The organism is Pseudomonas sp. BNK-45, assembly GCF_047456255.1.
Lineage (GTDB): Bacteria > Pseudomonadota > Gammaproteobacteria > Pseudomonadales > Pseudomonadaceae > Aquipseudomonas.
This window is the reverse complement of record NZ_CP179909.1, coordinates 4,092,608-4,323,293: the sequence shown is the minus strand read 5'-3', so window position 1 is coordinate 4,323,293 and position 230,686 is coordinate 4,092,608. Positions and strand designations below refer to the sequence as shown.

Below are 230,686 nucleotides of genomic sequence, written 5' to 3'. Positions count from 1 at the left end.
CATGCTGGCGCGGGAACTGGGGCCCAAGGGCATCGTGCCGCGCTTGGTCGGCAAGATGCCGCCGCCGGCCTACCTGCCGTTTCTACGGCCCTCTAGCAAGGCCTTTCTCGACCTCAGCGGCGCCTGAGCGGGCAGGGAACACAGCCTGACGGGCTGTTGCAGGCACTCACGGAACCAGGGATTGGAGAGAGCAGTGGACAGTAAAATCAGGGTTCTGCATGGCAAGATCCAACGGCAGGAAATCAGCCTCGAACAAGCGGCGCTGGAATTCGAGGCCCTCAGGGCCAGCCTGCTGCAGGCGAGCGCGACGCGTCGGATCGAGGTGCCCGCGGCCAGCGCCGGGCTGGAGGCGGCCGCGGTGTATCGCTACGACGAGCCGTGCCTGCGCGATCATCAGTTCGATCACCAGCAGATCCTCCTCGGCCTGACCTACGCCAGCCTGGCGCTGGAGCAGGGGCTGGGCCAGCTCGCCGACGGCGAAGCACTGCGCCTGAACGCACTGACCTTTGCCGCACCGATGGCCGTGGCCGAAGGCGAGCAGCTTGAGGTGGCGATCCGTGCCGCCGCGCCCGGCTTCGAGGCCGTGTGCCGCCGCACGCCGCTGGAGCCCTGGCAGGTGGCGGCCAGCGGCGAATTGTCGGCGGTCCGGGTCCAGCCCCCGCCGGCGCTGCCGGCCGGGCTTGTTGCCGGCATGACGGCGCTGGAGCCGGCGTCGATCTACCGGATCAGCGAGCAACTGCAGATTGGCCCGAGCTATCGCACCCTGCAGGCGCTCTACCAGCAGGCCGGTGGCGCCGAGACGTTGTCGCGGGTGGTACTGGATGATGAGCGCCACTACGCTGTGCATCCGCTGCTGATCAACAGCGCCTTTCTGACCCTGGTTCCGCTGTTGGCCGCCGAGCGACTGGCCAGCCCTTACATTCCCATGGGCATCAAGTCCCTGACCTTGCATCGGCGCCAGGCACCGTCCAGCGCCTGGATCCATGCCCGACTGCTGAAGAACTCCGGCGAACTGGTGCTGTTCGACGCGGACGTGTACGACGATGACGGAGCCATGATTGCCCAGCTCCAGGGCTGTTCGCTCAAGCGCCTGCGCGGCGCCCGCTTCACGGCCGCGGCGGCGTCGCCGGTGATCCGCGCCGCCGGCAGCGCGGCAATGGAAGACTTCCTGCTGGCCCAGTTGCACGCCCTTGGCGCCCGCCAAGTGGGGAGCCAGCAACGCCTGCGCAACCTGATGGATCTGGGGCTGGAGTCCGTGCAACTGGTCGCTCTGGCCAAGCAGATTGCCAGTGCGGCGCAGATCGAGCTCGAAGCCACGGTGTTTTTCGAGTACCCGAGCCTTGCCGAACTGGCGACCTTCCTCTGGCAGGAGCACCCCGCAGCGTGCACCCGGTTGCTGGGAGAGCAGGGCGCGGCTGAAGCCGCCCCGCGGGCCGAGCCCGGCTTGAGCCGCGAAGCGCCGGCCACGCTGCAGATGAACCCGCAGTCCCCGGGCGATATCGCCATCATCGGTATGCACGGGCAGTTCGCTGAAGCCGAGGACCTGGATCAGTTCTGGCGCAACATCTGGCACGACCTGGAACTGATCAAGCCCGTGCCGGCGGATCACTGGGACATCACGCCCTGGTTCGACGCCGACCCGCAAGCCAAGGACCGGACCTATTCCCGCTGGGGCAGCTTCATCAGCGATGTCGACAAGTTCGACGCCGGTTTTTTCAACCTGTCCCGCCGCGAAGCCCAGTGGATGGACCCGCAAGTGCGGCTGCTGCTGCAGAGCGCGTACCTGAGTGCCGAGAATGCCGGGGTGATCTCGCGCCTGCGTGGCAGCGACACCGGGGTGTTCATCGGCTCCTGCTTCAACGAGTACGTCGACAAGATCGGCGAACTCGGCCTGCCGATGGACCCCTACATCGCCACCGGCAGCGGCACCATCGCCGCCAACCGGATTTCCTTCTGGTTCGACTTCAAAGGTCCGAGCCTGATGTTCAACACCGCCTGTTCCTCGTCGCTGGTGGCGTTGCACGCGGCCTGCGTGGCGTTGCGCAACGGCGAGTGCGCGATGGCGTTCGTCGGCGGCAGCAACGTGTTGCTGTCGTCCTGGCACTACCGCTATTTCTCGGCCATCCGGGCGCTGTCGCCCACGGGCCGCTGCCACAGCTTCGACGCCCGTGCAGACGGCTATGTGCCGGGTGAATGCGTGGCCACGCTGTTGCTCAAGCCCCTGGCCCAGGCGTTGGCCGAGGGTGATCCGATCCACGGCGTGATCAAGGGGTCGGCGGCGCTGCATGGCGGTTACACACCGTCGCTGACAGCGCCCAGCGTGGCCGGGGAAGAGAACGTGATCGTCCAGGCCTGGCAGAACGCCGCGATCGATCCGCGTACCCTGAGTTACATCGAGGCCCACGGCACCGGCACCCGGCTCGGCGATCCGATCGAGATCAATGCACTCAAGCGCGCCTTTGCCCGCTATACCGACGACCGTGGCTTCTGCCATATCGGCTCGGTCAAGGCCAACATCGGCCATACCGAGGGCGCAGCCGGCATTGCCGGGGTGCTCAAGGTGCTGCAGCAGATGAAACACAAAAAGCTGCCGGCACTGGGGCACTTCACGCAGCAGAACCCCCATATCAAGCTCGAAGACTCGCCGCTGGTGATCGACACACAGGGCGGCGACTGGCCGGAGCACGGTACACCGCGCCGAGCCGGGGTCAGCTCGTTCGGTTTTTCCGGCACCAACGCCCACGCCGTGCTGGAGGAGTATCGCGAGCAGCGCCTGTTCGCCACACACCAGGGCCAGCCGCTGCTGGTGCCCTTGTCCGCGCGCGACGAGCAGCGCCTGCAACAGCAGGTGCTGCGCCTGCTGGAATTTCTCAAGCAGCACAGCCCGGACCTTGCCGCACTGGCCTACACCCTGCAGACCGGTCGGCAAGCCATGGCGGCCCGGGCGATTTTCCGCGTCGACAGCCAGCTGCAACTGCAACAGCAACTGCAAGCCTGGCTCGATGGCCAGCGGATGGATGCCTTGGCCGCACCGAGCATGACCTGGGAACAGGCCCTGGCCGCTGCCGACCTGGAGCAACTGGCGGCGCTGTGGCTGGCCGCCACGGACGATGAAGCCGATAGCGACTGGGCAGGGTTCTATGGCAGCGGGCCCTATCCTGCACGCATCAGCTTGCCGGGGTACCCCTTTGCCAGGGACCGCTACTGGCTGGAGGCGCCGACGCCAGGCGGCACCGTCGGGGCGGAAGAGGCGGTGCCCGCCAGCGCACTGGGCACCTACACCGAACAATGGCTGGAGGCCGAGGAACCGCGCGGCGGCAGCGGGCCCCAGCGAGTGGTCTGCCTGTTGGCCGACCCCGAGCTGCGCCGGCAATGGGCCCGTACCGTGCACGCCCAGAGCCCGCACACCGAGCTGGTGTTTGTCGCCGCGGGCGCGGCCAACCAACGCGACCGGGAAGGCCATTACCAGGTTGCGGCCGATGATCCGCAGCAGTTGCAGGCCGGGCTGCAACAGGTCCTGGCCGGCGAGTCCGCCACCCGGATCCTGTATCTGTGGAGCATGGACGACGCTCGCTGGCTCGGCGACAGCGGCCCGATCGTCGCCTTGCTCAAGGCCATGGCGGTGACGGCAGCGCCGCTGCAACGACTGCTGCTGGCGGGCCGCGCCGGGGATGGGCTGGCCCGTTGTCACCTGGAGTCGTGGATCGGCTTCGAACGTTCCCTTGGCCCGCTGCTGGACTGCCCCGTCGAGGTGGCGATCGACGTGCCCCAAGGCACCGCCGACCAGCACCGCTGGTTGCAGCGCTTATGGCTGCAGCTCAGCGGTGAGCCGGCAGGCAGCCGCTTGTACCAGGACCGCGAGGTGCGGCGGCCCGTCCTTGCGCCCGTGCCGGTCGAGGCCACTGTCGCGCCACTGGCCCTGGAGCGGCTCGACACCTTGCTGATCACCGGCGGGCTCGGCGAGCTGGGCCTGCTGCTGGCCGGCGAACTCTCGGAGCGAGCACGCCAGCGCCGCGGCGGTCGGTTGCACCTGCTGCTCAACGGTCGGTCCCCCTTGTCACCGGCCACCCAGGCGCGCGTCGCTGCGCTGAACCATGAACGCTGCCGGGTGTTCCACGTGCAGGCCGACTGTGCCGATCGTCAGGCACTGACGGCGGCATTGGCCCGCGTCCTGGGGCAGAGCGGGCCCATCGACGGCCTGATCCATGCCGCGGGCCTCAAGGCCGCCGGCAGTGTCCTGGCCAGCTCGCCCGAGGCATTTGCCGCGGTGCTGGCGCCCAAGATCACCGCGACCCAGGTGCTGGACGAGGTCTTGGCGGAGCAACCGCTGGCGCTGATCTGCCATTTTTCCTCCAGCTCGGCACTGCTGGGGGACATGGGCGCGTGCAGCTATGCGATGGCCAACCGTTTCCAGCAGGCCTATGCCCGCCATGTCCAGGGCGGGCGTGCCCGGCGCGTGGTGGCGATCAACTGGCCACTGTGGCGCGAGGGCGGCATGGCGCTGGGCGAGCGCGAGTCCACCGAGTTCTACCTCAAGTCCAGCGGCCAGCGGATGCTGGAAAGTGCCGAGGGCCTGGCCTTGCTGGACCGGATTGTCAGCAGTGACATCCCCCAGGTGCTGGTGCTGGCAGGGCAACCGGTGCGCCTGCAGCAGTGCATCGCGGGGATCAACCAACCGACCGCACGCCCCAGGGCCGTACCGCCCTTGGCGGTTGCCTCGCATGCGCCGGCCCATCGCCGTCCCGAGCTCAAGGGCCTGAGCCTCGAACAGGCGCTGGCATGGGACCTGCGGGAGCTGGCGAGCCGGCCGCTGCAGGCCGAACGGCAGAGCCTGGACGAACAGCGCAACCTGGCCGACTTCGGTTTCGACTCCATCAGCCTGGCGGAATATGCCGGGCTGCTGAGCCGGCACTTTGGCCTGAAGTTGACCCCGGAGGTGTTTTTCAGCCATTCGACCCTGGCAAAACTCGCCACGCACCTGCTGGACCAACACCGGCAGGCCGTCGAAGCCTGTTACCTGCAGCCTGTGACCTCGGCGCCGGAGCAGGAGCAGGAGCAGGAGCAGCCAGCGGCAGCGACCGACGCCGTCTCTGCCGGCCCGGCCACGGACACCATCGCCATAATTGGCATCAGCGGGCGCTTTCCCGGCGCTCGCACGCCGGATGAGCTGTGGCAAGTGCTGGCCGAGGGCCGTGATCTGGTGGACGAGATTCCCGCCCAGCGCTATGACTGGCGCGAGCACTATGGCGACCCCCGGGAGAACCCGGCCAAGACCCGCTGCATCTGGATGGCCAGCGTGCCGGGGATCGACGAGTTCGACCCGCTGTTCTTCGAGATTTCGCCCCGTGAAGCGACCCACCTCGATCCCCGGCAGCGGCTGCTGTTGCAGGAGTCGTGGAATGTCCTGGAAGACGCCGGGATTGGCCCCCGTCAGCTGGCCACCCAGCGGGTCGGCATGTTCGTCGGGGTCGAGGAGGGCGACTTCCAGCGGTTGGCCGGGGACGAGAGCCTGACCTCCAGCCACAACGGCATCCTGGCCTCACGGTTGGCGTACTTTCTCAACCTCACCGGGCCGACCATGGCGATCAACACCGCCTGCTCGTCGGCCCTGGTGGCGCTGCACCAGGCGGCCTCCAGCCTGCGTAACAACGAATGCGAAATGGCCATCGCCGCCGGCGTCAATCTGATCTTTTCGGCGGATGCCTTCATCGGCATGACCCAGGCCGGGATGCTCTCGCCGGATGGCAAGTGCTTCACCTTCGATCACCGGGCCAATGGCATGGTGCCGGGGGAAGCGGTGTGCTGCGTGCTGCTCAAGCCGCTGGCCCGGGCCGAGGCCGATGGTGACCGGATCTACGGCACCCTGCGCGCCAGCGGCCTGAACTATGACGGCCGGACCAACGGCATCACCGCCCCCAGCGGGCTGGCCCAGCAACGCTTGCTGGAAGACGTCTATCGCCGCGCCGGGATCGATACCCAGGCGGTGGACTACATCGTCACCCACGGCACCGGCACCCAGCTGGGCGACCCGGTGGAGATCAATGCCCTCAACGATGCCTTTCGCGGCAACTGCGCCGGCCATTGCGCCCTGACGTCGACCAAGACCAACCTGGGCCATACCTTTGCCGCCTCGGGGCTGGTCAGCGTCATCAGCCTGTTGCAGGCCATGCGCCACGAAACCATTCCGGCGAGCCTACATTGCGAGCAGGAAAACGACTATATCCAGTGGCAACAGAGCCCGTTCTACGTCAACAAGGCCAACAAGGCCTGGCCCCAGGCCGGGCGCGAACAGCAACGCATCGGCGCGGTCAGCGCCTTTGGCATGAGCGGCACCAACGCCCACGTGGTGCTGCAAAGCTACAGCCAACGGCCTGAAGGCCCTGGACGGCGGCGCCCTTGCTACCTGCTGGTGCTATCGGCCAAGACCGCCGAGGCCCTGCAGGAGAAAGCCGCACAACTGAACCGGGCACTGGAGCAGGGCGGGTACTGCGACGAGCAGATGCCGGCGATCAGCCATACGCTGCTCGAAGGCCGGCATCACTTCCGCCATCGCCTGGCACTGGTGGCGGCGGACCTGGAGGAGGCGCGCTACGGCTTGCAGCGGTACCTGGCCGGCGAGAAGCGGCCGAACCTGTTTGGCGGTGAAGTGGATCGCGAGTTTGCCCCGCGCAAAACCGTGCTGCGCTACATCGAGCAGTTGCTGGACGACAGCCTGGGCGAGCATGAGGACGAACTTCGCGAACTGTTGTCGGGGCTGGCGGACTGCTACCGCCAAGGCTACGACATCGACGGTCGGCGGCTGTTTGCCCAGCCCCCGGCCCGGGTCTCACTGCCGGGCTATCCGTTCGCCCGCGAGCGCTATTGGCCCCAGGCCCGCCGGCCTGCAGCGGCCGCTGCCGGGCCGCACACACAGCACCGGCACCCGCTGCTGCAGGACAATATCTCGACCCTGGCGCGCCAGTGTTTTGTCAGCCGCTTCAGCGGACGGGAGCGGTTCCTGGCCGACCACCGCATAGGCGAGCAACGGGTGTTCCCCGCCACCGCTTACCTGGAAATGGCCCGTGAAGCGATTGTCCGGGCCAGCGAGCGGCCCATGCAGCAGGTCACGCTGCGCAACATGGTGTGGTTGCGGCCCCTGACCTTTGCCCGGGCCGCAGACGCCGGCGAGGTCGAGCTGTTCTGTGAGCTGACGGGCAACGCGGGCGACAGCCTGTCATTCAAGATCTACAGCCTCGAGGGCTCCGAGCAGCACCTGCACGCCCAGGGCGACGCGCTCCTGGCAAATGCTGCCGATCCCGCACCGCCGGTGCTTGACCGGGCGCCGCTGGAGGCCGAGTGCAACCTGGGCGAGCGCAGCCAGGACGCGCTGTATCGAGATTTCGAGGCCATGGGGGTGCATTACGGCAGCAGCTTCCGCGCCGCCGGGCAGATCCTCATCGGTCGCGACCGGGTGCTGGGGCAGTTGTCCGACACCGCACCGGATCCGCAGATGGATGGCGTGGCGCTGCCTCCGGGGCTCCTCGACAGCGCGCTGCACATCGCCGCCTCCCTGGGGGGCGGGCAACAGACCGCCGCCCCGGCACTGCCCTTCGCCCTGGACAACCTGCGCCTGTACGGTTCGCTGCAACAGGCCCTGCGCCAGGGCCCGCTGACGGTGGTGGCCAGCCGTGAAAGGGCGAGCGGCGCGGCTCTGGAGAAAGTCGATCTGCAGGTGTACAACCGCGCCGGTGAATGCCTGTTGCAACTGCAGGGCTTCAGCTCGCGGCGTACCGCCGGCGAAGCCCCCGCGGCGGCTCCGGCCGCGCAAGTACGCGCAGCAGCGGCTACGGCAACGGAAGCGCCCTCGCGGGCGGAGGGTGAAACACTCGGCCGCCTGATCCGTACCCCGTTCTGGCAGCCCCTGGACAGCCCCGGTGAGGCGCTGCCTGCCGATGCCCGGCCGCAACTGCTGTTGTTGGGGCTGCCGGAGGCGGTGGTGGCCCAGGTGCGCCGCGAGTTCGGCGCCCAGGTCCGGGTGTTGCCCGGAGCTCCCGGGCAGACCGACGCCGCGCTGTACCAGAGCGCCGCCCTGGCGCTGCTGCAGTGCCTGCAGGAGCGGGACCCCGAAGCCGGCGACTATCTGCAGCTGTATGTCGGCCAGGGCCAGGATGACCTGCGCCTGAGTGCCCTGGATGCCTTGCTGAGCAGCGCCATGCTGGAGAACTGCGAGTTGCAGGCGCGGCTGGTGGCGCTGGACCCCGAGATGGGCGACGCGGCGATGAGCCAGGTGATTGCCCGGCAGAGTCGCCTGCACTATCGGCAGCGGGTGCGGGTCTTTGCCAGCGGCAGCCTTTACGCCTGCCACTGGCGCGAGCTACCCGCGGCGCCGGCGCCCGGCCCCGGCCCCGAGCCATTTCGCGATGCCGGGGTCTATGCCATCACCGGAGGGGCCGGCGGCCTGGGCCTGGTGTTCGCGCAACAGATCGCCAGCCGTTGCCGTCACCCGGTGCTGTACCTGGCCGGCCGCTCGGTCCTGGGGGCCGCCGGGCCAGCGCTGTTCGCGCCGCTGGAGGCCCTGGGCGCGCGGGTGCTCTATCAGCCCCTGGACGTCAGCGACGCGGGGGCCGTCCGCCAGTGGATCGATGGGATTTATGCCGAGCAGGGCGAACTGCACGGGGTGATCCACGGCGCTGGAGTGATCCGCGACAGCCTGATCATGCACAAGTCCGCCAACGACTTCGCCCAGGTGCTGGCGGCGAAGGTCACCGGCATCGAGGCGCTGGACCAGGCCATCGGCGAGCGGCCGCTGGACTTCCTGGTGTGCTGCTCGTCCCAGGCAGCGCTGGGCAACCTGGGGCAGGCGGACTACGCCTGCGCCAATGCCTGGATGGACGCCTACATGCATTACCGCCAGCACCTGGCTGCCGAAGGCAAGCGCAAAGGCCGTTCGCTGAGCATCAACTGGCCGTTGTGGCGCGACGGCGGCATGGGCCTGGCGCCGGTGATCGAGCAGCAGATGCGTGAACAGTTCGGCATCGTGCCACTGCCCCGGGAAGAGGGCCTGGCCAGTTTGTGCCAGCTGTTGAGTCATTCGCTCAGCGCGCAGGCCTGGGTGGTGTATGGCGAGCGGTCGCGGCTGGCGAGCATCGGCCAGGCCCCCGTCGCCGTTCCCGGGCCGGACACCGCGCCAGCGCCGCAGACCGCCGGGGCAGCCAGCTTCAGCGACAGCGACCTGAAGCAGCACATCGAGGCGTTCGTCACCCGGATCATTGCCAAGGTGACCCAGATCGATGCGGCGAAAATCCATCCGGCGGAAAAGTTCGAAGCCTACGGCTTTGATTCGATCATGGCGGTGGGGGTGACCCAGGAGCTGGAAAAACACCTTGGCTCGCTGCCCAAGACCCTGCTGTTCGAACACGTCAACATTGCCGGCATGGTGCAGCACTTCGCGGTGAAGTATCGCCAACGCTTCATGGCGATCCTGGCGGGGGACGGGCAACCGCCGGCGCCCGCCGTGGCCGCGGCGCCCTGGAGCGCGGCGCCGGACGCAGCTCAGGCGGCCGTTGCTGCGCCCACGCCGCCAGTCCTGGAGGCTGCCCCGAAGCCGAAGCCGAAGCCGGAGCCGGAGCCGGAGCCGGACAGTGACCTGGCGCAGTACGTGGCGGTGATCGGCCTGGGGGGTTATTACCCCGGTGCGCAAAGCATCGACCAGCTGTGGCAGAACCTGGCCAACGGCGTCGACTGCATGAGCGATTTCCCCGCCGAGCGCTGGGACCACAGCAAGCTGTACTACAAGAATCGTGAGGTGCTGGGCAAGACCACCTGCCTCAACGGCTCCTTCATCCAGGACGTGGACAAGTTCGACTACAGCTATTTCAAGATGCCCAAGGTCTACGCCGACCACATGTCGCCGGAAGTCCGGCTGTTCCTGCAGGCGGCGGTGCACACCTTCGAAGACGCCGGCTATTCCCGGGAAACCCTGCAGAGCCGCTATGGCGGCAATGTCGGGGTTTTGATGGGGGCCATGAGCAACGACTATCACTACTACGGTTTCGAACACAATCTGGCCGAAGGCGCCATCGCCTCGGGTTCGGGCATGGCCACCATCCCGATGACGGTGTCCTATTTCTACGGATTGACCGGCCCGAGCCTGTTTATCGACACCATGTGCTCGTCGTCCTCGACCTGTATCCACACGGCCTTCCACATGCTGCGCCACGACGAAACCATGATGGTGCTGGCCGGCGGCCTGAACCTGATGTACCACCCGTACACGGTGGTCAACACCTCACAGGGCAACTTCACCTCGATCACCTCCGAATCGGTCAACAGCTATGGCATCGGCGCCGACGGTACGGTGATCGGCGAGGGCGTCGGGGCGGTGCTGCTCAAGCGCCTGGACCGGGCGGTTGCCGACCGCGATCAGATCTACGGGGTGATCAAGGGTTCGGCCATCACCAATGCCGGCGAACGCAACGGCTTCAATGTGCCCAACCCGGACCTGCAGACCCTGGCGATCCGTCAGGCCATGGAGCAGGCCCAGGTGTACCCGGCGTCGATTTCCTATGTCGAAGGCCATGGATCCGGCACCCGCCTGGGCGACCCGATCGAAGTGCTGGGGCTCAAGAACGCCTTTGCCGGCGCCACCGACGACAAGCAGTTCTGCTACCTGGGCTCGATCAAGTCCAATATCGGCCACCTGCTGGCCGCCTCGGGGGTGGCCGGGCTGACCAAGACCCTGTTGCAGCTCAAGCATGGGCAGATCGCGCCGTCGATCCACTCGGGCCAGCTCAACCAGGACATCGACTTTGCCGACAGCCCCTTCAAGGTGCCGCAGCAGTTGACCCCCTGGCATCGCCCGCAGCGGCTGGTCGACGGCCGGATGCAGCACTTTCCACGGCGGGCCGGACTGACTTCGATCGCCGCCGGTGGCATGAACGCTCACCTGATCGTCGAGGAGTACCCGCAGCTCGAAGACCCTGCCGGACAGATTGCCGATGAACGCCTGGTGTTTGTGTTCTCGGTGCACAAACTGTCGGTGCTGGCGGACAACCTCAGCCGTTTCCGCGACTGGCTGGCCACCAGCCAGGCGTCGCTGGCACAGATCGCCTACACCCTGCAGGTGGGCAAGAACAACCTGCGCAATCGGCTGGCGATCCGCTGTGCCAACCGCCAGACGCTGCTGGAAGCGCTGACCGCCTGCATCAACGGGCAAGACCACGACGCGGCGTTCTATCGCTTTCAGGAAACCGATGCCGCGCAGTTGCCCACGGCGCATGATCCTGTGGCGTCCCTGCTGAACCAGTGGCTGCAGGGCGAGAACCTGCCGGACTGGGCCGGCCTGTATGAGCGCCAGCCGCAGCGCATCAGCCTGCCGGCCTACGGGTTCGAAAAGAATCGTTGCTGGTACACCGCGCCGGGCTATGAGTCGGCGATCATCAACCCGCTGATGTTCACCGGCAAACTGCACCCGCTGGTGGCCGAGAACTGCTCGACAACGCAACCGGGGGCGCTGTTTCGCACCGATTTCGTGGCGGCGCAATTGCTCGATTACCTGTACCGGGCGCCGGGCGGGCAACGCATCAGTGCCTTCAATCTGGCCGATGTCGCACTGGCGATGCCGGGGTTGGTCTCGCGGTTCGCCGGCTGCACGCTGTCGGTGTCCTGTGCGTTCGAGCACTTCATCGCCGACTGGGCGACGGTCAGCGCCCTGGCGTATCGCCTGCTGGAGGTGGATGAGGGGCAACTGGAGCTTGACTTCGATGTACAGCGCCAGGGCCAGCCGTCGCTGAACCTGGGGTTTGCCCTGGTCAACCCGCTGACCGGCAACGAGCCGGTACTGGCCCAGTCGGTGCTGGACGCTGCCAGCGAGCTGCTGAACCGTGCATCCAGCCCGGGAGACAGCCACCTGGGCGCCGCCGCCGTGAGCCAGCGACTGGCCGAGGCCGGCTACGATTTCCTGCCCTACCTGGACAACCAGGGCCAGCGGGTCATCAGTGCCCATGGCTTGCTGCTCGAAGGCCGGCCACTGATCAACCGGCACAATCACCACGCCGACAACCTGCTGCTGACGCCTTACCTGGCGACCACCCTGGACAAGGCGATCTACCTGTTGCTCGCCGAGCTGGGGCTGCCCCAGGCACAGGTCATCGTGCGCAATATCGAGCAGCTGTGTTGCTACGAGCAGCCTGCGGGGGTGTTCTCGGTGGTCCTGACCCGGATCGGCCTCGACGACGACGGGTTGTCGTTCTGCCTGCTGGTGCTGGACCCGCAAGCGCGGGTGTGCCTCAAGGCCGACCGGGTCAGCCTGTACCTGGACCAACAGGAACGGGCCGCTGTGGATCGGCATCACCCGTGGCTGGCCGGGGCTGACGCCCCCGCTGTACCCCGGACGGCCTTGCCCATGGGCCAGCCGCTGGACGCCACACCCCAGGAGCCGAACGCCCCAACCGAGGCCGCCCTCGGCCAACGGATCCTGGCGTTCATCCAGCAGGAGTTGCAGCACAAGCTGGGGTTTGCACCCCAGGAGATCGGCCACTCGGTCCAGGTCCACGACCTGGGCCTGGACTCGATCATGGTGATGCAACTGACGGACAGCATTAACAAGCGCTTCGGCACCAAGCTGATGCCCGACCTGTTTTATGAACAGCAACCCCTGGGCGAACTGGCGGCCAAGCTGCAAGCCGTCCAGGCGCCATTGCATTGATCTGAAACATTGACCCGGCGGGACACGCCGCCGGGTAAACCAGGACGGTAAGGACATTCAGAACAATGGATATCACCCCAGCGAAGGCTACACAGGACATCCGCCTGCCCAATCAGCGGCCGGCCCAGCGAGCATCGGGTACGTCGGCGCCACGACCGCGGCGACAGATCGGTGACGGCCCCCGGGACGCGGCGCCCGCACAGACGCCGCGAGTAGCGATTGTCGGCTTTTCCGGGCGCTTTCCCGGCGCCGACAATGCCGAGCAATTCTGGCAGTTGCTGATGGAGGAGCGCTGCGCCATCAGCGAATTGCCGTACTGGCACCTGCCGGGCATCGCCGAGCGCGCGCACCTGCGCGAAACCTTCAGTTGCCCCGGCGGTTTCATCAACGATCCCAGCGCTTTCGATGCCGACTTCTTCAAGATTTCCGCCCGTGAAGCCGAGGCCATGGACCCCCAGCACCGGCTGGTGCTGGAGCAGACCTGGGCCGCGTTCGAAGACGCCGGCCTCTGCCCGCACGCCTTGCGCGGCAGCAACACCGGGGTGTTCATCGGTGTGTCGTCCGCCGACTACAACGGGCTGCTGGCCCGTGCCGAGGCCGGCACCCATGACGCCACGGGCAACGCCCATTCGATCATCGCCAACCGCATTTCCTTCCTGTTCGATTTCCATGGCCCCAGCGCCCCCATCGATACCGCCTGCTCCAGTTCGCTGGTGGCGATACACCGGGCGGCGCAGGCGATCCTCAACGGCGACTGCAGCCTGGCGGTCGCCGGCGGGGTCAACCTGTGCTTCGAGCCCATGGTGTTCATTGGCGCGCTCAAGGCCGGCATGCTCAGCCCCACGGGGCGCTGCAAGGCCTTCGCCGCCGACGCCGACGGCTATGTCCGGGGCGAAGGCGTCGGGATCCTGATCCTCAAGGATTATCAGCAGGCCCTGGCCGACGGCGACGCCATTGTCGCGACCATCATCGGCTCGGCGGAAAACCATGGCGGCCATGCCAACTCGCTGACCGCCCCCAACCCCAGGGCCCAGGCCGAGCTGATCAAGCAGGCTTGCCGCGGCATCGATATCAGCAGCATCGGCTACATCGAAGTCCACGGCACCGGCACGCGCCTGGGCGATCCGATCGAAATCAGCGGGCTCAAGCAGGCGTTCGCCGAGCTGGGGGCCGCGCCTGAGCAGCGCTGTTACCTGGGCTCGGTGAAAACCAATATCGGCCACCTGGAATCGGCGGCCGGCGTCGCCGGGGTGATCAAGACCCTGCTGGCCCTCAAGCAGGGGTACCTGCCCAAGAGCCTGCACAGCGAGCAGCTCAATCCCTATATCGATCTGAGCGCCAGCCCCTTCGAGGTGTTGCAGGCCGGGCGGGAATGGCCGCCAGCGACCGACCAGCGCGGGCAGCCGCTGCCACGCCGGGCCGGGGTCAGCTCGTTCGGTTTTGGCGGGGCCAATGCCCACGTGGTGCTGGAGGCAGTGCCGGCGCCGACCACGGAGGTGGAGCCGGGCGTGGCGGCAACCGCATTCGTGCTGTCCGCCAGAACCGCCGAAGCCCTGCAGGCGCGGGTCCAACAGTTGATCGAGCTGATGCAGCGCCAGCCGCAACTGCCCCTGGCCGAGCTGGCCGCCAGCCTGCAACTGGGCCGCGAGGCGATGGAGTATCGGCTGGCGATCATCGCCCACAGCCGCGACAGCCTGTTGAGCCAGCTGCGGGCCAGCGGCCCGGGCGAGGGCGCCAGCCCCGTCGGCCAGATCGCACCGCAGCAAGTGCTTGACGCCCTGCAACGCCAGGACCTGGTCACCTTGCTGAAGCTCTGGCAGCAGGGCGCGAGCGTGGACTGGCGGTCGCTCTATTCGCAGCCGCTGCCACGGCGCCTCTCGCTGCCGACGTACCCGTTCAGCCGCGAGCACTACTGGATCAGTGCATCTGCAGCACTGCAGCACAGGGGGCCGGCGGCCTTGCATCCGTTGCTGCAGCGCAACACCTCGGACCTTTCGGGGCAGCGCTTCAGCAGCCGGTTCAGCGGCAACGAATGGTTTTTCAGCGAACACCGGGTCAACGGCCTGAAGGTCCTGCCGGGGGTGGCGTACCTGGAAATGGCCAGGGCGGCGGTTGAGCAGTCACTGGCCGCCGAGGGCGCGCTGGTGAGCCTGAAAAACATCGCCTGGCGCCAGCCCATGGGGCATGCCGGCGCCGACCTGGACATCGATATCGAGCTGACCGAGCAGGATAACGGCGAAATCCGCTTCGAGATTCGGGGCGCCACGGCCGACGGCCCGAGCTATTGCACCGGTGTCGCCCTGGTTGGCAGCGCCGAGAACCTGACGCCGCTGGACCTTCATGCCATCGAAGCCGCCACCCAGGAGCAGCGGATCGCGCCGGAGCAGTGCTACACGCACTTTGAGCAGATGGGACTGGCCTATGGCGAGGCCTTTCGCCGGCTCGGCAGTTTGCAGGCGGGCAATGGCCAGGTCCTGGCCCGGTTGCAGTGGCAAGCGGCCAGGGATCCGTGCCGCTTGCCTCCCGGCCTGCTCGACAGCGCCTTGCAGGCGGCACTGGGGCTGGCGTTGCTGGAGCCGGATCAAGCGCACTCCGCACACCAGCCGCTGGTGCCCTTTGCACTGGACAGGATGATCCTTGGCGACCTGCAACTGCTGGAGCAACCCTGCCGGGCCTGGGTGCGCTACAGCGCCAGTCATCAGCCGGGGCGCATCAGCAAGCTCGACCTGGACATCTGCGATGAACAGGGCCGCGTCGCGTTGCGCCTGCAAGGTTTCTCGTCGCGGACACTGGAACCGGCCAGCGTGCCCCAGCTGGTGATGACGCCGCTGTGGCGCGACAAGGCCCTGGCCAATCCCACCCAGCGTCACCTGGCTCGGCAACTGGTGGTGCTGGCCGCCGCCCCCTCCCTCGACCTTGTGCCATTGGCCGAGCAATGCCAGGCCCTGACGGGCATGGGGCGGCAGGTCCGCATCGAGTGCTTGCCGGCGGTCGCGCAGGACCCCGCGCAGGCGCTGCCGGTCCTGGCCGGGTGGCTGCTGGAGCGCTTGCGCGCCGGCCCGGCGGACACCCTGGTGCAACTGGTGCTGGTCGACCCTGAGCAGGCCACCGCGAGCCACACCGCGCTGCTGGCGTTGTTGAGAACGGCGAAGAACGAAGGCCTGATCGCCGCCGCCCAGGTCATCGAGCTGCAGGGCAGCCTCAGCCCGCAGTGGCTGGTGGACAACGCCCGGGAGGACGATGAGCGGATTCGCTACCGCAACGACCAACGTCAGGTGGCGTCCTGGCAACAGGCCTCGCCGGCCCGGGGAACCGCCCCGGCATGGCGTGCTGGCGGGGTTTACCTGGTGACCGGCGGCACCGGTGGCCTGGGATTGTTGCTGGCCGAGCATATGGCGCAGCAAGGCCTGGGCATCAGCTTGATCCTGGCCAGCCGTTCGGCCGGACAATTGTCGGCCGAGGCCGCCGGACGAATCGCCGCAATCGGGGCCTTGGGCAGCAAGGTGCGCCTGGAGACCCTGGACGTCGCCGACCCCGCCGCGGTCGAAGCCTTGATTGCTCGGTGCGAGCAGGCATCGGGCGGCCTCAACGGGATTTTCCATTGCGCCGGTATTACCCGCGACAGCCTGCTGCAGAACAAGAGCGCGGCCGATCTGGCGGCGGTGTTGGCGCCCAAGGTGGCGGGGGTGCTGAACCTGGACCGCTCCAGCAGCCATCTGCCGCTGGATTGTTTCGTGCTGTTTTCATCGGTGAGCGCGCTGATCGGCAATCCGGGGCAGGGCGACTATGCCCTGGCCAACGCGTTCATGGACGAGTGGACCGGCTGGCGCAACGCTCAGGTACAGGCCGGCCGCCGCCAGGGCCGCACGCTGGCGATCAACTGGCCGCTGTGGCGCAACGGCGGCCTGCAGATCGACGGGCAACGCGAACAACTGATGATCCAGCAGACCGGCATCCAGCCCTTGAGTGACCGTGGCGGCCTGGACCTGCTGCAGCGGGTGCTGGCCGACACCAGCGGCGCCGAACGCTGGATGGTGCTGGAGGGGGATATCGCCCGGATCAGGCACTTCATTGCCGAGCGCTGGCACGAGCCGCAAGCGCTCCTGTTCGATGAGCCCGCCGCCGCAGCCGTGGCCCCTGTGCCAGCACCAGTACCAGCGGCGGCGCAGGCCGTGCCGGATGAGCTGGAGGCGCTGGCGGTGCGCTATTTCAAGCAACTGCTGTGCAACACCCTCAAGCGGCCCCTGGAGAAGATCGACCGCGACGCGTCGTTCGAACGCTACGGGGCCGACTCGATCATGCTGGCCGAGCTGACCAGCCAACTGGAACGCACCTTCGGCTCGCTGCCCAGCAGCCTGCTGTACGAGTACCAGACGGTGGGGGAGCTGAGCGCCTACTTCAGCCGCCAGCACCCGCAGGCCCTGCGCCAGTTGCTGGTGCCCGAGCGGGCCACGCCCCGCACGCCCGAGGACGCCAGCCTGGCGCCGCGTCATGCACCAACCCCAACCCCGGCACCGGCAGTGCAGCGGCAGCGCAGCCGCCAGCAACGCCAGGCGCCGCCGGCGGCCAACCACCGCGACCTGGCGATCATCGGCATCAGCGGGCGTTTTCCGGGGGCTGAAAACCTGGAAGTGTTCTGGCGCAAGCTGGCCGCGGGTGAGGACCTGATCGGCGAGGTGCCGGCCTCGCGCTGGGATCACCAGGCGTACTTCGACCCGTCCCGCGAGCGCTTGGACAAGACCTACTGCAAGTGGGGCGGCTTTCTCGACGGGGTCGAGGATTTCGATCCGCTGTTTTTCAACCTCTCGCCGCGAGAGGCCCCGATCATCAACCCCAATGACCGGCTGTTCCTGGAAACCTGCTGGAACCTGCTGGAAAGCGCCGGGATCACCCGGCAGCAGGTCAAGCAGCGCTATCAGCAGCAGGTCGGGGTGTTTGTCGGGGTGATGTACCAGCAATACCAGGCGTTCGAGGCCGATCTGGTGCGCGAATCCCTGGTCTCGGTGACGTCCTACAGCGCCATTGCCAACCGGGTGTCCTATTTCTTCGACTTTCAAGGGCCGAGCCTGGCGATCGATACCATGTGCTCATCGTCGATCTCGGCGATCCATGCCGCCGGCGAGGCGCTGCGCAATGGCGACTGCCGGCTGGCGATCGCCGGTGGCGTCAACCTGACCCTGCACCCGAAAAAGTACATCGGCCTGAGCGTCGGCCAGGTCCTGGGCAGTCATGCCGGCAGCCGTAGCTTCGCCGAGGGCGACGGCTATCTGCCGGCCGAAGGCGTGGGCGCGGTCTTGCTCAAGACCCGGGCCGACGCCGAGCGCGATGGCGACCCGATTCTGGCGCTGATCAAGTCCACCGCGACCAACCATGGCGGCCATACCCATGGTTTTTCGGTGCCCAGCGCCAAGGTCCAGGCTGCGCTGATCGCCAGCAACTTCGAGCGCGCCGGGATCGACCCGCGCACCGTCAGTTATGTCGAGTCGGCGGCCAATGGCTCGGCCATGGGCGACGCGATCGAGCTGAGTGCGCTGAACCGGGTGTTCAGCGAGGCGGGGGTCGCGCCCCACAGCTGCGCCATGGGTTCGGTCAAGTCCAACATCGGCCATGCCGAAGCCGCCTCGGGCATGTCGGCGCTGAGCAAGCTGGTGCTGCAGCTGCAGCACCGGCAGTGGGTGCCGTCGCTGCTGCTGGGCCCTCTGAACCCCAAGCTGGACTTGGCGCAGTCGCCGTTCGTGCTACAACGCACGCTGGCCGACTGGCCGCAGCCGGAGCTGGACATCGATGGCGTGCGGCAACGCGTGCCGCGCCGGGCCTCCCTCAGCGCATTTGGCGCCGGGGGCTCCAATGCCCACCTGATCATCGAGGAATACCCGAGCCCGCCCGAGCCGCCAGCCCAGGAGGAGGGCGCTGTGCATATCGTGCCGCTGTCGGCCGTCAGCAATGCTTCGTTGCAGCAGGCCCTGGTCCGCCTGGCGGAGCACCTGGACGGGCATCCCCAGGTCCGGCTCAAGGACCTGGCCCATACCCTGCAAAGCGGACGTGAAGCGATGCCGCTGCGCCTGGCGTTGCGGGTCGGCAGTTGCGCCGAATTGCGCAAGCTGCTGGCCGAGATCCTGGGGACGCTGGAGCCGGGGCAACCCATGACCGCCCTGTCCGCAACCGATTGGCCCCTGGCCTATGGCGATGTCGAGGCGGTGCCGGCGGCGCTGGCCAGCTTGTTGTGCGGCCCGGGGGGCGAGGCCCTGGGCGAGGGGCTGATCGCCGCCCAAGACCTGCAACAGCTGGCGCTGTTCTGGACCCAGGGCGGCGAGGTGCCGTGGCACAGGCTCGCGCAAAACAGCGGGGCACGCCTGATCGCGCTGCCCACCTATGCCTTTGACAGAAAGCGCTACTGGCTGGAGCCACCCGGCGCGCCCGAGGCCCAGCAGGATGCGCTGCCCGAGGCCGATACCCCCTTGCACGTTACGGGAGCCCCCTCCGAAACCGCCGCCGAACAGGGCCGGCGCCTGCTCGCCGAGCTGTTGGGGATGCAACCCAAGGAGTTGTCATCGGGCAAGCCCCTCAGCGCCTACGGTGCCGATTCCATCGTGATGCTGCAGTGGGCCATGCAGGTGCAGACCCGGATTGATCCGCGGGTGGCCCTGGCCGACCTCCAGCAGTGCTCGACCCTGGGCGAGGCCCTGCAATTGCTCGGCCGGCACGCCACGCCGGCCAGCGCCCCAGACCCGGCGCTGCCTGCGCAGATCCTCGATCTGTTGAGCGGTTCGAGCTCACGCTTTCCGGAGCTGCAACGGCTCAATGCGGCGCCTGGGGGGCGGCCGGTGTTCTGGTTCCATGGCGCCCTGGGGGGCTGTGAAATCTACCAGGGCCTGGCCCAGCATGTTCAACGCCCGTTCTACGGCCTCCAGGCCAGGGGCTGGATGACCGACCGCGCGCCGTTGCAGGGGATCCAGGCGATGGCGGCCTATTACGTTCAGGTCATCCAGTCGGTCCAGCAGCAGGGGCCCTATGACCTGGGCGGGTACTCCCTGGGGGGCATGCTGGCTTATGAAGTGACCCGCCAGTTGCAGGAGCTGGGGGATACCGTCAGCAGCCTGGTGATGCTCGACTCGCCGGACGTGACCGGTGAGCGTACCGCGCGCCTGGCCGACAAGACCCGGTTGCTGCAGACGGTCAACATGTCCTTGCAGATGACCATCGGCCAGACCCCCGAGCGCTTCGCCGAGGTGTTGATCCACCGTGACGCGATCGACCTGTCGCTGCCGCCGGCAGACTATCTGCAGCAATTGACCACGCTGGCCCGCCAGCGCGGCCTGAAGGCCAGCGACGAGCGCCTGCAGCAGATGATGGCGCAAGTCACCCGGCTGCAGCAGGCGTATCAGGTCGAGCACTATCGGATCGAGCCCCTGCCCAGGGCAGCGGAAGTGGCCTGTTACTACTTCCGCAACGCCAGTGGCTTGTGGATGGGCGAACTGGAGCCGTTTTTCTCCACCGACAGCCAGGAGTTCGCCGCCTTCAACCACGCCGACTATTGGCAGACGTGGCAGCGGCAACTGCCGAACTTCGAAATGATCGAGGTGGCTTCGGCCAACCACATGACGTTGCTGACCCAGCCGGACGTGTTCAGAGTGATCGCTCGGTTCTGCGCGGCCCTGTATGCCGAGAAGCGGGTGGAGAATGCCGTTGGATAGGGCCGCGAGCGATCTCTCCACCCTTGGGGTGAAGGGCTCAGGCGGCTTTTTTCAAACGCCAGAGTTTGTACGCCAGATGGCCATTGCGGTAGGCCTTGACCCCGCTCTCGTCGAAGAAGTGCAGCATGGTGTCGAAGGCGTGCCAGACCTCGGGCGGCAGCGGTTCACTCTGCTGTTTCTTCTCGGCCACCAGTTGCTTGAGCAGGTGCTTGAGATGGCCCTGGTCGCTTTCGAAGGCCCTGATCACGCCATCGGAAATGTCGGCATGTTCCTCCACCTTGAAGCCGGCGTGCTCAATCATTGCCTGGTGCTGCTCCAGCACGTTGCTGAAGAAGTCGACACCAATGCTGTCGCGCTCGGACAGGGCGCTGGTGTTGTCGCCCTTCATGGTGTCGGCGTAGAAAAACCGGCCGTCCTGCTTCAACACACGGCGCACCTCTTCACCAAAGGTGTTGAGGTCGGGGTAGCAGTGGGACGACTCGATGTTGATGACCGCGTCGAACTGGTTATCGGCAAAGGGCAGTGCCATGGCGTCGCCATCGACGAAGGTCAGCCCGTGCAGTGGGTGCACCCGCTGGCACAGCTCGATGTGCGCCGGGCAGAAGTCCAGCCCGGTCACGGACGCCGCGCCGGTATAGCGGATGAGGTAGGCGCAATTGCCGCCGCGTCCGGAGCCGATCTCCAGAACCTTCTTGCCCCTCAGGTCGCTATCGCCCAGCAAGGTGCGAATCAGGTTCGCCGAGCACTTCTGCTCAAGGTCTTCGTCGTTGATCCAGTCGAAGTCGCTGTCTTGGCCCAGGTAGCCGTAGTTGAGGAAGGTCAGGCGCTTGTCGGGAAACATCCGGGTCATCATGTCGTACCACTGACTGATCGGCGATACGGTTTCGGTTCCTGCTGTCGTCATGTCTACCTCCGTGTCAAAAATAACTGCAGATGTGGCCGCCCGAGGAGCATAGCGGGCGCGGGCGAAGGCCCCCGAAGATTTTTTTTGTCGACGTCGCAGGCCGTTTCAGATCGGCTCCTATACTGCGAGCCGTCACGTCAGCCATCCATTTCAGGACGAAATTTATGCCGTATCTTTTTCAGGGACAGACGTCTTGCGTGGTGTTCATGTTTCCCGGCCAGGGCTGCCAGTTCTATCAGATGGGCCGCGAGCTCTATCAGAACAATTCGCGCTTCCACCGCTGGATGAACGAGCTCGACAGCCTGGTTCACGCCGAGCTGGGGCAATCGCTGATCGCCGGGATCTATCACGACAACAATCCGCGTTCGAAGGTGTTCGATGATGTGCGCCTGAGCCACCCGGCGATCTTCATGATCGAATACGCCCTGGGCAAGACCCTGATCGAGCACGGGATCACCCCGGACTATCTGCTGGGCGCCAGCCTCGGCGAACTGGCCGCCGCGGCGCTGGCCGGGGTCGTGTCGCTGCCTGAGGCGATCCGCCTGGCGGTACGCCAGGGGCAATTGTTCCACCAGCAGCAGGCCCCCTCGGGGGAGGGCGCGATGCTGGCGATCCTGGCCGCGCAATCGCTGTATCAACAACTGCCGGCGCTGCACCAGCACTGTGATATCGCCGCCTACAATGCGCCGTCGCTGATGGTGGTGGCCGGCCCGTCCAGCGCCATTGCCGAAGCCGAGCGCCAGCTCAGTGCGCAGGATGTGGTGTTCCAGCGCCTGCCGGTCAATCAGGCCTTTCATTCGCGGCATATCGAGTTTCTCAAGCCCCAGGTCGAGGCGCTGCTCGGCCAGACCCGCTTCAACCCGGCACAGATCCCGGTGATCTCCTGCCTGGACACCCCGGACATGCACCGCTTCGACAGCGACCACTACTGGCAGAGCATCCGCCAGCCGATCCGTTTCTCCCAGACCCTGGCGCGGATCGAGGCCGAGGCCGCCGAGCGCGGCGAGGCGATGATCTACCTCGACCTCGGCCCCAGCGGCACGTTGGCCAACCTGATCAAGCAGAATATTCGCGATCGGGCCTTGCCGACGATTGTCTCGGTGCTGAGCCCGTTCGGCCGCGACCTGGAGAAATTCGACGAGGTGCTGACCCTCGGCCGAGCCTTGCAGCCCTTGCCGGCCAACCCTGTGCCACCGGCCGTGCCCGCCGCGGCGGCCGTGCCAGCGGTTGAGGTGCCGGCGCCGCGGCTGGTCCAGCGTCCCGCCACGCCAGCACCGGCCGGGCCGAAACGGGTGTATGTGTTTCCCGGCCAGGGCTCGCAGCGGCTGGGCATGGGCGCCGAGCTGTTCGAGCAGTTCCCCGAGCACGTGGCGCAAGCCGACGCCATTCTGGGGTACTCCCTCAAGACCCTGTGCCTGGAAGACCCCGACCAGCAGTTGTCCAACACCCGCTTCACCCAACCGGCGCTCTACACCGTCGGAGCCCTGGCGTTTCTCGCCAAGCAGCAGGCGGATCCGCGTAAAGCCGACTTTCTCGCCGGCCACAGCCTGGGGGAATATTGCGCGCTGTTTGCCGCGGGGGCGTTCTCCTTCGAAACCGGATTGAAACTGGTGAAGAAGCGCGGCGAACTGATGGCCCTCGCCACCGGCGGCAGCATGGCCGCGGTGATTGGCCGCAGCCCCGATGAGGTCCATTCGCTGCTGGCGCAGCACGGGCTCGATGCACTGGACGTTGCCAACTACAACTCGCCATCCCAGGTGGTGCTCGCCGGACCGGTGGAGGCGCTCAGCGAAGCCAGGGAAATCTTCCAGGCGCTGGACATCACCTTCGTGGTGCTGCCGGTCAGCGCGCCTTTCCATTCGCGCTACATGCAAGGTGCGATGCAGGCCTTTGGCGACTACCTCGCGACGTTCGACTATGCGCCGCTGCACACCCCGGTGATCGCCAACATCAACGCCGCGCCTTATCGGGACCAGGCGCTGGTGGAGACCCTGACCCAACAAATCTGCGGCTCGGTGCGCTGGCTCGATACCGTGCAGTACCTGATGCGCCAGGGCCGGTTCGAGTTCGAGGAGCTCGGACCGGGTGAGGTGCTGACCAAACTGGTCAAGAGCGTGCAAAGCACCGCGGCCTTTTCGTGACGGCACACGCCACTGGAGGCCCTGTCATGGAAAAGCCCCTGCACCCCAGCTTCACCGATCAGCTGTTTTTCATCGCCACGGTGCTGAGCCTGGAAAGCCGGCAACTGATCTCGCGCCGAGGCATCAACCGGCCGTTCGGCTTTGCGCCTTTTGTCGCCGCCGCCTCGATCAACGACGGCCCGTTGCGGGTGGCCTTTGATGGCCTGAAGGCGTTTGGCTGGCTGAGCCAGCCCGCCGAGGACGAGTATTTCTTCAGCGGCCGGGCATCGGCCATCGGCACCCTGCCCATGGAAGTGGCCGAGCTGTTTTCCCGGTTGGCGCCGCAGCGGCTACCGCGCACCGAGGACATGCCCGGCCTGTGGCGTTGCCTGGAGTGCGCGGCGCTGGATTGGAACCTGCACTGTCCGGCCTTTGTTCAGGGCCTGAACCAGTTGCTGGCCCTGGTGCTGCTGCACCGGCTGCAACTCAACGGCGGGTTGGACCTCGGCACGGGCCGGGTCGACCCGCGCCGCATCGACGTTCAGCAGAGCGACGCCGAAGGCAGCCGGCGGCTGAGTGATTTCCTGCGCAGCCAGCAGTGGGTGCGTCGGGAAGAACGGCACCTGGTGCTCAACCCCGAACGGCGGGCGCTGCTGGCCGAGCGGTTGAGTGCGCCGTTCCTGGAGTATTACGCCAGCTTGCCCGCCATCCTCGACGACCTGCTGTTCAGCCAGGGCCAGCCGTGGACCGAGGTGCTGCACTGGCTTGAGGGGGCAGGGGCGTCGCTGCTCTGGCCGGGGGATCGACCGGCGCTGGAACAGTTGCTGGGCAAGGTCTTCGATGCCCAGCCGCTGTCGGCACAGCCGGACTGGATCGTCCAGCTCGGCGACCAGGACGGCACTTGCTCGAACGAACTGCGCCAGTGGCTGCGCCAACACACGGCCCGGGGCCGGGCGCTGGACAGCTACCCCCTGCAATGGCTGACGCTTGAGCACGCCGTGCCCGGCGATCCGTCGGCGCTGCGCCAGCGGCTGCGGGATGCGGGTGTAGGGGCCGATGCGCGCATCCTGTGGCTGGGCATTGGCCAGCTCAATCGCCGAGCGCCGCAACCGAGCTCGCCGCCAGCAACGGCCCAGGCCCCGTCGCGCTTTTACCTGGGGGCCGACGGCCAGCCGCTGACAGGCGCCCAGGTGCTTGGCAGCCTCGATGCTTCGGCCCACGCACTGGCGAGCCTGATCGGCGATCAACCGATCCTGCTCAGCGAGCGGCACTGGCGCCCGAACGGGCCCCGGGCCGATCACTTTGCCTGTGACTACCCGGTGGAGGCGGCGCAGTACCTGATGGCGCTGGCAGGCGCCGGGTTGTTTGCCGACCCGGGGAGCTTGCACCCGCGGCCCCTGGACGGCATCGACTGCGAGGCCAGCAGTGGCTGCTACCGGGCCCGTGATTACCGTGTGCGCCCGGTGACGCTGGCGGACATGCCGGCACTGCTGGCGCTGGAGCAGGCCTGCTGGCCCGAAGGCGGGCGGGTGGACGCGGCCATCCTGCGCCGCCGCTTGAGCCAGGACCCCGCCGGGCAACTGGCGCTGGAGTTCCAGGGGGCGTTGGTCGGGGTGATCTACTCCCAGCGCATCGCCCGCATCGAGGAGCTGTTCGCGGTGAACTTCGCCACGGTCGACCAGCTGTTTCACGGCCAGGGCAGCACCGTGCAGATCCAGAGCCTGAACATCCTGCCGGAACATCAATACAGCGGCTATGGCGATCAGTTGCTGGAGTTCATGCTGCAATACTGCACCCTGCGCAACGGTGTCGACACGGTGGTCGGCGTCACCCGTTGCAAGGACTATCCCAAGCACCGGCACCTGGCCCAGGCGGACTACCTCCATGGCCGTGACGAGCGCGGCGTGCTGCTGGACCCGGTGTTGCGCTTCCACGAGTTGCACGGTGCGCGCATCGAGCGCCTGGTGCCCGGTTATCGTCCCGCCGATGCCGACAACCACGGGCACGGGGTCCTGGTGCGCTATGACCTGGCCAGCCGCCAGCGTCAGGAACTGACGCCGCCCCCGACCCTGGCTGCCACACCGACGCTGGCCATCGACGAAGCGGTTCGCCAGGGCGTCAATCGTTGCCTGGGCCTGGCCCTGGACAGCCGGGTTTCGCCACGCCACAGCCTGATGGAGCTGGGGCTGGATTCCGCCGATCTGCTGGCGCTCAGTGAACAACTGGCCATGAGCTTGGGCCTGGCCCTGGAGCCGAGCTTCTTCTTTCGCTACAACCACTTCGAAAAGATCGTCGCCGCGCTGCAGGAACGCCTCGCAACGCCCCAGGGGGCGGCCCCCATCGCGACCCCCGCGGCCACGTCTGAGCCGACGCCTGCCAGCGCCGAGCATGCATTGGCGGTGATTGGCATCAGCGGGGCCTTTCCCGGTGGCGACCTGGAGGGGTTCTGGGCCGCCATTGGCGACGGCGTCAGCCAGCTGCGGCCGATACCGCCCGAACGCGCGATGGACGGGCCGCCGGGCGGCTATCTCGATGGCATCGAGTATTTCGATCACGGCTTCTTTGGCCTTTCGCCGGCAGAAGCGGCGCTGATGGACCCACAGCAACGGTTGCTTTTGCAGCACGCCTGGTGGGCACTCGAAGATGCCGCGATCAGTGCCCCGGAGTTCGCCCGTCATCCTACGGGGGTGTTTATCGCCGCCGCGCCGAGCGAGTACCGCGACCTCGTCGAGGCGCCCCCGGCCAGCCCGTTTCGACTGACCTCGTCGGCGCCGTGCATGTACGCCAACCGGATTTCCTGGTTCCTCGATCTGCGCGGTCCCAGCGAATACTGCAACAGCGCTTGCTCATCGGCGCTGGTGGCGCTGCATCGGGCCATGCAGGCAATCAGGGCCGGCGAGTGCCGGCAGGCGCTGGTTGGCGCGGTCAACCTGCTGCTGTCGCCTGCTGAAACCGCCGGCTACCGGCAAATGGGCTTGCTCAGCGAACAGGCACAGACCCGGTCGTTCCAGGCCGGGGCCGACGGCTATGTGCGTTCCGAAGGGGTGGGCGTGCTGTTGCTCAAGCCCCTGGCCGATGCCCTGCGCGACGGTGATCGGATTCACCTGAAGATCATCGGCAGTGGCGTGGGCCATGGCGGACGCGGGCTTTCGTTGACCGCGCCGGATCACCACGGCATGCAGGCGGCGATGGTCGCCGCCTACCGCGCCGCTGGAGTGGCGCCACACACCGTCAGCCATGTGGAAGCCCATGGCACCGGGTCGACGATGGGCGATGCCATTGAAGTCGACGCGATCCAGGCCGCACGCCGCCTGTTGAGCGGCGACGCGCCAGCCGGTGCGCCCTGGAACATCAGCAGCCTGAAACCACTGATCGGGCACTGTGAACTGGCGTCCGGCATGGCGGCGTTGTTCAAGGTGATCGATGCCATGAAACGCCAGCATCTGCCGGGCATCCCCGGCTATCGGCAGCTCAGCCCGACCATCAGCGTCGATCCGCAGCTACTGGCGTTCGAGGCTGAAAATCGCCCCTGGCCGGCGCTTCGGGATGCACAAGGTGAACCCTTGCCGCGTCGGGCGAGCATCAACAGTTATGGCTTCGGCGGCGTCAATGCCCACCTGGTGGTGGAGGAGTTTGTCGCTCGTCCGCGGGAGGCTGTGGCGGCTGTCGGGCCGCAACTGATCCTGCTGTCGGCGCTGGATGGGCAACGGCTGCGGGCGCAGGCGAGGCGCCTGAGCCAGGCGATCGACCAGCGTCCAGAGCTGTCGCTGGCCGACATCGCCCATACCTTGCAAGTGGGGCGCACGGCCCTTCAGTGCCGCTGGGCCTGCGTGGTGGACAGCAGGGCCTGCCTGCAACAACGGCTCGATGAACTGGCCCTGGGCGTGGGGGACGAGCTGTTGCCGGTGGCGGAGCCGGCGCCAGAGGACGCTGCCGCGGTGGCCCGGGCCCTGGCGGACCGCGACTGGCCGACGCTGGCCGATGCCTGGCGCCAAGGTGCGAACCTGAACTGGCGTACGCTGCGGCGCCTGGATCAACCCCGGCGAGTGAGCCTGCCGGGATACGCCTTCGCGCAGGAACGTCATTGGCTGGCCCCGCGCCAGGCCCAGGCCCAGGCCCTGAAACAGGCCAGCCCGTCGCAGAACAGCCCGCGCCAGGTACTCGCCGAGGTGTTGGGCTGTGATCCGCAGACGCTCGCCGGTTGCGCGTCCCGCAGCCTGGCCAGCCTGGGCCTGAATTCCCTGGGGGCTTTGGGCCTCAAGGCCAGGCTCGAGCAGGAGTTGCACCTGTCGCTCTCCCTGGCGCAGTTGAGCCCTTACTTGAGTCTTGCCGAGGTGGAAGCCAGCCTGTCGGCACTCCCACGGCATGCCGAGGCTGCGCAGGGGCCGCTGTTGCAACCGGCCCCCGAGGCTGCCCAAGAGCCTTTTGCACTCAACGACATCCAGCAATCGTTCCTGTCGGGGCGCCAGTTGCTACCCGAGGCGGAACGGGTGGGGTGTCATATCTACCTGGAGTTCGACTGGCCGAACCTGGACCTGTACCGGCTCAATCAGGCGTGGAATCGCCTGGTGCTGCACCACGACGCACTGCGGCTCAGGCTGCTGGAAGATGGCCGTCAACAGGTCACGCCAGGGGCTGGCTATCGCTTCAAGACCCGTGATTTGCGCCGCAGCACCACCGAGGAGCGCGAACGCGCCCTGGCCGATCTTCGCGCCGCGATGTCGCTCAAGGTTTACCACGTCGGCCAGGACCGACTCTTTGAGGTCGCGGTGTCGCTGCTGGACCGGCAAGTCAGCCGGGTGCACCTGAGCATCGACGAGCTGATTGTCGATGCCACTTCGCTGGAGGTGCTGCTGCAGCAGTGGCTGATGATCTATCAGGATCCGGCTGCCGGCTTGCCGGACCTGGGGGTGACGTTCCGCGACTATCAGCAGGCGCTGGAGGCGTTCAAGGACTCGCCGCGCTACCGGCGCGACCTGCAGTACTGGCTCGACAAACTGGCGCGGGCCCCTGCGGGCCTGCTGCTGCCCAAGGCATCGCGCCCTGCGGGCCGCGAGCGTCGACGGCTGGCCTGGAGCCTGGAGCGCCACCGCTGGCAGCGACTCAAGGAGCAGGGCGCCGCCTTGCAGGTGTCCGGCACTGCGCTGCTGCTTGGCCTGTTCGGCTTGATCCTGCAGCAGGCCAATGCCGGTCAGGGGTTTTCCCTGATCTGCACCAGCTATGGCCGATTTCCCCTGCACCCGGGGATTGAGCGCCTGGTCGGGCCGTTGATCTCGACGCAGTTCTTTGCCTTTGCCGCTGCGGGGGATGCGAACCTCGCCGACTGGACGCAAGGGGTGCAGCGCCAATTGCTGGAGGACCTGGACCACGCCAGTGTCGGCGGTGTCGCCGCGCTGCGGGAAGTCCGCCGCCGTGGTGCCTCGTCAGTGTCTTTGTGCAGCGGCGAGGTGGTCTTCACCTCGATGCTCAACAACCCGCTGATCGACAGCGCGCCGAGCTTTGGCGATGCCCAGCACTACTGCGTGACCCAGACGCCGCAGGTCAATCTCGATCACCAGATGCGGGAGCAGGGCGGTGCACTGAACTTCAGCTGGGACGTGGCCATCGACTGCTATCCCGACGGCCTGATCGAGCAGATGTTTGCCGATTATTGCCGGTTGCTGGTCAGCCTGGCGGACGCAGACGCCGACTGGCGAGGGGTGAGCGCCTGCGGATTGCCACCTGCGGCGCCTTTTCATCTGACGCCCGCTGCTGCGCCGGCACAGCCCTTTGCCTTGACCGATCAACAGCAGGCCTACGCCTTCAGCCGAGCGCTGCACCGGGGGCAGGGCAGCTCGCATCTCTACCTGGCGGTCAGCATCGAGGCCCTCGATGTTTCGCGGCTGGCCCGGGCCTGGCAACAGTTGGTGGCGCGGCATCCGATGCTGCGCACGCGGATTCTGCCCAATGGCACCCAGCAGACCCTGGAAACAGTGCCCGAGGTGCCACTGGAAACCCTGGAGCAGGGCGTCAGTTGTGCCCGGATCGCCGACGCGATGCTCGGCCGGGTGACGGCGCTGGGCGACTGGCCCCATGCCGAACTCAAGGTCAGCCGGCTGGATGAAGCCCATAGCCTGGTGCACCTGGGGGTGGACCTGCTGCTGGTCGACCTGCCCAGCCGGGACCTGTTGATCCGGCAACTGCTCGCTCTGTACCACGGCCAGTCACTGCCAGCGCTGACCCTGCATTTCGCCGACTACATCGAAGCGCTGGGGCAGTACCAGCGTTCGCCCGCAGCGCGGGACGCCGCGCTTTACTGGCAGGAAAAGTTCCGCCGGCTGCCCCAGGGGCCGCAGGTGCATGAGCGCCAGGACGGCCATGGCCCGTACCTGGAATACGAGTACCGCCTGGACAGTTGGCCAGCGCTGCGCGAGCGCCTGCAGCGAGCCGCCGTCTCGGCCGACGCCTTGCTGATCAGCGCCTATGCCTGGAGCCTGGCAAAACACGGCGCCACGCCAGGCTTTACCCTGGTGGCCCCGGGGTGGACGCGGCCACCGGTGCATCCGCAGATCGATACCCTGGTGGGCGACTTCACCACCTTGAGCTGGATCGATTTCGACAACGAGCCCCTGACGCTCCTGGAGCAGGCCCGACGTTGCGATCGGATCTTCAGCGAAGACCAGCAACGCAGCGGCACCAGCGGCCTGCAGGCGCTGCGCAAGATGGCCACGGACAAGCAGCGACCACGCAAGCTGGATTTTCCGGTGGTGTTTACCCGGCTCAATCCACAGGGAGCGCTGGATCTGCCGGCGGGCGCGAGGCTGGTCAAAGGCGCCAGCCGCACCCATGGTGTGGCGCTGGACAACCTCGGTATCGAGACCCGGGAGACCTTGTTGATCCACTGGGACCTTGCAGCCGATCGGCTGGTACCGGAACGGGTGGAGGCGATGTTTGGCGACTATTGCCGGTTACTGGAGAGGCTGGCGGTTGATGAGGGGGTGTGGGCGTGGACAGGCATTGATTCAGGTTCATGAGGCCCAGGCAGAGGGCGTGGCAGGGGGCGCAATGAGCTCGACCGATTGCGGACCTGAAGGCCTGTGGGGCTGGGCGCGAGTCCGTGAGTTTCGGTGAAATGCGGATCGGTTGTCGGAGCCTGGCCGAGGTCCCGATCCTAAGGCACCTGCTGCAGCGGCGGCCGTTGTTGTCGCTCGAGCCTGTCCACCTCGCGCCATTCTTTGAGCAGGGCTTGCCTGCGCCGCGGGTAGCGCTCGGCCGTTACCTGCAATGCCGATATGCGATCCGTCCTGAAGTGACGGAACTCTTGCCGCAGTTCGCACCACCCGGCCAGCATTCGAGCACGGTCAAAATAGCCCAGGGCAACGGGCCAGATCGTTCTCTCTGAACGCGTTCCTTTCAGATCCAGGTAATGGATCAGTACCTTGTGCTCGACTCGAATGGCCCTTCGGATCTGCGACAGATCGATGGCCTCTGTTTGTGTCTGATCGCCTTTGCCCACCACCAGTGAGTTGGCGTCCAGCGCGGTGCGCAGATCCTGGGGCAACACCGAGGCTATTTTTGCCAATGCGCCCTTTGCGGCGCTGCTCAGTTGCAGGTCGGCACGCTCGGACACCCAGCGAGAACCCAGGACCAGGGCCTCTATTTCCTCCTCGGTGAACATCAGCGGCGGGAGCATAAAGCCGGGGCGCAACACGTAACCGAGCCCAGGCTCTCCTTCGATGTTGGCTCCTTGCACCTGCAGTGTTGCGATATCCCTGTACAGCGTACGAAGGCTGATCCCCAGTTCTTTGGCCAACTGACGGCCCGTCACCGGAAAACGATGGCTGCGCAGGGTCTGGATCAGAGCAAATAATCTTTCGGTGCGGGACATGGAGAGGCTTAGCTGGCGGCGTGATTTGCGCGAGATCCTGCCATTATCCGGCAGTGACTCAAAGCACTGTTTGCACCGCGCGGTGGGGGATGCTCAATGGCAGCGACCTTTCAGGAGCAACGTTCCTGGCCGGCTGATGAGCGCCGATCCAGGCACTGCATCACTGCTGCCATTTTCTGTCAGTGCGCAGAAAGACAATGGCAGCATTGATCACCCCAAAGGAGCTAGAACCATGCGTCTTCACTACCATCCAGCGTCGACTTGCAGCCGCCGAGTGCTGATGGCCGCCCATGACCTCGAAATCGAGCTCGACCTGGTGCCGGTGGATCTGTTTAAAGGGGAGCAGAACGCTCCCGAGTTTCTGCAACTGAACCCGAATCATCGGGTTCCGGTTCTCGAACATGATGGATGGGTACTCTGGGAGTCTTGCGCCATCATGCAGTACCTGGCGGATCTGGTCCCAGGTCAGACCCTTTATCCCGGCGAACCCCGTGGCCGCGCAGACGTCAACCGCTGGCTGTTCTGGTGCGGGCAGTCCTTCATGCCGGGCATCGGCATTCTTAACTGGGAGAACTCGATCAAGTCCTTGGCTGGAATGGGGGCGCCCGATCCCGTTGAGGTCGCTCGCGCAGAACAAGGGGTGACTGAGGCTGCAAACATTCTTGAGGCGCACCTCGGTCATCGCCAATGGATTTGCGACAGCGGTCTTTCGCTGGCCGACCTGGCGATAGCCGCACCGCTGGCTGATCAGCACCGGGCCAAGTTCCCGGTGACGCATCTGCCCAATCTCCAGCGCTGGTTCATGCAAGTCCAGGCGCTTGATGCCTGGAAGCAGACGGCAGCACAAGCCCTGTAAGCTCAAGGCGTCCGCTGGGCACTTGAGGGCTGGCAGCCGATATCGGTGGCGTGGTGCGTTGCAACTCCATTGCCTGTCAGGCGGGATCCTTACCGAAGAAACCGGTTGTCTGGGCAAACTCGACGAATCGCCGGTTTGCCACGGACAGATATTCGTCCGCTCGCCAGCACAGACTGAAACTCATGACCTGTGCCGGTTTGAAGGGAATCCCCTGCAAGCCGGGTACGGAGTGTTGAATGGAGCGCAGCAGGGTAGAGGCGCCCATTCCATCCAGTGTTGCCTGGATGACCAGCGAGACAAAATTGCTCTGCAATGCTATTCGATAGCGGGTGCCGGCGGCTTCGCAGAAGGCATCGAACATATGGCGTTGCAGGAAGGTCTGGTCAAAAAGCACCATTTTTTCATCTTGCAGACGCGAGGCCTCGATAAAGGCCTGGCGCGCAAGTGGGTGGTCTTCGTTCATGCACATGACCATCTCGTCGGTGCCCAACACAACCGAGTCCCATCCGCTCGCCACTCGACGGGACTCCAGCAGGGCGACATCGATGTCACGGTTTTCCAGGCGTTGGCTGATGTCATCCGCACTGCCTTCGACCACCGTCATGACGATACCTGGATAACTTTTGCCAAAGGCGTTGAGTACCTGCGGAATGTAGTTGATCCCGTACATGGGAGGCACGCCGAGACGAATCTCGCCACGCTGCAACTGCGACAGATCCCGCAGCTCCTGGCGGGCCATGTCGAGTTCCAGCAAAGCGACTTCGACACGGGCGAGAAAGCTTTTGCCTTCAGCGGTGACGGTGATTTTTCGTGCTGCGCGGTTGAAAAGGGTAACGCCCAGTTCCTCTTCCAATCGAGTAACGGCCATGCTCAATGCCGGTTGGGCAATGTGCAGGCTCTGCGCGGCTTTGGTGAAACTGCCTTGCCGCGCAACTTCTACGCAGCACATCAACGCTTTGAGATTCATGCCAGTCATGCTCGGATCGAAAGCCGAAGCATAACAATCAGTGATGAAAACAATCACAACATAATATTTTTCGTGATGGATGGGCCTGACTAATATGCCGGCGCTAACGGTGTTGTCGCCTTTTCGAGGCTCGTGCCCGGGCCGATGACTTGCCTCTTTCAAAACGGATTTTTACTCAATGCTCAAGTTCAACGCTCATCTCGGCTTCCAGTTCAACGATTTGCCCTTTCTCCAGCGGATCGAAGCGGCAGCGGCGGCCGGATTCAAGGCAGTGGAGTTTCCTTCACCCTATGCATTTGAAGCCAGTCAACTGGCCGCACATTTGACTCAATATTCCCTGCCCCTGATCCAGTTCGCGGCCCCGGCCGGAGTCACCAAGGGCTTGGCTGCGTTGCAAGGCAAGGAAGAAGAGTTTCGTGAGGGTCTGGCCTTGGCCGCCAGGTATGCAAAGGTCTTGGGCTGCTCGAAGGTGCACGTCATGTCCGGGATTACTGAACAGGTTTCGGCTGCGCCGCGTTTCATGAGCAACTTGGAATATGCCGTCGGCTATTTTCAGGATCAGGGGTTGCAGCCTCTGATCGAAGTGATAAGCCCAAGGGAAATCCCGGGGTACTACCTGTCGGATTTCGGCAAGGCGCTCCAGGTGCTGGAAGCCTTCCCGAGTGTGGGGCTGATTCTCGATCTGTACCATGCACAGCTTTTGACCGGCGACGCCGCAACTGTTCTGGACCAGTTTTATGAGCGAACGGTCCACGTACAGGTTGCGGACTGCCCAGGTCGCCATGAGCCGGGGACCGGCATGGTTGACTTTGCGCCATTGTTTGCCGCCCTGGAACACCGTGGATACGCGGGATGGATCGGCTGTGAATACCGTCCTTCCAGCACGACTGCGGCAAGCTTGGGTTGGCTCAAGTTGCACGATGCCTAGCGCTTGATGGTGGGTGGCTGGCCGTCGCGAACGACCGCACCGGCCAGCATCAGCCGAAGAACAAGCCCCTTGCTCTCACGCCAGATTGATAAAGATCACGACAAGCATGCCGATACTTCGACAGTACTTCAGGTCACGGCATGCTGTTTTTGGCGATGAGCAAGGAACACAAACGAATGTCTACTCGTGGGAATGTGCTCAAAGCATCGGACGTGACCCTTTGCGCCCTGGTGTGCCTGGCCGGGGTGGCCATCACGCTATTGGTGTTGATCCTGTTTGTCGGGGCAGAGCAGCGTACCGTCAGCGTTGCCTTTCAACTGGAGGTCGACGAAAGATTCAGTCGCCTGCAACGACGCTTTAATACTCAAGTCTTGAAACTGGACGTGGTGCGGCGTTTCTTTGTCAACGCCGACGATGTCACTGAAAAGGAGTTTCTGGGATTTGTCACGCCTCTGGTTGGCGAGGACGAAGCCTATAGCTGGGTGGCCAGGATTCCCGAGAAGGATCTGCAAGGGTTTCGTGCCAAGGCGCTGCTCAACGGCACCGGTGATTTTTCATATCATGAAATTGATCCCGTCAGCGGTGACAGAGTCCCGCTTAGCAGCCGGCCGGAGCACTGGATATTGCTCTATTTATTGAAGCGCGATGACGTGAAGGTCTTGCCCGGCATGGATATTCTGGCTCGCCCGGGTCGCCAGGCCTTGATGAACAAGGCCCGGGAAACAGGCGAAATCGTGGTGTCGGAACCCTTGAAAATGACCAATGGACAATCGGGGGTTTTCTTTGTCGCACCGGTGTTCAAGACGCCGCCTGAGGTGCCATTGCACGATGCAGATTTGCAGGGCTTCGTTGTCTCCAGCGTGCGCTTGGCGTCCCTGATGGAACAGGGCATTCCATTACCCAGCCTGCAACGATTGAACGTGACGCTTTCATTGATCGACAACCAGCAGCAAGGGGAAGACATCTATCAGAGCCTGGCTCCCGCAGCCCCTTCGGCGCTGTACGCGCAGCGGCTGCTGAAAGTCGCCGACCAGGATTACCTGGTCCAGTTTCGACCCGGCGCAACATTTCTCGCCGCCAACAGCTACACCCTGTCCATCAGCCTGATTGTCGTGTTCGGAACAGGGTTGTCGCTGCTGTTGACCTTGATGGTGTACTTGCTGATTACCCAGCGCGCCCGCGCCCTGTCGCTGGTGGATGAACGCACGCAAGACCTGCGCGTGCTGAACATCACCGATCACCTGACCGGCGTCTATAACCGCCGATACTTCGAAGAGTTGATGGCGCGCCTGCTCATCGAGGCGAACGTGCAACACCGCCCGCTGTCGCTGATCATGTTTGACGTTGATCACTTCAAGCACATCAACGACCGCTGGGGCCATCAATGTGGCGATAAGGTTCTGCAGGCCTTGTGCGCCCGAATAAGTTCGGCAACACGGCAAACCGATCTGCTGTGCAGAACAGGCGGAGAGGAGTTTGCGTTGATCTGCCCGGATAGCGAGCTGAACCATACAAGGCTGCTGGCAGAAAAGCTTCGGGCGCTGATAAACACCCAGCCCTTTGAGGATAGTGGCCGGGTGACTTGCAGCTTCGGCGTTGCCACATGGATTGCGTCAGAGTCGTTCGACGCCTTCATTCGGCGTGCTGATACCGCGATGTACCGTGCAAAAGCAATGGGCCGGGACCAAGTGCAGGCGGCCGACCGCTAGACGCTCGGCAGCCCGGGCGACCAGGATCAGGCACCAGAGGCCGCAGCGCCCCGGCAACCTAAAGCAGGGTGGCTTGACGACCTGGGTCGCTGCAGTGCAAGGCGATCAGCCTGCCGGTGGAGCCATATGATCGCCGGGTGGATGAGCCTGGATGAGGCCGTCACTCAGTGCGCCGCGCAAGGTCCGGAGTAACAGGCATCGGGTCGCCAGGTCATAGGGCGCGTGCTTGGGCAGAGCGTCGAGAGCGGTCATTCGGCAGGTTCTCAATGGCCGGCGGGTGCCGCTTCAAGGCCGTGCCGTCGGCATCGAACAGATGCAGGTTGTCGATTTCCAGCTGCAGCTCGACTCGATCACCTGCCTGCCATCCGGCGTTGACCTCGCAGCGACAGACCAGCGGCTCGTCCTGATCGGTTTCGAGGTGCACGTAGGTTTCGCTCCCCAGGTACTCGACCCCGGCCACGACAAGGCCGCCGGTTCCTTGCGCGGCCTTGAGCGACATGTGCTCCGGGCGAACCCCCAAGCTCAGGGGCGTGCCGGCCGTCAGGTTCGAGCTGTCGAAGGGCAGGGCGGTCATGCCCAGCACCGAGGTCTCCACCCGGCTGGTTTCGCCGGGGGCGTGCAGGCGCGCCGCCAGAAAGTTCATTCTGGGCGAGCCGAGAAAACCGCCGACGAAGCGGCTGGCCGGGCGTTCGTAGAGTTCGCGAGGCGAGCCGACCTGCTCCACGTGGCCGCCATTGAGCACGACAATCTTGTCGGCCAGGGTCATGGCCTCCACCTGATCGTGGGTGACGTAGATGATGGTCGAGCTGAGTCGAACGTGCAGCCGGGCGATTTCGTTGCGCATCTGCACCCGCAAGGACGCGTCCAGGTTGGACAGCGGCTCATCGAACAACAAGATGTCCGGCTCCCGCGCCATGGCCCTGCCCATGGCCACACGCTGACGCTGCCCTCCGGAGAGTTCCTTTGGCTTGCGTTGCAGCAGTTTGTCCAACTGCAGGATTTGCGCCGTTTTCAGCACCCGCTCGCGCAGGCTGCTTTTATCCGTCTTGGCCAGCTTGAGACCGAAACCGATGTTGTCGTAGACGCTCATGTGCGGGTACAGCGCATAGGACTGAAACACCATGCCGACGCCGCGCTCGCGCGGCTCCAGGTCATTGACCCGTCGTCCATCAATCAACAGGTCGCCGGCGCAGATCGAATCCAGTCCTGCGATCAGTCGCAGCAGGGTCGACTTTCCGCAGCCCGAAGGGCCAACGAACACCACGAATTCACCCGCAGCGATCTCCAGGCTGACGTCGCGAAGAATCCGCGCGCCGCCCAATTGTTTGTTCACCTTATCTAGCTTCAGTTTGATCACGATGCTGTTCCTTGTAGTTGTTGGGCATCAACCCTTTAAGGCGCCGGCGGTGAGACCGGAAACGATTCGGCGCTGGAAGATCAGCACCAGGATCACCAAGGGCACGGTGACCAGCACCGATGCCGCCATCAACAGCCCCCAAGGCAGCTCATGGGGACTCCCGCCGGAAATCAGGGCGATGGCGACCGGCACCGTGCGTTGCGTGTCGGTGAGGGTGAAGGTCAGGGCAAACAGGAACTCGTTCCACGCGGCGATGAAGGCCAACAAGCCAGTGGTGACCAGGGCAGGCCAGAGCAGCGGCAACAGCACGCGGGTCAGCGTGACCCAGGGTGAAGCGCCATCCATGATTGCCGCTTCTTCCAGCTCATGAGGCAGTTGCCCCATGAAGGTGGTCAGCACCCAGACCGTGAAGGGCAGGGTGAAAATGCTGTAGCTCAGGATCAGCGCCCAAGAGGTGTTGTACAGGCCCAGAGCGCGGATCACTTCGAACAGCCCCGACAGCACCGCGACCTGGGGAAACATCGACACGCCGAGCACCATCATCAAGACCGTGCCACGCCCCCGGAACTTCACCCGTCCCAAGGCATAGGCGGCCGTCACACTGAGGAACAGCGCCAGCGTCACCACGCACAGTGCGACCAGCAGCGAGTTGCCGATCGCCCGCAGGAATGAGGCTTGGTGGAGTACCGTCGCGTAATTGGAGAAGTCGGCAGTGCCGATCCAGTAGCTGACGTCGAACAGGGCGCTGGACGGCTTGAGCGACGTCACGATGGCGTAATAGAAAGGGAAGACCGCATACAGCAACACAATCCCGATCAGGCACCAGAATCCACAGCGCCACAGGGCTTTCTTGAGGAGGCGCGGGCTCATGCTCGAACCTCCATTTGACGGCGTCCGAGGTAGAGGTAAAGCATGGCGATCAGCGCAACGACCAGGAACAGCAGGGTCGAGGCTGCGCTGCCATAGCCGACATCCTGGAACTCCACCAGGTGTTGGCGGGCATAGACCGACATGCTCATGGTGCTGGACGAATTCGAGGTCAGCACATAGATGACGTCGAAGACCCGCAGGGAGTCGAGGAGGCGGAAGATCGTGGCCACCAGCAATGCCGGCATCAACAACGGCAGCGTGACGCGCCAGAACACTTTCAGCGGATGAATGCCATCGACCCTGGCGGCTTCGTAGCAATCGCTCGGCAACATCTGCAAGGCAGCCAGCATCAGTAGCGTGACAAAGGGCAAGGTCTTCCAAACGTCGACGATGATCACCGCCCACATCGACAGACCCGCGTCTGCCGTCCAGGCCAGAGGTGCGTCAATCAGGCCGACGCTGAGCATCATGTGGTTGATGATGCCGAACTGGTCATTGAGCATCCACGACCAGATCTTCGCCGAGACAATGGTGGGAATCGCCCACGGAATCAGAATCAGCGCACGCACCAGGGAGCGACCGGTGAACTGGATGTTCAGCAGCAACGCCAGCAACAGCCCCAGGACGACTTCCAGGCCCACCGAGACCAGGGTGAAATACAGCGTGTTGTGCACGGCGTTCCACCATTGTGGATCGACCAGGATCCCCGACCAGTGCGAACCGTCGTGGAACAGATAATTGCTCAAGCCGACAAAGGCGCCGCCACGGGTGTCCGCGAGGCTGGCGTCGGTCAGGCTGAACCAGAATGTGCGCAGTAGCGGCCAGGCGGCCACCAGGGCCAGGCACAGCAGCATGGGCGTCAGAAACAGCCATGCGGCGCGTACTCGGCGACGCTGCATGGGCGTTTCCCGGGTGAGCAGGCGCTCGTCACAGGAGGCATGGACAGTAGAGACAGACATGGTGATTTCCTTCCTTGGGGCTTACCAGTTCCGGCGTTTGATGCGCGTGAGTTCGCTTTCCAGTTCGGCCAGCGCCTGATCGACAGGCAACTCGCCCGCCAGCACGCCATGCACTCGGTCGAAGAACGCATTGGAGACCCGTGGATAGCGATCGGCGGTTATTGCGGCGGGGCGCATGACCCCATCGTTGAGAATGCTGTGCAGATGAGCGTAGTAAGGCATGGCCGCGAGCAGCTCGGGGTCCTGATACAGGGACTCGATAACCGGGTTATAGGCGCCGATCAGGGCACGGTGCTTTTGTTGCTGGGCGCTGGTCAGGTAGCTCACCAGCTCCGCGGCCAGTTGCGGATGGGCGCTGTAACGCGATACCGCCAGGCCCCACCCGCCGAGGGTGGATGCATGGTTACCGGTCTCGCCGCCGCGGGGCAGGGCAGCGACGCCAACCTGGTCTTTCACCGCACTGTCCTGGCTCTGCACCAGGGCCCAGACGTAAGGCCAGTTGCGCATGAACAGCGCATTTCCCGACTGGAATACGCCACGCCCTTCTTCCTCGGTGTAATTGAGCACGCCACGCGGGGAGATGTCTCCGACCCAGCTTTTTGCCAGGTTCAGGGCCGCTCTTGAGGCTGGACTGTTAACGACGATGTCGCCTTGTGGATTGACCAGGCCGCCTTGCGCTTGGCTGCTGATCCACTCCAGCGCATTGCAGGTCAGCCCCTCGTAGGCGCGGCCCTGAAATATGTAACCCCACAGATTGGGATGACCGGCGCTGCGTTCGGCCTGTTGAACCTCCCTGGCGGTCGCGGTCATTTCCTCCCACGTCTGGGGCACCGGCTTGTTGTACTTCTCGAGCAAGTCCTTGCGGTAATACAGCAGCCCCGAATCGGTGAACCACGGCATCGTCACCAGCCGTCCGTTGACCGTGGCGTTATCGACCTGTGCCTGGAAGTAGCCCTGGGTCGCGTTGGCAGGAAGCACCTCGCGCAGATCCAGCAGGTGTTTGGCCAGCATCCCCGGCCACACCATGTCGATTTGGATGATGTCGATGTCGGTGGACTGTGCACTGAGGATCTGTTGGTAGAACGACAACCGCTCGGTCGCCGAGTTGGGCGTGGAAACCACCTCGACGTGGTTGCCAGTCTGTTTCGACCACGCCTCGACGGCCTCTTTGCAAAGTTGCAACTCGGCCCCCACCGCGCCGCAGGAGATCGTCAGATCGGCTGCGCTGGAGACGGATGGAAGGCCGGCACAGAGGGTGAGTAACGCTGCTGGAAGGAGGGATTTCAGCTGTTTCATATAGGCCTCTTTATTTTTGTTTTTAGAGAAGTTAACGTTAACACGGCAAATGTAACAGCGTATTTTCGATAAGGCATCTTTTTTTGTGGGTTTGGACAGTTCACCACTCGCGAAAAAAGCGGCCTGTCGCAGGAACACGACAATAAAAATAAAACAGGGAAATCCACATGCAGAAAGCATCAAGATGGCTACTGGCAGGCGTGCTCAGCACCTCGGCGGCGGCCTCTCAGGCCGCGACTCTGGAAGAGCGCATGGCCGCGTTCGAGGCCCGTGCCAGCGCTGCGGAAAAACGCGCGGCGGCAGCCGAACAGCAAACCCAGGCACTCGCCAGGGAGTTGCAGCAGATCAAACTCGCCACCTCCGCCTTGCAGCCCGCTGCGTCCGCTGCATCCCAGGCAGGCAACCCCGTGGTGGACACCCGACTGGCCAAACTCGAAGCCCGCCAGGAAAGCATGGAAAAACAGGCCAGCACTTCGAACCTCAGCAATGGCTTCAGCTTCAACGGCTATGCCCGTTCCGGATTGCTGATCGACGAGGGGCTGGGCGGTGGTCGTGGCGGACCCTATACGACGCCGGCCGGCTCGGTGGGTGGGGCAGTGGGGCGACTCGGTAACGAGGACGACACCTACATGCGGATAGACCTGTCGAAAGAAATCTATGCGCAGAATGGCACCCGTTCCAAATTCACCGTTTCCATCGCCGACGGTGTGGAAAGCTCCAATGACTGGACCGCCGACGAAAGCAAACTCAACGTGCGCCAGGTATTCACCGCGCTCGACCATATCGCTGCGTTCAAGGGCAATTCCGTGTTTGAGAACGCCACCCTGTGGGCCGGCAAGCGATTTGATCGGGACAACTTCGATATTCACTGGCTGGACTCGGACGTCATCTACCTGGCCGGTACCGGCGGTGGAATCTACGATGTGCAGATGAACAAGAACTGGCGCTCGAATTACTCCTTGATTGGGCGTAGCTATGGGGACTTCAGCCAAGCAGGCCTTAACGCCGATGTGGCGAGCTACATCCTGACGTCCAACCAGTTCTTCGAGGATGGCCAGTGGCAGTGGATGTTCAATGGCATCGGCGCGAAGAAAAACGATTTTGCTACCCGCACCAATAAAGCCGGTTTGACCCCCGCGGATTCCGGCCTGCACAGCATGCTGGCCAATCACCAGAAGAACTTCTTCGGCAGAGAAGGCTTCCTCAAAACGGCGCTGCTCTATGGGCAAGGCCTGGGCGCGGAGGTCAAGAACGTCGGCTCGGATGGCGAACTGATCGACGAGGCCCGGGCGCTGCGTCTTGCCCTTTACGGCGAGACCCCCATAGCGCCCGACTGGCGCATCGGGCCCAGCGTGCTGGCCGAACAGAGCACCGACAGATACGTCAAGGGCGACGACTACCGCTGGCTGACCCTGAACGTGCGCTTGGCCAACACAATCAACAGCAACTTCGAGATGGCCTACGAAATGAGCTGGCAAACCATGAGCCTCGACCCCAAGGGCTATCTCCAACGTAATGCGGTTGACGGCAATTTCTGGAAATTTACGGTCGCCCCGACCTTCAAACTTGACGTTGGAGACCTGCTCACACGTCCCGAATTGCGAGTGTTCGCAAGCTACATGAGTTGGTCGTCCGATCTGGACAGATACAGCTCCTCGGACGCCTTCGGCAAGTCGGACTTCAACGCCGGAGGTGTATGGCAGTACGGCATACAGATGGAAACCTGGTTTTGATAGTTGAACGCGCCGGCAAACATGCCTTGCCGGCGCTGGATCGGAGCTCAGCCGAGCCGGCACGGCCTTACTGGGTGATGGTCATGCTGCTGGTGGCCTGGACCGAGCCGTAGCGGATGCGCGGATAAGTCGGATCGGCGTAGCTGAAATCCATCACCGTGCCGACGGAGCCGAAGTACAGGGCCTGGCAATTGAAATTCACCGCCACCTGGCCGCCGTAAGGGGTGACCCCGATGGCGACCTGGGTCGGCCCGGTCCATTCGATCTTGCACCCCAGCGTACCGCCTGCTGCGCCGGCGTTGTATCCGCGACAGTTCAAGGTGGCGTTGCCGTTGCTGGTATTGGGAAAGCCTGCCCATTTGGCGATGGCCAGGTTGGCCGAGCAGGACGTGTTGACGCTGCTGGCGCCCGGGGCGAGCTTGTAGACCCCGGACGGTGGCGCAAGCGTTGCCGTGACGGGCGTCAATGGCAGGGCGGCAAGGCTCGATGCCGCCTGGTTTTCCACCACGGTGGTGGGCGACGGCGGAAGCTTGCACACCACCACGGCGCCGACGTCGTCGGACTTGTTCAACTCACCCAGCGCCGTGATATCGGCGCCGCCCTTCGACTCGCAGAAGAGTTTGCGTAACTGGGCTTTTTCTTCGCTGTCCGATGTGGACGAGGCCTGGGCCAAAGGTGCAAGGGCCAGGCCAATGATTCCAGCCATCAGCACGCTTGAAAGTTTCATGATCGATTCCTTATCGAGGTTATGACTGGCTGCACCCTATGAGCACCAGGCGTTTTTTTTCATGACAAAAGCTCGGGTGTTGTGCGCAAACAGGGCCGCAGGGGTTTTGTCCTTTCGGGACTTGACCTGATGCCGCTATCTGCTGTTGAATGCGCGCCCTAAAGCCTCTGCAACCTTTTCTCCAAGTGGTGAAGCCAGTGCCCTACGCCAGCCAACACGCCTGATACCGACGACGGTCCATCCTGCCTGATGGCTGCCCGTGCCTATGCGCGGCGGCGCTTCATTGCCATGCCTGCCTGATCCTGTCGTTGGTTTTTCTCTGTTTTCGAGGACAAACCCATGCACATGGATATTCGTGCCACCGCGCACAACCTGGAACTGCTCAAATACCCCCGCACGCCCCATCTGCAAGGCTCGCGCCTGCAAGATGGCGACACTGACACTGGCCAGGTGCGCTATGCCGCCCTGGCCGGGCAGTGGCTGGTGGTGGAAGAAAAACTCGATGGCGCCAACGCCGGCATCAGCTTTAGCGAAAGCGGCGAGTTGCGCCTGCAATCTCGCGGTCACTACCTCACCGGCGGTGGGCGCGAGCGCCAGTTCAATCTGTTCAAGCAGTGGGCCGTGGCTCACGAACACTGGTTGCTGGAGCGCCTGGAAGATCGCTTCGTGCTGTATGGCGAATGGCTGCACAAGAAGCACTCGGTGTTCTACGACCGCTTGCCACATTATTTCTGCGAGTTCGATGTGTGGGACCGCGCCACAGGGCTGTTCCTCTCCACCGCGGCGCGCCGGTGCCTGCTCGAGGGAGGGCCGGTGCTGTCGGTGCCGGTGCTGTACGAAGGCCCGGCGCCGCGCCGGCATGCCGAGCTGATGGCGCTGGTGGGCGATTCGCTGGCCAAGACCGAGCGCTGGCGCGAGGTGTTCGAGCAGGTGGTGCGCCGCGAAGGCCTCGACCTGGCCCGTGCCTGGCGCCAGTGCGACCGATCCAGCCGCATGGAAGGCCTGTATCTGAAGCTCGAGGACGAGCAGCAGACCCTCGGCCGGCTCAAGTGGGTACGCCAGGACTTCGTCCAGGCCATCATCGATGCCGACCAGCACCATGCCAACCAACCCTTCATCCCCAATCAACTGGCCGACGGCGTCGACCTCTATGCCCCGCGCCTGTCCATGGACTGGCAGGGCCCACGCCACGGCTATTGAAGGAGCATCCCGATATGGATATTCGACAACTGCAACAACTGGTCCCCGAGCCGGGGCGCGATATGGATGCCGCCGCCTGCCTGGCGGCCATCCCGGCCCTGGCGCGCCTGGCCGATACACCGCAAGACCCGACCTACCACGCCGAGGGCGATGTGTGGATTCATACCCGTCTGGTGGCCGAAGCCTTGCTGGCGCAATCCGCCTACCAGCAGGCCAGCGCCGAGCAGCGCTTTGTGCTGTTCTTCGCTGCCCTGTTGCACGATATCGCCAAGCCCGACACCACGGTGATCGACCCGGATACCGGGCGTATCGGCCAGCCCGGTCATTCACGCCGGGGCGCGGTGGATGCCCGGCTGCTGTTGTGGCGCGCCGGTGTGCCGTTCGAGTTGCGCGAGCAGATCTGCCGCATCATCGCCGTGCACCAGGTGCCGTTCTTCGCCCTGCAGGGTGATCGCAGCGGCCGCAGCGCTGAGTTCCTGTTGCACAAACTGTCCTGGGAACTGCCGCTGTGGATGCTCTGTGCCGTGGCCGAGGCCGATATGCAGGGTCGCGACTACGCCGGCAAGGCCGATGTACTGGACGCCATCGAACTGTGGCGCGAACTGGCGCGGGAGGAGGGCTGCCTGCACGGGCCGCGGGCCTTTGTCGACGACTACACACGCATTCAGTACCTGCGTGGCGCCCGGGTACATCCCGACTACCCGCTGCACCCGCCGCAGGGCTCGTCGGTGGTGATGCTCTCGGGCCTGCCGGCCAGCGGCAAGGACACCTGGACCGCGCACCATTACCCGGAGCTACCGGTGGTGTCGTTCGACGACGCGCGCCAGGCCCTGGGCCTGCGCCACGGACAGAACGAAGGCGCCGCTGCGCATTACGCCATCGACCGGGCAAAGGCCTTGTTGCGCGAGCACAAACCCTTTGTGTGGAACTCCACGCACCTGTCGGCGCAGATGCGCAACCGCACCCTGGACTTGCTCTACGGCTACGGCGCCGAGGTGGAAATTCTTTACCTGGAGCGGCCCGAGGACGAGATCATGCGGCGCAACCAGAAGCGCGACACCTCACTGCGCAACGAAGATATCCGCCGCATGTTGTTCAAGTGGGAAGTACCGCTGCCGACCGAGGCGCATCGGGTGGTTTATCAGGCGGTGGAGGGGTGAGTGGCACTTACGTTCCTAATATAAGTTCGCTCTTCATTAAAAGCTTTCAAAGTTCTATAGCAGAGCAAAAGAAAATAAGTTAATGACTTAACAAGCACGGATGGCGCCCCTCCTAAAAATGAAGCTTACAGATATCTACAATAAAATAATCAGCGAAGAACCGTACAACGACATGGATGTATTCTTCGAGAGCTATGAAAGCTTTGAAGAAATTCCACTTGTGTCAAGATACAGTCGCTTAAAGCTCTTGAAGGATGAGCTGGGCGGTAGCGGCGCTTCTAACTTTCTGACAGGGCTCGCTGTATTTCTTTTGAATACTTTAAGATTGTTAGAAGTATCTAGAAGTGAAAGTGTGTTTTTTGCCGTGACCTTTACAGACTTTGCGGGATTGGAGGAGCAAGGCATTCTCATACCTAATGTATTTATTTATCCAAAGCCGGCCTCAGTCGGATTTTTGGAAAAAATACGAGAAAATGATGGAGGTCTTGAGTCATGGGAGTTGCAGGAAGTAAAAAGGTATTTTTCCAACTGCGGGGTAAAAACTGCTTTTGATTTTTATGAAAGTAGATTTCATGACGCCGTTTGCGCTGAGGAAATTGTAAGGGTCTTTGCTGTTCCCAGGACTTTTTGAGTGCAAAGAACTCGTCCCTCTAGAAGAACGACAGCAAGACGATGATCAACTCGCTGAACTGCGTCGTCTGCGAGCAGAACTCAAGCGCGTCACTGAAGACCGCCGCGTACTTGGTTGTCTGATCCGCAATCTGCACGCGCTAAAGACGATCAGCGATTACTGGGTTTGATCAAGCATTCCTGGCTGGAGAGCGGCGGCGTTTATGGCTATCGCAAAATCCATGACGATTTGCGCGAGGTCGGTGAGGATTGTGGTCATCATCGTGTGGCGATGGCGGTTTGGAGGCGTAAACCTAAGCAAGAGGTGATGATTCATTCCGACCTAGGCAGCTAGTACAGCAGCTCCGATTGGCGAAAATTTGATTGCCAGCAAGAGTCGCCGAGGCAACTACATCGAGATGTTCTACAACGTAAAACGTCGGCATGGCTTCAACAATCAGCTGTCGTCGGGGGAGTTTGAAAGCGTTACGCAATGAGTTTGTAAGGTGTCTAGAGAATACGGGGCGATTCAGTAGCATATGATTATACAAGTGGGCGATGTTATATGTTCATAAGCAGTTCCCGAGCCTGAGATTACAGGCTAAATACTCTACAAATTAAGGCAACTGTTCATAGATTGGTGTTCATAGATTCAGTTTCCCCGCGGTCCTCAGTTGTCTCACCCCCGACCTCTAACCGTCCCATTCCAAAATGTAATGGATAATTGTTTTCAAAAAACCATGCTTTGGGATCTGGTTGGAAATCGGGTAGAACCTGACAGGCTCAGAATTGAACAGTGTGGTTTGTCCCGGAGGTCATTGCTCATGCAACCTTCTAATAGCCTCAGTTGTAATGCTCGGAGGTCTCTAGGGACGCGGGAGTCTGTTCACAGCCCTTGAAGCCAGTAGGGGTTTACCTCTGTAGTGGTCAACAATTCCCGGACACGGAATTGAGTTTGTCCTCAGCAACCGTCGGCGGCACAAAACCGTTGTACTGATGTGGCCGTGTCCAGTTATATCGCTGCATGAGTGCCTGATCCTTGAGCTTTATGATCTGCGCATGCCAGATCACCACAGCAGCGATTTCCGGACGTATAACCTTGGAGGGACGGGTGGGAATCTTGTGTGCGGCAAGCCAGTAGAGGCAATGTCGCCTTGCAGGTCATCCAGGCTTGCTGAGGTGTTTGATCATGCTCTGCAACATACCAATAACACCGTGCCTGTGAGGTTCCCGAGAGTCAATTCGAGCGAAATCAAGGTTGGACACAGTAGGACCAGCGCTGACGCCTGATCGCACCATTCAGCGGGAGGGGAGAAGCACAGGCGAAAAAGGCTGGCGCAATGCCATCCCCAGGCTATAGGCTTATTCCCGCACTAACACTCACGGAAGAAAGGCATGATTCAGACCTGCACTGAGATTCGTCGACAGCTCTGGTACTTGGGGAACCTTGCAGTGGGGCAGGGTTATGAGAATCATCCACGCGATGGAGCACCTTTACGCCGCCTAGCGGAGAAAGTCGGTATTCTGAGTGAAAGCTTCGTCAGTTCCACGGACACCTAGCACATCACTGCCCAGCAGTACCTGATGCCGTTCCCGGTCATATTTGACGTTATTCTGACCAAGGCATCGCAGAGCGCGCCCGATAGAAGCTGGAGTTTAATATTCCCAGGAATGCACTGACATCCCTTTTCAGGTGCACAGTGTATGAACCATCGCATGCGTCATGAATAATTTCGATATTCAATGCAGCATGACAGTGAGCAGGAAGCCGTAGATGTCACAGGGCAACATCATTATCGCGGGCGTTAATCCGAGGGAGGCGAACCTCAAGCGAAAACTCCGTGAACACTTGCATACTTTGGGCTTCACCAGAACTGATGAGGGTGCCTTGCGAGCGCCCGGCAATGACAAGGATGCGATCCGGGTGTTGCATGGAGCTCAACGGGAGGAGCGCCTCATCGCCAGCAGCAACTTTGTAGCTCGATCAGGTGCGAAACTGATGCAATATTTCGCCTCAGGTACCGAGGTGATTCCCAAAAAAATTTCCCCTGCCCTGGAGCGGGTTTCGTCGGGCACCTGGCAGAGCGACTTATTCCGTCTGGCATCGCTTTCGTGGTCAGTCCCGGTGTCCAGCGGCTTCGGCAGGCGGTTGCGCTATCTGGTGTGGGATCAATCCAATGGCAAGCTAATGGGCATCATTGCCGTGGGTGATCCAGTGTTTAACCTAGGTGTGCGGGACAAATTCATCGGCTGGAACTCGCATGATCGAGGCGCGCGCTTAGTCAACATCATGGATGCCTACGTCCTCGGAGCGCTCCCTCCTTACAACTCCTTGCTCTGCGGCAAACTGATCGCTTGCCTGCTTCGAAGTCGTGATCTTTACAACGACTTCGCCCATGCCTACGGAGCCACCACGGGCATAATCTCTCAGGAGGAGAAGCGGGCGCGCCTGATGGCCGTCATCACCACGTCTTCGATGGGCCGTTCCTCGGTATACAACCGTCTAAAAATCAATGGCACAGAGTACCTTAAATCAATCGGCTACACAGGCGGCTGGGGACACTTCCATATTCCTGATTGGTTGTTCCTGGAACTGCGTGACTATCTGCGCCACATTGATCACACCTATGCTGATCATCACGCGTACGGCCAAGGGCCGAATTGGCGATTGCGCACCACCCGCGCAGCCCTGAAGGCGCTGGGTTTCAAGGATGACCTGATGCGTCACGGCATCCAACGCGAAGTCTTTATCTGCCAACTGGCAACCAATGCGACGAAGATCCTACAAACAGGCAAGGGTAAGCCGGATATCCGGTCTCTTCAGACAGTGAAGCAAATCGCAGATCAGGCGCTGGATCGCTGGGTGATCCAACGGGCCGCTAACGTCCCCGATTACCGGCGGTGGCGGTCATCGGACCTAATTTCTTTGTTTGGTAGCCAAGCACAATTGCTGCGCCCCGAGTTCCAGTTGAATAACGAGATGGCGAAAGCTTTCGGACACTAGGGATGCAAGGAGGCAGGCCTTGGATTACGCCGTCAATACGTTAACAAACCAGGTTGAGTCAGCAGAGCAGGCCACACGCAAGGGACGTTATGTGTGCCCGATCTGTCGCGCAAAGGTATTACATCGGGCTGGGGTCAAGCAGAAAAAGTGCTTTGCTCATTGGCCAGGTTTCGGCTCGGCACAGTGCGATAATTTTGTGCCAGGCCTGCACGGTCAGCATGGAGCCGGGCTCGCATTGTCGGCGCGGCCCATGCGTAGTATGGAACTACGGCTGAAAATTGAGAGAGGGAGAAACCTCGCTGCCTGGTATCTGGAACTAACACTACCGTCTTGTCGGCCCTGCGACGCGAGTTTCACCCTGGACGTAGGCAATGGGATTCTTCAAGAGATTGACATGCGCGGAATGCCGAACGGCCGCCGCGTGACTGCGGAACTTTCGCAAGAGAGTTTTCGCATCGTGTCGTTCCAAGGCACCCCCGATCGGCATTTTACCGATGGTGTAGAGCGCACCTGTCACGGATTGCCCACCTTCGGGGCCGCAGTATTTACGGCCTTGGCAGGGGACAGAACGCCGGGCTTTCCCAGAGCCCAGGAGCTCAGAACGGACGGTAGCTACGCTCTGTTGTGGAAGGCACCGGAGAACCTGAATTTTCCAGAGGAACTGGTTCCTGATAAATTTCACAGTCGTGAGGGTTGGAACCTAGCTCTTATTACGGTGCCCACGTCACCGTCCGATGCCTGTGCAGAATGGCTGGAGTCCTTGACGGGCTTGACCATCAATGGGGCCGTGCCAAGTATTTCAATCGCTTGGCCGTTCTTGACCCAGAGTTCCAGTTTAAATTCCGCCGAATGCGTTGCCTCGACCGCAATCATCCTCACAGCCCGAGGAATGCCGGTAGGGCAGACCGCTAACGGGCCAACCATGTTACTGCTGAGCGGGCAGAATCGGCTTTCGGCAACAGGAGTGGATCGAGATCCGGCACTATTTGCCTTGATACCTGACAGCCGTCAGCAGTTCCACGTGGCCAACGCTGGTACGTCGGAGATTGAAAAATACTTATCGACGACCTTCAACGTCGACGCTGCGATCGATTTGCCTGGGGTGGAGGTGGCTTTCACTAACACCGTCGGCGTGCGCTTGGTCGTGCCCTTCGAAGGAGCCCGATGCAAGGAATGTATCGCCTTGGCCAGGCTCAATCAGATGAGACTGGAATACCTGTCAATACCTCCTGGTGCGTCGGGCTCTGTTTACCTCGAACGCGCTGCCACTGGCCTCAAGTACGAGCTGGCAGCAAGTGATCTGAGCGCGCCTCACAACCAGTATCAGCGCTTGTTTACGCCAGAACTACAAGCGATCGTTATTGACGGTTTGATTGATGCTGCATGCCACGTCGACCTCGACCTAGGCGGCTTCGGCAGGCTGCGTTTACGTGGTAGCGCACAGTGCCCGTCGGACATCGCTGTGCCATGTCTCGGGCCATCTATACGCTTGCGGCTGCGCAGCTTTATGACGCAATTGCAGTGCTCTGCGCCGGCCCACATTGACGCCGACGATGACCAGTTGGTTTACGCGTTCGGCGCCCTCCAACCACAACCTCCGCTAATTCCGCATTACCGTGCCTTGATCAAGGACGTTATCGCCTGCGGTTTTGAGGTCAAATCTTCAGGAAAAAGTGTCTCGCCATGAGTTACTACTACAGCCAGGAGGCCAGAGTTCGGATCTCGGCGTTCGACCAGCAGTCCCTTACCGAGTTTATTGAGGAAGTACCGCATAGCTATCGAAAATCCTGCTATGACCGGATGACCGCCATTGACGGTTTTCGCAGCGGGACACCCACTGACTTCAAAGCCAAGCAAAAGCGACTCATCAGTCATCTATTGCATCCACTGGGTGGCCAGAAGAGTGAAGCCGATTGGAAGGCCTTCGCCAACTTCTGGGTAGAGTGGGCGAGAAATCATCTGCACAAAGATTTCCCCGCAGGTGACAAATTGCCGCCCGCTAATGATGCGGGCCCGCTTTTTCTGGCGAAGCTCGTTGAACGTTTCCCGGATGCCCCACGCGAGACGGTAGAGCGCTTGATCGCGTTTAGTGGGTTCGCTGACCACGCCGACACTCAGACAGAACTGAGCAAATTCCGCACTGCGGCCATAGTGGCGCGTGATCGACTGTTTGAAGCCTTGCCGGATCGCGTCGGCACTCTAGAGGACAGCGTTGAGAGCCTTGAAGCGACAGATGATGCTTTTGTCGAACAGCTCAATGCACTGCGCTTGAAGGATGACAACCTAGCTGGGGAACTGCGTGACATCAGCGAGCGCGCCACTGAGTCGACGCGCGACCTCGCCGAACTTCGCGCACTGACAGAACGCCTCCTTGCCGCGGATGAGCAGTTGGTATCGACCGTCCGCGCATTGGAAGAGAACGCCATGCGCGCCGGTGCTTCCGACGAAGCAGCCCAAGACGACATCCGTTCCTTGAGCGAAGCAGTGAAGGTGCTGTCTGAGCGGTCAGGTGCTTGGGATGAGATGACGGCACACCTCAGTGTGATCGAAAACCGGCTGAAGCCTATCACTGCACGCGAAACGGCTTGGGTGGAGACCACAGAAGCTGTAGCGCGGCTGTCAGAACGCCTGGAAACTTTGCAAAGTAGCGTTGGTACAGTAAGGAGCGAGTCACCCCCTATGTCGCAGGTTCGTCTGTTTGAGGCAGAGCCTCAGGGGCCACTTGTCGAGATCCTAAGCGTGGAGACCGCGTGCGATTTGATCTCCACCAACCTACAAGCATGCGGTTTCGTCAAAGGGACAGCACTGACCGTTGCACGTCAAATCATAGCCGCGCTTGCCGCCGGTCAGTTGATCCAGTTTACCGGGTCGTTGGCGGACGTGGTCGCTGACGCACTGGCTGCGGCCGTGGGTGGATCAAGCTACCACGAGTGGCGCATCCCTGTCGGCCTTGTCTCGGATGAGGCAGCGGCGGAATGCCTGGAAATAGTGGGAGAGACCTCAGGCTGCCTAGCCCTGAAAGGCGCAAATCGCTCCGCCTTTGAAGTCTATGGCTCAGCCATTCGCGAGGTGATTACCCGCCGTCAACTAGCGATGTCCGTCTACCCCCGACTTGCGCTGGTCGCCTCGTGGGCCCAGGGACCCGCAGCATTTCCAGGCGGTGGCACACTTGCCGAACTCGGCCCGGTTTTCGATACCGATGTGCTTCCCATGCGTGGCGTAACTTCCCGATTGATCAATGTGAAGTATGGTCATCTCGCGCAAGAGTCATGGGACCAGCTTGAGGGCTTCGACAGCGGCATGTCCGGTGCTCTCGTGGCGGAGTTGGAGGAACTGCTGGAAGAGGCGGGCTTTCAGCCGGGCAACCTTTGGAGAAGATGCGCCGAACGAGCCTATCTGCGCTTACGGACTGCTGCAGGAAGCAGCGAGGAAGGGGACCTGTATGCTCTTTTAACGGCATGGGCACTGCCTTGGGCAAAGAGTACAGGCGGTCCGGTCGACGATTTAGCCCGCCTGGCAGAGCAGGTCATGGCTCAACACCAGGCTGAAACTTCGCATCTCGAGGGGGCCTAGATGAGATGGCAAGCACTGTCCCGGCACGAGGCACAAAGCATCTTGGCCAAGGGCCTAGGTTGCACCACCCAAGGCGAAGGTCTGCGGATCGCCGCTATCGCGGAATGTCTCCGTGCTGCCTGCTTCCTACGCGCGATGCCTACCGAAAATCGGGGCGCGTGGACACCTGCGGCTTCACTCAGCCTGACCAGCCTGACCCGAAAACATCTTGGGCCAATTTGGCCAGGGATGCTGGATGACACGGAGGCCAAACCTGGCGTACTGAGCATTCTCGACAGCCTAGAGCAGATCGGCGATTTGGTTCGGGTTGAAAAAGGATGGTTGCCTCCTCCTCCACGAGCGATCAGGTCTCAGGACGGCTACGCGGTCGTACTGGGTGGCGGACCCTCACCGCGTTTCCCGCGAAGCGTTAAGGCTAGGGCACTCGGGCGAGTGCGGGTGATACCGACGTCACTCTGTGCGGGATGGCTGGACATGGGCGACCCGAGTGACTGGATCGGTGCGCCTCTTGAGGGATTGGCAACCTGGTCTTCTAACTTTCTCATGCAAGCGTCCAGACGTTTTACCTCTTGTCCAACGGATGTCGCGCCTGTATCCGTGTATGTGCAGGGACGTTGGTCTGAGCTGGTGAGTCAGCCCAGTAACTCCGGACACTTCCTGGCCAAGTGTCGAACCGAGAACATAGTGAGTTATTTCATAGGCAAGTTTCACTGCGGTCGGCTTGAACAGTTGGCATCCATCGAGGCATCTGACGCACGTCGCCTGCGCTTCTATCTGGATCTCGAAGCGGGCCGGCCTTGTAAGATGCAAATAGAAAGCTCCCCACTGTTTGTGACCTTGCGATCGTATCGCCGGCTTCCGCCTGAGCAGGAGAAGGCACTGCTGCTCGGCTGGGAGTTACCTAGAACCGAGAGTGATCATGCCGGGTTGAAAATCCATGTAATACCAGTCGAAACATTCCCCATTGTGCGCTGTGCGCTTGAGGGATTAGGCATTGTTTTGGTCGAGCGCGGCGGCGCACAAGGAAGGATCTGATGAACAACACGTCCATGGCAGAGGCTGTCGGGGTGCACGAGACCGCGAAAAGTCTCACCGAAAGCTTGCGGCAGTATATCGAGGCGCAATATCACATCCGGGATGAAGGACTGGTCAGGGAGCGCCACGCGCTTTTGCAAGCCAATGCTACGATCGCCCAGACCCCCTACGTGGAGGCCACGCAAGTCTATAAAACAGGTGAAGCTTATCAGCACTTGGCCATCCCGCCGGCGGCTGCTTCAGTGTTGAACGACTTGTCCGGGATGGGCTTGGGACTCTATCCCCGCCCCTACGAACATCAGGCGCAGGCCTTGAGCGCATTCTTGGGTGATGAGTCGGCGGACTTAGTCATCGCGACCGGTACGGGCTCAGGAAAAACCGAAAGTTTTCTCATGCCAGTGATTGGCTCCCTAGCAATCGAGGGAGCAGAGCGGCCAAAGTCCGCATCAATGCCCGGGTGCAGGGCCATGCTCTTGTATCCCATGAACGCACTAGTCAATGACCAATTGGCGCGAATTCGTCGCATTTTTGGCGACGCCGACGCAGCGGGTATCTTGCAGCAGGGCCGGACCTTGCCAATTCGCTTTGGCAGTTATACCGGGCGCACGCCTTACCCAGGCAAGCGGGAAAGTAGCCGCGATGAACGCTTCATCAAGCCGCTGTTCGAGCAATTCTACAAAAGGGTCGCCAGCGTCCCGGCAGTCCAGGGCGAGTTGGCTAGGATCGGCCGCTGGCCGAGCAAAGATCTCGTGGGCTTTTATGCCGATGACTCGGTGCAGACCAAGACCTATTCGTCGGGTAAGCGGCAAGGCAAACAGTTCATTTCCAAAAACTGGAAAGGGCGACTCCTCACGCAGCCTGGTGACCGTGAGTTGATGACGCGTGACGAAATGCAGGTGCGCTGCCCCGAACTGCTAATCACCAACTATTCAATGCTCGAATACATGCTAATGCGTCCCATCGAGCGGGACATCTTCGAACAGACCAAGGACTGGTTGAAAAGTGATGTTCGCAACGAGTTCATTCTGGTACTCGATGAAGCACACATGTACCGCGGAGCGGGTGGGGCAGAGGTCGCGCTGCTGATTCGTCGACTCTGCGCCCGCTTGGACATCCCACGCGAGCGTATGCGCTGCATTCTGACCAGTGCGAGTCTGGGCAGCGAGGAGGCTGCAGCGTACAACGGTGAGCGGTTTGCCCGCGACTTGACCGGTTTACTGGAAAGCTCGCCGCGTCGACTTCGCGTCATCCAAGGTACCCATGAACTCCGGCCCGGTGACCGCAGCATCACCGATGCGCAAATGCAAGCGCTGGCCTCTTTGGATCTGCCTGCGTTTCAACGCGCGGCAAACGACTTGTCATCGGCGATGCGTGCGCTGAATGACCTGGCTCGAGCACTCGGCTGGGACTCGTTCCAAGGCTCGGATCACGCCGGGCTGCGGAACTGGCTGTTCGAGAACCTCACTGGGTTTGGCCCCTTGGAGAGGCTGATCGAGCTGGTCTCAGGCAAAGCCGAAAAGCTTGATGACCTCGGCGAAAAACTCTTCGGTAGGACGCAGGACAACAGCCCAGAAAAGGCCACCGATGCGTTGCTGGCGCTGGGAAGCTACGCCCAACGACGTGCGGATGGCCGGGTTTTATTACCGACGCGGCTCCACCTGTTTCACCGCGGCTTGCCGGGACTCTATGCATGCATTGATCCTGATTGCTCCAGTCGTCACGGTAAACACGAGGGCTCAACTGTCCTGGGAAGCCTGCGCACCAAGCCCTCGACGCAATGCAACTGCGAGTCCAAAGGTCGAGTGTTTGAATTTCTGACCCATCGTGATTGCGGTGCTGCCTTCGTGCGCGGCTACGTGAACGCAGCCATGGATTTCGTCTGGCACCAACCCAATGGCCCGTTCTCCGAAGCGGGTACGGCGGCGTTGATGCCAGTGGATATTTTTGTTGAGGAAACGACGCACCCGCGAAGCCGTCACCGCGACAAATGGCTGCATATTTCGACGGGCATCATGAGCTCGACCAGCCAGGAAGGGGTCGAGGGGTTTCGCAGGGTGCGAGTGCCGGACAAAACGCCAATGGGGGAACCAATTACCTTCGATAATTGCCCCGTCTGCACGCGAAGGATCCGCAATGGTAAAGATGAACCCTCAAAGATCATGGACCACGTGACCAAGGGGGAGGCACCGTTTACTACTCTGGTTCGAACCCAGATGGCCAGGCAGCCAGAGAGCAGGGTCGTGGATGCCCGCCACCCGAACGGTGGGCGCAAGGTCCTTATCTTTTCGGACGGCCGGCAGAAAGCGGCTCGTCTGGCACGAGACATTCCTCGCGACATCGAATTGGACGTCTTCCGGCAAGCGATTGCCTTGGCCTGCCAAAAACTGCGAGATATTTCGCGGGAACCGCGGCCTACGCAAGTGCTTTACACAGGTTTTCTAGCAGTTCTCACCGAGTTTGACCTGCCGCTGTTTGATGGCGTTGACGCGCGCAAGGTCGCCGACGCGATTGCACTGTACAAACGCGATTGCGACTCTGATTTGGAAGAGGCACTACAACAAAACGGTCTGCCTCCAGAGTTGCCAGCACGCTATCGCATCGCTTTGCTCAAGCTGCTGTGCAGTAGCTACTACTCATTGACTGGGACCACCATTGGCTACGTCGAGCCAGTCACCACCAAGCTGAGGAAAATCAAACAGGATCTCGTTGCGGCGGGTGTAACAATCGCGGACCAGGACCTGCGAGCACTGGCCATCGGCTGGATAGAAATGCTGCTGCAGGACTTTGCGTTTGACAAATCGATTGATCGTATCCTGCGTATCAAAGCGGCGGGATATGGAAAACCATCGTGGGGCAGCAACGGTAAGTTTGACAAAGCGCTGAGAGAGGCGCTCGCCACCCATCTGCCCGGTCACTTGGCAACACTAGAGGTCATCGAAGCGACGCTGCGTAATCACTTGGCCGACGAGGAAAACGGCGGCTGGTTCCTGTCGCCTAACTCACTTAACTTAGTGGTGAACCTCGATCACGTCTGGGCGCAATGCGGCCAGTGCACGGCCGTCACACCGCTCGCATTATCAGGCAAAATTTGCCTGGCGTGCGGGAGTGATCGTGCCACGCTTGTGGATCCTGCCATGAGTGAGTATCTAACCGCCCGCAAGGGACTCTGGCGCGAACCGGTATGGGAAGCATTGCAGCCAGGTGCGAGGCTCTCCAATCTCAACGTGGAAGAGCACACGGCACAGTTGTCGAATCGTGATCGAAACAAAGTGCATGCGACCACGGAGCTTTATGAACTGCGTTTCCAGGATGTGCTGATCGATGCTAGCGACCGCCCGATCGATGTGCTCAGTTGCACGACGACCATGGAAGTAGGCGTCGACATCGGTTCATTGGTAGCGGTTGCTCTGCGCAACGTGCCTCCTCAACGAGAAAACTATCAGCAACGCGCTGGGCGGGCGGGGCGCCGGGGTGCATCCGTTTCCACGGTAGTGACCTATTCACAAAACGGCCCGCACGACAGTCACTATTTCCTGAACCCCCGGTACATAGTGGCCGGACCACCTCGCACGCCCGAGATCAAGGTGGATAACGCCAAGATTGCTCGTCGTCACGTCCACGCCTATTTGTTCCAGACGTTCTTCCATGAAGTCATGGCCAAGAATCCGGTACTGCCATCATCCAAGACGGCATTGCTGCAAAAGGCACTGGGTGCGACCCATGATTTCTTTTTTGGCGGTAACGATTCCGGGCTTAATCTCGAGCAGTTCAAGGCATGGATCACGAGTAACGTGCTTCAGGACAATGGCCCTTTAAAACGCTCCGTGCTGGCATGGCTCCCGCCGAGTCTCGATACGCAAGGGGTCACCTTGATGGAGTGGCTCGAAGAGACCGTTCATGGTTTGATGCAGAGGTTGCATGAGCTAGCGGCGCAGCTACCGCAACAGGCGTTAAGTCAAGCCGACGGGAGCGAAGTGCAAGAGGTAGATGAGGTCAATGACGATGACAGCAATGCATCCGACGCTGAAATTGAGCAAAAGGAATTGCTGGAGTTTCTTTTCCACCACGGCTTACTGCCTACCTATGCGTTTCCAACGAATTTGTGCAGCTTCTTGGTGGAGAGCATGGCCAAGGTAAATGGCAGGTTGGAAATTCAGACTGTCCAACGTCCGCAGCAGTCGATCAGCAAAGCCTTGAGTGAATATGCCCCAGGACGGCTCATCGTGATCGATCGACATACTTATCGATCCGGTGGGGTCTTCGCCGACCTGCCAGGGAATGTGGTCAATCGCGCGGCACCTCTGTTCAAAAATGCCAAGCGCCATGTTCATTGCAAAACCTGCACTTTCGTCCGCAACCCCAATATGCCATCCGACCCCAAAGATCCATGTCCGGTATGCGGCGGTGTGCTTGCCACAGAGATGATGATCTTGCCGGAGGTGTTCGGCCCGGAAAAAGCTGAAGACTTGCCTGAAAACGATCGAGAGCAGGAAATTACCTTCGCAACGATGGCGCAATTTCCGCAGCCTGTTAATCCTGATGAGTTGTCCTTTCACCCCTGTGGGCCGAAGGCGAGTTTCACCCATGCAGTTGACCAGACGCTGGTGACAGTCAACCGGGGCATAGAGGGGGCCGAATCTAGTGGCTTCCTAGTATGCGTTGAATGCGGCCACGCTTCTGTGTCTGACCGCAACGCTCATCTCGGCGCACATGACCGGCCTTACAAGTTGCTAGCTCCCAAAGGCACACCTGCACATTGCTCCGGACGCTTTGAGCAAGTCCTCCTAGGTCATGATTTCAAGACTGACTTGCTGCTGCTCAGATTGAAAATTGAAGCGCCGCTGGTTACGAATACGGCCGAGGTTGTGGTCCTGCAAATCCTTGAGGATGCTCTTCACTCTATAGCCGAGGCGCTAAGGCTAGCGGCAAGCCGGCATCAACAATTGGACCTCGACCCCTCAGAGTTCGGGTCGGGCTTCAGGATCGATCCCGGAGTGCAGGGGGAGGCGCGTGTACTGGAAGTCTTCCTGTATGACACTCTTTCAGGAGGAGCTGGCTACGCAGAGATCGCAGCCCGCCACATCGTAGAGATCCTAGAGGCAACCCGCCAATTGTTAGAGAACTGCGACTGTGAAACGTCCTGCACCGAGTGCTTGAATCACTTCCATAATCAACACCTGCAGAGCCGTCTCAACAGGCATCTCGGAGCCATGCTATTGAAGTACGCCGTGGATGGCGTAGAGCCTGGCTGTGCGTCCTTAGAGGAGCAGTGGCAGACACTGTCGCAATTGCGCGCCAGCCTCGTACTCGACGGTTACCAGTGTAGGTTCGATGCGGTGGGATCAGTACCGATGATGGTGCAGCGCAATGGTCGAAGCCTTGCAGTCGGCTGCTTCCCTGGGCTTATTCACACGCCAGATTTCGTGCATGGTGTGGCGTCAGCGAAAGGCGTGGATGGCCATCTGGCCCTGAATGAGTATTTGCTCCGGTCAGATATGTCCGGTGCCCACCAAAGGATCAAGGAGTTGTTCGAGTAGCCAAACAGGGATTAAACCGAGCGTATCAAGCAAGGGCGAAGGCCCGTTGGCCGCACTAAGAGCGGCCAACGGGCTCGCAATTACCGAATATGCTGGCCTGGAAAAGTAATCAAGGCCAACCTCATTTGCGAGCAGACACGTGCGGTAGGTGGAAGGCTAGGGTGGGGCTGTCAAGCATTGAAAACAGACGGCAAGAAGACTCAGTTCATCAGCGCGAGATCAATCAGATTGGGCAGTACTGTCTCCGCGTGGCCTATCAGCATGATCTCTTTCGGGTTGTTCATTGATACATCTTTGCGATTGACGTATATGACCACTGCACCAGACGCCAACGCGATAACTGGTAAGTCAGCAGCAGGCCTGTGGATCGCGCTGGATTTCGTAGATAGCTTGTTGCATTAAACCGAGGCCGAGTACGATCGCCCTGAGCAATCTGCGTCTGGCTTAAAACACAACAGCGATAAAAGGGTGATTACGAGGGAACGTCTTATGAGTGTTCAGAGCAACACATCAGTAAGGCAAAAGCCCGGTCGTTACCGGGCTTTGCAGATCCCTCTAGGGGAGATAAAGCTAAAGTGCCTCAAGGGCTACCAACCAAACTCTACGAGCGGTTGGCGCACATGTCAACGCTTTGCGCGTGGGACGAAGTAGCCAGGATACGTGTACCGCAATGTGTAGTCGTCAGAGCTGAGGCAGTCCCGTCTAGTACTGCTGGCAGGTGACCATGCCGTAATCTGTAGTCGATATGAAGACCTCTAAGCTGACCTATCGGCTGTTTCTCAACGGTGCCATAACTGACTCAACGTCCAAACCGTTCATAAGGCAGTTGTGTGCTATGACTGACAGAGCCTCGAAAAGCTTATCTCGCTGTCTTGCCAACGCAGCGTTCTCCGCTTGAAGACTTGCAATACGCTCTTCGAGACTTCTGCGCCGGCGGGCACCATCTGGATCCCTCCCGCTTTCCCTCATTTGAACAATACGGGCGGCCTCAATTCTGTCTCCACGGTCACCTCCTAGCGTAGCTCGGCTTGTCAGGCCCAGCCGGCGCTGCACCTCCGGTCGGGAAATGGGAGCGAGCTCCGCTCCTGAGCTAATCATCTGGGCGAGAAGAGCGTCTATTGCTTCGTCGAGAGTGCCGCCCCTCAATGTCTGTCGTCGCGCCATAATTGCCCCTAGTCATCTGCAACCGAACTGTGTCGTTTGTCCGAGTCCGCAACCGTGATTGGACGCCCATTTGGAAACACGCGTTGCATACTTCCATTGGTATCGCGTGCAAGGACAGATTTTAAATTGTTGAGCTTGTCTTCCTGGTCTGCTAGCCATACATCGCTGCCTGCCTCTCCGGTGCCTGCGTCGCGCATGATGGATATTGCCTTCGTCAGATTCCTGGCTTGTTTTTCAAGGTTGACCCGCTCCGATGGAGTGCCCATCAGATGGAGATGCGAGCAGCCATTCCAGCACTGAAGATGCTTAGGGCAGGGTGCCTGGGAGAAATCGTGGATACAACCTCCGAAAGGGGTCACATGCAGCGCCGTGGCGTGTAAGGTGAGGAATGCTTCTGCAGTTGTTGTACCTTTATCTGATAGCAAAGCATGATAACTGTCGGTCAAAGCGCCATGAATGCGCTTATCTCTTATGCCTGCATGTAGAAAGTCGACGCGCTCGCGATAGCTATTGAACGCCAGGAACTCATGATGGGCAGCGATGTTTTCTTCAATGCTCGTGTGTTGGTAATAAACATTTTGGTCGAGGCGTTTGCGCCCTAGGGCCAACGCTTGCTGAACATCGCTCATTCCGGTCAAGTGATAAATGGTGTTCCGCCAGTGTCTAGGCTGATGGCTTGTGAGGCGAATCGGAGTACCATCGGATTCGGTTAATGAACGGCGCGAAAAAATGGACGTGTATTTTTCATCGTCACCTAATGCGTGATTGATATCCACGATGGTGACCCGACGCGGGACCGCACGAAACACATTCGCCTCACGTCCACCGAAACGAAATTGCCCGTCGAAAGCGATGGCAAGCGTTTCGCTGGTTCTAAGTACAATACGAACCTGTCCCCCTACATTTTCTGTCAGCACCGCGTGCCCACGGAGCTTCGGGACGATCAATCGTTCAATCTCCCCAGCGACGTAGCGCCGCTTCAACGACCTTCCTCGCTTATGATCCGGTTCATTGTCAAACGGATGGACACCGTTGCGTGTGAGGAAAAGGTATAGATTTCTGCTTGCGCTTCTTGTTTCGCTAAAACCTAGCCAGTCCAAGACTTTTGCATCGGAGATCACTGACTGAGGGGGGTAACTCCAAATACGTCCTGGGTTGAGCTCTTGCCAGGCGGCAATTTCTCGTTGTTCAGTGGTTAGCGTTTTTAATCGCTCTACTGCGCGCCTGGCTAGAGGAATATCGCTTTCAGCCAGCCAGTGAACCCGGGATTGAAATTGCTTTTCCGCGAAGTACCTAATTCCGCATTCGATGAGAGGCTTGCCATGAGCATCGACAACTACTTCTCCTGTCGTCCCTTTGATCGGCCTTTCGACCCAACAATCATAAGGTATTACTGCTACTTCGTTACCTCGTTGCCCAGTCGCTATCAATAAGTCGATCACTCGCAGCAAGATTTCTTCGCTGTCACTAAGTGGGTTATTCGAACAAAGGGCATAGGCTTCCATTGCCTCACGAGAGGGCAGCTTTTCATCAGATTTACGCTGTTTTACAGTGCGATCGGGATCATGCAGCGAAATATAGTCGTGACGGCGCTTTTCTGGTTTTGCATCATGCTCAAAGTGGATGGCGATCTCGGTTAATTGCAGGCTATCAATCGTCTCGGCTACTACTTGAAGGTGAGAGACCGCGTCATACAGATTCTTATAACCACTTTGGCGGAGAAAAACTACGACGCGATCAAAGTCGTCCCGTGTCAATTGTGTTGGATCGGATACGCCTCGCTCAAACAAGGGGTTGTATATTCGCCGAATAGCAATATTGTATGCAGCCACCATCGAAAACTTCAGGCTCCGGGTGCGTTGTAAATAGACAATCAGGGCCTTGTTAAAATCTTGGAACACGAGGGGGAGTGGGCCCTTCGCCGGAGAAGGATAGCCCGTTTTTTCGAGGGCTTGCCGGTGCGTCTCGAAGGTGAGCGTATTTTGCTTTCCCCGTTGTGGTAACCAGCCTCCGACGCCCCATAACGAGGACGCCCACGGTGTTGAAATCGGTAACGAATGGAAAAGCGCTTGTTCCCGTGTAACAAAATCTCCGAGGCGTTGACTTGCTCTAGAGAGCGTCATCTGCAGCATCCCCAGTTTGTTGCCGGCAGCGCTCGATCGTAGCGCTTACCGCGAGAATGGTCGTCTGATGCTGGGCCAGAGGCCGGTTGTGAATGAGATCACCGGCTTGTTCTGCCATGTCGATGAACCGTTGCGCTTCCTTCTGCAGCGCCTCTTTCACCTGCTCATGACGGCCGTCAGCAAAGGGGTGGAACTTCTTGCAGGTGTAGCACGCGTATATAGGGTTGTAGGGACAGTGGGTATGAACGGGCAGGGCGCAGGCACCGATATCGCCTATGTATTGCGTATCAATGACGCCGCGGACGGCTGCTTCAGGAGCCGTATCGCGGCGTTGGACGATTTTCCCAGTTAATAAGCTGCGCATGATGCGTTGATAGACCGGGCTCTTACCCAGTGCTTTCTCTTTGATCCGGGCAATGTTGGGGGTGGCCGTTACGTAAGCACGCGCTGCAACCGTGCTGTTGTGTCCGAGCAGTTCGGCAATCATGTCTGCCGGAGTCCCCTGATCCGCCAAACCTTGTCCGAGGTGATGACGCAACAACATGGTTACCTGGTTCGGCTTGTCTACACCAGCTTCATGTAGCTCGTGTTTGAGGCCCACAATGATTTTGGTTACAGACAGGCGCTTTCCACGAGGGCCGACAAATAATGGTTCACAATCGTCACCAAATCGGCGTTGAATTTCTGAAATGTGCCGTGAGATTTTTTCACCCAACCGCGTGGTTATTTTGCGGGGGCGTCGCTCAGGTCTGCGCTGTCCGACCTTTTTGGCCATGGGTAACCACAATGTGTAATACGTTTCATCCTCAGTGCTTTCGATGAACTCAAAATCCGCGATATCAAGCGAATGGAGTTGAATCGAACGCGGGCCTAATTCAAAGCTTAAGTGGAGCATGATGTTGACTTGAGCCTCGTTCCAGTCTTTGACCTGGATATCGCGTTCAATTCGCTGCAGTAACCGGACCTCTTCATCAAGGGCTAAACCGGACTGGGATAGGAATATACGTTCGTACGGATCAAGGCGGCTCGTCTTAATCTCTTTAAGAGCTAGGTATGTTTCTTTATCAAAGCCCAATATCCCTCGATTTAGGGCCCAGCGATAAAACGTTCTAAAAAAAATAGTGTTCTCGCGAAATTTCGCCCAAGCACTTATGGTCGTGACTACCTCTTGTCGCGTCCAAGGAAATTTGGCTGAGATGTCGCTTTCAGCTAGTCGTCCGAACACCCCGGATGCTTTGAATGCCGTTATAGGTGCATACTTTTCCAGTGCATAGGCCACGAACGCTTTGGCGATTTGCATGAGATCCGGATTCAAGTGGAGCGCATCCCAATCTATTTTCATAGCCGTTCCGCCGTCGTACCACCTCCAAACGCTCAATCGAGTATCGACATACCTTGGCTGGTCATTAGTGCGAGTTCGAATTGCAACGTAAGCGGGTCCCCTGAACACGTAAGCTGGCAAAGAGGAGGGTGGTGTTGCCTGTTTTTGGTCGGCTGATTTGGCCACGGCGAACCTCCTTAACTGTCAAGTCGGCTCCAGGCTGCCGAGGTGCGCTTGGCATTGTGGAGGTTGGCCGACTCGGCTAGATAACGACTTGCATAACGGCGTGGCATTGTCGAGGTCTCAGACCAACCGCAGACTCGCCGGAGTTCGTCCGTGGCCCGTTCGAGGTCATGCCCACGCTTTTCGACCAGGTAAGCTAAAAATTGGTCTGCAAAGGTGTGGCGAAAGTCATGCGCAGAAAGTGTAGGCAACAACCCCGGATGCGCCAGTTCAATGGTCAGGAACAGCCGATCGAGGACGTTAGACAATGCGCGGATCGACAGCGGGCGGCCACGATCCGAGATGAACAAGTAGCGATACAGCAATTTCATCGGTTTGCCGTCACGCAAAGGGCGCCGGTCGCTCTGGATATAGCGCTCGTAGACCTCATACAGCTGTGCAGAAATACCTACGGTTCGTCCGTGGGTTTTCAGCGCAGGCTCTTCAACGCGCGGATCGCGGGGATCATGTTCTCGATCATTGATGCTGACATAGGCGTGCTGAGACCCTTGGTTGATATCCGTGGAGTAGAGCTTCAGAAGCTCTCCGCGACGGATGCCGGTCTCCAAGAGCAATTCGATCATTAGCCAATTACGCAACTGCAATCGTTCCGGGAACGGATTCTCCACAGCGCCAGGGCGAATCAGTGTGCGAACGATCTGGAGTTGCGTATCGGTCAGGCTGCGGTAACGAGTGCGATCGGGACGGGCATTAATGATGTGGCTCTCAAAGCGCCGCTCAATGACGTCGGCAACATCGGCAAATACCACGTTGATGTCAGCCTGTGTGGCTGAATTCTGACGGGCGCGCGGGATGTAACGGGTGACGCACGAAGACAGGTATTTCTTCAGCAGGCGCATGTACTGATCACGTGTTCGTGAACTGATCTGCTGAAAAAGTACAGTGCCAGCTTTGCCGATTCGGGCGACCAGGTTGTCGGCTTGACGGCCGCTTTGGAGCCAGATGGCGTAGCCGTCCAGTAACGCCAGAATCGACTCAAAGTAGCAGGCCAAGATCGCCTCATCGATATCCAGATCTCGGCTTTTGGCATAGGCGTAGAAAGCCTGGATAGCACGCAGGTGCGCCGCAGCCGTGTTGTAAGCGCGGTGCCTGAGTTTGAGTTGGACGTAGATGAACGGAATGAGTATGGGCAACGGCGTCGCATCACCAGCATGTACAAGCAGCGGTAGTCGTTGACCTGAAGAGAACCTGCACTGAATCAGTTTCATCGACAGCCACCTCATTCAAGGAATCGTCATGAACACTATGGACATGGCCCGTTGAGAGAGTAGACGTCAAATACGAATTGGTCGAATCAATGACTTACGTGGCTTATGAACATATCTGACATAGCACCTGGTTTAACATAATATACATTATGCGAATATTCATATTGAAGCTTCTGGGCCAGTGAAGGCCAAATTTCCAGGGCCTGCTCCTGGTCTTCCAATCCAAGGCCTCTGCGTAAAAAGCCTGGCGATGATGCCAGGCTTGCGATCAAGCAAACAGATCAAGGGCTGCGTCGTCCCACTGATGACCGCCTTCGGACCAGCCTTTGCCTATCTGCGGTGGAAACCCGGATCTGCAATATCCTTGCTTGGCATCGAAATCAAACACCGCATGAGGAAAATCATTGATCAGCAAGACCGCCTTGCGGTGATCGACAGCCCAGCCGATTTTCACCATCGATGGTTTGTGGCCGTCCGTAACATCGGCGGCGTTGTAGATATGCAGCGCATCGTGGATCGGGTTGTCCTCGGCTGCGGTATCCAGTGCATAGAAATAACCGGTGTTGCCGTCATCTTCAAAAACCACGACAAACGAACCTTCCTCTGCAGGAGCTTCCAGCACCAAGGCCTGGCCGACCGTCAATTCGCTTTCAGCTGCTAGATAAATAGGCATTGCAACTATCCCTGTCTCTTCGAGTATTCAAGAGCGCGCATGATGACAACCCGGAACTACCCAGGCAATCTCGCAGAGATCAACGTCAGTCTGCTCCTGGTATTTCGCCCCTTCCTTTGGTTTTTTGCCGGGTTCTATTGGTAACTCAACTAAATCACCATTTAGTTGAGTTAATCCCGCGCACTCTTTCCATCTACCCCTCATCCCGCAACTAACAGCTTTGTTGCGGTTTCGCTCTATCCGTGGGTGTCAACGCAGAACCCGGGAGTGTCCAACTATTTTGTCTTAACAGTGATAACAAAACGCTATTAGAGGCCTCGTGCCTCGAACTCCTGCCCAGTCCAAGAGCCTTTAAGTTACGCGGCCTGCAGCGTTAAACGAGGTGTGTCTGGAGCATCCCACGAGGGTCAAAAACGCCTTTCGAGCGCTGGGTCAGCGACCTCGACAGACCAGGAAGCACACCTAGACTCTCACCCGGTTCAGCCCGCTGAATCATGCCCAACACACGAAAAGGATATTCAACATGACCGCCTTCACCTCGGTAAACACCGTCACCACCCCCCTGACCATCAACAGCCAGTCCACCGCGACCTACAACGGCGACCCCAACCAGACCACCAAAGTGACCTTCAGCTATCAGAACAACCTGCTGTGGGCCACCCAGGTCAACAACACCGCAACTGTCCAGACGCTCAGCGCCGACTCCTCCGCCGGTCCGGTCATCCTGCGCAAGGGTGCCCAGGTCAAGCTGCAGAATGTGGGCTCGGCGTTCAGCATCCTGTTCACCGGGGAGATCGTCGACAGCGGCTCGCAAACGCCGTTCAACAACACCAACATCGGGACCTTCACCCTGTCGTGATCGACTCGGGCTCCCTGACCGGAGCCCATTTGCGAGGCCGGCAGCGCCGGCTTCGCTTCATGCAATACGGGACATGGACGGTACCCTCGCGTGACCAGGCAACGGATGCTCTACACCCGGGTTCTCTGGGCAACCCTCGGCGCGATCCTGGCGACTGCAGCGTGGCTGATGACCACCGGCAGCCGTGCGCCAGTGGTGTCCAGCAACGGCCACGAGCAAGTCCTTTCCAGCACCGATGCCACCTCGCCCGCCGCGGATTGCGTTGACCTCTCGCCCTCCTCCTCTGCCGCCCCCGGCGAACCTTGCGTACCGGGACCGGTGCTGCTGCCCGGAATGCAGGTCAATCGCCAGGTCGGTCCGGTGATGTTCGTGCTGGTGGTGGACAGCCACGAAGCCCGGGTCAATGCCCAGGTTTCCCTGGGCAACGCCGGCATGACCGGCTTGAACATGACCGCCGCCGCGCCCACTGCCGACTTCGATCTGGCCAACGCGGATGGCCAGCGGGTCTGGGGCAGCCTCGGCGCCTTTTTCTGCGCCCCGCCCAACACGTCGCACCTGCTGGCCGACTTCACCATTGAAAATCAGCGCGACAGCAGCAAGCCCGTGACCCGGGCCTATCGTGGCGACCTGATCCGCTGGCAGAGCCCGACCACCAGTGTCCTGGCCCGCTACCGCCAGCCCTTGCTGCCGGACCTGCAGGTGACCGTGGAACTGCTGGATCCCTACAAGGCCGACAGCAGCAACGCGCTGACCGCCCAGGTGAGCTTCTATTACGCCAGCGATCTGATCGACCGCTACACCCTCATGGCCACCGCCACCCCGGTGAGCCTGCGTCAGTCCAGCGTCGGACCGGTGCGCATCGAGGGCGGACTCCTGGGCTTTCGTCCCGCCACCCAGGAGCAGCAAGGGCAGCTCAGCCTGGATGGCACTTTCCAGTCCGGTCACAACCCACCGAACCACTACGTCGGCAGTGTCGCCGACTGGTCGTGGATCCGTGGCCGCGCCGACAATTGCAGGGGATAGACATGACCAGCACGTCCGACTATCAGCAGATCGCCCACAGCGCCGCCTACGCCCTGCCGGATGCCAGCGGCTATGGCTGGCGCGGTTATGTCATGCCCAAAGGCACCGCGCCCGGGAGTCTGCCGGCCAGCCTGAGCCCGGCCGACGCCTTCGACAAGAATGCCGGTCACTACCTGTTCGCCCCCAGCGAGCCGGCCGGCCTGCGCAGCGACCCCGCGGCCTTCGTCAACGCCCTGTACGACTTTCTGTTCGCCGTCGACCAGCGCAACTTCGTCGGCCGCGCGTTGCTGTGGTTGCCCGGGTCCAGCCTGCCGGCGCCCCAGGCCTTCAACAGCTACGGCCTGCGCATCAGCGTGGCGGCCCCCAGCCAGGTGCAGAACAACCTCAACCTGCTGCTTGGCGATCGCCTGACGTTCTTTGTCAGCTTCGGCACCTACGTCAAATACGACCCGGACTTCAACGCCCTGCGCCTCAAATCCACTACCGCCATCACCATGGGCTTGAGCGACAAGCTGCAGGCCGACAGCGGCCTGCAACTGACACCGCCGCAACAGCCGCTGGCCTACGTGCCCCTGGACGGCAATCAGGCCGGCAGCCTGACCTACGCCTTGACCTACAGCAGCCAGCCCGCCCTCAAGTATTTCCCGACCGGCTTTACCTATGTGGCCAACACCGCAGGCGGCAAGAGCGTGCTCAATTACCCGGTGTTCAACCCCAGCGGCATGCCCGCCAGACTGACCATGGGTGGCGTGCTCGACCCGCTGGACCCGCTCAATCAGAACATCGCCGCGGCGCAACTGGCCGCCGGGCTGATCCGCACCGCCATGAGCTTCGCCAACCCCGGCACCACGGCGTTGCCCAGCCAGTGGCGCAGCACCGCCGGCAACCCGATCAGCCTGATCCCGCTCAATGGCCTGGACGCCAACGGTTGGCCCCGGCCCTATGCCGCCAGCCTGGTGTTCTGTGCCCAAGGCGGCAGCTACAGCCTAACCCTGGCCGGCGACTTTGGCTTGAGCCTGCCGGCCGCCAGTGCCGGGCAGAACCTGCTGTGCGGGATCTTCGGCACCGAGTGGCTGAGCTTTACCGCCTACAACTCTTCCCTGAGCCCGCAAGACAACGACCGCTTGCGCCTGTTGGCGGCGCAACCGGCCTATGCCCCGGTGTTTCCGTTCCAGACCAGCAGCCTGGTCACGCCCACCAGTGGCGCGGTCAGCGCCCTGCTCAACGGTGAGCACCGTACCTCCTGGTGCAGCCTGGTGGCCGGCGCCTCCACCCCGGCCTACAGCGCCCAGCCCGACGGCAGCCCGCTCTATGGCCAGGGCCGCGGCAACGGCGCCACAGCGCTGCTGGCCCCGGCCGCGCCGAGCACCCCGCTGCCCCAGGACGCCGGTTTTGCCTTCCCGCTGGTGCCCTATGCGGGTGTGAGCAGCAATGCCAGCCTCAACCTGACCCAGTTCGAAAGCGAGATCCTCGCCGCCTCGCGCAAAAGCCTGATCAGCGCCGCGACCCTGCCGGGCAAACAAGCCGCGCGGGCCCGGCGCCTGCAGCGGCTGCTGACCACCGACGCGGCACCACCCAATCGGGCGACCACCCCGCAAGGCCTGCTGGTGGACCTGGACGCCGACGGCATCGGCTACGCCAAGGTGCTGCTGGCCCGCTCGCCATCCACCCAAGGACCGCTGGACTTTGCCTTCGTGCAGCCCAGCGAGGCCCTGCACGAGGCCTTGCAGACCAACCAGCTGTTTCTGGTGGGGGTCAATCCGCAGCCGTTCTTCACCCAGGGCGCAAGCTTCAGCAACCGCATGGACATCGCCGACTGGCGCTTTATCGCCAACATCGGCGTCGGCGTGCAAACCACCAGCTACCGCAATGTGCTGATCATGAAGTACTGCGCCGGCAGCCTGAAGGAGCGCATCGACAACCCCAATCGCTGGACCATGCCCGAGACCTTCTCCAAGACCGCGGACCGGGCGCCGGGCCTGGAAACCCTGGCCTACACCGGTCTGTCCCAGTGGCTGCAGGACTTCATCGCCGTCGCCGAGGCCAAGGCCGCGGCCAGCCCCGACAGCCTCTACGCCGACTTCGTGGCCCAGGTCAGCGACCCGGCCTGGAACGGCTTCATGGTGCTCAACGCCGACCTGCCCCTGGACAGCCTGCCCGAGCAACTGGCGGGCATCGCCGCCGGCATCGACTACAGCCGCTTCCTGGCCCACCACTTTGGCGCCAGTGTCAGCCGCATCAGCCAACAGGGCGACACCCTGGATATCCAGGGCATCTCCACCCTGTTCGGCCTGATCGACTACCAGAACCCCGCCTACGAACAGGCCCAGGCCAACGGCGCGGCCCCGGACATGCCGGTAGCCCTGAGCACCAGCAACGGTTATGCCTTCAGTGTCCTGCAGCTGCAGGCGCTGTTCCGCCAATCCCGGCTGGTGACCTTCAACAGTCGCATCCAGCTGAGCCTGGACCTGCTGTTCGGCTCGCCGATCCGCGCCACCCTGCGCGCCGGCCAGCCCAGCGCGGTGAATGCCATGGTCCTGGACGGCAGCGCCCTGCAACAGAACGACACCACCACCTACGTGTTCGAGCAGAGCCAGAGCTACCTGTTCAACCTCGACAGCAACGTGCTGCCGGCCGCCTCGGTCAACCGCATTCAGTTCAACACCCTGGGCAGCCCGGACGGCGGTGTCACCACCGCCAGCCGCTTCCTGCTGTGGGGCAAGCTGGATTTCACCCTGCTCAAGACCGCGGACGGGCCATTCGATCTGCTGTCCTTCGGCAGCGCCGACGGCAGCCCGAGCAACCAGGGCCTGGCCTACACCAACCTGGAAATCGCCATGGCCTTTCCCAGCGCCACGCCCAATGCCGTGGGCTTTGCCTTCAACCCCGACAACCTCGGGTTCGACCCGGCCACCAGCCAGGTGCGTGGACAGAGTCTGTACAAGGGCCTGACCCTGCAGCTCAAGCAGTTCATCCAGGCACCGGCGCAGAAGAAGCCCGCGGACTACGGCTTTCTCCCGGTGCTGCCGGAGAACCTGGCGCTCAAGGCGCTGTCGGGTGCCTGGTCGGGCATCGTCTACAAGGTCACCATGGGCTCCCCCGGGGCCCTGGTGTCGGGCACCGGTTTCGAGTCCGACCTGCTGATCGCCTGGTCGCCCGGCAGCAAGAGCGGCGACGCAAGCCCGATGCTGTTTGTCGGCCTCAGCCTGCCCGGCGCCGCGCCGTCGGCCAGCGTGTTTTCCCTGCAGGGCATCATCAAGGTCTCCACCGGGCCGATCAAACTGCTGTACCAGACCATCCCCGATCAGCCCGACACCCAGGCCAGGTTCTTCAACCTGCAACTGACCGACATCGGCATCAAGATCCTCGGCATCGCCAAGTTGCCGCCCGGCGCCACCCTGCAGTTCTTCCTGTTCGGCGACCCGCAGTCCTCCGGCAGCCTGGGCTGGTACGCCGCCTACGTCAAAGACCCGCAAAGCCAGGCCGCCAGCCTCCTGGCCCTGGAACCCGACAGGTCCACACCCCCGGCATTGACCGGGCCATCGGAGGTGACGCCATGACTCGGGTCCTGTACTGGAACATCGAGAGCTTCGGCTACAACAAGATCCGCCCGCTGAGCACCAAGCGCGATCGCAACGGCGCCTTCATTCCCGACCTCGACGCCGCCGACCGCCTGGCCCTGATCCTGGCCCATATCACCGCGTTCAATCCGGACATCTTCGTCGTGGTGGAGACGGCCAGCGGTCCGAGCCACGGCCCCGGATCGCTGATCTCCCCCACCGGCGGCTGGCAGGGCTGCGCCGAACTGCTGCTGCGCATCCGCAACCTCACGGGCGTGCCCTGGAACCTGGTGCCGCCACTGGTGGTCGGCCAGGCCGGGCGTGCCGAGGGGGTGGCGGTGTTCTACAAACCGGTGATCCCGGCGGGCGGCGGCGTGGCGGCGGGCAAGCGCCTGTTCACCGGCCCCAACGCCTGGTCGCCGGCGGGCAATGGCATCAGCTTCAACCCCCACGCGGCGGCCCCGCCGGCCGCCGGCAACTACCCGCTGCTGCAGACCCAGACCTGCTTCAGCGTGCCCAACCGGGCCATTCCGGCCACGGCGCTGAACCCGGGCAACCTCAACGAAAGCCGCTGCGCGGCGCGGGTCGCGTTCGTCGACAATTTAGGCGCGGCGATCAACTACGGCGGCTTGCGCGAACCCTACATGGTGACCTTCTGCGAAACCGTCGACGGCCCGCCGGTGGTGGTGCAGCGCAACCTCACACTGTTTGCCATCCACTCGCCGCCGCAATACGTCGCGGCCAATGCCTACCTCAACGCCCTGGCCAATGTGCGCGACATCAGCGCCGCCCTGGGGGCGCTGGAAACCCGGATCATCACCGGCGATTTCAACGTCAACCTGCTGAGCCAGAACGGCAACGATCCGGGGCGCTATGGCGCCCTCACCGCCCTGGGCTACGGCCTGCAACTGCAAGCGCCGGCCCTGGCTCCGCCGCCGGCGCTGGAGGCCTACACCGGCTACTTCGCCACCCACCTGCGCAGTCGCAACGCGAGCATCTTCTGGTCGACCAACGCCGGGGCCGTGCCCTATCCGGGGTACCGCTATATCGGCTCGTCCAACAGCAGCAGCCTGTATTCCATCGACAACATCCTGGTGCGCGGTGGTGCAGCGGGCAATTTCACCATCGCCAACAGCGTGGTCGGGGTGCCGCTGAACGTGGTCAACCCCGCGCCCGGCGGTGCGCCCATGGGCCTGGTGGCCATGGCCAGCGACTTTCAGGCACCGCCGCCCGCCTGGATCCCCGCGCCCCCTGCCCCCGCCCCGGCATTCGCCGCGGGCGACCGGCAACGCTACCGCGGCTGGCGCAACCTGGGGCACATCCGCTCCACCAGTGATCACCTGGCCCTGTTTGTGACGGTCTGAACAAGGAGAAGACAGATGGCCAACAGTCCCCTGAGCAACCTCGCCGCGGCCCTGACCGGCGATGCCGGCGCGCCGATCGTCCTCACCCGCGACTACCTGATCGCCGGCCTGGCGGACGCCACGGTCAGCGTGTCCGCCACCCTGGACAACGACCTCAAGGCGGCCTTCCAGTCCCCCGTCGCCGGGCTCACGATCAACCTCACCGCGCAGAGCGTGCAGCCGCTGAACCCCACCACCCAGAGCTTCAAGGTCACCGGGGTCAGCGCGCGCTTCCTGCAACAGGACATCCAGCAGGGGCTGGTCCTGACTTTCGGCCTCACGGGCGCTGCCGGGGCCCAGAGCCTGACCCTGGAAATCGTCACCACCCCGGCCAGCTGGACCTGGGCCGACCTGTCGAGCTTCGCCACCGGCATTCCCTTCAAGTGGGCCGCAATCAGCAACGCGGTCTTCACCTTCAAGGCCAGCCAGGGCCCGCGCCAGGGCTTTGCCGCCCAGCTGACGCCGCCGGCCCAGCTCAGCACCGCGGTCGCGGTGGTGCAGAACCTGGGGTTCCCGACCCTGGCCCTGCCCTTCACCGGCAGCATGGACTTCGCCAAGGTCGACGGGGTCGAGGTGTTCATGCCCACCACCACCTTGCAGGCGCCGTTCCTCAACGTCAGTGGCGGCCTGAAGCTGCTGTACCTGAACGTCGATGCCCCGGTGTTCGGCCTGATCATCGGCCCGCCGGAACTGCAGGACGGCGAAGACCCGGCCGAAGCCTTCTACGACCAGCAGGTCAGCCTGTATTTCGGTCTCAACCTGAGCCTGACCGACCAGAACGGCCAGTCCGTCGACTACCAGATGCGCGCCCTGGCCCAGATCAACAACGGCAGCGCCTTCAATTTCTACCTCGGCCACAGCGATGACGGCAGCGCCCTGCTGACCCCGGCGACCATCATCGGCCTGCTGGACAACAACGGCAGCTTCTTCAGCGGCACACCGCCGGTGCTGCAACAGTTCCTCTCCGGAATCGGCCTGCGCAGCCTCGCCCTGAGTGGCGTCACCCGCCCGAAACTGGCCCTGAGCACCGCCAGCGTGACCCTGGGCGCCGACCCCACGGTGATCAATGTCGAGCATCCCTGGGTGCCCCTGCAGGACCCGACCAACCAGCTGGTGTTCGGCGTCACCGATTTCGAACTGGTGTGGGGGATCAACTTCCTGCCCGAGGGCAACGCCCAGAGCTTTCTGTTCCAGACCCACTTCCTGCTGTTGCCCGAGGTGTTCAAGGGCAAGACCGCGGGCGAAAACGGCCTGTTCTTCGTCCAGTTCAATTCCGACCTGCAACTGCTGGCACGCTTCGACGGCACCGCCAACCTCAACGACCTGATCGCCACACTGACCGCTCAGTTGATCCGCATCCCCAAGAGTTTCGTCGACGCCTCGCTGTCCGACGTCGGCCTGAGCCTGGACGTCGGCGCCAAGAGCTACGCCTTCAACGCCGGTTTCGAGCTCGACCTGAACCTGTTCACCTTGGCCGGCAAGCCGATTCTCTCGGTCACCGACGGCCAGCTGTACATCAAGGCCACCACCCCCACCGCCGCCAGCGGCAGCAACGCCCCGGCGGTGACCACCTACCAGGCGGGGATTGGTGGGCTGGTGGGCATCGGTCCGTATTTCGCCAATGCCAGCCTCGACTACGACGGCAGCAAGACCCCGGCCACCTGGCAAGTCGCCGCGCAACTGGCGCAGCCGGTGGACGTGCAACAGCTGGTCAGCCAGTTCCTCAGCTTCGGCGGGACCTTTGCCTTTCCGGATTTCCTGCCCGGCCAACTGCTGGTCAACACCCTGGAGGTGGACGCCAGCCTGAGCACCGGCAACACCCCGCTCGACAGCTACACGGTGGCCGGCAGCCTGCGCTGGACCTTCAACCTGGGCCAGGCCTTCAGCGTCGACACCCTGGCCACCCTGAGCCTGAGCTACGACGCCAGCAAGCCGGCGAACCAGCAATACAGCGGCAGCGCCACCACCCTGTGGGATTTCAGCTTTCTCAACGACAGCGTGCTGCTGGGCTACAGCTTCGCCCCCGACAACCAGGGCAGCAACGCCCAGCTGACCCTGTCCTGGGAAGGCCTGACGGCGATCTATCAGGTCGACAAGAAGACCCTGACCTTCACCCTGAAGAACTGGAGCCTGGGCCGGCTGATCCAGAAACTCATGCAATCGCTGAGCGACCCGTATTTCACCCTGAGCTCGCCCTGGGACGTGCTCAACCAGATTTCCCTCGACGGCCTGTCGCTGATCATCAATCTGGAAAACAGCAGCGGCAGTAGCGTGCCGAGCATCAGCGCCAAGTACACCCTGGCGAGCAAGATCGACCTGGGCTTCATGAGCATCGACGGCCTGGTGTTCGAACGCAAAAAGGTCAATGGCGTGGACAAGATCACCCTGGGCATCGACGGCTCTTCGGTGTTCAAGGGCAACAACCCCCAGGAGCAGCAGGACTGGAGCAACCTGCTGGACCCGAGCAAAGGCCAGCCAGTGGACAAGCTGCCTACGGTGCCGGGCCAGGGCACGGACTACTTCAGCCTGCCGCTGCTGGTGCTCGGCCAGCGGGTGGCCATCAGCGGCTACGACAGCTTCGCCAACACCAAGGCGGTGATCGACGCCCTGAAGGGCGTGCCGTCGACCACCGGTTCCAGCAACACCCTGAACCCCAGCGACAGCGGCAGCAAGGGCGTGCCCTACTACAACCGCAACAGCGACTGGCTGATCGCCGGGCAACTGTTGCTGCTCAAGACCGGCAAGGACTGGACCGTCGACCTGATGCTGGTGTTCAACGACCCCAACCTCTATGGCCTGCGCCTGGCCCTGGCCGGGGAGAAGGCCAAGGCCCTGGGCAACCTGGTGCTGGACATCCTGTACAAAAAGATCACCGACGATGTCGGCGTGTACCAGATCGAATGGACCTTCCCCGACAGCATCCGCAACCTCAACTTCGGCGCGGTGTCCGTGGTGCTGCCGGAGATCGGGGTGAAGATCTACACCAACGGCGACTTTCTCATCGACATCGGTTTTCCCTACAACCTGGACTTCACCCGCTCGTTCTCGATTTCCGCGATCGTCTACGGCGTGCCGGTGCTCGGCGCCGGCGGTTTCTACCTGGGCAAGCTGTCGTCGGTGACCGCCACCCAGGTGCCGAAGACCACCCAGGGCACCTTCGACCCGGTGATCGTCTTCGGCCTGGGCCTGCAGTTGGGCCTGGGCTACAACTTCGTCAAGGGGCCGCTCAAGGCTGGTTTCGCCCTGACCGTGTTCGGCATCCTGGAAGGCACCATCGCCGCCTTCCACGCCTATCGTCCGTCCACCGCCCTGGTGCCGGCCGGCAAGAGCGTGCAGGACGACTACTACTTCAAGATCCAGGGCACGGTCGGGGTCATCGGCCTGCTCTACGGCAGCATCGACTTCGCCATCATCTCGGCCGCGGTCAACGTGCGCATCACCCTGTCGCTGTCCCTGACCTACGAGAGCTACAAGCCGATTCCGATTGCCGCCCGGGCCACGGTGGAGGTCAGCGTCAAGGTCAAGATCGACCTCGGCCTGTTCAGCTTCAGCATCAGTTTTTCCTTCCATGCCGACGTCTCGGCGCGCTTCGAGATCAACGCCATCGAGAGCGGCCCGGCGCCCTGGGCCGAACCCGGCCTGCTGCTGGCGCGCCAGGCCCGCCATGTCCAGCTGGCCAGTGCGCGGCGGGCCACCACGCCGCAACCGATGACCCTGCTGCGCGCCGCCGGCAAACCGCTGCTCAACCTCTACGCCACGCCGCAATTCACCGTGCTGTGCAACGAGGGCGCCAGCGACTACGCCGACCAGCAAGGAGCCTTCGTGTTCCTGCTGACCATGGACGCACCCTCGCCGACCCGGCCCTCGGCCGACAGCGCCGGTAACAGCAGCTTCGAACGCCTGTGCGCCGACTACCTGCCTTGGCTGGTGGGCAGCCTGGGCTCGGCCAGCAGCGACCAGGACACCCTGGCCGACATCCTCGGCACCCTGGTGGACAAGGCCATGCTTGTGGAGGACATCAGACGCCTGGCCGACCTGGCCAACCCGCCGTTCGGCATCAGCGAGCTGCTGAACTTCCTGTCGTCCTTCGAGGTCAGCATCACCCTGCCCGACGCCACCAACCAGGCGCAGATCCAGCAGGTACTGCAAGCCGGTTCGGTGCTGTTCCCGGTATTCGACGGTCTGTCCCTGGGCGTGCCCCTGGCCAATGCCGGCAGCGCGACCGTGGATTTCGCCCACTACGTGGGCACCAACAGCACCTACCGCAGCAATGTCGCGCAGATGTTCAAGGAGCTGGCCGCGCTGGTGACCGACGAGGAAACGCCGACGCCGACACTGCGGGCCGCGACGGACGACAGCGAATCCATGGCCGCGGTGATCTTCACCGACGCCTTCATGGTCATCGGCCGGCAACTGTTGCAGGTCGCGCTGAATGCCTTTGACGACTACGCCTATGCCACGGCCAACGGCAACTCCATCAGCACCATCCTGAGCTGGACCAACGACCAGCGCGGCAACAACCTGACCCTGGACGATATCGTCCGGCCCAACGCCGAAGTCGCCCTGAGCGACGGCCTGACCCTGGAGATCCCGCTGCCGGCCTACACCCTGCAGAGCAGCGACACCCTGGCCAAGGTCGCCGCGGCCTGGTCCGACGGCAGCGTACCGGCGCGCTGGAGCACCAGCGCCTCGGGGCTGATCCTGGCCAATGGCAATTCGTTGGTGATCGCCGCCAATCAGGTGATCAGCCTGCCGGTGGGCAACGACATCCATCAGTACACCACCGGCCCCGGGGAAACCTTCAACAGCCTGGCCCGGGCCCTGGGCGTGACGCTGGCGCAACTGGCCCAGGACAGTGCGCTGTACGCCATGCCCGGGCTGTTGCTTGCCGGCCAGCCGCTGCTGCTGCCGAACCTGGCGTACCGCACCGCCGGCGACAGCCTCAACAGCGCCGGCGCGCGCTTCGGCGTCAGTGCCATGACCCTGTTCAGCAACCCGGCATCGGCCAACTTCGGAGTGGCGCCCCTGTTCGCCACGCCGCAGATCACCCTCACCTCGCTCAACAGCCTGTACACCGAGGACCTGTGGAATCTGCTGGTGGCCACCGACCAGTTGTCGCAACTGGCGGGCATGCTCTCGCGCTTTCTGGCCTACGGCCTGCGCCTGCCGGCGAACCCGGCGGGCATGGGCGGCCTGAGCCTGAGTCCGGCGTTTCTCTACCCCGCCCAGCAGAACGCCTATGGCCTGTACCAGCTGACCGGGCAGCAGTTCCCGACCCCGGCCGGCCAATTGCCCGGCAGCGACTTGCCCATCAGCCTGAGCCGGGCCGCCACCAGCCATGGGGTCGACCTGTCGTTCGTGCAGATCGCCGGGGCCAGCAGCGGCTCGATGAACCTGAACCAGGCCTACAGCAACCTCTGCGGGGTGCTGGCCTACGCCCGGCAAGGCAAGTTCCAGCCGGCGCCGCGCATCGACCTGCTGCCCACCGTGGCCCGCAGCCCGAAAGACTACGCGGTGAAAAGCGTGTCCCTGTGGTCGACCGCCGACCTGCAGCAATTGCGCAACCTCTGCCAGCCGGGGTTGCGGGCCAGCAGCGAGGGCGGCGCCAGTGTGCAGCCCATGCTCTGGTCCCTGCCCGACGGCCTGATCCAGCTGATCAACCAGCGGGTTGGCAACCTCGCCCGGCAGTTGCCGCAGCTGGCGCAGCAAATACCCTACCTGCCGGCGTTCACCCCGTGCGAGGTGTCCACCGACCCGGCGACCCTGGAAACCACCAGCCGCGAGATCCCGGCCTACAGCTACGCGACCCGGGTCGACTTCACCATCAAGCGCCTGCCCCAGGCCGAACCCGGGGCCATCGCCGGCAGCGGCAGCAACCTGTCCTACACCTATGAACTGCTCGGCCCTTCGGCCACCGACGCGCAGTTGCTGGAACGCCTGCTGATCGCGGTCAGCGAGCTGGGCAGCGCGATCATCAGCGGCCAGTTCCTGCTGATGCCCCAGGGCAACGCCAAGGCCAGCAACCTGCTGAGCCAGGCCGCCAGCGACTTCCTGGCCTTCCTGACCCAGACCAACCTGTCCACCGAAACCAACCCGCCGCCGGCCCTGATGGCCGCCCGCCTGGCCGAAGAAGCCGGACCGCGGGGCATCCTCAATCCGCCCGAGGAAGTGGTCAAGCTGCTCTGGGAACTGTCCACCGTGCGCTCCGGCGGCTACTACCTGAGCTACTACGACGCGATCGCCGCCGCCGGCCTGCCCGACAGCATCTTCGACGACAGCGGCACGGCCACCCTGACCCTGGTGGTGACCTACCCCCGCGACGCCCTCGACGGCCGCCTGGGCAACTTCGTCAATGCCTTCGTCAGCACCGACACGGTGATCCAGCAAGGCAGCCACATGACCCTGCGCTCGGCCGCCACCGCCGACCACAGCCAACCCACCGGTGCCGGCGACAGCCTGGACAGCCTCGCGGCCTTCTACGGCATCGGCACTGGACGCATCGCCGAGCTCAATGCCGGCGTCACGCTGAGCAAGGCAGTGCAGGTGCCGGTGGACGGCATCATCCACCTGGTGACCCCGGCCGAGGCCAGCGCCGGCAACGGCCAGAGCGCGAGCATTCTCGACAACCTGGCGCGCTACTACTCGGTGGGCGCGCTGCAACCGATCAGCGCCACGCAGATCGCCAACCTCAACCCCGGGGTCAGCGCCGCCAGCGGCGTGGCCCTGTTCATCCCGGCCCTGACCTATGTCGTCGACGCCAGCCTGGCGCCGGGCAACAGCCTGCAATCCCTAGCTACCTACTACGGCCTTGACCTGGATGCCCTGGCGGTGGGCGCCGCACAGGTCACCGGGCTGTTCAGTCTCGGCAGCAGCCTGAGCATCGACACCCAGACCTTCGATCTGCAGGCGGTGTTCAAACAGGGCAACGCAGCTTTCAGTGTGCTGCGCAGCAACCCACCGCCGGTGGATTCGCCAAGCCAGGACCCGGACGGCTACGCCAGCGCCTACCTGTACAACCTGTACTCGGTGCTGTCCGCCGGGCTCGACGGTTCGCCCTGGTTCAGCGCCAGCGAGCTGGCCCTGCCCTTCGGCCCGCAGCGGCCGGACAGTGGCGTCGACTCGCCCGAGGCCCAGGCCCGCCGGCGGGCCATGCGCGATCCGCAAAGCCGCGCCCGGGCCCTCAACGACCTGGCCGAGGACAGCCAGTACAGCTACCAGCAGACCCTTGGCCTGGCCCGGCGCGCCACCAGCAATGCCGCACCGACGCCGGCCCGGCCCGGGCTGCCGAGCGCCGAGGACAACCCCTACCGTGGCGTGGGCAGCTTCGCCCAAGTCAACCTGACCTGGCTGGACATCTTCGGCAACATCACCGTCACCCCCTTCCAGGCCCCCGCGCCCGGGTATCCCGGCAGCCTCAATCACCCGCCGCTGCCGCTGCGTTACTGCGACCGGCTGATCGCCCTGTCGGCCTGGCCCAACACCCGCAGTTTCTATACCTACGAAGCCGTTGCCGGCGGCGCGCAACTGGTGATCAGCCTGAGCCTCGACACTTCCAGCTATGACCCGGCCGGCGGTGACAAGGTCAAGGAGCAGGCCAAGAAGGACCTGGCGATGTTCAACCTGATCTACTACCAGCTGAACCAGTCCTACAAGGATCTGCAGTTGCCCTGGTGCCAGGGTCGCGCAGTCAGCGTGGAGCTGGTCAACAGCCTGTTCGCCCAGCCTCTGAGCCGACTTGATGACAACCAGGCGCAGCCACTGCTGGACTATGTCAACGGGGTGATCCTGTACCTCGCCCAAGTGGTCCAGGGCACCCGCCCCGCCGCGCCGGCCACGGTGCAACTGAAGCTGGCGGTGGACATCGACGCCCTGGCCCCGGGCTCGATCCTGCCCCTGAGCCTGACCCTCAGCCTGCGCCGGGTGGCGGCGCTGGTGGAGCCGGATGTCGCCGGCCTGGAAGGTGGCGTGGCGGTGGCCAGCACCCTGCTGCCGGTCCCCGATGCGCTGAGCGCCAGCACCAGCGGCTACAGCCAGTTCGCCCGGACCTTCGAGGCCCTGTTCCAGCGGGCCGGGGTCTGGATGACCCGGGTCGGCAGCGGCACCGCGGACCCGGGCAGCACCCCGGACGGCCGCAGCCAGACCCTGTGGGCCGCGCGTTTTGCCCTGAGCGACGGCAACGACGGCATCCGTTACCGCATCGATCCGGCCCCGGGCTACTTCGCCGCCCAGCCGATCGCCCGCAGCCTGACCTCCGACAGCGTGCAGATCTACCCCAACTACCAGCCGGACCAGCCATTCCCGAGCGGCGATCCCGTGACCTTGACCCTCACCGGGGTCGATCAGAACCTGTGGTTCGAAACCGCCCTCAAGGCCATCGACGGCTTCCTCGCGCCGACCTACGCGCCCTCGGTGTTTCTGCTCGACACCCTGCTGGGCAGCAAGGACCCGCTCAAGGACGGCAACCTGGGGAAAATCCTCAGCGCCAAGCAGACCCTGGCCGACGCCATTGCATCGACCATCAAGCCGGTGCTCTCGGCAGGCCCGCAGGATGGCCCGGCGCGGGCCGCCGCGGGCGAGAAGCTGCGCCAGACCCTGCTCAACCAGCTGTATTCGGCCTACAGCACCACCGCCATCGTCGGTTTCTCGGTGCAAGGCAGCGCCACCGGCGAGCCCCTGTCGCTGTACGGCCAGCCGACGGTGGCGAGCGCCGCACCTGCGGCGCGCACCAGCGACCCAGCGGTGGCCGGCAACGACAACTACGCCTTTGGCAGCGGGCGCATCGCCCTGCCCGACGCCCCTGGGGAGAGCGCCCTGGCGTTTGTCTTCAACTCGCGCAACGAGGCGGCAAGAAGCTACGTGCCGCTGGACCTGGAGCTGCAGATCAGCCACCTGGAGCATGACGTGCGCAACGTGCCGGGCATCAGCGGCTACACCCAGTCGAACTGGATCTCGCTGATCTCCGGTCCCTTGCGAGTGCCCCTGGCCGACGGCCAGACCCTGAACCTGCCGGTGCTGCTGCGGGCCCTGCCCGAGCCGCCGACCATCCAGGGGCAGACCGCGACGGCCTGGGCCCCGGTGCCGCAGCAGGTCTCGGACCTGAGCAAATGGACCTACGCCTTCGACTCGCTGGTGCGCGGCACGGCCCAGGACAGCCTGAACGTGGCCATCGCCCTCAACACGCCAACCGTCGATGGCGCGCTACGCAGTGCCAACAAGAGCCTGGTCACCGCCCTGGCGCAATTCGTCAGCGTGTACCCGAGCATTGAAGTGGCGATGCAGGACAACCTCAGCGCGATCAACTTCGGCGAGCCCACCGCGGTGCAGATTGCCGCGGCGCAACAGGCGGTGGAGGCCTTCGTCTACATCGTCCAGGAGGTCACCGAGGCCTACGATGCCTGGGCCCGGCCGCTGCTGCGCAGCGCGGCGGCGTTTGTCGCGCCCCAGGCCCTGACCTGCAGCTTCAGCCAGGTACTGGCACCGGTGACGGTGGATGGCCAGGAGCGGGCCGAAACCCTGCTGCTGGATGTCAGCATCAATCAGGTGGCGGCCAGCTACGATGCGGCCAGCGGGCAGATCAGCGCCACCCTGCCCCAGCTCGGCAAGGTCAGCCTGCCCTTGCCGCTGGTGCAGATCGCCCCGCAACAGTACGACGCGGTGAGCGTGGTCGATCCGAGCAACCCGGGGCTGATCGCCTACCGCTACCGACTCAAGGGCAGCCAGCCGGCCGTGTGGCTCGACTACGCGAATGCACTGCTGATCGACGAGCGCCGCACCAGCCTGCCGGCCCTCAACCTGTTCGACCACCAGAACGCCTGGGCCTCGCTGTCGGTGGAGCGCAACCGCATCCTGTTCCCCGCCGCGGACATCGGCACCCTGCAGACCAACCCGCTGTTCCGCTTCTCGACCCCGGTGGTGCGCTTTGTCGAAAGCATCAGCCCGCACATCAGCCAAGGCAGCTTCTCCCTGGACAACCTGAAGGTGCCGAACGCCAGCCTGGACGACTACCTGGAGGTGTTTTTCGCCGCCCTGGGCGCCGGCAGCAACGGCACCACGGTGCAGGTCGGCATGGAGGGCCGCTACAGCTACGAGGTCGCCGCGCCGGGGGTGGTCGCGCGCACCGTGCTGCCGGCGGCGCTGCTGTTGCCAGTGGCGACTTCGCTGAACAGTCCACCGGCCTTCACCAGCGCCTTCAGCCAGGCCATCGATCGCTGGCGCCTGGCCGAACAGGTCACGGTGCAGGGCAACGCCCGGGTCGACCTGACCCTGCGGGCCTTCAGCGCCGACGATCCGGCGCAACTGGCGCGGGGCGCGGTGGCCGCGGACAACCAGCCACCGCTGCTGAGCATCGAGACTCTATGGGTATCCGCCAACAAGGTTCCACCGGAACAAGGAGGTGCATGAGACCGCCACTGCCGCGCACTGTTGATGAAGATGACCGCTGTAAATCAAACCTATTGGAGTACACCACATGAACGGACACACCAATCCCTCCTTTGACGAAGCCATGCCACTGGGGGCGTCTGATGCGCAATTCATCAATGACCTGCATGAGCTACTGGAGCGCCACGGCAACCTGGATCGCTTCGGACTCTGCCTGCTGCACGATCACTTCGCGGTCGCCGAGGACGAGATCCTGCTCGAATGCAACGACCATGAAGCCCGCACCCTGCACCTGGATGTGGTCAAGCGCGGCGCGCTGCCGGAGAGCAAGTTCACCAGTTGGCGCATCGGCGGCCCTCGGGCCGAGGCCCTGACTGCTTGCGCCATGGATAAATGCAAGGTCGAGGCCTTGACTGCCTGCGCCATGGACAAGTGCAAGATTGAAGCCCTCACCGCCTGTGCCATGGATAAATGCAAGGTCGAAGCCCTCACCGCCTGCGCCATGGACAAGTGCAAGGTCGAAGCCCTCACCGCCTGTGCCATGGATAAATGCAAGGTCGAAGCCCTCACCGCTTGCGCCATGGACAAGTGCAAGTAGTTCCAGGTCCTGCCGATGGCCAGTGGCGGGCACGGGAGGCCGATCGGCTACCGTGCTCGTCCTGGCTTGCGCAGTTTTATCAGCGGCGTCACGGCGCCCTGGTCGGTTCCGGCACCGCGGCGCTGGAACTGGCGCTGCGCCAACTGGGGGCCGCTGGCACCTGGCGGGTCGCGATTCCCGCCGCCACCTGCCATCAAGTGGTGGCCGCCGTCCTCAATGCCGGCGCGATACCGGTGATTATCGAAAACGCCGCCGACCTGCTGCTCAGCAGCGAGGCGCTGGCGCCCCATATCCATGGCCTGGACGCGGTGATCGCGGTCCATCAATACGGCTTGCCTTGCGACATCCCGGCCTTGCGCCAGTTACTGGGCCCGCGCCTGCCGATCATCGAGGACAGCGCCGGTGCCTGGGACCTGTGCTGTCCCGGCGCATCGCTGGTGGTCACCTCCCTGGGCCACGGCAAGGCCCTGGACATCGGCGGCGGTGGCGCGCTGTTCGGCGATCTGCCGGTGGATGGCGACATCGACGTCTGGTCGCCCGGCCAGCGTTCCCGCGCCTGCCCGGCCTTGAGCCCGGCCCTGTCGATTCATGCCCTGCCGGCGCTGATGCCCGCAGTCGCCCGGGCCCAGGCCCGTAGCCGACGGCTGCGGGAGCAGATGCCCGGGCTGCTGGCGCGCTTGCGCGATGCCGGCCTGGAACCCTGGACCGCGGCCGGATCGGCGCTGCCCAGCGGTCAATACCTGGCGATCCGCACCCGCGAACCGCAGTTGTTCGAACGCCTGCGCCACAGCCCCCATGCCGACACCCTGGGGGTCTGCGCCCCGGCGGCCGGCGCGCTGCGGGAGCTGCCCATGCTGCGCGGCCGTGGCGAGGTGGCCCAGGGGCCGCAAGCCAGCCTGGAACTGCGCCGCAACTGGGTTCTGCTGGACCCGATCGCCGCCCTCGACCACCCCGGGCGCCTGGATGCCTGGGCCGGAGACACTCGATGAACAGTCCCGCCTGGCAACCCCAGCACGATCTGAACCTGCCTTTCGCCCCGGGCCCACGGGTGCAACGACTGGCCGACTACGCCGAGAGCGGCCAGACACTGAGCACGGAACAACTGCTCGGGGTGGCCGGTGCGCGAGTGCTGTTCGCCAACTACCCGGCGCTGCGCGCCGACTTCGACGCGCCCTGGGAGGGAGCCACGGAGGCGGCCATCGATCGCTGGCTGCTGGACCACGCGGCATTTATATCCACCAGCCAGGCAGCGGCCCAGGGCATCAACACCCCGATTACCCTGGACGACCGGCGGGTAACGGCCTGGCGTCCGCCACGTTATGGGCGCGCCGCGGTGCTGTGCGCGCCGGCCAGCGAGCAGGTGCTGTTCGACATCAAGGGCATTGGCGTGCCGCCGGACGAAGCCCCGCAGTTGCCCCATTCCAACGGTTTGCTGACCCTGGCCGAGGCGGTGCATGAAGTGCTGATGGAGCACCTGGTGTTCGCCGCCATGAACCACGCCGGCGCCGCGATCACGCCATTACCGGCCTATGCCCTGATCGACCTGGGTTTCGACGCCTTGTGGCATGACGGGCGTGCCGCGGAACCGGCGGTGCTGCTGTTGCGCCGGGCCTGCACCCGCCCGCGCTGCCAGTGGCAGCGCTACTGGCAGGGCCCCGAACTGGCCGGGGCCCTGATGCAGGCCGAGCTCTTGTTGCGGCGTTATGGCTTGACCGCCAGCAGCTGCGGCGCGGTGCGCTTTCACCTGTGCCGGGAGAACGGCGAACTGCAGGTCACGCGCGATGAGCAAAGGCTGGCGGTCAGTGCTCAGGTGGCCGGGACGCTGCAACGCCTGTTGAACGCCAACCGGGGTGCGCCCTTGCTGATCGACGGGGTCAATGTGCAACTGGCGGGGGTGCCCGGCGTGGCGCCATTGCAACTGCAGGTGATGGACTTTGGCCGCTATCGGTTTGCCGAGCGCTTCGACCATCACCTGTACGCCTGGATCGACGCCGACTACCAGAACCTCAACGGCCTGTACCTGGCGCCGGATGATCCGCGCTACGTGCAGCCCGATCCGCGCCTGAGCCTGGCCCGCAGTGCCGAGGGCCGGTGTTTCGCCGAGCTGCAACGCCAGGTCGCGGGGTTTCGCCAGGGCGGCGATCCCCAGCGCCTGTGCCAGGCATTGCGCGCCACCCTGGCAGAAGCCTGCCGGCCATTGCGCGGCCAGGCCTGAAGCCCGGGTCCGGGCGGGGCTCAGTCGCCGAGCAGGCCCGGCGCCGGGCGAACCCGGCGATCGGGGTGATCACGCTCGATGAACTGGCGCAGTCCTTCCCGGGTTTCCGGGGCGTGGATCGAGCGGTTGAAGCACTGGGCCTCGATCTTCAGGCCTTCGGCCAGGGGCAGTCCGTAACCGCGGATGGCGGCTTCCTTGTCCGAGCGCATCGCCGGCTGCGGCAGCCCGGCGAGCATCCGGGCCAGCTCCAGGGCCCGTTTGAGGGAGCGCCCGCTGGGCACTATTTCGTTGACCAGGCCGATGCGATAGGCCTCCTGGGCATCGATCACCTTGCCGGTGAGGATCAGTTCCATGGCCCGGCCCATGCCGATGATCCGCGGCAGGCGCTGGGTGCCGCCGTCCGCCAGGCCGATGTTCCAGCGGCGGCAGGTGACGCCAAAGGATGCGTGTTCCTCGGCGATGCGCATGTCGGCAAAACAGGCCCACTCCAGGCCCCCGGCATAGGCCACGCCATTGACCGCGGCGATCACCGGCTTGTAGACATCGACCCAGCGGCTGGGGCCAATGATGCCGGGGCGCTCGCCACGCTCATGGGCGGCCATTTCCTCGGGGGCCGACGGCACCAGTTGTGCGGCGGCCTTGAGGTCGCCGCCGGCACAAAAGGCCCGGTCGCCGGTGCCGGTGATGATCGCGACCAGGGCGCTTTCATCGTCGCGAAAGCGGCTCCAGGCTTCGATCAGTTCGCGGTGGGTCACGGGGCCGATGCAGTTGCGCTGCTCGGGACGGTTGAAGCGGATGACCACGATGGGGCCCTGTTGCTCGTAGGCGATTTCCTTGAAGTTCATGGCAACTCCTGTTGCAGGTCGTGGCCCGCTTGAGCGAACCCGAACAGCAGTATAGGCAGCCACGGCCCCGGGCCGGTGTGGCGTGGCACACATGCCTGGGCGCTGCCTGGACAGCCAGCAGCGGCTGGGGCGCTGGCCGGCGCACCGGCCGGCCTGTTAGCCTAGCCGCCCGCTTTGCCTGCACTGCGAAACCGCCATGACCTCTACAGCGCAATTCTGGCGCGATGCAAACCTGCCTTACGTCGAAAGCCGCCGGGCCTGTGACAGCCGCGCCAACTATAAGGCCCACAGCCATCCGACGCTGTCCATCGGCGTGGTGGACCGTGGCGTCAGCCTGTTCAGCGGCGGTGCCCAGGGCCCGACCCTGATCCAGGCCGGCAGCGTGGTGTGGGTCCCGGCCCATTGCGCCCATGCCTGCAATCCACGGCCCGATACCGCCTGGAGCTACCAGATGCTGCACCTGGACCCGCGCTGGGTCGAAGCGGTGCGCCAGGAAGCGCAGCACGACGGGCCGACGGTGCTGTGCCAGGTGCTGTTGAGCCAGGATCCGCACCTGTATCAGCGGGTTTGCCGGCTCAACGACCTGCTGTTTTCCGCCGCCAACTGGCAGGACAAGGAAGCCGCACTGATCGAGTTCATCGGCGACTTCCCGCTCCACGACCAGCCGGTGATTGCCCTGGCCGCCGACCCGGCAAGGGCCGGTGCCGGGGTGCATCGGGTCATGCAGTTCCTGCAGGACGATGCGCAACAGGCCCAGCCCCTGGAACGCCTGGCAGCACTGGCCGGCCTCAGTCGCTACCAACTGATCCGCGCCTTTCGCGGCGCCACCGGAATGACGCCCCACGCCTATCAGCTGAACCAGCGGATCATCCAGGCCCGGACCTCGCTGCAGGCCGGGGAACCCTCGGCCGACCTGGCCCAGCGCCTGGGTTTCGCCGATCAGGCGCACTTCCAGCGGGTGTTCAAGGCCCATGTCGGCGTGACCCCGGGGCTGTACAAGGCCTGAGGCCGCGCAATTTTCTTCAATACCGCAGCCCCTGGGGCGCCGCAGACTTCCGGGCTATCACGTCACTGGAAGTCTTTACCGATGCTGCAACAGTTCCTGCTGGTCGCCGCCGCACACTTTCTTGCCCTGCTCTCTCCCGGCCCGGATTTCTTCCTGGTGGCGCGCATGTCCATGGCCGCCGGCTGGCGCGCGGCCACTGGCGCCTGCCTGGGCATCGCCCTGGCCAACGGCGTATTCATCGTTCTGGCTTTCGCCGGGGTTTCGGTGTTTCGGGCCGACAGCCCGCTGTTCCTGACGATCCAGCTGGCCGGGTGCGGCTACCTGCTGTACATGGGCTGGCTGTTTCTGCGCCACGCCGGGGCCAGCTCCCTGGCCGCGGTGGACAGCAATGGCCAGACCCGCACGCTGGGCCGTGCCACCTGGTGGCGCGGCCTGGGCATGGGCTTTGCCTCCGGCATCCTCAATCCGAAGAACGCGCTGTTCTATGTCAGCCTGGCTTCCCTGGTAGGCGCGCAGACCAGCGCCGGCTGGAAACTGGTCTATGGCCTGTGGATGTTCAGCGCGGTGCTGTTGTGGGACGTGCTGGTGGCCCTGGCGATCGGCAATCGCCGGGTGCGCGAGCGCTTTGCCCGGGCCCTGCCCTGGCTGGAACGAGGCACCGGGGTGGTGCTGATCCTCCTGGCGTTGCTGGTGATCGGCGCCACGCTGTGGCGGCACTGAAGCGCTGAAGCTCTGGGCCGCGTCCCGCGCGCCGTTGATGGCCACGCCGAAAAGCTCAAGCCCCAGACCCGCCCCGAACCTGCGACCGATGGCCGCAGGCATTGGTCTAATTAGCCCGCCGCTGCTTTCGTCTGTTTGCTACCATGCGCGGGTTTTTGCCTGTCTGGCTGTTCAAAGGGCGTTATTTCATGAGTGTTTTGCTGACTCGCCGCACCCTGCTCACCAGCGCCGGGGTGCTCGGCCTGGGCCTGCTTGCCGGTTGCGACAACAGTCCCCGACTGTCCTTCAAGTACGGCAAGGACCTGAGCAATCGGATTCTCGGCCGCACCTTCAAACTCACCGATTCCCAGGGCGAAACCAAGTCGCTGTCCAGCTACCGCGGCCTGATGCCGATGATCTTCTTCGGCTTCACCCAGTGCCCGGCCGTCTGCCCCACCACCCTGGCCCGCGCCGCCCAGGCCAAGAAGCTGATGGGCCGCGATGGCGAGCGCCTGAAAGTGGTGTTCATCACCCTGGACCCGGAGCGCGACACGCCCGAGGTGCTGGACGCCTACGTCAAGGCCTTCGATCCGAGCTTCGAAGCGCTGTACGGCAGCCTGGAAGAAACCGCGGCCACCGCCAAGGAATTTGGCGTGTTCTACGAAAAGATCCCCAGCGGCTCGACCTACACCCTGTCCCATACCGCCACCAGCTTTGTCTACGACTCCCGGGGCACCTTGCGCCTGGGGCTGTCCCAGTCTCTCAACGCCCAAGAGTGCGCGGAAGACCTGCTCACCGTCATGGAGGTTTGTTAATGAATGCCCACAAGCGCCCGTCGCGCCTTAAATCCGCCCTGCTGCTGATCTCTCTGCTGGGCCTGGCCGGCACCGCCGGCGCCGCGACCCAAGTGGACAACGCCTGGGTCCGCGCCACCGTCCCTGGCCAGCACGCCAGCGGCGCCTTCATGGACCTCACCGCCAGCAGCGACAGCAAGCTGGTCGAAGTGCAATCACCTGTGGCCAAGAACGTGCAGATCCATCAGTCGAGCATGCACAACGACGTGATGAGCATGCAGCCAGTGGACGCCATCGCCCTGCCGGCCGGGAAGAAGGTCAGCCTGGACACCCACGGCTACCACGTGATGCTCATGGAGCTCACTGGCCAGATCAAGGTCGGGGACACCGTGCCGCTGACCCTGATCGTGGAAAACGCCCAGGGCGAGAAGGAGTCGATCAAGGTCCAAGCCCAAGCCCGGGCGCTGGATGCGCCGGATCACAGCATGATGAAGCACTAAAGTGAGCTGAAACACAGGCCCCGGGGCCATAAACAAGCCGCGCCAGAGACAGCAAGCGCGGCTTTTTTTTGCCTGGATCTCAACCGCGCGGAGCTATTTCCCCACGCCGATCCGTATGCCACTCTACGCGCCACTCGCCAAAAAACATGGCTAAAAGCCATTTCCCCGCGTTGACCCGATCGATCATCGAGCACGCCACGACCTGGGCAAGCACCATCAAGGATTCGATATGTCGCCAGACCGCACAGTGATTCATGTGCTTTTTTTCGCCGATAAGCCAGGGCAACCGGTGGTGTTGCCGCTCACCGACGACTATGAAGTGGCTTTTGAAAAAACATCTCCGATCACCGACCAGCCTTCTTACTGCCTGCAGATTGCACGGAGGTCGACGCCGGCAGTCTCTGCCGAATTGAGCGTTGCGTCATTCACCACGCTTTACGGCGAAAATGGCAGTGGCAAAACCGCGATGCTGCTTGAGTTGTGCGAGGGCCTGGTCAACTGGAGTAACGACTCGAACATCAGTGTGCTTTGGGAGGACCGGACTGGCCTGCACCTGGCAAAAGGCACCTCGCTTCAAGGCGTCGAACTGCAAGCTGGTGAGGTGATGAAAGAGCTCAACAGATCCGCGATGCCTGATTTTTTCACGGCCTTCTATACGACCTCTCCTTTTGAAAGAGCCAGACTGAATCGTTTGAAGGCGCGGGGAGTCAAGAACCTCAGCACCCAAGCGTGGCAGGCCAGGCAATCGGACCCGATCGCAGCATTCAGTGCCTATCCCTACCTCAAGGGGCGAGCCGATTTTGTTTCCAAGACCCAGGTCAACATAACGGTCAAGCCGATCTCTCTGGTAGAAGCGCTCAGGACCTACGGCAGGCGCGGTACTCGGACGTACAGCGATCTGCAGCCAGAACTCAAGTTCTATATGAAAGAGTTGGATCGAAGCGCTTCGCTCGCAACCAAGTTCATCTTGTCCTTTACCCTGTTGAGGGCTGCCGACAGGTTTTATGAACATCAACGTCATGAGTTGATAGATGCGTTGGTAACGATGATCCGAGAAAACAAGCCTTGGTTGGATGATCACCTGACATCCAACCTCGAGCAGCTCAACCTGCTTTCGAACGACCCATTGCTGATGGAGCTGTTATTCGAGGCACAACAGGCCCTGGAGGTGGTCGCGAAACTCTTTGACGGTCTTCGCCAATGGAACCGCAGAGCAAGCCTGTCATACCTGAATCGACAGATCGGTCGGCAGATCCGCCGGCATGAAGGCCTGCTTTCTGAAGTCGCGGCACTCGGTCTGCTGGAGCTCTCCTTTGAAGCACTGAGCTGCGGCCAGGCCAGCATGATGTCCCTCTACTGTTCGGTGGCCAAGGCCATCGGTGAGTTCGAGCTCCAGTCTGAAACCAGCAGCCTGGTGTTATGCCTGGATGAAGCCGAGTTGTTCATGCACCCCAAATGGCAGAGCCTTTACGTTCACGATTTGCTGGAATTCATTCAGCAGTTCGCAAGCGTTGCCAAACGCACCCACCTATTCATTTCAACCCACTCGTTGCTTGTTGTAGCGGACACCCCCGCCAATCGCCTCTTCGACCTGGACTGCAAGCGATTGGACAATGCGTTCGGGTACACCGCCAAGCAGACCCTGACGAAGGTGTTTAAGGTCGACAGTTTCACCGGCTCCTGCAACGCCCAGCGACTGAGCGAGTTGTCCAGGCTCCTCAACCGGGGCAGGCTCGACTCCCAGCAAATGAACAGGGCCTTGAGTATCACCAAAACCCTGGCCAGTGAAACGCTGCAATCCCACGTCATGGATCAACTGTTGGTGCTGGGGATGAAATCAGATGCTCAAGTTTAAGGCCCTCTCTCGCGAGGTCGAAGAGCTGCACTTGAAAACCCTGGGAAAACGTTTCGACGAGGTGCTCAATCACTGGACGGAACTCGACGACTATCCGGCCTGTGCCACTAAATTGCGCAAACGGTTGAAAGACAGGCGCCGGGATATTCTCGTCGGCGGCGTGCAGGAACTCCGGAGTGTGATTGATCAAGTCGAAGGCGATGCGCCAGATCTATTGAAGTATTTAGTAAAGCGTCCTCGAGGCAAGAAAAGGAAAGATCATCCGCAAATGGAGCTTCTGATTAAGAAGCTCAATGAACTATTCAACTACGCGAAATTCGACGATAAGGATGACGGATGGAATGCCTACAAACTGGTAGCTCAGCACTCTCTCCGTATCTGCCCTTATTGCCATATGAACCATGTGAACTACCACGAACAACGGGCAAAGAACTCAGGGGAGCTGGAGCTGCGCCCACCTCTGGATCATTTCCTCCCTCAATCGATCTACCCGTACCTGGCCGTTTCGCTGTACAACCTCATCCCCTGTTGTGACCGCTGCAACTCCACGACGATCAAGGGCGCCAAGGACCCCAAGCAGACGATTCCGCACCCATTCGACGATTCCGCTCTCAGGATGAGTTTCAAGGTGGAGGGCTCCGCACTGGGAATACACGGACTCACTGATGAAGAGCTCGGACTGAGTGTCACCGGCGATGGCGCCTGGCAGAATTTCGCCGAATTCTTTCGCCTGCAAGAGCGTTATCAATGGCATCGCGCCGAAATGAACGACATGCTCCAGCGCATCCAGATCCTGGAGGAAAGTGATGTTGTCCTTGAAAAGCTGATGATACGTCCGTTGTTCATCCTAGGTTTCGCCCCGCATGACGTTGAAAAACGTGCTCTGGGCATCTGCCTGCTGGATATCGCCAAAAACCTCAAGGCGCTTTGAGCCTCAGTAAATCCCCCGCGCCAACCACACCGTCAGCCCGCAGCACTCCGGGTCTTCACTGACCTGCTGCACCACTTCGAAACCATGGGTATCGAGCAAGGTGCAGTATTCCCCCGGATCGAGGCTCGCGTGGTACAGGGCCTCGCCTTCGAACTCGCCGATGGCCTCCCCTGCTGCAGGTCCGCTGGTGAACATCAGGGCGCAGCCCGGGGCCGCATGGCGTTCGAATACGGCGAACATGGCGCGCTGATCGTCCGGGCTCAGGTGGAACAGGCTGTTCCACGCCAGGATGCCGGCAAAGTCCTGATCCAGGGCCAGACCGCGCATGTCGGCGTTGATCCACTGCTGCTCGGGAAAGCGCTGGCGACACTGATCCAGCAAGGCGGCGCTGCTGTCGACGCCCGTGACCGCGTAACCACGTTCCACCAGATAGCGCGCCACCGGCTCGCCACCTCCACACCCCAGGTCCAGTACCTGCCGACCAGCCCCCATGACCTGGCGAAAGCGTTCGAACCAGGCCTGTTCGCTGTGAAATGCCTGGGTGTTGGCCCGGCGCGCCCGGTCCCAAGCCTGGGCATGACGCTGGTACAGATCGACGATGTGACGGGCGGATTCGTGCATCCACAGGCTTCCTTGTGCTGTTTGGTGGCCGCGAATTACAGCACAAGGGCGCCAGGCAAAGCGAAGTTGGCGGTAAGGCGTTATGTGGCCTGGCCGTTGGCATCCCAGGCCACCGGGGCCTGGCCGAGGAACTGACGCAGTTCGGCCAGCAGCTTGTCGCTGGAATGGCTGCTGGGCCGGTCGGCGACAAACCTCAGGCCCGGCATGATTGCTTGCACCCCGTCGTAGAGCCACTGCCCAGGAGTGCGCTCCGTTTCCTGCAAGGCCCGGGCGAAGATTGCCAGGTCCCGACGGGCCCGGGGAATGCCGCTGCTGCGCTCGACCCAGCTTTCATAACGCTGGCGGATTTCGATACGCCCCTGATTGACGATGGCCAGCACCGCACAGCGACTGCGATTGTGCAACGCCACCGGCGACAGGCCGAAGTACCCGCCCTCGCCCTGCCATGCCCCGTCAGGCAGGCGAAAGATCGCCAGATCGATGTCCGGGTACTCTTCGATCCGTGTGGCGGCATGCTCCACCAGCAACGTACTGCGCTGCAGCTCCTGCATGGCCGGGTCGTACAGCTCGGCGTAACGCCGGGTGTTATCCAGCACATCGGCCAGTTGCGGCAGCAGTGTGGTGAAACGCGTCATGAGTCGCCGGTCGTTGCCCCCCTGGCTGTGGCTGCGCACCCGGGCGGCCAGGGCATGCAGGGTAAAGGCGCAGTGCAGGGCCTGGGGCGAAGTGCCCCGGGTGAAGTCGCCTAGTCGTGCGATATCGATCAGCAATTGACGGTGCCGCAGGGCCTGCTCGGGGGCCAGGAAGGCGTAGACCGAGGCCAGCCCGTCAAGATCGAAATGATCGCTGGTGATCACCTGCGCCTGTTCCACCCTCAGCCCTTGTTGGAGAAAGATCAGGGCGCTGGTGGTGGACAGGTTGGCCTTGTAGGCGCTGGGGGTCTTGTTGGCCGGCCAATGGGACAGGGTCAGCACGGTGGCCGGATTGTCGATGGAATCCAGGGAGATATTGGTCCGTCTGTGGGTCTGGCCCAGGGGCAGGAATCCATAGGGGCTGTGGGGCCCCAGGCGCCAGGGTTGCAAGCCAGGCTCCAGCGGCGTTTCGCCGCCTCCGGGCGCCAGTCGCTGATGCAACTGCCGGGGCAGTTCCAGCGGCGCCGGCGTTGCGCTCCCGAGTTCGCCCGAACCGTCCAGGCGATAACTGAACTGGCGCAGGTTCTCCCGGCGCAGGTCCCGGGGGTTGCCATTGCACACCCCGCATCCGGGGCCGCCGAGGACGCTGAGCAGATCGGTGAACTGATTGTCGGCAATGCCGATGGCGCGTCCCCCCAGCAGACGAAGGTCCAGGTGCGCGAACAATGGGGCGACTCCCGGATCGAAAAGGAAGCCCTGTTCCTGGCAAGCGGTATTGAGGCTGTTCATCTGTATGTCCTTGAAGTGTGACGAGTCAGGCGGGCCTCAGGCCTCGGCCAGCGCCCGGGTATGGTGGCGCCGGACCTGACCCATGCAGATAAACAACAGGGCCGATACCCCGGCGTAGATTCCGAACAGCCAGGCTGCGGCCTGGGCCGTACCGGCAACACCGGCGGTGGAACTGAGTCCGGCCAGATTGACAATCATCCCCGCCAGCGCCGCGCCCAGGGCCGTGGCCACCAGTTGCACCGTGGTGATCGAAGCGCCCGCCAGCTCCTTTTGGTCATCGGCCGCGTTTTCCAGGACTCGGGACAACAGATGGGGCCACGCCAGGCCGATCCCTGTGCCCACCAGCAACATGGCCAGGCACACCGCGCCCAGGCTCAGGAACGGCGTGGCTGTGGCAGGCATGAACAGGCAGGCCAGGAGCAGGCCGGCCACCACCAGAAACGGTCCGCTGGCAATAGCCCGGACCGCGCCCTGGGGGCTCAGGCCAGAGCTGAAGATCGCCCCCAGGGTCCAGCCGGCCGCCATCAGCGCGGCGATGTAACCCGCCAGCAAAGGCGTCTGCTGATGCAGCTCTTGCAGGAACAGTGGCACAAAGACCTCGCTGGTCATGCCCACCACCAGCAGCGCCATGGAGAGGTACAGCGCCAGCAAGGGGCTGCCGGATTTCAGGCTGTCGCGGGGCAAGAGACGTTTGCCGGAGCGGTTCTCCAGCACCACCACTAGCAGCAACAGGCCCAGACCGACGCCCAGGCCCAGAGCGTTGTACCCGGGTGAAGGTGTGATGCTGCCAATGGAGATCGCCAGCACCACCGCGGTCAGCAACACCAACTGCAGGCCGGGAATGGGACTGCGAGGCGCCGTATCGCGGCTTTTACCCGGTAACAGGACAATCGCCAGCAGCATGAACAGCAAGGTGCAGGGCACAAGCACCCAGAACGCCGCACGCCAGGCTCCGTGTTCGGCGAAGACCCCGCCCACGGCTGGTCCGATCAGGGTGGCCGCGCCCCACATGGCGGAAATCAGCGCCATCGCCCGGGGCCATAGCGGCTCGTCGAACACCAGGCGGATCATCGCGTAGGGCAAGGCGAACAGCAGCCCTCCGCCCAGGCCCTGGACACTGCGGCCGAAGATCAGCCAGCCCATGTCCGGGGCCAGGGCACACAGGCCGCAACCGAGCATGAACACCAGGCCGGCCAGGGCATAGGCGAGCTTCGGCCCCAGTATCCCCAGGGCCCGGGTGGACAACACCGAACCTATGATCGAGGCCACCACGAACAAGGTGGTATTCCAGGCGTAGTAGTCCAGGCCGCCGATATCCTTGACCACCGAAGGCAACAGCGTGGTGACCAGGTACACATTGATTGCATGCAGCGCCACGCCACCGGCCAGGGCTGCCGAGCGCAGTCCGTTCTTGCCCAGTAACAGTGCTGACCATCCGCTTGTCGAAGCCATGCCTTGCTCCCTTAGGGTGTTCGATAAGGCCGCACTGTATTACACAAGCTTTTACTTTGATAATTAATTTTTCATTGCTTCGCTTTCTTGCCCAATCCGTCGCTCAAAGCGCGACAATCGCCGGGCTCCTTGACCGGAGCCTGTTATGCTTGCGCGGTTGGCAGCGTCCTGCACACCCTTGATACCCCACTTGCGCATTGGTTAATGGCCCAGCATGTCCTCGATATCCTCCCCCGCCGAGAAGAAGAACCCCGGAGCCACCGCCGAGCGAATTCTGTTTCTGCTGAAAACCCGCGGCCCCTTGAAAACCGCCGACCTGGCCCCGCTGCTCAAGGTGTCCCTGGAGGCCACCCGCCAGCAGCTACAGAAGCTGCTGGACGCTGAACTGATCGCCGGGCAGATGATGCCGGCCCAGGGCGCCGGGCGTCCGTCACAGAAATGGGTGTTGACCGAGCAGGCCCAGGCCCGTTTTCCCGACACCCATGCCCACCTGACCCTGCAACTGATCGATTCGATTCGCGCGGTCTATGGGGCCGACGGTGTGGAACGCATCGTCACTGATATGGAGCGGGTCAACACCGCGCAGTACCTCGACGTCTGCGCCCCGCTACCGACCCTGGAAGAACGGGTCCGGGCCCTGGCGCAGATCCGTGAAGTCGCCGGCTACATGGCCAGTGTCGAGGCCGACGGCGAGAGCTGGCTGTTGATCGAGAGTCACTGTCCGATCTGTGTCGCGGCCCAGCAGTGCCAGGGCTTCTGCCGCTCCGAACTGCAAGTGTTCCAGGCCGCCATTGGCGACCTTGGCCAGGTGCAGCGCGTGGAGCACCTGATCACTGGCGGTCGACGCTGCGTTTATCGCATCAGCGCCCTCCAACCGAGTCCCCGCCCGTGATCGCCCCGACCCTGTCGCGCCTGCTCAAGCGTGGCGCGCTGATCTTCGGCGTTGCCGCATTCACCCTGCTGGCCTGGCGTGCCTACGACAGCGAGCGGGGTCCGGCGCTGCAACCCTGGCACCTGCGGGTGCCCCACGAATTGAGCGTCGAACAGATCGATCGGGCCGACTGGGCAACCTGGCTGCAGGCCGAGGGGCGGGTGTTCGCCGAAGTCGAGCGCGAGGTCAGCGACACCCTCGATCCATCCCAGGTGCCGCCCTTCAACCGTTACCGCAAGGACAGCCGGGTCTACCCGCCGCACTTCGCCACCGACTGGAACCGCTCCTACCTGCTGCGCCCCCAGGGTCCGCCCCGGGGCGTGGTGGTGCTGCTGCACGGGCTGACCGACTCGCCCTACAGCCTGCGGCACATTGCCCGGCGCTACGTTGCCCACGGCTACCTGGCCATCGGCCTGCGCCTGCCCGGTCACGGCACGGTGCCCGCCGGCCTGACCGAGGTGCAGTGGCAAGACTGGCTGGCGGCGACCCGCCTAGCCCTGCGCACGGCGCGGGCCGAAGTGCCGGCACCTGCGCCCCTGCACATCGTCGGCTACTCCAACGGTGGCGCCCTGGCGGTCAAGTACGCCCTGGACGCCCTCGGCGATCCGCAACTGCCACAGGCCCAGCGCCTGGTGCTGATTTCACCGATGATCGGCGTGGCGTCGTCGGCGCGCTTTGCCGGGCTGGCCGCCTGGCCCGCGGTGTTTCCAGCCTTCAGCAAGGCCGCCTGGCTGAACCTGCGCCCGGAATACAACCCGTTCAAGTACAACTCGTTTCCGGTCAATGGCGCGCGTCAGTCATGGCTGCTGACCGACGCCCTGCAAGGCCAGCTGCAAGCCCTGGCGGGCGATCCGCGGTTGCAGCAACTGCCGCCGATCCTCGCCTTCCAGTCCCTGACCGACGCCACGGTCAGCACGCCGGCGGTGGTGAACGGCCTGTTCCGCCGGCTCCCGGCCAACGGCAGCGAGCTGGTGATCTTCGATCTGAACCGCACCAGCGACTTCGACGGCCTGCTGGACCCGTCCAGCCTCACCTCCCTGGCCAGCCTGCTGCCGGCGCCGCCGCGCAACTACAGCACGCGGATCCTGAGCAACGCCGAGAGCCCGTCGCACCACCTGGAAGAACTGGGCACCGCGGCCCTGAGCCTGGACAGCCAGCGCCGGCCCCTGGACCTGGCCTTCCCGGCGGGGGTGTTTTCCCTGTCCCACGTGGCCCTGCCATTCCCCGTCAGCGACAGCCTGTACGGCAGCCAACCCGATCCCGGCGAAGACTTCGGCCTGCACCTGGGCAGCCTCGCGGCCCGGGGCGAACGCGCCGTGCTGGTGGTGCCCATGGATGAGCTGATGCGTATGACGTCCAACCCGTTCTACCCCTATCTGATCCGGCGCATCGAGTCGGATATAGATCAAGCAACAGTTCCGTCATTGATCCCCTGAATGGGCGGGTGTTAGCGTCACCGTCCTCTGCCCCCTTGATTTCCGAGGGGGCACAACTGCCGCGATGGCAGGGAATCGCAATGAAAACACTGTTTCAAAGCCGGGCGACCGGCCTCTCCCTTGCGCTGCGTCGGGCCATGGCCAGCGCGGCGCTGCTGGTCGCCGCCCAGAGCGCGCAGGCCGATCAGCAAGGGGACTTCTGGTACTTGCAGACCAGCGTCTACACCAACCACTGGAGCAACGATCCGGACCACAACAACCATCAGGACCTGATCGGCCTGGAGCGCAACTACGCCAGCGGAAAACTCTGGGGCCTGAGCACCTTTCGCAACTCCTTCTCCCAGCGCTCCTATTACGCCTACGTCGGCAAGGCTTGGGAGAGCGCCGACTGGCCGGTCTACGCCAAGCTCAGCGGCGGCCTGATCCAGGGCTACAAGGGCGACTACAAGGACAAGATTCCGCTGAACCACTTCGGCGTGGCGCCGGTGCTGATTCCGGCAGTCGGCATGCATTACGGCCCGGTAGGCACCGAGCTGGTGATACTGGGAGCCGCGGCGGTGATGGTCAACGTCGGCTACCGCTACTGACACCCGCTGGGCCCAGGGATTGGCCCGGTAAAGTCGCACAATCGTTCAAGACGTTCCTCCAGCCCTTGCCCAGACTCTCGAAGCCTGATGGCCGGCGCCTTGACGCGCCCGGCGTGGCGTCAATCCGAGAGGGCAAGGTATTCATGCAGCAGCAATCACAGCCAGAGTTCTTTACCGGCCGGCCCGAGTTCTGGCGCCGGGTCGCGCCGACGGCCCTGGCCATTGTTCCGGTCAGCATGCTGTTTGGCGTACTGGCGGCCCGCGCCGACTGGTCGTTGCTGGAGGTGGCCCTGGTGGGCCTGCTGGGGTTCACCGGCAGCGGCCAGTTTGCCGCCCTGCCCCTGGCCCAATCCGGCGCCGGGTTCTTCACCCTGTTGCTGCTGACCGCCTCGCTCAACAGCCGCTACCTGCCGATGGCCTTCGCCTCGTCGGCGCGGCTGCCGCGCCGGTGGCTGCCCAAGGCCGCGGCGGCCCATCTGCTGGGGGACGAGGCCTACGCCACCGAAACCCCGGGAGACAGCCCGGCCGCGGTGCTGATGATCCGGGCAACGATTTTCCTCACCTGGGTCCTGTCCGGGGTACTCGGGGCCTGTTTGGGGCGCGCGCTGCCCGCGCATTGGGTCGGCGCCGAGCTCAATCTCGGCTACCCCGCCAGTGTGGTGTTGATGTACCTGGCGCTGAGCCAACTGCGCCGGCGCCTGGCGTGGCTCCCCGGGCGACGTCTGGCGATCCTGGTGCGCCTGGCGCTGTGTGTGGCCCTGAGCCTGGCGCTGATCCGCCTGCTGGGCACCCTGTACTTCTGGATCCCCAGCGTACTGGCCACCAGCGTGCTCCTGGCCTGGGCCCGATCATGAGTCATGGGAGCTGGGTCACCATTGCCGCGCTGTTCGCCACCAGTTGCCTGGTGCGCATCATTCCGGCCTTCGTCACCCTTCGCCTGCGACCGGGCCTGCAACGCTGCCTGCAAGAGGAGCTGCCCGTGGCGGTTTTCATCAATTTCGCGGTGTACATCGCCTACGGCGAAATCGGCCGCGAGCCCTGGGCGGCGGCCGGCTCTCTGTTGATCGTCGGAGCCATCGCCCTGGGTGGCAGCCTGGGCCTGATCGCCACCGCGGCCATCGGCACCGCGGTGTATGCGGCCCTGCTGCAACTGCCCGGATAGCGCATGCCGCGCCCCGGGGCGGCCGCTGTCGTTCTATTGCCCTTCGTCGCAGCCCAGCCCCTGACGCTGCGCTTGCTCGTCCTTCAGGGACTTGCCGGTACGGGCCATGATCTGCCCTTGCAGGGTTTGCAGTTCAGTACCGTCCAGGCGCTTGCACAGGTTGGTCTCCCAGACATCGCCGGTGGCGATGCTCACCGAGAACAGCCCCCAGTACTCGGTGGCGCCGGCCTTGGGGTCGTTGTAGCCGAGGCTGAAGTCGAAGTACCCCGGATGGGGCGGCTGGCCGTGCTCATCCTGCAGATCGCCGTCGACGAACACCCCGGGTTTGTCCAGTTGATAGTCCTGATGCCTGAGGGCCACCAGCAGCACTGCCTGAGCCTGTTCGCGGGTCAGGCCCGTGGCCTTGACCTGAGCCGGCGACAGGGCGCCGCCGGCGCAGGCGACCAGGGTGGTGCACGCCAGGGTCAGGCCCAGCAGCCAGGAACGGCGATCGTTGTTCAGCACGCCAGACGCCCCCTGACCGAGAGGATGATCTTTGCCAGGTAGTCGGCAAAACCATTGCGCCCGCCGGTGGCCGCATCGCCACTGTTGTAGCCGCTGCGCACCAGGGCCTGGGCGAACTCCATGGGCTCGCGCTTGCCGCGCACCGAGGCGCCATAGCGCAAGGCGAAGGACTGGGCGGATTTCTGGAAGGAGTCGAACTTCGCCACCTTGACGCTGGCGCTGCCCTGGGCCGATTCGGCGCTGATCTGCAAGGGCGCCGGTGCGTGCATGGAGAAGTAGTTGTTCAGTTCCCGGGCGATCCGCCCGGCCCCGTACTGGCTCTCCTGAGCCGCCAGGCCGAGGATGTTTTCCACCGGCAGGTCCAGTTGGTCGGCGATCGGCTGGCAGGCCGCCTTGTATTTACTGACAAAGGTGACGGCATTGATGTTGTTGCACAGTTTGGCGCTCAAGATTGCTTCCCTCGGTTGACCGGTCAATTCCATTTCCAGCAGGTGCTGCGGCGCTGATTGTAAATCAATCCCGGGCACTTGCCCGGGACTTCTTGCAGCGCCTGGTCCAGGTCTGTGGGCGTCATCACACACTGGGCGGCGGCAGCCGACCGCGGACCGCGGGCAAATGCCGTCATCACGGGAATTCACCATAAATTTGACGTTTTTTTCTGATTTGCCGCTCTACATTGCCGGCGACTTCATATGCAAATGATTCCTATTGTTCAGCCGATTCGCGATGCCTTCTCTGGCGCCTCGAACCGCCCGGTTCGACGCCTGACAAAAACAACACCCCAGGAGCTGCCCCCAGCATGACCCTCACGCCCTCTTCGCTGTTCAACACCGCCCTGCTCAGCGCCGCCTTGCTGGCCATCGGGCAGGCCCGCGCCGCCGACGCCGACGGCATCCTGGTCTACAACGCCCAGCACGAGGGGCTGACCAAGGCCTGGGTGGAAGGCTTCACCCGGGAAACCGGGATCAAGGTCACCCTGCGCAACGGCGATGACAGCGAGATGGGCAACCAGCTGGTGCAGGAAGGCAACGCGTCGGCGGCGGATGTGTTCCTCACCGAGAACTCCCCGGCCATGGCCTTGGTGGACAACGCCGGGCTGCTCGCCAAAGTGGCCCCGGGCACCCTGGAACAGGTGGCCGCTGCCTATCAGCCGGTCCATGGCAACTGGGTGGGAATTGCGGCGCGCTCCACGGTGTTCGTCTACAACCCGGCCAAGCTCGGCCCGGGCGACCTGCCCAAATCCCTGCTGGATCTGGCAGCGCCCGCCTGGAAAGGCCGCTGGGCCGCGTCTCCTGCCGGGGCCGACTTCCAGGCCATTGTCAGCGCGGTACTGGAGCTCAAGGGCGAAGCCGCGACCCTGGAATGGCTCAAGGGCATCAAGGCCAATGCCAGCGTCTATCGCGGCAACAGCGCGGTGCTCAAGGCGGTCAATGCCGGTCAGGTGGACAGCGGCGTGATCTATCACTACTACAGCTTCGTCGACCAGTCCAAGACCGGCGAGAACAGCAAGAACACCGCCCTGCACTACTTCAAGCATCAGGATCCGGGGGCCTTCGTCAGCCTTTCCGGCGGCGCCGTGCTGGCCAGCAGCAAGCACCCGCAACAGGCCCAGGCGTTCCTCAAGTGGATCACCGGCGAACACGGCCAGGCGGTGCTCCGGACCGGTCACTCATACGAGTACGCCGTGGGCAAGGGCGCGGCCTCCAACCCGGCCCTGGTGCCGCTGGCCGAACTGGAGGCGCCCCAAGTGGATGCCGCCAGGCTCAACAGCAAAAAGGCGGTGGACCTGATGACCCAGGCCGGTCTGCTGTAATCCATGGCTGACCATCTGTCACAGGTCGAGGGCATCGACGGCGCCGCCCGCCTGCCCGCGGTGCGACTGCGCCAGCGTCGCCGCGACCGCGCCAGCGCGCCCTGGCTGCTGGGGGCTGCGCTGCTGGTGTCGTTGCTGGCCCTGGTGCCCCTGGGGTTCGTCGTCGCGGTGTCGATCCAGACCGGTTGGGCCGGCATCGCCGAGCTGGTGCTGCGGCCCCGGGTCGCGGAGCTGTTGTTCAACACCCTGCTGTTGCTGCTCCTGACCCTGCCGCTGTGCGTGCTGCTGGGGGTGGCCCTGGCCTGGCTCACCGAGCGCAGCGATCTGCCCGGAAGGCGGGCCTGGGCGCTGCTGGCGGTGGCGCCCATGGCGGTGCCGGCGTTCGTCCACAGCTACGCCTGGGTCAGCCTGCTGCCGGCCTTGCACGGGTTGCCCGCGGCGGTGCTGGTGTCGGTGATCGCCTATTGCCCCTTCGTCTATCTGCCGGTAGCCGCCACCCTGCGCCGCCTCGATCCGGCCCTCGAAGACGTCGCCCAATCCCTTGGGCTCAGGCCTCGGGCGCAGTTCTTGCGGGTGGTGCTGCCGCAATTGCGCCTGGCCATCGCCGGTGGCGCGCTGCTGGTGGGCCTGCACCTGCTGGCGGAGTACGGCCTGTACGCAATGATCCGCTTCGACACCTTCACCACGGCCATCTACGACCAGTTCCAGTCCACCTACAACGGGCCGGCGGCGAACATGCTGGCGGGGGTCCTGGTGGTGTGCTGCCTGGTGTTGCTCAGTGCCGAGTCCGCCTGTCGGGGGCAGGCGCGCTACGCCCGGGTCGGCTCGGGCAGCCCGCGGACCCAGCCGCTGCAGAGCCTGTCCGGCCTCGGCCGCTGCGCCGGTCTGTTGCTGGTGGGCTTGAGCAGCGCACTGGCCCTGGGCGTGCCGCTGCTGACCCTGGGCAACTGGTTGCTGGCCGGCGGCAGCGAAGCCTGGCAAGTCCCGGAACTGCTGCCCAGCCTGGGGCAGACCCTGGCTCTGGCCAGTCTCGGCGCCCTGCTCACCACCTGTGCGGCGTTTCCCCTGGCCTGGTTGTCGATCCGGGCGCCGGGGCGCCTGCTGCGGCTGCTGGAAAGCGCCAATTACATCGCCAGTTCGCTGCCGGGAATCGTCGTCGCCCTGGCCCTGGTGACCGTCACGGTGAGGTACGCCCGGCCGATCTACCAGACCAGCCTCACGGTGCTCCTGGCCTATGGGTTGATGTTCCTGCCCCGGGCCCTGGTCAGCTTGCGGGCCGGTATCGCCCAGGCACCGGTGGAGCTGGAGCATATCGCTCGCAGCCTGGGGCGCACGCCATTGCAGGCCCTGTGGCGGGTCACCCTGCGCCTGGTGGCCCCCGGGGCTGCGGCCGGTGCGGCCCTGGTGTTTCTGGCCATCAGCAATGAGCTGACCGCCACCCTGTTGCTGGCCCCCAATGGCACCCGGACCCTGGCCAGCGCGTTCTGGGCCCGGACCAGCGAAATCGACTACGCCGCTGCCGCGCCCTATGCCTTGCTCATGATCCTGATCTCACTGCCGTTGACCGGCCTTCTCTACCATCAATCCAGACGCACGGCGGGCCGATGAACAGCCTTGAACTCCAGCAACTGCACAAGTCCTACGGCACTGTGACGGCGGTGCACGACGTCAGCCTGAACCTGCCCGCCGGCAGTCGCACGGCGATTGTCGGGCCTTCCGGCTCGGGCAAGACCACCCTGCTGCGGATGATCGCCGGTTTCGAATTTCCCGACCGCGGCCGCATCAGCCTCAATGGCCAGGTCCTGGTGGATGACGAGGGCGCCCTGCCGGCCCATCAGCGCCTGATCGGTTACGTGCCCCAGGACGGCGCCTTGTTCCCGCACATGAACGTGGCGGCCAATATCGGTTTCGGCCTGCCGGGCAAGATGGCGGCCAAACAGACGCGCATCGACGAATTGCTCGACATGGTTGCCCTGGATCCGGCCATGGGCACGCGCTGGCCCCATGAACTGTCCGGCGGCCAGCAGCAACGGGTCGCCCTGGCCCGCGCCCTGGCCCAGCGCCCGCGGCTGATGCTGCTGGACGAGCCTTTCTCGGCCCTGGACACCGGCCTGCGGGCCTCGATGCGCAAGACCGTGGCCCGCCTGCTGGTGGATGCCGGCATCACCACCATCCTGGTGACCCATGATCAGGCCGAAGCGCTGTCCTTTGCCGACCAGTTGGCGGTGATGCGCCAGGGGCATCTGGTGCAGAGCGGGCCGCCGCTGGAACTGTACCGGCATCCCAGGGATGCCCAGACCGCGCTGTTCCTCGGCGACGCGGTGGTGCTGCCGGCCCGCCTGGAGCAGGGTCTGGCCCACTGCGACCTGGGGCCGGTGCCGATTGCCGACCCGGCGCGCCAGGGCCCGGCACAGATCATGCTGCGCCCCGAGCAACTGCAATGGACCGCCGGCGGCGCGCACAGCGGTGCGACACCGGGCTGCGCCGGGGTGGTCAGGGACTGGGATTTTGCCGGCAACCACTGCACCTTGAGCGTCGCCATCACCACCGCCGACGGCAGCCAGCAGCTGCTGCCGGTGCCGGCTGGCGGTCTACAGGCCCCGGTCCCCGGCAGCCGGGTCTGGATCACCCCCCAGGGCCAGGCCCACGTGCTGGACTCCCGGGACCTCTGCGGGCGGCGGCCGGCGCCGGCGGGGCCGTGACCGGATGTGGCTCACAGGTCGAAGCGATCGATGGCCCGGCGCCGCTCATTGTCGTCGCGCATGTCATAGCTGGCGGTGGTCTGGATGTTGGTGTGGTGAGCCAGCTTCTGGGCAATCGACAGGTCGTGTTCCTCGATCACTCGGGTGATGAATGAGCGGCGGAAATCGTGGGGCATGATCCGCACGCCGACCTGGGCGCCGCGCTGCCGGGCGATGTAGTAGATGGCGTGCTTGGTGATGCGCTCGCGGGTGATATGACCGCCGCGGCGGATCCGGTTGAACAGAAAGCCGTCGTCCTCAAGGCCCGCCGGCAAGTCTGCGCGACGCAGGTCCAGCCAGGCCTGGAGCTTGTCGAAGGCCCAGGTCGGCGCGTACTTGATCAGTTGTTTGTTGCCCTTGGCCAGCACCTGCAGGCTGCGCTGGGCGAAGTCGACCTGGGCCAGATCCAGGTTCACCGACTCCGACTTGCGCATGCCCGAGCCGTAGAGCACGGCGATGATCGCCGCGTCGCGCACGCCCTGGGGGCGCGGGTCGGCGGCACAGACGGCCATCAGCTCCTGGATCAGCCCGCGCCTGAGGTTGCGCCCCCGGGACAGGCGCGTGCCGCCCATGGCCTTCACCGAGCGCATCTTGAGCAGGTGGTCGTGGCTGATCAGGCTGGCGCGCCAGGCTTCGTTCAACACCCCGCGCAGGGCGTTGACGTAGAGCGAGGACGTGCTGGGGGCGTAACCGTCGCGGCGCAAGGTCGCCACCAGGGCCGTGACCTGCTCGGGCTGCAGCTGGTGCCAGGGGATGTCCTCCAGGTTGAGGTCTTCATAGCCCAGGCGGTCGGCGGCGTCCTGCAGCACGTAGCGCAGGGTGGCCTGGCTGGAGGGGGCCAGGCGGGTCAGGTACAGGCTGAGGGGGTTGGCGCTGCAAGCACCAGGTACGGACGACATCAGGGTCGTCCCCAGGGAGCGGGTTGCACCGGGTAGCACCCTGAACCAGGAGAAAAAAGTCTGCGGTTACCCTCTTCAACAGCCGCCGAAAACCGGCTAAAACAATGGCCCGCACTCAGTTGATTGCCGCCCTTGCACACAAACTGAACGCTGGCTGTCTGGCTCGCAGAAAAACGGACTTTTACCTTATTTTTCATATTCGTTTCACATTTTTCCGCTTAATCTCAGCCCCCGACGGCTCGCCCTCCGAGTGCAGCTTTTTCTCAGGTTGCAAAGATAACACCTTGATCCACATTTACTTTTCACAAACATAGTCTTTACTCATGTGCTGCATGGAATGCCCCGCTGGCTCAATGACTGGATGTGCCTCAATGACTGCATGACCTCCCCGCTTTCCATGAACCGTCCGTTCACTCGCAAGACCCCGTATTTCCGGCATCAGCTAAACCCGAGGTAACCATGAACCAGGCTTTCCTTCCCTTCTCGCGTCCGAGTATTGGCGACGAAGAGATAGCTGCAGTGGAGCAGGTTCTGCGCTCCGGCTGGATCACCACCGGCCAGAAAAACCAGGAACTGGAACAACAGTTCGCCGAACGCGTCGGCGCCCGACATGCCGTGGCCCTGTCCTCGGCCACCGGCGCCATGCACATCACCCTGCTGGCCTTGGGCATCGGTCCTGGCGACGAGGTGATCACCCCGTCCCAGACCTGGGTTTCCACCGCCAACATGATCTGCCTGCTGGGGGCGACCCCGGTGTTCGTCGATGTCGATCCCGACACCCTGATGAGCGACGCGGCCCGCATCGAAGCGGCCATCACCCCACGGACCAAGGCGATCATTCCGGTGCATTACGCCGGCGCCGCCTTCGACCTGGATCCGCTGTATGCCCTGGCGGACAGGCACGGCATCCCGGTGATCGAAGACGCCGCCCACGCCGCCGGCACCACCTACCGCGGACGCGCCATCGGCGCCCGGGGCACGGCGATCTTCTCCTTCCACGCGATCAAGAACATGACCTGCGCCGAGGGCGCGATGTTCGTCAGCGATGACGAAGCCCTGGCCAACCGGGTGCGCATGCTCAAGTTCCATGGCCTGGGGGTGGACGCCTACGACCGCCTGACCCACGGGCGCAAGCCCCAGGCCCAGGTCATCGAGCCCGGCTTCAAGTACAACCTGGCGGACATGAACGCCGCCATTGCCCTGGTGCAGCTGCAGCGCCTGGACGAGATCAACGCCAAGCGCGAAGTGCTGGCCAAGGCTTACCTGGAGCGCCTCGCAGGCCTGCCGGTGCAACCTCTGCACCTGCCCCAGTACCCGCAACAGCATGCCTGGCACCTGTTCATCCTGCGCATCGACGCCGAGCGCTGCGGCCTGGACCGCGACGCCTTCATGAAGGGCCTGCAGGAGCAGAACATCGGCACCGGCATCCATTTCATCGCGACGCACCTGCATACCTATTACCGACAGCGCTTCCCTGAAGTGCACCTGCCCCATACCGAATGGAATTCGGCGCGGCTATGCTCGATTCCACTGTTTCCGGACATGACCCTCGACGATGTCGAACGGGTTGCCGGTGCCATTGAAAACCTCCTGGACTGAAGCCTTTGAAACCTTACCCAATCCAGTTCGTGTCGATCGTGATTCCGGTCTACAACGAAGAACAGAGCCTGCCCGAGCTGCTGCGCCGCACCGAAGCGGCCTGCCGCCAACTCAAGCACGAGTTTGAAATCGTCCTGGTGGACGACGGCAGTCGCGACCAGTCGGCGAATATCCTGCAAGAGGCCGCCGAGCGCGAAGGCAGCCCGGTGGTGGCGGTGATTCTCAACCGCAACTACGGCCAGCACGCGGCGATCATGGCCGGCTTCGAGCAATGCCGCGGCGACGTGGTGATCACCCTCGACGCCGACCTGCAGAACCCGCCGGAAGAGATTCCGCGCCTGGTGGCCCAGGCCGAGCTCGGCTACGACGTGGTCGGCACCGTGCGCAACAACCGCCAGGATTCGGCGTTCCGCCGCTGGCCGTCGAAACTGATCAACCTCGCCGTGCAACGCTCCACCGGCGTGGCCATGAGCGACTACGGCTGCATGCTGCGGGCCTATCGCCGGACCATCATCGACGCGATGCTGGCCTGCACCGAGCGCAGCACCTTTATCCCGATCCTGGCCAACAGCTTTGCCCGGCACACCACCGAGGTGCTGGTGGAGCACGCCGAGCGCGAGCACGGCGACTCCAAGTACAGCCCGATGCGCCTGATCAACCTGATGTTCGACTTGATCACCTGCATGACCACCACGCCGCTGCGGCTGCTGAGCATCATCGGCTTCGGCATGGCCGGGGTCGGCGCCCTGTTCGCCCTGATGCTGATTGTCCTGCGCCTGATCTTCGGCGCCACCTGGGCCGGCGACGGCACCTTCGTGCTGTTCGCGGTGCTGTTCGTGTTCACCGGTGGCCAGTTCATCGGCATGGGTCTTCTGGGTGAATACCTGGGACGCATGTACAGCGACGTGCGGGCCCGCCCGCGCTTCTTCATCGAAAAAGTCTTGCGCAGCCAGCCCGCGGCCCCGGCCCCCGCTGTGACTGTCGACGGTTTAACTTCCACTCATACAGATCAGGTTTCGCCATGAGCAATAAAGCTGTTGTCTTCGCCTACCACGATATTGGCTGTGCTGGCATCGAAGCCCTGCTCAACGCAGGTTACGAGATCGCCGCCGTGTTCACCCACGCCGACGACCCCAAGGAAAACACCTTCTACGGCTCGGTGGCCCAGCTCTGCGCCCGCAAAGGCATTGCCGTGCACGCCCCGGAAGATGCCAACCACCCGCTGTGGATCGAGCGCATCGCCAAGCTCAACCCCGACTACCTGTTCTCCTTCTATTACCGCAACCTGCTGAGCGAGCCGCTTTTGGCCACCGCCAGCAAGGGCGCGTTCAACCTGCACGGTTCCCTGCTGCCGCGCTACCGGGGTCGCGCACCGGCCAACTGGGTGCTGGTCAAGGGCGAAACCGAAACCGGCGTGACCCTGCACCGCATGGTCAAGCGCGCCGACGCCGGCGCCATCATTGCCCAGGAACGCGTGGCCATCGAGCGCAGCGACACCGCCCTGACCCTGCACCACAAACTGCGTGACGCCGCCGCCAGCCTGCTGCGCGACACCCTGCCGGCACTGGCCCAGGGCAAAATCACCGAGACCGCCCAGGACGAGTCCAAGGCCAGCTACTACGGTCGTCGCACGGCCGCAGACGGCAAGATCGAGTGGAAGCGCCCTGCCGAAGAGCTGTTCAACCTGGTACGCGCGGTGACCCAACCGTACCCGGGCGCCTTCTGCGCCGTGGGCGAGCACAAGCTGATCGTCTGGAGCGCCGAAGTGGTCAAGGGCAATGAAGGCCAGGCCCCGGGCCGGGTCATCAGCGTCGACCCGCTGCGCATCGCCTGTGGCGAAGACTCGCTGGTGATCACCTCCGGCCAGCGCAACGCCAACGGCTTGTACCTGGGTGGCCCGCAACTGGCCAATGAGCTGGGCCTGGTGGACGGTTCCCTGCTGCGCGGTGCCGAATCCGGCCGCAAGCCACGCCGCACCCGCGTGCTGATCCTGGGCGTCAACGGCTTTATCGGCAACCACCTGTCCGAGCGCCTGCTGCGTGACGACAAGTACGACGTCTACGGCCTGGACATCGGCTCCGACGCCATCGAGCGCCTGCGCAGCCATCCGAACTTCCACTTCGTCGAAGGCGATATCAGCATCCACTCCGAGTGGATCGAATATCACATCAAGAAGTGCGACGTGGTCCTGCCGCTGGTGGCCATCGCCACGCCGATCGAATACACCCGCAACCCGCTGCGCGTGTTCGAACTGGACTTCGAAGAGAACCTGAAACTGGTTCGCTACTGCGTCAAGTACAACAAGCGCGTGATCTTCCCGTCGACCTCGGAAGTCTATGGCATGTGCCAGGACAAGAACTTCGACGAAGACAGCTCCAACCTGATCGTCGGCCCGATCAACAAGCAACGCTGGATCTACTCGGTGTCCAAGCAGCTGCTGGACCGGGTGATCTGGGCCTACGGCGCCAAGGGCCTGAACTTCACCCTGTTCCGTCCGTTCAACTGGATGGGCCCGCGCCTGGACCGCCTGGACTCGGCCCGTATCGGCAGCTCCCGCGCCATCACCCAGCTGATCCTCAACCTGGTGGAAGGCACGCCGATCCGTCTGTTCGACGGTGGCGAGCAGAAGCGCTGCTTCACTGACATCGCCGACGGCATCGAAGCCCTGGCACGCATCGTCGACAACGAAAACGACTGCTGCAACGGCCAGATCATCAACATCGGCAACCCGGACAACGAAGCCAGCATCCGCCAGCTGGGCGAAGAACTGCTGCGTCAGTTCGAAGCCCACCCGCTGCGTGGCAACTTCCCGCCGTTCGCCGGTTTCCGCGACGTCGAAAGCAAGGCCTTCTACGGCGCTGGCTACCAGGACGTGGAACACCGCAAGCCCAGCATCGAAAACGCTAAGCGCCTGCTGAACTGGGAGCCGACCGTGGAGATGAGCGAAACCATCGGCAACACCCTGGACTTCTTCCTGCGTGAAGCCATGCTGGAAATCGCCGACCGTTCGAAAGAAGAAGCTCGCTGATGCAGGCAGGTCTGCGCATTGATGTCGATACCTACCGCGGCACCCGGGAGGGGGTGCCACGGCTGCTCGAATCGCTGGACGAAGCCGGGGTCAAGGCCACCTTCTTCTTCAGCGTCGGGCCGGACAACATGGGGCGCCACCTGTGGCGCCTGATCCGTCCGCAGTTCCTCTGGAAAATGCTGCGGTCCAATGCCGCGGGCCTGTACGGCTGGGACATACTCCTGGCCGGCACTGCCTGGCCGGGTAAACCCATTGGCCGGGACCTGGGGCACTTGATGCGCCAGACCCTGGCCGCCGGCCACGAAGTCGGCCTGCACGCCTGGGATCACCACGGCTGGCAGGCCAACACCGGGCGCTGGAGCGACGCGCAGCTGATCGAACAGATCCGCCGTGGCGTCGACAGCCTCAACGATATTCTCGGGCAAGCGGTGAGCTGCTCGGCGTCCGCCGGTTGGCGCGCCGATGAACGCGTCATCGAAGCCAAGCAACAATTCGGCTTTCGCTACAACAGCGATTGCCGCGGCCAGAGCCTGTTCCAGCCACGCCTGGCGGACGGCAGCCTGGGCGCCCCACAGATTCCGGTGGACCTGCCGACCTTCGACGAAGTGGTCGGGCCGGTGGTGGCTGCCAAGGATTTCAACCGCTACATCCTCGACCGGTTCAGCCCGGACAAGCTCAACGTCTACACCGTGCATGCCGAAGTAGAAGGGATTCTCATGGCCAACGATTTCCGCCAGCTGCTGGCCAGTGCCAAGCAGCGCGACATCCACTTCCAGCCCTTGGGCGACATGCTCCCGGCGGACCTTTCCAGCCTGCCAGCGGGCAAGGTCGTGCGCGGCGCGCTGGAAGGCCGCGAAGGCTGGCTGGGAGTACAAAGCGCATGATCAGACGTTGGGCCCTGCCGCTGCTGTTGATCGCTTTCGGTCTGTTCTACCTGTTGCCCATGGCCACCCACGGCCTGTGGATTCCCGATGAAACCCGCTACGCGCAGATCAGCCAGGAAATGCTCCTGACCGGCAAATGGGCGTCGCCGCATTTCATGGGCATTCGCTATTTCGAAAAACCGGTGGCCGGCTACTGGATGATCGCCATCGGCCAGGCGCTGTTTGGCGACAACCTGTTCGGCGTGCGCGTGGCCTCGGCCCTGAGCACCGGCCTCAGCGTGGTCCTGGCCTATCTGCTGGCCCGGCGCCTGTGGAACGATCCGCGCAAGAGCCTGGCCAGCGCCCTGCTCTACATGAGCTATACCGTGGTCGCGCTGCAGGCCGGCTACGCCAACCTCGATCCGCAGTTCACCTTCTGGGTCAACCTGAGCCTGGTGGCGCTGTGGTTCACCTTCGACTGCCGCAGCGTGCGCGGCCAGATCAGCGCCTGGGTGGTACTGGGCCTGGCCTGCGGCATGGGCTTCATGACCAAGGGCTTTCTCGCCTGGCTGCTACCGGTGCTGGTGGCCCTGCCCTACGCGCTGTGGCAGAAGCGCCTGCGCGCGCTGCTGATCTATGGCGGCCTCGGCGTGCTGGTGGCGATTCTCATCAGCCTGCCCTGGGCCCTGAGGGTGCACGCCCAGGAACCGGACTACTGGCGCTTCTTCTTCTGGCACGAGCACATCCGGCGCTTTGCCGGCGAAGACGCCCAGCACGCTTCACCCTGGTGGTATTACCTGCCGTTGCTGGTGGGCTTCAGCGTGCCTTGGGTGTTGCTGCTGCCGGCCAGCCTGAAGCAGGCCTGGGAACAACGGCGCCTGAACAGCAGCGGCTTCCTGCTGCTGTGGCTGGTGCTGCCCCTGGCGTTCTTCAGCCTGAGCAAGGGCAAGCTGCCGGCCTACATCCTGCCGTGCCTGCTGCCCCTGGCCTTGCTGATGGGCCACACCCTGGTGGACCGCCTGGCCGCCGGCAAGACCCGGCTGCTGGCATTCAACGGCGTGCTCAACCTGGTGGCCGGTCTGCTGGGGCTGCTGGCCCTGGTGTATTTCCAGATGAAGAAACCGGTGTATGTGGACGAGCCGCAACACCTGGTGCTGGTCTATGTCCTGCTGCTGGGCTGGATCCTCAGCAACCTGCTGCAGGCCATGCGTCCACTGAGCCTGTGGGCCGCACCGGCCCTGGGCAGCTTCCTGCTGGTGGCGCTGGCCCCGGCGGCGCTGCCCAATTCGGTGGTCTACAACAAGATTCCCGACCAGTTCATCATCGATCACGTGGCCGAACTGGGTCAGGCCAAGGCCCTGCTGAGCAACGACCTGGGCGCGGCCTCGGCGCTGGCCTGGCGCCTGGGTCGCCCTGACGTGACCCTGTACAACACCGAAGGCGAAGTGAAGTACGGCCTGGGCTACGAAGACAGCGCCGCGCGCAAGGTCGACCTGAACCAGGTCCAGCCGTGGATCGAGCAAGCCCGCAAGCAGGGCTCGATCGGCGTGGTGATGCGGGTCAAGAGCAGCGACGAGGCGCATGAAGTCGAACTGCTGCCCAAGGACGCCAAGCGCTACGAGCAAGGCAATATCGTGATCTTCATCATTCCCCAGAGCCAGCCATGAGCCTGTTGCTGCTACTCCTGGCCTGCGGGCTGACCTGCCTGGGCCAGGTGGCACAGAAGTTCGCCGTGGAAAGCTGGCGCGACCAGCCCTCCGGCGCCCTGCACAAACTGCGCTCGGGCTGGCTGTGGCTGGCCCTGTTCAGCCTCGGCCTGGGCCTGCTGGTGTGGCTGCTGGTGCTGCAGCGCATGGAAGTCGGCGTGGCCTACCCGATGCTCAGCCTGAATTTCGTGTTCATTACCCTGATCGCCCGTTTCGTCTTTCATGAGCCCATCGACCGTCGCCACTGGCTCGGCGTGGCCCTGGTGATTGGCGGCGTGCTGCTGTTGAGTCGCCACGCATGAGCCGCGCCAAGGGATTTGCCTTCGCCCTGGGCAGCGTGGCCCTGGTCAGCGGCGCCCAGCTGGGCATGCGCTGGAGCATGACCCGCCTGCCCGCCCCGGATCAGTGGCTGTCGGCTTTGAGCGCCGGCAACGTCGATCTGGCCGCCCTGGCAGTCGTGATCGCGGCCATCGGCGCCTACGCGCTGTCGATGCTCTGCTGGCTTTTGGCGCTGCGCGACCTGCCGCTGGGCCGGGCCTATTCGCTGCTCAGCATCAGCTACGCGCTGGTCTACCTGCTGGCCGCCAGCCTGCCGCTGTTCAACGAACCGTTCACGCTATCCAAAAGCCTCGGGGTGGCCTTGGTCATCCTCGGGGTCATCACCATCAACTCTCGATCTGCACCCGCGACAAGTCCCAGGAATACCCCATGAAAATCAGTGTATTTGGAAGTGGTTACGTCGGTCTTGTACAAGCCGCCGTGTTGGCTGAAGTCGGCCATGATGTCATCTGCATGGACATCGACGAGCAAAAGGTCAAGCAGCTGCAACAGGGACACGTGAGCATCTTCGAGCCCGGGCTGGCCAGCCTGGTCAAGGAAAACCTCGAAGCCAAGCGCCTGCACTTCACCAGCGACGAGAAACTCGCGGTGCAACACGGCCAGGTGCTGTTCATCGCCGTGGGCACGCCGTCCAGCGAAGACGGCTCGGCGGACCTGCGCTATGTGCTGTCGGTGGGCGATGCGGTAGCACGCCACCGTGAGCAACCGGTGATCCTGGTGGAAAAATCCACCGTACCGGTGGGCACGGGCGACACCTTGAAGGCGCACATCGAAAAGGTCCTCAATGGCCGCCCGCTGCAGTTCGATATCGTCTCCAACCCGGAATTCCTCAAGGAAGGCTCGGCGGTGACCGACTGCCGCCGTCCGGACCGGATCATCATCGGCTGCGAGCGCGAGGAAGTGCGCGACGTGATGCGCGACCTGTACGCACCGTTCAACCGCAACCATGACCGCATCATGTTCATGGACCTGCGCAGCGCCGAGCTGACCAAGTACGCCGCCAACTGCATGCTGGCGACCAAGATCAGCTTCATCAACCAGATCGCCGAGCTGGCCGAGCACCTGGGCGCCGACATCGAATCGGTCCGCCTGGGGATCGGTGCCGATACCCGCATCGGCTACCACTTCATCTACCCGGGCTGCGGCTACGGCGGCTCGTGCTTCCCCAAGGACATGCGCGCCCTGATCCACAGTGCCCAGGAAGCCCATTGCTCCAGCGACCTGCTGCAAGCGGTGGAAGCCATCAACGAACGCCAGAAGCACAAGCTGTTCGAGCGCATCAAGGCGTTCTACAAAGGCGACCTGAAAGGCAAGACCTTCGCCCTCTGGGGCCTGGCGTTCAAACCCAACACCGACGACATGCGCGACGCCCCGAGCCGGGTGCTGCTGGACGCGCTGTTCGCCGCCGGCGCGCAAGTCCGAGCCTACGACCCGGAAGCGATGCAGGAAACCCAGCGTCTGTACCCGGACGAATCGCGCCTGATGCTCATGGGCACGCCGGAATCGGTACTCACCGGCGCCGACGCCCTGATCATCTGCACCGAGTGGCAGCAGTTCAAGGCTCCGGATTTCGACCTGATCCAACAGCGCCTCAAGGCGCCGGTGATCTTCGACGGCCGCAACCTGTACGACGCCGAACGCCTGGCGCGCAATGGCTTCACCTACTTCCCGATCGGCCGCGGTGAATCGCGCAACCTGCCGATTCCTCATCAGCAGTGGTCCACCGAGGCTTGAATGAACCCGCACTCCAGCTCCCCTTCGAACACACTTCTCTGGCAATCGTTGGGGCTGGGGCTGCTGGCCTTGCTGCTGTTCTGCGCCGGCGCCGGTCATGATTCGGCCATCGGCTTCGATTCGCGCTTCGTGCTGTTCGCCAAGGAAATGCTGCGCCATGGGCCGGGGTTCTTCCCCACCACCTATGGCCAGCCCTATGCGGACTACTCCAGTGCCTCGACCCTGCTGGTCTGGCTGTTCTCGCTGCCTGCGGGGCAGGTCAGCAGCCTGAGTGCCTGGCTGCCGACGGCCATCGCCTCGGCCGTGATCGTCAGTCTGATCTATCGCCTGTTGGCGCCCTATTCCCGGACCTGGGCCCTGCTCAGCGTCGCCCTGCTGTTGCTCAGCAACACCTTTATCAGCGAAACCCGCGCCGTGTCCCTGGACCAGATGCTCGCCGCGGTGTCCCTGGCGGTGTTCTACCTGGGCTATGCCCATGACCACTTCGGCGCCCGCCGGCACCTGGGCTGGATCTTCCTGCTGCTGGTGCTGGGCTTTGCCATTCGCGGGCCCATCGGCCTGGTGATCCCCACCGGCATGCTGTGCAGCTACTACCTGCTCAATGGCCAGTGGCGGCGGCTGTTCGGCGTCGGTTTCAGCGCGCTGTTGCTGCTGGTGGCCTGCGTCGGCCTGCTGCTGTGGCTGGCCAAGCTCAGCGGTGGCCAGGCTTTTGTCGACGATGTGATCCGCATGCAATTCATGGGACGCATGGACGGCAGCGAAGGCTCCAGCGACGTTTTCTATTACTTCACCAGCTCGCTGGGCAACTACGCCCTGGCCTACCCCTTGGCGATCCTGGCGTGGATCGCGGTGCTGTTCAGTCGCCCCGCGGAGCAGGGACCGGCCCTGAAACTGCTGCGCCTGTGCACCGCTGCCGGACTGATCGTGATGATCGGCCTGTCGATTCCCCAGGCGAAAAAGGCCCGCTACCTGCTGCCGATGCTGCCCATGGCGGCGATCATTGCGGCTTATCCGTTCCAGGCCAGCCACGGCCGGCTGATGGCCTGGCTGCGCGCAGCGATCCAGGGCATCTGGCTGTTGCTGCCCGGGCTGCTGATCGTCGGCCTGCTGGTGCTGCGGCGCAAGTTCCCCGAGCAGCTCGACTCGCTGACGCCGATGCTGCTGATCCTCGGCCTGTTGCAGGCGCTGTCCCTGGGGCTGCTGTGCCGGCGCCAGTGGCGCGCCGTGGGCCTGGCCTACAGCGCGGTGCTGGCGGTCTGGGCCTGCTACATCGGGGTCTTCGAGCCGGTGGAGCACCGTCTCTATGACACTCGCGCCTTCAGCCACGGCGCCATGCAACTGATCGAGGCCGACCCGGCACCGGTGGTCCTGCACCGCATGGGCAAGGACGCCAAGGCGATCAAGTTCATGGTCAACCTGGACCGGGACCTGCAGCCGCAGTTCACCGAAACCCCCGACGCCCTGGCCCAGGTCCCCGGCCCGGCCTGGGTGATCCTTGACCAGAGCGACCTGGCCAGCCTGCAGGGCACGCCCCTGGCCGGACTGACGCCGGTCCTGAGCGGGCGTTTCGACAAGAACGACTTCGTCCTGCTGCACCTGCCCAAGCGCGGCGCCACGCAACCCTGAAAGCGTTGCGCGGCCCCCAGCGGCTCCTTACACTCGCGCCCATGACCATTCAGATCCGCCGGGCGCGGGTGGCCGACGCCGCCTTCCTGCCCGCCATTGAAACCTCGGCTGCCGAACTCTTTCGCCGTGATCCGCAACTGGCCTGGCTGGCCGACGCCGAGGTCGCCGATGCCCAGAGCCAGCGAGACAACATCCGCCAGCACCCGGTGTGGGTCGCGGTGACCGCCGACGGCACCCGCTGCGCCTTTCTCAACGCCCAGATCTGCGACCACGAGCTGCATGTGTGGGAAATCTCCGTTGCCACTGGCCACCAGGGCCAGGGCATTGGCAAGCGCCTGTTGCAGGCGGCCCGGGAGTTCGCCCTGGAACGGCAGCTCACGGCCCTGACCCTGAGCACCTTCCGCGAACTGGCCTGGAACGAGCCTTTCTATCAGCGCCAGGGCTTTGTCACCCTGCAGCCGGCCCAACTGAGTCCGCGCCTGTGTCAGGTCCTGGCCGATGAAGCGCAGCACGGCCTGCCTGCGGAACGCCGCTGCGCCATGCGCCTGACCCTGTAGAAGCCTGGCGGCCTATCCGGCCGCAAAAGCCGCTCGTGGCAGCCGACGCTTATCGGCGTCAAACAGCAAAATAAATGCACTAAACCAGCATTATTATGAATTTGTCAGTTGCATGAAGGCTCGGCACACTGTGCCCGTTCCTCCCCCAAATGTTGGAACGTTCAAGGGCTTTCTGGTGATCCAGACAAGCCCTTCTTTTTGCCCGCCGTTTAGTCATGGACCCCATTGCCGATGCTTGCCCGCTGGAAACCCGCCGCCATCAATACCCGCCCCCTGGAATGGAGCCGCGCCGCCATCGGCATGGCCCTGGGCACCCTGTTCAGTGTCTGGCTCTGCGCCCAGGTGTTCGGCATGCCGGTGGCGCTGCACCTGATCGGTCCGCTGGGAGCCTCGGCGGTGCTGCTGTTTGCCGTGTCGTCCGGAGCCCTGGCCCAGCCCTGGTCGATCCTGGGCGGTTACCTGTGCGCCGGGGTCGTGGCCTTGCTGGTGGCCCATGTGCTGGGGCGCAGCCTGGGCAGCGCCTGCCTGGCAGCGGGCATGGCCCTGGTGCTGATGTGCTGGTTGCGTTGCCTGCATCCGCCGGCCGGCGCCCTGGCCCTGACCCTGGTCCTGGCCGATCCGACCAGCGTGGCTCTGGACTGGCGCGAGCTGGGCCCGGTGATGCTGGCGGCGGCCAGTCTCCTGGCCAGTGCCCTGGTCTACAACAACCTGACGCGGATTCGCTACCCCAAGGCCCCGAGCGATGCCCCGGCCATCCTGCCGTCGGCGACCCCGAGCGACAGCCTGGCGATCACCGCCGAAGACCTGAAGCAGGCCCTGGCCGAGATGGAGGAGTTTTTCGATGTCACCCCCGAAGACCTCGAACAGCTGATCCATGCCAGCCAAGTCCACGCCCGCCGCCGCAGCATCGGCCAAGTCCTTTCAGCGCGCCGCTAAGCCCCCGATTCCTGTGCGCAGGGGCCTGCCAGTTGGGGGGCTCAGATCATCGGCGACCAGCGCTGGGACCAGTCGTGGTCTTGTTCGATCACCTCGCGCAACACCGCAAAAGCCTGCTGCAGCTGCGCCGAGTCACGCTCCCGGGCATACAGCAGGTAGGTGGGAAAGTTGAATTCCGGGGCCTTTTCCACCCGTTCCAGCACGCCGCTGTCCAGGTAGCTCTGCACCACCCGGGTACGAAAATATCCGCTGCCGCCAGCGTCGAGGATGAACTGCAGGGCCAGTGGCCCCAGGTTGAAGCCCACCGCGGCCCTGGCCTGCTCCGGCAAGGCGGCGTCATGCTGGCGACGGAAGTCCTCGCCCCAATCGATGTAGACATAGGGCTCCGGCCGCCCCGCCAGGCGCACCTGGATCAGCTTTTCCTCGAGCAATTGCTCCACCTGCAAGCCCGGGGAATACAGCGGCTGGAACACCAGCGCCGCATCCAGCACCCCCAGCTCCAGTTGCCGCTGCAAGCTGGCGCCTTCGGCGATCTGGGTGCGCACTGCGTGGTTGGGCAGCGCCTGGCGCAGGCGCCGCACCCAGCTGAGCATCAGCGGGTTGCACAGGCTCGGCTCACCCCCGATGTGCAACACGTTGTGGTAACCGTCGAGCAGCGGCAGGTCGCGCTGGGCCGCCTCCCAGGTCTGCACCAGCTGGTTGGCGTAGGCGATGAAGGCCTCGCCGTCGGCGGTGGGCCGGGCCCCGGCGCGGTTGCGCACCAGCAGTTTGCAGTTGAGCTGGCCTTCCAGGTTCTGCACCCGGGCGCTGATGGCGGTCTGGGTCAGGTGCAGGCGCTCGGCAGCGGCGATCAGGCTGCCGCTGCGGACGATTTCCAGGAAGGTGCGCGCCAGATCGATGTCCATGGTGCCTCGCCGGCAAAAAATTCGAGCGCCATTGTAGCGGCGCTCGCCATACCGCGCTGCTAGGCCGCGGACATTTGCCGAGCCGGCACCGCCAGGCTCACCGCCCGCACCGAGGCCCCGGCACTCAGCCCCAGGGCCTTGGCGCTCTCGGAGCTGACCATCAGGGCGCCGGCCGCCACCCGCGCCGGCGCGGCGCTGATCCGGCAGTCGGCGAACTGGCGGTTGTGAATCAGGTAGGGCTCGGCCTGTTCCCCCGGCGTGCCGATGCACAGCTGCAGCACCTGGCTGTCGCGTACCGCGCGGATCTCGTCGGTGGCGCATTCGATCAAGGGCCCGCCATCGAAGATGTCGATGTAGTCCTTGAAGGCAAAGCCTTCGGCCTTGAGCATGCCCAGGGCCGGCTCGGTATTGGGGTGCACGCGGCCGATCGCCGCCCGCGCCGCTTCCGGCAACAGGCAGGTGGGCAGCGGGAACTTGGGCATCAACTCGGCGATGAAGGTCTTGTTGCCCAGGCCGGTGAGGTGGTCGGCCTCGGCGAAATTCATCTTGAAGAAGTGCCGGCCCAGCCCCTCCCAGAACGGCGACACGCCCTGCTCGTCGGAATAGCCGCGCATCTCGGCGATCACCTTGTCGCCAAAGTGCTGGCGAAACTCGGCCAGGAACAACAAGCGCGCCTTGGACAGCAGGCGGCCGTTGAGGCCCTGGCGATGATCGGCATGCAGGAACAGCGAGCACAGCTCCGACTGGCCGGTCATGTCGTTGCCCAGGAACAGAGTCGGCAACTGCTGGTTGATGCCGAGGTTCTTCGAGGCGGCGACCAACAGCCCCAGGCGATAGTTGTACCAGGGCTCGCGCAGGCCCACGGCCCCGGCCAGGGCGCAGATGCCGACCACTTCGCCCTGCCCGCTCTGCAGCACGAACAGGTAGTCGGCGTCGGCCCGGGAGGCCTGCCCGGCGAAGGTCCGTTCGGCCCATTGCAGGCGCGAGCGCAAGCGCCCGGCGTCGGCCGGCAAGGTGGTCAGGCCGGCACCGGCGCTGTGGGCCAGGGCCAGCAGGGCCGGCAGGTCGGCTGGGGTGGCGGGACGGACGATCATCGCGAGTGCTCCAGTTGAGGTTGACGTTCAGGCAGGTAGATTTCCGCCAGCATGCAGCGGGCGCTGCCGCCGCCGATGCGTTCGATGGTGTCGATGTTCACCGGCAGGGGCTGCACATGGCGCTCGATCAATCGGCGTTGCTCGGCGTCCAGGGAGCGCCAGGCGCTGCGGGACATCACCAGCAGCGACTCGCCGGCACTGTTGTGCACTTCGAGCATATTGCCGGCGAAGGACTCCAGCTGGGCCCAGGTCAAGGGCAGCAGCTGCTTGCCACTGCCTTCCAGGCGCTGACGCAAGGCGGCGCGCTCGCCGCCGTCGTCCAGGGCCAGCAGGCAGGCCAGCGCCAGCCGGCTGCCGACGCTCATCATCACGTTGGTGTGGTAGATCGGCACGCCGTGGCGGTCCCGGGCGTGGAAGGCACAGAGCTCGTAGCCCAGCTGTTCCCCCCATTGCACCAGGGCCTGGTGATGGGTACGGCTCGAATAGCCGGCGTAGCAGATCCGCTGCTGGCGATCCAGGACCATGCTGCCGGTGCCTTCGAGGAACAGCTCCTGCCGTTCCAGAGGCGTCAGGTCGAGGGTGCGGGCCACCTCATACTGCTCGTGCAGGTGGGCCAGCACGCCCTTGAAGCGTTCCAGGCGGCGGTTGCGGCCCTGCATCGGGTACAGCACCAGCGTGCCGTCGGGGTGGCTGCTCCAGCAGTTGTTGGGAAAGATCGAATCCGGGGTGTGAGGCGCGGCGCCGTCCTCATGCACCAGTACCTTGACCCCCTGCTCGCGCAAGGCCGCGACATAGCCGTCGAATTCCTCCAGGGCCTTGGCCTGGACGTCCTCGGCGACCCCGGCCGGACGTTGAAAACGGTTGTTGCCGGCGGTGTCCTGATTGAAGGAGAAGCGCGTCGGGCGAATCATCAAAACGCTGTGAGTGGTCTGCATGGGGCACGCAATCAATGAGTTTTCAGAGGGCCTCATTGTGATTTTTTGCAGGGACAAAACCCGGCTGATCGGCGGGTTTGCACAGCAGGAAATGGCTGAAAGCACGGGCGGCTCCAGCCGATTTCGCGCCCCGGAACACATCGACATGCTGCCCGCACCGTCTTACGGACCTGTTCGCCGAGAAGGTTCGTGGATGTCGCGACAGACGCGTAGGAGCTGGCTCGCCAGCGAAGGCGATCTTGTCGACGCGGCCAGGCTTGCAGGCCTATTCGCCGGCAAGCCGGCTCCTACGCAGGGCGATGACGGGGTTATTCCATGCCGGTCTTGACCATGGCCAGCTCGGGGTGGCTGACCAGTTTGTCGATGTGCAGGTCCGGGTCGTCGAACCAGACTTCGGTCAGCACCCGGTAGTGCTCCATGTCGCGGCAGCGCATGCGCAGGCTGTAGTCGAAGGCGCCGCTGATCAGGCGGCACTCCAGGACCTGGGGACAGGCACGGACCTTGGCTTCGAAGGCTTTCTGCGCCGCGCGCCCGCTCTGGTTGGACAGCGCCACCAGCACCAGCAGCGACAGGCCCGGGGTGAGTTTCTTTTCATCGAGGATCGCCCCGTAGCCACGGATGACCCCGAGCTGCTCCAGCTTGCGTACCCGCTCCAGGCACGGCCTGGGGGTCAGGTGCACGCGCTCGGAGAGTTTCTGGTAGGTGATGCGCCCTTCGTGGCGCAAAACCTCGATGATCGCCTGGTCGATTCGATCAAGCACGATCGACAAGTCGCGGATGTCCGCCATGGATGCCTTCCCTCACTTCAAACGGCCGGATAGAAACTGCTGCAAACGTTCACTTTGCGGCTGGTCGAGGATGCTCGCGCCACCCTGCTCCTCGACCCGCCCTTGATGCAAGAACATCACCTGACTCGACACCTGCCGGGCAAAGCCCATTTCGTGGGTGACCATGAGCATGGTCCGCCCCTCTTCCGCCAGCGCCTGGATCACCTTGAGCACCTCCCCCACCAGCTCCGGATCCAGGGCCGAGGTCGGTTCGTCGAACAGCAGGATCTGCGGTTCCACCGCCAGGGCCCGGGCAATCGCCACCCGCTGCTGCTGGCCACCGGAGAGAAACGCCGGGTACTGCTCGGCCACGCGTTGTGGCAGGCCGACCTTGTCCAGGTAGGCCCGGGCACTGGCCTCGGCCGCCTTGCGGCTGCTGCCCAGCACCTGACAGGGCGCGAGCATGATGTTGTCCAGCACGCTCAGGTGGCTCCACAGGTTGAAGTGCTGGAACACCATGGCCAGGCGCGTGCGCAGGCGCTGCAACTGGGCCGGGCTGGCCACCTGCATGCCGCCGGGGGCATCCCGGGTGAGGATGGCCTCGCCATCCAGGACGAAGGTTCCAGCGTCGGCCCGTTCGAGGAAATTGATACAGCGCAGCAAGGTGCTCTTACCCGAGCCGCTGGCACCGATCATGCTCACCACGTCACCGGCCCGGGCATTCAACGAGACGCCCTTGAGCACTTCGTTGTCACCAAAACGCTTGTAGAGATTTTCAACGCTCAACTTGTACATCAAACACTCCTGGAGCGCCGTGGCGGACGACGACGCTCTGGACAGATAAATGGGAAGGCAGGCACTCAATGGGCCGGGCCGAGAAAGCTCAGCCAGCGCCGCTCCGCCAGGCGGAAGGCCGCCACCAGGCCGAAGGACAGCCCCAGGTACAGAAGACCGGCGAGGCCGAACGCCTGGAAGGTCAGGAAGGTCGCCGCATTGGCGTCCCGGGCCACCTTGAGGATGTCCGGGATGGTGGCGGTGAAGGCCACCGAGGTCGCGTGCAGCATCAGGATCACTTCGTTGCTGTAGTACGGCAGTGCCCGACGCAGCGCCGAGGGCAGGATCAGCCGCCGGTACAGGCGCCAGCCACTGAGGCCATAGGCGTGGGCCGCCTCGATCTCGCCATAGGGAATGCTGCGGATGGCGCCAGCGAAGATCTCCACGGTGTAGGCGCAGGTGTTGAGGGTGAAGGCCAGCAAGGTGCAGTTCATGGCATCGCGGAAGAAGGCTTCCAGCAATGGTTGCTGGCGAATCGCGGCGATCCCGTACAGCCCGCTGTAGCAGATCAGCAGCTGGATATACAAAGGCGTGCCGCGAAACACGTAGGTGAACAGCTGCACCGGCCAGCGCAACAGGGCCCAGTGGGAGGCGCGCATGATCGCCAGGGGCAGCGACAGGACAAAACCCATGGCCAGGCTGGCCACCAGCAGCCACAGGGTCATGGCCAGGCCGGTCAGGCTCTCGCCGTCACTGAACAGAAAGGGACGCCAGTATTCCTGGATCAGCTCGATCATCGCGACAGCCCTCGCACGCCTTGGTTGTAGCGCCGTTCCAGCAGGCGCAGCAGCTGGTTCGAGGCGCTGGTGATCAGCAGGTACAGGGCCGCCGCCAGGAGCAGAAAGTCCAGCATGTTGAAGGTGCTCTTGCCGGCCTCCTGGGCCACCTTGACCAGATCCGAAAGACCGATGATCGACACCAGGGCCGTGGCCTTGAGCAGCACCAACCAGTTGTTGCCCAGGCTGGGCAAGGCGTAGCGCATCATTTGCGGGAACACCACGAAACGAAAGCGCTGCCAGCGACCGAGGCCGAAGGCCGCCGCCGCTTCCTGCTGGCCCCGGGGCACGCTGAGCATCGCCCCGCGAAAGGTTTCGGTGAAATAGGCGCCATAGATGAAGCCCAGGGTGATGATCCCGGCCACGAAGGGGTCGATTTCCATGTAGGGCCAGTCCAGCAGCTCGGTCAGGGCCGTGAGCCAGCCTTGCAGGCTGTAGAAGATCAGCAGCATCAGCACCAGGTCCGGCACCCCGCGAATCAGGGTGGTGTAGCAGGTCGCCGGCAGGTTCAGCAGGCGCAGGGGCGAGAGCTTGGCAGCCGCGCCCAAAAGGCCCAGGGCCATGCTCACCAGCAGCGCCAGGGCCGAGAGTTTCAGGGTCACCCAGGTGCCGTGCAGCAACAGCGGGCCATAGCCTTGCAGGACCGTCAGGTCGAGGCCGAAGAGAGTCGTCGAGGTATTCACGCCAATCACCTTGCAGACGCCGCGGCCGGCCCCGGGACGGATCGCATCTGTCCCGGGCCGGCCAGGGGCGATCAGTTGTTGTAGAGGTCGAGGTCGCCGAAGTACTTGCGCTGGATCTGGGCGTAGATGCCCTTCTCATGCAGGGCCTTGATGGCGCCATTGAGCATGGCCTTGAGTTCGTCTTGGTCCTTGCGCAGGCCGATGGCGATCTCCGCCGGTACTAGCGGGTCGCTGATCCCGGCGCTGTTCTCGAAATCGGCGCCCTGGGGCGAGGCCAGGAAGCTCATCTGCGCCTGCAGCTTGTCCTGGATCGAGGCATCCAGGCGGCCGTAGACCAGGTCGGCGTAGACCTGGTCCTGGTTCTGGTAGGCCCGCAGCTTGACCCCCGCCGGGCCCAGCTTGGCCTTGGCGTAGGTTTCCTGGATGGTGCCCTGCATGTAGCCCAGGGTCTTGCCCTTGAGGGATTCGCCAGTGGGCTCAAGACCCGAGCCCTTGCGGGTGACGATGGCGGTCGGCCCGGCATACAGCCGGTCGCTGAAGTCGATCTGCTTGCGCCGCGCATCGGTGACGGTCATCGACGATTCGATGGCGTCGAACTTGCCGGCCTTGAGTGCCGGGATCAGGCCGTCGAAGTCGTTGCTGATCCACACGCACTTGAGCTTGAGTTCGGCGCAGATGGCGTTGCCCAGGTCGACACCGAAGCCTTGTACGCCGCCGTCGGCGGTGCTGGATTCAAAGGGCGGATAGCTTGGATTGACACCAAAGCGCAGTTCCTTCCATTCCTTGGCGTTGGCGCCCATGGAAACGCACGCGATTGCCAGAAGCGGCACGGTCAGCCATTTTTTAGTCATCTTCAGAGTCCCGGATTATTTGGATTTATAGCGGTCCGGCGCTGGCGTCGGACCCCACTTGTGACAGGGGCAGAGAGTGGGTGCGGGGTTACCGCAGTCGAGTTCTTGTTGTGAGTGGGCAGGCCCGGCGGTCAATGCCCGAGCTACCTCCGGTTGCCGCGGTCTACGCTGCAACGGAGCGCCAGAATGCCAACAGCCAAAGCCTCCCAGGTGTCGTAAGGGGCGCCTGAAACAGCCTGGATCGGCTGATAACGGCTATTTCACAGCCGATTCTGTCGCCAAGGCTCTAGACCTTGACCCAGAGCTGTCTTGCAAGGCCCGGCAGGTATTTATCGTCATGCAAAAATGCACAGTCGACCTGCAGCTTTCGGGGTTGTAATCGGCAAATTTGCACTGTTACGATCCGCCGATGCTCGCGCGCGAGCCTCATACAAAAAACAATAAAAGCAGGGAGTTAGTGATGACTGCTCAGGTTTCATCCCAGACGACACGGGACCTCGACGCCACCTCGGACGAGGTGCTGGTGGAGGTGCGCAACCACATCGGTCACCTGACCCTCAACCGCCCCGCCGGACTCAACGCCATCACCCTGTCGATGGTGCGCACCTTGCAACGCCAGCTCAACGCCTGGGCCCAGGATCCGCTGATCCACGCGGTGGTCCTGCGCGGCGCCGGGGAAAAGGCCTTCTGCGCCGGCGGCGACATCCGTTCGCTGTACGACAGCTATCAGGGCGGCGATACCCTGCACGAGGATTTCTTCGTCGAGGAATACGCCCTGGACCTGACCATCCACCATTACCGCAAGCCGGTGCTGGCCCTGATGGACGGCTTCGTTCTCGGTGGCGGCATGGGCCTGGTGCAAGGCGCCGACCTGCGGGTGGTCACCGAGCGCAGTCGCCTGGCGATGCCGGAAGTGGCCATCGGTTACTTCCCGGATGTCGGCGGCAGTTACTTCCTCTCGCGGATACCCGGTGAGCTGGGCACCTACCTGGGCGTCAGCGGCGTGCAGATCCGCGCCGCCGATGCCCTGTACTGCGGCCTGGCCGACTGGCACCTGGACAGCGGCAAGCTGGACCTGCTGCACCAGCGCCTGGATCGCCTGCACTGGAGCGACTCGCCGCTCAAGGACCTGCAGGGTCTGCTGGCCAAGCTGGCGGTGCAGAGCCTGCCCGACGCGCCGCTGCAAGCCCTGCGCCCGGCCATCGATCACTTCTTCGCCCTGCCGGACGTGGCGAGCATCGTCGAGCAACTGCGCAGCGTCACGGTTGCCGACAGCCACGAGTGGGCCACGACCACCGCCGACCTGCTGGACAGCCGCTCGCCCCTGGCCATGGCCGTGACCCTGGAGATGCTGCGCCGCGGCCGGCACCTGAGCCTGGAGCAATGCTTCGCCCTGGAGCTGCACCTGGACCGCCAGTGGTTCGAGCACGGCGACCTGATGGAGGGCGTGCGCGCCCTGATCATCGACAAAGACAAGACCCCCCGCTGGAATCCACCGACCCTGGCCGCCCTCGAGGCGCAGCGGGTGGCGAGCTTCTTCAGCGGTTTCGACGACAGCGGGAGCTGAGCCCATGCACGACATTGAACTGAGCGAAGAACAAGTGATGATCCGCGACATGGCCCGGGACTTTGCCCGTGGCGAGATCGCGCCCCATGCCCAGGCCTGGGAAAAGGCCGGCTGGATCGACGACGCCCTGGTGCGCAAGATGGGCGAGCTGGGCCTGTTGGGCATGGTGGTCCCCGAGGAATGGGGCGGCAGCTACCTGGACTACGTGGCCTACGCCCTGGCGGTGGAGGAAATCTCCGCCGGCGACGGCGCCACCGGCGCCTTGATGAGCATCCACAACTCGGTGGGCTGCGGGCCGATCCTCAACTACGGCAGCCAGGAGCAGAAACAGCAATGGTTACCGCGCCTGGCCGCCGGCGAAGCCATCGGCTGCTTCTGCCTGACCGAACCCCAGGCCGGTTCCGAAGCCCACAACCTGCGCACCCGCGCCGAGCTGCGCGACGGCCAGTGGGTGATCAACGGCGCCAAGCAGTTCGTCAGCAACGGCAAGCGCGCCCAACTGGCCATCGTCTTTGCGGTGACCGACCCGGAACTGGGCAAGAAAGGCCTGTCGGCGTTCCTGGTACCCACCGACACCCCGGGGTTCATCGTCGACCGCACCGAGCACAAGATGGGCATTCGCGCCTCCGACACCTGCGCGGTCACCCTCAACCAGTGCACCATCCCCGAAGCCAACCTGCTGGGCGAACGGGGCAAGGGCCTGGCCATTGCCCTGTCCAACCTTGAGGGCGGCCGCATCGGCATCGCCGCCCAGGCCCTGGGCATCGCCCGCGCCGCGTTTGAAGCGGCCCTGGCCTACGCCCGGGAACGGGTGCAGTTCGACAAGCCGATCATCGAACACCAGAGCATCGCCAACCTGCTGGCCGACATGCACACCCGGCTCAATGCCGCGCGCCTGCTGATCCTGCACGCCGCGCGCCTGCGCAGCGCCGGCCAACCCTGCCTGTCGGAGGCCTCCCAGGCCAAGCTGTTCGCTTCGGAGATGGCCGAGAAGGTCTGCTCCTCGGCCATGCAGATCCATGGCGGCTACGGCTACCTGGAGGACTACCCGGTGGAGCGCTACTACCGCGATGCGCGGATCACCCAGATCTACGAAGGCTCCAGCGAGATCCAGCGCCTGTTGATTGCCCGCGAGCTGAAGCATTACCAGCTGTAGGCATTGACGCCGAAAACAAAAAATCGCAGCCCAGGCTGCGATTTTTTTTGCTCCCATGGCCGCCCTCCTCGCCACGCGCGATCTGCAGTGCAAGAGCCCCATAAGCCCTGTTGGGTGCTGTCGAGCAGATGGGCAGGCGGTAGTTGGCCGCAGTGCGTTCAAAAAGATATTCAACGCAAGATCCGGAGTTCCGCGTCGTTCGCAGCGGCCTAAGGTTGGCTCAACGCTCAGGCAAAGGAGGTCGATCATGAAACAACTGCACGACAAAGTCGCGATTGTCACGGGGGCCACGTCGGGAATCGGTCAGGCCGCCGCCCGGCTGTTCGCCCAGGAAGGCGCGCGCCTGATAGTGACTGGCCGTCGGGGCGACGCACTGGATGCGTTGGTCGCCCAGATCCAGCAAGCCGGTGGCGAGGCACTTGGGGTTGCCGGTGACATTCGCAGCGAGGCACTGGCCGAGCGTCTTGTGGCGCTGGCGCTGGAGCGTTTCGGTGGGTTGGATATCGCCTTCAATAACGCCGGAATCACAGGTGAAGCCCAGTCCGTCTCCGAGTTGACCCTTGGCCAGTGGCAGGCCGTGCTCGACTGCAACTTGACCAGTGCCTTTCTCGGGGCCAAGTACCAGCTGCCGGCTCTGCGCAGCCGGGGCGCAGGGTCCATTATTTTCACGTCCAGCTTTGTCGGGCACCGCGTCGGTTTTCCCGGTATGGCGGCGTATGCCGCGAGCAAGGCCGCGCTGATCGGGTTGACCCAGGTCATCGCCGCTGAAGAAGGCCCCCACGGCATTCGTGCCAACGCGCTACTGCCCGGAGGCACCGACACGCCCATGGGCCGTGCAGCCACCGACACCCCTGAGAAACGCGCCTTTGTCGAAAACCTGCATGCCCTCAAGCGCCTCGCCCGTCCCGAGGAAATTGCCCGCGCGGCGCTGTTTCTCGCGTCGGACGCCGCCAGTTTCGTCAGCGGGACGGCGATGCTGGTTGAGGGGGGAGTTTCCATCAACCGCAGCTAGGGTCTGTTCCCGTTTGGTGACGAGCCGCGTTGCTGGGCCAAACGGTGCGAGGCAAGGCGCGGGATGCCGCCAATGGTTGTTCCCTTGGCAAATCCCGCAACGCAGCCTCGCGACGTTTGGCACGCAACCCGAAGGGACGGGGCTCACTGGGCACAGGGCGGCGTTGCTCGGAGCTTATTGGGAACAACCAAACTGCGCTCCTCGCACCTTGCCCTGTGCCCAGTGGGCCACCGTCGCGGCCTGTCACCAAACGGGAACAGACCCTAGGCGCTGCGGTTGAGGGGGCAGGGACGCCGGATGAACGCCGCGTCCTGCCAGGGGCGGTGCGGTTACTGATCCTTGAACTGCGGATCACGCTTGGCGATGAAGGCGGCCATGCCCTCTTTCTGGTCCTGGGTGGCGAAGGCGGCGTGGAACACCCGGCGTTCGAAGCGCACGCCTTCGGACAGGCTGACTTCGAAGGCGCGGTTCACGCTTTCCTTGATCATCATGCTCACCGGGATCGATTTTGCGGCGATCACGGCGGCGACCCTCAGGGCTTCTTCCACCAGCTCGTCCGCCGGCACGATGCGCGCGACCAAGCCGCAGCGTTCGGCCTCCACGGCATCGATAAAGCGTCCGCTCAGGCACATTTCCATGGCCTTGGCCTTGCCCACGGCGCGGGTCAGGCGCTGGGTGCCGCCCATGCCCGGCAGCACGCCGAGGTTGATTTCCGGCTGGCCGAACTTGGCGTTGTCACCGGCCAGGATGAAGTCGCACATCAAGGCCAGTTCGCAGCCGCCACCCAGGGCGAAGCCGTTGACCGCGGCGATGATCGGCTTGCGCCGGTTGGCCACGCGGTCGCTGTCGCTGAACAGGTCGTCGAGGTAGATCTGCGGGTAGGTCAGCTCGGCCATTTCCTTGATGTCGGCACCGGCGGCGAAGGCTTTCTTCGAGCCGGTGATGACGATGCAGCCGATCTGCGGGTCGGCTTCCAGGCGGTCCAGGGCCTGGTTCACCTCGCCGACGATCTGCGCGTTGAGGGCGTTCAACGCCTGGGGACGGTTGAGGGTGATCAGACCGACCCGGTCCTTGATGTCCAACAAGATGGTTTCGTAGCTCATGTATCAGCTCCTGCTAAAAAGTCAGAGATTGCGCGAAATGACCATGCGCTGGATGTCGCTGGTGCCTTCGTAGATCTGGCAGATGCGCACGTCGCGGTAGATACGCTCCAGCGGGAAGTCGCTCAAATAGCCATAGCCGCCCAGGGTTTGCAATGCCGCCGAGCAGACCTTCTCGGCCATTTCCGAGGCAAACAGCTTGGCCATCGAGGCTTCCACCAGGGCCGGCTTGCCGCTGTCGCGCAGGGCCGCGGCGTAATGCACCATTTGCCGCGCCACGGCGATCTGGGTGGCCATGTCCGCCAGGCGAAACGCCACGGCCTGGTGCTCGATGATCGGCTTGCCGAAGGTTTCGCGCTCGCGGGCGTAGTCTCGCGCCGCTTCGAACGCGGCCCGGGCCATGCCCACCGATTGCGCGGCAATGCCCACGCGGCCGCCTTCGAGGTTGGCCAGGGCGATCTTGTAGCCCTCGCCCTCCTCCCCCAGGCGGTTGGCCAGCGGCACCTTCACATCCTCGAAAAGGATCTGGCAGGTGTCGCTGGCGTGCTGGCCAAGCTTGTCCTCGATGCGCGCGACCTTATAGCCCGGCGCATCGGTGGGCACGATAAAGGCGCTGATGCCGCGCTTGCCGGCCGCCGGGTCGGTGACCGCGAACACGATCACCACCCCGGCGTTCTGCCCCGAGGTGATGAACTGCTTGCAGCCGTTGAGCACATAGTGGTCGCCGTCGCGGCGGGCCCGGGTTTTCAGGCTGCTGGCGTCGGAGCCGGCCTGGGGCTCGGTGAGGGCGAAGGCGCCAAGCATGGCGCCGCTGGCCAGGGGCTTGAGGAAACGCTCTTTCTGCTCGTCGTTGCCGAACTTGAGGATCGGCACGCAGCCCACCGAGTTGTGCACGCTCATGATGGTGGAACAGGCGCCATCACCGGCGGCGATCTCCTCCAGGGCCATGGCATAGGCCAGGTAGCCGGTGTCGCAGCCGCCCCACTGCTCGGGCACCAGCATGCCGAAGAAGCCCAGTTCGGCCATCTCGGCGATGGCCTCCCTGGGAAAGCGGTGCTCGCGGTCCCAGTCGGCGGCAAAGGGCTTCAGACGCTCCTGGGCAAATTGCCGGGCGGCGTCGCTGATCTGCAGTTGTTCGTCATTGGGCAACATCGGGATTCCTCGTTACAGGCATTCAACGGCCATGGCCGTGGCTTCGCCACCGCCGATGCAGATCGCGGCCACGCCACGCTTGAGGCCCTTCTGGCGTAGGGCCGAGAGCAGGGTCACCAGGATCCGCGCGCCGGAGGCACCGATCGGATGGCCCAGGGCGCAAGCGCCACCGTGCACGTTGACCTTGGCGTGGGGAATGTCCAGCTTGCTCATGGTCACCAGGCTGACCACGGCGAAGGCTTCGTTGATTTCGAACAGATCGACATCGCTCAGGGCCCAGCCGGTCTTTTTCAGCAGCCGCTCGATGGCGCCCACCGGGGCCACCGGGAACAGGCTCGGGGTGTCGGCGAAGGCCGCGTGCCCGTGGATCACCGCCAGCGGCTTGAGGCCGCGCTTGTCGGCTTCGGAACGGCGCATCAGCACCAGGGCCGCGGCGCCGTCGGAGATCGAGCTGGCGTTGGCGGCGGTCACGGTACCACCGTCGCGGAACGCCGGCTTCAAGGTGGCGATCTTGTCCAGCTTGGCCTTGGGCGGCTGTTCGTCATCGCTGATCAGCTTCGACTCCTTGCCGATCATCACCTGCAGCGGAACGATCTCGTCCTTGAACAGGCCGTCCTTGATCGCCTGCTGGGCGCGGGTCAGGGAAGCCACGGCGAAGTCGTCCTGGGCCTGGCGGGTGAAGCCATTGGCCTCAGCGCAGTCCTCGGCAAAGGTGCCCATCAGGCGGCCCTTGTCGTAGGCATCTTCCAGGCCGTCGAGGAACATGTGATCGAGCACCTTGCCATGGCCCATGCGGTAGCCGCTGCGGGCGCGGTCCAGCAGGTACGGGGCATTGGACATGCTTTCCATGCCGCCGGCGATCACCACCTCGGCGCTGCCGGCCAGCAGCCGGTCATGGGCCAGGATGGTGGCCTCCATGCCGGAGCCGCACATCTTGTTCAGGGTGGTGCAGCGGGTGCCCTTGTCCAGGCCGGCGCCCAGGGCCGCCTGGCGCGCCGGGGCCTGGCCAAGGCCGGCGGACAGCACGCAACCGAACAGCACTTCCTCCACCGCTTGCGGGGCGATTCCTGCGCGCTCTACCGCGGCGCGGATGGCCTCGGCCCCCAGTTGCGGGGCGCTGAGGCCCTTGAGTTCACCCTGGAAACCGCCCATCGGGGTGCGGACGGCGCTGACAATAACGATTGGATCGTGGGCAATGGACATGAGAATTCCTCCTTACTTGGCGGCCATGCGCAAGGCGCCGTCGAGACGGATCACCTCGCCGTTGAGCATGCTGTTTTCAATGATATGCCGCACCAGCGCGGCGTACTCGGCGGGCTTGCCCAGGCGCGGTGGGAACGGCACCCCGGCGGCCAGACCGGCGCGCACTTCGTCGCTCATGCCGGCCATCATCGGGGTTTCGAAAATCCCCGGCGCGATGGTCATCACCCGAATGCCGAAACGCGCCAGCTCGCGGGCCACCGGCAGGGTCAGGCTGGCGATGGCGCCCTTGGACGCCGCATAGGCGGCCTGGCCGATCTGCCCGTCGAAGGCGGCGATGGAGGCGGTGTTGATGATCACCCCGCGCTCGCCATCGGCATCGGCCGCGCTTTCGGCAATGGCCGCCGCGGCCAGGCGCAGCAGGTTGAAGCTGCCGATCAGGTTGACGTTGATCACCTGGCTGAAGCTGGCCAGGGCATGGGGGCCGTTCTTGCCCAGGACCTTCTCGCCGCGCACGATGCCGGCACAGTTGACCAGGCCGTTGAGCCCGCCAAAGGCCTTGACCGTGGCCTGCACCGCCGCTTCCGCCGCGGCCTCCTGGCTGATGTCCGCCACCACGCTGTGGCAGCCCAGTTGCTGGGCCCGGGCCGCCACGGCCTCGGCATTGAGGTCCACCAGCATCACCTTGGCGCCGGCGGCCACCAGCATTTCAGCGCTGGCCGCACCGAGGCCGGAAGCACCACCACTGACGAGAAAAACCTTGTTTGCGATCTGCATCGTTTCAATCCTGTTTACGCGGTAGCTGTTGACGCCGCGGCCTCTTGAGCCTTGGCGATTTCCTGGTTGCGCAAGATAAAGCGCTGCAATTTGCCGCTGGGGGTCTTGGGCAAATCACTGACAAATTCGATTTCACGGGGGTAGGAATGGGCCGCCAGGCGCTTGCGCACATGCTGGCGCAATTCCTCGGCCAACTCCGGCGTGGCGCGGTACTGCTCGCTGAGCACCACGAAGGCCTTGACCAGCTCGGTGCGCTCCGGATCGGGCTTGCCCACCACCGCCGCCTCCACCACCGCCGGGTGTTCGATCAGGGCACTTTCCACGTCGAAGGGACCGACCCGGTAGCCGGACGTGGTGATTACATCGTCGCTGCGGCCGACGAAGCTGATGCTGCCGTCCTGGTTCAACTCGACGGTGTCGCCGCTGAGGTAGTAGTCACCGACGAACGCCTTGGTCGGCACCCCGGCGTAACCGGCGAACCAGCACATTGGCGACTGGCTGCGGTCGATGGCCAGGATGCCCGGCTGGCCGACACCCAGCTCGCGGTACTCTTCGTCCAGCACCACGATGCGGTGGCCGGGCGAGGCGAAACCGGCGGCGCCGACATGCACCGGGTGGTCCAGGCCGTGGTGGTTGCACAGCACCATGCCCAGCTCGGTCTGGCCGTAATGGTCGTGGATCACCACGTCCAGCTGTTCGGCGAACCAGCGGATGACCTCCGGGTTCAGCGGCTCACCGGCGCTGCTGACGATGCGCAGGCGCCCCTTGATCGAACGGGCGAACTGGTCGCCGCCGGCGATCAGCAGGCGGTAGGCCGTAGGCGAGCCGGTGAGGTTGGTGATGCCGTACTTGTTGATCACCCGGCAGGTGCTTTCCAGGGTGAAGGGGCCATCGTAGAAGGTGATCGGGTGACCCAGGCCCAGCGGCCCGGTAACGCCGAAATAGATGCCGTAGGCCCAGCCCGGGTCGGCGACGTTCCAGAACGCATCCTCGGGGCGCAGGTCCACCGCGTCGCGGGTGTAGTTCTGGAACGCGACAATGGCCTTGAGCGGCACTTCCAGGGCTTTCGACGGGCCGGTGGTGCCCGAGGTGAACATCAGCAGGAACGGGTCTTCGCCGGTCAGCAGCACCGGCTCGCACTGGGCCGGGTACTGTTCCAGTTCGGCCCAGAAACTGAAATCGCCGCGCACGATGCCCTGCCCTTTGGCCGCCGCGACCGTGACGACGGTCGGGCACTCGGCGACTTCCGCCAGCTTCGGCCGGTTCACCGCGTCGCAGATCACCAGCTTGGCCTTTGAACTGTTGAGGCGGTGCTCGATGGCCTTGGGGCCAAAGGCGGTGAACAGCGGCTGGTACACCGCGCCGATGCGCCAGGTGGCCAGCACCGTGATCAGCAACTCGACATTGCGCGGCAGCAGCCCGGCGACCTTGTCGCCCTTGCCGACCCCCTGGGCCAGGAAGAAATTGGCCAGGCGTGCGGCCTTGTCCTGCAGTTCAGTGAAGGTATAGGTGGCGCTGCTACCGTCGCGGCCCTCCCAGAACAGCGCGATGCGCCCGGGCAACGCATGCCGGTCACAACATTCGACGCAGGCATTGAGCGCCGACAGCGAACCCGCCAGGGCGGCGTCGACACAGTGCTGATAATTGAAATCCTTGATGGCGGACTGGTAGTTGCGCATTGCCTGAATCCCTCACTGTTCTTATTAGGATGGGAACCTCATGAAAAGCAGGGAAATACTGGCGCCAGAGCCCTCGCGCGACAATGGTCAAAGCTATCAAGTTGCGTGACCGGTTTGGCCAAGAACCCACCCCGGCCGTGGCGACCGGCAGGCCCCGCGCTCGTTGCAGGAACCGGCTTGCCGGCGCAGGCGCAACCGCAGTGGTGCACGGCTTGCGGGCCTCTTCGCCGGCAAGCCGGCTCCTACAGGGAACTGCACGGTGTATCTGACTGCTGTAGGAGCTGGCTTGCCAGCGAAGGCGTCGGCCGGGGCGGCGCAGGGCTTGGCCCCTTTGTCGGCAAGCCGGTTCCTACGAGAGGTCCGGGTCGTTGAGGATCAGGCTGCGGTAATGCCCGGGGTTGGAGCCGGACCATTTGCGAAACGCCTTGTAGAACGAGCTGGTGTCGGCAAACCCCAGGCGCCCGGCTATCTCGGCGAAACTCAGTTGCGGCTCCGCCAGCCAGACAATCGCCAGTTCCTTGCGCACGCTGTCCTTGAGCGCCTGGTAGCTCTGGCCCTCCTCGGCCAGGCGACGGCGCAGGGTCGAGGCGGACATGCACAGGCTCTGGGCCAGGCTTTCGCTTTCCGGCCACTGCTCGCCGGGCAATTGCCGCAACTGCTGCTTGATGCGGCTGGCCAGGCTCTCGGGGTCGCGGTACTTCACCAGGATGTTGGCCGGGGCCTGGGCCAGAAAGCGCTTGAGCTCTTCCTCGCTGCGCTTGATCGGTAGGTCCAGGCAATCGGCGGCGATGATCATCCGCGTGCGCGACCGGGCAAAGCGCAGGTTGTCGGAGAACATCACCCGGTAGTCGTCGCAGAAGTCCGGCTGCGGGCAGCGCAGCTCGATCGCCAGGATCGGAATCCGCCGCCCTGCCAGCCAGCAGGCCACGCCATGGACGATCATCCAGTAGGTGAAATAGCTGAAGGCCCGGCCCGGCGCATGCTCGTCGTCCTGCAGGACGATTTCCGCCAGGCTCTGCTGGCGCACCAGTTGCGCCGGCAGGCGTTCGAACATCAGCGACAGAAAGCCCAGCACCGAATCCAGCCCCGCCGCCAGGGTCGGCTGGGCCATGGCCGAGCGGCAGAGAAAGGCCAGGCTGCCGGACTTCAGCCGGCGCGGATCCATGCCGAAAAACTCGTCATCCAGACGCCGGGCCAACAGCCGCCAGAGCCGGGCATAGGCGCTGGCCGGGACGCGCGCGCAGCCCTGCTGCAGGAGCGCCGGATCAATCCCGACCTTGTTCAGCACTTCCGCGGTGGCTGCTCCCGGCGCACAGCTTTGCAGCAGCGCCTCGCGCACCAGTTGCATGGAGATGGTGTCTTTTTCCGCCATCGTGACCAACGTTTTCCTAAGGATCCCGGGATCGCCATCTTAGGCAGTGACCGGGAAAAAGCCAGTGGGCTTTGGCCGTAGTTGACAGCCTTGCACCAGCGAAAACCGATACGGATTCGTCCGCCCCTGCATCGCCCCGCCACCCGGGCAAGCCGTGCAAACCGCTAGCACGGTCAACGAACCGCTATCTCTGCAGTGCAAAAAAGTATCGATTCAAGTGTCAGGGATGATTTGTCAGCACCGCGTTGGCGGGCTGTAATCAGCCCACATTCTGCCTCGTCCGGCAGAAGACATAACAACAATAACCGTCCTTCTGCAGCCCGCACCGGCGCAGAACAGGAGTGACCGATGAACCCTTGCACCAAAGCCCTGCTCGTCACCACCTGCATGACCCTCAGCAGCGTCACCCTCGGCGCCCAGACCCTGACCATCGCCACCGTCAACAACAGCGACATGATCCGCATGCAACGGCTGTCGAAAACCTTCGAGAGCCAGCACCCGGACATCCAGCTGAACTGGGTGGTGCTGGAAGAAAACGTCCTGCGCCAGCGCCTGACCACCGATATCGCCACCCAGGGCGGGCAGTTCGACGTGCTCACCATCGGCATGTACGAGGCCGCGCTCTGGGGCGCCAAGGGCTGGCTGCAACCGATGCAGGACCTGCCCGCCAGCTATGACCTGGATGACGTCTTCCCCTCGGTGCGCGAGGGGCTGTCGGTCAAGGGCACGCTCTATGCCCTGCCGTTCTACGCCGAAAGCTCCATGACCTACTACCGCACCGACCTGTTCCAGCAGGCCGGCCTGAGCATGCCGGAGCGGCCGACCTGGGAGCAGATCGGCGAGTTCGCCGCCAGGCTCAACAAACCCGGCCAGGAGCAATACGGCCTGTGCCTGCGGGGCAAGGCCGGCTGGGGCGAGAACGTGGCCCTGATCACCACCCTGGCCAACAGCTACGGCGCGCGCTGGTTCAATGAGCAATGGCAGCCCGAATTCACCGGGCCGGAGTGGAAGAACGCCCTGACCTTCTACGTCGACAACATGAAGAAATCCGGCCCGCCGGGGGCCTCGAGCAACGGTTTCAATGAAAACCTGGCGCTGTTCAACAGCGGCAAGTGCGCGATCTGGGTCGACGCCAGCGTCGCCGGCTCCTTTGTCACCGACCAGAGCCAGAGCAAGGTCGCCCAGCAGGTGGGCTTCACCTTTGCCCCGCATCAGGTCACCGACAAAGGCAGTGCCTGGCTGTACTCCTGGTCCCTGGCGATCCCCGCCAGTTCCAAGGCCAAGGACGCCGCCAGGACCTTCACCACCTGGGCCACCTCCAAGGAATATGCAGCCCTGGTGGCGGAGAAGGACGGCATCGCCAACGTGCCGCCGGGGACCCGGGCTTCGACCTACAGCGCGGCCTACATGAACGCCGCACCGTTCGCCCGGATCACCCTGGAATCGCTGAAGGCGGTGGACCCCAGCAAACCGACCCTCAAGCCGGTGCCCTACATCGGCATCCAGCTGGTGACCATTCCCGAGTTCCAGGCCATCGGTACCCAGGTCGGCAAGCTGTTTTCCGCGGCGCTGATCGGCCAGAGCACGGTGGACCAGGCCCTGGCCGCCGCGCAGCAGAGCACCGAGCGGGAAATGAAGCGCGCCGGCTACCCGAAATAACCCGGCACGCCTGGTAGGAGCCGGCTGGCCGGCGAAGAGGCCCTTGAGTCTTGCGCAGTGTTCAAGGACGCCTTCGCTGGCAAGCCAGCTCCTACGCGCAACCCGGCCATGCCAGCGCAGTGTCGCGCGCCCCTCATACCCAACTGGTTGTGATCCTCATGAATACCTCGACTGCCAAGCTCCATCTGCCAGCGCAGGCGGCTCGCCGCAAGCGTCGCCTGGCCAGCCCCGGCTGGTTTCTGGTCAGCCCCTCGGTGGCGTTGTTGCTGCTATGGATGATCGTGCCCCTGGGCATGACCCTGTACTTCTCGCTGATCCGCTACAACCTGCTGTACCCCGGTGAAAACCCGTTCGTGGGCCTGGAGAACTTCAGCTACTTCCTCAGTGACTCGGGCTTTGTGCCCGGGGCCACCAACACCCTGTTGCTGGTGGGCAGCGTGCTGCTGATCAGCGTGGTGTTCGGGGTGCTGATCAGTGCCCTGCTGGAGGCCAGCGAGTTCTTCGGCCGCGGCCTGGTCCGGGTGCTGCTGATCTCGCCGTTCTTCATCATGCCCACGGTGGGCGCGCTGATCTGGAAGAACCTGATCTTTCACCCGGTATCGGGCATCCTCGCCGCCGTGTGGAAGCTGTTCGGCGCCCAGCCGGTGGACTGGCTGGGCCATTACCCGCTGCTGTCGATCATCCTCATCGTGTCCTGGCAGTGGCTGCCGTTCGCCATCCTGATCCTGATGACCGCCATGCAGTCCCTGGACCAGGAACAGAAAGAAGCCGCACGCCTGGATGGCGCCGGCCCCATCGCGATCTTCTGGCACCTGACCCTGCCGCACCTGGCGCGGCCGATCGCGGTGGTGGTGATGATCGAAACCATCTTCCTGCTCTCGGTGTTCGCCGAAATTTTCACCACCACCAACGGCGGCCCGGGCTACGCCTCGACCAACCTGGCCTACCTGATCTACAACCAGGCGCTGGTGCAGTTCGACGTGGGCATGGCGTCGGCCGGTGGCCTGATCGCCGTGGTCATCGCCAATATCGCCGCGATCATCCTGGTGCGGATGATCGGCAAGAACCTGACTGACCAGAGCTGAGGTGCCCGCCATGACCCTGCAACAATCCCGACGCCTGCGCAGCCTGCTGCTGGGCACCCTGGCCTGGGCCATCGCGATCCTGATCTTCTTTCCGATCTTCTGGATGGTGCTGACCAGCTTCAAGAGCGAAATCGGTGCCTTTGCCACGCCGCCGCAGTTCATCTTCACGCCGACGCTTGAGAATTACCTGCACATCAACGAGCGCAGCAACTACTTCGCCTACGCCTGGAACTCGGTGCTGATCTCCTTCAGCGCCACCGCCCTGTGCCTGCTGATCGCGGTGCCGGCGGCCTACTCCATGGCCTTCTACGAGACCCGCAACACCAAGCGCACCCTGCTGTGGATGCTCTCGACCAAGATGCTGCCGCCGGTGGGGGTGCTGATGCCGATCTACCTGTTGGCCAAGAGTTTCGGCCTGCTGGACACGCGCATTGCGCTGATCGTGATCTACACCCTGATCAACCTGCCGATCGTGGTGTGGATGGTTTACACCTACTTCAAGGACATCCCCCGGGACATCCTTGAAGCCGCCCGCCTGGACGGCGCCACACTGGCCCAGGAGATGCTCCGGGTGCTGCTGCCGATCGCCAAGGGCGGGCTGGCCTCCACCGTGCTGCTGTCGCTGATCCTGTGCTGGAACGAAGCCTTCTGGTCGCTGAACCTGACCTCTGCCAATGCCGCCCCGCTGACCGCGCTGATCGCCTCCTACTCCAGTCCCGAAGGGTTGTTCTGGGCCAAGCTCTCGGCGGTTTCGACCCTGGCCTGCGCGCCGATCCTGATCTTCGGCTGGATCAGCCAGAAACAGCTGGTGCGCGGCCTGTCCTTTGGCGCAGTGAAGTAACCCTCGAATTGTTGGAGACACCCCATGGCTCACCTGAAAATCAGCAACCTGCAAAAAGGCTTCGAAGGCTTCGAGATCATCAAGGGCATCGACCTTGAGGTGAACGACAAGGAATTCGTGGTCTTCGTCGGCCCCTCGGGCTGCGGCAAATCCACCCTGCTGCGACTGATCGCCGGGCTGGAGGAAGTCAGCGGCGGTCGCATCGAGCTGGACGGCCGCGACATCACCGAAGTCAGCCCGGCCAGGCGCGACCTGGCCATGGTGTTCCAGACCTACGCCCTGTACCCGCACATGAGCGTGCGCAAGAACATGTCCTTCGCCCTGGACCTGGCCGGGGTCGACAAGGCCCTGGTGCAGAAGAAGGTCGATGAGGCGGCGCGCATCCTCGAACTGGGGCCGATGCTCGAACGCAAGCCCAAGCAACTGTCCGGCGGCCAGCGCCAGCGCGTGGCCATCGGCCGGGCGATTGTGCGCAACCCGAAGATCTTCCTGTTCGACGAACCGCTGTCCAACCTGGATGCCGCGCTGCGGGTGCAGATGCGCCTGGAGCTGGCGCGCCTGCACCAGGAGCTGCAGGCCACCATGATCTACGTCACCCACGATCAGGTCGAAGCCATGACCCTGGCGGACAAGGTGGTGGTGCTCAACGGCGGCCGGGTGGAACAGGTGGGCGCGCCCCTGGAGCTGTATCACAACCCGGCCAACCTGTTTGTCGCCGGCTTTCTCGGCACGCCGAAAATGGGCTTTCTCAAGGGCCACGTCAGCCAGGTCGACAGCCAGGGGTGCGAGGTGCACCTGCAGGCCGGGGCGCGCCTGCACCTGGGTCGCCACAGCGCGCAACTCAAGGTCGGCAGCGCGGTGACCCTGGGCATCCGCCCCGAACACCTGGAGCTGGGCGAGCCCGGCCGCGCCAGCCTGCCGGTGACAGCCGACGTTGCCGAGCGCCTGGGCAGCGACACCTTCTGCCATGTCCGCAGCAGCGGCGGCGAAGCCCTGACCCTGCGCATCCGCGGTGACCTGGCCAGCCGTTACGGCGAGCAACTGCACCTGCAACTGGACCCCGAGCACTGCCATCTGTTCGATGACCAAGGCCAGGCCGTTCCCCGCTTGCTGCGCGCCGCCGCCTGATCCCCTGATGACCGAGAGCCCCCGCATGAAACTCAATCGCTTGAACCTCAGCCAATTGCCGCCCCAGGTGCGGCTGCCCGCCTACGGGCCCGCCGACACCCGCCAGGGCATTGCCCACATCGGCGTCGGCGGCTTTCACCGGGCCCACCAGGCCTATTACACCGATGCCCTGATGAACCGGGGCCTGGGCCTGGACTGGAGCATCTGTGGCATCGGCCTGCGCCCCGAGGATCGCCGCGCCCGGGACGATCTGGCCGGCCAGGACTACCTCTACAGCCTCTTTGAACTGGGTGACGGCGACGGCCACGAAGTACGGGTAATCGGCGCCATCAGCCAGATGCTGCTGGCCGAGGACGGCGCCCAGGCGCTGATCGACAAGCTGGCCAGCCCGGAGATCCGCATCGTCTCCCTGACCATCACCGAGGGCGGCTACTGCATCGACGACAGCACTGGCGAGTTCATGCTCCATCTGCCGCAAATCCAGCACGATCTGGCCCACCCGCGGCAGCCGCGCACGGTGTTCGGTTTTCTCTGCGCCGCCCTGGCCCGACGCCGGGCCGCGGGCATTCCGGCCTTCACCCTGATGTCCTGCGATAACCTGCCGCACAACGGCGCGGTGACCCGCAAGGCGCTGCTGGCCTTCGCCGCCCGCCACGACGCCGACCTGCACGACTGGATCGCCCGTCACGTCAGCTTCCCCAACGCCATGGTCGACCGCATCACCCCCATGACCAGCAACGCTCACCGCCTGCAACTGCACGATGAACACGGCATCGACGACGCCTGGCCGGTGGTCTGCGAACCCTTTGTCCAGTGGGTGCTGGAAGACCGCTTCTGCAACGGCCGCCCGGCCTGGGAGCAGGTCGGCGTGCAGTTCACCGACGACGTCACGCCCTATGAAGAGATGAAGATCAAGCTGCTCAATGGCAGCCACCTGGCCCTGACCTACCTGGGTTTTCTCAAGGGCTACCGCTTCGTCCACGAAACCCTGGACGACCCGTTGTTCGTCGCCTACCTGCGGGACTACATGGACCTGGACGTGACCCCGCAACTGGCGCCGGTGCCGGGCATCGACCTGGCGGCGTACAAGGACACCCTGATCCAGCGCTTCTCCAATCGGGCGATTGCCGACCAGCTGGAGCGGGTGTGCAGCGACGGTTCATCGAAGCTGCCCAAGTTCACCGTGCCCACGGTCAACCGCCTGATCGCCGATGGCCGCGACACCGAACGCGCGGCCCTGGTAGTGGCGGCCTGGGCCCTGTACCTGCGGGGGGTGGACGAAAACGGCAGGCACTACTCGATCCCCGACCCCAGGGCCGAGTTCTGTCAGGCCCTGGTGGCCGACGACAGCCTCTTGACCCAGCGCCTGCTGGGGGTGGAAGAGATCTTCGGTGTGGCGATTGCGCGCTCCGCCGAGTTCATCGCCGCCTTCGAACGCTGCTTCAACAGCTTGCGCGAACACGGCGTGAGCCAGACCCTGGAACGCTTGCTGGCGCGATGAAGTGCCCTGGGCGGCAGCTTGCCAGGCAAGGGCCTGCGTGCCTTTTCGCCGCCTCGCCCAAGGCACCGCAGCGGCCACCGGCCATAAGCGGCCGGGGCGGCCAGGCGGAGAGTCTCCAGAGCGCCAACAACCACCGGAACCGGGAACCCTCATGACTCAATCCAGGCTTTTTCTTGGCATCGACTGCGGCACCCAGGGCACCAGGGCGCTGATTCTCGACAGCCGCAGCGGCACCGTCCTGGGCCACGGCGCCGCGCCCCACCGCCTGATCAGCGGCGCCAATGGCCGCCGCGAGCAGGACCCGGCGCAGTGGCTGCAGGCCTGCATCGGCGCAACCCGGCAGGCATTGCAGGCAGCCGGGGTGGATGGCGGGCAGGTGCTCGGTGTCGGGATTTCCGGACAGCAGCACGGGCTGGTGCTGCTCGATGACCAGGGCCAGGTGCTGCGCCCGGCCAAGCTCTGGTGCGACACCGAAAGCAGCGCCGAGAACCAGCGCCTGCTGGACTGGCTGGGGGGCACCCAGGGTTCCCTGGAGCGTCTGGGGCTGGCCATCGCGCCGGGCTATACGGTGTCGAAACTGCTCTGGACCCGGGAGCAGCAGCCTCAGGTGTTCCAGCGTATCGCGCACATCCTGCTGCCCCACGACTACCTGAATTTCTGCCTGACCGGACGCTGTTGCAGCGAGTACGGCGACGCCTCGGGCAGCGGCTACTTCGATGTGCGCAAACGCGATTGGGACCGCGCCCTGCTGGCCCATATCGACCCCAGCGGGCGCCTGGAGCGGGCCTTGCCGCACCTGCTCGAAGCGCATCAGGCGGTGGGCCGCATCCAGCCCGCCATCGCCCGGCAACTGGGCATCAGCGCGGAGGCATTGGTGGCCAGCGGCGGTGGCGACAACATGCTCGGGGCGATCGGCACCGGCAACATCCAGCCCGGCATCATCACCATGAGCCTGGGGTCCTCCGGCACCGTGTATGCCTTTGCCGAACAGCCATGGGTCAGCCCCGAGCCGGCGGTGGCCACCTTTTGCTCCTCCAGCGGTGGCTGGCTGCCGCTGATCTGCACCATGAACCTGACCAACGCCACCACCCTGGTGCGCGAGCTGCTGGGCCTGGATCTGGCCGGCTTCAACCAGCGCCTGGCGCAAGCGCCGATCGGCGCCGGTGGCTTGTGCCTGTTGCCGTTTTTCAACGGTGAACGGGTGCCCGCCCTGCCCCATGCCCAAGGCAGCCTGCATGGCATGACCCTGGACAACCTGACCCAGGCCAACCTGTGCCGCGCCGTGGTCGAAGGCACCACCTTCGGCTTGCGCTACGGCCTGGATCTGTTGCGCGCGGCGGGCTTGCACAGCCAGAGCATCCGCCTGATCGGTGGCGGGGCAAAAAGTCCGCTGTGGCGGCAGATGGTCGCCGATATCATGCACACCCCGGTGATCTGCCCCCTGGAGCACGAAGCCGCGGCCCTGGGCGCGGCGATCCAGGCTGCCTGGTGTCACGGCCGGGAGCAGCAGCCGACACTGGATCTGCAAGCACTCTGTGAGCGCTGCGTGCACCTGGACCCGGGCAGCGCCACCCAGCCTCGGGCCGAACACGTAGCGGCCTACGAACCGTTGTACCAAGGTTACCGACAACGACTGACAACCCTTTGAAGAGCGAATGACTATGTATCTGGTGTGTGGCGAGGCGCTGTTCGACTTTTTCAGCGCGGATGAGGCCGGTGCTCCGGCCAATAAAGTGGCGTTCCAGGCGATTGCCGGTGGTTCGCCGTTCAACGTGGCGGTGGGCCTGCGTCGCCTGGGCATCGACGCCGCGCTGCTGGCCGGACTGTCCCGGGACTACCTGGGCCAGCGCCTGCGGCGGGTGCTGCAAGAGGAAGGCGTGAACACCGACTACCTGCGGGAATTCGCCGCCCCGACCACCCTGGCCATGGTCGCCGTGGGCGCCGATGGCTCGCCGCACTACAGCTTCCGGGGCGAAGGCTGCGCCGATCGCCAATTGCTCGAAGAACACCTGCCGGAGCTGGACGCCAGGGTGCGCGGGCTGCATGTCGGCTCGTTTGCCCTGGTGGTGCAGCCGATTGCCGACACCCTGCTGGCCCTGGTGCGCCGTGAGCGCGGGCGGCGGCTGATCAGCCTCGACCCCAATGTGCGGCTCAACCCGCAGCCGGATATCCAACTGTGGCGCCAGCGCATCGCCGAACTGGCCGGGTACGCCGACCTGATCAAGGTCAGTGACGAAGACCTGACCCTGCTCTACCCCGGGCAAGCGCCGCAGACGCTGATCCAGGGATGGCTGCAGGGCAATGCCCGACTGGTGTTCCTGACCCGCGGCAGCCAGGGCGCGACGGTGTTCAGCGCCCGGCATGGCAGCTGGTCGGTGGCGACGCCCAAGGTTCAAGTGGCCGACACCGTGGGCGCCGGCGACACCTTCCAGGCGGCGCTGATTGCCTGGCTGACCGAGCAGGGGCTGGACTCGCCCCAGGGCCTTGAGCAACTGACCCGCGAACAGACCGACGCCCTGCTGCGCTTTGCCGTCAACGCCGCCGCCCTGACCTGCACCCGCACCGGCCCGGACCTGCCCTACCGCCATCAACTGCAGCCGCTGTAGGCGCCGGTTTGCCGGCGAAGGGGCCCGTCAGCCTTGCGCCGATTCGGGCGACACCTTCGCTGGCAAGCCAGCTCCTGCAACATTCAGTGCCGCCGTGGTGCTTTTCCTCGGCCCTGGTCAGAGCAGGGAGAAGTTGTAGCTGACGATCAGCCGGGTTTCGTCCATGTCGCGGGCGATCTTCTGGTAGTTGCTGCGGTAGGTGGCGTTGCGCAGGCGCAGGCTGACGTCCTTGAAGGTGCCGCTCTGCACCACGTACTTGAGTTCGCTGTCGCGCTCCCACTCGCGGCCTTCGCGCAGGCTGCCCGGAACCTTGATGTGGTCACCGCTGACGTAGCGGGTCAGGAAACTCAGGCCATTGAGGCCAACGGCCTTGAAGTCGTAGTCGTAGCGCAGCTGCCAGGAACGCTCCTGGATCGCCGCGAAGTCGTTGACCTGCACGTAGTTCACCAGGTACGGGTTGCTGCCATCCAGGTAGGGCATCGAATTGTCGCCGTACATGCGCTGCCAGCCGGCGCTCAGGGTGTGACCGCTGAGGCTGTAGCCGAGCAAGGTGCTCAGGGCGCGGTTGTCGATGCCACCGGCGCGCTCGGCGCCGGTGTCGGCACTCTTGAGCAGGCGCAGGTCGCCCTTGAGCACGCCAGGGCCCAGGGGCTGGTTGGCCAGCAGGCCGACAAAATGCTGGCGGTAGATGTCTTCCAGCTCGGCGTAGTGGTACTGGCCGGTCAGCCGCTCGTTGAACTTGTAGTCCAGGCCGTAGGTGTCGAAGTGATCCGCCGTGGTGTTGCAGGCATAGCGCTTGTTCTTGCAATGCACGCGGATGTCCTGGGCGTCGGTGGAATCCCGGGCGGTGTAGCGGTTGAGCCGTGCGGCGGTCAGGGTCAGGTCCTTGACCTCCCTGGAGGTCAGCACCGCGCCATTGAACATCGTCGGCAGCAGGCGCCCGTCGTTGTACTTGAGCAGCGGCAGGTCCGGCAGTTGCGCGCCGTACTTGAACACGGTCTGCGAGACCCGAACCTTGGCGGTCAGGCCCAGTTTGGCGTACTGGTCCGCCGAGCCCCGCGGGTCGTGCCCGCTGGAAGGCAGCAGGCCGCTGTTGCTGCGGTCGGGGCTGGAGTCGAGCTTGATCCCCAGCATGCCCAGGGCATCCAGGCCGAACCCCACGGTGCCTTCGGTGTAGCCCGACTGCAGGTTGAGGATGAAGCCCTGGGCCGACTCCTCACGCTTGGAAGCCCCCTGCTCGGTGCTGGTATGGCCGTCACGAAAATCCCGGTTGAAGTAGATCGTGCGTGATTCCAGCTTGGCGCTGCTGTCCTCAAGAAAGCCGTCGGCGTGAACCGACGGGGCAAATCCAGCCCACAGGACGGCGGCTCCGAGGCCCAGCAGCGGGCACGGATGGATCAGGGAAAAAGGGGGACGCATGAACAGGCTCCAGCACAAATCAGTGACGCGAGGTCGGTAGGGAGAGACCCAGGACTCATTCATCCTGCAAATCAAAGAATGCAGGTTGAATTGATTGAATCAATGAGGGGCGCCCATGATGGCAGATGGCCAAAACCGCCCCAACCCGACTTTAGTCTGACTCCCCGGTCGAAAAACAGCGCGCAGCGGCGAGCGACCCAATACCGACAAAAACAGGAATAAACCTGTCATTTTTTTCAATTTTTCATCAGGCCGGCAGCCGGGTAAAAACTGTCCGAACGATCAGAAATGCCCTCGGCCTGAATAGCCAGTAGTCAATGCTGGCAAAAAAGCATCATTTTTTTATCGCTTAGACATACCGTCTGTCGGATTTTTTGTCTTTTGAAAATACCGAAACAACTATTTGACGCTTTACCTTACAACCCTCATAAGACAGTTTAACTCATTGATTTATATGTATTTATATCAATCCAGGAGAATATGAAAAACGGCAGTGTCATTTATGCAGCACCGCAAAACGTCAATTAAACGTCTTACCACTGTGATAGTGTCAAAAAAAGAGCGCGATGGCGGCAATGTGCCATACGCCCTTTGCGGAAGGTGAGCCACAGCCTCACCCAACACTCATCATGGACGAGGTCGTTCCCTTGGAAGTCAGCGTTTTCGGTACTGGTTATGTCGGCCTGGTGCAAGCAGTTGCCCTCGCCGATGTCGGGCATAACGTGGTGTGTGTCGATATCGACAGCCAGAAAATCGCCCAGCTGCAACGTTCTATTCCGCCGATTCACGAGCCGGGTCTGGCGACCCTGATCGAAGAGAATCAAAAGGCCGGCCGACTGCACTTCACCACCCAGGCCAGCGACGCCGTGGGCCATGCCCAGGTGATCTTCATCGCGGTCGGCACGCCCTCCAACGAAGACGGCTCGGCGGACCTCGACCATGTCCTGGCGGTGGCCCGCAAGATTGCCAGCCTGATGCTCAGCGACAAGACCCTGGTGATCAAATCCACGGTGCCGGTGGGCACTGCCGATCTGGTGGTCGAAACCGTCGCCGAGCAACTGGCGGACCTGGGCCAATCCCAGCTGCGGGTGCACGTGGTCTCCAATCCGGAGTTCCTCAAGGAAGGCTCGGCCGTGGCCGACTGCATGCGCCCGGACCGGATCATCGTCGGCTGTGCCCATGACCTGCCCCGCCAACAGTTGAGCGAACTGTACGCGCCGTTCAACCACAACCATGACCGCCTGATGTTCATGGACAACCGCAGCGCCGAGCTGGTCAAGTACGCGGCCAACGCGATGCTCGCCACCCGCATCAGCTTCATGAACGAGATGGCCAACCTGGCGGAACGCCTGGGGGTGGACATCAACGCGGTGCGCAAGGGCATCGGCGCCGATCCGCGCATCGGCTACCACTTCATCTACCCGGGCGCCGGCTTCGGCGGCTCGTGCTTCCCCAAGGACCTGCGGGCGCTGATCCACACCGCCGAAAGCCACGGGCTGGAACCGCACATGCTCAAGACCGTGCGCGACGTCAACGAGCAGCAGCGCCATGTGCTGTTTCGCAAGCTCAAGGCGCACCTGGGCGACGACCTGCAGGGCAAGGTCATTGCCCTCTGGGGCCTGGCCTTCAAGCCCAACACCGACGACATGCGCGAAGCCACCAGCCGCTACCTGATGCAAGCGCTGTGGGATGCCGGGGCCAGGGTCCAGGCCTACGACCCGGAAGCCATGACCGAATGCCGGCGCCTGTACGGCTACCGCGATGACCTGCAGCTGTGCGCCACCCGCGATGACGCCCTGCAAGGCGCCGATGCGCTGGTGATCTGCACCGAATGGAAAGCCTTTCGCGTGGTGGACTTCAAGTTGCTGCGCGACACCCTCAAGGACCGCCTGATCGTCGACGGGCGCAATCTCTACAACCCGCAACAGGCAGCGGACGCCGGTCTGCACTATCTGAGCATTGGCCTGCCCTACCGCATCCCGGAGGCCCTTTGCGCATGAATATCCTGATCACCGGAGCCGCCGGTTTTATCGGCGCCCATACCGCACTGCGTCTGCTCAAGGATGGGCACCAGGTCACCGGGCTGGATAATTTCAACGACTACTACGACCCCCAGCTCAAGCGCGACCGGGTGCGCTGGGTGGAACGGCAAGTGGGGCACTTCCCGCTGCAACGCCTGGACCTGGCCGACAGCGCCGGGCTGGAGCGGCTGTTTGCCGAGATCCGGCCCCAGGTGGTGATCAACCTCGCCGCCCAGGCCGGGGTGCGCTACTCCCTGGAAAACCCCAAGGCCTACCTGGACAGCAACCTCAGCGGTTTTCTCAACCTGCTGGAAATGTGCCGGCGCTTCCCGGTGCAGCACCTGATCTATGCCTCTTCCAGTTCGGTGTACGGGGCCAACCAGCAGACCCCGTACAAGGTCAGCGACAACGTCGACCATCCGCTGTCGCTGTATGCGGCGAGCAAGAAAGCCAACGAGCTGATGGCCCACAGCTACAGCCACCTGTTCGGCGTGCCGGCCACCGGCCTGCGCTTCTTTACCGTGTACGGGCCCTGGGGCCGGCCGGACATGTCGCCGATCCTGTTTGCCGACGCCATCAGCCAGGGGCGTCCGCTGAAGCTGTTCAACTACGGCATGCACCAGCGCGACTTCACCTACATCGACGACATCGTCGAATCCCTGGTGCGCCTGCTGGACAAGCCACCGGCGCGGGACCCGCTGTGGGATCGCGAACAGCCGGACCCCTCCACTAGCATGGCGCCGTGGCGCCTGTTCAACATCGGTGGCCAGCGCCCGGTGGAGCTCAAGGACTACGTCAGCACCCTGGAGCGGCTCCTCGGCCGCCAGGCCCAGGTGGAGTACCTGCCCCTGCAGCCCGGTGACGTGCTCAACACCTGTGCCGATGTCAGCGCCCTGGAAAACCTCACCGGTTTCGGACCCCAGGTGCCCCTGGATGAAGGCCTGGGCCATTTCGTCCAGTGGTACCGCAGCTACTACACCGGCACCCGGTCCTGAGCCGGTGCCGCGGCGCCCTTTACCAACCCCTTGCAATGGAAGTACTCCCGGTGGATATGGAAAGACCCTTCTCATCGCCCGCAACCGAGGTGCCGGCACCGGCGCGCATCGACCGGCGCAACGACCCGTTTCGGCGCAAGGTCCAGGCCGCCATCGATCTGCAGCATCACGGCTGGATCAGTGGCCGCGAAGGTGGCCGGCCCTGGACCCTGTCGCGCAGCAAGCGCCTGACCTCGGCACTGCTGGCCGCCCTGCTGCTGGTGCTGCTGTCGCCGCTGCTGCTGGTGGTGGCGCTGGCGATCAAGCTCACCAGCCCGGGACCGGTGTTCTTCGTGCAGCTGCGCACCGGTTTTCGCGGCCGGCGCTTCGGCATGTACAAGTTCCGCACCATGGTGGTCAACGCCGAAGCCCTGAAGGACTCGGTGCGCCACCTGAACAAGCACGGCCCGGACTCGGTGGACTTCAAGATCGACCGCGACCCGCGGATCACCGGGATCGGCGGCTTCCTGCGGCGCACCAGCCTCGACGAGTTGCCGAACCTGATCAACGTGGTACTGGGCCAGATGCGCATCGTCGGCCCGCGCCCCACCTCGTTCCACGCCCAGACCTACAAGGAACACCACCTCGGGCGCCTGAGCATCTACCCCGGGATCACCGGCCTGTGGCAGGTCTCGGGCCGCAGCGATGTGGACTTCGACGGCCGGGTCACCCTGGACATGACGTACATCTTTCAGCAGAGCCCCTGGCTCGACCTGAAGATCCTGATCAAAACCCCTTTCAAGGTCCTCAATGGCCATGGAGCAAGTTGAAATGGCGGCAGCAACCCTAGCCAGTCTGAAGATCCAGCGTCCCAGCGAAAGCAACCTGGCGGTCACCGTGCTCGACCAGGAGCTGCGGGTGATCCTGCTGACGGCGGCCAACCGCAACAGCGGCATCACCAGCAGCAGCCTGAGCATGGCCAGCGAACTGGCGCGCACCAGCCGCGGCCGGGTCCTGCTGGTGGACACCAGCCTTTCGGACAACAGCCTGACCCGGCGCCTGGACCTGGGCGAACGCCCCGGCTTTCTCGACCTGGCCCTGGCCGATACCCCGCCGCTCCTGGCGCAGTGCATCGAAAGCAGCGATGAACTGGGCTTCGATTTCCTGCCCCTGGGCCGCCGCCAGCAATACGCCGAGCGCCTGACCCCGGAACTGCTGCAGGAACTGTTGCAGGCCCTGGCCGCGGACTATCGCTTCGTGATCATCGACGGCGACCCGGTGTACAGCAGCGGCGACATCCTCACCCTGAGCACCCAGGTGGACGGCGTGGTGCTGGTGGTGCGCAGCGAGGAAACCCGCTGGGAAGTGGCCCAGGCCGCGGCGCAGCGCCTGATCCAGGCCGAGGCGAAGCTGATCGGCAGCGTGTTCAACGCTCGCAAGTACTACATGCCCAAGTGGGTTTATGACCGTCTCTGACCGGCACAAGGACCGTGTAACCATGAACAAGCCAAGACTCTCCCTGCTGGGCCTGTCGCTGCTGGCGGCCCTGGGCGGCTGCGTCAACCGCGAGCCGCAGCAGATGCCGGTGCAGATCCTCAGCGCCCCGGCCGACCAGGCCCAGCTCACCGAGGTCATGCCCATCGAACAGGTGCTGCGCCCGCAGGACGTGCTGGACGTGATCTTCCACATCGGCACCACCAGCCAGCAGCCGTATCGGGTGCAGCCCGGCGACCAGGTGGACGTGAGCTTCCTCACCGCGCCGGAGCTGGGCGGCAGCAAGCTGGTACTGCCCGACGGCAGCATCGACATGCCCTACGTGGGCAATATCCAGGTCGCCGGGCTGTCCGCCGAACAGGCGCGCCAGGCCCTGGAAACGCAGTACGCCAAGGTGCTGAAGAAGCCGCAGATCACCTTCTCGATCTCCCACGCCATGGCCCAGCTGGACAACCTGCGCACCAGCCTGACCAACCCGGCCACCGGCCTGAGCCGGGAGATCGTGGTCGGCTCCGACGGCCGCGCCAGCTTCCCGCTGCTGGGCAGCCTGTCGTTGCAGGGCAAGAGCCTCAGCGAGCTGCAGACCCTGATCAACCAGCGCTACGCCAAGGAAGTGGGCCAGGTCAGCGTCGACGTGCTGCTCAAGACCACCGCGGCCAACGAAGTGTTCGTCATGGGCGAAGTCGGCCAGCCCGGGGCCTATCCGGTGCGCCGGCCGATTTCGGTGCTCGAAGCCCTGACCCTGGCCAAGGGCGCCGGTCCCACCGCGCGCCTGGATTCGGTGGTGATCATGCGGCGCAAGGGCAATCAGGTCGAAGCCCGGGTGTATGACGCCGATGCGGCGCTGGACGGCAAGGCCCTGCAGTTCGCCTACCTGCAGCCGGACGACATGCTCTACGTGCCCAAGACCCGCCTGGCCAAGGCCGGGGCCCTGAGCAAGCAGCTGGCGGACGTGATCATGTTCCAGGGTGTCGGGTTCAGCTTCGGCTACCGCGTCGACAACAAAGAAACGAACAACAACTGAGTTCCCTCTTGATGACCAAGATCGAAAACTACCTGCACGAGTTCCTCCTCGTGTTCTTTGTCAATCGACGCCTGATCAAGCGGGTGTTCCTGGGTTTCGCGGTGATTGCGCTGTTGCTGCCGCTGGTGCTCAAGCAGAGCTTCGAGATCACCGCCGAGGTCATAGTGCAGTCCAAGAAACTGTCGCAGACCGACGCCAACACCGTGCTCACCCCGGACAGCGACAAGTTCATCCCGCCGTCCCTGGCGGACATGGAGACCGAGAGCAATATCCTGCGTTCGCCGACCCTGATCCGCACCACCATCGAGCAGCTGCGCGGCGAAGGTCAGTTCGGCGGCAACGAGGGCCTGTTGACCCGGCTGATCGTCAAGCCGATCCGCAATGGCCTGATCGACCCGCTGCGCAACCATGTGATCAACCCGCTGCGCGGCTTCTTCGGCCTGGCCGTGGACCCGGTGCGCGACACCAGCCTGGATGCCTTCACCGATCAGGCGGTCAAGGACCTGAAGATCGGCACCCTGCCCGGCTCCAACGTGATCTCCATCGTTTATGCCAGCCCCAATGCCGCCGAAGGCACGCGCTTTGTCGAGCGCCTGCTGGCCAACTACCTGAAAAACCGCCAGGACCTGCAATCCAACGAACTGCCCGAAGCCTTCTATGAACAGAAGAAGGCCCAGTACCAGTCGCGCCTGGATGACCTGGAAGGCAAGCGCCAGGCGCTGCTGGAAGCCGCGCACGCCTCCGATCCCAAGGAGGAAATCACCTTCCGCCTGAACGCCATCAACACCGAGGAGCAATCGCTCAACGGCTACCGCGACCAGGCCCTGGAGAACCAGCGCCGCCTGGACTACCTGCAGAAGAACCTGGCGGCGGCACGCAAGGCCGGCCTCACCGACTACACCTTCCCCTTCGCCTTCGCCAACACCGTGGACAACGTGGCCTACGAAGACCGCGAGATCAAGCAACTGGGCGAACAACTGACCAATCTGGTGAGCCAGTACGGCACCACCGCCGACACCTACCGCGCCGACAGCGTACCGATGCAGCAGCAGCGCGAGCAGATCGTGCGGGCCCGGGCGCAGTTCCTCAAAGTGGTGGAAAACCGGGTGCGCGAGCGCAGCAGCGACCTGCAGATCACCCAGTCGGTGATCGCGCAGAAAACCGCGCGGATCAACGACTACAAGGCGCGGGTCCGCGACCTGCAAGAGGTGCTGAGCAAGCTGCGCCAGCTGGACACCGAAATCGATGCCTTGCACAAGGCCTTCTTCACCTACACCCAGCGCTATGAAGAAAGCCGTGGCGAACGCCTGATCAGCGGCGAACTGTCCAACGCCCGGGTGCTCAGCCAGCCTTACGAACCCAGCGAAGCGGCGTTTCCCAAGCCGATGCTGATCATTCCCCTGGGCCTGCTCACCGGCCTGCTGCTGGCGATTGCCCTGGGGTATGTCTACGAGTTCTTCGATCACCGCTTCAAGCACCCGGCCCAGGTCAGCGACCACCTCGGCCTGCCGGTGCTGATGGTGCTCAATGCGCCCCAGGAACAGCCGGTCAACCCCTTCCCGCGCTGGACCTGGCGCTGGGCCTGGCATTGGGCCAAGCAATGAGCGACCTGAGCATGGCGGCGCAACCGGTTGTGCACCTGATCCACAGCGGCGGCTTCTACGGCGCCGAACGCATGCTGCTGGATCATTGCCGGGTCACCCCGGGACGGCATCGGGTGGTGTTCATCAACGCTCCCGAGGCGCTGCTGCAGCGTTTTGCCCAGGACGGCGTGACTTGCCACAACTGTCGCTGCCTCAAGCAACTGCTGAGCCATCTGCGCCAGCAGCCGGGGCTGCTCAACGCCCACAACTTCAAGGCCCAGGTGTTCGCCTGGATCTGCGCCCGGCGCCTGGGCCTGCCCCTGGTGCTGACCCAGCACGGCTTCACCCCGCGCAGCCTGAAACAGAAGCTCTACACCTGGATCAGCCTGCGCCTGTGCCGCAGCCCACGGGTGCGCCGGGTGGCCTGCGTGGCCCAGAGCATTGCCCAGTTGCACCTGCAGGCCGGGGTGCCGGCGAGCAAACTGCAGGTGATCGCCAACGGCCTGCCGGAGCCGCAGCGTCCGGCGCCGGCGAGCAAGGAAGGTCCGCCGTTGCAGGAAGCCCTGATCCGCCGCGACGAGGCGGCGCCGCTGGTGGGGTTCGTCGGTCGCCTGAGTGCGGAAAAAGGCCCGGACCTGTTTCTCGACGCGCTGATCGGCCTGTGCCGGCAGCGCCCTGCGCTCAGGGCCGTGCTGCTGGGCGACGGTGAACAGAACCAGGCGCTGCGCCAGCGTATCGACGAGGCCGGGCTGACCCTGCGCATCCTGCTGCCGGGCTACCAGAACGACATGCAGCCATGGCTCAAGCGCCTCAACGTGCTGGTGCTCAGCTCGCGCACCGAAGGCACGCCGATGATCCTGCTCGAAGCCATGCAGGCCGGCACCCCGGTGGTGGCCTTCGCCGTGGGCGGGATTCCCGATGTGCTGCAGCACCGGCAGAACGGCCTGCTGGCCAAGCCCCTGGACAGCGCCGACCTGGCCCGCTGCATCGACCGCCTGCTGGATGACCCGGCCCTGGCCGGGGAGTTGGCCGAAGCCGCTCGCGTCACCCAGCGCAAGCACTACCACCTGCCGACCCTGGCGCGCCGCTGGGATGAGCTGTACCGCCTGGCCAGGGAGAGCGCCACGGTATGATCGCCGCTCCTGTTCTGGGCATTGTGCTGGGCCTGGCCAGCCTGTTGCTGCTGGCCAGTCCCTGGCCGTTTCTGGCACCGCTGACAGTACTCGGGCTGGTGGGCGTGGCCGTGCTCTATCGCCGTCCGGGCTGGGGCCTGCTGGGGATCTGTGCCCTGGTGCCGTTCGAAGGTTTGTTCAAGGACAGCCCGTTCTCCGCGGCCAAGCTGCTGGGGGCCTCGCTGATCCTGATCATGCTGTGCAAGCTGTTGCTGCGGCAGATTCCCGACACCCGCCTGCGCAGCAACCTGTGGCGGGCCCTGGGCCCCTTCCTGCTGTGCCTGCTGCTGAGCCTGATGTACAGCGAAAACCTGCTGGTGTCCCTGGACAGCCTGCGGGAGCTGGCGGTGGGCCTGGTGCTGTTCTTCGTCACCCTGCTGATTGCCCGGGAAACCCACCTGCTGATGCTCTGCCGCCTGCTGGCGCTGAGCGTGGCGACCACCTGCGTGATCGCCCTGGTGTCGGCCAAGTACCAGGTCGGCGGCCGGGCCATCGGCCTGTTGCAGGACGCCAACTACTTCGCCCTGCTGATTGCCATGGCGGTGCCGCCGGCGATCCTCCTGGCGCTGCGTTCGCCCTACTGGCCGGTGCGGCTGTTCTGGGTCGGCATCAGCCTGACCCTGATGGCCGGGATGACCAAGACCGACTCGCGCTCGGGGCTGTTGGTGGTGCTGTTCACCATCGCCATCGGCGTCTGGCACTACCGCGACCGGCTCAAGGGCCTGCGGCCCAAGCACCTGGGGTTTGCCATGTTCGCCGTGGCGATCCTGGTGCCCCTGGGGATCGCCGTGCTGCCGGCACAGTACGTGGAGCGGATCCAGTCCCTGAGCATGCTCAAGTCCGGTTCGCACTCGGCGGACACCTCCCTGGGCCGACGCACCTCCTACCTGGTGGTGGGCGGCCAGATGATCCGCGAGAACCCGTTGCTGGGCTCGGGCCTGGGCACCTTCCCGATCCATTACGCGCAGACCGGCTTCGCCAGCAGCTTCTCGGAAAACATGAACGAGCCGGACCTGTTCCGCCGCGCCCACAACACCTACCTGGAGCTGTTCAGCGAACTGGGGATTCCCGGCGGCCTGAGCTTCGTGGCGCTGATGCTCATGGGCCTGCGCAACTTCGAGCGGGCGCGCCAGGGCTTTCTCGCCCGGGGTCGGCGCGAGCAGGCCGACATTGCCACCCACCTGGGCCTGAGCCTGTTGGCCATGGCGGTGTTCCTGCTGTTTCTCAGCGCCCCCAACCACAAGTACCTGTGGATCTTCCTGGCCCTGTCCAGCGTGCTGCGGCAGCAGGCCGAAGAGGCCCACGACCCGGCCTGAGAGCGCTGCACGCGCCCGGTCGGGCCCCAACAACACCATCTGGCCAAGGGAGGCAAAGATGCAAAGGATCAGCGTGATCGTGCCCATGTACAACGAGGCGCGTCACATCACCCGGACCCTGGACAGCGTGATCCTGGCGGCCAGGGTCGCTGCCGTCGATTACGAACTGATCGTGGTGGACAACGGTTCCACCGATCAGGGGCCGCAACGGGCCCGGGAACTGGGCGCGCGGGTGCTGTTGTACCCGGGCATCGGTATCGGTGCCTTGCGCAATCGCGGCGCCGCCATGGCCACCGGCGATTGCCTGGCGTTCATCGACGCCGATATCGAAGTGCCCGCCAACTGGCTGCAGCTCTGGCGCCAGGTCCTGGCCGATAACCGCGCCGAAGTCCTGGCCCTGGATTGCGCCGCGCCGCGCTGCGCGCCCTGGTTCGCCCGGGCCTGGCAACGGCGCAGCCTGACCGCCGGCCGCCAGGCCCGGCAACGGCAATGGTTGCCCAGCGCCAACCTGTGCCTGCGGCGGGTCTGGTTCGAACGGGTCGGCGGTTTCGACGAGCGCCTGCGCACCGGCGAAGACAAGGACCTCGGCCTGCGCCTGCACGCCGCCGGTGCCCGGCAGATCAGCCTGCCCGAGCCCCAGGTACTGCACTGGGGCTTTGAAGGCAGCTGGGGCGAATGGGCCGGCAAGGAACGCTGGCGCCAGGGCAGTCACGGGCAATTGCTCAAGGCCGCCGGGTTCAATCCGCGCCTGCTGCGCTTTCCCTTGCTGTGCCTGGCCTGCGCCCTGCTGAGCGGGGCGGCGCTGCTGGCCCTGGTCGCGGGTCGGCCGGTTGCGGCCGCCCTGTGCCTGCTGCTGGGCGCACTGGCGCCGTTGCTGCTGGCCTTGCGCCAGGGCTGGCGCCACCGCGATCCGCTGTTCGTCCTGCAACTCTGGCTGCTGCACGGGGTGCGCCTGCACCTGGGTGCCGTGGCCCTGGTGCAGGGTCTTTTCAACCGTGCTGCCGTGAGACCTGACCGTGGCTAAGACTCTTTTCTGGCTGTGCCTGCTCCTGCCCTTCTATGCCTGGATCGGTTACCCGATGCTGCTGGGCCTGCTCAGCCTGTTCGTGCGACCGCGGCCACAGCAGGAGGCGCTGCCGCTGTCGGTCAGCGTGATCATCGCCGCCCACAACGAAGGCCCGCACATCGAACACAAGCTGCGCACCCTGCTGCAGCAGGACTACCCGGCCAGCGACCTGCAGATCATCCTCGCCAGCGACGGCTCCAGCGACGACACCGTGGCCACCGCGTTGAGCGTGCGCGATTCGCGGATCGTGGTTCTGGACCTGCCGCGGGTGGGCAAGGCCGGGGCCCTGAACACCGCGGTGGAACTGGCGCGCAACGACATCCTGGTGTTCACCGACGCCGACAACCAATGGTCCGACGACACCCTGGGCAAGCTCCTGGCGCCCATGGCCGATCCCCAGGTCGGCGCCTGCGGCGGGCACATGATCATCCCCAACCCGGGGCACAACCTGAGCCTGGGCGACAGCCTGTACCGGCACTACGAGGCCTGGTTGCGTCAGGCCGAGAACCGCACCGGCTGCATGGTTTCCGCCGACGGCGCGCTGCTGGCCCTGCGCCGCGAGCTGTTCCAGCGCATTCCCGCCGAGGTCAACGATGACTTCTTCATCAGCACCTGCGCCCCGGTGGCGGGCAAGCGCATCGTCTATGTGGAGCAGGCCCAGGTCCTGGACCAGGGCGTGGACGACGCCGGCAAGCAGTATCGGCGGCGCCTGCGGGTCACGGTCGGCGGCCTGCAGAGCCTGGCCCAGCGCCGTGAGCTGATGAACCCGCTGCGCCACGGCGCCTACGCCATCGCCCTGATCAGCCACAAGCTGATCCGCCGCCTGGCCCCGGTGCTGTTGCTGCCCTTGCTGCTGAGCAACCTGTGGCTGTGGAACGCCGGCCCCTTCTACAGCCTGTGCCTGCTGGCCCAGTTGCTCGGCTACGGCGCCGGGCTGCTGGGGCTGCTGGACCGTCGCGGGCGCTTGCCCAAGGTGTTTCGTCTCGCCGGCTTCGTGCTGGTGACCCTGGCCGGCATGAGCGTGGGCCTCTGGCAGTTTCTCCGCGGGCGGCGCTATGCCCTGTGGAACCCACAACAGAATCGCTGACATGAACCTCAAACAATCCCTCAAGCGCCTGCTCGGCAGCGCCTTCCTGCACAGCTTGGCCCGGGTGCGCCTGAGCGACGCCGGGGTGGTGCTGATGCTGCACCGGGTGCTGGCCGACGACAGCGCCGCCAGCCTGCCCCATCGCGCCCCGCTGTGCGTTGGCCAGCAACACTTCGAGCAGTTGCTGCGCTGGCTGCGGCGGCACTTCGACTGCGTGCCCCTGGAGCACCTGCTGGAGTTTCCAGGGGGCGCGCGGCCCCGGCTGGCCCTGACCTTCGACGACGGCTGGCGCGACAACGCCGAGGTCGCCTACCCGCTGCTGGAGCGCTACGAGATGCCGGCGAGCATCTTCCTGTCCACCGATTTCATCGGCAGCCGCCAGGGCTTCTGGTGGGAGTCCATCGGCGAAACCCTGTGGCAGCAGGCCGACAGCGCCGCGGCCCGGCCGCTGCTGGCCCAGTTGCGGGCGCTGGCCCTGACGCCGCCCGCCGAATTGTTGCAAGCAGGCACCGGCCACGCCCGCAGCCGGCTTCTGGGCGAGTACCTGCAACGCCTCAAGGGGCTGGCCCCGCACAGCCTGCAGGCCCTGGCCGACAGCTGCCCGGACGACCATGCGCCCCACAGCCTGGACTGGGCCCAGGTCAAGCACCTGGAACGTTCGGCGCTGGTGCGCTTCGGTCCCCACGGCGCCAGCCACGGGATTCTCACCCGGCTTGACGGCCCGGCACTGCGCGCCGACCTGCAACGCTCCCACGCCGCCCTGCAGGAACATTGCCGGGCGCCGCTGGGGGTGTACTGCTACCCCAACGGCGATCACAACCCCGAGGTGCGCGCCGCGGTGGCCGAGCTGGGCTACCGCTACGCCCTGGGCACCCGCCCGGGGCTGATCGAGGCCGAGGGCAATCCGTGGCTGGCCCTGCCACGCATCGACGTCAGCCAGGCCAGCGCCGCGCGCCCGGGGTTGCTGGCCTGGCGCCTGCTGCAGGGGGCCCGGGCATGAAGCGCGGCGGCTACCTCTGGCACCTGGCCCTGAGCATGGGCACGCGGCTGGCGATGATCGGCCTGCGCCTGCTGCGCAACGTGTTGCTGGCGCGCCTGCTGGGCCCCGCCGATCGTGGCCTGTTCGCCCTGCTCAGCACCCTGCCGGACCTGATCGCGGCCCTGACCAGCGGCGGCCTGAACACCGCCGTCGGCTATGAAGCGGCGCGCCAGCGCCCCATGGGCCTGCTGCTGACCCAGGTGCTGGTCTACGGCTGCCTGTTGGCCAGCCTGCTGACCCTGGCCGGGCTGGCCCTGCTGAACACCTGGGGCAGCGGCTGGGAACTGAGCCTGCAACTGGGCGATCTGGCGTGGCTGTTGTTGCTGGCGGTGCCGATCACCGTGCTCAAGAGCGGTCTCTTGACCCTGCACAACGCCGACGGTCGGGTCGAGACCTTCAATGCCCTGCGCCTGCTGGAATCCCTGGTGCCGTTGCTGTTGTTTGTCGGCCTGTGGTGGATCTGGCGCGACCAGCCCCTGTCGGCGGCCCTGGTCAGCTGGCTGGGCGGCACCCTGCTGGTGGTGGTGGTCGGCTGGTGCTGGCTGCGCCGCTGGCATGACCTGCGCCTGCGCTGGCAGGCCGGTGAACAAGGCAAGCTGCTGCGCTACAGCGCCCAGAGTCACCCGGGGGTGTTGTCGCAACAGTTGATGCTGCGCTCGGACTACCTGTTCATCGGCGCCCTGCTGGACCCCGCCGCGCTGGGCTGGTACGCCATGGCCAGCGCGGCTGCCGAGCTACTGTTGATCATTCCCGAGGCGGTGACCACGCCGCTGATGAAACGCCTGCTGCAGCAAGGTGCGGGCATCGAAGAACTGACGGCCCTGGCCTTGCGCCTGACCGCCACGGTGATGCTCGGCGCCTGCCTGGGCATGGCGGTGATCGGCCAGTGGCTGATCGTCACCCTGTTCGGCGCCGCCTATGCCCCGGCCTATGACGCCCTGCTGGCCCTGCTGCCGGGGCTGTTCGGCCTGTGCTACGCGAGCATCCTGCGCCTGGACCTGTTGGGCAAACAGCGCCCCGGCACGCTGTCGCTGCTGCTGGCCGGTGGGGCCCTGCTGAACCTGGCCCTCAACGCGCTGCTGATCCCGCCATTGGGCATCGTCGGCGCCGGGCTGGCCTCGTCCATCGCCTATCTCGCGGTCAGCCTGGCCATGCTCGGCCTGTATTGCCGCCTCAGTGGTGTGGCCTGGTACCGCACCCTGATCCTGTTACCTGGAGACATCGTTTACGTGCGCCAGTTACTGCGCCCTAAGGAAAAGGCCCAATGAAACCCTGCTCCCTGCTCGCCGTGCTGCTGATCTCGGCGGCCGGCTCGCTGCACGCGGCCCCCCTGCAATGGGGCGATATCCGCGATGGCAGCCTCTACCTGCAAGCCAACGCCGACGACACCCTGAACCTGCGCTGGAGCCCGGCCTGGCAAAGCGATGCCAACCAGGAGCAGCTGTACCTGTTGCGCCCGGATGGCCAACTGCTGCAACAACTGGACATCCGCGCCGACCAGCCCTACGGCCAACGGGAAATCCAGCTGCCGGCGGCGCCGGGCGACTATCGCCTGCAAGTGCCGGGCTACAGTTTTCGCAACTTCAAGGTCAGCCACGACAGTGCAACCCTGGCGCAGTTCGAACCGGCCAAGGTGCACTTCAGCGCCGACGTGCCAAGCGGCGTGGAACTTTACTTTCGCGTGCCCGCCGGGGCACAGGCGGTGCTGGCCGGCAAGTATTACGGCGGCGTCAGCGTGCTGCAGGCCACGCGCCTGAGTGACAACCAGGTGCTGCACCTGAAGCTGGAGGAACACTCGCAGTACGGCCAATTCGACCAGATCGCCCTGCCATCGGCCCAGCAGGATGAGGTCTGGCGCCTGTCCCTGGGCGGTTCCGGCAAGGCCGCTTTCTGGCTCGACGGCACGGCCAACCTGTTCGCCCAGGACCTGCGCCAGTTGCACCCACTGCAATGGACCCCGGGGCGGGTCGAACTGGACCTCAAGCCGCAGATGCGCGGTCCCAGCCCGCACCTGGGGATCGCCCTGCCCTATGCCGAACCGCCATCGTCGACCTTCGAGCTGCTGCGCGCCCTGGGGCCGCAGGCTGCCAACTTCTACAGTTTCGTCGATGTGATCCAGCAAGAACCCCAGCGGGAAATCACCTTTCGCCGGCTGTACCGCGAAGACTTCAAGATCGAGCGCGACATCACCTTGCTGGCCGGCACCGGCCGCCGGGCCGTGCTGGACGCCGACAGCGCCACCCTGGCCGGGCTCGACGCCTGGCTGGCGGACAGCGTGCGCCTGGGCAACCAGGGCCTGCATTACCTGGCCTTTGCCGACGAACCCAACCTCAACTTCCCCAGCTACGCAGCGTTTGCCGCCTATTTTGCGCAGATGCTGGAACACACCAAGGCCAACTCCGACGCCCGCGCCGCCGGAGTGCGCATTGCCATGCCGGTGAGTTCACGACTGCTGGACGGTCCCTTTCGCATTGGTGCCGGGCAGCGCCGGGGCATCGACTGGGCCCGGCAATTGCTGGCCGAACACGGTGCCGACATCGATGCCCTGGCCTGGCACGAATGGATGGTCCGTGACCTGCTGGCCACCCGTCGCTATCGCACCAGCGTGCGCGCCGCCGCGGACCTGGTGGGCCTGGACGAGCAAGGCCGGCCGCGCAAGGCGCTGCTGCTGAGCCAGACCAATATCTCCAGCGGCCCGGACCTGAGCCCCTATCAGCAGGACACCCACTACGCCGCCCTGTGGTGGACCTCGGTGGTGATCAACGCCTCCCAGGACGGCCTGCTGGACATGCTCAACTGGTTCCAGGCCGCCGACGAACCCGACTACCCCAAGGGCATGCTGTCCCAGCAGGATGCCCAGCGCTTCAGCCTCAAGCCGGTGGCCGTGGCCCAGCAGTTCATCCGGCAGCATTGGCTGGGCCAGGTCCAGGCCCTGGACAACCCCTCCTTTGAGGTGGATGCCCTGGCCCTGCGCGACGGTCAGCGCCACAGCCTGCTGGGGGTGGCCAAGACGCCGCGCACGCAAAACGTCGAACTGGGCGACGCCACCATCTGCCAAGCGAGCCCCTCCCTCGAACTGCTGGGCGCCGATGGCCGCAGCCGTCACACCGAGCTGCACTGCAGCGATGGCCGGGCCAGCTTCCAGCTGCCCGGTGAAACCCTGTTTGCCTTGACCTGGAACACCCTATGAGTCGCTTGACCGGCCTGCTGGCCAAAATCCGCCGCAAGGGCCTGCGGGGCAGCCTGCGGGTATTGCGTGAACGCTTCTTCTATTACCACTGGGAGCTGCTGACCCTGGAACGGACCCTGGCCCTGCCGGTGCCCTGCCCCATCAGCCCCCAGCGCTGGCCCCAGGTGCCCATCACCCGGGAGCTGCTGCCGGCCTTCGACAAGTACTTCAAGGCCCAGTTGCCGGCGATTCGCGGCCTGCTGGACAAGGGCAGTCGCGGCAGCGCGCACCTGGATGAAGACGGCAACGTGATGATGATGGTCTGGGTCAGCGAGCGCGATTACTACGACGACCAGCTGTACCGCTGCTGGATGCGCATGCCCCCCGGCTGCCTGTACCAGTTCGCCGGTGAGTGCGCGCCGCCCTTTCGCGGCTCCGGGGTGGTGATCCTGGCGCAGAAGATGCTCTGGGACGAGTACCGCGAACGGGGCTTCAAGGCCACCCGGGCCCTGGTCAACGTGCGCAACGAGCCGGCGCTGAAGATGCACATGCGCCTGGGCTTCCAGGAAGTCGGGGAATCCCTGCATGTGCATTGCCTGTTGCGCTGCCTGCACTGGCATCGCCGCCGGCCCTATCACCAGCCCCGCCTGCAGCACTTGCGCCGCGGTCGCCTGGCCCAGGCCCCGGCCATCACTGACCATGACAAGGAGCGTTCGTGAATCTGCGTTGGCAATGGTGCGCCAGCCTCGGCGCGCAAGACTTCCCCACCGGGGCCTATGAACAACTGCGCCAGCAGGTCGAGGGGGCAACGCCGTTCAATCGCCTGAGCTGGCTGCGGGGCGCGGAACAGGCCCTGCGACAGCAGCAGTTGCAAATTCTCCTGGGCTGGCAGGGCGAGCAGTTGCTGCTGTGCCTGCCGCTGATCCGTGGCCGCGAATCCCGGGCCGGGCTGAGGCTGCAGGTGGTGCGCCACCTGGGTCATCCCCTGAGCGACCGCCTGGCACTGCTGGTGGCCGAGGCCGGTCGTCCGGCCATGGCCGAAGCGCTCAGGCAGATCCGCCGGCAACTGCCCCACGACCTGCTGCAACTGCATGAGCTGGTGGACGCCGACCGACTGCTGGCGCCCTGGTGCCGGGCCAGCGGCTACAGCCAGTCGTCACTGAGCTGTCGCGTGCCGGAGCACCTGATCGTTGCCGCCGACGGCGAAGAACCCAGCGGCACCCTGCGCTACGAACTGCGCCGGGGCCGCAAGCGCTGCGCGGAAATCGACGCCCGGGTGGTTCGCCTGGACCCCGGGGCCGACAACATCGATCCACTGCTGGAGCGCCTGCGCGAAGTGGAGCAAGCCAGCTGGAAAGGCGCCGACGGCCTGGGGATCTTCTCCGGGCCTGAGCGCCAGCAATGGATGGGCACCGCGTTGCGCGGACTGGCCGCCGAAGGCTGCGTGCGGGTGGTGATGCTGGAGCACCAGGGGCGCTGCATCAGCTATCGCCTGGGCCTGCTGGAGCGTGGGCGCCTGTATGACTACAACATCGCCTTCCTCGCCGAGTACGCCAATCTGGGCAGTGGCCGGCTGCTGCTGGACGAGTGGATTCGCTGGGGGCTGGATGCCGGCTGGCAGTGGGTGGACGCCTCCCGGGTCAGCCTCAGTCGCTCCAGCCATCAACTGCACGAACGCATGAGCGGCCTGGTGTTGCAGCAACGCTGGAGCTTCTATTCCTGGCGCCCCCGGGGCTTGTTGCTGGGGCTCGCCGAACGCCTCTGGCTGCTGCTCAAACCGCGCCTCAAGGCCTGGCGCGAACGCCGCCAGGCCGATACCGCACAAGGAACCCGTCGATGAAACAGACCCTCAGTGCGACCCGGGCAAACCGGGTCATCGTCAACGCCGACGATTTCGGCCTCGATCCGGACTACAACCAACTGACCCTGGAAGCCTTCAAGCACGGGGTGATCAGCTCGGCGACCCTGATGGCCAACATGCCGGCCTTCGAGGACGCCTGTCGCCTGAGCCATGAACACGGGTTGCTGGGACGCATCGGCCTGCACTTCAACCTGACCTACGGCGCGCCCCTGAGCCAGGACATTGCCCGCCAGCCGCTGTTGTGCAATGCACGGGGGCAATTCGAGCTGAGCCTGCCACGCTCGGCCCTGCGCCTGTCGAAGGCCGCGGCCGACGCGGTATGGCAGGAACTGCAGGCGCAGTGGCAACGCTGCCTCGACCAGGGCCTGCGGCCCAGCCATATCGACTCGCACCAGCATGTGCACAACCTGTGGCCAGTGGCGCCGATCGTCGCCCGCTTCGCCGCCCGGCAGGGGGTGCCTGTGCGCCTGGCGCGCAATGTCGGTGGCAATATCGGTCCGCTCAAGCGGATGTTCAAAAGCGCCTTGAACCGGCGCATCGCCTGGCTGGCGGGAGGCACGGTGCGTTGGGTGTGCACGCCCAGGGACTTGCTGGAGGGCTTTTGCCCGGCCGGTGTGGTGGAGGTGGTGGCTCACCCGACCCGCTTGGCCGACGGTGATTTCGGCGACGACTACCTGCCAGCCGGACAATCCCTGGAGCAGTTGCTGAACCGCGCCCTGCCCCGGCATCAACGGATCGCCTACAGCGAACTGTGAAGCCGGATCGGGCGTGGCGTGAAAGCCGTCGATCGCCGGGCGGTATATAGGACGGGAACGAAATATTTCAAAATCTATCAATAGGCTCTTAATGATAGATTAATCCTAAATAAGCACTCTGTTTCGGAGCGCACTGGCCCGGAACGCTTTTAGGGCTTCGTGCAGCGGGTTCAGCCCTCGGGCTGAACCGTCACTGTCTGTAATGGAGAACCACTATGAACACACGCAAGCGCTTTGCCCTGGCCGCCTTGGCCCTGTGCGGATTCACCGGCCTGGCCCAGGCCTCGGATGTCAACGTTGAAGTCGTGCCCTATCAGTACGGCATGCGCCTGGACGTCGCCAAGGTCATCTCGATGACCGAGCCGCCGACCAGTCGCTGCGAGGTGGTGACCGCCAATATGCGCTACATCAACAAGGCGGGAGAACTGGCGGAAATCTCCTACCAGAAGCACGCCCACGCCTGCATGTACGAAAACTGATGCGGCGTGCCGCCCAAGGGACCCGCCAAGGTGAGCGTTGTCAGGGGACCGCGCTCAATGGGCCCTGCGCTTGAGACCAGGCAACCCGCCCGGGGCATTGGCCAGGTCGTAGCGCAATTCGGCGATCAGTTCGTTGATTTCCCGGCAGCCATTGAGCTGCGCAGCGTCGATGCCGCTGACCACCAGCTCGACCCGGTCGGTTTCATGGTCGCCATAGACCTTGACCGTCATCGACAGGTCCGGGCTCAGGGTGCATTGGCAGCGTTTGGGCAGAAAGCTGCTCTCAATGATGTTGCGCAGTTCCAGGGCAGATAAAAACATGCTGACGCTCTCCATCTATTCAACACGACCAGTCAATGGGCGAGTCCCTGCTGGTCGCGACATCCGTGTTCGTTAGCGATCCTGGCTCAGGTCCGTTTTGTCCTAACAGACGAAGCCAGGTTACAGAGTAGGCCGCTTTGGCGACCTTGCTAAATTCGATTTCGCTCTCAGTTCCGGGGGTTTCGACTTTAAGCCGGCCATGGCAGGCGGTTGCGCGGCGGGTTTGCCGCCCCGCAGAATGCCCGTGTCTTGCTCAACAGCGTCGCCCGCTCCAAGAGTCACACCTGATACAACGCTGATCCTTGCCCTCGCCCGGAGTTCCCGCCTTGATTACCTGCCATGTCAAATACGTGATCGATCCCTACCAACTGGCCGAGTTCGAAGCCTATTCCAAAGCCTGGATCGCCGTGGTCAGGCGTTTGGGCGGCACCCACCATGGCTATTTCCTGCCCTCGGAAGGGGCCAGCAACATTGCCTATTGCCTGTTCAGCTTCCCGTCCCTGGCCGATTACGAAGCCTATCGCCAGAACGCCCTCAGCGATCCGGACAGCGTGGCCCTGGTGGCGTCGGTGATGGAGAAGAAATTCATCCTCAGTTACGAGCGCAGCTTCCTGCGTCCACTGCTCTCATAGGAAACGGCCGGGCGGCCTTCCGCTTGCCGGCGCACAGGCCGCAACGACGGGGGCCGCTCTGACGGGCGTCTGCGCTGGCAAGCCAGCGGCTAGGCCGGAATGCTGCTCAAGGCGGCGCGTTCGGCGACGTGGCGCAGGCTGTCGAAATTGATGTTGGCGCCGGAGTCGATGGCCACCAGGGTCTGGCCGCTGATGCCGCCCTGGGCCACGTACTGCTTGATCCCGGCCACCGCCAGCGCGCCGGAAGGCTCGGTGATCGAGCGGGTGTCGTCGTAGATGTCCTTGATGGCGGCGCACAGCTGGTCGTTGCTGACGCTGATCACCTGGTCCACGTGATGCCGGCAGATCTGAAAACCGTGCTCGCCGATCTGCGCCACCGCGACGCCGTCGGCAAAGGTGCCCACCGTGGGCAAGACCACCCGCTCCCCCGCCGCCAATGCCTGCTGCAGGCAGTTGGAATGTTCTGACTCAACGCCCACGATGCGGATCTGTGGCTGCAGGTACTTGACGTAGGCGGCGATCCCGGCGATCAACCCGCCTCCGCCCACCGGGACGAAGATCGCATCCAGCGGCCCCGGGTGCTGGCGCAGGATCTCCATGGCCACGGTGCCCTGCCCGGCAATCACATGGGGGTCGTCAAAGGGCGAGACGAAGGTGCTCCCGGTGTGCTGGGCCAGGCTCAGGGCGTGGGCCAGGGCAAAGGGAAAACTCTCGCCCTGCAGAATCGCCTCGGCGTCGCGGCTGCGCACTCCCAGCACCTTGAGTTCCGGGGTGCTGGCGGGCATCACGATGGTGGCCTTGATCCCCAGCTCCCGAGCGGCCAGGGCCACGCCCTGGGCATGATTGCCGGCGGACGCGGTGATCACCCCCCGCCGCTTCTGCTCCGGGGTGAGTTGCGCCAGGCGGTTGTAGGCACCACGGATCTTGAAGGAAAAGGTCGGCTGCAGGTCCTCGCGCTTGAGCAGGATCTGATTGCCCAGCCGCTGCGACAGCGCGGGGGCGGCCTGCAGCGGTGTGCAGATCGCCAGGTCGTACACCGGTGCGGCGAGGATCATCTTCACGTAGCGCTCCAGCAAGGCCATGTCGGCGCTGGGCAAAGGGGTACTGGCAAGACGGCTGGGGTGATTCATGAGGGTGCTCCTGGCTGTGTTCGGAGCCCGGGAGACAGAGAGAAAAAACCCGCCTCCAGGGCGGGTTGGGTGCAGTCGTCAGCAAGCCCGCCAATCAGGAATGGCGGTAATAATGCTTGGCTGGGAACGATAGGCAGAAAAAGTCATGGACCGGAAACTAACCGCGCCGGCCCCTGGCGGTCAATGCTTTTCTCCGAGACTGACACCCAACACCACAGCTCCTGCTCCCTCCTGCTCACCGCTCACCGCTCACCGCTCACCGCTCACCGCTTGCAGCTTGCAGCTTGCAGCTGATTATACGAAACATATACGATTCATATATTTGCTCAAGGGAGCCCCCAAACATGGGCATCGTCAAGATCTCCGATGAACTGCACCAGCAGATCCGCGTGGCCAGCGCCGCCATGGATCGCTCGATCAACGCCCAGGCCGAGTTCTGGATCAAGATCGGCCTGCTGGCCGAGCTCAACCCGCACCTGGCCTACAACGACCTGATCAACAAGTTGCTGCTCAACAAGACCGATCTGCTCAGGGGGCAGGCATGACCCCGGCATTGATCAAGACTCCAGAACAACTGGCGCTGATGCGCGAATCCGGGCGGCTGCTGGCCGAGGTGTTCAGTTTCCTCGACGGCTTTGTCGGCGCCGGCCTGTCCACCCTGGAGCTGGACAGCGCGGTGGAGCACTTCATCCGCCACCAGCTCAAGGCGCGCCCGGCCAGCAAGGGCCAGTACAACTACCCCTATTGCATCAACACCTCGATCAACGAGGTGGTGTGCCACGGCATGCCCGACGCCAGGGCCGTGCTCAAGGACGGCGACATCGTCAACATCGACATCACCCTGGAAAAGAACGGCTACATCGCCGACTCCAGCAAGATGTACCTGATCGGCGAGGTCGGCCCCAAGGCCCGGCGCCTGGTGGACACCACCTTCGAGGCCATGTGGGCGGCGATCAAGGTGGTGCGCCCCGGCGCTCGCCTCGGCGATATCGGCCATGCCATCCAGGCCCACGCCGAGGCCAAGGGCTACAGCGTGGTGCGCGAATACTGCGGCCACGGCATCGGCCGGCAGATGCACGAGGAGCCGCAGATCCTGCACTTCGGTCGTCCCGGCACCGGCCTGGAACTGCGTGAAGGCATGGTCTTCACCATCGAACCCATGCTCAACCAGGGCAGCGCCCGGGTCCGCGGGCTCAAGGACGGCTGGACCGTGGTGACCCGCGACAACGGCCTCTCGGCCCAGTGGGAGCACACGGTGGCGGTGACCCGCGACGGCTTTGAGGTGCTGACCCTGCAGCCGCAGTAAGCCTCATCCGGCCCGGTCACTGTGGCCGGTGAGCCGACGCAGCCCCAGGGACATGCCGGCCGCCGCCAGCAGCATGGCCAGCAGCAACAGCGAATAGGCGATCCACCACGGCGTGCCAGCGGTCATCATGCTGAACTCGGACATGCCGCCAATGCTGGCAATCAGGTTCAGCGGCAGGAACACCACATTGATCAGCGTCAGCTTGCGCAGCAGCTTGTTGGTGCTGTTGTTCATCAGGTTGCCCCGGGCGTCCATCAGCCCGGCAAACACCGTGGAGTAGATTTCCGCCTGCTTGTAACACTGGTTGTTCTCGATGATCAGGTCGTCGATCAGGCCAACCGCCTGCGGGCCGAAACGCTCCTTTTCGGCATGGTTGCGCAGGCGGGTCAGCAGCGCGCCGTTGCTGTGCAGGGCATTGAGGTAATAGATCAGGCTCTCGCTCAGGTTGAACATCTGCATCAGGTGGCGGTTTTCCATCGAGCTGTTGAACTTGTGCTGCAGCTCCCGGGCCACCAGCTTGATCACCTTGAGGTGCCCCAGGTAGTGATGGATGTTGTTGAGCAACAGGTCCAGCAGCACGTCCAGAGGGGTGTGCAGATGATGCCGCGCCCCCAGGCCCAGCAGTGGCGTGTCGTCGGGGGCGATCACCAGCAGCCGGTCGGGGCAGAACAGCAGGCCGCAGGACGACACTTCGAAGGACAGGCTGCCGCCACCGGAATAGTTTTCCGGTCGCTTCCAGATCAGGAACAGGTAATCGGGATGGAATTCGATGCGCGACACTTCGTCCGGGTCCAGCGCCGAGGCCAGGGCGTGCTCATCGAGCTTGAAGGCGCTGTGCAACAGCTCGCGCTCCGCCAGGTCCGGGTTGCTGAACAGCATGACCTGGGCCTCCCCTGCCGGTGCCGCCTGCAACCTGCCCAGGTCCAGCCGATAGCTGTGGAGCATCGCCGCCTCACCAGGCCTGGCCGCGACGCTTGAGTTCCAGGCGGCGGACGAATTCCTCCAGCACCAGGGAGTACAGGTCGTCCTGCAGGTAGGCGTCCTCGATGCCGGCATCGAGGTTGGGGTTGTCGTTGACCTCGATCACCACCACCTTGTCCCCGGACTGCTTGAGGTCGACCCCGTACAGCCCGTCGCCGATCAGGTTGGCGGTCTTCACTGCCAGCTCCACCACCGCCCGCGGTGCTTCGTGGACCGCCAGGGTGCGGCACTCGCCGTTGATGTCCTGGCCCTTGGCCTTGTGGTTGTAGATCTGCCAGTGGCCCTTGGACATGAAGTACTGGCAGGCAAAGATCGGCTTGCGGTTGAGCACGCCGATGCGCCAGTCGTACTCGGTGTAGAAGAATTCCTGGGCCAGCAGCAGCACCGAGTGCTCGAACAGTTCGGCGGTGGCCGCCAGCAGCGCCTGCTGGCTCTCGACCTTGATCACCCCCCGGGAGAAGCAGCCGTCGGGAATCTTCAGCACCAGGGGAAAGCCCAGGCGTTCGCCCACTCGCTCGAAATCCTCCGGTCGCTCCTTGTAGAGAATCTCGGTGGCGGGCATGCCCAGTTGATGGCCCTTGAGCAGGTCTGTGAGATAGACCTTGTTGGTGCAACGCAGGATCGAGGTCGGATCGTCCATCACCACCAGCCCTTCGCTCTCGGCCTTCTTGGCAAAGCGGTAGGTGTGGTTGTCGACGCTGGTGGTTTCGCGGATCAGCAACGCGTCGTATTCGGCCAGCCGCGAGTAGTCCTTCTTCTCGATCAGCTCCACATCGATGCCCAGGCCCTTGCCGACCCGGATAAAACTCTCCAGCGCCCGGGCATTGGAAGGCGGCAGCGCTTCATGGGGATCGTGGAGTATCGCCAAGTCATAACGGGCCAGTTGCCGGGATCGCGGCACCCGCCAGACTTTGCGGCTGAAACTGTCCAGCGAGTTGGCAAACTGGTCTTCCTGATCGTCGCGCAACTTGTGCAAGGCACCGGACTTCACGCCTTCGATATGCCAACTGTCAGTTCTCTTGAAATCAACTAACAGGATCGGACAGGGAAACAGTTCAAACAACTGGCGGGCCAACTCCTGCAATGGCTCTATATGTGTCCTGCCGAAGTAAAGGGTCAAGGTGAAGCCTTCGGTATCACTGTAAAGGTGATTGCTCAGGGCCTTTTCCAGGGTCTTGTCCAGGTCGTCCAGAGCCAGTCCGTAAAGGGCCTTGCGGGTCAGTTCGCTGATCGTGCGCACCGAGGGAATGACCCGGTGGCCGCGGGCTTCGGCCAGCAACGAGCAGTAGTAGCCGTGCCCCAGATACTTGTAGCTGCGGCACAGGTTGATCACCTGGACCCGTTTTCCCGGCACACTTTCGCGGCTTTGTTCGAGGTATTCCTGGGCCGTGAGAATGTCTTCGCTGGGAAAGTAAGAGGCCCAATCTTCCTTGCGTTCGACAATGATGATGACTTGACTTGAAGTTCTGCCCAGTGGGGAAAAATAACTTGTCGAAGTGATTGTCGCCGGCAAACTTTGCTCGGATACTTCTCGCCAATGACCTTGTACCGCTGACATAAAGTTCGCTCTCGCTTTAGAACCTGACCCTTTCTATTAAGCACGAACTTTTTTTGAAGTCTCGTTTCGTTACGCAACTTTTACGGCGGTTATATGGATCTTGTCTTTCGCACTGCAACCCCCGACGATCTGCCGGCGCTGGTGGCCCTGGAACAGCAATGTTTCACCAGCGACCGGCTGACCCCGCGCAGCTTCCAGTGGATGATCAACCGCGCGCACGGGCAACTGCTGGTGGCCGAACATCAGGGGCGCGTGCTGGGCTATGCCCTGGTGCTGTTTCATCGCGGCACCTCCCTGGCGCGCCTGTACTCCATCGCCATTGCCGAGGACGCCCGGGGGCTGGGCCTGGGCAAACGCCTGCTGCAACGGATCGAGGCCTGCGCCCTGGCCCATGACTGCGCCTATCTGCGCCTGGAGGTCCGCACCGACAATCCGGCGGCGCTGGCCTTGTACGAACGCCATGGCTACCGGCGCTTTGCCCGGATCCACGACTACTACGAAGACCACGCCGATGCCCTGCGCCTGGAAAAGCGCATCCTCCAGCACCGCGAAACCCGCAGCATCCGCGTGCCTTACTACCAGCAGACCACCGACTTCACCTGCGGCCCGGCCTGCCTGTTGATGGCCATGGCCGCGCTGCAACCCTCGCGCCCGCTGGAGCGGCGCGAGGAACTGCAGATCTGGCGTGAAGCCACCACGGTGTTCATGACCTCGGGCCACGGCGGCTGCAGCCCCCAGGGCCTGGCGCTGGCTGCCTGGCGCCGGGGCTTTGCGGTGCGCCTGCAGGTCAACAGCGCCGGGCCGCTGTTTCTCAATGGCGTGCGTGACGAGCATAAAAAGGACGTCATGCGCCTGGTCCACGACGAGTTCTGCAGGGAACTGGACGCCAGCGAAGTGCAGCAGGTACTGGGAGGACCGCTGGACCTGCCCAAGCGCCTCAGTGAAGGCGGCCAGCCCCTGGTGCTGATCAGCAGCTACCGCCTGACCCGTTCCAAGGCCCCCCACTGGGTGATAGTCACCGACTGCGACGACGACTTCGTCTACCTGCACGATCCGGATGTGGACCACAGCCAGCACCGCCAGCCCATGGACTGCCAGCACCTGCCGGTGAGCCACGGCGAGTTCGACAAGATGTGCAGCTTCGGCAGCAGCAAGCTGCGCGCCGCGGTGATCCTCTCCTCGCGCCCCCAGGCGTAGGAGCCGGCTGGCCGGCGAAGAAGCGGTCCTTGAGCCTGGTGCTGTGCTCGCCGACGCTTTCGCTGGCAAGCCAGCTCCTACGCTTGGAGGTGTTGGGGCGGATTATTCCAGGCCAACCTTGTACAGGCCGCCCTGATCCTCGTCGGTGAGGATGTACAGATAACCGTCCGGCCCCTGGCGCACGTCGCGAATGCGCGCCTTGAGGTCCCCCAGCAGACGCTCTTCATGAACGACTCGGTCGCCATCGAATTGCAGGCGGATCAGTTCGCGGCCGGCCAGGGCGCCGATGAACAGGTTGTGCTGCCAGGGCTTGAAGCGATCGGCGTCGTAGAAGGCCATGCCGCTGATGCCGGGAGACTTTTCCCAGACATGATGCGGGGCCACGGTGCCCGGGACCGTCTGGCCCGAGGCCTCGGGAATCGGCTGGCCGGAATAGTTGACCCCGTGGGTCGCCAGGGGCCAGCCGTAATTCTTGCCGCGCTCGATCAGGTTGATCTCGTCGCCGCCCTTGGGCCCGTGCTCGTTCTCCCACAGGGTGCCGCTCCAGGGATTGAGCACCGCGCCCTGGGGGTTGCGGTGGCCGAAACTCCAGATCTCCGGCCGCACCCCGGCCTGGCCGACAAAGGGGTTGTCGTCCGGCACCCGGCCATCGGCATACAGGCGCACGATCTTGCCCTGAAGCTTGTCCAGGTCCTGCGCGGTGGCCCGGTTGTTGTTCTCCCCCAGGGTGATGAACAGGTAGCCGTCACGGTCGAACACCAGCCGTGAACCGAAGTGATTGCCGGTGGACAGCTTGGGCTCCTGGCGGAAGATCACCTGGAAATCCTTGAGCCCGCTCAGGTCGTCGCTCAAGCGCCCGCGCCCCACGGCGGTGCCGGCAGTCCCGCCCTCGCCACCGCCCTCGGCGTAGGACAGGTACACCAGGCGGTCCTGCTTGAAGTCCGGCGACAGTGCCACGTCGAGCAAGCCGCCCTGGCCATTGGCCCAGACCTTGGGCACCCCGCTCAACGGCGCCGACAGCTTGCCGTCCGGGCTCACCACCCGCAGGTTGCCGGGACGTTCGGTGACCAGCAGGCCCTGGCGATCCGGCAGGAATGCCAGGGCCCAGGGATGCTGCAGACCTTGCATCACCGGGGTCAGGCTGAGACGGCCCTGCTCACTGGCGAAGGACTGGGCACTGGCCGCCGCAGCGGGCCAGGCACCGCCCAGCAGAACGCTGGCGCACAAGGTGGCGAAAAAGGTTTTACGCAACATGCTCGCTTCCTTCTATGGCTCAAGAGAATCCCTGGCGAGCCGCACCGCAGCGGCCGCCCATCCAGCAAGACAGCTCAGCGCCGGTTGCTGTTGTCGTTATCGATGTTTCGAGGACTTTGCACCCGCGGGTCGGGGTTTGGCAGCTGCACCCCGCCACGGGGATAGCCGTTGCCGATACCGCCGTTCTCCAGGGTCGGCGGCCGGCCAATGGGCGCGGTGCCGGGGCCGCGCACCGGCGGAGTGGCACTGCGGGTGCCCTGCATGCTGTTGGGATTGGCCCGGCGAATGGGGTTGCTGTAGGGGTCGTTGTTGCCGCTGTTGGGCAGGTTTTGCGCCAGTTGCACGGAACCTGGCAGGGCGTTGAAAGGAGGCGTTTCAGGGCTGGCGGCCCAGGCAGTGCCGCTGGCCCAAGCCAGCGTGATCAATGCGGCAAAGCCGCGAGCCAGACTGTTCATGACAAGCCTCCTGAGGAGCGACAAGGTATCGAATACGATTCCACGCTACGCCCAGGGTTCGGCTTTGTTAATTAAATAATCCTGCAGAACGTAACACCCGATGTCCGCGGGCTTGCCGGCGAAGAGGCCGCCGAGCCCGGCCGCAGGCTTGAGGGGGCGTTGGCTGGCAAGCCAGCTCCCGCACCGGCCTGCGACCGGAAACCGCTGCCGGCCGAGTGCCGGCCGGGTCGATCAGATGTAGATGAACAGCAGCAGCAATGCAGCGAAGATCGCCCACTTTTCCAGGTAGTAGCGGGTGCGGTTGCGCTTCTTCAGCTCCTTGCCCCGCAGGCGGATCTTGTACAGCTTGTTGAAGGCGCGGTTGAGGCCACCGGTCTTGTCCCCGGCGTCGTTGGGCGAGCCGGCGGCGGACATCACGGTGCGGCTGAACCAGCGGTTGAACGCCGCGGCCCAGCGATACTTCATCGGCCGCTCGACGTCGCAGAACAGAATGATGCGGTTCTGCTCGGTGGTGTTTTCCGCGTAGTGGATGTAAGTCTCGTCGAACATCACCGCTTCGCCGTCGCGCCAGTGATAGCGCTCGCCGTCGACTTCGATGAAGCAGCCCTCGTTGTTCGGCGTGGACAGCCCCAGGTGATAGCGGTAGGACCCGGCGTAGGGGTCGCGGTGACGCACCAGGCGCGAACCCGGTGGCAACTCGGCGAACATGGCCGCCTTGATCGAACCGATGCTCTGCACCAGTTCAGTGGTGCGCGGGCACAGTTTCATCGCCGAAGGGTGGCTGTCGCCGTACCACTTCAGGTAGAAGCGCTTCCAGCCGGTCTTGAAGAACGAATTGAAACCCACGTCGTTGTACTGGTCCGAGCGCTTGATCTCCCCGGCCTGCAACAGTTGCTGACCTTCGGCGCGGATCTCTTCCCAGTGTTCCTGCAGCTTGTTCATCTCGGGGAAGTCGGCCGGGTCCAGGTAGGGCCGGTTGGGAAACTTGGAGAACAGATAAAGGAAGCAGTTGATGGGGGCCAGGAAGGTCGAGTGATCGCTGAGTTGGCGTCCCAGTTTATGGCGCACGCGCCCCCGCAGGTGTACGTACGCAATGGATAAAACGTATACAGCGGCAATGATGAGTTTCACGGAAATCGTCACACGTCAGAAGAGAACATGCTGCGCCCCTGAAAGCCCGGAGGGCCAAAGGCAAATGGCAGCGTCTGAGTTGAAAAAAGCGTGATCGGCGAAGGTTTCCATCGCCGATCCGACCCTCGGCATCTGGCCGTCGGCTGGCATTTTAGCCACAGTTTGTAACCAAGGGTTAACTCAAATTTGTGAAAAGCTGCGCTACTTCTGTAGAAAATTGCCGGTATCGGGTGAGGTTTTGATGCAGCGCAACAAAACCCTCTGCAGCCCTCTGGCCTGCCCCTGAGGGCTGTGTCGAACAGGTGGCTGCGCTATGCTGCGCGCCGCCCACTTCCCTTCCGCCCCGCAAGGACAGCGCCATTGATCGCCCCCACTGTTTTGCCAACCCTGATCCTGCTGCCGGGGATGGATGGCACCGGCACCCTGTTCGAACCGCTGCGCCTGGCCCTGGACCCGAGCCTGCCCGTGCAGGTGCTGGATTACCCCGCCGATCAGGTGCTGGACTACGCCGCCCTGGTGCAACGGGTATGGCAACAGCTGCCGACGGACCGCCCGTTCGTATTGCTGGGCGAGTCGTTTTCCGGCCCGGTGGCGGTGAGCATTGCCGCCCGGCGTCCGGCGCGATTGCAGGGGCTGGTGCTGTGCTGCAGTTTTGTGCGCAACCCACGGCCGGCACTGGCGCCCCTGGCGCCGCTGTTCGGGCTGTTGCCCATGGGGCGCTTGCCCTTCTGGCCGATGGACGCCCTGTTGCTCGGCGGTTTTTCCACGCCATCGCTGCGCCAGGCGCTGGGGGCCGCCATTGCCCAGGTGGCGCCACCCGTATTGCAGGCCCGGCTGCAAGAGGTGATCGCGGTGGACGCGAGCCGGGCCCTGAGCGAAACCTCGGTGCCTGTGTTGTACCTGCGGGCCTCCCGCGATCGGCTGGTGCCCGACTCGGCGGCGGCCCTGGTCAGGCAGTTGCGCCCGGATGCGCACCTGGTGGAGATCGACGGCCCACACTGCCTGCTCCAGGCCTCGCCGCGAGAGGCCGCCGCGCAGTTGCAAGCCTTTATCCAAGCGCTGATTCCTGCCCGCACCGCAGCCGGTGACCACTGAACATCGCGCCACCTGGCTAAATTCCCTACCCGAGCGTCATACAACTGCTCGTTTACATATGCGACAATGCGCACAAATTCCAACACGCACCCCGCACTTTTTGCTCAGCAACCCGGCCCTGGCGCCGGAATGTTGCGCTCGACGTACGCCCGCTGGCTCAGCTCCACACTCAGACCGGCCCGACCTGGAAGGCTCCAGATCGCGCTTTGTGGATTCAAGGTCGGCGCTAAATCATTGGTAGGTAAGTAATTGATCTCCACAGCTAACATCACCATGCAGTTCGGCGCCAAGCCACTGTTCGAGAACGTTTCGGTCAAGTTCAACGGTGGCAACCGTTACGGTCTGATCGGCGCCAACGGTTGCGGCAAGTCGACCTTCATGAAAATCCTCGGTGGCGACCTCGAGCCGTCCGGCGGCCAGGTCATGCTGGAGCCCAACGTGCGCCTGGGTAAACTGCGCCAGGACCAGTTCGCCTACGAAGAATTCACCGTGATCGACACCGTGATCATGGGTCACGAAGAGCTGTGGAAGGTCAAGGCCGAGCGCGATCGCATCTACTCGTTGCCGGAAATGACCGAAGAAGACGGCATGGCCGTGGCCGAGCTGGAAACCGAATTCGCCGAGATGGACGGCTACACCGCCGAGTCCCGCGCCGGTGAACTGCTGCTGGGCCTGGGCATTCCCCTGGAACAGCATTTCGGCCCGATGACCGAAGTCGCTCCAGGCTGGAAACTGCGGGTGCTGCTGGCCCAGGCGCTGTTCTCCGATCCGGAAGTGCTGCTGCTGGACGAACCGACCAACCACCTGGACATCAACACCATCCGCTGGCTGGAAAACATTCTCACGGCGCGTAACAGCACCATGATCATCATTTCCCACGACCGGCACTTCCTTAACAGTGTCTGCACCCACATGGCCGACCTGGACTACGGCGAGCTGCGCCTGTTCCCGGGCAACTACGACGAGTACATGATCGCCGCGACCCAGTCCCGCGAGCAGTTGCTGTCGGACAACGCCAAGAAGAAAGCCCAGATCGCCGAACTGCAGACCTTCGTCAGCCGCTTCTCGGCCAACGCCTCGAAAGCCAAGCAGGCCACGTCCCGGGCCAAGCAGATCGACAAGATCCAGCTGGCCGAAGTCAAGCCGTCGAGCCGGGTCAGCCCGTTCATCCGCTTCGAACAGACCAAGAAGCTGCACCGCCAGGCGGTGACCCTGGAGCGCATGTCCAAGGGCTTCGATGGCAAGACCCTGTTCCAGAACTTCAGCTTCACCGTCGAAGCCGGCGAGCGCGTGGCGATCATCGGCCCCAACGGTATCGGCAAGACCACCCTGCTGCGCACCCTGGTGGGCGAGCTGACCCCGGACGCCGGTTCGGTGAAATGGACCGAAAGCGCGGAAATCGGCTACTACGCCCAGGACCACGCCCATGACTTCGAAGACGACGTCAGCCTGTTCGACTGGATGGGCCAATGGACCCAGGGCGAGCAGATGATCCGCGGCACCCTCGGCCGGATGCTGTTCTCCAACGACGAGATCCTCAAGTCGGTGAAGGTGATTTCCGGTGGTGAGCAAGGTCGCATGCTGTTCGGCAAGCTGATCCTGCAAAAGCCCAACGTGCTGGTGATGGACGAACCGACCAACCACCTGGACATGGAATCCATCGAGGCGTTGAACCTGGCCCTGGAAAACTACCCGGGCACCCTGATCTTCGTCAGCCACGACCGTGAGTTCGTCTCGTCCCTGGCCACTCGCATCATCGAGCTGAGCCCAAGCGGCGTGACCGACTTCAGCGGCACCTACGACGACTACCTGCGCAGCCAGGGCGTGATGTTCTAAAGCAGCAGCCAGTTTCAAGCCACAAGCGTCAAGAAAAGCCCCGTCCGTTGTGACGGGGCTTTTTCGTATGCACCACCCCCTCTCGTAGGAGCCGGCTTGCCGGCGAAAAGGCCCTTGAGTCGGCATTGCCCCTGAGAACGCCTTCGCTGGCAAGCCAGCTCCTACGGGGCGGAGGGGCAAGATAGTTAGCCTGCTTCCTTTTATCATCGCGGCACGCGATGATGCGGCTCTCTAACCGCCGCCCGCGAACGAGCCTTCATGCCCGAGCCACAGACCTCCGCTCAAAGCTCCATGGCGATCACCCTGCAGATCGTCTCCATCGTCTTCTATACCTTTATTGCCTTCCTCTGCATCGGCCTGCCAATCGCCGTGCTGCCGGGCTACGTCCACGAACAGCTGGGCTTCAGCGCGGTGATTGCCGGGCTGACCATCGGCGCGCAATACCTGGCCACCCTGCTCAGCCGGCCCATGGCCGGGCGCATGTCGGACACCGTGGGCACCAAGCGCTCGATCATCTACGGCTTGCTGGGGATTCTCCTCAGCGGGCTTTTGACCCTGATTTCAGTGTGGCTGGAACACTGGCCACTGCTGAGCCTTGCCGTGCTGTTGGGCGCACGCCTGCTGCTGGGCGTGGCCCAAGGCTTGATCGGGGTCGGCACCATCAGCTGGTGCATGGGCCAGGTGGGCGCGGAACACACGGCACGCTCGATTTCCTGGAACGGCATTGCCTCCTACGGCGCCATTGCCATCGGCGCGCCGCTGGGGGTGGTGATGGTTGAGCAATACGGTTTCACCAGCCTGGGCATCGCCCTGTCGGTTCTGGCAGTGCTGGCCCTGCTGCTGATTCGCAACAAACCCTCGGTGCCGGTGATTCGCGGCGAGCGCCTGCCGTTCTGGGCGGTCTTCGGGCGCATTGCCCCCTTCGGCGCCAGCCTCAGCCTGGCCTCCATCGGCTATGGCACCCTGACCACCTTTATTACCTTGTTCTACCTGAGCCGCGGCTGGACCGGCGCCGCCTATTGCCTGACGGTGCTCGGGGTGTGCTTCATCTGCTCGCGTTTGCTGTTCATCTCCAGCATCAGCCGCTTTGGCGGCTTTCGCTCGGCCATTGCCTGCATGTGCGTCGAGACCCTGGGGCTGACCCTGCTCTGGCTGGCGCCGTCCACGGCCTGGGCGCTGATCGGCGCCGGGCTCACCGGCTTCGGCTTGTCGCTGGTGTACCCGGCGCTGGGGGTGGAAGCCATCAAGCAGGTGCCCAACAGCAGCCGTGGTGCCGGTTTGAGTGCCTATGCGGTGTTTTTCGATCTGGCCCTGGCCATCGCCGGCCCCTTGATGGGCGCGGTGGCCCTGAACCTGGGGTATTCGTGGATTTTCTTCTGCGCCGCCCTGCTCTCGATCACCGGCCTGGGACTGACGCTGCTGCTCAAGCACCGGGCCGGTGCCTGAGTTACTGGTCGGCGGTCTGCATCCCGGCCCGGCTTGGGCGACCCAGGGTATGGGCGAAAAAGCGACCGGCTTCGGCAATCAGGTTGCGGTGAATGTCTTCGCGATCAACACCGTCGGCGTCGGTGCACAGGGCCGGCATGGCCGCCAACTGCTCGGCGGTGCACGGCGCCATGAACACGAAGTGCCCGGCGCCGGCCAGCAGCTTGAAGTCCGGAGCCACCGGCAGCTTGCGTGCCAGGGCCGCGGCGTTCTTGTCCAGGGCCACCAGCTGGTCGCCATCGCCGCTGTAGAGCAGCACGGGCACATGCACCCCGGCCAGGGTATGGCGGCCGAACTTCAGGCTCAGGGGCGCCATCAGCATCAGCGCATGCACTCGCGGATCGGCCACGGGCTGCAGGTCGTCACGGTCGACGATCAGCTCGCCCCGGGTGTTGCAGGCATCCCGGTCATCGGGGCGCTCCTGGCAATAGCGCCGCAGGCGATCCAGGTCGGGCGTGGCGCCGGAAAGAATCAGGGCCGTCTCGCCGCCGGCGGAATAGCCAATCACCCCGACCTGGTCGGCATTGACGAAGGGCGACAGCATCGGATCGCCCAGGGTCGCGGTAATGGCTTCGGAAATCTGGATCGGCCGTCCATAGAGATTGCTCAAGGTGCCCAGGCGGCTGTGGTCCTTGGAGTTGTCACCGGGGTGAATCACCGCCACCACCACGAATCCCTTGCGCGCCAGGGAGGTGGCCAGGTCGTGCAGGGCCAGGGGCGTACCGGTATTGCCGTGGGACAGCATCAGCATCGGAAAGCGGCCAATGGCGATCTTGGCATCCCGCGAGGCGTCGATTGTGTAGCCTTCGAGCACACTGGCGTGCTCGATGCCGGTGGACGGATAAAAGGCGATGGTGCGCATCGGCCGCAGGTCCAGGGGATCGAGAAAGCTCATCTCATGGAAACCCACGCTCCAGTGTGGATGTGGCCCGGGGGCGGCTTGCACCGTCATCAGGCTGCTGAGCAGGCAGATCAGTAACACTGCACCAAGACGTTTCATGACACGCCCACCTTTGCCGCTGGATCGAGAAAGCCCCCTGCCCCTGCCATCCCTTGCCGCCAAGGCCTTGTAGCGAGATCGGCCCAGCCCCTGGGATGCACAGCGCGCAAGCACCACTGCGCTCATCGGTAAACGTGCATAACCTGGGCCAGAAATACTGAAAACCGCCAATAAAAAAACTCCGCATCCTGATCACTTCAAGCAGTGATCAGAATACAGAGTCTAGTGCTGCCTGCCGTACAGGAAAGCGTCTTTACATAAGCCTTACGCCGCGGCGAAGAGTTGCTCGCTGATTTGCGCCTGGGCATCGCTCAGGGCTTTGCTGCGCACTTCTTCACCGTAGGCCAGGCCGTGGGCACGAACGAACTCGATGTCGGTGATACCGAGGAAACCGAACAGCACCTTGAGGTAATCCTCGTGGGCAGCCCCAGTGGCCTGGCCCACATGCAAGCCGCCGGAGGTGGAAACCACTATCACTTTCTTGCCTGCGCACAGGCCTTGCGGGCCGGCTTCGGTGTAGCGGAAAGTCTGGCCGGCCACGGCAATGCGGTCGATCCAGGCCTTGAGCTGGGTCGGAATGGTGAAGTTGTACATCGGCGCGGCAATCACCACCGCATCGGCGGCCTGGAATTCGGCCAGGGCCTGGGCGCTGAGCTCGGCCTCATGCTGCTGTGCGGCGTCACGCAGTTCAGCGGCGGTGCCGGCGGCCACCAGGGTGGCTGCGGAGAAGTGGCTGATGGCATCCCCGGCCAGGTCGCGGTAGGTCACGGTCACCTCAGGCTGGGCGGCTTTCCAGGCCTGGACCACGCTGTGGCTCAGCTGACGGGAGGCCGAGTTGTCACCAAGGATGCTGGAATCGATATGCAAGAGTTTCATCTGGGATCTCCAAGTGAGGACCGCCACTGGGCGATCGGATGTGCGCAATCCTACAGATGAATTCAATAGCTGATTAGACGGCATAAATGCGATAGTTCGTCCCATCAGCAGGACAATCGAGCCCTCCTCTCATGCAAGACCTCAACGATCTGTATTACTTCGCCAAGGTGGTGGAAGCCGGTGGCTTCGCCGCCGCCGGGCGTTTGCTGGGCATTCCCAAGTCGCGGCTGTCGCGGCGCATCGCCGAACTGGAAGAGCGGCTCAAGGCCCGCTTGCTGCAACGCACCACCCGCCAGCTCAAGCTCACTGCCGTGGGCGAGCGTTACTTGCGCCATTGCCAGGCGATGTTGCTGGAAGCGGAAATGGCCGATGAAGCCGTGGCCAGCATGGCCAGCGAACCCCGGGGACGCCTGCGGGTGTCGAGCCCGGTGGGGTTGGCCCATGAGTTGCTGACACCGCTGGTCAGCAGCTACCTGCAGAAATACCCCCAGGTGCAACTGGAAATGCTCTTGCTCAACCGCCGCGTCGACCTGGTGACCGAAGGCATCGACGTGGCCCTGCGGGTGCGTGAACACGGCGATGAAGATCCGCTGCTGGTGACCCGCCGCCTGCGCCCGGCGCAAACCGCAATCGTCGCCAGTCCCGACTTTGTGAAGGAGCACCCGGTGCTGCATCCGGAAGACCTGCGGCAGCTGCCCATCCTCGGCGCCCTGGAGGCTGATCGGCTGGTGCACCTGCGCCTGCTGGACCAGCAAGGCCAGGCCTGCGACCTGGCCCTGGAAGCGCGCCTGGGCATCGACGACTTCATCGTGCGGCGCGCCTGTGCCCTCGCCGGCCTGGGCTGCACCGTCCTGCCGATGCTGTATTGCGAGGCTGAACTGGCCAGCGGCCAACTGGTGCAGATGCTGCCGCAATGGTCATTGCCCGGCGGCTGGCTGCAAGCGGTGTATCCTCACCGCCGCGGCGTGTTGCCGGCGGTGCGGGCCTGGATCGAGCACCTGAGCGAATCCTTCGAAGGCTGTGGAGAAAGACTGCTGTGAAAGACGCAATCCTCACTGAACAACAAGTGGCGCAGTTCTGCCTGGACCTGCCCGGGGCGCGCGAGGACTACAAATGGGGCGGTGTGCGCGTGTTCTCGATCGCCGGCAGCAAGATGTTCGCCCTGCAGAACCTGCGGGGCAGCTCCCTGGCCTTCAAGGTCGACCAGGAGCTGTTTCTCGGCCATGTCGACCGTCCGGGCATTGCCCCGGCGCCCTATCTGGCGCGGGCGCACTGGATCATCATGCAAACGCCCTACCCGCTGGGTGCCGAGGAACTCCGGGCACTGCTGCAACGCTCCCATCAACTGGTGGTGGGCAAGTTGCCCAAGCGGGCGCAGGTCGGGCTGCTGCTCTAGAACAGGCTCAGCAGGCTGTTTTCCAGGAACAGCCGGTCAATCCAGTAGACCTGATGCAAGGCCACGATCAGCCAGAACAAGGTCTGATAGGACAGTTTGCGGGTCTTGTGCCGCAACAGTTGCTGGGCCAGCAGGGCCCCGGGCCAGCCGCCGGCCAGTTCCAGGGCGTGCAGCACATTCTCCGGAATCCGCCGGCCCTCGGCCCGGGCCAGACGCTTGTCGTGCCAGTAACACAGGAACGTCAGCAGGCTGACCGCGCCGTAGGCCACCAGGGGCACGATCGAGATGCCGCGCCACCACAGGGACAGCGAACCGAACAACGGCAAGGCGCACAGCACGACCAGCACCAGCAGCTTGAACCTCAGGTGGCGGATTCGCGCAGCGCTGCCCGGCTGCGGTGCGCGGCCGGCGCTCTTCACGACTTGACCGCCGTCCAGTCGACCCAGCCGAACTGCCAGGTCGCCAGGATCAGCAGGCCGAAGGCGATGCGGTACCAGGCAAACGCCGCATAGCTGTGGCTGGCAATGAACTTCAGCAGCCCCTTGACCGCGATCATGGCGAAGATGAAGGCCGTGACGAAGCCGATGGCGAACACCGGAAAATCGTCAGGCTGGAACAGGTGCCGGTACTTGTAGCCGGAATACACCGCGGCCCCGACCATGGTGGGCATGGCCAGGAAGAACGAAAACTCGGTGGCGGTCTTGCGCGACAGGCCGAACAGCAGCCCGCCGATGATGGTCGAGCCGGAGCGCGAAGTCCCGGGGATCATCGCCAGGCACTGGGCACAACCGACTTTCAGTGCGTCCTTCCAAGTGATCTCGTCCACGCTTTCGGCGTGCACCCGGTGCTGGCGCCGCTCGGCCCAGAGCATGATCACCCCGCCGATCACCAGGGCCGTGGCCACGGTGATGGGGTTGAACAGATAGGCGTGGATCAGGTCGGCGAAGATCACCCCCAGCACCACTGCCGGTAGAAAGGCGATCAGCAGGTTGACCGTGAAGCGCTGGGCCTTGGGCTGGTTCGGCAGACCGATCACCACCTCCAGGATCTTGCGCCGAAACTCCCAGACCACGGCCAGGATCGCACCCAGCTGAATGATGATGTTGAAGGCCATCGCCCGCTCGCCACCGAAGTCGAGCAGGTCAGCGACGATAATCTGGTGTCCGGTACTGCTGATGGGCAAAAACTCGGTCAGGCCTTCGACAATCCCGAGTATCAATGCCTGTGCGGCGCTCCAAAGATCCATTAATCCCCCATAAGGCGATGCTCGTGGCATGCCTCTTTTTTAAGTAGTCGACTCAGTCACTGCGCTGGGCGCAGGTGAAATTTTCCGGCCGTAAGTTCAACACAAGCCCATGAAAATTCTGTGAAAAGGGCAGAAAGGTTCAGGTTTTGCGCGAAGGCGCCGAAATCCTAACAGACAGGCGCAAAATACACCGCGATGTTATTGGACTTCCGTAGGGTAGGCGCTCGAAGGCAGGCGTGCTTGGATGCACACGGCCTTTTATGACAAGTACAAAAACCAGGAGTGACCGGATGATGAATAGCTTGCGCAAGATGTCCATCAGTCAGCGTTTGTGGCTGATCCTGATCGTGGCAGTGCTGACCCTGGTGACTCTGGGCGTGATGATGCTCGGACAGATTCACGGTGACCTGTACCAGGCCAAGGCGCAGAAAACCCAGCATGTGGTGCAGACCGCCGCCGGTGTGCTCACTTACTACCAGGGCCTGGAAGCCGCCGGCAGCCTGAGCCGCGAACAGGCGCAGCAACAGGCGCTGCAAGCCATCCGCGGGTTGCGCTACAACCAGAATGACTACTTCTGGATCAACGACCTGAGGCCGGTGATGATCATGCACCCGGCCAACCCCAAGCTCGACGGACAGAACCTGGCGGCGGTCAAGGATCCGGACGGCTTCGAGGTGTTCAATGAAATGGTCGCCCTGGCCAAGTCCAAGGGCGCCGGCATGGTGGATTACCGCTGGCCCAAGCCCGGGGCCGAGCAGCCGGTACAGAAGACCTCCTATATACAGCTGTTCCAGCCCTGGGGCTGGATCATCGGTTCCGGGGTCTACATCGATGACCTGCAACAGGAGTTCTATGCCCAGGTCCTGCAGGCCTCCTCCATCGGCCTGGTGATCGCCCTGCTGATGACCGTGCTGGTGGTGCTGATCGTGCGCAGCATCGTCAACCCGCTGCGCGAGACGGTGCACGCCATGGCCAACATCGCCAGCGGTGAAAGCGACCTGACCCGGCGCCTGGATACCCATGGCCAGGACGAAGTCACCGAGCTGGCCCGGCATTTCAATGGCTTCACCGCCAAGTTGCGCGGGGTGGTCACCCAGTTGCAGTCCAGCGCTGCCGCACTGGAGCAGTCATCCAGCGAGCTGGGCAGCAACGCCAGCGAAGCCCAGGAACGCAGTCAGCAACAGTCCCAGCAGATGGAACAGGTGGCTGCGGCCATCAGTCAGGTCACCAGCGGCGTGCAGGATGTGGCCAGGAATGCCGAACACGCGGCCAGCGAAGTGCGCGAAGCCGAAGCCCAGGCCCAGCAGGGCCAGCTCAACATCGACGGCAGTCTGCAGCAGATCGACCAGTTGTCCGCGACCATCGACCAGGCCGTGGAAGTGATCCGCACCCTGGCGACGGAAAGCACCCAGATCGGCAGCGTGCTGGAGGTGATCCGCGCCATTGCCGAGCAGACCAACCTGCTGGCCCTGAACGCCGCCATCGAGGCCGCCCGGGCCGGGGAACAGGGCCGGGGGTTTGCCGTGGTGGCCGATGAAGTGCGCCTGCTGGCTCAGCGTACCCAGCAGTCCACCGCGGAAATCCAGGGCATGATCGAACGCCTGCAGAGTCACTCCGAAGCCGCGGTCAAGGTCATCGGCGACAGCAGCCGGGCCTCGCAGTCGACCATCGAACAGGCCGGGCTGGCCGGCACCAGCCTCAACGCCATCGGCCAGGCCTTGCGCACCCTCAACGGCCTGAACGCCTCGATCGCCAGCGCCACCCTGCAACAGGCCCACGTGGTGGAGGACATCAACTACAACGTCGGTCAGGCCGCGGGCCTGTCCCAGGGCACCGCACTGGCCGCCCAGCACTCCAGCGCCGCCAGCCGGCACCTCAAGGAGCTCTCGGAACAGCTCAACGGCCTGCTGCGCCAGTTCCGCGTCTAGCCGCCACGGGCGCGCGGCTCCGGGCTAACGTCCGGGGCCGACTCTGGGTACAATCCGCCCCCTCCTCCACTTCCCCAAGGAACCGCCATGTCCGGGCTTGAACTGTTTGCCGCTGCGCTAGGCGTGATCGCCGTCTGGCTGACGGTCAGGCAGAACCCCTGGTGCTGGCCCATCGGCCTGGTCATGGTGCTGCTCTACAGCTGGATCTTCTACGAGGTCAAACTCTATTCCGACATGCTCCTGCAGGTGGTCTACGCCGTGCTGCAGCTCTATGGCTGGTGGCAATGGACCCGGGGTGGCGATCAGCATCAGGGGCGCCCGGTCAGCCAGTTGCAGACCGTCGGCCTGCTCCAGGGCCTGGCCCTGGGGGCGCTGGGCAGCCTGTTGCTGGGCGCGGCCATGGCCCACTGGACCGACGCTGCCCAGCCCTGGCTCGATGCCGCCCTGACCGCCTTCAGTCTGGTGGCGCAGTGGTGGATGGCGCAGAAACGCGTGCAATGCTGGCCTTTGTGGATCGCCGTGGACGTGATCTTCGTCGGCCTGTTCGTCTACAAGGCGCTGTACCTGACCGCCGCGCTCTACGCCCTGTTCACCCTGCTGGCGGTCCAGGGCTGGCGCACCTGGCGCGCCGACCCGGCCCTGCAATCGTGAAGGTGCTGGTCCTCACCGGCCCCGAGTCCAGCGGCAAGAGCTGGCTGGCGGCCGAGCTGCAAGCGCACTTCGGCGGCATCCAGGTGGGCGAGTACGTGCGCCACTTCATCGAGCAGGAACGCCGCGACACCTGCCTGGCGGACATCCCCGCGATCGCCCGTGGCCAATTGGCCTGGGAGGATCAGGCGCGCTCGCAGCAGCCGGCCCTGCTGATCCTCGACACCCACCTGCTGAGCAACCTGCTGTGGAGCCAGGCCCTGTTCGGCGATTGCCCGGCCTGGCTGGAGCCGCAACTGCTGGCCCGCCACTACGACCTGCACCTGCTGCTATCACCGGAGGATGTGGACTGGAGCGATGACGGTCAGCGCTGCCAGCCGCAACTGGAACAGCGCCTGGCCTTCTTTGCCGCCACCCGGCAGTGGCTGGAGCGCCATGGGCAAGCCTATCGGATCATTCGCGGGGATTGGCAGGCGCGCCGGCAACAGGCCTTTGCCCAGGTCCGGCAACTGCTGCAGGACTGATCCTGCAGGGTGGCCGGGCACCAGAGTGTCCATTTCTGAAACACTCCCCAGCCGATCAGGCCGCCATTTCCGGGGCCTGCGTCACGCGCGGGGGAAACTGTTAAGTCACTGATACACCCCTGCAGCAACCCCTGTTGCAGAGCATTTGCAAGGCCATGGCTAGTGGCCGGCATGGCGAACTGTCTCAAGCATGAAACAGTCAGGCGGCCCATTTCCGCACTGCATTCGCAAGCCCTTGAATATGCAAGACAAATCAAAAGCGGCACGGCTTCTGCTCTCTCCCTGTCAACGCTGACTAGGGCCAGCACTGAGAAGAAGGAATGCCGCCGTGGGGACTCTGAAGCAACGTTTCACCCGCCTACTGCTGATCGGCTGTGCCGTCAGCGCGGTGCATAGCCTTCCGGTCCTGGCAGCAGGCAATGGCCAGATCGTTCTGGAACGCCAGGTGCATCCGACCCCTGCCGGTCGTCCCCTGAATCTGGATCCCAACCCGACCACGGTCAACGCCAATCCGTCGGGGCCGGTCACCGGCACACTCAACAACGAAATGAGCGACAGCGAGTTCGCCGGCATCAACAGCGGTTCGCTGGTTCGCGGCGCCGTGATGCCCAACGGCAGCGGGGTCGCCGGCCTCAACGTGGTGACCAATCCCAACGGCCTGCCCGGCATGAGCGCTGGCCACGGTGGCGGCTCCGGGTCGTCGATCTCCGGGTCGATCAACCGCTCCATCAGCTCCGGCATGGCGCCGTTGAGCAACATCGGAGGCCGCTGAGATGAAGCGCTCACTGCTGTTTATCGCCCTGCTGGCCTGTACTTCAGCCATGGCCGACAGCGCCACCCAGGTCCAGGACACCGCGACCCTGAACAATTCCGGCTCGGGTTACACCGGCAACCTGAACATCAACCAGGCCGCCGGCGACCAGCAACAGCAGACCAACGTGCGGGCCATCGCCATCGGCACCAATGCCAAGGCCAGCACCAGCGTGACCCAGAAGATCACCACGCCAGCCGACCGCTCGGTCAATGCCAGCAGCACCATCGGCGGCCACTCTTTCAGCAACGGCAACGGCGCGCTGGGTGTCAACCAGTCGTCCGGGGCCAATAACCAGATGGTCAATGCCTTGCGGATCAGCATCAGCGCCAATCCGCAAAGCATCGACGACAGCGCGCTCTCGCAGCAGAACGTCGCGCTGTTACCAAGCTCGGGCGCATCTGACCCTCAGCAAGGCAGCCGCCAGGTCGTTACCAGCGACCAGGCCTTCACCGGCAGCCGTGGGGTGATTCAGGTGAACCAGAGTGCCGGGGTGGGGAACCGCATGGCTAACACCCTGAGCATCCGGGTCGCCGATTGACCCGTCGTAGTGCAATTAGAAAGTACCAACACTTAACCAACTAATAAGCACCGGAGAAACACCATGAAACCTACAATGGCTCTCAAACCACTGGTTTTCGCACTGGCCGCAGTCATGGCAATGGCCGCTCAGGCAGGTGGTAACGAACATGGTCACAACGGCGGTCATGGCAACGGCCATGGCGATCACAACCAAGGTCCGGATCTCAACACTCTGCTGCAAATCACCGCTGGGGCCGGTGCTGCAGTGATCGACGTGCAGAACAGCAACACCAACGTGGTGAAAAATCAGGGCACCAACAACAACGCCAAGATGGACAACTCCCTGAACAGCTCCAACGGCAACATGGGCGCCAACGTCGCCGCCGGCGACGGCAACCAACAAGACAACGCTGCTGCCCTGGCAACCGCTGATGAAAGCTTCATCTTCGGCAGCGCCGTGGCCGCTTCCAGCGCCACCCAGGTCAACAACAACAACTACGTGAAAAACTCGTCGACCCAAAACAACGCGACGATGAACAACTCCGGCAACAACGGCTCCGGCAACATCGGCGTCAACGTCACCGCCGGCGACTTCAACCAACAGAAAAACAACCTGGCCATTGCCGTGTCCGGTGGTCGCGTAGCCACCGCCGCCGCCTCGGCCAACCAAACCTCCACCAATCTGGTGGTGGATAACAAAGGTGTCCAGGCCTACAAAAAAGACACCCTCACTGGCGGCTTCGTGGCCTCCGGCAGCTACAAAGGCACCGGCAGCGGCAAGATCGAAGGCGGCGACGATCACAGTGGTCATGGCTATGGCGACAACAAAGGCCACGGCAACGACGATCAGAAACTCACCTTCAAGGAACAAGGCACCATCGAACTGGCCGGCTACTGGACCCAGCAAGTGCTGACCAAAGACGGCTGGAAAAACCCAGTGGTCAACAACGCCAGCATGACCAACTCGATGAACGGCTTCTCCGGCAACGGCGGCGCCAACGTCTCGGCCGGTGTGGGCAACCAACAAAGCAACTCGCTGTCCATCGCCGCCGGCTGCAAAGCCTGCATGTAGTAGCGATCGTAACGAAAGCCCCGGAAACGGGGCTTTTCCACAGTCTCACCAGGCGTAACGATCATGCGTACTGCGATCATCATTCTACTGTTGAGCCTATGCGGCCCTGTGTACTCGGCACAGATGGCCGTGGCCGGACTCGCGGGCGGCGGCCTGATCTTCAAGCAAGTGCAAAGCGTGCGTGAGCGCAAATTCAGCGACATCGTCGAACAGAAGACCGACTTCAGTTGCGGCGCCGCAGCGCTGGCAACCATCCTGCGTCAGGCCTACTGGCTGGACGTCAACGAGGAACAAGTGATCAAGGGCATGCTGATGAATTCGGACCAGAAGCTGGTCCAGACTCAGGGCTTCTCGATGCTTGACATGAAACGCTATGCAGAAAGCATCGGCATGCGCGCCAGGGGTTACCGGATTCCTCCGGAAAAGCTCGAGGCGGTGACCATCCCGGTGGTCGTACTGATGGAAATTCGCGGCTACAAACACTTCGTGGTGATGCAGCGGGCCCAGAAAGACTGGGTCTACATCGGTGATCCGGTGCTGGGTCACAAACGCTACACCCATGAAGACTTCGTCAAGGGCTGGAACGGCATCGTCTTTGCCATCATCGGCCCGGGCTATGACAAGGCCAACGCCCTGCTCGACCCGCCCGCCCCGCTGACCGCGAAAAACAAGCTCGACACCTTCTACCCAGTCAAAGACGCGGAACTGATGGATTTCGGTTTCATCCAGAGCGACTTCTTCTAAGGGGATCGCGCCACGATAAAAAAGGGGGGCAGGACGCTCCGGGAGCAGCAGATGAAGACTACATACTGGCTGGCAGCGGCCTGTCTGGCAGCAGCGCTTCCAGCCCATGCTGGTTTCAAACCCATCGAAGTCCAGGACCAGGAACTCTCGCAATTGCGGGGCCGCTACGTGATGCCGGGACGGATCATCAGTTTCGGCATCGTCATGAGCAGTACCTGGCGCAACGCCAGTGGCGACCTGATCGGCGCCACCAGCACCCTGCAGATTCAACAGTCCACCGTCACCCCGCAATTCTACGTCACCACCATCAACCAGGCCGGCAACGGCAGCACGCCTTCTCAAGGCACCGGCAACGTGATCGGTGGCGCCGGCCTGGGCACCGGCCAGGGCGTGACTCAGGTGGTGCGCGCCGCCGGCGACGGCAACAGCGCCTACAACAACGTCAGCATCAATGTCAGCGAAGCCAATCAGGCGCCCGGCCTGAGCAGCAACCCCGGCCAGGCCCTGCTCAGTGGCCAGACCATCACCGGCAGCAATGCCGCCGGCAGTGTCTCGGTGTCGGCGCTCAATGGCGGGATCCAGATGGCCATTCTGGCCAGCGCCAACCAGGGCGGTACCTTGCAGCAGGTGGGCCAGGGCAACGTCCTGCAGAACACCCGGCTGCTGGGCAACAGCAACCTGGTCAGCAACCTGACCCAGCTCAACGTAGTCCTGCAAAACAACGGTCCCAGCAAAGGGGCACTGGACTGCAACCTGACCACCCTCAATGGACTACGCAATTTGAAATTCTGAACTACGCTTTTTTCGACCATTGGGGTTCACAAGGGACGGTTTATTTCATGTATCGATCGGTTTCACTGCGCGCGGTTGTATGTTTGAGCACTCTATTTCCGGCGGCGGCCTTGCAGGCGGCGCCTGATGCGGACGTAGAGACCCTGAAACAAGAACTTCTGGAGCTGAAGCAACGTTACGAAGTGCAGCAGAAGGCGCTGGCAGTGCTGGAACAACGGGTACGCCAGGTCGAAGACCAGCCTGCGGCGCCTCCTCCCAAGCGCCTGGCAAAATCACCCGCCGACCTCAAGGGCAACCAGCAGGTTGCCGGCAGAGGGGCCGCAGCAGCGTCAGGGGGCGCTGCGGGTGGCGCGAGCTATGGCCAGTCACTCAAGGATGACTCGACGCCGGCGCAGAGCGTGACCAACCTCTACGACGAGGCCAGCGGCTTCTTCGGCGGCGGCAAGTTCAGCGTTGAAACGGGCATCAGCTACGCCCGCTACGACACCCGTCAACTGACTCTCAACGGCTTTCTGGCCCTGGACTCGATCCTGCTGGGCACCGTCAACCTGGATCGGATCAAGTCCGACACCTGGACCCTGGACCTGACCGCCCGCTACAACCTGGACAACCGCTGGCAATTCGATATAAACGCGCCGGTTATCTATCGCGAGTCGACTTACCAGTCGGGTGGCGCCAACGGCGGCAGCAGCCAATCCATCTCGGAAAGTACCGTCACTCGCGACCCGACTCTGGGTGACGTCAACGTCGGGGTGGCCTACAAGTTCCTCGACGAGTCCGACTCCCTGCCTGACGCCGTGGTCAGCCTGCGGGTCAAGGCGCCCACCGGCAAGGACCCTTTCGGTATCAAGTTCATCAATCCGGACCCTGGCAACAACAACCTGGTCGTGCCTGAAAGCCTGCCGACCGGTAATGGTGTCTGGTCGGTGACCCCCGGGATCTCGCTGGTCAAGACGTTCGACCCGGCGGTGCTGTTTGGCAGCCTGTCCTACACCCACAACCTGGAAGAATCGTTCGGCGACATCAGCTCCAATGCCGGGCAGAAGATCCCCGGCAAGGTGCAATTGGGCGACAGCTTCCAGATTGGCGCCGGTGTAGCCTTCGCCCTCAACGAAAAAATGAGCATGGCGTTCTCGGTATCGGATCAGATCCAGAAGAAGAGCAAGATCAAGTACACCGGCCAGGACTGGCAAACGGTGGAGTCCAGCGACGCCAACGCCGCCTACTTCAACGTCGGCATGACCATTGCCGCCACCGAACACCTGACCATCGTGCCCAACCTGTCCCTGGGCATGACCCAGGATGCGCCCGACTTCACCTTCAGCCTGAAATTCCCGTACTACTTCTGATCCACCCAAAACAACAAGGCCCGCGACGATTCCCCAATCGCCGCGGGCCTTGGCGTTTCTCCCCGCCCTAGCGGATCTGATGCTTGTGCAGCAAACGGTAGAAGGTCGGGCGCGAGATCCCCAGCACCCGCGCCGCAACGCTGAGGTTGTCGCTGTGCCGGTTGAGCACATCGCACAGGGCCTCGCGCTCGGCGCGGTGCTTGTAGTCCTCCAGGGTGCCCATGGGCAGATCCTGGGCCTGGAGGCTCTGCAGCCCCAGATCGCTGGCCTGAATCTGCCGCCCCTCGGCCAGTACCAGGCCCCGGCGCACCCGGTTGGCCAGTTCACGGACATTACCCGGCCAATCGTGCTTGCCCATGGCCACCAGGGCATCCTCGCTGAAACTGCGGGGCCGGCGCCCGGTTTCCTGGCTGTAGAAATGGGCAAAGTGACTGGCGAGCATGCCCAGGTCGCCGTGACGCTCGCGCAAGGGTGCGGTGATCACCTGCAACACATTCAGCCGGTAGTACAGGTCCTCACGGAAACGGCCAGCGGCGATCGCCGCCTCCAGATCGACGTGGGTCGCCGCCAGGACGCGCACATCCACTGGAATCGGCTGGCTGCCGCCAACCCGCTCGATGTGTTTTTCCTGCAGAAAGCGCAACAGATTGGCTTGCAGCTCCAACGGCAAGTCGCCGATCTCATCGAGAAACAAGGTGCCGCCATGGGCGGCCTCGATCCGCCCGACCTTGCGCTGATGGGCGCCGGTAAAGGCGCCCTTTTCATGGCCGAAGAGCTCGGACTGGATCAGGTGCTCGGGAATCGCCCCGCAGTTGATCGCCACAAAGGGCTTGTCGTGACGCTGGGACTGGCGATGCAGGGTGCGCGCCACCAGTTCCTTGCCGGTGCCGCTCTCACCGCGGATCAGTACTGGCGACTCGGTGGGCGCCAGTTTGCTCAGCAACTTGCGCAAGTCGCGGATCGGCCGGCTGTCGCCGAGCAACTCGTGCTCGGGCTGGTCCACATGAATCGAGCCCTGGCCGCGCAGGCGAGCCATGCCAAAGGCCCGGCCCAGGGTGACCTGAACCCGGGATACGTCGAATGGCAGCGTATGGAAATCGAAAAACCATTCGCAGACGAAGTCACCGACCTTCTGCAGACGCAGCACTTCCGGACTCAACACCGCGATCCACTCGGTGCCGCTGTGGCTGATCAGCTCCTTGACCGCCTCCGGGCGCTCCAGGTGAAAGGGCTGCAGGCGCAGCAGGCCGACATCGCAGGAACGCTCGCGGGCCGCTTCCAGGTCACAGCTGTCGACATCCCAACCTATGGTGCGCAATCCGGGTAACAGGCGGTGACAGTCGTCACAGGGATCGACCACCAGCAGGCGCCGCTGCACAGGAGCTTCGAGCATGAGTATTCCTTGACGCCAAAAGTTCGAAAAAGTTATTAGAAACAGTGGTTTGGCAAACCTGGCTGTAACATTAGCAAGAACTTGACGGCCGAATGTATCGATTGCTTATAGCGTCGATTACCAAAAGAACTAAGCGGTCGGCGAACGGGCTCTGCGAGCGACTGATTGTCGCAGTAGTTTTTAAAAAGCGCCGCAACTAATGGCCCGCCCACAAGCGTGCAGCACGAAAGTTGTAAAAACTTGTTTTTCGGTGTGACCCGATCCCCACCTCAGTGCATCAGTACACATAACCAGCCGAACGGTAAGCCCAACCGACGGCACATCATCTGATTGGGCACACAGAGAGAAGACCCCATGAACGCCCCGCTCCGTAGAAACGAAGCACTTTTGATCGCCGACCGCGCATTCAAGCCTTTTCAATGCGTGGCCTGGGCCCCACAGGACGGGAACGGCGAACTGAGCCTGACCGTCATCGACCGTACCAGCACCCGTATCGGCCAGACCCGTATTCCCACCAGCGCCTACTCCGATCCGGCCCAGCTCGAAGACCTGCTCAAGCAGGCCCGGGCTGAACTGAGCCAGGAAGGTTATATCCTGCAGTCCTGGGCCATGCCCAAGTAAGGGATGCTGTTAACGGATCACCCTACGGGGTGATCCGTTATTCAAGACAAACAACTAAGCACGCTATCTATCTCCCCTCTTCCAACAACTTTCGCGCCCTGCCGCTGGTTGTTTCTGTTGTTATGAACGAGTCACCGCGAAGCATGTTTCTGGCAACTAGCCAGCGCACTTAGTGGGCCTTTGCCAGGTGACCGCGCCCCAGCCCCATCAACGGATCGCTGAAACTGCCCGGCCCGGTCACCAAAGCTTGCGCCTAGAGCAGTCCGCCAAAGCGCCGGTAGTAACTCTCGCCGACATCCGGCAGCGGACCGTCGGCGTTTTCCAGGGCGCTGGCCAGCCATTGCTCGGCCTTGGCCTGGATCAAGCGATAGATATTGCGGCACAGCTGGCGTGCTGCCCGCCCCTCCCAGTCCCCGGGAAGCAGCTCGTCCGGCAACTGCGGATCACGCAGCAACAGTTTGCGGTACTCATGGATCAGCAGCAGACGGGCCAGGAAACAGTCGGCCGGCTGCAGTTGCTCCTGCTCGCGCAAGGCCTGCCACAGCGGGCGGAACAACTGGATGAACTCGCTGTAATGCGCCGCCAGCTCATCGATGTTCCAGCTCTCGCGCACTTGCAGGCGCAGGGCCCTGGAACCCAGGACATCCTCGGCCGTGGTGCAAAAGACAATGGTGTCTTCCTGGGCGCCCAGTTCCTGCAAGGTGGCATTGACGTCGGCGCGATCACTGCGCGGACAGGCCAGCAACAGCGGCGACATCGCGGCAAAACCTTGCCATTCCAGCTCCTCACGCACCTGCTTGCGCAGCTCCGGTTGCAACTGCGAGAGCATCACCAGGCACCAGGAGCCGTCCCAAGCCGGCACAGCGGCGCTGTACACCCGCTTGAAGGCCTTGTCGAAACGCCGGCGGCCACTGAGGGTCAGGCTGTAGTAGCTGCGACGCCCGACCTTTTCAGCGCTCAGCCAGCCCTCCTTGCTCAAACGGAAGATCGAAGTGCGGATCAGCCGCTCGTTGATCCCCATGGGTTCCAGCAATTGAATCAGGCTACCCAGCCAAACCGTGCCGCCATGGGGCTCGATGGCATCGCCGTACAAGGTGATGATCAGCGAGCTGGCGCGGATCGGGGTCTGTTCCTGAAAGCGTTTGATCAGATGATTCAGTGGCGCGAGGGACGACATGGACGTACCGGAAAAAAAGGAAGAAATATAGCGGGTTTCAAGGGCAAGCAGCGGCCCGAGCCGTTGATTGCCGCGCTTGGCCTCAAAGACTGTGCTTGGGGCGCACCTGGCTGCCGGCAAACCTTGGCCGGTCGGCCTCCACCTGCACCAGTGGCTCACAGACCTGCATCCGTTCCAGGCAGCGTCGGGTCAGGTGCTGATATTCGCGGGTGCCGGCCTGTTTCCAGGCCACTTCCTGATCACTCAAGGTACGCGTGACCCGAGCCGGCGCGCCCATCACCAGCGACTGCGGCTCACACGCGAAGCCGGCCTTGACGAACGCCGCCGCCGAAACGAAGGAGCGCGCCGCGATGACCGCGTTGTCCATCACCACCGCGTTCATGCCCACCAGCGCATCGGCGCCGATCCGGCAACCATGCAACACCGCGCCATGGCCGATATGACCGTTGCGCTCGACCACTGTATCGCTGTCGGGAAAGCCGTGCATGACGCAGGTGTCCTGCAGATTGGCGCCCTCTTCGAGGATGATCCGCCCGAAGTCCCCTCGCAGGCTGGCCAGCGGCCCGACGTAGCAGTGCGGACCGACGATCACATCACCGATCAGCACCGCCGAAGGATGTACATAAGCACTGGGATCGACCACGGGAGTCAATCCATCGAGGCTGTAACACGTCATGCTCTACCCCTGTCCAAACACCAATAGACCACCGTTGCCGGCGAATGCAGCACCGCAACAGCGCGACGCGACTTAAGCCTATTACAAAACTAATGAAGCCAGCATTTTGTATCAGATTATTCTCGACACACAAGAAACCCTGGTCGAGCAGCGCACCGCCCCTCCTGCACGCCCTGAAAAGCCCTTAAACAGCTTGATCAAGCCAGATCAAGCTCTCCAGCCAGACATCTTGCACGGCAAACAATGAGACACATTAATCAATATCGCTATTGATTTTATGTATCGCTTTGGCGATATACTCGGCCAAAACCGGCTCCCCAGCCGATCCAATAATCGAGCCGGCAACCGGCCGCAACCTCCCGAGGAGGTTCACCATGCCTCAACACCTTGCAGTCGACACCCCGAGCGGTGGCGTTCGCCTGATCACCCTGCAACGTCCGCAAGCCCTCAACGCCCTGACCACGGCCCTGTTGGCCGAGCTGGCGCAGGCCCTGGCTGAAGCCGAGGCCGACCCGCATACCCAAGTCGTGGTCCTGACCGGCAACCGCAAGGCCTTCGCCGCCGGCGCCGACCTCAAGGAAATGGCCGAACGCGACCTGACCGGCATCCTCAACGATCCGCGCCAGTCCAGCTGGGAACAGATCCGCCGCTTCAGCAAGCCGCTGATTGCCGCGGTCAACGGCTTCGCCCTCGGTGGCGGCTGCGAGCTGGCCATGCACGCCGACATCATCATCGCCGGCGAGGACGCACGCTTCGGCCAACCGGAAATCAACCTCGGGATCATGCCCGGCGCCGGCGGCACCCAGCGCCTGCCGCGCACCGTCGGCAAGTCCCTGGCCATGCAGATGGTGCTCACCGGCGAAGCCATAGATGCCCGGCATGCCCTGCGCGCCGGCCTGGTGAGCGAAGTCACCCAGCCGGAGCTGGTGGTCGAGCGCGCCCTGCAACTGGCCCGCCTGATCGCCGGCAAGGCGCCACTGGCGCTGCGCCTGGCCAAGGAGGCATTGCTCAAGGCCATGGACACCGACCTGGCCAGCGGCCTGCGCCTGGAGCGCCATGCCTTTACCGTGCTGGCCGGCACCCGCGACCGCGAGGAAGGCATCGCCGCATTCCAGGAAAAACGCCCGGCGCAGTTCTCGGGCCACTGAGAACAACCCGCACCGTCCCTTTCGACCTGCACAGAGTGTCCCGACCATGAACTTCGCCACCCTCCTGTTCTCCATCGACCAGGGCGTCGCCCTCATCAGCCTCAACCGCCCCGAACAGCTCAACAGCTTCACCCCGCAGATGCACGGCGAGTTGCGCAGCGCCCTCAAGCAGGTGCGCAACAACCCCGAGGTGCGGGTGTTGCTGCTGACCGGCGAAGGCCGCGGCTTCTGCGCCGGGCAGGACCTGGGCGAGCGTAACGTCGCCCCCGGCGAGGCGCCGCCAGATCTGGGGCAATCCATCGAAGCCTTCTACAACCCGCTGGTGCGCGAGCTGCGCGACCTGCCATTGCCGGTGATCTGCGCGGTCAACGGCGTGGCCGCCGGCGCCGGAGCCAATCTGCCCCTGGCTTGCGATCTGGTGCTGGCGGCGCGCTCCGCGAGCTTTATCCAGGCGTTCTGCAAGCTGGGGCTGATTCCCGATTCCGGCGGCACCTGGCTGCTGCCCCGGCTGGTGGGCATGGCCCGGGCCAAGTCCCTGGCCATGCTCGGCAACCGCCTGAGCGCCGAGCAGGCCGAACAATGGGGGCTGATCCATCAATGCGTGGACGACGACGCGCTGCGGGACGAAGCCCTGCGCCTGGCCCGCCACCTGGCCAGCCAACCCACCTATGGCCTGGCCCTGATCAAGCGCAGCCTGAATGCCAGCCTGCACAACAGCTTCGACCAGCAGCTGGATCTGGAGCGCGACCTGCAGCGCCTGGCGGGCCGCAGCGCAGACTACCGCGAGGGCGTCAGCGCCTTCCTGGAAAAGCGCAGCCCCGTCTTCAAGGGGTGCTGAACATGAACCCACTCAGCCATAACGCCCGTATCGCCGTGGTCGGCGCCGGGGCCATGGGCGCCGGTATCGCCCAGGTCGCGGCCCAGGCCGGGCACCCGGTGCTGCTGCTGGACAAGCGGCCGGGCGCCGCGGCCCAGGCCATTGCCGCGATCGACCAGCGCCTCGGCCAGCGAGTGCTCCAGGGCAAGCTTGCGCAGAGTGCCCAGGAGGCCGTCCGCTGCCGCCTGCAGGCGGCGCAGAGCCTGGAGCAACTGGCGGACAGCGACCTGATCATCGAAGCCATCGCCGAACAGTTGCCGGCCAAACAGCAACTGTTCGCCGAGCTGGAAGCCCTGTGTCGCGCCGACTGCATCCTCGCCAGCAACACCTCTTCCCTGTCGATCACCGCCATTGCCGCCGGCCTGCGCCACCCACAGCGCCTGCTGGGCCTGCACTTCTTCAACCCCGCGCCAGTGATGGCCCTGGTGGAGGTGGTGCGCGGGCTGGCCAGCGATCCGGCGCTGGCGGACGACCTGTACCGAACCATGAGCCGCTGGGGCAAGCATCCGGTGCACAGCCGCTCGACCCCGGGTTTTATCGTCAATCGCGTGGCCCGGCCCTTCTATGGCGAAAGCCTGCGCCTGCTGCAGGAAGGGGCCGGCGACTGCGCCACCCTCGACGCCCTGCTGCGCGAGGCCGGCGGCTTCGCCATGGGCGCCTTCGAACTCACCGACCTGATCGGTCAGGACATCAACTACGCGGTGACCTGCTCGGTGCACGCGGCCTATTACGGTGATCCGCGCTACCAGCCGTCACTGATCCAGAAGGAGTTGGTGGATGCCGGCTACCTGGGGCGCAAGAGCGGCCAGGGCTTCTATCGCTACGCCGCAGACGCGTCACGCCCGCCCGCCGTCGGCCTGAGCAGCGACACGACCGTCGACCACTGCGTCGTGGAAGGCGACCTGGGCTGGGCTGCCCCCCTGGTCCAGCGCCTGGAGAGCCGGGGCGTCCAGGTGATCCGCCGCGACGGTCGGGGCCTGCTGCGGGTCGGCGAGGCGATCCTGGCGCCGAGCGACGGCCGCCCGGCCGGCCGGCGGGCCCGGGACGAAGGCCTGGGCAACAACCTGGTGCTGTTGGACCTGGCCCTGGACTATCGCCAAGCCAGCCGCCTGGCCATCAGTTGCCCCCAGGCGATCGCGCCCCAGGCCCTGGACCAGGCCGTCGCCTTGCTGCAACGGGCCGGGCTGCAGGTCAGTCGGCTCAGCGATACCCCGGCGCTGGCGGTCTTGCGCACCGTGGCGATGCTCGTCAACGAAGCCGCCGATGCCGTACTGCAGGGCGTGGCCTCGGCGGCGGATATCGATCTGGCCATGCGCAGCGGGGTCAACTACCCCCTGGGGCCCCTGGCCTGGGCCGACCAACTGGGCCTGCACCCCCTGCTCAAGGTGCTGGAACACCTCCAGGGCGCCTATGGCGAGGAACGCTACCGGCCCTCCCTGCTGCTGCGGCGCCACGTGGCCGAAGGGAGGACCTTCCATGACTGAGCAAGCCGCCATGGAGCTGGCCCGACGCTGCGCCCAGGGCCTTTTCCAGCGCGACCGGGCCAGCCAGGCGCTGGGCATGCGCCTGCTCTCGGTGGCCCCTGGCGCGGCGCGCCTGGGCATGACCGTCAGCCAGGACATGCTCCAGGGCCACGGCACCTGCCACGGCGGCGTGCTCTTCGCCCTCGCCGACTCGGCGTTCGCCATCGCCTGCAACAGCTACGACCAAGCCACGGTGGCCATGGGCTGCAGCATCGAATACATCGCACCGGCGCATCAGGGAGACACCCTGACCGCCGACTGCCATGAACAGAACCGCAGGGGGCGCACAGGGCACTATGCGGTTCGCATCGAAAACCAGCAGGGACAGCTGATTGCCCTGTTTCAAGGCAAATCCTACAAAGTGCGCGGCCCAGTGCTGACACAGGAGACAGACCATGAATGACGCACTGATCATCGATGCCGTCCGAACCCCAATCGGACGCTATGCCGGGGCGCTGAGCAGCGTGCGCGCCGACGACCTGGGGGCGATTCCCCTGCGCGAACTGCTGCGCCGCCATCCGCAGGTCGACTGGAGCGAGGTGGACGACCTGATCTACGGCTGCGCCAACCAGGCCGGCGAGGACAATCGCAATGTGGCCCGCATGTCGGCACTGCTGGCCGGGCTGCCGACCCGCGTATCGGCGGTCACCCTCAACCGCCTGTGCGGCTCAGGGCTGGATGCCGTGGGCAGCGCCGCCCGAGCGATTCGCAGTGGCGAGGCCGGGCTGGTCCTGGCCGGCGGCGTGGAATCCATGTCCCGGGCACCCATGGTGCTGGCCAAGGCCGAAAGCGCCTTCTCGCGCCAGGTCGAGCTGTACGACACCACCCTGGGCTGGCGTTTCGTCAACCCCTTGATGCAGCAGCAGTACGGCATCGATTCGATGGCCGAGACTGCGGAGAACGTCGCCGAACAGTTCAGCATCTCCCGCGCCGATCAGGACGCCTTCGCCCTGCGCAGCCAGCTGCGCGCCAGCGCGGCCCAGGCCAGCGGCCGCCTGGCCCGGGAGATCGTCCCGGTAAGCATTGCCCAGCGCAAAGGCCCGCCGCTGGAGGTGAGCGTCGATGAACACCCCCGGGCCGCAACCACCCTGGAACAGCTGCAGAAACTGCCGACGCCCTTCCGCCCTGATGGCAGCGTCACCGCTGGCAACGCCTCGGGACTCAACGACGGCGCCTGCGCCCTGCTGCTGGCCAGCCCGGCCCTGGCCCAGCGTCATGACCTGCGGCCCCGGGGCCGGGTGGTGGCCATGGCCACCGCCGGGGTCGAGCCCAGGATCATGGGCATCGGCCCGGTGCCGGCCTGCCACAAGGTGCTGGACCTGGCCCAGCTCAGCCTGGCGGACCTGGACGTGATCGAGCTCAATGAGGCCTTTGCCGCCCAGGCCCTGGCGGTGCTGCGCGAACTGGGGCTGGCGGACGACGACCCGCGGGTCAACCCCAACGGCGGCGCCATTGCCCTGGGGCATCCCCTGGGCATGAGCGGCGCGCGACTGGTGACCACCGCCCTGCACGAACTGGAGCAGCGTCAGGGACGTTATGCCCTGTGCACCATGTGCATCGGGGTCGGCCAAGGCATTGCCCTGATCATCGAGAGGCTGTAACAACCTCAGGATTCCATCCCTGCATGCACTCAGACCCCGCCTGCCGGCGAGAGACAAGACAACAACAATTCGAGTGAAACCATGAACATGCCGATTGCCCGAACCGTGCCCGATACCCCGCTGGACCCGATGGAAACCGCCAGCATCGACCAGTTGCGCCAGCATCAACTGGAGCGCCTGCGCTGGAGCCTCAACCACGCCTACGAGCGGGTGCCCCTGTATCGCCAGCGCTTCGACGCCCTGGGCGTGCACCCCCAGGACATCCGCCACCTGGAAGACCTGGCGCAACTGCCCTTCACCACCAAGTCCGACCTGCGGGACCACTATCCCTACGGCATGTTCGCGGTGCCGATGCAGGAGGTGGCGCGCCTGCACGCTTCCAGCGGCACCACCGGCAAGCCCACGGTGGTCGGCTACACCCGCAACGACATCGACACCTGGGCCCAGGTGGTGGCGCGCTCGATCCGCGCCGCCGGCGGCCGACCGGGAGACAAGGTGCACATCTCCTACGGCTACGGCCTGTTCACCGGCGGCCTGGGAGCGCACTACGGCGCCGAGCGCCTGGGCTGCACGGTGATCCCCATGTCCGGCGGCCAGACCGAAAAGCAGGTGCAACTGATCAAGGATTTCCAGCCGGACATCATCATGGTCACGCCCTCCTACATGCTCAACATCGCCGACGAGATCGAACGCCAGGGCCTGGACCCGCAGCAACTGGCACTGCGCCTGGGCATCTTCGGCGCCGAACCCTGGACCGATGAACTGCGCGGCGCCATCGAGCGGCGCCTGGGCATCAGCGCCCTGGACATCTACGGACTGTCGGAGATCATTGGCCCCGGGGTGGCCATGGAATGCGCCGAAACCCGCGACGGACCGACCCTGTGGGAAGACCACTTCTATCCCGAGATCATCAATCCGCAGACCGGCCAGGTCCTGCCCGACGGGGAAATGGGCGAACTGGTGCTCACCTCCCTGACCAAGGAGGCGCTGCCGATGATCCGCTACCGCACCCGCGACCTGACCCGCCTGCTACCGGGAACGGCACGCCCCATGCGGCGCATCGACAAGATCACCGGACGCAGCGACGACATGCTGATCATTCGCGGGGTCAACGTGTTCCCCACCCAGGTCGAGGAACTGGTGCTCAAGGCCGAGCACCTGGCGCCCTGCTACGAGATCCACCTGTACCGCCACGGCAATCTCGACAGTGTCGACATCCATGTCGAGCTCAAGAGCGAGCACCAGCACCTGGGGGACCCGCAACAACGGGCCATCTGCAGCGAGTTGAGTCGCCACATAAAGAACCATATCGGCATCAGCTCACGTATCGTTTTGCAGCCGCCATTCAGCCTGAAACGCTCCGAAGGCAAGGCTTGTCGAGTGCTCGACAAGCGCAAGTAGTCCTCGACAAAAACCAACAGCCCCGCGATGACGGGGCTTTTTTTGGCCTGGACAAACAGCTTGCCGACAAAGCGATACAGAAACACAATATGACACGCTATTTTATGTTTGATATTTATTTGTGTATCACATATAAACATCACAGCCTCATCCACACCTTCAACCCGGGAGACACTGCATGTACGCACAGCTGGTAGACACGGGGGTCAAGCGCATCACGCCGCTGGCAGAAATGTCCGAGCAGGAACGCACCTTCCAGGAAAAAATCGACGGCGAGATCAAGATCGAGGCCAAGAACTGGATGCCCGATGCCTACCGCCAGACGCTGATCCGGCAGATCTCCCAGCACGCCCACTCTGAAATCGTCGGCATGCTGCCGGAAGGCAACTGGGTCACCCGCGCCCCGACCCTCAAGCGCAAGCTGCAACTGATGGCCAAGATCCAGGACGAAGCCGGTCACGGCCTGTACCTGTACAGCGCCATGGAAACCCTGGGCGCCGACCGCGACGAGGAAATCGCCAAGCTCCACAGCGGCCGCGCCAAGTACTCGAGCATCTTCAACTACCCGACCCTGAACTGGGCCGACATGGGCGCGGTGGGCTGGCTGGTGGACGGTGCCGCCATCGTCAACCAGGTGGTGCTGCAGCGCACCTCCTACGGCCCCTACGCCCGGGCCATGGTGCGCATCTGCAAGGAAGAGAGCTTCCACCAGCGCCAGGGCTACGAAATCCTCCTGACCATGATGCGCGAGGGCAACCAGGCGCAGAGAGACATGGTCCAGGACGCCATCAACCGCCTGTGGTGGCCGGCGCTGATGATGTTCGGCCCCAGCGACGAACACTCCCCCAACAGCGCCCAGTCCATGGCCTGGAAAATCAAGCGCCAGAGCAACGACGAACTGCGTCAGCGCTTCATCGACCAGACCATCCCGCAGCTGGAGCTGTTGGGCTGCACCTGCCCCGACCCGGACCTGAAGTGGAACGCCGAACGCGGCCACTACGACTTCGGCGAGATCCAGTGGCAGGAATTCTACGAGGTGCTCAAGGGCAATGGCCCATGCAACCAGGAGCGCCTGGAAACCCGCCGCTGGGCCATCGACGACGGCGCCTGGGTGCGGGCCGCCGCCGTGGCCCACGCCCAGAAACAAGCCAACAAGAACGCCGCCTGAGCGCGCCAGCCTGATCCGGAGTCAATCCCATGTCTGAATGGACCCTTTACGAAGTCTTCGTGCGCAGCAAGCACGGCCTCAATCACAAGCATGTGGGCAGCGTGCACGCCGCCGACGCCGCCATGGCCATGACCAACGCCCGGGACCTGTACACCCGGCGCAGCGAAGGCGTGAGCCTGTGGGTAGTGCCATCGGCGCAGATCGTCGCCTCCTCCCCGGATGACAAGGACCCGCTGTTCGATCCGGCCGACGACAAGGTCTACCGCCACGCCAGCTTCTACCAGCTGCCCCCTGAAGTCGGACACATGTGAGGCCGGCCATGAACCCTGCAAACGATCTGATCAACCACCTGCTGCGCCTGGGCGACAGCGCCCTGATCCAGGGCCAGCGCCTGTGCGAATGGTGCGGCCGGGCCCCGGCCCTGGAAGAAGAACTGGCGCTGATGAACGTCGGCCTCGACCTGGTGGGCCAGGCCCGCAACTGGCTGGACTACGCCGCCGAACGGCTGGCCGATGGCCGCGACGCCGATCACCTGGCCTTCCGTCGTGACGAGCGGGCCTACCGCAACCTGTTGCTGGTGGAGCAGCCCAATGGCGATTTCGCGGTGACCCTGCTCAAGCAGTTCTTCTACGACGCCTGGCACCTGGAAACCCTCAAGGGCCTGAGCCAGTCGGCGGATGAGCGGATGGCCGGCATCGCCGCCAAGGCCCTCAAGGAAGTCACCTATCACCTGCGGCGCTCCAGCGAATGGATCGAGCGCCTGGGAGACGGCACCGAGGAAAGCCACCAGCGCATGCTGCAGGCGATCCCCCGGCTGTGGCGCTTCACCGGTGAGCTGGTCGAGCACCACGCCACGGAAATCGAGCTGCACCGGGCCGGCCTGTGGGCCGATCCGGTCCAGGTGGCCGAGGCCTGGCGCGCCACCGTCGAAACCCACTTCGCCCGGGCCACCCTGCCCGTGCCCGAGGCGCCGAGCCATTTCTACCTGGATGCACGCCGGGGCCTGCACACCGAGCACCTGGGCCCACTGCTGGCCGAGATGCAATTCCTGCCGAGGGCCTACCCCGATGCGGTCTGGTGAGCTGATCGGCAGCGACCAGGGCGCGCGGAGCCTGCAACGGGGCGACCTGGACCTGGCCTGGAGCACCCTGGATCAGGTCATGGACCCGGAAGTGCCGGTGGTCAGCGTGCTCGACCTGGGCATCGTCCGCGACCTGGACTGGCAGGCCGGCCATCTGCAGGTGGCGCTGACCCCCACCTACTCCGGCTGCCCGGCCACCGAGGTGATCGAGAACGACATTCGCCAGGCCCTGGAACAGGCCGGCTTCAAGGCTCCGCGCCTGGTGCGCCAACTGACCCCGGTCTGGACCACCGACTGGATCACCGAGCGCGGTCGCCAGCGCCTGCGGGCCTACGGCATCGCGCCGCCCTCGGGCAGCAGCAAGCGCAGCCTGCTGGGGGACGCGCCCCAGGTGCTCTGCCCGCAATGCGGCAGTGCCCACAGCGAGCGCCTCAGCGAGTTCGGCTCCACCGCCTGCAAGGCCCTGTACCGCTGCCGCGACTGCCTGGAACCCTTCGACTATTTCAAGTGCATCTGAGCCGCCCGCGCCCCAGAGGAGAATCACCATGAGCCAGTTCCACCGCTTGACCATCAAGGATGTACGCAGCGAGACCCGCGATGCGGTGTCCATCGCCTTCGAGATTCCCCGGCACCTGCAAGCGCAGTTCCACTTCACCCAGGGCCAGCATCTGGTGCTGCGCACCGAACTGGAGGGCGAGGAAGTTCGGCGCTCCTACTCCATCTGCAGCGGGGTGAATGACGACGAGCTGCGCATCGCGGTGAAACGCGTCAGCGGCGGGCGCTTTTCGGCCTTCGCCAACGAACGGCTCAAGCCCGGGCAGTCGCTGGAGGTCATGCCTCCGGCCGGCCGCTTCCATGTCGAGCTGGAGCCGACCCGTCGCGGCCACTACCTGGCGGTGGCCGCGGGCAGCGGCATCACGCCGATCCTGTCGATCATCAAGAGCACCCTGGAAGGCGAGCCGCTGAGTCGCATCACCCTGCTCTACGGCAACCGCTCCAGCGCCTCGGCGCTGTTTCGCGAACAGCTGGAGGACTTGAAGAACCGCTATCTGCAGCGCCTGAACCTGGTGTTCGTGTTCAGTCGCGAACAGCAGGACATCGACCTCTACAACGGCCGCATCAACCAGGACAAATGCCGGCAACTGTTTTCCCGCTGGCTCGATGTCAGGCAACTGGACGCGGCCTTCATCTGCGGCCCCCAGGCCATGACCGAAACCGTGCGCGACAGCCTCAAGGCCGCCGGCATGAAGGCCGAGCGCATCCACTTCGAGCTGTTCCATGCCGCCGGCGACGGCCAGAAGCGCCAGGCCCGGGAAGCCGCCCGCGCCCAGGACCCGCAGGTCAGCCGGATCACCGTGATCAGCGACGGTCGGGCCCTGGCCTTTGACCTGCCGCGCAACAGCCAGAGCCTGCTGGATGCCGGCAACGCCCAGGGCGCCGAACTGCCCTATTCGTGCAAGGCCGGGGTCTGCTCCACCTGCAAGTGCAAGGTCATCGAAGGCGAGGTGGAAATGGACAGCAACCACGCCCTGGAAGACTACGAAGTGGCGGCCGGTTATGTGCTGTCCTGCCAGTCCTATCCCCTCAGCGACAAGGTGGTCCTGGACTTCGACCAACCCTGAACCCAACGTCGGTACGCGTGCCCCAGAACAACAACAAGAGAGAACCGCCCATGAGCCCGCAAGAAATAGACCGCATCACCCGCCACCCGGACTTTATCCAGCTGGTCCGGCGCAAGCAGCGACTCTACTGGTCCCTGACCCTGGTCATGCTCCTGGCCTACTACGGCTTCGTTTTGCTGGTGGCCTTCAATCCCGGCCTGCTGGGCCGCTCGCTGTCCGGCGGGGCCACCAGCGTCGGCATGCCGGTGGGCGTGGCGATGATTCTCCTGGCCTTTGCCCTCACCGGTCTTTATGTGTATCGCAGCAACCGGCTGCTGGACCCGCTGAACGACAAACTCAAGCGCGAGTACCGGTCATGAAGCGCGGTGCAGGAGCCTTCCTGCTGCCCTGCCTGCTGGCCTGGGACCTGGCCCTGGCCGCCGACGACAGCGCCCGCCCGCTGAACGGGAACGCCATCGGCATGTTCCTGGTGTTCGTCCTGCTGACCCTGGGCATCACCCGCTGGGCCGCCCTGCGCACCCGCTCGGCCAAGGACTTCTACACCGCCGGCGGCGGCATGAGCGGCCTGCAAAACGGCCTGGCGATTGCCGGAGACATGATCTCCGCCGCGTCCTTCCTGGGCATCTCGGCCATGATGTTTCTCAACGGCTACGACGGCCTGCTGTACGCCCTCGGGGTGCTGGCCGGCTGGCCGATCATCCTGTTCCTGATCGCCGAACGCCTGCGCAACCTGGGCACCTACACCTTCGCCGACGTGGTTTCCTATCGCCTGGCCCAAACGCCGGTGCGCCTGACCTCGGCGTTCGGCACCCTGACCGTGGCCCTGATGTACCTGGTGGCGCAGATGGTCGGCGCCGGCAAGCTGATCGAACTGCTGTTCGGCCTCAGCTACCTCCACGCGGTGATGCTGGTGGGCCTGCTGATGGTCTGCTACGTGACCTTCGGCGGCATGCTGGCCACCACCTGGGTGCAGATCATCAAGGCGGTGATGCTGCTCTCGGGCACCAGCTTCATGGCCTTCATGGTGCTCAAGCACTTCGGTTTCAGCAGCGAGGCGCTGTTCGCCCGCGCCAGCGAGGTGCACGCCAAGGGCAGCGCGATCATGGCCCCCGGCGGGCTGCTGTCGAACCCCATCGACGCCATTTCCCTGGGGCTGGGAATGATGTTCGGCACCGCCGGGCTGCCCCATATCCTCATGCGCTTCTTCACCGTCAGCGACGCCCGGGAAGCGCGCAAGAGCGTGCTCTATGCCACAGGTTTCATCGGCTACTTCTATCTGTTGCTGATCGTGGTCGGCTTCGGCGCGATCGTCATGGTCGGCACCGAGCCCGAGTATCGCGACGCCAGCGGCGCCATCATCGGCGGCGCCAACATGATCGCGGTGCACCTGGCCCAGGCGGTGGGCGGCAACCTGTTCCTGGGTTTCATCTCGGCCGTGGCCTTCGCCACCATCCTTGCGGTGGTGGCCGGGCTGGCGCTGTCCGGCGCCTCGGCGGTGTCCCACGACCTGTATGCCTGCGTGATGCGCCAAGGCCAGGCCAGCACCCAGCAGGAAATGCGCGTCTCGAAGATCGCCACCCTGTGCATCGGCGTCCTGGCGGTGCTGCTGGGGCTGCTGTTCGAATCGCAGAACATCGCCTTTCTCTCGGGGCTGGTGCTGGCGATTGCCGCGTCGGTGAATTTCCCCGTGCTGTTTCTTTCCATGTTCTGGAAAGGCCTGACCACCCGGGGCGCGGTGGGCGGCAGCCTGGCCGGGCTGATCTCGGCAATCGTCCTGCTGATCCTCAGCCCGGCGGTCTGGGTCAATGTGCTGCACCACCCCCAGGCGCTGTTTCCCTACGCCAACCCGGCGCTGTTCTCCATGAGCCTGGCGTTCCTTACGGCCTGGGCCTTGTCCGTCAGCGACCGCTCGCCCCGGGCCGAGCTGGAGCGCGGCCGCTACCTGGCGCAGTTCATCCGGTCCATGACCGGCATCGGCGCTGGCGGCGCCAGCCATCACTGAGTTGTCTCCCGGCGCCCGGTACGGTGCGCCGGCCCTCACTTGACCCTTCGGAGCCTTTCTCCCATGCCACAGTCTCCTACCCTGCAAAGCTTTATCGGCGGCCGCTGGATCGGCCAGCACCCGGCCCAGGCCTTGCGCAGCGCCATCGACGGCCACGAAGTGGCGCGCACCCATGAAGAGCCCCTGGACTTCGCCGAAGCGCTGCAACATGGCCGCGTGAACGGCGCCCGAGCCCTGCTGGCCCTGGATTTCCAGGAGCGCGCCCGGCGCCTCAAGGCCCTGGCGCTGTACCTTGGCGAGCGCAAGGAACAGCTGTACGCCCTGTCCCACCACAGCGGCGCGACCCGGGCCGACAGCTGGATCGACATCGAGGGCGGCAACAGCACCCTGTTCAGCTATGCCGGGCTCGGCGCCCGCGAGCTGCCCTCGGGCAACCTGCTGCACGAAGGCCCGGCACAGACCCTGAGCAAGCTCGGCAGTTTTGCCGGCACCCATATCCTGGTGCCCCGTGGCGGCGTGGCGGTGCACATCAACGCCTTCAACTTTCCCATCTGGGGAATGCTGGAAAAGTTCGCCCCCTGCTTTCTCGCCGGCATGCCCTGCATCGTCAAACCGGCCAGTGCCACCAGCTACCTGACCGAGGCGGCGGTGCGCCTGATGCATGAGTCCGGCCTGTTGCCCGAAGGCAGCCTGCAACTGGTGATCGGCGGCACCGGCGATCTGCTCGATCGCCTGCAAGGCCAGGACCTGGTGACCTTCACCGGTTCGGCGGTCACCGCCGCCACGCTGCGGGCCAACCCCAACCTGATCCGCCACTCGGTGCCCTTCAACGCCGAGGCCGATTCGCTGAACTGCGCGATCCTGGCGCCGGACGTGACCCCGGACGACCCGGAGTTCGAGCTGTTCATCAAGGAAGTGGTGCGGGAAATGACGGTCAAGGCCGGGCAGAAATGCACCGCCATCCGGCGCGCCATCGTTCCGGCCAGGCAGTTGGACGCCGTGGCCACGGGTTTGCGCGAACGCCTGGCGAAGGTGGTGGTCGGCGATCCGTCGCTGGAAGGCGTGCGCATGGGCGCCCTGGCCTCCCACGCGCAACAGCGGGACGTGGCCGAGCGCCTGGAAAGCCTGCTGCACAGCAGCGACCTGTTGTTCGGCGCCCGGGACGGCTTCGAGCCCCGGGGCGAAAACGTCAGCCAGGGCGCGTTCTTTGCCCCGACCCTGCTGCTGGCCCGCGATCCCCTGGCCCAGGGCGGCGCCCACGATATCGAGGCCTTTGGTCCGGTCAGCAGCCTGATGGCCTACGACGACCTGGACCAGGCCCTGGAACTGGCCGCCCGTGGCAAGGGCAGCCTGGTGGCCAGCCTGGTGACCAAGGACCCGGGCATCGCCGCCCAGGTCATCCCCCGGGCCGCGGCCTGGCACGGCCGGCTGCTGATCCTGGACCGCGAGTGCGCCGGCGAATCCACCGGCCACGGCTCGCCACTGCCACAACTCAAGCACGGTGGCCCCGGTCGCGCCGGTGGCGGTGAAGAGCTGGGCGGCCTGCGGGCGGTCAAGCACTACCTGCAGCGGGCCGCGGTGCAGGGGTCCCCGAGCATGCTGGCGGCAGTGACCGGTGAATACGTGCGCGGCGCCAAGGTCATCGAAACCGAGGTCCACCCGTTCCGCCGGCACTTCCAGGACCTGCAGATCGGTGAATCCCTGCTGACCCACCGGCGCACCGTGACCGAAGCCGACCTGGTGAATTTCGGTTGCCTGTCGGGGGACCACTTCTATATGCACTTCGACGAGATTGCCGCCAAGCAGTCGCAGTTCGGCAAGCGCATTGCCCACGGCTATTTCGTGCTCTCGGCGGCGGCCGGTCTGTTCGTCTCCCCGGGGCCGGGCCCGGTCCTGGCCAACTATGGCCTGGACACACTGCGCTTCATCAGCCCGGTGGGCATTGGCGACACCCTGCAGGCGCGCCTGACCTGCAAGCGCAAGATCGATCAGGGCAAGCAGAGCCCCCAGGGCACGCCGCAAGGGGTGGTGGCCTGGGACGTGGAAGTGACCAACCAGTTGGGTGAGCTGGTGGCCAGCTACGACATCCTGACCCTGGTCGCCAAGCGCCCCGACTAAACCCCGCCCCCAGGCAGGCGCTGGCGGGCCAGCGAAGGCGTCCTTGAACGCTGCGCAAGACTCACAGGCCCATTCGTCGGCAAGCCGGCGCCTGCAAGAGCCCCCCGATGGTGTGCCGAGCGTAGGCGCTGGCTTGCCGGCGAAGGCGCCCAGCGGCACTGCGCAGGACCCAAGGGCCTGCTCGCCGGCAAGCCGGCGCCTACGAGGGTGAGGGCCGGATCGCTTGGGTGGAGGCGATTGTCGCAAAAGATTTCATCAATTCTTGATTCTCAATTCGCCATGCGGCAAGTTGCGCGCTTCTCAACACAAGGAGCAGCCCATGTCCGGCTCAATGGCCCAGGCGTTTGCGCACAATTTTCTCGGCCAGTCCCCACGTTGGTACAAGGCCAGCATCCTCGCCTTCCTGCTGCTCAATCCCCTGCTCTACTTCTGGGTCAGCCCGGCGGCGGCCGGATGGTGCCTGGTGATCGAGTTCATCTTCACCCTGGCCATGGCCCTCAAGTGCTACCCCTTGATGCCCGGCGGCCTGCTGCTGGTGGAGGCGCTGCTGCTGGGCATGGCCACGCCCCAGGCCCTGTATGACGAACTGGTGCACAACTTCCCGGTGATCCTGCTGCTGATGTTCATGGTGGCCGGCATCTATTTCATGAAGGAACTGCTGCTGTTCCTGTTCTCCCGGCTACTGCTGGGGGTGCGCTCCAAGGCGCTGCTGGGCTTGCTGTTCTGCTTTCTGTCGGCCTTTCTCTCGGCCTTTCTCGACGCCCTGACGGTCACCGCGGTGATCATCAGCGCCGCCGTGGGCTTCTACTCGGTGTACCACCGTGTGGCCTCCGGCAATGACCCGCGCCAGGACAGCGCCTTTGGCGACGACCAGCACCTGCCGACCCTGCATCACGACGACCTGCAGCAGTTCCGTGCCTTTCTGCGCAGCCTGTTGATGCACGGCGCCGTGGGCACGGCCCTGGGCGGCGTGTGCACCCTGGTGGGTGAACCGCAGAACCTGTTGATCGGCCACGAGATGGGCTGGCACTTCGCCGAGTTCTTCAGCAAGGTGGCGCCGGTGTCCCTGCCGGTGCTGGCGGCGGGGCTGGCGACCTGCGTGCTGCTGGAAAAACTGCGCTGGTTCGGTTACGGCACCCTGCTGCCGGACAACGTGCGCCGGGTGCTGGCCAACTACGCCGCCGAAGACGATGCCCAGCGCAGCGCGCGGCAACGGGCAGCCCTGCTGGTGCAGGGGCTGGCGGCCTTGATCCTGATTGTCGGCCTGGCCCTGCATGTGGCCGAAGTCGGGCTGATCGGGCTGTTGGTGATCGTGCTGATCACCGCCTTCACCGGGATTACCGATGAGCACCGGCTGGGCAACGCCTTCAAGGACGCCATGCCCTTCACCGCCCTGCTGGTAGTGTTCTTTGCCGTGGTCGCAGTGATTCACCAGCAGCAACTGTTCGTGCCGCTGATCCAGTGGGTGCTGGCGCTGCCGCAGGAGCAGCAACCGGGCATGCTGTTCATCGCCAATGGCCTGCTGTCGGCGATCAGTGACAACGTGTTCGTCGCCACCATCTACATCACCGAAGTGAAACGGGCCTTCGTCGCCGGACAGATGAGCCGCGAACACTTCGAGACCCTGGCGATCGCCATCAACACCGGCACCAACCTGCCCAGCGTGGCCACGCCCAACGGCCAGGCGGCGTTCCTGTTCCTGCTGACGTCGGCGATTGCGCCGCTGGTTCGCCTGTCCTACGGCCGCATGGTGTGGATGGCCCTGCCCTACACCGTGGTCATGGGCCTGCTGGGCTGGTACGCGGTGAGCTACTGGCTGTAGGCATTGCCGCGCCGCCTCGGGGCTGGACGTTGCGGCGCGCTTGAATCGATAGCAGCAAGCCCGTGGCCCGGCGCAACGCCCGGCCATGCTCCTCAGCGCAGGAGGATGTAGCGCTCGATGGCCTCGGCAGCGCCGTCTTCCAGGTTGCTGCCGGTGATCACATCCGCCTGGCGCTTGACCTGCTCCTGCGCCTGGCCCATGGCAATCGACAGGCCGGCACGCTGGAACATCGCCGGGTCGTTGCCGCCATCCCCCAGCGCCGCGGTGCGCTGCAACGGCACGCCCAGATACTCGGCCAGGGTGGCCAGGGCCTGGCCCTTGTCCGCCTGCAGGGCGGTGACATCAAGGAACCTGGGTTGGGAACGGGACGCCTGGGCCTGCCCGGCGGTGCTTGCATGCAAGCGAGCCTCCAGCTCCACCAGCAACCGATGGTCGCTGCTGGCGGCCACGATCTTGTCGATGCGCGGCAGGTACTCCTCGAAACTGTCCACCACTTTCGGCCCAAAGCCCAGCGCCTGGCACTCCAGGGGCATGAGGGCGCCATCGAGGTGGCGCAGCAGCCATTGGTTGTCGGCGAACACCCAAGTCTCGATCTGCGGGAACGCTTCGAACAGCAGCAAGGCGCTCACCGCCGCTGGCACCGGCACATGATGGCGAACCAGAAAGCGGCCATCGGGCCTGACGATGCTGCCGCCATTGAACCCCGCTGTCGGCAGGTCCACGCCCAGGGCCTCGATCTGCTGCTGCATGGCCCGCGGCGGTCGGCCGGTGGCCAGGCTGAACGCCACCCCGGCCTCGCGCAAGGCGCGAACGGCATCGAGGGTGCGGGGGCTGATGCTGTGGTCGGGACGCAACAGGGTGCCGTCCATGTCACTGAGCAGGAACTGGATCGGCGGCGCCTTGGAGACACTCATCCGAGGGGGCGCCAGACCCGGCCGTCCCGCGCCAGCAGCTCGTCGCCGGCCGCCGGGCCATCGGTGCCGGCGGGATAAGGCTGCACGCTGGCGTCCTGCTTCCAGGCATCGAGAAAGGGCTGTACCGCACGCCAGCCGTTCTCGATGTTGTCGGCGCGCTGAAACAGGGTCTGGTCGCCGATCAGGCAGTCATAGATCAGCGTCTCGTAGCCGGTGGACGGTTGCATTTCGAAGAAATCGCGGTAGGCAAAGCCCAACTCGATATTGGCCATGTCCAGGCTCGGCCCGGGACGCTTGGCCAGCAGATCGAACCATACGCCCTCATTGGGCTGGATCTGGATCAGCAGGTAGGTCGGCGACAGGCGCTCGACCTCGGTGTCACGGAATTGCGCATAAGGCGCCGGCTTGAAGCAAATGACGATCTCGGTGTCGCGCACGCTCATGCGCTTGCCGGTACGCAGGTAGAACGGCACCCCGACCCAGCGCCAGTTGTCGATCATCACCTTCAGCGCGACATAGGTTTCGGTATTGCTGTCCGGCGCCACATTGGCCTCGTCGCGATAACCCGGCACCGGCTTGCCGTCCGCCACGGCGGCACTGTACTGACCGCGCACCGAGTTGGCCCGGGCCTCTTCCAGGGACCAGGGGCGGATCGCCCCCACGACCTTGGCCTTCTCGCCGCGCACCGCGTCGGCGCCAAAGGCTGCCGGGGGCTCCATCGCCACCATCGCCAACAGCTGGAACAGGTGATTGGGCACCATGTCCCGCAGGGCGCCGGTGTGTTCATAAAAGCTGCCACGGGTTTCGACACCGACGGTTTCCGCCGCGGTGATCTGCACGTGGTCGATGTAATGATTGTTCCAGAACGCTTCGAACAGGCTGTTGGAGAACCGGCTGACCAGAATGTTCTGCACGGTTTCCTTGCCCAGGTAATGGTCGATGCGATAGATCTGCTTTTCGCTCATGACCTTGAGCAGGCAGGCGTTGAGGGCTTCGGCGGTCTGCAGGTCGGAGCCGAAGGGCTTCTCGATCACCACCCGGCGAAAGCCGTCCTCCCGTTCCTCCAGCAGCCCCGCCGCCCCCAGCCGCTGCACCACTTCACCAAAGAAGCGCGGCGCGGTGGCCAGGTAGAACACCGCATTGCCGGTGCCGCTGGCGGCAATCCGTGCTGCCAGCTCGACATAGGTGGAATCGTCGAGGAAATCGCCCTGGACGTAGCGGATGCCCCGGGTCAGGCGGGCCCAGACAGCAGCGTCCACCGACGCCCCCTGGCCTTGTTTGTTCAGCACTTCATCGCGAAGGAAGTCTTCCAGCAGCGTGGCGAACTCGGCGTCGCTCACCGCATTGTGGTCGACGCCGACAATCCGCAGTCCCTCATCCAGCAAGCCGTCGCGGCTCAGGTTGTACAGCGCCGGGGTCAACAGGCGCTTGACCAGATCGCCGCGGGCACCGAACAGGAACAGCGTGGTCGGCGGCGCCGGCAACGCCTTGGACTTCTTTCGCGTGGCGGTCATTTCTTCCCGCTCTCCACATGGCCGCCAAAGCCGAAGCGCATGGCCGAGAGCAGTTTGTCGCCGTAGGTGCCCTGGCCGCGGGAGCGGTAGCGGGAGAACAGCGAGTTGGACAGCACCGGCACCGGCACCGCCTGCTCCATGGCCGCTTCGATGGTCCAGCGCCCTTCGCCGCTGTCGGCCACGGAACCGGAAAAGCCTTCGAGTTTCGGATCGCCGGCCAGGGCATCGGCGGTCAGGTCCAGGAGCCAGGACGACACCACGCTGCCACGACGCCAGACTTCGGCGATGTCCGCCACGTTCAGGTCAAAACGCTGATCCTGCGGCAGGATGTCCGACGACTTGGTCTTGAGAATGTCGAAGCCCTCGGCAAAGGCCTGCATCATCCCGTACTCGATGCCGTTGTGGATCATCTTGACGAAGTGTCCGGCACCGGCGGGACCGGCGTGGATGTAGCCGCGCTCGGCACGGTCGTCAGCGGCGACCCGATCCTTGGTCCGTGGAATCGAACCCAGGCCCGGGGCCAGGGCCGCGAACAGCGGATCCAGGCGCAGCACCTCATCGGCGTCGCCGCCGATCATCATGCAGTAGCCGCGCTCCAGGCCCCAGACGCCGCCGGAGGTGCCGACGTCGATGTACTTCAGGCCCTTTTGCGCCAGATCGCGGGCGCGACGGATGTCGTCCTTATAGTAGGTGTTGCCGCCGTCGATGATGACGTCACCCGGTTCCAGCAACTGGCTGAGGGTGTCGATGGTGTCTTCGGTGGGTTCGCCGGCGGGCAGCATGACCCAGACGGCGCGGGGTTTTTCCAGGCCGGCCACCAGGGCCGGCAGATCGGCGACGCCCTTGGCGCCTTCGGCGGCCAGGGTGCTGACGAACTCGGTGTTGCGGTCAAAGACTACGGTTTCGTGCCCATTGAGCATCAGGCGCCGTGCAATGTTACCGCCCATGCGGCCCAGTCCAATAATCCCCAGTTGCATGTGCTGATGCTCCTACTGCAAAAAATTCAGATCAAAAAATGTATAGCCCAATGGGCCGGTACCCACTTCAAGGGGCGCAACTATACAAGGCAAGACGCTCCAAGACAGCGCAATCTTCAGACAAAAGCGCAGTTTTTGCGGCCACCTGCGCTCAACGCGACGTGCCCGGGCCCAGTTCCCGCCCCGGCGGGCGGGCAACGAGTGAAGATTAGTCCAGGCACCCGGGGCGAAGTTTCGCAGAGCCCGGGGGAATAACGACAGAAAACCACGGCAAGACACAGCGACCCCGAAAAATAAAAAAGTTCCCATTATCCGAAAAAGAAATAAAATCGCCGCCTGCGACAGCGCTCCACGCCCGGCATGGGCAGAGCACAGCATAGTTGAGGCACACCATTTGCGAGGTGAAGCAATGGGCACAGTACAACCGGCACGACCTGCACAAACCCTTTATGTGACCATTCGTCGCGACGAATTGCGTCAGCTCAAGGAGCAACGCGACCAGTTGCAACAAGAGGTCGCACAACTGCGCCGGATGTTGCAGGCCCAGGCTCAAGGCCCTGTCGCCGAGCTGCACCTTCCCTCCGCGAGCTGAACTCGCCCCTCGACGCAGGCCCGGCCTGCGCTATCTGTCCAACGGCGCATGCGCCGAACAGCCGTGACTGCCACGGCTTCCCAGACAAAAATCCCACGTCGGCCTCACGAACTTTTCACACTTGGCATTCGATACTCCAGGCCATTGTGGCCGTCTTGTTACCGACGGCGGGCTTCATTTGCGGCGCGACACCTGCGCCCAATGATCTTGGAATTGTGGGGAGCACTGAATGGCTTTGTTCAAACGCAGTACGACGTCTGCGGCAGGTTTCGACTGGATGGGCCTGCTCTGGCTGTTCCTGTTCTTCTGGTATTTCTCCGGCATCACTCAACTGCTGATCCAGCTGACCGACACCTCCGGCTTCGCCGGTTTCCGCCAGGCGTTCTTCATGAGTGCCATCTGGCTGGCGCCGATGCTGCTGTTCCCGGCACGCACCAAAGTCATGGCCGCGGTGATCGGTGTGGTGCTCTGGGCCTGTTCCATGGCCAGCCTGGGCTACTTCTTCATCTACCAACAGGAGTTCTCGCAAAGCGTCATTTTCATCATGTTCGAGTCCAACCCCTCGGAAGCCGGTGAATACCTGACCCAGTACTTTGCCTGGTGGATGGTTGCGGCCTTCCTGGCCCACACGGCCTTTGCCATCTTCCTCTGGACCCGCCTGCGCCCGGTCTACCTGCCCCGGGGCCAGGCACTGGTCGCCGCCGCGGCGATCCTGGTGGCGATTGTCGGCTACCCCTTGGTCAAGCAGATCTCGCGCGCGGACACCCTGGCCGACGGCCTGGAAAAGTTCGAAACCCGCATCGAGCCGGCAGTGCCATGGCAGATGGTGGTCGCCTATCGCCGCTACCGTCAGCAACTGGACGGCATGCAAGGCATGCTCGACAGCGTCAGCAAGATCCCGCCCCTGACCAACCTCAAGGACAGCATGGCCAACCAGCCGGCCACCCTGGTGCTGGTGATCGGTGAATCCACCAACCGCCAGCGCATGAGCCTGTACGGCTACCCGCGCCAGACCACTCCGGAGCTGGACAAGCTCAAGGACCAGCTGGCGGTGTTCAACAACGTCATCACCCCGCGTCCCTATACCATCGAGGCCTTGCAACAGGTACTGACCTTCGCCGATGAAGAAAACCCCGACCTGTATCTCAAGACCCCCTCCCTGGTCAGCGTGATGAAGCAGGCCGGCTACAAGACCTACTGGATCACCAACCAGCAGACCATGACCAAGCGCAACACCATGCTCACCACCTTCTCTGAACAGGCGGACGAGCAGGTTTACCTGAACAACAACCGCAACCAGAACGCCCGCCAGTACGATGGCGACGTCCTGGAGCCCTTCTCCAAGGCCCTGGCCGACAGCGCCCCGCGCAAATTCATCGTGGTGCACCTGCTGGGCACCCACATGAGCTACCAGTACCGCTACCCGCCGACCTTTGAAAAATTCACCGATCGCCAGGGCGTGCCGGCCGGCGTGCACGACGACCAGGTGCCGACCTACAACAGCTATGACAACGCCGTGCTGTACAACGACTTCGTGGTGTCCAGCCTGATCAAGGACTACGCCAAGACCGACCCCAACGGCTTCCTGCTGTACCTGTCGGACCACGGCGAAGACGTCTTCGACTCTGCCGGCCACGACACCCTGGGACGCAACGAAGGCAAGCCCACCGCGCCGATGTACACCATTCCGTTCATGGCCTGGGCCTCGCCGAAATGGCGCGAAACCCATGACTGGAACTTTGCTTCCGACCTCAGCCGGCCCTACATCAGCTCCCAGCTGGTGCATACCTGGGCCGAACTGGCCGGCCTGAGCTTCGATCAGCTGGACCCTAGCCGCAGCCTGATCAGCGACAGCTTCAAGCCTCGTCCCCTGCTGATTGGCAACCCCTACTCGCGCCAGAGCAAGCCGCTGATCGACTTCAGCCTGATGAAGCCCAAGCCGCCGACCGACGCCGCCGTGGTGCAGCAGTAAGAATCCACACCGGGGGCCGCAACGGCCCCCATCCGCGCCAATACGCAACAGCCCTTCCCCCTTCCCCCTGCCCCGTAGAAGCCTGCTGGTCGACGAAAGCGCCAGCGCCCGCCCTGATCAATGCCTCTGTCGGCACAGCGGCTCATAGCGGCCTGCACTTGGCAACGGACACATGTTGTCAACAATGCAATTGTGCATTCAGGCTGACGTTAACCCTCACTTAATACACTTCGCTGAAACTTGCCCCATCACTTCTTGTACAGGGACGAAACAAGTGACCGAACACTCTTAAGTAGGAAACGCAGTATGAAACTTTCAACTTTGGTATTTAGCGGTTTGATCCTAGCCACTTCCAGTGCAGCCTTTGCCGAAGGCGGAGCCGAGCATATGCAACGCTTCTACGAGAACTTCCGGGTCAATCAGCAACAGATTCACGGCGATAAGAACCAGAACCTCGCCAAGACCGAGCAAGACAAGGCCGGTACTCACTATTCCGCGCCGGACGCCAAGAAACAACAGCCCGACGCTTGATCCATGTTCAACGCAATACCCACTCTGGACATTGTGCTCCTGTGACAGAGATGGACGTTTGGCGCCCTGTTGGGCGCCTTTTTTATATCCGCTTAAAACAACTTTCTGTCACCACAATGACCCCTGCATTACAACTCTGTCATCTGCCACTGCGCGCGTGCCGATTGAATTAGGATGCCTGCGTCCGATCACACGCCATTCATCGAACCAGCGGCTAATCATCTGAATTAATTGATTATTTCTGTTGACCCTATAGCTACTGCAGGCTTCATCCTCCCCCTCATTCGATACTTCCCAAGCACTTTGAAGAGAATCCGGCAATGCGCATCCTGGTGGTTGAAGACGAACCCAAAACAGCGGACTACTTGCACCAAGGCCTGAGTGAAAGTGGTTATGTGGTCGATCGCGCCAACAATGGCGTGGACGGTTTGCACCTGATTCAACAGCAGCCTTACGAGTTGGTCATCCTGGATATAAACCTGCCGGGCAAAGATGGTTGGCAAGTGTTGCAAGATATGCGCGGACAATCTCAGGCACGGGTCATGATGTTGACCGCTCGCGGTCGTCTGGAAGACAAGGTCAAGGGATTGGACATGGGCGCCGATGATTATCTGGTCAAACCCTTTCAGTTTCCCGAGTTGTTGGCACGGGTGCGCACCCTGATACGGCGCGCTGAACCTGCAGCCCCTTCGCAAGTATTGCAAGTGGCCGATCTGCAACTTGATCCGCGACGTCATCGGGCTTATCGCGGCGATCGGCGTATTGACCTGACCACCAAGGAATTCACCCTGCTACATGTATTGATGCGTCATTCGGGGGAAGTACTGACCCGCACGCAAATCATTTCCCTGGTCTGGGACATGAACTTCGACTGCGACACCAACGTGGTGGAAGTGTCCATCAGCCGCCTGCGGGCCAAGATCGACGAAGCCCACGAGGTGCGGTTGATCCACACCCTGCGCGGTGTCGGTTATGTCCTGGAAGTGCGCCGATGAAAACCCCGCCCGCCCCCGCCAGCAATAGCAGCCTGTCCATGCGCCTGGGGCTGACCGTCAGCCTGATGGGGGCGGCGCTGGTGCTGCTGCTGGCGAGCCTGGCCTACCTGGCCCTGAGCCACGAGCTGGACAACCTGGCGCGCAAGGGCCTGGACAGCAAGCTGGAACAGATCCGCCACAGCCTGACCAGCGACCTCAAGAGCAGCGACCTGGCCGCCCGCCCCCACTCCCTGCTGGACCTGGTGCTGGGCCACGACAACCTGCAATTGAGCATCCTGGGCAGCGACCCGCTGGCCGAGCCCCTGCTCAATGTCGGCGGCGATCTGCAGCAATCGCTGCCCGAGGCCCTGAAGAAGGTGCCCGACAGCGGTTACTTCGACTGGCGCGACCACCGCGGCACCCAGTTGCTCGGCGCCGCCCGAGCGATGAGCCTGCGCAACGGCGAACAGGTGCGGGTGATCCTGAGCCTGGACCGCAGCAACGATCAGGCCCTGCTCAGCGCCTATCTGCGCTCCACGGTGATTGCCCTGCCGCTGTTGCTGCTGCTGATCGGCATCGGCGCCTGGCGCCTGGTGCAGCGCGGCCTGCTGCCCCTGCAGCAGTTCACCCGGGTGGCCGCCAAGGTCACCACCCAGGACCTGACCCATCGCTTGAACCTGGAGCGGTTGCCCCGGGAACTGGCGGAACTGGGCCAGGGCTTCAACGTCATGCTGCACCGCCTGGATGGCGGGGTGCAGCGCCTGTCGCAGTTCTCCGACGACCTGGCCCATGAACTGCGCTCGCCCATCAGCAACCTGATGGGCAAGGCCCAGGTGACCCTGTCCCGGGAACGCCCGCCGGAGGAATACAAGGCCGTGCTGGAATCGAGCATCGAGGAACTGGAGCGGGTCACCCGGATCGTCGCCGACATGCTGTTCCTGGCCCAGGTCAGCCAGCCGGCCTCCCAGGCCCGCTTCACCCGGGTATCCCTGGCCGAGGAGGCACGCCGGGTCATGGACCTGTTCGCCCTCAGTGCCGAGGACAAGCAGCTGGCACTTGAGTTGAGCGGCGACGCCTGGGTGCAGGGCGATCGCCTGATGATCCAGCGGGCGATTTCCAACCTGCTGTCCAATGCCATTCGCCATTGCCCGGAACAGGGACGGATCACCCTGCGGATCGAACGCCAACTGCAGGACGTCAGCCTGGCCGTGGGCAACCCGGGAGCGGGCATCGCCGCCTGCCACCTGCCCCATCTGTTCGAGCGCTTCTACCGGGTCGACAGCAGCCGCACCCGGGCCGAAGGCGGGACCGGACTGGGCCTGGCGATCGTTCGCTCAATCATGAACCTGCATCAAGGACGCACCGAGGTCGCCAGCGATCCACAGCACCTCACCGAGTTCCGCCTGGTGTTCCCCAAGCCCGATCCGGCCTTGCACGATGCCTAGAGCAGCCAGCCGCCCAGCGCCGCCCCCAGCAGCACCAAGGCCCAGGGCGGTACCCGGCCGCTGCGCAGCATCACCAGGGCCAGCAGCACCGCCAGCAGTTCTGTGGGCCCGGTCACGCTGCTGGTCCCCAGCGGTTGGTACAGCGCGGCCGCCAGTAACCCCACCACCGCGGCATTGACCCCGGCCAGCGCCGCCTGGATGCGCCGACGTTGGCGCAAGGTCTGCCAGAAAGGCAGCACGCCGATCACCAGCAAAAAACCCGGCAAGAAGATCGCCAACAGACAGATCAGGGCCCCGGACCAACCGTCGATGGCCGCCCCGATGAACGCAGCGACACTGAACAACGGCCCCGGCACCGCCTGGGCGCTGGCATAGCCGGTCATGAACAGGGGATCGCTGATCCAGCCGGACTCCACGACCTGACTCTGCAACAGCGGCAACACCACATGCCCGCCGCCAAAGACCAGGGCGCCGATGCGATAGAACGCGTCGAACAGGCGCAGCCAGGTGTGTGGCCACAGCGCCGACAGCCAGGGCAGCACCAGCAATAGCAAGGCAGCCACCGCCAGTAGCAGCGCACCCAGGCGCCGACTGCCCCAGGGGGCGAGCGCATCGACCTCGGTCCGGGCGGCCGGGGTGATCAGCACACCCCCCACCAGCGCCGCCAGCAGCATCACCAGCAACTGTCCGCTCAGGCCCGGCCAGCGCAGCACCAGCCACGCGGCGAGCAGGGCAATGGCGATACGCAAGGCACCACGACACAGGCTGCGGGCCATTCCCCAAAGCGCCAGGGCGACCACGGCGACCGCCACAATCTGCAAGCCCTTGAGCACCCCGGGAGGCACCCCACTGCCGATTCCCAGCGCCAGCAAGGCCAGGGCCAGCGCCGACGGCAAGGTGAAACCGAGCCAGGCGCACAAGGCACCGGGCAGGCCCGCCCGCGACACCCCCAGGACAATGCCGACCTTGCTGCTGGCCGGTCCCGGAAGAAACTGGCACAGGGCGACCAGCTCGGCGTAGGCCGCCTCCCCCAGCCAGTGGCGGCGCTGGACGAACTCCTGACGGAAATACCCCAGGTGCGCCACCGGCCCACCGAACGACGTCAGCCCCAGGCGCAGGAACATCAGGAAAATCTGCCAGGGACTTTCCCTGGACGCGCAAGGCTCGGACGCCGGGCTGACAGCGGACATTACAAGATTTTACTCCAGAACAGCATGCGGCCATGGGCCGGATCGAGCCTGGCGTCGGCGAAACCGCAGGCCTGGTAGGCCGCCTGAGCCCGGGCATTGCCCTCCAGCACCTCCAGGGTGATCTTGCAGCAGCCCCGTTGCCGGGCGATGTCCTCGACCTTCTGCAGCATCCGCCGGCTCAGGCCCTGACCGCGAAAGCCGTCGAGCACCAGCACATCGTGGACATTCACCAGGGGCCGACAGGCAAAGGTGGAAAAACCCTCGAAGCAGTTCACCAGCCCCACCGGCTGGCCCCCGGCAAAGGCCAGCACACTGAACGCCTGAGGCCGCTTGGCCAGTTCCGCCGGCAGTTGCCGGAGCAGGTCCTGCTCCAGGGGCCGACCACCCCCCATGGGGTCCTCGGCATAGTGGTTGAGCAGTACCCCTATGGCTTCGGCATGCACCGGATTGCTGTAGCTAGCTTGCAGCACCACGACATCGGCAACGTCCATGTTCATCCTCGATCAACGCATTGGAAGAGAGCGCTCAGGGCTCGGGCAGCCTGGATTGTAGGCCGGTGGATTTGACCAAACGAAGATATTCCCGCCACTTGCCAGAGAAAAATCCTAGGCAATGGAAACGACTCGCATCAGCGGCAAGCACTTCCCAGTCAAGCACCCGGCTGCCGGGCAAAACGCTGCAACTGCATCTCCCGCAGGCGGCTGAGGGTGCGGCGGAAGGCAAACTCCAGGTAGCCCTCGGTGTACAGCTGCTCCATCGGCACCCGGGCCTCCAGGTACAGCGGCACTCCACGGTCGTAGCATTCGTCCACCAGGGCGATGAAGCGCCGCACGCTGTCGTCGTGGATCGACAGTTGCGGCAGTTCCCGATCGCCCGCCGCCACCCGCTGGGCCCCATCCTCGGTGCCCCGGGCAATGCGCCCCGGACGTTGCCGGGCACTGAGATTGGGCACCTCGCTGAGGAGGATCGCCCGGTAGCGGTCGCACAGGGCCATGAAATCCATGGCCGAGAACGGCTGCTCGCAAAGGTCGGCAAAGCGGCACCAGATCACCGTCGTCGCCGCCTTGACCACCGATACCGTTCGATAGCCGATCAGCAGCGGTTCGCTGGACACCGCCTGCCCCGCACTCAACTCGCGAAACAGCGGTTCCAGGGCACTGGGCTGGCCCTCGACGCTCAGCCAATAGCGCTGCGTGGCGGCGCCGGGGTGCAGGCGGTGGTCCTGCTCGCCGTCCACCGCCAGCACCTGCAGGTGCTGGCGGATGGCGTCGATGGCCGGCAGGAAGCGCTCGCGATTGAAGCCATCGGCATACAACTGTTCGGGGGGCTGGTTGGAGGTGCAGACCATCACCACCCCCTGTTCGAACATCACCTGGAACAGGCGCCCGAGAATGATCGCATCGCCGATGTCGTTGACGAACAACTCATCGAAACACAGCACCCGCACCTCTTCGGCAAGCTCCCGGGCCAGGGCCTGCAAGGGATCGGCGGTGCCGGTGAGCTGGAACGAGCGCTGGTGCACCCAGCCCATGAAGTGATGAAAATGCTGACGCCGGGCCGGCACCCTGAGGCTCTGGTAGAACTGATCCATGAGCCAGGTCTTGCCGCGCCCGACCGCGCCCCACAGATAAACCCCCTGCACCGGCTTGCGCCCCTGATGCAGCGCCTCATGACATTGCTGCAAGGCTTGCACCGCACGCGCCTGGGCGGGATCGGCGACAAAGCCGTCCTGCTCCAGGGCATGCCGGTAAGCGCTCATGGGGGAATCGAATGGCATGGGCCGCTGGCCTCCTGGCAAAGAGCCGCAGTATGCCATCACCCGCCGCGCCGGGCCTGATCCGTGGCCGCCGCCAAACCCGCGAGCGGCGCCAGGGAGCGCCAGGGCCTGGGCCGCGCCCAGGCCCTTTGCGCCCCTGCCGGCCGTTGGCGGCCTGCGGCCGCGGCTGCATCAGCGCGAGATGTCCAGGCGCTCGATGCGGCCCTGGTCGTCCAGGCGGAAGGTGTGGCGCAACGCCTGGGGGCTGCCGGGGAAATCACCGCACACCCGGCTGTCGAGCAAGATCTTTCCGGTACGCTGCTGAACCCCGAGGACTTCCAGGCGACGCGCGCCTGCGCCCATCCAGCGGGCAATCTGCTGGGGCCCCACGCAGTGCTCACGCTCATCGAAAATCTGCGCCCGGGCAGCGAAGATCGACGCCACCCGCGTACTGTCGCCGCTGTTGACCGCCGCGACATAAGCGACGATGGCCGGGGCCAGGGAAGGGTCTGTGGCCGACATGACAAAAGCTCCTTGCTGTTGAATGAGGACGCCATGCTAAAGCCCCCTTGCGTCATTTCCTGTCAGCAGTGAATCGACCCTGCTCATCGCTCTGCAGGCGTTTGCGCCAGGCTCGCAGCCAGTCGCTGCGCCGCCCCGGATACAGCTCGCCCTGCTCCTGGGCGGCGGCGATGCGGTCGGTGCGAAAGGTCCGGTAATCACCCCGCAGCTCGCACCAGGCCACGATCACCCGGGCCTCGTTGAGAAAACCCAGCGCCAGCGGCCAGATCAGCCGCTGGCTGGGGGTGCGGTTGACGTCGGCATAGTCGATCAACAGCTTGGCCTGATGACGGATCGCCTGGCGAAACACGTTGAGCGACACCGGGTTGTCCGGAAAGCCCCAGCCCGCCGGGCCCGGCAGCAGGGTCGGGTTGCGCAAGGCATCCTGGGCCGCCGGGGCCAGCACCGCGGCGATCTTGGCCATGGCGTCGGCGGCGACCTTGCTCAGCACCTCGTCGCCACGCTGATCGACGTAACGCAGGCCCAACACCACGGCCTCGGTTTCATCGGCATTGAGCATCAACGGCGGCAGGAACAGTCCGCTGCGCAGCACATAGCCGATGCCGGCCTCGCCGTAGATCGGCGCGCCGAGGGAGGTCAGCTCGGCAATGTCGCGGTACAGGGTGCGCTCGGACACCTCCAGCTCCGCCGCCAGGGTAGCGGCGGTAACGGGACGGCTCTTGCCTCGCAGCATCTGCAACAGGGTGAGTAAACGGCTGGCTCGCGACACCTTGGACGGACTCCGGAAAAAAACACCGGCGCAGATTACCAAAGCCTCCTGACAGTTTCTGTCAGGAGGCTGAATGCTGGCGGGGGATTGTGTTGCCGCTGCCGCAGGCTGCGAACGCCCCCGGGGACGCAGGATCCCGGCCGCCCTCCAAGGGCCGGCCGGGGATCGCCAAACAAGGCCCCGCGGGACTAGACGCTGCCTCGCCGGGGCCCGGCAGCGGCGACCGCAGCAGCGTCAGTAGGCCATGGTCCAGGTCAGGGTGTAGGTGCGGCCACGGCCCTGGTAGTCATAGAGGTAGTCCGGGCCGTAGGTCGGCGAATAGAACAGCTTGGCGCGCTGGCCCCAGACCGTGCTGTATTGCTTGTCCAGAAGGTTCTGGATGCCGCCGCTGAAGGTGCCGAAGGCTGTGTCGTGGCTGCCCAGCAGGTCGAAGGTGGTGTAGCCGTCGATGGTGTTGGGCGCATCGACGCTGTGGGTGGCGTCGATCTGCCTGACCGCATCGTCCTTGAGGCTGAAGGCGTGGTTGCCCTGCAGGCGCACACTGCTGCTGTCGTCCTTCCAGCCGACGAAGGCGGTCAACTTGGACAGGGATGCATAACGGGCGTCGCGCTTCTTCCAGCCGCCGTTCTTGCCCTCCTCCTCGGAACGCACCGCGTGCAGGGTGCCCCCGAGCTCCCAGCCGTTCTGCAGGTGCCGGGTCAGGGCGCTCTCGAAACCGTAGTCGCGGCTCTTCTGATCCTTGACGTCGATGGTCAGGGTGGCCTGGTCGGTGGTGATCACCTTATCCGACCAGATGTAGTACAGCGCCGCCTGGGCGTCCCAGTCGCTGTCAGAAAAACGCCAGCCGGTTTCCACCTGGCGGCTCTTGATCCCGGCCAGCGGGTTGTCGTCGACGCTCAGCCCCGGCTTGCCGTAGAACTTGGCCGGGTCCGGCAGATCGAAGCCCTCGCCGTAGTTGACCCACAGCTGATGGCCGTTCTTGAAGTCATAGATGCTGCCCAGGTTGTAGAGGTTGACCGCATAGTCGTTGCTGCCCCCAGGCACGTTCTTGAACTGGTCGACATCCACGTCCATCTGCTGGCGCCGGTAGCCGCCGGACACCGTCAGGTTGTCGGTGGCGTGCCAGTCCAGCTGGGCGTAGCCGGACAGGCCGTCGACCCGGTAGCTGGGATAGCGCGGCGCCTTGCTCTGGGTCACCAGGTCGAGGCCGCCGCTGCCCGAGGACAGGCCCTGGTCGAAGGTGCTCTGTTCGGCGTTGAAACGCTCCCGGTCCAGGTCCACGCCGTAGGTCAGCTTGAACGCTTCGAACTCCTTGGCGAACAGCGCCTTGAGGCTGGTGACCTCGAAGTTCTGCTGCGAAGCGGCGAAATACACGCCCTTGGAACCTGCCGGGCTGCCGCTGTTGTAGTAGGGAAACGGGAAGAAGTTGTCGTCTTCCTTGCGGTACGAGGCCTGCAGGTAGAAGTCCTGGCCCAGCACGTCGCTGTGGTGGTAGTTGGCGTTGAGCAGCAGGCGCTTGGTGCGCGGTTCCAGGTCCGTGGAGTAGCCGCTGCGCAGCTCGGCGTCCTCCAGGTTGGACGGCGCCTTGTACCTGAGGTTGGGGAAGTAGATCCCGGTGCTGCCGTGGTTGCCCGAGTCGTAGTACTGGGCCAGCAGGTCCAGGCTCTGCTCCTCGTTGAACTGCAGGGCCAGGCTGCCCATCAGGTCCAGGGTGCGGTTGTACTGCAGGTCGGTCTGGGTGTTGTCGATGAAGATCTGCTGGCCGGCGCCGTCATAGAACGCCCGATTCTGCTCCCCCGCCACCGCCAGCCGGCCGCTGATGGCGTCGTTGCCGCCACTCACCGACTGAGCGATGCGGGTGGTCAGGTCGTCGCTGTTGTTGAAGCCGCTGCTGGCGCCCAGTTGCGTCTCGAAACGCGCCGGGCCCGGCTCGCCTTTCTTGGTGACGATGTTGATGATGCCGCCGGTGGCGCCGCCGCCGTAGATGGCGCTGGCCCCGGACAGCACTTCAACCCGCTCGACGTTGAACGGCGAAATGCTGTCGAACTGACGGGACAGGCCCCGGGAGCTGTTCTGGCTGACCCCGTCGATCATCACCAGGACGTTGCGCCCACGCATGTTCTGGCCATAGTTGGTGCGCCCTTCCGGCGCCAGATCGAGGCCCGGCACCAGCTTGCCGATGGCTTCCTTGAGGCTGACCCCAGTGCTCAACTGCTCGCGCAGCTGGCTCTGCTCCACCACCCACACCGTGCCGGGGATCTCGCTGATCGCGGCGCTGGTGCGCGAGGCCACGCTGACCTGGGTCGGCTTGAGGTCCAGGCTTGCAGCCGGAGCCGCCGCGCGGCGCAGGATCACGGTGCGGCCATCGCTGAACGACCAGCTCATGCCGCTGCCGGCCAGCAGGCTGTGCAGGGCCTGGGCCAGGGTCAGTTCTCCGTTGAGCGCGGTGGATTGCAGGCCCGCGACATCGCTGGTGGTGTACAGCAGGCGCACATCGGCCTGGTCGGCGAAGCGGGTCAGCGCCTGGTCCAGTGGCTGGGCCGGCAGGTTCAGCGAAACCCGACGCGCTTCGGCAGCGCTGGCCTGGGTGAGTGTGGCGGCCTCGTCGGCCAGCGCCAGAACCGGGCTCAAGGCTCCGGCGAACAGCGCATGAGCCAGTAATGTGCGGCGCATGATGTGTTGACCGCGCCCCAGTGTCGACAGCTTGAACATAGCTTTCACGTGTTCCTTCCCAGCCGGTTGAAATGACGTCAATGAGAATGATTTTCTTCTCAGTCTCACTACGACGATTTCCCGCAGCGGAACTTGCAGTGCACCGGGCAAAAAAATTTGCCTCAGTGCAACAGCGCCAGCCAGGGCAGGTAGGTGACGTGCAGCGGATAGCGCTGCTGCAAGGCGTTGAGCGAGCCGCGCGGGTCGTTCAGGTCGAACACCCCGCTGATCGGCAGGGCCGCCAATGGGCCATCGGAAATCAGGATGCGCCCATGCTGGTAGCGCTCCAGTTCAGCGATCACCTCCCCCAGCGGCCGACCGTTGAAGATCAGCTTGCCGCGCTGCCAGGCGGTCAGGCTGGCAGCATCCACGCGCTGCTGGGCCAGCAGCGGCTGGCCGGCCCGGTATTGCAGGCGCTGGTCGGCCTGGAGCAGCACCGGCGCGTGGTCGCCGCTGAACTGCACCTGGCCCTCGCGCACCACCACCGTCAGTTGCTCGCCCTCGCGGCGCACGCTGAAGGCACCGGCAGCGCCTTGCAGTTGCTGAGCCTGGGCCTGGACCACGAACGGTCGCTGCGGGTCGGCCAGCGGTTCGAACAACGCCTCGCCCGCGCGCAGGATCACCCGGCGCTCGTCCAGCGAATAGGCCACCGACAACGCACTGCCACTGTTGAGGGTGACCCGGGAGCCATCCGCCAGGGTGATGCGCTGTTGCTGGCCGACCCCGGTGTGGTAGTCCGAGCTCAAGGCCGGCCACTGCTGCCAGCCGATACCAGCACCCACTGCCAGCAGCAGCGAAGCCGCCAGGGCCGGCCAGAAGCGCCGCGGCCGGCGCGCCACCGGCGCCTGATGCTGCTGCGCGGCCTCGGTGTGCCCCAGATCGCCCCACAACTGTTGGGCCTCGGCAGCAGCCGCGGCGTGCGCCGGGCTGCGCTGGCGCCACTGCTGGAACGCCAGGCGCTGGGCTGGCGTGGCGTGGCCGGAATGCAGCAGCACCAGCCAGTCGATGGCGGCGTCTTCCAGGTTTTCGGGGTGGTCGGTCATGGCGTCGGCAGCCGCTGGCAGGGAATTATTCATGGTGGACCTTCAGCCAATCGCGGCAATGGCGCAGGGCCTGGCCGATGTATTTTGCCACCATGCTTTCGGAAACACCCAGGCGCACGGCGATCTGCGCCTGGGTCAGGCCTTCCAGACGATTGAGCAGCAAGGCCTGGCGGGCGTTGTCCGAGAGCTGCGCCAGGGCCTGGTCGAGCAGCGCCAGGCGCTCCTTGGCCAGCAGCACCGCTTCCGGCGCCGGGGCCGGGTCCACCGCGTCATTGTGTGGTTCGCCGTCGCTGAGGTTGGCCGCCAGGCGCTGCTCGCGGCGCAGGGTGTCGATGGCCAGGTTGCCGGCCACGCGGAAGATGAAGCGGCGATCGTCGTGCACCTCCAGCGTCTGCTGGTCGACCTTGAGCAGCTTGAGGTAGGTTTCCTGGGCCACGTCCGCCGCCCGCTGGCGATCGCTCATGCGCCGGGTGAGAAACTTCAGCAGGTCGTTGTAATGCTCTTGAAAGCTGCGCAGCAGGCTGGGGGTGGGCAGCATCGGAAGGCGGTCCGCGGATCGGGGAGGCGGATTATTCCACAAAGGCAAATGAGAAACAGTATCTTTCGTATCTCTGGCAAATTGCCTTTATCCACCGGCCTGCCCTTCTGACAGCGGCGCCTTTCTGGCATCCTGCGCCTCCTTTTTTCTGACCGGGTGCGCAAGTCTTGTCCATGCCATGGCTGTGCGGCCCAAGTCCCGTCCACTTTCCGACGTGTGTTCCCGTTGTTTGCACACGCCACTGGCAGGCCTTTTACCATGACCGCACCTGATCGTTCCCCGCCCCGCTACACGTCCGACCTGATCTACGGCCTCGACGACCGTCCGCACTTCAGCGCGGCGATCTTCGCCGCCCTGCAGCATGTGCTGGCCAGCTTTGTCGGCATCATCAGCCCGACCCTGATCTTCGGCGGCGTGCTGGGCCTGGAAAGCGA

At 64.2% G+C, this 230,686-nt stretch carries 176 protein-coding genes and 1 pseudogene (2 of these 177 cut by a window edge); 118 read left to right on the top strand and 59 right to left on the bottom strand.

Going from position 1 to position 230,686, the window contains the following annotated elements:
• The 3 genes from ACMGG8_RS19700 to ACMGG8_RS19690 all read left to right on the top strand — a co-directional run.
• Nucleotides 1-127 carry the end of a cytochrome P450 gene (locus ACMGG8_RS19700; protein ID WP_414158229.1) on the top strand. 1,283 nt of this gene lie to the left of the window's left edge, so only the last 127 of its 1,410 coding nucleotides appear in the window; the start codon falls outside the window, past its left edge; it ends in the stop codon at nucleotides 125-127.
• Between the two features lie 66 nt (nucleotides 128-193).
• Nucleotides 194-12,685 carry an SDR family NAD(P)-dependent oxidoreductase gene (locus tag ACMGG8_RS19695; protein WP_414158228.1) on the top strand — a complete coding sequence of 4,164 codons (12,492 nt, stop codon included), beginning with the start codon at nucleotides 194-196 and terminating at the stop codon, nucleotides 12,683-12,685.
• A 65-nt stretch (nucleotides 12,686-12,750) separates the two neighbouring features.
• Nucleotides 12,751-20,379 carry an SDR family NAD(P)-dependent oxidoreductase gene (locus tag ACMGG8_RS19690; protein ID WP_414158227.1) on the top strand — a complete coding sequence of 2,543 codons (7,629 nt, stop codon included), beginning with the start codon at nucleotides 12,751-12,753 and terminating at the stop codon, nucleotides 20,377-20,379.
• A gap of 37 nt (nucleotides 20,380-20,416) precedes the next feature.
• Here the strand turns inward: ACMGG8_RS19690 and ACMGG8_RS19685 are convergent, their stop codons facing one another.
• Nucleotides 20,417-21,283 carry a class I SAM-dependent methyltransferase gene (locus tag ACMGG8_RS19685; protein ID WP_060839244.1) on the bottom strand — a complete coding sequence of 289 codons (867 nt, stop codon included), beginning with the start codon at nucleotides 21,281-21,283 and terminating at the stop codon, nucleotides 20,417-20,419.
• 164 nt (nucleotides 21,284-21,447) lie between these two features.
• On the opposite strand from ACMGG8_RS19685, the gene fabD reads away from it, so the two are divergent.
• Together fabD and ACMGG8_RS19675 are read left to right on the top strand one after the other, a co-directional pair.
• Entirely contained in the window at nucleotides 21,448-23,424 is a 1,977-nt protein-coding gene (fabD, locus tag ACMGG8_RS19680) for an ACP S-malonyltransferase (protein WP_414158226.1), read from the top strand.
• Between the two features lie 26 nt (nucleotides 23,425-23,450).
• A complete protein-coding gene (locus ACMGG8_RS19675) occupies nucleotides 23,451-30,416 on the top strand; it encodes a beta-ketoacyl synthase N-terminal-like domain-containing protein (protein WP_414158225.1) in 6,966 nt (2,321 codons plus the stop codon).
• A 137-nt stretch (nucleotides 30,417-30,553) separates the two neighbouring features.
• Here the strand turns inward: ACMGG8_RS19675 and ACMGG8_RS19670 are convergent, their stop codons facing one another.
• The gene (locus ACMGG8_RS19670; RefSeq protein ID WP_414158224.1) at nucleotides 30,554-31,270 is read right to left on the bottom strand and encodes a helix-turn-helix transcriptional regulator; all 717 of its coding nucleotides are present in this window, start codon (nucleotides 31,268-31,270) and stop codon (nucleotides 30,554-30,556) included.
• Nucleotides 31,271-31,295: 25 nt separating this feature from the next.
• Between ACMGG8_RS19670 and ACMGG8_RS19665 the strand changes: the two genes are divergently transcribed.
• Nucleotides 31,296-32,126: a glutathione S-transferase family protein gene (locus tag ACMGG8_RS19665; protein WP_414158223.1), complete on the top strand. Its 831-nt coding sequence runs from the start codon at nucleotides 31,296-31,298 to the stop codon at nucleotides 32,124-32,126.
• Between the two features lie 76 nt (nucleotides 32,127-32,202).
• Here the strand turns inward: ACMGG8_RS19665 and ACMGG8_RS19660 are convergent, their stop codons facing one another.
• Complete coding sequence (locus ACMGG8_RS19660) at nucleotides 32,203-33,093, bottom strand: LysR family transcriptional regulator (RefSeq protein WP_414159957.1); 891 nt, start codon at nucleotides 33,091-33,093, stop codon at nucleotides 32,203-32,205.
• A gap of 178 nt (nucleotides 33,094-33,271) precedes the next feature.
• Here ACMGG8_RS19660 and ACMGG8_RS19655 point away from each other — a divergent pair, with 178 nt between their 5' ends.
• Both ACMGG8_RS19655 and ACMGG8_RS19650 read left to right on the top strand, forming a co-directional pair.
• On the top strand, nucleotides 33,272-34,021 hold the full coding sequence (locus tag ACMGG8_RS19655; protein ID WP_108543702.1) for a hydroxypyruvate isomerase family protein: 750 nt from the start codon (nucleotides 33,272-33,274) through the stop codon (nucleotides 34,019-34,021).
• A gap of 176 nt (nucleotides 34,022-34,197) precedes the next feature.
• Nucleotides 34,198-35,730, top strand: coding sequence for a diguanylate cyclase (locus tag ACMGG8_RS19650; protein ID WP_414158222.1), 1,533 nt, complete (start codon nucleotides 34,198-34,200; stop codon nucleotides 35,728-35,730).
• Between the two features lie 211 nt (nucleotides 35,731-35,941).
• Here the strand turns inward: ACMGG8_RS19650 and ACMGG8_RS19645 are convergent, their stop codons facing one another.
• Genes ACMGG8_RS19645 through ACMGG8_RS19630 form a run of 4 tightly spaced genes read right to left on the bottom strand, consistent with a single transcriptional unit; the run spans nucleotide 35,942 to nucleotide 40,212 of the window.
• Nucleotides 35,942-37,087 (bottom strand): ABC transporter ATP-binding protein, encoded by a 1,146-nt coding sequence (locus tag ACMGG8_RS19645; protein ID WP_414158221.1) that lies wholly within the window; start codon nucleotides 37,085-37,087, stop codon nucleotides 35,942-35,944.
• A 27-nt stretch (nucleotides 37,088-37,114) separates the two neighbouring features.
• Nucleotides 37,115-37,957 carry a carbohydrate ABC transporter permease gene (locus ACMGG8_RS19640; protein WP_060839253.1) on the bottom strand — a complete coding sequence of 281 codons (843 nt, stop codon included), beginning with the start codon at nucleotides 37,955-37,957 and terminating at the stop codon, nucleotides 37,115-37,117.
• Nucleotides 37,954-38,916: a carbohydrate ABC transporter permease gene (locus ACMGG8_RS19635; RefSeq protein WP_414158220.1), complete on the bottom strand. Its 963-nt coding sequence runs from the start codon at nucleotides 38,914-38,916 to the stop codon at nucleotides 37,954-37,956. Before ACMGG8_RS19635 ends, ACMGG8_RS19640 begins: the two co-directional genes overlap by 4 nt.
• A gap of 21 nt (nucleotides 38,917-38,937) precedes the next feature.
• A complete protein-coding gene (locus tag ACMGG8_RS19630; protein WP_414158219.1) occupies nucleotides 38,938-40,212 on the bottom strand; it encodes an ABC transporter substrate-binding protein in 1,275 nt (424 codons plus the stop codon).
• Between the two features lie 167 nt (nucleotides 40,213-40,379).
• Here ACMGG8_RS19630 and ACMGG8_RS19625 point away from each other — a divergent pair, with 167 nt between their 5' ends.
• The gene (locus tag ACMGG8_RS19625) at nucleotides 40,380-41,945 is read left to right on the top strand and encodes a carbohydrate porin (RefSeq protein ID WP_414158218.1); all 1,566 of its coding nucleotides are present in this window, start codon (nucleotides 40,380-40,382) and stop codon (nucleotides 41,943-41,945) included.
• Nucleotides 41,946-42,012: 67 nt separating this feature from the next.
• Here the strand turns inward: ACMGG8_RS19625 and ACMGG8_RS19620 are convergent, their stop codons facing one another.
• Nucleotides 42,013-42,672 (bottom strand): hypothetical protein, encoded by a 660-nt coding sequence (locus ACMGG8_RS19620; protein WP_414158217.1) that lies wholly within the window; start codon nucleotides 42,670-42,672, stop codon nucleotides 42,013-42,015.
• Nucleotides 42,673-43,011: 339 nt separating this feature from the next.
• Between ACMGG8_RS19620 and ACMGG8_RS19615 the strand changes: the two genes are divergently transcribed.
• The 9 genes and pseudogenes from ACMGG8_RS19615 (at nucleotide 43,012) to ACMGG8_RS19575 (ending at nucleotide 58,790) form a co-directional block, all read left to right on the top strand.
• Entirely contained in the window at nucleotides 43,012-43,872 is an 861-nt protein-coding gene (locus tag ACMGG8_RS19615; RefSeq protein ID WP_129406097.1) for an RNA ligase family protein, read from the top strand.
• A 14-nt stretch (nucleotides 43,873-43,886) separates the two neighbouring features.
• On the top strand, nucleotides 43,887-45,032 hold the full coding sequence (locus ACMGG8_RS19610; protein WP_414158216.1) for an AAA family ATPase: 1,146 nt from the start codon (nucleotides 43,887-43,889) through the stop codon (nucleotides 45,030-45,032).
• A gap of 118 nt (nucleotides 45,033-45,150) precedes the next feature.
• On the top strand, nucleotides 45,151-45,663 hold the full coding sequence (locus ACMGG8_RS19605; protein ID WP_414158215.1) for an Imm15 family immunity protein: 513 nt from the start codon (nucleotides 45,151-45,153) through the stop codon (nucleotides 45,661-45,663).
• Between the two features lie 16 nt (nucleotides 45,664-45,679).
• Nucleotides 45,680-46,138: pseudogene (locus ACMGG8_RS19600) on the top strand (IS3 family transposase); the annotation flags it as partial.
• A 1,277-nt stretch (nucleotides 46,139-47,415) separates the two neighbouring features.
• On the top strand, nucleotides 47,416-48,645 hold the full coding sequence (locus tag ACMGG8_RS19595) for a Druantia anti-phage system protein DruA (protein WP_414158214.1): 1,230 nt from the start codon (nucleotides 47,416-47,418) through the stop codon (nucleotides 48,643-48,645).
• Nucleotides 48,646-48,664: 19 nt separating this feature from the next.
• On the top strand, nucleotides 48,665-50,332 hold the full coding sequence (locus ACMGG8_RS19590; RefSeq protein WP_414158213.1) for a hypothetical protein: 1,668 nt from the start codon (nucleotides 48,665-48,667) through the stop codon (nucleotides 50,330-50,332).
• A complete protein-coding gene (locus tag ACMGG8_RS19585) occupies nucleotides 50,329-52,218 on the top strand; it encodes a hypothetical protein (protein WP_414158212.1) in 1,890 nt (629 codons plus the stop codon). The genes ACMGG8_RS19590 and ACMGG8_RS19585 overlap by 4 nt, the downstream gene beginning before the upstream one ends.
• A gap of 684 nt (nucleotides 52,219-52,902) precedes the next feature.
• Nucleotides 52,903-53,253, top strand: coding sequence for a hypothetical protein (locus ACMGG8_RS19580; protein ID WP_414158211.1), 351 nt, complete (start codon nucleotides 52,903-52,905; stop codon nucleotides 53,251-53,253).
• Nucleotides 53,253-58,790 carry a DEAD/DEAH box helicase gene (locus tag ACMGG8_RS19575; protein ID WP_414158210.1) on the top strand — a complete coding sequence of 1,846 codons (5,538 nt, stop codon included), beginning with the start codon at nucleotides 53,253-53,255 and terminating at the stop codon, nucleotides 58,788-58,790. The genes ACMGG8_RS19580 and ACMGG8_RS19575 overlap by 1 nt, the downstream gene beginning before the upstream one ends.
• A 1,172-nt stretch (nucleotides 58,791-59,962) precedes the next feature.
• Here the strand turns inward: ACMGG8_RS19575 and ACMGG8_RS19570 are convergent.
• The 4 genes from ACMGG8_RS19570 to ACMGG8_RS19555 all read right to left on the bottom strand — a co-directional run bounded on the left by ACMGG8_RS19570 (nucleotide 59,963) and on the right by ACMGG8_RS19555 (nucleotide 65,522).
• Nucleotides 59,963-62,086, bottom strand: coding sequence for a hypothetical protein (locus tag ACMGG8_RS19570; protein WP_414158209.1), 2,124 nt, complete (start codon nucleotides 62,084-62,086; stop codon nucleotides 59,963-59,965).
• Nucleotides 62,064-63,419 carry a tyrosine-type recombinase/integrase gene (locus ACMGG8_RS19565; RefSeq protein ID WP_414158208.1) on the bottom strand — a complete coding sequence of 452 codons (1,356 nt, stop codon included), beginning with the start codon at nucleotides 63,417-63,419 and terminating at the stop codon, nucleotides 62,064-62,066. Before ACMGG8_RS19565 ends, ACMGG8_RS19570 begins: the two co-directional genes overlap by 23 nt.
• Nucleotides 63,420-63,595: 176 nt before the next feature.
• Complete coding sequence (locus ACMGG8_RS19560; protein ID WP_414158207.1) at nucleotides 63,596-64,849, bottom strand: tyrosine-type recombinase/integrase; 1,254 nt, start codon at nucleotides 64,847-64,849, stop codon at nucleotides 63,596-63,598.
• Nucleotides 64,850-65,117: 268 nt separating this feature from the next.
• Nucleotides 65,118-65,522 (bottom strand): DUF2251 domain-containing protein, encoded by a 405-nt coding sequence (locus ACMGG8_RS19555; RefSeq protein WP_060843577.1) that lies wholly within the window; start codon nucleotides 65,520-65,522, stop codon nucleotides 65,118-65,120.
• A gap of 523 nt (nucleotides 65,523-66,045) precedes the next feature.
• Between ACMGG8_RS19555 and ACMGG8_RS19550 the strand changes: the two genes are divergently transcribed.
• The 8 genes from ACMGG8_RS19550 (at nucleotide 66,046) to ACMGG8_RS19515 (ending at nucleotide 85,560) form a co-directional block, all read left to right on the top strand.
• Complete coding sequence (locus ACMGG8_RS19550) at nucleotides 66,046-66,381, top strand: hypothetical protein (protein WP_060839280.1); 336 nt, start codon at nucleotides 66,046-66,048, stop codon at nucleotides 66,379-66,381.
• Between the two features lie 90 nt (nucleotides 66,382-66,471).
• Nucleotides 66,472-67,404 (top strand): hypothetical protein, encoded by a 933-nt coding sequence (locus ACMGG8_RS19545; RefSeq protein ID WP_414158206.1) that lies wholly within the window; start codon nucleotides 66,472-66,474, stop codon nucleotides 67,402-67,404.
• A 2-nt stretch (nucleotides 67,405-67,406) separates the two neighbouring features.
• The gene (locus ACMGG8_RS19540; RefSeq protein ID WP_414158205.1) at nucleotides 67,407-70,964 is read left to right on the top strand and encodes a hypothetical protein; all 3,558 of its coding nucleotides are present in this window, start codon (nucleotides 67,407-67,409) and stop codon (nucleotides 70,962-70,964) included.
• A complete protein-coding gene (locus ACMGG8_RS19535) occupies nucleotides 70,961-72,328 on the top strand; it encodes a hypothetical protein (RefSeq protein WP_235760221.1) in 1,368 nt (455 codons plus the stop codon). The genes ACMGG8_RS19540 and ACMGG8_RS19535 overlap by 4 nt, the downstream gene beginning before the upstream one ends.
• Before the next feature lie 15 nt (nucleotides 72,329-72,343).
• Nucleotides 72,344-82,768, top strand: a complete 10,425-nt coding sequence (locus ACMGG8_RS19530) for a LysM peptidoglycan-binding domain-containing protein (RefSeq protein WP_414158204.1) — start codon at nucleotides 72,344-72,346, stop codon at nucleotides 82,766-82,768.
• A gap of 67 nt (nucleotides 82,769-82,835) precedes the next feature.
• Entirely contained in the window at nucleotides 82,836-83,345 is a 510-nt protein-coding gene (locus ACMGG8_RS19525; RefSeq protein ID WP_414158203.1) for a hypothetical protein, read from the top strand.
• Nucleotides 83,336-84,334: a DegT/DnrJ/EryC1/StrS family aminotransferase gene (locus ACMGG8_RS19520; protein ID WP_414158202.1), complete on the top strand. Its 999-nt coding sequence runs from the start codon at nucleotides 83,336-83,338 to the stop codon at nucleotides 84,332-84,334. Before ACMGG8_RS19525 ends, ACMGG8_RS19520 begins: the two co-directional genes overlap by 10 nt.
• Entirely contained in the window at nucleotides 84,331-85,560 is a 1,230-nt protein-coding gene (locus tag ACMGG8_RS19515; RefSeq protein ID WP_414158201.1) for a hypothetical protein, read from the top strand. Before ACMGG8_RS19520 ends, ACMGG8_RS19515 begins: the two co-directional genes overlap by 4 nt.
• Before the next feature lie 20 nt (nucleotides 85,561-85,580).
• On the opposite strand, the gene ACMGG8_RS19510 is transcribed toward ACMGG8_RS19515, so the two are convergent.
• Nucleotides 85,581-86,405, bottom strand: coding sequence for an enoyl-CoA hydratase/isomerase family protein (locus ACMGG8_RS19510; protein WP_414158200.1), 825 nt, complete (start codon nucleotides 86,403-86,405; stop codon nucleotides 85,581-85,583).
• A 196-nt stretch (nucleotides 86,406-86,601) separates the two neighbouring features.
• On the opposite strand from ACMGG8_RS19510, the gene ACMGG8_RS19505 reads away from it, so the two are divergent.
• The 6 genes from ACMGG8_RS19505 (at nucleotide 86,602) to ACMGG8_RS19480 (ending at nucleotide 92,190) form a co-directional block, all read left to right on the top strand.
• Nucleotides 86,602-87,411 (top strand): AraC family transcriptional regulator, encoded by an 810-nt coding sequence (locus ACMGG8_RS19505; protein WP_414158199.1) that lies wholly within the window; start codon nucleotides 86,602-86,604, stop codon nucleotides 87,409-87,411.
• Between the two features lie 81 nt (nucleotides 87,412-87,492).
• A complete protein-coding gene (locus ACMGG8_RS19500; RefSeq protein ID WP_129406117.1) occupies nucleotides 87,493-88,131 on the top strand; it encodes a LysE family translocator in 639 nt (212 codons plus the stop codon).
• 188 nt (nucleotides 88,132-88,319) lie between these two features.
• On the top strand, nucleotides 88,320-88,925 hold the full coding sequence (locus ACMGG8_RS19495; protein ID WP_414158198.1) for an SCO family protein: 606 nt from the start codon (nucleotides 88,320-88,322) through the stop codon (nucleotides 88,923-88,925).
• Nucleotides 88,925-89,404, top strand: a complete 480-nt coding sequence (locus ACMGG8_RS19490; RefSeq protein WP_414158197.1) for a copper chaperone PCu(A)C — start codon at nucleotides 88,925-88,927, stop codon at nucleotides 89,402-89,404. The genes ACMGG8_RS19495 and ACMGG8_RS19490 overlap by 1 nt, the downstream gene beginning before the upstream one ends.
• Nucleotides 89,405-89,633: 229 nt before the next feature.
• A complete protein-coding gene (locus ACMGG8_RS19485; RefSeq protein ID WP_414158196.1) occupies nucleotides 89,634-91,259 on the top strand; it encodes an AAA family ATPase in 1,626 nt (541 codons plus the stop codon).
• The gene (locus ACMGG8_RS19480) at nucleotides 91,246-92,190 is read left to right on the top strand and encodes a hypothetical protein (RefSeq protein WP_414158195.1); all 945 of its coding nucleotides are present in this window, start codon (nucleotides 91,246-91,248) and stop codon (nucleotides 92,188-92,190) included. The genes ACMGG8_RS19485 and ACMGG8_RS19480 overlap by 14 nt, the downstream gene beginning before the upstream one ends.
• Nucleotides 92,191-92,193: 3 nt before the next feature.
• Here ACMGG8_RS19480 and ACMGG8_RS19475 read toward each other — a convergent pair whose 3' ends face one another.
• From ACMGG8_RS19475 to ACMGG8_RS19465, 3 genes are all read right to left on the bottom strand, one after another.
• Nucleotides 92,194-92,811 carry a class I SAM-dependent methyltransferase gene (locus tag ACMGG8_RS19475; RefSeq protein ID WP_414158194.1) on the bottom strand — a complete coding sequence of 206 codons (618 nt, stop codon included), beginning with the start codon at nucleotides 92,809-92,811 and terminating at the stop codon, nucleotides 92,194-92,196.
• Nucleotides 92,812-92,891: 80 nt separating this feature from the next.
• Complete coding sequence (locus ACMGG8_RS19470; protein WP_414158193.1) at nucleotides 92,892-94,232, bottom strand: DUF6687 family protein; 1,341 nt, start codon at nucleotides 94,230-94,232, stop codon at nucleotides 92,892-92,894.
• 36 nt (nucleotides 94,233-94,268) lie between these two features.
• Nucleotides 94,269-95,684 carry an MFS transporter gene (locus ACMGG8_RS19465; RefSeq protein ID WP_414158192.1) on the bottom strand — a complete coding sequence of 472 codons (1,416 nt, stop codon included), beginning with the start codon at nucleotides 95,682-95,684 and terminating at the stop codon, nucleotides 94,269-94,271.
• Nucleotides 95,685-95,898: 214 nt separating this feature from the next.
• On the opposite strand from ACMGG8_RS19465, the gene ACMGG8_RS19460 reads away from it, so the two are divergent.
• The 5 genes from ACMGG8_RS19460 to ACMGG8_RS19440 all read left to right on the top strand — a co-directional run bounded on the left by ACMGG8_RS19460 (nucleotide 95,899) and on the right by ACMGG8_RS19440 (nucleotide 99,800).
• Nucleotides 95,899-96,576 carry a helix-turn-helix transcriptional regulator gene (locus ACMGG8_RS19460; protein WP_060839295.1) on the top strand — a complete coding sequence of 226 codons (678 nt, stop codon included), beginning with the start codon at nucleotides 95,899-95,901 and terminating at the stop codon, nucleotides 96,574-96,576.
• Nucleotides 96,573-98,051: an alpha/beta hydrolase gene (locus ACMGG8_RS19455; protein WP_414158191.1), complete on the top strand. Its 1,479-nt coding sequence runs from the start codon at nucleotides 96,573-96,575 to the stop codon at nucleotides 98,049-98,051. Before ACMGG8_RS19460 ends, ACMGG8_RS19455 begins: the two co-directional genes overlap by 4 nt.
• A gap of 137 nt (nucleotides 98,052-98,188) precedes the next feature.
• Nucleotides 98,189-98,638, top strand: coding sequence for a sn-glycerol-3-phosphate transporter (locus tag ACMGG8_RS19450; RefSeq protein WP_231979055.1), 450 nt, complete (start codon nucleotides 98,189-98,191; stop codon nucleotides 98,636-98,638).
• A 143-nt stretch (nucleotides 98,639-98,781) separates the two neighbouring features.
• A complete protein-coding gene (locus ACMGG8_RS19445; protein ID WP_414158190.1) occupies nucleotides 98,782-99,492 on the top strand; it encodes an AzlC family ABC transporter permease in 711 nt (236 codons plus the stop codon).
• A complete protein-coding gene (locus ACMGG8_RS19440; protein ID WP_060843593.1) occupies nucleotides 99,489-99,800 on the top strand; it encodes a hypothetical protein in 312 nt (103 codons plus the stop codon). Before ACMGG8_RS19445 ends, ACMGG8_RS19440 begins: the two co-directional genes overlap by 4 nt.
• A 33-nt stretch (nucleotides 99,801-99,833) precedes the next feature.
• On the opposite strand, the gene ACMGG8_RS19435 is transcribed toward ACMGG8_RS19440, so the two are convergent.
• Together ACMGG8_RS19435 and ACMGG8_RS19430 are read right to left on the bottom strand one after the other, a co-directional pair.
• Nucleotides 99,834-100,304: a hypothetical protein gene (locus ACMGG8_RS19435; protein WP_060843594.1), complete on the bottom strand. Its 471-nt coding sequence runs from the start codon at nucleotides 100,302-100,304 to the stop codon at nucleotides 99,834-99,836.
• Complete coding sequence (locus ACMGG8_RS19430) at nucleotides 100,298-100,753, bottom strand: glucosaminidase domain-containing protein (protein WP_042941648.1); 456 nt, start codon at nucleotides 100,751-100,753, stop codon at nucleotides 100,298-100,300. Before ACMGG8_RS19430 ends, ACMGG8_RS19435 begins: the two co-directional genes overlap by 7 nt.
• A gap of 350 nt (nucleotides 100,754-101,103) precedes the next feature.
• On the opposite strand from ACMGG8_RS19430, the gene ACMGG8_RS19425 reads away from it, so the two are divergent.
• The 3 genes from ACMGG8_RS19425 to ACMGG8_RS19415 are packed head-to-tail and all read left to right on the top strand — an operon-like array spanning nucleotide 101,104 to nucleotide 104,819.
• A complete protein-coding gene (locus ACMGG8_RS19425; protein ID WP_060839301.1) occupies nucleotides 101,104-102,117 on the top strand; it encodes an iron ABC transporter substrate-binding protein in 1,014 nt (337 codons plus the stop codon).
• A 3-nt stretch (nucleotides 102,118-102,120) separates the two neighbouring features.
• Entirely contained in the window at nucleotides 102,121-103,725 is a 1,605-nt protein-coding gene (locus ACMGG8_RS19420; protein WP_414158189.1) for an ABC transporter permease, read from the top strand.
• Complete coding sequence (locus ACMGG8_RS19415) at nucleotides 103,722-104,819, top strand: ABC transporter ATP-binding protein (RefSeq protein WP_414158188.1); 1,098 nt, start codon at nucleotides 103,722-103,724, stop codon at nucleotides 104,817-104,819. Before ACMGG8_RS19420 ends, ACMGG8_RS19415 begins: the two co-directional genes overlap by 4 nt.
• Before the next feature lie 11 nt (nucleotides 104,820-104,830).
• Here the strand turns inward: ACMGG8_RS19415 and xerC are convergent, their stop codons facing one another.
• Complete coding sequence (gene xerC / locus ACMGG8_RS19410) at nucleotides 104,831-105,757, bottom strand: site-specific integrase (RefSeq protein WP_414158187.1); 927 nt, start codon at nucleotides 105,755-105,757, stop codon at nucleotides 104,831-104,833.
• 459 nt (nucleotides 105,758-106,216) lie between these two features.
• Between xerC and arnB the strand changes: the two genes are divergently transcribed.
• From arnB to ACMGG8_RS19355, 11 genes are all read left to right on the top strand, one after another.
• Nucleotides 106,217-107,356: a UDP-4-amino-4-deoxy-L-arabinose aminotransferase gene (gene arnB / locus ACMGG8_RS19405; protein WP_414158186.1), complete on the top strand. Its 1,140-nt coding sequence runs from the start codon at nucleotides 106,217-106,219 to the stop codon at nucleotides 107,354-107,356.
• Between the two features lie 5 nt (nucleotides 107,357-107,361).
• On the top strand, nucleotides 107,362-108,381 hold the full coding sequence (arnC, locus tag ACMGG8_RS19400) for an undecaprenyl-phosphate 4-deoxy-4-formamido-L-arabinose transferase (RefSeq protein WP_060839306.1): 1,020 nt from the start codon (nucleotides 107,362-107,364) through the stop codon (nucleotides 108,379-108,381).
• The gene (gene arnA, locus ACMGG8_RS19395) at nucleotides 108,378-110,384 is read left to right on the top strand and encodes a bifunctional UDP-4-amino-4-deoxy-L-arabinose formyltransferase/UDP-glucuronic acid oxidase ArnA (RefSeq protein ID WP_060839307.1); all 2,007 of its coding nucleotides are present in this window, start codon (nucleotides 108,378-108,380) and stop codon (nucleotides 110,382-110,384) included. Before arnC ends, arnA begins: the two co-directional genes overlap by 4 nt.
• Nucleotides 110,384-111,268: a 4-deoxy-4-formamido-L-arabinose-phosphoundecaprenol deformylase gene (arnD, locus tag ACMGG8_RS19390; protein WP_414158185.1), complete on the top strand. Its 885-nt coding sequence runs from the start codon at nucleotides 110,384-110,386 to the stop codon at nucleotides 111,266-111,268. Before arnA ends, arnD begins: the two co-directional genes overlap by 1 nt.
• Nucleotides 111,265-112,914, top strand: coding sequence for a lipid IV(A) 4-amino-4-deoxy-L-arabinosyltransferase (gene arnT, locus ACMGG8_RS19385; RefSeq protein ID WP_414158184.1), 1,650 nt, complete (start codon nucleotides 111,265-111,267; stop codon nucleotides 112,912-112,914). Before arnD ends, arnT begins: the two co-directional genes overlap by 4 nt.
• Entirely contained in the window at nucleotides 112,911-113,255 is a 345-nt protein-coding gene (gene arnE / locus ACMGG8_RS19380; protein ID WP_060839310.1) for a 4-amino-4-deoxy-L-arabinose-phosphoundecaprenol flippase subunit ArnE, read from the top strand. Before arnT ends, arnE begins: the two co-directional genes overlap by 4 nt.
• The gene (gene arnF, locus ACMGG8_RS19375; RefSeq protein ID WP_060839311.1) at nucleotides 113,252-113,665 is read left to right on the top strand and encodes a 4-amino-4-deoxy-L-arabinose-phosphoundecaprenol flippase subunit ArnF; all 414 of its coding nucleotides are present in this window, start codon (nucleotides 113,252-113,254) and stop codon (nucleotides 113,663-113,665) included. The genes arnE and arnF overlap by 4 nt, the downstream gene beginning before the upstream one ends.
• A complete protein-coding gene (locus ACMGG8_RS19370; RefSeq protein WP_060839312.1) occupies nucleotides 113,662-115,026 on the top strand; it encodes a UDP-glucose dehydrogenase family protein in 1,365 nt (454 codons plus the stop codon). Before arnF ends, ACMGG8_RS19370 begins: the two co-directional genes overlap by 4 nt.
• Entirely contained in the window at nucleotides 115,027-116,652 is a 1,626-nt protein-coding gene (locus ACMGG8_RS19365; RefSeq protein ID WP_414158183.1) for an ArnT family glycosyltransferase, read from the top strand.
• A 41-nt stretch (nucleotides 116,653-116,693) separates the two neighbouring features.
• Nucleotides 116,694-117,209 carry a GNAT family N-acetyltransferase gene (locus tag ACMGG8_RS19360; protein WP_414158182.1) on the top strand — a complete coding sequence of 172 codons (516 nt, stop codon included), beginning with the start codon at nucleotides 116,694-116,696 and terminating at the stop codon, nucleotides 117,207-117,209.
• A gap of 231 nt (nucleotides 117,210-117,440) precedes the next feature.
• Complete coding sequence (locus ACMGG8_RS19355; protein ID WP_414158181.1) at nucleotides 117,441-118,145, top strand: HPP family protein; 705 nt, start codon at nucleotides 117,441-117,443, stop codon at nucleotides 118,143-118,145.
• A gap of 41 nt (nucleotides 118,146-118,186) precedes the next feature.
• Here ACMGG8_RS19355 and ACMGG8_RS19350 read toward each other — a convergent pair whose 3' ends face one another.
• The 8 genes from ACMGG8_RS19350 to ACMGG8_RS19315 all read right to left on the bottom strand — a co-directional run bounded on the left by ACMGG8_RS19350 (nucleotide 118,187) and on the right by ACMGG8_RS19315 (nucleotide 124,990).
• Nucleotides 118,187-119,050, bottom strand: coding sequence for a LysR family transcriptional regulator (locus ACMGG8_RS19350; RefSeq protein ID WP_060839316.1), 864 nt, complete (start codon nucleotides 119,048-119,050; stop codon nucleotides 118,187-118,189).
• Between the two features lie 59 nt (nucleotides 119,051-119,109).
• Nucleotides 119,110-120,144, bottom strand: coding sequence for an arginine N-succinyltransferase (gene astA / locus ACMGG8_RS19345; protein WP_414158180.1), 1,035 nt, complete (start codon nucleotides 120,142-120,144; stop codon nucleotides 119,110-119,112).
• Nucleotides 120,141-121,079 carry a citrulline utilization hydrolase CtlX gene (gene ctlX / locus ACMGG8_RS19340; protein ID WP_414158179.1) on the bottom strand — a complete coding sequence of 313 codons (939 nt, stop codon included), beginning with the start codon at nucleotides 121,077-121,079 and terminating at the stop codon, nucleotides 120,141-120,143. Before ctlX ends, astA begins: the two co-directional genes overlap by 4 nt.
• A 308-nt stretch (nucleotides 121,080-121,387) precedes the next feature.
• Nucleotides 121,388-121,867 (bottom strand): Lrp/AsnC family transcriptional regulator, encoded by a 480-nt coding sequence (locus tag ACMGG8_RS19335; RefSeq protein ID WP_011061344.1) that lies wholly within the window; start codon nucleotides 121,865-121,867, stop codon nucleotides 121,388-121,390.
• A 12-nt stretch (nucleotides 121,868-121,879) separates the two neighbouring features.
• The gene (locus ACMGG8_RS19330) at nucleotides 121,880-122,641 is read right to left on the bottom strand and encodes an ABC transporter ATP-binding protein (RefSeq protein ID WP_060839319.1); all 762 of its coding nucleotides are present in this window, start codon (nucleotides 122,639-122,641) and stop codon (nucleotides 121,880-121,882) included.
• A 65-nt stretch (nucleotides 122,642-122,706) separates the two neighbouring features.
• Nucleotides 122,707-123,417: an ABC transporter permease gene (locus ACMGG8_RS19325; RefSeq protein ID WP_060839320.1), complete on the bottom strand. Its 711-nt coding sequence runs from the start codon at nucleotides 123,415-123,417 to the stop codon at nucleotides 122,707-122,709.
• The gene (locus tag ACMGG8_RS19320; RefSeq protein WP_060839321.1) at nucleotides 123,414-124,139 is read right to left on the bottom strand and encodes an ABC transporter permease; all 726 of its coding nucleotides are present in this window, start codon (nucleotides 124,137-124,139) and stop codon (nucleotides 123,414-123,416) included. The genes ACMGG8_RS19325 and ACMGG8_RS19320 overlap by 4 nt, the downstream gene beginning before the upstream one ends.
• 71 nt (nucleotides 124,140-124,210) lie before the next feature.
• Complete coding sequence (locus ACMGG8_RS19315; RefSeq protein WP_414158178.1) at nucleotides 124,211-124,990, bottom strand: transporter substrate-binding domain-containing protein; 780 nt, start codon at nucleotides 124,988-124,990, stop codon at nucleotides 124,211-124,213.
• Nucleotides 124,991-125,450: 460 nt separating this feature from the next.
• Here ACMGG8_RS19315 and ACMGG8_RS19310 point away from each other — a divergent pair, with 460 nt between their 5' ends.
• The 3 genes from ACMGG8_RS19310 to ACMGG8_RS19300 all read left to right on the top strand — a co-directional run bounded on the left by ACMGG8_RS19310 (nucleotide 125,451) and on the right by ACMGG8_RS19300 (nucleotide 128,725).
• The gene (locus ACMGG8_RS19310) at nucleotides 125,451-126,557 is read left to right on the top strand and encodes an enoyl-CoA hydratase/isomerase family protein (RefSeq protein WP_414158177.1); all 1,107 of its coding nucleotides are present in this window, start codon (nucleotides 125,451-125,453) and stop codon (nucleotides 126,555-126,557) included.
• A gap of 4 nt (nucleotides 126,558-126,561) precedes the next feature.
• Nucleotides 126,562-127,713: an acyl-CoA dehydrogenase family protein gene (locus ACMGG8_RS19305; RefSeq protein ID WP_060839324.1), complete on the top strand. Its 1,152-nt coding sequence runs from the start codon at nucleotides 126,562-126,564 to the stop codon at nucleotides 127,711-127,713.
• Between the two features lie 247 nt (nucleotides 127,714-127,960).
• Entirely contained in the window at nucleotides 127,961-128,725 is a 765-nt protein-coding gene (locus ACMGG8_RS19300) for an SDR family oxidoreductase (protein ID WP_108543780.1), read from the top strand.
• A gap of 329 nt (nucleotides 128,726-129,054) precedes the next feature.
• On the opposite strand, the gene ACMGG8_RS19295 is transcribed toward ACMGG8_RS19300, so the two are convergent.
• From ACMGG8_RS19295 to ACMGG8_RS19270, 6 genes are all read right to left on the bottom strand, one after another.
• The gene (locus tag ACMGG8_RS19295; RefSeq protein ID WP_060839326.1) at nucleotides 129,055-129,828 is read right to left on the bottom strand and encodes an enoyl-CoA hydratase; all 774 of its coding nucleotides are present in this window, start codon (nucleotides 129,826-129,828) and stop codon (nucleotides 129,055-129,057) included.
• 21 nt (nucleotides 129,829-129,849) lie between these two features.
• Nucleotides 129,850-130,977, bottom strand: coding sequence for an acyl-CoA dehydrogenase (locus ACMGG8_RS19290; protein ID WP_060839327.1), 1,128 nt, complete (start codon nucleotides 130,975-130,977; stop codon nucleotides 129,850-129,852).
• Between the two features lie 12 nt (nucleotides 130,978-130,989).
• Nucleotides 130,990-132,180, bottom strand: a complete 1,191-nt coding sequence (locus ACMGG8_RS19285; protein ID WP_414158176.1) for an acetyl-CoA C-acyltransferase — start codon at nucleotides 132,178-132,180, stop codon at nucleotides 130,990-130,992.
• A gap of 12 nt (nucleotides 132,181-132,192) precedes the next feature.
• Nucleotides 132,193-132,954, bottom strand: coding sequence for an SDR family NAD(P)-dependent oxidoreductase (locus tag ACMGG8_RS19280; protein WP_060843608.1), 762 nt, complete (start codon nucleotides 132,952-132,954; stop codon nucleotides 132,193-132,195).
• A gap of 14 nt (nucleotides 132,955-132,968) precedes the next feature.
• Nucleotides 132,969-134,633 (bottom strand): AMP-binding protein, encoded by a 1,665-nt coding sequence (locus ACMGG8_RS19275; RefSeq protein ID WP_414158175.1) that lies wholly within the window; start codon nucleotides 134,631-134,633, stop codon nucleotides 132,969-132,971.
• Nucleotides 134,634-134,982: 349 nt separating this feature from the next.
• A complete protein-coding gene (locus ACMGG8_RS19270; RefSeq protein WP_108543788.1) occupies nucleotides 134,983-136,005 on the bottom strand; it encodes an AraC family transcriptional regulator in 1,023 nt (340 codons plus the stop codon).
• Nucleotides 136,006-136,353: 348 nt separating this feature from the next.
• Between ACMGG8_RS19270 and ACMGG8_RS19265 the strand changes: the two genes are divergently transcribed.
• From ACMGG8_RS19265 to ACMGG8_RS19235, 7 genes are all read left to right on the top strand, one after another.
• Entirely contained in the window at nucleotides 136,354-137,664 is a 1,311-nt protein-coding gene (locus tag ACMGG8_RS19265; protein ID WP_414158174.1) for an ABC transporter substrate-binding protein, read from the top strand.
• 158 nt (nucleotides 137,665-137,822) lie between these two features.
• On the top strand, nucleotides 137,823-138,749 hold the full coding sequence (locus ACMGG8_RS19260) for a carbohydrate ABC transporter permease (RefSeq protein WP_414158173.1): 927 nt from the start codon (nucleotides 137,823-137,825) through the stop codon (nucleotides 138,747-138,749).
• A 10-nt stretch (nucleotides 138,750-138,759) separates the two neighbouring features.
• On the top strand, nucleotides 138,760-139,590 hold the full coding sequence (locus ACMGG8_RS19255) for a carbohydrate ABC transporter permease (protein ID WP_414158172.1): 831 nt from the start codon (nucleotides 138,760-138,762) through the stop codon (nucleotides 139,588-139,590).
• Between the two features lie 24 nt (nucleotides 139,591-139,614).
• Nucleotides 139,615-140,718, top strand: coding sequence for an ABC transporter ATP-binding protein (locus ACMGG8_RS19250; protein WP_060839335.1), 1,104 nt, complete (start codon nucleotides 139,615-139,617; stop codon nucleotides 140,716-140,718).
• A 25-nt stretch (nucleotides 140,719-140,743) separates the two neighbouring features.
• On the top strand, nucleotides 140,744-142,219 hold the full coding sequence (locus ACMGG8_RS19245) for a mannitol dehydrogenase family protein (RefSeq protein ID WP_060839336.1): 1,476 nt from the start codon (nucleotides 140,744-140,746) through the stop codon (nucleotides 142,217-142,219).
• Nucleotides 142,220-142,370: 151 nt separating this feature from the next.
• A complete protein-coding gene (xylB, locus tag ACMGG8_RS19240; RefSeq protein ID WP_414158171.1) occupies nucleotides 142,371-143,867 on the top strand; it encodes a xylulokinase in 1,497 nt (498 codons plus the stop codon).
• 13 nt (nucleotides 143,868-143,880) lie between these two features.
• Nucleotides 143,881-144,825, top strand: a complete 945-nt coding sequence (locus tag ACMGG8_RS19235; protein WP_414159956.1) for a carbohydrate kinase family protein — start codon at nucleotides 143,881-143,883, stop codon at nucleotides 144,823-144,825.
• A gap of 117 nt (nucleotides 144,826-144,942) precedes the next feature.
• On the opposite strand, the gene ACMGG8_RS19230 is transcribed toward ACMGG8_RS19235, so the two are convergent.
• The gene (locus tag ACMGG8_RS19230) at nucleotides 144,943-146,244 is read right to left on the bottom strand and encodes an OprD family porin (RefSeq protein WP_060843614.1); all 1,302 of its coding nucleotides are present in this window, start codon (nucleotides 146,242-146,244) and stop codon (nucleotides 144,943-144,945) included.
• Between the two features lie 647 nt (nucleotides 146,245-146,891).
• Here ACMGG8_RS19230 and ACMGG8_RS19225 point away from each other — a divergent pair.
• The 17 genes from ACMGG8_RS19225 to ACMGG8_RS19145 all read left to right on the top strand — a co-directional run bounded on the left by ACMGG8_RS19225 (nucleotide 146,892) and on the right by ACMGG8_RS19145 (nucleotide 165,284).
• A complete protein-coding gene (locus ACMGG8_RS19225) occupies nucleotides 146,892-148,244 on the top strand; it encodes a UDP-glucose dehydrogenase family protein (RefSeq protein WP_414158170.1) in 1,353 nt (450 codons plus the stop codon).
• Nucleotides 148,241-149,260, top strand: coding sequence for an NAD-dependent epimerase (locus tag ACMGG8_RS19220; RefSeq protein WP_060839340.1), 1,020 nt, complete (start codon nucleotides 148,241-148,243; stop codon nucleotides 149,258-149,260). Before ACMGG8_RS19225 ends, ACMGG8_RS19220 begins: the two co-directional genes overlap by 4 nt.
• A 56-nt stretch (nucleotides 149,261-149,316) precedes the next feature.
• Nucleotides 149,317-150,069, top strand: coding sequence for a sugar transferase (locus tag ACMGG8_RS19215; protein ID WP_060839341.1), 753 nt, complete (start codon nucleotides 149,317-149,319; stop codon nucleotides 150,067-150,069).
• A 1-nt stretch (nucleotide 150,070) separates the two neighbouring features.
• Nucleotides 150,071-150,715 (top strand): CpsD/CapB family tyrosine-protein kinase, encoded by a 645-nt coding sequence (locus tag ACMGG8_RS19210; protein WP_414158169.1) that lies wholly within the window; start codon nucleotides 150,071-150,073, stop codon nucleotides 150,713-150,715.
• A gap of 22 nt (nucleotides 150,716-150,737) precedes the next feature.
• Nucleotides 150,738-151,757, top strand: coding sequence for a polysaccharide biosynthesis/export family protein (locus ACMGG8_RS19205; RefSeq protein ID WP_305949753.1), 1,020 nt, complete (start codon nucleotides 150,738-150,740; stop codon nucleotides 151,755-151,757).
• An 11-nt stretch (nucleotides 151,758-151,768) separates the two neighbouring features.
• The gene (locus ACMGG8_RS19200) at nucleotides 151,769-153,361 is read left to right on the top strand and encodes a GumC family protein (protein ID WP_060839344.1); all 1,593 of its coding nucleotides are present in this window, start codon (nucleotides 151,769-151,771) and stop codon (nucleotides 153,359-153,361) included.
• On the top strand, nucleotides 153,358-154,473 hold the full coding sequence (locus tag ACMGG8_RS19195) for a glycosyltransferase family 4 protein (RefSeq protein ID WP_414158168.1): 1,116 nt from the start codon (nucleotides 153,358-153,360) through the stop codon (nucleotides 154,471-154,473). The genes ACMGG8_RS19200 and ACMGG8_RS19195 overlap by 4 nt, the downstream gene beginning before the upstream one ends.
• On the top strand, nucleotides 154,470-155,828 hold the full coding sequence (locus ACMGG8_RS19190; protein WP_414158167.1) for an O-antigen ligase family protein: 1,359 nt from the start codon (nucleotides 154,470-154,472) through the stop codon (nucleotides 155,826-155,828). Before ACMGG8_RS19195 ends, ACMGG8_RS19190 begins: the two co-directional genes overlap by 4 nt.
• A gap of 58 nt (nucleotides 155,829-155,886) precedes the next feature.
• A complete protein-coding gene (locus ACMGG8_RS19185) occupies nucleotides 155,887-156,852 on the top strand; it encodes a glycosyltransferase (RefSeq protein WP_414158166.1) in 966 nt (321 codons plus the stop codon).
• Nucleotides 156,845-157,981 (top strand): glycosyltransferase family 2 protein, encoded by a 1,137-nt coding sequence (locus ACMGG8_RS19180; protein WP_414158165.1) that lies wholly within the window; start codon nucleotides 156,845-156,847, stop codon nucleotides 157,979-157,981. Before ACMGG8_RS19185 ends, ACMGG8_RS19180 begins: the two co-directional genes overlap by 8 nt.
• 1 nt (nucleotide 157,982) lies before the next feature.
• Entirely contained in the window at nucleotides 157,983-158,981 is a 999-nt protein-coding gene (locus ACMGG8_RS19175; protein WP_414158164.1) for a polysaccharide deacetylase family protein, read from the top strand.
• On the top strand, nucleotides 158,978-160,288 hold the full coding sequence (locus ACMGG8_RS19170) for a lipopolysaccharide biosynthesis protein (protein ID WP_414158163.1): 1,311 nt from the start codon (nucleotides 158,978-158,980) through the stop codon (nucleotides 160,286-160,288). The genes ACMGG8_RS19175 and ACMGG8_RS19170 overlap by 4 nt, the downstream gene beginning before the upstream one ends.
• Nucleotides 160,285-162,210 (top strand): hypothetical protein, encoded by a 1,926-nt coding sequence (locus ACMGG8_RS19165; protein WP_414158162.1) that lies wholly within the window; start codon nucleotides 160,285-160,287, stop codon nucleotides 162,208-162,210. The genes ACMGG8_RS19170 and ACMGG8_RS19165 overlap by 4 nt, the downstream gene beginning before the upstream one ends.
• Nucleotides 162,207-162,908: a GNAT family N-acetyltransferase gene (locus ACMGG8_RS19160; protein ID WP_060843623.1), complete on the top strand. Its 702-nt coding sequence runs from the start codon at nucleotides 162,207-162,209 to the stop codon at nucleotides 162,906-162,908. The genes ACMGG8_RS19165 and ACMGG8_RS19160 overlap by 4 nt, the downstream gene beginning before the upstream one ends.
• Complete coding sequence (locus ACMGG8_RS19155; RefSeq protein ID WP_414158161.1) at nucleotides 162,905-164,029, top strand: GNAT family N-acetyltransferase; 1,125 nt, start codon at nucleotides 162,905-162,907, stop codon at nucleotides 164,027-164,029. Before ACMGG8_RS19160 ends, ACMGG8_RS19155 begins: the two co-directional genes overlap by 4 nt.
• Nucleotides 164,026-164,805: a ChbG/HpnK family deacetylase gene (locus tag ACMGG8_RS19150; protein ID WP_414158160.1), complete on the top strand. Its 780-nt coding sequence runs from the start codon at nucleotides 164,026-164,028 to the stop codon at nucleotides 164,803-164,805. Before ACMGG8_RS19155 ends, ACMGG8_RS19150 begins: the two co-directional genes overlap by 4 nt.
• A 215-nt stretch (nucleotides 164,806-165,020) precedes the next feature.
• Nucleotides 165,021-165,284 carry a DUF2790 domain-containing protein gene (locus tag ACMGG8_RS19145; protein WP_047304506.1) on the top strand — a complete coding sequence of 88 codons (264 nt, stop codon included), beginning with the start codon at nucleotides 165,021-165,023 and terminating at the stop codon, nucleotides 165,282-165,284.
• A 54-nt stretch (nucleotides 165,285-165,338) separates the two neighbouring features.
• Here ACMGG8_RS19145 and ACMGG8_RS19140 read toward each other — a convergent pair whose 3' ends face one another.
• Nucleotides 165,339-165,605 (bottom strand): DUF1652 domain-containing protein, encoded by a 267-nt coding sequence (locus tag ACMGG8_RS19140; protein ID WP_060839354.1) that lies wholly within the window; start codon nucleotides 165,603-165,605, stop codon nucleotides 165,339-165,341.
• A gap of 326 nt (nucleotides 165,606-165,931) precedes the next feature.
• On the opposite strand from ACMGG8_RS19140, the gene ACMGG8_RS19135 reads away from it, so the two are divergent.
• Nucleotides 165,932-166,237 carry an NIPSNAP family protein gene (locus tag ACMGG8_RS19135; protein WP_060839355.1) on the top strand — a complete coding sequence of 102 codons (306 nt, stop codon included), beginning with the start codon at nucleotides 165,932-165,934 and terminating at the stop codon, nucleotides 166,235-166,237.
• A gap of 89 nt (nucleotides 166,238-166,326) precedes the next feature.
• Here the strand turns inward: ACMGG8_RS19135 and ilvA are convergent, their stop codons facing one another.
• Nucleotides 166,327-167,367, bottom strand: coding sequence for a threonine ammonia-lyase, biosynthetic (gene ilvA, locus ACMGG8_RS19130; RefSeq protein ID WP_108543819.1), 1,041 nt, complete (start codon nucleotides 167,365-167,367; stop codon nucleotides 166,327-166,329).
• 344 nt (nucleotides 167,368-167,711) lie between these two features.
• Between ilvA and ACMGG8_RS19125 the strand changes: the two genes are divergently transcribed.
• Complete coding sequence (locus ACMGG8_RS19125; RefSeq protein WP_047304509.1) at nucleotides 167,712-167,912, top strand: ParD-like family protein; 201 nt, start codon at nucleotides 167,712-167,714, stop codon at nucleotides 167,910-167,912.
• Nucleotides 167,909-168,673, top strand: coding sequence for a type I methionyl aminopeptidase (gene map, locus ACMGG8_RS19120; protein WP_060839356.1), 765 nt, complete (start codon nucleotides 167,909-167,911; stop codon nucleotides 168,671-168,673). The genes ACMGG8_RS19125 and map overlap by 4 nt, the downstream gene beginning before the upstream one ends.
• 3 nt (nucleotides 168,674-168,676) lie before the next feature.
• On the opposite strand, the gene ACMGG8_RS19115 is transcribed toward map, so the two are convergent.
• Both ACMGG8_RS19115 and ACMGG8_RS19110 read right to left on the bottom strand, forming a co-directional pair.
• Nucleotides 168,677-169,618, bottom strand: coding sequence for a magnesium transporter CorA family protein (locus ACMGG8_RS19115; RefSeq protein ID WP_414158159.1), 942 nt, complete (start codon nucleotides 169,616-169,618; stop codon nucleotides 168,677-168,679).
• Nucleotides 169,619-169,625: 7 nt separating this feature from the next.
• Nucleotides 169,626-171,212, bottom strand: coding sequence for a RimK family protein (locus ACMGG8_RS19110; RefSeq protein WP_060843627.1), 1,587 nt, complete (start codon nucleotides 171,210-171,212; stop codon nucleotides 169,626-169,628).
• A gap of 93 nt (nucleotides 171,213-171,305) precedes the next feature.
• Here ACMGG8_RS19110 and rimI point away from each other — a divergent pair, with 93 nt between their 5' ends.
• Entirely contained in the window at nucleotides 171,306-172,409 is a 1,104-nt protein-coding gene (gene rimI, locus ACMGG8_RS19105; protein ID WP_414158158.1) for a ribosomal protein S18-alanine N-acetyltransferase, read from the top strand.
• 102 nt (nucleotides 172,410-172,511) lie between these two features.
• Here the strand turns inward: rimI and ACMGG8_RS19100 are convergent, their stop codons facing one another.
• From ACMGG8_RS19100 to lpxO, 3 genes are all read right to left on the bottom strand, one after another.
• The gene (locus ACMGG8_RS19100; RefSeq protein WP_414158157.1) at nucleotides 172,512-173,663 is read right to left on the bottom strand and encodes a PQQ-dependent sugar dehydrogenase; all 1,152 of its coding nucleotides are present in this window, start codon (nucleotides 173,661-173,663) and stop codon (nucleotides 172,512-172,514) included.
• Nucleotides 173,664-173,737: 74 nt separating this feature from the next.
• On the bottom strand, nucleotides 173,738-174,118 hold the full coding sequence (locus ACMGG8_RS19095; protein WP_414158156.1) for a hypothetical protein: 381 nt from the start codon (nucleotides 174,116-174,118) through the stop codon (nucleotides 173,738-173,740).
• Between the two features lie 231 nt (nucleotides 174,119-174,349).
• On the bottom strand, nucleotides 174,350-175,249 hold the full coding sequence (lpxO, locus tag ACMGG8_RS19090; RefSeq protein ID WP_060839362.1) for a lipid A hydroxylase LpxO: 900 nt from the start codon (nucleotides 175,247-175,249) through the stop codon (nucleotides 174,350-174,352).
• A gap of 360 nt (nucleotides 175,250-175,609) precedes the next feature.
• On the opposite strand from lpxO, the gene ACMGG8_RS19085 reads away from it, so the two are divergent.
• From ACMGG8_RS19085 to ACMGG8_RS19075, 3 genes are all read left to right on the top strand, one after another.
• A complete protein-coding gene (locus tag ACMGG8_RS19085; RefSeq protein ID WP_414158155.1) occupies nucleotides 175,610-176,344 on the top strand; it encodes an alpha/beta fold hydrolase in 735 nt (244 codons plus the stop codon).
• A gap of 249 nt (nucleotides 176,345-176,593) precedes the next feature.
• Complete coding sequence (locus ACMGG8_RS19080; RefSeq protein WP_016965368.1) at nucleotides 176,594-178,180, top strand: ABC-F family ATPase; 1,587 nt, start codon at nucleotides 176,594-176,596, stop codon at nucleotides 178,178-178,180.
• Nucleotides 178,181-178,438: 258 nt separating this feature from the next.
• On the top strand, nucleotides 178,439-179,626 hold the full coding sequence (locus ACMGG8_RS19075) for an MFS transporter (protein WP_414158154.1): 1,188 nt from the start codon (nucleotides 178,439-178,441) through the stop codon (nucleotides 179,624-179,626).
• A 1-nt stretch (nucleotide 179,627) separates the two neighbouring features.
• Here ACMGG8_RS19075 and ACMGG8_RS19070 read toward each other — a convergent pair whose 3' ends face one another.
• Both ACMGG8_RS19070 and ACMGG8_RS19065 read right to left on the bottom strand, forming a co-directional pair.
• Nucleotides 179,628-180,665, bottom strand: a complete 1,038-nt coding sequence (locus tag ACMGG8_RS19070) for an alpha/beta hydrolase family protein (protein ID WP_414158153.1) — start codon at nucleotides 180,663-180,665, stop codon at nucleotides 179,628-179,630.
• Between the two features lie 264 nt (nucleotides 180,666-180,929).
• Nucleotides 180,930-181,541, bottom strand: coding sequence for an FMN-dependent NADH-azoreductase (locus ACMGG8_RS19065; RefSeq protein WP_414158152.1), 612 nt, complete (start codon nucleotides 181,539-181,541; stop codon nucleotides 180,930-180,932).
• 131 nt (nucleotides 181,542-181,672) lie between these two features.
• Here ACMGG8_RS19065 and ACMGG8_RS19060 point away from each other — a divergent pair, with 131 nt between their 5' ends.
• On the top strand, nucleotides 181,673-182,581 hold the full coding sequence (locus ACMGG8_RS19060; RefSeq protein ID WP_060839367.1) for a LysR substrate-binding domain-containing protein: 909 nt from the start codon (nucleotides 181,673-181,675) through the stop codon (nucleotides 182,579-182,581).
• Nucleotides 182,578-182,937: an MmcQ/YjbR family DNA-binding protein gene (locus ACMGG8_RS19055; protein WP_016968591.1), complete on the top strand. Its 360-nt coding sequence runs from the start codon at nucleotides 182,578-182,580 to the stop codon at nucleotides 182,935-182,937. The genes ACMGG8_RS19060 and ACMGG8_RS19055 overlap by 4 nt, the downstream gene beginning before the upstream one ends.
• Here ACMGG8_RS19055 and ACMGG8_RS19050 read toward each other — a convergent pair.
• Together ACMGG8_RS19050 and ACMGG8_RS19045 are read right to left on the bottom strand one after the other, a co-directional pair.
• Nucleotides 182,934-183,356: a DUF1294 domain-containing protein gene (locus ACMGG8_RS19050; protein ID WP_414158151.1), complete on the bottom strand. Its 423-nt coding sequence runs from the start codon at nucleotides 183,354-183,356 to the stop codon at nucleotides 182,934-182,936. The two genes, ACMGG8_RS19055 and ACMGG8_RS19050, sit on opposite strands and share 4 nt — an antisense overlap.
• Nucleotides 183,353-184,183, bottom strand: coding sequence for an undecaprenyl-diphosphate phosphatase (locus tag ACMGG8_RS19045; RefSeq protein WP_060843635.1), 831 nt, complete (start codon nucleotides 184,181-184,183; stop codon nucleotides 183,353-183,355). The genes ACMGG8_RS19050 and ACMGG8_RS19045 overlap by 4 nt, the downstream gene beginning before the upstream one ends.
• A gap of 293 nt (nucleotides 184,184-184,476) precedes the next feature.
• Here ACMGG8_RS19045 and ACMGG8_RS19040 point away from each other — a divergent pair, with 293 nt between their 5' ends.
• The 9 genes from ACMGG8_RS19040 to ACMGG8_RS19000 all read left to right on the top strand — a co-directional run bounded on the left by ACMGG8_RS19040 (nucleotide 184,477) and on the right by ACMGG8_RS19000 (nucleotide 192,573).
• Nucleotides 184,477-186,111, top strand: coding sequence for a methyl-accepting chemotaxis protein (locus tag ACMGG8_RS19040; RefSeq protein WP_414159955.1), 1,635 nt, complete (start codon nucleotides 184,477-184,479; stop codon nucleotides 186,109-186,111).
• A gap of 87 nt (nucleotides 186,112-186,198) precedes the next feature.
• Entirely contained in the window at nucleotides 186,199-186,762 is a 564-nt protein-coding gene (pnuC, locus tag ACMGG8_RS19035; protein WP_060839370.1) for a nicotinamide riboside transporter PnuC, read from the top strand.
• Nucleotides 186,759-187,283, top strand: a complete 525-nt coding sequence (locus ACMGG8_RS19030; protein WP_414158150.1) for an AAA family ATPase — start codon at nucleotides 186,759-186,761, stop codon at nucleotides 187,281-187,283. Before pnuC ends, ACMGG8_RS19030 begins: the two co-directional genes overlap by 4 nt.
• Before the next feature lie 328 nt (nucleotides 187,284-187,611).
• Complete coding sequence (locus ACMGG8_RS19025; protein ID WP_060839372.1) at nucleotides 187,612-188,055, top strand: hypothetical protein; 444 nt, start codon at nucleotides 187,612-187,614, stop codon at nucleotides 188,053-188,055.
• 1 nt (nucleotide 188,056) lies between these two features.
• Entirely contained in the window at nucleotides 188,057-188,635 is a 579-nt protein-coding gene (locus ACMGG8_RS19020; RefSeq protein ID WP_060839373.1) for a hypothetical protein, read from the top strand.
• A 63-nt stretch (nucleotides 188,636-188,698) separates the two neighbouring features.
• On the top strand, nucleotides 188,699-189,688 hold the full coding sequence (locus ACMGG8_RS19015) for a hypothetical protein (protein ID WP_060839374.1): 990 nt from the start codon (nucleotides 188,699-188,701) through the stop codon (nucleotides 189,686-189,688).
• Between the two features lie 63 nt (nucleotides 189,689-189,751).
• Nucleotides 189,752-190,432, top strand: coding sequence for a C39 family peptidase (locus ACMGG8_RS19010; RefSeq protein WP_060839375.1), 681 nt, complete (start codon nucleotides 189,752-189,754; stop codon nucleotides 190,430-190,432).
• 51 nt (nucleotides 190,433-190,483) lie between these two features.
• Nucleotides 190,484-191,224, top strand: a complete 741-nt coding sequence (locus tag ACMGG8_RS19005; protein ID WP_060839376.1) for a hypothetical protein — start codon at nucleotides 190,484-190,486, stop codon at nucleotides 191,222-191,224.
• A gap of 47 nt (nucleotides 191,225-191,271) precedes the next feature.
• Nucleotides 191,272-192,573, top strand: a complete 1,302-nt coding sequence (locus ACMGG8_RS19000; RefSeq protein WP_060839377.1) for a hypothetical protein — start codon at nucleotides 191,272-191,274, stop codon at nucleotides 192,571-192,573.
• Nucleotides 192,574-192,640: 67 nt separating this feature from the next.
• Here the strand turns inward: ACMGG8_RS19000 and ACMGG8_RS18995 are convergent, their stop codons facing one another.
• Nucleotides 192,641-193,966, bottom strand: a complete 1,326-nt coding sequence (locus ACMGG8_RS18995; RefSeq protein ID WP_060839378.1) for a sigma-54 dependent transcriptional regulator — start codon at nucleotides 193,964-193,966, stop codon at nucleotides 192,641-192,643.
• A gap of 354 nt (nucleotides 193,967-194,320) precedes the next feature.
• Between ACMGG8_RS18995 and ACMGG8_RS18990 the strand changes: the two genes are divergently transcribed.
• Nucleotides 194,321-194,587 carry a hypothetical protein gene (locus ACMGG8_RS18990; protein ID WP_042941674.1) on the top strand — a complete coding sequence of 89 codons (267 nt, stop codon included), beginning with the start codon at nucleotides 194,321-194,323 and terminating at the stop codon, nucleotides 194,585-194,587.
• Between the two features lie 253 nt (nucleotides 194,588-194,840).
• On the opposite strand, the gene paaX is transcribed toward ACMGG8_RS18990, so the two are convergent.
• Together paaX and paaY are read right to left on the bottom strand one after the other, a co-directional pair.
• On the bottom strand, nucleotides 194,841-195,764 hold the full coding sequence (gene paaX, locus ACMGG8_RS18985; protein ID WP_060839379.1) for a phenylacetic acid degradation operon negative regulatory protein PaaX: 924 nt from the start codon (nucleotides 195,762-195,764) through the stop codon (nucleotides 194,841-194,843).
• A gap of 82 nt (nucleotides 195,765-195,846) precedes the next feature.
• Complete coding sequence (gene paaY, locus ACMGG8_RS18980) at nucleotides 195,847-196,440, bottom strand: phenylacetic acid degradation protein PaaY (RefSeq protein WP_060839380.1); 594 nt, start codon at nucleotides 196,438-196,440, stop codon at nucleotides 195,847-195,849.
• Nucleotides 196,441-196,814: 374 nt separating this feature from the next.
• Between paaY and paaF the strand changes: the two genes are divergently transcribed.
• From paaF to nhaB, 15 genes are all read left to right on the top strand, one after another.
• Nucleotides 196,815-197,588, top strand: a complete 774-nt coding sequence (paaF, locus tag ACMGG8_RS18975) for a 2,3-dehydroadipyl-CoA hydratase PaaF (RefSeq protein WP_414158149.1) — start codon at nucleotides 196,815-196,817, stop codon at nucleotides 197,586-197,588.
• Nucleotides 197,589-197,634: 46 nt separating this feature from the next.
• Nucleotides 197,635-198,426, top strand: a complete 792-nt coding sequence (gene paaG / locus ACMGG8_RS18970; RefSeq protein WP_060843641.1) for a 2-(1,2-epoxy-1,2-dihydrophenyl)acetyl-CoA isomerase PaaG — start codon at nucleotides 197,635-197,637, stop codon at nucleotides 198,424-198,426.
• A 2-nt stretch (nucleotides 198,427-198,428) separates the two neighbouring features.
• Nucleotides 198,429-199,949, top strand: coding sequence for a 3-hydroxyacyl-CoA dehydrogenase PaaH (gene paaH, locus ACMGG8_RS18965; RefSeq protein ID WP_414158148.1), 1,521 nt, complete (start codon nucleotides 198,429-198,431; stop codon nucleotides 199,947-199,949).
• On the top strand, nucleotides 199,942-200,391 hold the full coding sequence (paaI, locus tag ACMGG8_RS18960; protein ID WP_060839384.1) for a hydroxyphenylacetyl-CoA thioesterase PaaI: 450 nt from the start codon (nucleotides 199,942-199,944) through the stop codon (nucleotides 200,389-200,391). The genes paaH and paaI overlap by 8 nt, the downstream gene beginning before the upstream one ends.
• Nucleotides 200,384-201,589 (top strand): 3-oxoadipyl-CoA thiolase, encoded by a 1,206-nt coding sequence (gene pcaF / locus ACMGG8_RS18955; protein WP_414158147.1) that lies wholly within the window; start codon nucleotides 200,384-200,386, stop codon nucleotides 201,587-201,589. Before paaI ends, pcaF begins: the two co-directional genes overlap by 8 nt.
• Nucleotides 201,590-201,670: 81 nt before the next feature.
• A complete protein-coding gene (gene paaK, locus ACMGG8_RS18950; protein ID WP_414158146.1) occupies nucleotides 201,671-202,990 on the top strand; it encodes a phenylacetate--CoA ligase PaaK in 1,320 nt (439 codons plus the stop codon).
• Between the two features lie 178 nt (nucleotides 202,991-203,168).
• Nucleotides 203,169-204,158, top strand: coding sequence for a 1,2-phenylacetyl-CoA epoxidase subunit PaaA (paaA, locus tag ACMGG8_RS18945; protein ID WP_414158145.1), 990 nt, complete (start codon nucleotides 203,169-203,171; stop codon nucleotides 204,156-204,158).
• A gap of 29 nt (nucleotides 204,159-204,187) precedes the next feature.
• A complete protein-coding gene (gene paaB, locus ACMGG8_RS18940; RefSeq protein WP_060843646.1) occupies nucleotides 204,188-204,469 on the top strand; it encodes a 1,2-phenylacetyl-CoA epoxidase subunit PaaB in 282 nt (93 codons plus the stop codon).
• A gap of 8 nt (nucleotides 204,470-204,477) precedes the next feature.
• Nucleotides 204,478-205,239: a 1,2-phenylacetyl-CoA epoxidase subunit PaaC gene (paaC, locus tag ACMGG8_RS18935; RefSeq protein ID WP_414158144.1), complete on the top strand. Its 762-nt coding sequence runs from the start codon at nucleotides 204,478-204,480 to the stop codon at nucleotides 205,237-205,239.
• A complete protein-coding gene (paaD, locus tag ACMGG8_RS18930; protein ID WP_414158143.1) occupies nucleotides 205,226-205,756 on the top strand; it encodes a 1,2-phenylacetyl-CoA epoxidase subunit PaaD in 531 nt (176 codons plus the stop codon). Before paaC ends, paaD begins: the two co-directional genes overlap by 14 nt.
• 28 nt (nucleotides 205,757-205,784) lie before the next feature.
• A complete protein-coding gene (gene paaE, locus ACMGG8_RS18925; RefSeq protein ID WP_060839391.1) occupies nucleotides 205,785-206,861 on the top strand; it encodes a 1,2-phenylacetyl-CoA epoxidase subunit PaaE in 1,077 nt (358 codons plus the stop codon).
• A gap of 50 nt (nucleotides 206,862-206,911) precedes the next feature.
• Nucleotides 206,912-207,220, top strand: a complete 309-nt coding sequence (locus ACMGG8_RS18920; RefSeq protein ID WP_102863492.1) for a DUF485 domain-containing protein — start codon at nucleotides 206,912-206,914, stop codon at nucleotides 207,218-207,220.
• Nucleotides 207,217-208,863 (top strand): cation acetate symporter, encoded by a 1,647-nt coding sequence (locus tag ACMGG8_RS18915; protein WP_414158142.1) that lies wholly within the window; start codon nucleotides 207,217-207,219, stop codon nucleotides 208,861-208,863. The genes ACMGG8_RS18920 and ACMGG8_RS18915 overlap by 4 nt, the downstream gene beginning before the upstream one ends.
• A gap of 63 nt (nucleotides 208,864-208,926) precedes the next feature.
• Nucleotides 208,927-210,981, top strand: a complete 2,055-nt coding sequence (gene paaZ, locus ACMGG8_RS18910) for a phenylacetic acid degradation bifunctional protein PaaZ (protein ID WP_414158141.1) — start codon at nucleotides 208,927-208,929, stop codon at nucleotides 210,979-210,981.
• A gap of 319 nt (nucleotides 210,982-211,300) precedes the next feature.
• Complete coding sequence (nhaB, locus tag ACMGG8_RS18905) at nucleotides 211,301-212,803, top strand: sodium/proton antiporter NhaB (protein WP_108543855.1); 1,503 nt, start codon at nucleotides 211,301-211,303, stop codon at nucleotides 212,801-212,803.
• Nucleotides 212,804-212,895: 92 nt separating this feature from the next.
• Here the strand turns inward: nhaB and ACMGG8_RS18900 are convergent, their stop codons facing one another.
• Genes ACMGG8_RS18900 through gnd form a run of 3 tightly spaced genes read right to left on the bottom strand, consistent with a single transcriptional unit; the run spans nucleotide 212,896 to nucleotide 216,208 of the window.
• On the bottom strand, nucleotides 212,896-213,717 hold the full coding sequence (locus tag ACMGG8_RS18900; RefSeq protein WP_414158140.1) for a Cof-type HAD-IIB family hydrolase: 822 nt from the start codon (nucleotides 213,715-213,717) through the stop codon (nucleotides 212,896-212,898).
• Nucleotides 213,714-215,231 (bottom strand): glucose-6-phosphate dehydrogenase, encoded by a 1,518-nt coding sequence (gene zwf, locus ACMGG8_RS18895; RefSeq protein ID WP_060839397.1) that lies wholly within the window; start codon nucleotides 215,229-215,231, stop codon nucleotides 213,714-213,716. Before zwf ends, ACMGG8_RS18900 begins: the two co-directional genes overlap by 4 nt.
• Nucleotides 215,228-216,208, bottom strand: coding sequence for a phosphogluconate dehydrogenase (NAD(+)-dependent, decarboxylating) (gene gnd / locus ACMGG8_RS18890; protein ID WP_060839398.1), 981 nt, complete (start codon nucleotides 216,206-216,208; stop codon nucleotides 215,228-215,230). Before gnd ends, zwf begins: the two co-directional genes overlap by 4 nt.
• A 409-nt stretch (nucleotides 216,209-216,617) precedes the next feature.
• On the opposite strand from gnd, the gene ACMGG8_RS18885 reads away from it, so the two are divergent.
• From ACMGG8_RS18885 to ACMGG8_RS18865, 5 genes are all read left to right on the top strand, one after another.
• Nucleotides 216,618-216,800, top strand: coding sequence for a DUF6026 family protein (locus ACMGG8_RS18885; RefSeq protein WP_082729251.1), 183 nt, complete (start codon nucleotides 216,618-216,620; stop codon nucleotides 216,798-216,800).
• Between the two features lie 229 nt (nucleotides 216,801-217,029).
• Nucleotides 217,030-218,772 carry a phosphoethanolamine transferase CptA gene (locus ACMGG8_RS18880; RefSeq protein ID WP_235760182.1) on the top strand — a complete coding sequence of 581 codons (1,743 nt, stop codon included), beginning with the start codon at nucleotides 217,030-217,032 and terminating at the stop codon, nucleotides 218,770-218,772.
• A gap of 306 nt (nucleotides 218,773-219,078) precedes the next feature.
• Nucleotides 219,079-219,303 carry a hypothetical protein gene (locus tag ACMGG8_RS18875; protein WP_016963250.1) on the top strand — a complete coding sequence of 75 codons (225 nt, stop codon included), beginning with the start codon at nucleotides 219,079-219,081 and terminating at the stop codon, nucleotides 219,301-219,303.
• Nucleotides 219,304-219,623: 320 nt separating this feature from the next.
• A complete protein-coding gene (locus tag ACMGG8_RS18870) occupies nucleotides 219,624-220,298 on the top strand; it encodes a heavy metal response regulator transcription factor (protein WP_414158139.1) in 675 nt (224 codons plus the stop codon).
• Nucleotides 220,295-221,722, top strand: coding sequence for a heavy metal sensor histidine kinase (locus ACMGG8_RS18865; RefSeq protein WP_414158138.1), 1,428 nt, complete (start codon nucleotides 220,295-220,297; stop codon nucleotides 221,720-221,722). The genes ACMGG8_RS18870 and ACMGG8_RS18865 overlap by 4 nt, the downstream gene beginning before the upstream one ends.
• Here ACMGG8_RS18865 and chrA read toward each other — a convergent pair.
• From chrA to ACMGG8_RS18825, 8 genes are all read right to left on the bottom strand, one after another.
• Nucleotides 221,719-222,912 (bottom strand): chromate efflux transporter, encoded by a 1,194-nt coding sequence (gene chrA / locus ACMGG8_RS18860; protein ID WP_414158137.1) that lies wholly within the window; start codon nucleotides 222,910-222,912, stop codon nucleotides 221,719-221,721. The two genes, ACMGG8_RS18865 and chrA, sit on opposite strands and share 4 nt — an antisense overlap.
• Nucleotides 222,912-223,403 carry a GNAT family N-acetyltransferase gene (locus ACMGG8_RS18855; RefSeq protein WP_414158136.1) on the bottom strand — a complete coding sequence of 164 codons (492 nt, stop codon included), beginning with the start codon at nucleotides 223,401-223,403 and terminating at the stop codon, nucleotides 222,912-222,914. The genes chrA and ACMGG8_RS18855 overlap by 1 nt, the downstream gene beginning before the upstream one ends.
• A 158-nt stretch (nucleotides 223,404-223,561) precedes the next feature.
• Complete coding sequence (zapE, locus tag ACMGG8_RS18850; protein WP_108543867.1) at nucleotides 223,562-224,689, bottom strand: cell division protein ZapE; 1,128 nt, start codon at nucleotides 224,687-224,689, stop codon at nucleotides 223,562-223,564.
• Nucleotides 224,690-224,860: 171 nt separating this feature from the next.
• Nucleotides 224,861-225,190, bottom strand: coding sequence for a ketosteroid isomerase (locus tag ACMGG8_RS18845; protein WP_108543869.1), 330 nt, complete (start codon nucleotides 225,188-225,190; stop codon nucleotides 224,861-224,863).
• 52 nt (nucleotides 225,191-225,242) lie between these two features.
• Nucleotides 225,243-225,959 (bottom strand): helix-turn-helix transcriptional regulator, encoded by a 717-nt coding sequence (locus tag ACMGG8_RS18840; RefSeq protein ID WP_060843659.1) that lies wholly within the window; start codon nucleotides 225,957-225,959, stop codon nucleotides 225,243-225,245.
• 234 nt (nucleotides 225,960-226,193) lie between these two features.
• A complete protein-coding gene (locus ACMGG8_RS18835; protein ID WP_414159954.1) occupies nucleotides 226,194-228,671 on the bottom strand; it encodes a TonB-dependent siderophore receptor in 2,478 nt (825 codons plus the stop codon).
• A gap of 122 nt (nucleotides 228,672-228,793) precedes the next feature.
• Nucleotides 228,794-229,747 carry a FecR family protein gene (locus ACMGG8_RS18830; RefSeq protein WP_060839408.1) on the bottom strand — a complete coding sequence of 318 codons (954 nt, stop codon included), beginning with the start codon at nucleotides 229,745-229,747 and terminating at the stop codon, nucleotides 228,794-228,796.
• A complete protein-coding gene (locus ACMGG8_RS18825) occupies nucleotides 229,740-230,252 on the bottom strand; it encodes an RNA polymerase sigma factor (protein WP_060839409.1) in 513 nt (170 codons plus the stop codon). The genes ACMGG8_RS18830 and ACMGG8_RS18825 overlap by 8 nt, the downstream gene beginning before the upstream one ends.
• 258 nt (nucleotides 230,253-230,510) lie before the next feature.
• On the opposite strand from ACMGG8_RS18825, the gene ACMGG8_RS18820 reads away from it, so the two are divergent.
• Nucleotides 230,511-230,686: the 5' portion of a nucleobase:cation symporter-2 family protein gene (locus ACMGG8_RS18820; RefSeq protein ID WP_060839410.1), read on the top strand. It continues 1,264 nt past the right edge of the window; 176 of the gene's 1,440 nt are visible here — the first part of the coding sequence; it begins with the start codon at nucleotides 230,511-230,513; its stop codon lies off the right edge, out of view.

Excerpts from the sequence above, each read along its gene's own strand:
- ACMGG8_RS19150 (WP_414158160.1), top strand. The coding sequence starts at position 164,026 with ATGAAACAGACCCTCAGTGCGACCCGGGCAAACCGGGTCATCGTCAAC.
- arnT (WP_414158184.1), top strand. The coding sequence starts at position 111,265 with ATGATCAGACGTTGGGCCCTGCCGCTGCTGTTGATCGCTTTCGGTCTG.
- ACMGG8_RS19040 (WP_414159955.1), top strand. The coding sequence starts at position 184,477 with ATGAATAGCTTGCGCAAGATGTCCATCAGTCAGCGTTTGTGGCTGATC.
- ACMGG8_RS19610 (WP_414158216.1), top strand. The coding sequence starts at position 43,887 with ATGGATATTCGACAACTGCAACAACTGGTCCCCGAGCCGGGGCGCGAT.
- ACMGG8_RS19255 (WP_414158172.1), top strand. The coding sequence starts at position 138,760 with ATGACCCTGCAACAATCCCGACGCCTGCGCAGCCTGCTGCTGGGCACC.
- ACMGG8_RS19465 (WP_414158192.1), bottom strand. The coding sequence starts at position 95,684 with ATGGCTTCGACAAGCGGATGGTCAGCACTGTTACTGGGCAAGAACGGA.
- ACMGG8_RS19605 (WP_414158215.1), top strand. The coding sequence starts at position 45,151 with ATGAAGCTTACAGATATCTACAATAAAATAATCAGCGAAGAACCGTAC.
- ACMGG8_RS19285 (WP_414158176.1), bottom strand. The coding sequence starts at position 132,180 with ATGTCCATTGCCCACGATCCAATCGTTATTGTCAGCGCCGTCCGCACC.
- paaH (WP_414158148.1), top strand. The coding sequence starts at position 198,429 with ATGAACCCACTCAGCCATAACGCCCGTATCGCCGTGGTCGGCGCCGGG.
- ACMGG8_RS19445 (WP_414158190.1), top strand. The coding sequence starts at position 98,782 with ATGCAGCAGCAATCACAGCCAGAGTTCTTTACCGGCCGGCCCGAGTTC.
- ACMGG8_RS18865 (WP_414158138.1), top strand. The coding sequence starts at position 220,295 with ATGAAAACCCCGCCCGCCCCCGCCAGCAATAGCAGCCTGTCCATGCGC.
- ACMGG8_RS19525 (WP_414158203.1), top strand. The coding sequence starts at position 82,836 with ATGAACGGACACACCAATCCCTCCTTTGACGAAGCCATGCCACTGGGG.
- ACMGG8_RS19460 (WP_060839295.1), top strand. The coding sequence starts at position 95,899 with ATGTCCTCGATATCCTCCCCCGCCGAGAAGAAGAACCCCGGAGCCACC.
- map (WP_060839356.1), top strand. The coding sequence starts at position 167,909 with ATGACCCCGGCATTGATCAAGACTCCAGAACAACTGGCGCTGATGCGC.
- ACMGG8_RS19495 (WP_414158198.1), top strand. The coding sequence starts at position 88,320 with ATGAGTGTTTTGCTGACTCGCCGCACCCTGCTCACCAGCGCCGGGGTG.
- ACMGG8_RS19160 (WP_060843623.1), top strand. The coding sequence starts at position 162,207 with ATGAGTCGCTTGACCGGCCTGCTGGCCAAAATCCGCCGCAAGGGCCTG.
- ACMGG8_RS19505 (WP_414158199.1), top strand. The coding sequence starts at position 86,602 with ATGACCTCTACAGCGCAATTCTGGCGCGATGCAAACCTGCCTTACGTC.
- ACMGG8_RS19420 (WP_414158189.1), top strand. The coding sequence starts at position 102,121 with ATGGCTGACCATCTGTCACAGGTCGAGGGCATCGACGGCGCCGCCCGC.
- arnE (WP_060839310.1), top strand. The coding sequence starts at position 112,911 with ATGAGCCTGTTGCTGCTACTCCTGGCCTGCGGGCTGACCTGCCTGGGC.
- ACMGG8_RS19485 (WP_414158196.1), top strand. The coding sequence starts at position 89,634 with ATGTCGCCAGACCGCACAGTGATTCATGTGCTTTTTTTCGCCGATAAG.
- rimI (WP_414158158.1), top strand. The coding sequence starts at position 171,306 with ATGGATCTTGTCTTTCGCACTGCAACCCCCGACGATCTGCCGGCGCTG.
- ACMGG8_RS19640 (WP_060839253.1), bottom strand. The coding sequence starts at position 37,957 with ATGAGCCCGCGCCTCCTCAAGAAAGCCCTGTGGCGCTGTGGATTCTGG.
- xerC (WP_414158187.1), bottom strand. The coding sequence starts at position 105,757 with ATGTCGTCCGTACCTGGTGCTTGCAGCGCCAACCCCCTCAGCCTGTAC.
- pcaF (WP_414158147.1), top strand. The coding sequence starts at position 200,384 with ATGAATGACGCACTGATCATCGATGCCGTCCGAACCCCAATCGGACGC.
- ACMGG8_RS19280 (WP_060843608.1), bottom strand. The coding sequence starts at position 132,954 with ATGCAGATCGCAAACAAGGTTTTTCTCGTCAGTGGTGGTGCTTCCGGC.
- ACMGG8_RS19335 (WP_011061344.1), bottom strand. The coding sequence starts at position 121,867 with ATGGCGGACATCCGCGACTTGTCGATCGTGCTTGATCGAATCGACCAG.
- ACMGG8_RS19370 (WP_060839312.1), top strand. The coding sequence starts at position 113,662 with ATGAAAATCAGTGTATTTGGAAGTGGTTACGTCGGTCTTGTACAAGCC.
- ACMGG8_RS18885 (WP_082729251.1), top strand. The coding sequence starts at position 216,618 with ATGGGCACAGTACAACCGGCACGACCTGCACAAACCCTTTATGTGACC.
- ACMGG8_RS19010 (WP_060839375.1), top strand. The coding sequence starts at position 189,752 with ATGCGTACTGCGATCATCATTCTACTGTTGAGCCTATGCGGCCCTGTG.
- paaI (WP_060839384.1), top strand. The coding sequence starts at position 199,942 with ATGACTGAGCAAGCCGCCATGGAGCTGGCCCGACGCTGCGCCCAGGGC.
- ACMGG8_RS19295 (WP_060839326.1), bottom strand. The coding sequence starts at position 129,828 with ATGAGCTACGAAACCATCTTGTTGGACATCAAGGACCGGGTCGGTCTG.
- ACMGG8_RS19290 (WP_060839327.1), bottom strand. The coding sequence starts at position 130,977 with ATGTTGCCCAATGACGAACAACTGCAGATCAGCGACGCCGCCCGGCAA.
- paaX (WP_060839379.1), bottom strand. The coding sequence starts at position 195,764 with ATGTCGTCCCTCGCGCCACTGAATCATCTGATCAAACGCTTTCAGGAA.
- ACMGG8_RS19635 (WP_414158220.1), bottom strand. The coding sequence starts at position 38,916 with ATGTCTGTCTCTACTGTCCATGCCTCCTGTGACGAGCGCCTGCTCACC.
- ACMGG8_RS19425 (WP_060839301.1), top strand. The coding sequence starts at position 101,104 with ATGACCCTCACGCCCTCTTCGCTGTTCAACACCGCCCTGCTCAGCGCC.
- ACMGG8_RS19365 (WP_414158183.1), top strand. The coding sequence starts at position 115,027 with ATGAACCCGCACTCCAGCTCCCCTTCGAACACACTTCTCTGGCAATCG.
- ACMGG8_RS19685 (WP_060839244.1), bottom strand. The coding sequence starts at position 21,283 with ATGACGACAGCAGGAACCGAAACCGTATCGCCGATCAGTCAGTGGTAC.
- ACMGG8_RS19210 (WP_414158169.1), top strand. The coding sequence starts at position 150,071 with ATGGCGGCAGCAACCCTAGCCAGTCTGAAGATCCAGCGTCCCAGCGAA.
- ACMGG8_RS19470 (WP_414158193.1), bottom strand. The coding sequence starts at position 94,232 with ATGAACAGCCTCAATACCGCTTGCCAGGAACAGGGCTTCCTTTTCGAT.
- ACMGG8_RS19245 (WP_060839336.1), top strand. The coding sequence starts at position 140,744 with ATGAAACTCAATCGCTTGAACCTCAGCCAATTGCCGCCCCAGGTGCGG.
- ACMGG8_RS19175 (WP_414158164.1), top strand. The coding sequence starts at position 157,983 with ATGAACCTCAAACAATCCCTCAAGCGCCTGCTCGGCAGCGCCTTCCTG.
- ACMGG8_RS19535 (WP_235760221.1), top strand. The coding sequence starts at position 70,961 with ATGACTCGGGTCCTGTACTGGAACATCGAGAGCTTCGGCTACAACAAG.
- ACMGG8_RS19325 (WP_060839320.1), bottom strand. The coding sequence starts at position 123,417 with ATGATCGAGCTGATCCAGGAATACTGGCGTCCCTTTCTGTTCAGTGAC.
- ACMGG8_RS19095 (WP_414158156.1), bottom strand. The coding sequence starts at position 174,118 with ATGAACAGTCTGGCTCGCGGCTTTGCCGCATTGATCACGCTGGCTTGG.
- ACMGG8_RS19540 (WP_414158205.1), top strand. The coding sequence starts at position 67,407 with ATGACCAGCACGTCCGACTATCAGCAGATCGCCCACAGCGCCGCCTAC.
- ACMGG8_RS19500 (WP_129406117.1), top strand. The coding sequence starts at position 87,493 with ATGCTGCAACAGTTCCTGCTGGTCGCCGCCGCACACTTTCTTGCCCTG.
- ACMGG8_RS19550 (WP_060839280.1), top strand. The coding sequence starts at position 66,046 with ATGACCGCCTTCACCTCGGTAAACACCGTCACCACCCCCCTGACCATC.
- ACMGG8_RS19265 (WP_414158174.1), top strand. The coding sequence starts at position 136,354 with ATGAACCCTTGCACCAAAGCCCTGCTCGTCACCACCTGCATGACCCTC.
- ACMGG8_RS19415 (WP_414158188.1), top strand. The coding sequence starts at position 103,722 with ATGAACAGCCTTGAACTCCAGCAACTGCACAAGTCCTACGGCACTGTG.
- ACMGG8_RS19300 (WP_108543780.1), top strand. The coding sequence starts at position 127,961 with ATGAAACAACTGCACGACAAAGTCGCGATTGTCACGGGGGCCACGTCG.
- ACMGG8_RS19480 (WP_414158195.1), top strand. The coding sequence starts at position 91,246 with ATGCTCAAGTTTAAGGCCCTCTCTCGCGAGGTCGAAGAGCTGCACTTG.
- xylB (WP_414158171.1), top strand. The coding sequence starts at position 142,371 with ATGACTCAATCCAGGCTTTTTCTTGGCATCGACTGCGGCACCCAGGGC.
- ACMGG8_RS18915 (WP_414158142.1), top strand. The coding sequence starts at position 207,217 with ATGAAGCGCGGTGCAGGAGCCTTCCTGCTGCCCTGCCTGCTGGCCTGG.
- ACMGG8_RS19575 (WP_414158210.1), top strand. The coding sequence starts at position 53,253 with ATGAACAACACGTCCATGGCAGAGGCTGTCGGGGTGCACGAGACCGCG.
- arnA (WP_060839307.1), top strand. The coding sequence starts at position 108,378 with ATGAGCAATAAAGCTGTTGTCTTCGCCTACCACGATATTGGCTGTGCT.
- ACMGG8_RS19190 (WP_414158167.1), top strand. The coding sequence starts at position 154,470 with ATGATCGCCGCTCCTGTTCTGGGCATTGTGCTGGGCCTGGCCAGCCTG.
- arnF (WP_060839311.1), top strand. The coding sequence starts at position 113,252 with ATGAGCCGCGCCAAGGGATTTGCCTTCGCCCTGGGCAGCGTGGCCCTG.
- ACMGG8_RS19045 (WP_060843635.1), bottom strand. The coding sequence starts at position 184,183 with ATGGATCTTTGGAGCGCCGCACAGGCATTGATACTCGGGATTGTCGAA.
- ACMGG8_RS19360 (WP_414158182.1), top strand. The coding sequence starts at position 116,694 with ATGACCATTCAGATCCGCCGGGCGCGGGTGGCCGACGCCGCCTTCCTG.
- paaG (WP_060843641.1), top strand. The coding sequence starts at position 197,635 with ATGAACTTCGCCACCCTCCTGTTCTCCATCGACCAGGGCGTCGCCCTC.
- paaY (WP_060839380.1), bottom strand. The coding sequence starts at position 196,440 with ATGACGTGTTACAGCCTCGATGGATTGACTCCCGTGGTCGATCCCAGT.
- ACMGG8_RS19215 (WP_060839341.1), top strand. The coding sequence starts at position 149,317 with ATGGAAAGACCCTTCTCATCGCCCGCAACCGAGGTGCCGGCACCGGCG.
- ACMGG8_RS19260 (WP_414158173.1), top strand. The coding sequence starts at position 137,823 with ATGAATACCTCGACTGCCAAGCTCCATCTGCCAGCGCAGGCGGCTCGC.
- ACMGG8_RS19625 (WP_414158218.1), top strand. The coding sequence starts at position 40,380 with ATGCAGAAAGCATCAAGATGGCTACTGGCAGGCGTGCTCAGCACCTCG.
- fabD (WP_414158226.1), top strand. The coding sequence starts at position 21,448 with ATGCCGTATCTTTTTCAGGGACAGACGTCTTGCGTGGTGTTCATGTTT.
- ACMGG8_RS18855 (WP_414158136.1), bottom strand. The coding sequence starts at position 223,403 with ATGGACGTTGCCGATGTCGTGGTGCTGCAAGCTAGCTACAGCAATCCG.
- zapE (WP_108543867.1), bottom strand. The coding sequence starts at position 224,689 with ATGCCATTCGATTCCCCCATGAGCGCTTACCGGCATGCCCTGGAGCAG.
- ACMGG8_RS19670 (WP_414158224.1), bottom strand. The coding sequence starts at position 31,270 with ATGTCCCGCACCGAAAGATTATTTGCTCTGATCCAGACCCTGCGCAGC.
- ACMGG8_RS19145 (WP_047304506.1), top strand. The coding sequence starts at position 165,021 with ATGAACACACGCAAGCGCTTTGCCCTGGCCGCCTTGGCCCTGTGCGGA.
- ACMGG8_RS19555 (WP_060843577.1), bottom strand. The coding sequence starts at position 65,522 with ATGCCTATTTATCTAGCAGCTGAAAGCGAATTGACGGTCGGCCAGGCC.
- ACMGG8_RS19015 (WP_060839374.1), top strand. The coding sequence starts at position 188,699 with ATGAAACCTACAATGGCTCTCAAACCACTGGTTTTCGCACTGGCCGCA.
- ACMGG8_RS19200 (WP_060839344.1), top strand. The coding sequence starts at position 151,769 with ATGACCAAGATCGAAAACTACCTGCACGAGTTCCTCCTCGTGTTCTTT.
- ACMGG8_RS19675 (WP_414158225.1), top strand. The coding sequence starts at position 23,451 with ATGGAAAAGCCCCTGCACCCCAGCTTCACCGATCAGCTGTTTTTCATC.
- ACMGG8_RS19230 (WP_060843614.1), bottom strand. The coding sequence starts at position 146,244 with ATGCGTCCCCCTTTTTCCCTGATCCATCCGTGCCCGCTGCTGGGCCTC.
- paaC (WP_414158144.1), top strand. The coding sequence starts at position 204,478 with ATGAACCCTGCAAACGATCTGATCAACCACCTGCTGCGCCTGGGCGAC.
- ACMGG8_RS18900 (WP_414158140.1), bottom strand. The coding sequence starts at position 213,717 with ATGAGTGTCTCCAAGGCGCCGCCGATCCAGTTCCTGCTCAGTGACATG.
- ACMGG8_RS19115 (WP_414158159.1), bottom strand. The coding sequence starts at position 169,618 with ATGCTCCACAGCTATCGGCTGGACCTGGGCAGGTTGCAGGCGGCACCG.
- paaF (WP_414158149.1), top strand. The coding sequence starts at position 196,815 with ATGCCTCAACACCTTGCAGTCGACACCCCGAGCGGTGGCGTTCGCCTG.
- ACMGG8_RS19065 (WP_414158152.1), bottom strand. The coding sequence starts at position 181,541 with ATGAAACTCTTGCATATCGATTCCAGCATCCTTGGTGACAACTCGGCC.
- ACMGG8_RS19475 (WP_414158194.1), bottom strand. The coding sequence starts at position 92,811 with ATGCACGAATCCGCCCGTCACATCGTCGATCTGTACCAGCGTCATGCC.
- ACMGG8_RS19100 (WP_414158157.1), bottom strand. The coding sequence starts at position 173,663 with ATGTTGCGTAAAACCTTTTTCGCCACCTTGTGCGCCAGCGTTCTGCTG.
- ACMGG8_RS19110 (WP_060843627.1), bottom strand. The coding sequence starts at position 171,212 with ATGTCAGCGGTACAAGGTCATTGGCGAGAAGTATCCGAGCAAAGTTTG.
- zwf (WP_060839397.1), bottom strand. The coding sequence starts at position 215,231 with ATGACCGCCACGCGAAAGAAGTCCAAGGCGTTGCCGGCGCCGCCGACC.
- ACMGG8_RS19615 (WP_129406097.1), top strand. The coding sequence starts at position 43,012 with ATGCACATGGATATTCGTGCCACCGCGCACAACCTGGAACTGCTCAAA.
- ACMGG8_RS19185 (WP_414158166.1), top strand. The coding sequence starts at position 155,887 with ATGCAAAGGATCAGCGTGATCGTGCCCATGTACAACGAGGCGCGTCAC.
- ACMGG8_RS19000 (WP_060839377.1), top strand. The coding sequence starts at position 191,272 with ATGTATCGATCGGTTTCACTGCGCGCGGTTGTATGTTTGAGCACTCTA.
- ACMGG8_RS19560 (WP_414158207.1), bottom strand. The coding sequence starts at position 64,849 with ATGAAACTGATTCAGTGCAGGTTCTCTTCAGGTCAACGACTACCGCTG.
- ACMGG8_RS18835 (WP_414159954.1), bottom strand. The coding sequence starts at position 228,671 with ATGTTCAAGCTGTCGACACTGGGGCGCGGTCAACACATCATGCGCCGC.
- ACMGG8_RS19020 (WP_060839373.1), top strand. The coding sequence starts at position 188,057 with ATGAAGCGCTCACTGCTGTTTATCGCCCTGCTGGCCTGTACTTCAGCC.
- ACMGG8_RS19570 (WP_414158209.1), bottom strand. The coding sequence starts at position 62,086 with ATGCTGCAGATGACGCTCTCTAGAGCAAGTCAACGCCTCGGAGATTTT.
- ACMGG8_RS19595 (WP_414158214.1), top strand. The coding sequence starts at position 47,416 with ATGTCACAGGGCAACATCATTATCGCGGGCGTTAATCCGAGGGAGGCG.
- ACMGG8_RS19165 (WP_414158162.1), top strand. The coding sequence starts at position 160,285 with ATGAAACCCTGCTCCCTGCTCGCCGTGCTGCTGATCTCGGCGGCCGGC.
- ACMGG8_RS19060 (WP_060839367.1), top strand. The coding sequence starts at position 181,673 with ATGCAAGACCTCAACGATCTGTATTACTTCGCCAAGGTGGTGGAAGCC.
- ACMGG8_RS19330 (WP_060839319.1), bottom strand. The coding sequence starts at position 122,641 with ATGTACAAGTTGAGCGTTGAAAATCTCTACAAGCGTTTTGGTGACAAC.
- ACMGG8_RS19275 (WP_414158175.1), bottom strand. The coding sequence starts at position 134,633 with ATGCGCAACTACCAGTCCGCCATCAAGGATTTCAATTATCAGCACTGT.
- ACMGG8_RS18830 (WP_060839408.1), bottom strand. The coding sequence starts at position 229,747 with ATGAATAATTCCCTGCCAGCGGCTGCCGACGCCATGACCGACCACCCC.
- ACMGG8_RS18845 (WP_108543869.1), bottom strand. The coding sequence starts at position 225,190 with ATGTCGGCCACAGACCCTTCCCTGGCCCCGGCCATCGTCGCTTATGTC.
- astA (WP_414158180.1), bottom strand. The coding sequence starts at position 120,144 with ATGATCGTCCGTCCCGCCACCCCAGCCGACCTGCCGGCCCTGCTGGCC.
- ACMGG8_RS19305 (WP_060839324.1), top strand. The coding sequence starts at position 126,562 with ATGCACGACATTGAACTGAGCGAAGAACAAGTGATGATCCGCGACATG.
- paaZ (WP_414158141.1), top strand. The coding sequence starts at position 208,927 with ATGCCACAGTCTCCTACCCTGCAAAGCTTTATCGGCGGCCGCTGGATC.
- ACMGG8_RS19450 (WP_231979055.1), top strand. The coding sequence starts at position 98,189 with ATGGCCAGCGCGGCGCTGCTGGTCGCCGCCCAGAGCGCGCAGGCCGAT.
- ACMGG8_RS19565 (WP_414158208.1), bottom strand. The coding sequence starts at position 63,419 with ATGAAAATAGATTGGGATGCGCTCCACTTGAATCCGGATCTCATGCAA.
- ACMGG8_RS19195 (WP_414158168.1), top strand. The coding sequence starts at position 153,358 with ATGAGCGACCTGAGCATGGCGGCGCAACCGGTTGTGCACCTGATCCAC.
- ACMGG8_RS19620 (WP_414158217.1), bottom strand. The coding sequence starts at position 42,672 with ATGAAACTTTCAAGCGTGCTGATGGCTGGAATCATTGGCCTGGCCCTT.
- ACMGG8_RS19530 (WP_414158204.1), top strand. The coding sequence starts at position 72,344 with ATGGCCAACAGTCCCCTGAGCAACCTCGCCGCGGCCCTGACCGGCGAT.
- ctlX (WP_414158179.1), bottom strand. The coding sequence starts at position 121,079 with ATGCAGACCACTCACAGCGTTTTGATGATTCGCCCGACGCGCTTCTCC.
- ACMGG8_RS19660 (WP_414159957.1), bottom strand. The coding sequence starts at position 33,093 with ATGAATCTCAAAGCGTTGATGTGCTGCGTAGAAGTTGCGCGGCAAGGC.
- ACMGG8_RS19250 (WP_060839335.1), top strand. The coding sequence starts at position 139,615 with ATGGCTCACCTGAAAATCAGCAACCTGCAAAAAGGCTTCGAAGGCTTC.
- ilvA (WP_108543819.1), bottom strand. The coding sequence starts at position 167,367 with ATGAATCACCCCAGCCGTCTTGCCAGTACCCCTTTGCCCAGCGCCGAC.
- ACMGG8_RS19140 (WP_060839354.1), bottom strand. The coding sequence starts at position 165,605 with ATGTTTTTATCTGCCCTGGAACTGCGCAACATCATTGAGAGCAGCTTT.
- paaK (WP_414158146.1), top strand. The coding sequence starts at position 201,671 with ATGAACATGCCGATTGCCCGAACCGTGCCCGATACCCCGCTGGACCCG.
- ACMGG8_RS19070 (WP_414158153.1), bottom strand. The coding sequence starts at position 180,665 with ATGAAACGTCTTGGTGCAGTGTTACTGATCTGCCTGCTCAGCAGCCTG.
- chrA (WP_414158137.1), bottom strand. The coding sequence starts at position 222,912 with ATGTCCGCTGTCAGCCCGGCGTCCGAGCCTTGCGCGTCCAGGGAAAGT.
- gnd (WP_060839398.1), bottom strand. The coding sequence starts at position 216,208 with ATGCAACTGGGGATTATTGGACTGGGCCGCATGGGCGGTAACATTGCA.
- ACMGG8_RS18995 (WP_060839378.1), bottom strand. The coding sequence starts at position 193,966 with ATGCTCGAAGCTCCTGTGCAGCGGCGCCTGCTGGTGGTCGATCCCTGT.
- ACMGG8_RS19125 (WP_047304509.1), top strand. The coding sequence starts at position 167,712 with ATGGGCATCGTCAAGATCTCCGATGAACTGCACCAGCAGATCCGCGTG.
- ACMGG8_RS18920 (WP_102863492.1), top strand. The coding sequence starts at position 206,912 with ATGAGCCCGCAAGAAATAGACCGCATCACCCGCCACCCGGACTTTATC.
- ACMGG8_RS19490 (WP_414158197.1), top strand. The coding sequence starts at position 88,925 with ATGAATGCCCACAAGCGCCCGTCGCGCCTTAAATCCGCCCTGCTGCTG.
- paaA (WP_414158145.1), top strand. The coding sequence starts at position 203,169 with ATGTACGCACAGCTGGTAGACACGGGGGTCAAGCGCATCACGCCGCTG.
- ACMGG8_RS19440 (WP_060843593.1), top strand. The coding sequence starts at position 99,489 with ATGAGTCATGGGAGCTGGGTCACCATTGCCGCGCTGTTCGCCACCAGT.
- ACMGG8_RS19650 (WP_414158222.1), top strand. The coding sequence starts at position 34,198 with ATGTCTACTCGTGGGAATGTGCTCAAAGCATCGGACGTGACCCTTTGC.
- ACMGG8_RS19585 (WP_414158212.1), top strand. The coding sequence starts at position 50,329 with ATGAGTTACTACTACAGCCAGGAGGCCAGAGTTCGGATCTCGGCGTTC.
- ACMGG8_RS18880 (WP_235760182.1), top strand. The coding sequence starts at position 217,030 with ATGGCTTTGTTCAAACGCAGTACGACGTCTGCGGCAGGTTTCGACTGG.
- ACMGG8_RS18990 (WP_042941674.1), top strand. The coding sequence starts at position 194,321 with ATGAACGCCCCGCTCCGTAGAAACGAAGCACTTTTGATCGCCGACCGC.
- ACMGG8_RS19220 (WP_060839340.1), top strand. The coding sequence starts at position 148,241 with ATGAATATCCTGATCACCGGAGCCGCCGGTTTTATCGGCGCCCATACC.
- ACMGG8_RS19005 (WP_060839376.1), top strand. The coding sequence starts at position 190,484 with ATGAAGACTACATACTGGCTGGCAGCGGCCTGTCTGGCAGCAGCGCTT.
- ACMGG8_RS18870 (WP_414158139.1), top strand. The coding sequence starts at position 219,624 with ATGCGCATCCTGGTGGTTGAAGACGAACCCAAAACAGCGGACTACTTG.
- ACMGG8_RS19075 (WP_414158154.1), top strand. The coding sequence starts at position 178,439 with ATGCCCGAGCCACAGACCTCCGCTCAAAGCTCCATGGCGATCACCCTG.
- ACMGG8_RS19310 (WP_414158177.1), top strand. The coding sequence starts at position 125,451 with ATGACTGCTCAGGTTTCATCCCAGACGACACGGGACCTCGACGCCACC.
- ACMGG8_RS19515 (WP_414158201.1), top strand. The coding sequence starts at position 84,331 with ATGAACAGTCCCGCCTGGCAACCCCAGCACGATCTGAACCTGCCTTTC.
- arnB (WP_414158186.1), top strand. The coding sequence starts at position 106,217 with ATGAACCAGGCTTTCCTTCCCTTCTCGCGTCCGAGTATTGGCGACGAA.
- arnD (WP_414158185.1), top strand. The coding sequence starts at position 110,384 with ATGCAGGCAGGTCTGCGCATTGATGTCGATACCTACCGCGGCACCCGG.
- pnuC (WP_060839370.1), top strand. The coding sequence starts at position 186,199 with ATGTCCGGGCTTGAACTGTTTGCCGCTGCGCTAGGCGTGATCGCCGTC.
- ACMGG8_RS19350 (WP_060839316.1), bottom strand. The coding sequence starts at position 119,050 with ATGGACATCGATCTGGCGCGCACCTTCCTGGAAATCGTCCGCAGCGGC.
- ACMGG8_RS19630 (WP_414158219.1), bottom strand. The coding sequence starts at position 40,212 with ATGAAACAGCTGAAATCCCTCCTTCCAGCAGCGTTACTCACCCTCTGT.
- ACMGG8_RS19235 (WP_414159956.1), top strand. The coding sequence starts at position 143,881 with ATGTATCTGGTGTGTGGCGAGGCGCTGTTCGACTTTTTCAGCGCGGAT.
- ACMGG8_RS19205 (WP_305949753.1), top strand. The coding sequence starts at position 150,738 with ATGAACAAGCCAAGACTCTCCCTGCTGGGCCTGTCGCTGCTGGCGGCC.
- ACMGG8_RS19690 (WP_414158227.1), top strand. The coding sequence starts at position 12,751 with ATGGATATCACCCCAGCGAAGGCTACACAGGACATCCGCCTGCCCAAT.
- ACMGG8_RS19270 (WP_108543788.1), bottom strand. The coding sequence starts at position 136,005 with ATGGCGGAAAAAGACACCATCTCCATGCAACTGGTGCGCGAGGCGCTG.
- ACMGG8_RS19510 (WP_414158200.1), bottom strand. The coding sequence starts at position 86,405 with ATGAACTTCAAGGAAATCGCCTACGAGCAACAGGGCCCCATCGTGGTC.
- nhaB (WP_108543855.1), top strand. The coding sequence starts at position 211,301 with ATGTCCGGCTCAATGGCCCAGGCGTTTGCGCACAATTTTCTCGGCCAG.
- ACMGG8_RS18875 (WP_016963250.1), top strand. The coding sequence starts at position 219,079 with ATGAAACTTTCAACTTTGGTATTTAGCGGTTTGATCCTAGCCACTTCC.
- ACMGG8_RS19355 (WP_414158181.1), top strand. The coding sequence starts at position 117,441 with ATGCTTGCCCGCTGGAAACCCGCCGCCATCAATACCCGCCCCCTGGAA.
- ACMGG8_RS19655 (WP_108543702.1), top strand. The coding sequence starts at position 33,272 with ATGCTCAAGTTCAACGCTCATCTCGGCTTCCAGTTCAACGATTTGCCC.
- paaB (WP_060843646.1), top strand. The coding sequence starts at position 204,188 with ATGTCTGAATGGACCCTTTACGAAGTCTTCGTGCGCAGCAAGCACGGC.
- paaE (WP_060839391.1), top strand. The coding sequence starts at position 205,785 with ATGAGCCAGTTCCACCGCTTGACCATCAAGGATGTACGCAGCGAGACC.
- ACMGG8_RS19170 (WP_414158163.1), top strand. The coding sequence starts at position 158,978 with ATGAAGCGCGGCGGCTACCTCTGGCACCTGGCCCTGAGCATGGGCACG.
- paaD (WP_414158143.1), top strand. The coding sequence starts at position 205,226 with ATGCGGTCTGGTGAGCTGATCGGCAGCGACCAGGGCGCGCGGAGCCTG.
- ACMGG8_RS18825 (WP_060839409.1), bottom strand. The coding sequence starts at position 230,252 with ATGCTGCCCACCCCCAGCCTGCTGCGCAGCTTTCAAGAGCATTACAAC.
- ACMGG8_RS19315 (WP_414158178.1), bottom strand. The coding sequence starts at position 124,990 with ATGACTAAAAAATGGCTGACCGTGCCGCTTCTGGCAATCGCGTGCGTT.